At 60.7% G+C, this 230,686-nt stretch carries 198 protein-coding genes, 3 tRNA genes, 4 rRNA genes and 5 pseudogenes (1 of these 210 cut by a window edge); 109 read left to right on the top strand and 101 right to left on the bottom strand.

Translation table 11 applies throughout. The features are described from left to right. Positions 1–200: 200 nt before the first annotated feature. The 5 genes and pseudogenes from dnaA to gabP all read left to right on the top strand — a co-directional run bounded on the left by dnaA (position 201) and on the right by gabP (position 8,113). Positions 201–1,727 (top strand): chromosomal replication initiator protein DnaA, encoded by a 1,527-nt coding sequence (dnaA, locus tag ACZ5M5_RS00005; protein ID WP_060739907.1) that lies wholly within the window; start codon positions 201–203, stop codon positions 1,725–1,727. A 39-nt stretch (positions 1,728–1,766) separates the two neighbouring features. Continuing rightward, positions 1,767–2,870: a DNA polymerase III subunit beta gene (gene dnaN, locus ACZ5M5_RS00010; protein ID WP_003196145.1), complete on the top strand. Its 1,104-nt coding sequence runs from the start codon at positions 1,767–1,769 to the stop codon at positions 2,868–2,870. A 20-nt stretch (positions 2,871–2,890) separates the two neighbouring features. Then, positions 2,891–3,992 (top strand): annotated as a pseudogene (recF, locus tag ACZ5M5_RS00015) (DNA replication/repair protein RecF). Between the two features lie 5 nt (positions 3,993–3,997). Then, on the top strand, positions 3,998–6,415 hold the full coding sequence (gene gyrB, locus ACZ5M5_RS00020; RefSeq protein WP_060739906.1) for a DNA topoisomerase (ATP-hydrolyzing) subunit B: 2,418 nt from the start codon (positions 3,998–4,000) through the stop codon (positions 6,413–6,415). A 303-nt stretch (positions 6,416–6,718) separates the two neighbouring features. Continuing rightward, complete coding sequence (gene gabP / locus ACZ5M5_RS00025) at positions 6,719–8,113, top strand: GABA permease (RefSeq protein WP_464738403.1); 1,395 nt, start codon at positions 6,719–6,721, stop codon at positions 8,111–8,113. Positions 8,114–8,241: 128 nt separating this feature from the next. Here gabP and ACZ5M5_RS00030 read toward each other — a convergent pair whose 3' ends face one another. Continuing rightward, positions 8,242–8,976, bottom strand: a complete 735-nt coding sequence (locus ACZ5M5_RS00030) for a response regulator transcription factor (RefSeq protein WP_464738404.1) — start codon at positions 8,974–8,976, stop codon at positions 8,242–8,244. Between the two features lie 233 nt (positions 8,977–9,209). Between ACZ5M5_RS00030 and ACZ5M5_RS00035 the strand changes: the two genes are divergently transcribed. Beyond that, positions 9,210–10,727: a sensor histidine kinase gene (locus tag ACZ5M5_RS00035; RefSeq protein WP_060739903.1), complete on the top strand. Its 1,518-nt coding sequence runs from the start codon at positions 9,210–9,212 to the stop codon at positions 10,725–10,727. A 190-nt stretch (positions 10,728–10,917) separates the two neighbouring features. On the opposite strand, the gene ACZ5M5_RS00040 is transcribed toward ACZ5M5_RS00035, so the two are convergent. From ACZ5M5_RS00040 to glyQ, 4 genes are all read right to left on the bottom strand, one after another. Continuing rightward, positions 10,918–11,697, bottom strand: coding sequence for a lysophospholipid acyltransferase family protein (locus ACZ5M5_RS00040; RefSeq protein ID WP_060739902.1), 780 nt, complete (start codon positions 11,695–11,697; stop codon positions 10,918–10,920). 80 nt (positions 11,698–11,777) lie between these two features. Further along, positions 11,778–12,311 carry a D-glycero-beta-D-manno-heptose 1,7-bisphosphate 7-phosphatase gene (gene gmhB, locus ACZ5M5_RS00045; RefSeq protein ID WP_060739901.1) on the bottom strand — a complete coding sequence of 178 codons (534 nt, stop codon included), beginning with the start codon at positions 12,309–12,311 and terminating at the stop codon, positions 11,778–11,780. Between the two features lie 3 nt (positions 12,312–12,314). Next, the gene (gene glyS, locus ACZ5M5_RS00050) at positions 12,315–14,369 is read right to left on the bottom strand and encodes a glycine--tRNA ligase subunit beta (RefSeq protein ID WP_060739900.1); all 2,055 of its coding nucleotides are present in this window, start codon (positions 14,367–14,369) and stop codon (positions 12,315–12,317) included. Continuing rightward, positions 14,366–15,319, bottom strand: coding sequence for a glycine--tRNA ligase subunit alpha (gene glyQ, locus ACZ5M5_RS00055; protein ID WP_003177094.1), 954 nt, complete (start codon positions 15,317–15,319; stop codon positions 14,366–14,368). Before glyQ ends, glyS begins: the two co-directional genes overlap by 4 nt. 81 nt (positions 15,320–15,400) lie before the next feature. Here glyQ and ACZ5M5_RS00060 point away from each other — a divergent pair, with 81 nt between their 5' ends. The 4 genes and pseudogenes from ACZ5M5_RS00060 (at position 15,401) to ACZ5M5_RS00075 (ending at position 19,032) form a co-directional block, all read left to right on the top strand. Further along, positions 15,401–15,958, top strand: coding sequence for a DNA-3-methyladenine glycosylase I (locus ACZ5M5_RS00060; protein ID WP_060739899.1), 558 nt, complete (start codon positions 15,401–15,403; stop codon positions 15,956–15,958). Between the two features lie 43 nt (positions 15,959–16,001). Continuing rightward, positions 16,002–16,889 carry a lysophospholipid acyltransferase gene (locus ACZ5M5_RS00065; protein WP_060739898.1) on the top strand — a complete coding sequence of 296 codons (888 nt, stop codon included), beginning with the start codon at positions 16,002–16,004 and terminating at the stop codon, positions 16,887–16,889. A gap of 357 nt (positions 16,890–17,246) precedes the next feature. Continuing rightward, entirely contained in the window at positions 17,247–17,972 is a 726-nt protein-coding gene (locus ACZ5M5_RS00070; RefSeq protein WP_060739897.1) for a hypothetical protein, read from the top strand. Positions 17,973–18,244: 272 nt separating this feature from the next. After that, positions 18,245–19,032: pseudogene (locus tag ACZ5M5_RS00075) on the top strand (SDR family NAD(P)-dependent oxidoreductase). A 115-nt stretch (positions 19,033–19,147) separates the two neighbouring features. On the opposite strand, the gene ACZ5M5_RS00080 reads toward ACZ5M5_RS00075, so the two are convergent. From ACZ5M5_RS00080 to ACZ5M5_RS00095, 4 genes are all read right to left on the bottom strand, one after another. After that, complete coding sequence (locus tag ACZ5M5_RS00080; RefSeq protein ID WP_207268153.1) at positions 19,148–19,516, bottom strand: hypothetical protein; 369 nt, start codon at positions 19,514–19,516, stop codon at positions 19,148–19,150. A 31-nt stretch (positions 19,517–19,547) separates the two neighbouring features. Further along, a complete protein-coding gene (locus tag ACZ5M5_RS00085; protein ID WP_003196182.1) occupies positions 19,548–19,967 on the bottom strand; it encodes an organic hydroperoxide resistance protein in 420 nt (139 codons plus the stop codon). 405 nt (positions 19,968–20,372) lie between these two features. Continuing rightward, on the bottom strand, positions 20,373–21,497 hold the full coding sequence (locus ACZ5M5_RS00090; RefSeq protein ID WP_103310557.1) for a GGDEF domain-containing protein: 1,125 nt from the start codon (positions 21,495–21,497) through the stop codon (positions 20,373–20,375). Between the two features lie 185 nt (positions 21,498–21,682). Further along, the gene (locus ACZ5M5_RS00095; RefSeq protein WP_060739893.1) at positions 21,683–22,246 is read right to left on the bottom strand and encodes a TetR/AcrR family transcriptional regulator; all 564 of its coding nucleotides are present in this window, start codon (positions 22,244–22,246) and stop codon (positions 21,683–21,685) included. A gap of 150 nt (positions 22,247–22,396) precedes the next feature. Here ACZ5M5_RS00095 and ACZ5M5_RS00100 point away from each other — a divergent pair, with 150 nt between their 5' ends. Then, positions 22,397–23,092, top strand: coding sequence for a glutathione S-transferase (locus tag ACZ5M5_RS00100; protein WP_464738405.1), 696 nt, complete (start codon positions 22,397–22,399; stop codon positions 23,090–23,092). A 228-nt stretch (positions 23,093–23,320) separates the two neighbouring features. Here ACZ5M5_RS00100 and ACZ5M5_RS00105 read toward each other — a convergent pair whose 3' ends face one another. Then, a complete protein-coding gene (locus ACZ5M5_RS00105; protein WP_092148941.1) occupies positions 23,321–23,695 on the bottom strand; it encodes a lysozyme inhibitor LprI family protein in 375 nt (124 codons plus the stop codon). A 685-nt stretch (positions 23,696–24,380) separates the two neighbouring features. Here ACZ5M5_RS00105 and ACZ5M5_RS00110 point away from each other — a divergent pair. Further along, positions 24,381–24,740, top strand: a complete 360-nt coding sequence (locus tag ACZ5M5_RS00110; protein WP_464738406.1) for a DUF6124 family protein — start codon at positions 24,381–24,383, stop codon at positions 24,738–24,740. A 351-nt stretch (positions 24,741–25,091) separates the two neighbouring features. Here ACZ5M5_RS00110 and ACZ5M5_RS00115 read toward each other — a convergent pair whose 3' ends face one another. The 4 genes from ACZ5M5_RS00115 to ACZ5M5_RS00130 form a co-directional block, all read right to left on the bottom strand. Beyond that, positions 25,092–26,360 carry a hypothetical protein gene (locus ACZ5M5_RS00115; RefSeq protein WP_464738407.1) on the bottom strand — a complete coding sequence of 423 codons (1,269 nt, stop codon included), beginning with the start codon at positions 26,358–26,360 and terminating at the stop codon, positions 25,092–25,094. A gap of 283 nt (positions 26,361–26,643) precedes the next feature. Then, entirely contained in the window at positions 26,644–27,417 is a 774-nt protein-coding gene (locus tag ACZ5M5_RS00120) for a MetQ/NlpA family ABC transporter substrate-binding protein (RefSeq protein WP_464738408.1), read from the bottom strand. A 79-nt stretch (positions 27,418–27,496) separates the two neighbouring features. Beyond that, the gene (locus ACZ5M5_RS00125) at positions 27,497–28,171 is read right to left on the bottom strand and encodes a methionine ABC transporter permease (protein WP_003196204.1); all 675 of its coding nucleotides are present in this window, start codon (positions 28,169–28,171) and stop codon (positions 27,497–27,499) included. Continuing rightward, positions 28,171–29,178 carry a methionine ABC transporter ATP-binding protein gene (locus tag ACZ5M5_RS00130; RefSeq protein ID WP_060739889.1) on the bottom strand — a complete coding sequence of 336 codons (1,008 nt, stop codon included), beginning with the start codon at positions 29,176–29,178 and terminating at the stop codon, positions 28,171–28,173. Before ACZ5M5_RS00130 ends, ACZ5M5_RS00125 begins: the two co-directional genes overlap by 1 nt. 262 nt (positions 29,179–29,440) lie before the next feature. Between ACZ5M5_RS00130 and katE the strand changes: the two genes are divergently transcribed. After that, positions 29,441–31,579, top strand: a complete 2,139-nt coding sequence (gene katE, locus ACZ5M5_RS00135) for a catalase HPII (RefSeq protein WP_464738409.1) — start codon at positions 29,441–29,443, stop codon at positions 31,577–31,579. A 169-nt stretch (positions 31,580–31,748) separates the two neighbouring features. Here katE and ACZ5M5_RS00140 read toward each other — a convergent pair whose 3' ends face one another. The 4 genes from ACZ5M5_RS00140 to zur are packed head-to-tail and all read right to left on the bottom strand — an operon-like array spanning position 31,749 to position 34,545. Further along, on the bottom strand, positions 31,749–32,462 hold the full coding sequence (locus tag ACZ5M5_RS00140) for a PA5502 family lipoprotein (RefSeq protein WP_103309407.1): 714 nt from the start codon (positions 32,460–32,462) through the stop codon (positions 31,749–31,751). A 37-nt stretch (positions 32,463–32,499) separates the two neighbouring features. Beyond that, positions 32,500–33,288: a zinc ABC transporter permease subunit ZnuB gene (znuB, locus tag ACZ5M5_RS00145; RefSeq protein ID WP_003196213.1), complete on the bottom strand. Its 789-nt coding sequence runs from the start codon at positions 33,286–33,288 to the stop codon at positions 32,500–32,502. Further along, the gene (znuC, locus tag ACZ5M5_RS00150; RefSeq protein ID WP_060739886.1) at positions 33,281–34,063 is read right to left on the bottom strand and encodes a zinc ABC transporter ATP-binding protein ZnuC; all 783 of its coding nucleotides are present in this window, start codon (positions 34,061–34,063) and stop codon (positions 33,281–33,283) included. The genes znuB and znuC overlap by 8 nt, the downstream gene beginning before the upstream one ends. Next, the gene (zur, locus tag ACZ5M5_RS00155) at positions 34,063–34,545 is read right to left on the bottom strand and encodes a zinc uptake transcriptional repressor Zur (protein WP_060739885.1); all 483 of its coding nucleotides are present in this window, start codon (positions 34,543–34,545) and stop codon (positions 34,063–34,065) included. The genes znuC and zur overlap by 1 nt, the downstream gene beginning before the upstream one ends. Positions 34,546–34,611: 66 nt before the next feature. On the opposite strand from zur, the gene znuA reads away from it, so the two are divergent. After that, positions 34,612–35,541, top strand: a complete 930-nt coding sequence (znuA, locus tag ACZ5M5_RS00160; protein ID WP_464738410.1) for a zinc ABC transporter substrate-binding protein ZnuA — start codon at positions 34,612–34,614, stop codon at positions 35,539–35,541. A 163-nt stretch (positions 35,542–35,704) separates the two neighbouring features. On the opposite strand, the gene ACZ5M5_RS00165 is transcribed toward znuA, so the two are convergent. Continuing rightward, positions 35,705–36,655, bottom strand: coding sequence for a homoserine kinase (locus tag ACZ5M5_RS00165; protein WP_464738411.1), 951 nt, complete (start codon positions 36,653–36,655; stop codon positions 35,705–35,707). A gap of 59 nt (positions 36,656–36,714) precedes the next feature. Next, complete coding sequence (locus tag ACZ5M5_RS00170) at positions 36,715–37,002, bottom strand: DUF2782 domain-containing protein (RefSeq protein ID WP_060739882.1); 288 nt, start codon at positions 37,000–37,002, stop codon at positions 36,715–36,717. A gap of 74 nt (positions 37,003–37,076) precedes the next feature. Here ACZ5M5_RS00170 and polA point away from each other — a divergent pair, with 74 nt between their 5' ends. After that, the gene (gene polA, locus ACZ5M5_RS00175; protein WP_464738412.1) at positions 37,077–39,845 is read left to right on the top strand and encodes a DNA polymerase I; all 2,769 of its coding nucleotides are present in this window, start codon (positions 37,077–37,079) and stop codon (positions 39,843–39,845) included. Between the two features lie 436 nt (positions 39,846–40,281). On the opposite strand, the gene yihA is transcribed toward polA, so the two are convergent. After that, on the bottom strand, positions 40,282–40,923 hold the full coding sequence (gene yihA / locus ACZ5M5_RS00180; RefSeq protein ID WP_003196227.1) for a ribosome biogenesis GTP-binding protein YihA/YsxC: 642 nt from the start codon (positions 40,921–40,923) through the stop codon (positions 40,282–40,284). Positions 40,924–41,114: 191 nt separating this feature from the next. Here yihA and ACZ5M5_RS00185 point away from each other — a divergent pair, with 191 nt between their 5' ends. The 7 genes from ACZ5M5_RS00185 to ACZ5M5_RS00215 all read left to right on the top strand — a co-directional run bounded on the left by ACZ5M5_RS00185 (position 41,115) and on the right by ACZ5M5_RS00215 (position 48,441). Then, positions 41,115–41,405 carry a c-type cytochrome gene (locus ACZ5M5_RS00185; protein ID WP_003196231.1) on the top strand — a complete coding sequence of 97 codons (291 nt, stop codon included), beginning with the start codon at positions 41,115–41,117 and terminating at the stop codon, positions 41,403–41,405. Between the two features lie 46 nt (positions 41,406–41,451). Continuing rightward, positions 41,452–42,063, top strand: coding sequence for a c-type cytochrome (locus ACZ5M5_RS00190; RefSeq protein WP_060739880.1), 612 nt, complete (start codon positions 41,452–41,454; stop codon positions 42,061–42,063). Between the two features lie 186 nt (positions 42,064–42,249). Beyond that, positions 42,250–42,891 carry a thiol:disulfide interchange protein DsbA/DsbL gene (locus tag ACZ5M5_RS00195; RefSeq protein WP_060739879.1) on the top strand — a complete coding sequence of 214 codons (642 nt, stop codon included), beginning with the start codon at positions 42,250–42,252 and terminating at the stop codon, positions 42,889–42,891. 15 nt (positions 42,892–42,906) lie between these two features. After that, on the top strand, positions 42,907–43,785 hold the full coding sequence (locus ACZ5M5_RS00200; protein WP_060739878.1) for an endonuclease/exonuclease/phosphatase family protein: 879 nt from the start codon (positions 42,907–42,909) through the stop codon (positions 43,783–43,785). After that, entirely contained in the window at positions 43,782–45,869 is a 2,088-nt protein-coding gene (locus tag ACZ5M5_RS00205; RefSeq protein WP_464738413.1) for a GGDEF domain-containing protein, read from the top strand. The genes ACZ5M5_RS00200 and ACZ5M5_RS00205 overlap by 4 nt, the downstream gene beginning before the upstream one ends. 103 nt (positions 45,870–45,972) lie before the next feature. After that, a complete protein-coding gene (locus tag ACZ5M5_RS00210) occupies positions 45,973–46,752 on the top strand; it encodes an N-acetylmuramoyl-L-alanine amidase (protein WP_464738414.1) in 780 nt (259 codons plus the stop codon). A 75-nt stretch (positions 46,753–46,827) separates the two neighbouring features. Further along, positions 46,828–48,441, top strand: a complete 1,614-nt coding sequence (locus ACZ5M5_RS00215) for an EAL domain-containing protein (RefSeq protein WP_060743102.1) — start codon at positions 46,828–46,830, stop codon at positions 48,439–48,441. Positions 48,442–48,459: 18 nt separating this feature from the next. Here ACZ5M5_RS00215 and ACZ5M5_RS00220 read toward each other — a convergent pair whose 3' ends face one another. Next, a complete protein-coding gene (locus tag ACZ5M5_RS00220) occupies positions 48,460–50,250 on the bottom strand; it encodes an ATP-binding protein (RefSeq protein WP_103308618.1) in 1,791 nt (596 codons plus the stop codon). A gap of 10 nt (positions 50,251–50,260) precedes the next feature. Then, positions 50,261–51,607 (bottom strand): sigma-54-dependent response regulator transcription factor AlgB, encoded by a 1,347-nt coding sequence (gene algB, locus ACZ5M5_RS00225; RefSeq protein WP_053126909.1) that lies wholly within the window; start codon positions 51,605–51,607, stop codon positions 50,261–50,263. Positions 51,608–52,042: 435 nt separating this feature from the next. Here algB and ACZ5M5_RS00230 point away from each other — a divergent pair, with 435 nt between their 5' ends. The 5 genes from ACZ5M5_RS00230 (at position 52,043) to ACZ5M5_RS00250 (ending at position 56,618) form a co-directional block, all read left to right on the top strand. Further along, a complete protein-coding gene (locus tag ACZ5M5_RS00230) occupies positions 52,043–52,327 on the top strand; it encodes a hypothetical protein (protein WP_060739874.1) in 285 nt (94 codons plus the stop codon). Positions 52,328–52,407: 80 nt separating this feature from the next. Further along, a complete protein-coding gene (locus ACZ5M5_RS00235; RefSeq protein ID WP_003177151.1) occupies positions 52,408–52,572 on the top strand; it encodes a DUF1328 domain-containing protein in 165 nt (54 codons plus the stop codon). Positions 52,573–52,574: 2 nt separating this feature from the next. Beyond that, positions 52,575–53,039 (top strand): inhibitor of vertebrate lysozyme family protein, encoded by a 465-nt coding sequence (locus ACZ5M5_RS00240; protein WP_103308617.1) that lies wholly within the window; start codon positions 52,575–52,577, stop codon positions 53,037–53,039. Positions 53,040–53,741: 702 nt separating this feature from the next. Beyond that, positions 53,742–55,073 carry a glutamate/aspartate:proton symporter GltP gene (gene gltP, locus ACZ5M5_RS00245; protein ID WP_060739872.1) on the top strand — a complete coding sequence of 444 codons (1,332 nt, stop codon included), beginning with the start codon at positions 53,742–53,744 and terminating at the stop codon, positions 55,071–55,073. Between the two features lie 315 nt (positions 55,074–55,388). Then, positions 55,389–56,618, top strand: a complete 1,230-nt coding sequence (locus ACZ5M5_RS00250) for a nucleoside recognition domain-containing protein (protein WP_060739871.1) — start codon at positions 55,389–55,391, stop codon at positions 56,616–56,618. A gap of 4 nt (positions 56,619–56,622) precedes the next feature. Here the strand turns inward: ACZ5M5_RS00250 and ACZ5M5_RS00255 are convergent, their stop codons facing one another. The 10 genes from ACZ5M5_RS00255 to ACZ5M5_RS00300 all read right to left on the bottom strand — a co-directional run bounded on the left by ACZ5M5_RS00255 (position 56,623) and on the right by ACZ5M5_RS00300 (position 67,934). Then, the gene (locus ACZ5M5_RS00255) at positions 56,623–57,255 is read right to left on the bottom strand and encodes an ABC-type transport auxiliary lipoprotein family protein (RefSeq protein WP_060739870.1); all 633 of its coding nucleotides are present in this window, start codon (positions 57,253–57,255) and stop codon (positions 56,623–56,625) included. Next, positions 57,252–58,190: an MlaD family protein gene (locus ACZ5M5_RS00260; protein WP_092167824.1), complete on the bottom strand. Its 939-nt coding sequence runs from the start codon at positions 58,188–58,190 to the stop codon at positions 57,252–57,254. The genes ACZ5M5_RS00255 and ACZ5M5_RS00260 overlap by 4 nt, the downstream gene beginning before the upstream one ends. Position 58,191: 1 nt before the next feature. Further along, positions 58,192–58,995 (bottom strand): ABC transporter ATP-binding protein, encoded by an 804-nt coding sequence (locus tag ACZ5M5_RS00265; protein ID WP_060739868.1) that lies wholly within the window; start codon positions 58,993–58,995, stop codon positions 58,192–58,194. Then, on the bottom strand, positions 58,992–60,140 hold the full coding sequence (locus tag ACZ5M5_RS00270) for an ABC transporter permease (RefSeq protein WP_103308615.1): 1,149 nt from the start codon (positions 60,138–60,140) through the stop codon (positions 58,992–58,994). Before ACZ5M5_RS00270 ends, ACZ5M5_RS00265 begins: the two co-directional genes overlap by 4 nt. Before the next feature lie 52 nt (positions 60,141–60,192). Then, positions 60,193–61,218, bottom strand: a complete 1,026-nt coding sequence (locus ACZ5M5_RS00275; RefSeq protein WP_464738415.1) for a DUF5924 family protein — start codon at positions 61,216–61,218, stop codon at positions 60,193–60,195. Positions 61,219–61,470: 252 nt separating this feature from the next. Then, entirely contained in the window at positions 61,471–62,862 is a 1,392-nt protein-coding gene (locus ACZ5M5_RS00280; RefSeq protein WP_464738416.1) for a M16 family metallopeptidase, read from the bottom strand. Positions 62,863–63,047: 185 nt separating this feature from the next. Further along, positions 63,048–64,706 (bottom strand): Na/Pi cotransporter family protein, encoded by a 1,659-nt coding sequence (locus tag ACZ5M5_RS00285; RefSeq protein WP_207283869.1) that lies wholly within the window; start codon positions 64,704–64,706, stop codon positions 63,048–63,050. Between the two features lie 324 nt (positions 64,707–65,030). Further along, positions 65,031–65,798 (bottom strand): TerC family protein, encoded by a 768-nt coding sequence (locus ACZ5M5_RS00290; protein WP_060739863.1) that lies wholly within the window; start codon positions 65,796–65,798, stop codon positions 65,031–65,033. A 75-nt stretch (positions 65,799–65,873) separates the two neighbouring features. Then, on the bottom strand, positions 65,874–67,181 hold the full coding sequence (locus ACZ5M5_RS00295) for a CitMHS family transporter (protein WP_464738417.1): 1,308 nt from the start codon (positions 67,179–67,181) through the stop codon (positions 65,874–65,876). A gap of 414 nt (positions 67,182–67,595) precedes the next feature. Next, positions 67,596–67,934, bottom strand: coding sequence for a DOPA 4,5-dioxygenase family protein (locus ACZ5M5_RS00300; protein WP_060739861.1), 339 nt, complete (start codon positions 67,932–67,934; stop codon positions 67,596–67,598). A gap of 84 nt (positions 67,935–68,018) precedes the next feature. Between ACZ5M5_RS00300 and ACZ5M5_RS00305 the strand changes: the two genes are divergently transcribed. Beyond that, entirely contained in the window at positions 68,019–68,678 is a 660-nt protein-coding gene (locus tag ACZ5M5_RS00305; protein WP_103308610.1) for an NAD(P)-dependent oxidoreductase, read from the top strand. An 84-nt stretch (positions 68,679–68,762) separates the two neighbouring features. On the opposite strand, the gene ACZ5M5_RS00310 is transcribed toward ACZ5M5_RS00305, so the two are convergent. Then, a complete protein-coding gene (locus ACZ5M5_RS00310; protein ID WP_103308609.1) occupies positions 68,763–69,713 on the bottom strand; it encodes a choline sulfate utilization transcriptional regulator in 951 nt (316 codons plus the stop codon). A 114-nt stretch (positions 69,714–69,827) separates the two neighbouring features. Here ACZ5M5_RS00310 and betC point away from each other — a divergent pair, with 114 nt between their 5' ends. The 3 genes from betC (at position 69,828) to ACZ5M5_RS00325 (ending at position 74,056) form a co-directional block, all read left to right on the top strand. Further along, positions 69,828–71,342 (top strand): choline-sulfatase, encoded by a 1,515-nt coding sequence (betC, locus tag ACZ5M5_RS00315; protein ID WP_103308608.1) that lies wholly within the window; start codon positions 69,828–69,830, stop codon positions 71,340–71,342. Positions 71,343–71,358: 16 nt separating this feature from the next. Next, on the top strand, positions 71,359–72,279 hold the full coding sequence (gene choX, locus ACZ5M5_RS00320; protein ID WP_092167778.1) for a choline ABC transporter substrate-binding protein: 921 nt from the start codon (positions 71,359–71,361) through the stop codon (positions 72,277–72,279). A 208-nt stretch (positions 72,280–72,487) separates the two neighbouring features. Next, entirely contained in the window at positions 72,488–74,056 is a 1,569-nt protein-coding gene (locus tag ACZ5M5_RS00325; protein ID WP_464738418.1) for a SulP family inorganic anion transporter, read from the top strand. A 112-nt stretch (positions 74,057–74,168) separates the two neighbouring features. Here the strand turns inward: ACZ5M5_RS00325 and aroE are convergent, their stop codons facing one another. Further along, positions 74,169–74,990, bottom strand: a complete 822-nt coding sequence (aroE, locus tag ACZ5M5_RS00330; RefSeq protein ID WP_464738419.1) for a shikimate dehydrogenase — start codon at positions 74,988–74,990, stop codon at positions 74,169–74,171. A gap of 13 nt (positions 74,991–75,003) precedes the next feature. Further along, complete coding sequence (gene hemF / locus ACZ5M5_RS00335) at positions 75,004–75,918, bottom strand: oxygen-dependent coproporphyrinogen oxidase (RefSeq protein ID WP_464738420.1); 915 nt, start codon at positions 75,916–75,918, stop codon at positions 75,004–75,006. Between the two features lie 163 nt (positions 75,919–76,081). Here hemF and ACZ5M5_RS00340 point away from each other — a divergent pair, with 163 nt between their 5' ends. Then, positions 76,082–77,059 (top strand): quinone oxidoreductase family protein, encoded by a 978-nt coding sequence (locus ACZ5M5_RS00340; protein ID WP_464738421.1) that lies wholly within the window; start codon positions 76,082–76,084, stop codon positions 77,057–77,059. A 289-nt stretch (positions 77,060–77,348) separates the two neighbouring features. Here ACZ5M5_RS00340 and tsaC read toward each other — a convergent pair whose 3' ends face one another. The 3 genes from tsaC to ACZ5M5_RS00355 all read right to left on the bottom strand — a co-directional run bounded on the left by tsaC (position 77,349) and on the right by ACZ5M5_RS00355 (position 80,168). Next, positions 77,349–77,906: an L-threonylcarbamoyladenylate synthase type 1 TsaC gene (tsaC, locus tag ACZ5M5_RS00345; RefSeq protein ID WP_014335849.1), complete on the bottom strand. Its 558-nt coding sequence runs from the start codon at positions 77,904–77,906 to the stop codon at positions 77,349–77,351. A 61-nt stretch (positions 77,907–77,967) separates the two neighbouring features. Further along, positions 77,968–79,062, bottom strand: a complete 1,095-nt coding sequence (dprA, locus tag ACZ5M5_RS00350) for a DNA-processing protein DprA (protein ID WP_192261839.1) — start codon at positions 79,060–79,062, stop codon at positions 77,968–77,970. Positions 79,063–79,142: 80 nt separating this feature from the next. Then, on the bottom strand, positions 79,143–80,168 hold the full coding sequence (locus tag ACZ5M5_RS00355) for a LysM peptidoglycan-binding domain-containing protein (protein WP_060739850.1): 1,026 nt from the start codon (positions 80,166–80,168) through the stop codon (positions 79,143–79,145). A gap of 170 nt (positions 80,169–80,338) precedes the next feature. Here ACZ5M5_RS00355 and def point away from each other — a divergent pair, with 170 nt between their 5' ends. From def to ACZ5M5_RS00380, 5 genes are all read left to right on the top strand, one after another. Beyond that, positions 80,339–80,845, top strand: coding sequence for a peptide deformylase (gene def / locus ACZ5M5_RS00360; RefSeq protein ID WP_003196300.1), 507 nt, complete (start codon positions 80,339–80,341; stop codon positions 80,843–80,845). 71 nt (positions 80,846–80,916) lie between these two features. Continuing rightward, on the top strand, positions 80,917–81,876 hold the full coding sequence (fmt, locus tag ACZ5M5_RS00365) for a methionyl-tRNA formyltransferase (protein WP_464738422.1): 960 nt from the start codon (positions 80,917–80,919) through the stop codon (positions 81,874–81,876). Beyond that, positions 81,873–83,183 (top strand): 16S rRNA (cytosine(967)-C(5))-methyltransferase RsmB, encoded by a 1,311-nt coding sequence (rsmB, locus tag ACZ5M5_RS00370; RefSeq protein WP_464738423.1) that lies wholly within the window; start codon positions 81,873–81,875, stop codon positions 83,181–83,183. The genes fmt and rsmB overlap by 4 nt, the downstream gene beginning before the upstream one ends. A 24-nt stretch (positions 83,184–83,207) precedes the next feature. Beyond that, positions 83,208–84,581, top strand: a complete 1,374-nt coding sequence (trkA, locus tag ACZ5M5_RS00375) for a Trk system potassium transporter TrkA (protein ID WP_060739847.1) — start codon at positions 83,208–83,210, stop codon at positions 84,579–84,581. Between the two features lie 177 nt (positions 84,582–84,758). After that, positions 84,759–85,070 carry a tetratricopeptide repeat protein gene (locus ACZ5M5_RS00380; protein ID WP_060739846.1) on the top strand — a complete coding sequence of 104 codons (312 nt, stop codon included), beginning with the start codon at positions 84,759–84,761 and terminating at the stop codon, positions 85,068–85,070. Between the two features lie 181 nt (positions 85,071–85,251). Here ACZ5M5_RS00380 and ACZ5M5_RS00385 read toward each other — a convergent pair whose 3' ends face one another. Beyond that, on the bottom strand, positions 85,252–85,581 hold the full coding sequence (locus ACZ5M5_RS00385; RefSeq protein WP_464738424.1) for a hypothetical protein: 330 nt from the start codon (positions 85,579–85,581) through the stop codon (positions 85,252–85,254). Between the two features lie 617 nt (positions 85,582–86,198). On the opposite strand from ACZ5M5_RS00385, the gene ACZ5M5_RS00390 reads away from it, so the two are divergent. Next, on the top strand, positions 86,199–87,752 hold the full coding sequence (locus ACZ5M5_RS00390; RefSeq protein ID WP_464738425.1) for a hypothetical protein: 1,554 nt from the start codon (positions 86,199–86,201) through the stop codon (positions 87,750–87,752). Positions 87,753–88,218: 466 nt separating this feature from the next. Continuing rightward, on the top strand, positions 88,219–88,869 hold the full coding sequence (locus ACZ5M5_RS00395) for a DUF2459 domain-containing protein (RefSeq protein WP_464738426.1): 651 nt from the start codon (positions 88,219–88,221) through the stop codon (positions 88,867–88,869). A 129-nt stretch (positions 88,870–88,998) separates the two neighbouring features. Here ACZ5M5_RS00395 and ACZ5M5_RS00400 read toward each other — a convergent pair whose 3' ends face one another. Next, positions 88,999–89,694: a DUF1963 domain-containing protein gene (locus tag ACZ5M5_RS00400; protein WP_464738427.1), complete on the bottom strand. Its 696-nt coding sequence runs from the start codon at positions 89,692–89,694 to the stop codon at positions 88,999–89,001. Positions 89,695–90,488: 794 nt separating this feature from the next. Here ACZ5M5_RS00400 and ACZ5M5_RS00405 point away from each other — a divergent pair. After that, a complete protein-coding gene (locus ACZ5M5_RS00405; protein WP_464738428.1) occupies positions 90,489–91,127 on the top strand; it encodes a hypothetical protein in 639 nt (212 codons plus the stop codon). A 1-nt stretch (position 91,128) separates the two neighbouring features. Further along, the gene (locus ACZ5M5_RS00410) at positions 91,129–93,264 is read left to right on the top strand and encodes an NACHT domain-containing protein (protein ID WP_464738429.1); all 2,136 of its coding nucleotides are present in this window, start codon (positions 91,129–91,131) and stop codon (positions 93,262–93,264) included. Between the two features lie 246 nt (positions 93,265–93,510). Here the strand turns inward: ACZ5M5_RS00410 and ACZ5M5_RS00415 are convergent, their stop codons facing one another. The 6 genes from ACZ5M5_RS00415 to ACZ5M5_RS00440 form a co-directional block, all read right to left on the bottom strand. Next, the gene (locus ACZ5M5_RS00415) at positions 93,511–93,873 is read right to left on the bottom strand and encodes a DUF6124 family protein (protein ID WP_464738430.1); all 363 of its coding nucleotides are present in this window, start codon (positions 93,871–93,873) and stop codon (positions 93,511–93,513) included. A 754-nt stretch (positions 93,874–94,627) separates the two neighbouring features. After that, positions 94,628–95,263, bottom strand: a complete 636-nt coding sequence (locus ACZ5M5_RS00420) for an SCO family protein (protein ID WP_092167730.1) — start codon at positions 95,261–95,263, stop codon at positions 94,628–94,630. Next, positions 95,260–96,159 (bottom strand): heme o synthase, encoded by a 900-nt coding sequence (gene cyoE / locus ACZ5M5_RS00425; protein ID WP_060739833.1) that lies wholly within the window; start codon positions 96,157–96,159, stop codon positions 95,260–95,262. Before cyoE ends, ACZ5M5_RS00420 begins: the two co-directional genes overlap by 4 nt. Next, positions 96,147–97,226 carry a COX15/CtaA family protein gene (locus ACZ5M5_RS00430; protein WP_192261852.1) on the bottom strand — a complete coding sequence of 360 codons (1,080 nt, stop codon included), beginning with the start codon at positions 97,224–97,226 and terminating at the stop codon, positions 96,147–96,149. The genes cyoE and ACZ5M5_RS00430 overlap by 13 nt, the downstream gene beginning before the upstream one ends. Before the next feature lie 10 nt (positions 97,227–97,236). Next, a complete protein-coding gene (locus ACZ5M5_RS00435) occupies positions 97,237–97,830 on the bottom strand; it encodes a hypothetical protein (protein ID WP_060743101.1) in 594 nt (197 codons plus the stop codon). Continuing rightward, complete coding sequence (locus tag ACZ5M5_RS00440) at positions 97,796–98,533, bottom strand: SURF1 family protein (RefSeq protein ID WP_207283834.1); 738 nt, start codon at positions 98,531–98,533, stop codon at positions 97,796–97,798. The genes ACZ5M5_RS00435 and ACZ5M5_RS00440 overlap by 35 nt, the downstream gene beginning before the upstream one ends. A 70-nt stretch (positions 98,534–98,603) precedes the next feature. Here ACZ5M5_RS00440 and ACZ5M5_RS00445 point away from each other — a divergent pair, with 70 nt between their 5' ends. Beyond that, entirely contained in the window at positions 98,604–98,807 is a 204-nt protein-coding gene (locus ACZ5M5_RS00445) for a twin transmembrane helix small protein (RefSeq protein ID WP_109752909.1), read from the top strand. Between the two features lie 24 nt (positions 98,808–98,831). Here ACZ5M5_RS00445 and ACZ5M5_RS00450 read toward each other — a convergent pair whose 3' ends face one another. The 4 genes and pseudogenes from ACZ5M5_RS00450 to coxB form a co-directional block, all read right to left on the bottom strand. After that, a complete protein-coding gene (locus ACZ5M5_RS00450; RefSeq protein ID WP_207283833.1) occupies positions 98,832–99,719 on the bottom strand; it encodes a cytochrome c oxidase subunit 3 in 888 nt (295 codons plus the stop codon). 24 nt (positions 99,720–99,743) lie between these two features. After that, complete coding sequence (locus ACZ5M5_RS00455; RefSeq protein WP_092167719.1) at positions 99,744–100,295, bottom strand: cytochrome c oxidase assembly protein; 552 nt, start codon at positions 100,293–100,295, stop codon at positions 99,744–99,746. Between the two features lie 121 nt (positions 100,296–100,416). Then, positions 100,417–102,008 (bottom strand): annotated as a pseudogene (ctaD, locus tag ACZ5M5_RS00460) (cytochrome c oxidase subunit I). 82 nt (positions 102,009–102,090) lie between these two features. Continuing rightward, positions 102,091–103,218: a cytochrome c oxidase subunit II gene (gene coxB, locus ACZ5M5_RS00465; protein ID WP_060739826.1), complete on the bottom strand. Its 1,128-nt coding sequence runs from the start codon at positions 103,216–103,218 to the stop codon at positions 102,091–102,093. A gap of 373 nt (positions 103,219–103,591) precedes the next feature. Between coxB and ACZ5M5_RS00470 the strand changes: the two genes are divergently transcribed. Then, entirely contained in the window at positions 103,592–104,242 is a 651-nt protein-coding gene (locus ACZ5M5_RS00470; RefSeq protein ID WP_464738431.1) for a hypothetical protein, read from the top strand. A 127-nt stretch (positions 104,243–104,369) separates the two neighbouring features. On the opposite strand, the gene ACZ5M5_RS00475 is transcribed toward ACZ5M5_RS00470, so the two are convergent. The 3 genes from ACZ5M5_RS00475 to ACZ5M5_RS00485 all read right to left on the bottom strand — a co-directional run bounded on the left by ACZ5M5_RS00475 (position 104,370) and on the right by ACZ5M5_RS00485 (position 107,987). After that, complete coding sequence (locus ACZ5M5_RS00475; protein WP_060739824.1) at positions 104,370–105,899, bottom strand: SulP family inorganic anion transporter; 1,530 nt, start codon at positions 105,897–105,899, stop codon at positions 104,370–104,372. Between the two features lie 92 nt (positions 105,900–105,991). Continuing rightward, entirely contained in the window at positions 105,992–106,723 is a 732-nt protein-coding gene (locus tag ACZ5M5_RS00480; RefSeq protein ID WP_060739823.1) for a carbonic anhydrase, read from the bottom strand. A 205-nt stretch (positions 106,724–106,928) separates the two neighbouring features. Further along, the gene (locus ACZ5M5_RS00485; protein ID WP_464738432.1) at positions 106,929–107,987 is read right to left on the bottom strand and encodes a PA0069 family radical SAM protein; all 1,059 of its coding nucleotides are present in this window, start codon (positions 107,985–107,987) and stop codon (positions 106,929–106,931) included. A gap of 182 nt (positions 107,988–108,169) precedes the next feature. On the opposite strand from ACZ5M5_RS00485, the gene ACZ5M5_RS00490 reads away from it, so the two are divergent. Beyond that, positions 108,170–108,850: a phosphatase domain-containing protein gene (locus tag ACZ5M5_RS00490; RefSeq protein ID WP_464738433.1), complete on the top strand. Its 681-nt coding sequence runs from the start codon at positions 108,170–108,172 to the stop codon at positions 108,848–108,850. On the opposite strand, the gene ACZ5M5_RS00495 is transcribed toward ACZ5M5_RS00490, so the two are convergent. From ACZ5M5_RS00495 to prlC, 3 genes are all read right to left on the bottom strand, one after another. Then, complete coding sequence (locus tag ACZ5M5_RS00495) at positions 108,792–110,843, bottom strand: M3 family metallopeptidase (protein WP_464738434.1); 2,052 nt, start codon at positions 110,841–110,843, stop codon at positions 108,792–108,794. The two genes, ACZ5M5_RS00490 and ACZ5M5_RS00495, sit on opposite strands and share 59 nt — an antisense overlap. A gap of 116 nt (positions 110,844–110,959) precedes the next feature. Further along, complete coding sequence (locus ACZ5M5_RS00500) at positions 110,960–111,238, bottom strand: YheV family putative zinc ribbon protein (protein WP_060739820.1); 279 nt, start codon at positions 111,236–111,238, stop codon at positions 110,960–110,962. Further along, complete coding sequence (gene prlC / locus ACZ5M5_RS00505) at positions 111,235–113,286, bottom strand: oligopeptidase A (RefSeq protein ID WP_060743100.1); 2,052 nt, start codon at positions 113,284–113,286, stop codon at positions 111,235–111,237. Before prlC ends, ACZ5M5_RS00500 begins: the two co-directional genes overlap by 4 nt. A 99-nt stretch (positions 113,287–113,385) precedes the next feature. On the opposite strand from prlC, the gene ACZ5M5_RS00510 reads away from it, so the two are divergent. Both ACZ5M5_RS00510 and ACZ5M5_RS00515 read left to right on the top strand, forming a co-directional pair. Next, positions 113,386–113,931, top strand: coding sequence for a gamma carbonic anhydrase family protein (locus ACZ5M5_RS00510; protein ID WP_060739819.1), 546 nt, complete (start codon positions 113,386–113,388; stop codon positions 113,929–113,931). Positions 113,932–114,011: 80 nt separating this feature from the next. After that, complete coding sequence (locus ACZ5M5_RS00515; RefSeq protein ID WP_060739818.1) at positions 114,012–114,662, top strand: HAD family hydrolase; 651 nt, start codon at positions 114,012–114,014, stop codon at positions 114,660–114,662. Positions 114,663–114,846: 184 nt separating this feature from the next. Here the strand turns inward: ACZ5M5_RS00515 and ACZ5M5_RS00520 are convergent, their stop codons facing one another. The 4 genes from ACZ5M5_RS00520 to aspA all read right to left on the bottom strand — a co-directional run bounded on the left by ACZ5M5_RS00520 (position 114,847) and on the right by aspA (position 120,527). Next, positions 114,847–115,839, bottom strand: a complete 993-nt coding sequence (locus tag ACZ5M5_RS00520; RefSeq protein WP_103308928.1) for an AraC family transcriptional regulator — start codon at positions 115,837–115,839, stop codon at positions 114,847–114,849. A gap of 183 nt (positions 115,840–116,022) precedes the next feature. Further along, positions 116,023–117,027, bottom strand: coding sequence for an asparaginase (locus ACZ5M5_RS00525; RefSeq protein ID WP_464738435.1), 1,005 nt, complete (start codon positions 117,025–117,027; stop codon positions 116,023–116,025). A 135-nt stretch (positions 117,028–117,162) separates the two neighbouring features. After that, entirely contained in the window at positions 117,163–118,614 is a 1,452-nt protein-coding gene (locus tag ACZ5M5_RS00530) for an alanine/glycine:cation symporter family protein (protein WP_060739815.1), read from the bottom strand. Positions 118,615–119,102: 488 nt separating this feature from the next. After that, a complete protein-coding gene (gene aspA / locus ACZ5M5_RS00535; RefSeq protein WP_003196363.1) occupies positions 119,103–120,527 on the bottom strand; it encodes an aspartate ammonia-lyase in 1,425 nt (474 codons plus the stop codon). A 180-nt stretch (positions 120,528–120,707) separates the two neighbouring features. Here aspA and ACZ5M5_RS00540 point away from each other — a divergent pair, with 180 nt between their 5' ends. From ACZ5M5_RS00540 to ACZ5M5_RS00560, 5 genes are all read left to right on the top strand, one after another. Continuing rightward, positions 120,708–121,625, top strand: a complete 918-nt coding sequence (locus ACZ5M5_RS00540) for a LysR substrate-binding domain-containing protein (RefSeq protein WP_060739814.1) — start codon at positions 120,708–120,710, stop codon at positions 121,623–121,625. A gap of 333 nt (positions 121,626–121,958) precedes the next feature. Further along, complete coding sequence (gene purE / locus ACZ5M5_RS00545) at positions 121,959–122,450, top strand: 5-(carboxyamino)imidazole ribonucleotide mutase (protein WP_003196369.1); 492 nt, start codon at positions 121,959–121,961, stop codon at positions 122,448–122,450. A gap of 12 nt (positions 122,451–122,462) precedes the next feature. Next, a complete protein-coding gene (locus tag ACZ5M5_RS00550; RefSeq protein ID WP_060739813.1) occupies positions 122,463–123,548 on the top strand; it encodes a 5-(carboxyamino)imidazole ribonucleotide synthase in 1,086 nt (361 codons plus the stop codon). 103 nt (positions 123,549–123,651) lie between these two features. Beyond that, on the top strand, positions 123,652–123,897 hold the full coding sequence (locus ACZ5M5_RS00555) for a GlsB/YeaQ/YmgE family stress response membrane protein (RefSeq protein ID WP_003187057.1): 246 nt from the start codon (positions 123,652–123,654) through the stop codon (positions 123,895–123,897). Positions 123,898–123,986: 89 nt separating this feature from the next. Further along, the gene (locus ACZ5M5_RS00560) at positions 123,987–124,523 is read left to right on the top strand and encodes a DUF3299 domain-containing protein (protein ID WP_013691991.1); all 537 of its coding nucleotides are present in this window, start codon (positions 123,987–123,989) and stop codon (positions 124,521–124,523) included. A gap of 121 nt (positions 124,524–124,644) precedes the next feature. Here the strand turns inward: ACZ5M5_RS00560 and ACZ5M5_RS00565 are convergent, their stop codons facing one another. Continuing rightward, the gene (locus tag ACZ5M5_RS00565) at positions 124,645–125,544 is read right to left on the bottom strand and encodes a D-hexose-6-phosphate mutarotase (protein WP_464738436.1); all 900 of its coding nucleotides are present in this window, start codon (positions 125,542–125,544) and stop codon (positions 124,645–124,647) included. Between the two features lie 57 nt (positions 125,545–125,601). After that, on the bottom strand, positions 125,602–126,006 hold the full coding sequence (locus ACZ5M5_RS00570; RefSeq protein ID WP_003177184.1) for an acyl-CoA thioesterase: 405 nt from the start codon (positions 126,004–126,006) through the stop codon (positions 125,602–125,604). A gap of 375 nt (positions 126,007–126,381) precedes the next feature. Here ACZ5M5_RS00570 and ACZ5M5_RS00575 point away from each other — a divergent pair. The 8 genes and pseudogenes from ACZ5M5_RS00575 (at position 126,382) to ACZ5M5_RS00610 (ending at position 137,196) form a co-directional block, all read left to right on the top strand. Further along, a pseudogene (locus tag ACZ5M5_RS00575) lies at positions 126,382–127,679 on the top strand (MFS transporter). A gap of 237 nt (positions 127,680–127,916) precedes the next feature. Further along, the gene (locus ACZ5M5_RS00580) at positions 127,917–128,915 is read left to right on the top strand and encodes a phosphate ABC transporter substrate-binding protein PstS (protein ID WP_053127032.1); all 999 of its coding nucleotides are present in this window, start codon (positions 127,917–127,919) and stop codon (positions 128,913–128,915) included. A 473-nt stretch (positions 128,916–129,388) separates the two neighbouring features. Continuing rightward, a complete protein-coding gene (locus ACZ5M5_RS00585) occupies positions 129,389–131,422 on the top strand; it encodes an ABC transporter permease subunit (protein ID WP_177431712.1) in 2,034 nt (677 codons plus the stop codon). 15 nt (positions 131,423–131,437) lie between these two features. Further along, complete coding sequence (gene pstA / locus ACZ5M5_RS00590) at positions 131,438–133,108, top strand: phosphate ABC transporter permease PstA (protein ID WP_060739810.1); 1,671 nt, start codon at positions 131,438–131,440, stop codon at positions 133,106–133,108. 156 nt (positions 133,109–133,264) lie between these two features. Then, on the top strand, positions 133,265–134,098 hold the full coding sequence (pstB, locus tag ACZ5M5_RS00595) for a phosphate ABC transporter ATP-binding protein PstB (RefSeq protein ID WP_058544183.1): 834 nt from the start codon (positions 133,265–133,267) through the stop codon (positions 134,096–134,098). Positions 134,099–134,195: 97 nt separating this feature from the next. After that, entirely contained in the window at positions 134,196–134,957 is a 762-nt protein-coding gene (phoU, locus tag ACZ5M5_RS00600) for a phosphate signaling complex protein PhoU (protein ID WP_060739809.1), read from the top strand. A 169-nt stretch (positions 134,958–135,126) separates the two neighbouring features. Continuing rightward, a complete protein-coding gene (locus ACZ5M5_RS00605) occupies positions 135,127–136,080 on the top strand; it encodes a response regulator (protein ID WP_060739808.1) in 954 nt (317 codons plus the stop codon). Positions 136,081–136,299: 219 nt separating this feature from the next. Beyond that, a complete protein-coding gene (locus tag ACZ5M5_RS00610; protein ID WP_060739807.1) occupies positions 136,300–137,196 on the top strand; it encodes a peptidoglycan DD-metalloendopeptidase family protein in 897 nt (298 codons plus the stop codon). A gap of 270 nt (positions 137,197–137,466) precedes the next feature. On the opposite strand, the gene ACZ5M5_RS00615 is transcribed toward ACZ5M5_RS00610, so the two are convergent. From ACZ5M5_RS00615 to phoB, 3 genes are all read right to left on the bottom strand, one after another. Beyond that, entirely contained in the window at positions 137,467–138,807 is a 1,341-nt protein-coding gene (locus tag ACZ5M5_RS00615) for a hemolysin family protein (RefSeq protein WP_014335895.1), read from the bottom strand. A 113-nt stretch (positions 138,808–138,920) separates the two neighbouring features. Then, on the bottom strand, positions 138,921–140,207 hold the full coding sequence (gene phoR / locus ACZ5M5_RS00620; protein ID WP_219734551.1) for a phosphate regulon sensor histidine kinase PhoR: 1,287 nt from the start codon (positions 140,205–140,207) through the stop codon (positions 138,921–138,923). A gap of 80 nt (positions 140,208–140,287) precedes the next feature. Continuing rightward, positions 140,288–140,977 (bottom strand): phosphate regulon transcriptional regulator PhoB, encoded by a 690-nt coding sequence (gene phoB, locus ACZ5M5_RS00625; protein WP_003177195.1) that lies wholly within the window; start codon positions 140,975–140,977, stop codon positions 140,288–140,290. Between the two features lie 152 nt (positions 140,978–141,129). On the opposite strand from phoB, the gene ACZ5M5_RS00630 reads away from it, so the two are divergent. After that, entirely contained in the window at positions 141,130–141,513 is a 384-nt protein-coding gene (locus ACZ5M5_RS00630; RefSeq protein WP_464738437.1) for a COG4315 family predicted lipoprotein, read from the top strand. Positions 141,514–141,665: 152 nt separating this feature from the next. Here ACZ5M5_RS00630 and ubiA read toward each other — a convergent pair whose 3' ends face one another. Together ubiA and ACZ5M5_RS00640 are read right to left on the bottom strand one after the other, a co-directional pair. Continuing rightward, entirely contained in the window at positions 141,666–142,556 is an 891-nt protein-coding gene (gene ubiA, locus ACZ5M5_RS00635; protein ID WP_060739804.1) for a 4-hydroxybenzoate octaprenyltransferase, read from the bottom strand. Next, the gene (locus ACZ5M5_RS00640) at positions 142,556–143,119 is read right to left on the bottom strand and encodes a chorismate--pyruvate lyase family protein (RefSeq protein WP_464738438.1); all 564 of its coding nucleotides are present in this window, start codon (positions 143,117–143,119) and stop codon (positions 142,556–142,558) included. Before ACZ5M5_RS00640 ends, ubiA begins: the two co-directional genes overlap by 1 nt. 176 nt (positions 143,120–143,295) lie before the next feature. Here ACZ5M5_RS00640 and ACZ5M5_RS00645 point away from each other — a divergent pair, with 176 nt between their 5' ends. The 3 genes from ACZ5M5_RS00645 (at position 143,296) to ACZ5M5_RS00655 (ending at position 145,103) form a co-directional block, all read left to right on the top strand. Then, entirely contained in the window at positions 143,296–143,463 is a 168-nt protein-coding gene (locus tag ACZ5M5_RS00645; RefSeq protein WP_003177199.1) for a rubredoxin, read from the top strand. A 24-nt stretch (positions 143,464–143,487) separates the two neighbouring features. Next, positions 143,488–144,636, top strand: coding sequence for an NAD(P)/FAD-dependent oxidoreductase (locus tag ACZ5M5_RS00650; RefSeq protein WP_060739803.1), 1,149 nt, complete (start codon positions 143,488–143,490; stop codon positions 144,634–144,636). Positions 144,637–144,827: 191 nt separating this feature from the next. Beyond that, entirely contained in the window at positions 144,828–145,103 is a 276-nt protein-coding gene (locus ACZ5M5_RS00655) for an HU family DNA-binding protein (protein ID WP_060739802.1), read from the top strand. A gap of 276 nt (positions 145,104–145,379) precedes the next feature. Here the strand turns inward: ACZ5M5_RS00655 and ACZ5M5_RS00660 are convergent, their stop codons facing one another. Then, entirely contained in the window at positions 145,380–146,471 is a 1,092-nt protein-coding gene (locus ACZ5M5_RS00660) for an aminopeptidase (RefSeq protein WP_464738439.1), read from the bottom strand. Positions 146,472–146,528: 57 nt separating this feature from the next. Here ACZ5M5_RS00660 and ACZ5M5_RS00665 point away from each other — a divergent pair, with 57 nt between their 5' ends. Together ACZ5M5_RS00665 and ACZ5M5_RS00670 are read left to right on the top strand one after the other, a co-directional pair. Then, positions 146,529–146,942, top strand: coding sequence for a PA0061/PA0062 family lipoprotein (locus ACZ5M5_RS00665; protein WP_060739800.1), 414 nt, complete (start codon positions 146,529–146,531; stop codon positions 146,940–146,942). A 40-nt stretch (positions 146,943–146,982) separates the two neighbouring features. Next, positions 146,983–147,408 carry a PA0061/PA0062 family lipoprotein gene (locus ACZ5M5_RS00670; RefSeq protein ID WP_464738440.1) on the top strand — a complete coding sequence of 142 codons (426 nt, stop codon included), beginning with the start codon at positions 146,983–146,985 and terminating at the stop codon, positions 147,406–147,408. Between the two features lie 6 nt (positions 147,409–147,414). On the opposite strand, the gene ACZ5M5_RS00675 is transcribed toward ACZ5M5_RS00670, so the two are convergent. Then, complete coding sequence (locus tag ACZ5M5_RS00675) at positions 147,415–147,648, bottom strand: DUF1161 domain-containing protein (protein ID WP_060739798.1); 234 nt, start codon at positions 147,646–147,648, stop codon at positions 147,415–147,417. Positions 147,649–147,796: 148 nt separating this feature from the next. Continuing rightward, positions 147,797–148,228, bottom strand: coding sequence for an OsmC family protein (locus ACZ5M5_RS00680; protein ID WP_060739797.1), 432 nt, complete (start codon positions 148,226–148,228; stop codon positions 147,797–147,799). 238 nt (positions 148,229–148,466) lie between these two features. On the opposite strand from ACZ5M5_RS00680, the gene ACZ5M5_RS00685 reads away from it, so the two are divergent. Then, the gene (locus ACZ5M5_RS00685) at positions 148,467–149,468 is read left to right on the top strand and encodes an LLM class flavin-dependent oxidoreductase (protein ID WP_060739796.1); all 1,002 of its coding nucleotides are present in this window, start codon (positions 148,467–148,469) and stop codon (positions 149,466–149,468) included. 54 nt (positions 149,469–149,522) lie between these two features. Here the strand turns inward: ACZ5M5_RS00685 and ACZ5M5_RS00690 are convergent, their stop codons facing one another. Continuing rightward, a complete protein-coding gene (locus tag ACZ5M5_RS00690; protein ID WP_060739795.1) occupies positions 149,523–149,744 on the bottom strand; it encodes a DUF1161 domain-containing protein in 222 nt (73 codons plus the stop codon). Positions 149,745–149,860: 116 nt separating this feature from the next. Next, positions 149,861–150,076: a dodecin gene (locus tag ACZ5M5_RS00695; RefSeq protein ID WP_003177209.1), complete on the bottom strand. Its 216-nt coding sequence runs from the start codon at positions 150,074–150,076 to the stop codon at positions 149,861–149,863. Between the two features lie 156 nt (positions 150,077–150,232). Here ACZ5M5_RS00695 and ACZ5M5_RS00700 point away from each other — a divergent pair, with 156 nt between their 5' ends. Further along, a complete protein-coding gene (locus ACZ5M5_RS00700; protein WP_025211165.1) occupies positions 150,233–150,559 on the top strand; it encodes an ElaB/YgaM/YqjD family protein in 327 nt (108 codons plus the stop codon). Here the strand turns inward: ACZ5M5_RS00700 and ACZ5M5_RS00705 are convergent. After that, complete coding sequence (locus tag ACZ5M5_RS00705; RefSeq protein WP_060739794.1) at positions 150,532–151,449, bottom strand: LysR family transcriptional regulator; 918 nt, start codon at positions 151,447–151,449, stop codon at positions 150,532–150,534. The genes ACZ5M5_RS00700 and ACZ5M5_RS00705 overlap by 28 nt on opposite strands. A gap of 112 nt (positions 151,450–151,561) precedes the next feature. On the opposite strand from ACZ5M5_RS00705, the gene trpB reads away from it, so the two are divergent. Continuing rightward, complete coding sequence (gene trpB, locus ACZ5M5_RS00710; RefSeq protein ID WP_053127073.1) at positions 151,562–152,794, top strand: tryptophan synthase subunit beta; 1,233 nt, start codon at positions 151,562–151,564, stop codon at positions 152,792–152,794. Beyond that, positions 152,794–153,606, top strand: coding sequence for a tryptophan synthase subunit alpha (gene trpA / locus ACZ5M5_RS00715; protein WP_192264203.1), 813 nt, complete (start codon positions 152,794–152,796; stop codon positions 153,604–153,606). Before trpB ends, trpA begins: the two co-directional genes overlap by 1 nt. Positions 153,607–153,704: 98 nt before the next feature. Here the strand turns inward: trpA and ACZ5M5_RS00720 are convergent, their stop codons facing one another. The 10 genes from ACZ5M5_RS00720 to ACZ5M5_RS00765 form a co-directional block, all read right to left on the bottom strand. Next, positions 153,705–155,666 carry a DUF7844 domain-containing protein gene (locus ACZ5M5_RS00720; protein WP_464738441.1) on the bottom strand — a complete coding sequence of 654 codons (1,962 nt, stop codon included), beginning with the start codon at positions 155,664–155,666 and terminating at the stop codon, positions 153,705–153,707. Beyond that, positions 155,663–155,983 carry a DUF2388 domain-containing protein gene (locus ACZ5M5_RS00725; protein WP_003187020.1) on the bottom strand — a complete coding sequence of 107 codons (321 nt, stop codon included), beginning with the start codon at positions 155,981–155,983 and terminating at the stop codon, positions 155,663–155,665. The genes ACZ5M5_RS00720 and ACZ5M5_RS00725 overlap by 4 nt, the downstream gene beginning before the upstream one ends. A 27-nt stretch (positions 155,984–156,010) precedes the next feature. Then, positions 156,011–156,319 (bottom strand): DUF2388 domain-containing protein, encoded by a 309-nt coding sequence (locus ACZ5M5_RS00730; RefSeq protein WP_060739791.1) that lies wholly within the window; start codon positions 156,317–156,319, stop codon positions 156,011–156,013. Positions 156,320–156,425: 106 nt separating this feature from the next. Beyond that, complete coding sequence (locus tag ACZ5M5_RS00735; RefSeq protein WP_072411231.1) at positions 156,426–156,743, bottom strand: DUF2388 domain-containing protein; 318 nt, start codon at positions 156,741–156,743, stop codon at positions 156,426–156,428. A 322-nt stretch (positions 156,744–157,065) separates the two neighbouring features. Further along, the gene (locus tag ACZ5M5_RS00740; protein ID WP_003187014.1) at positions 157,066–157,281 is read right to left on the bottom strand and encodes a DUF1127 domain-containing protein; all 216 of its coding nucleotides are present in this window, start codon (positions 157,279–157,281) and stop codon (positions 157,066–157,068) included. 319 nt (positions 157,282–157,600) lie between these two features. Next, positions 157,601–159,094, bottom strand: a complete 1,494-nt coding sequence (locus tag ACZ5M5_RS00745; protein WP_060739789.1) for an acetyl-CoA hydrolase/transferase family protein — start codon at positions 159,092–159,094, stop codon at positions 157,601–157,603. A gap of 198 nt (positions 159,095–159,292) precedes the next feature. Continuing rightward, positions 159,293–160,729: an NAD(P)(+) transhydrogenase (Re/Si-specific) subunit beta gene (locus tag ACZ5M5_RS00750; RefSeq protein ID WP_025216189.1), complete on the bottom strand. Its 1,437-nt coding sequence runs from the start codon at positions 160,727–160,729 to the stop codon at positions 159,293–159,295. Next, entirely contained in the window at positions 160,729–161,052 is a 324-nt protein-coding gene (locus ACZ5M5_RS00755) for an NAD(P) transhydrogenase subunit alpha part 2 (protein ID WP_003187010.1), read from the bottom strand. Before ACZ5M5_RS00755 ends, ACZ5M5_RS00750 begins: the two co-directional genes overlap by 1 nt. 15 nt (positions 161,053–161,067) lie before the next feature. Then, entirely contained in the window at positions 161,068–162,189 is a 1,122-nt protein-coding gene (locus tag ACZ5M5_RS00760; protein ID WP_060739788.1) for a Re/Si-specific NAD(P)(+) transhydrogenase subunit alpha, read from the bottom strand. Positions 162,190–162,623: 434 nt separating this feature from the next. Beyond that, on the bottom strand, positions 162,624–163,520 hold the full coding sequence (locus ACZ5M5_RS00765) for a LysR family transcriptional regulator (protein WP_060739787.1): 897 nt from the start codon (positions 163,518–163,520) through the stop codon (positions 162,624–162,626). 156 nt (positions 163,521–163,676) lie between these two features. Between ACZ5M5_RS00765 and ACZ5M5_RS00770 the strand changes: the two genes are divergently transcribed. The 14 genes from ACZ5M5_RS00770 (at position 163,677) to pgaD (ending at position 181,257) form a co-directional block, all read left to right on the top strand. Beyond that, a complete protein-coding gene (locus tag ACZ5M5_RS00770; protein ID WP_014335919.1) occupies positions 163,677–164,858 on the top strand; it encodes an acyl-CoA dehydrogenase in 1,182 nt (393 codons plus the stop codon). 13 nt (positions 164,859–164,871) lie between these two features. Beyond that, entirely contained in the window at positions 164,872–166,092 is a 1,221-nt protein-coding gene (locus tag ACZ5M5_RS00775) for a CaiB/BaiF CoA transferase family protein (RefSeq protein ID WP_060739786.1), read from the top strand. A gap of 629 nt (positions 166,093–166,721) precedes the next feature. Next, positions 166,722–168,258, top strand: a 16S ribosomal RNA gene (locus ACZ5M5_RS00780). 123 nt (positions 168,259–168,381) lie between these two features. After that, positions 168,382–168,458: transfer RNA gene (locus tag ACZ5M5_RS00785), tRNA-Ile, on the top strand. Positions 168,459–168,468: 10 nt separating this feature from the next. Next, positions 168,469–168,544, top strand: a tRNA-Ala gene (locus ACZ5M5_RS00790). Between the two features lie 241 nt (positions 168,545–168,785). After that, a 23S ribosomal RNA gene (locus tag ACZ5M5_RS00795) occupies positions 168,786–171,677 on the top strand. 170 nt (positions 171,678–171,847) lie between these two features. Further along, positions 171,848–171,963 (top strand): 5S ribosomal RNA (rrf, locus tag ACZ5M5_RS00800). Between the two features lie 107 nt (positions 171,964–172,070). After that, a 5S ribosomal RNA gene (rrf, locus tag ACZ5M5_RS00805) occupies positions 172,071–172,186 on the top strand. The 16S, 23S and 5S rRNA genes sit together here with 2 tRNA genes alongside, the layout of an rRNA operon. A gap of 175 nt (positions 172,187–172,361) precedes the next feature. Beyond that, the gene (locus ACZ5M5_RS00810; RefSeq protein WP_060739785.1) at positions 172,362–172,997 is read left to right on the top strand and encodes a hypothetical protein; all 636 of its coding nucleotides are present in this window, start codon (positions 172,362–172,364) and stop codon (positions 172,995–172,997) included. A 157-nt stretch (positions 172,998–173,154) separates the two neighbouring features. After that, positions 173,155–174,660: a YdgA family protein gene (locus tag ACZ5M5_RS00815; RefSeq protein WP_103310341.1), complete on the top strand. Its 1,506-nt coding sequence runs from the start codon at positions 173,155–173,157 to the stop codon at positions 174,658–174,660. Positions 174,661–174,906: 246 nt separating this feature from the next. Next, entirely contained in the window at positions 174,907–177,387 is a 2,481-nt protein-coding gene (gene pgaA / locus ACZ5M5_RS00820) for a poly-beta-1,6 N-acetyl-D-glucosamine export porin PgaA (protein WP_464738442.1), read from the top strand. Between the two features lie 12 nt (positions 177,388–177,399). Next, positions 177,400–179,397, top strand: coding sequence for a poly-beta-1,6-N-acetyl-D-glucosamine N-deacetylase PgaB (gene pgaB / locus ACZ5M5_RS00825; protein ID WP_103310344.1), 1,998 nt, complete (start codon positions 177,400–177,402; stop codon positions 179,395–179,397). Between the two features lies 1 nt (position 179,398). Then, complete coding sequence (pgaC, locus tag ACZ5M5_RS00830) at positions 179,399–180,754, top strand: poly-beta-1,6-N-acetyl-D-glucosamine synthase (RefSeq protein ID WP_060739781.1); 1,356 nt, start codon at positions 179,399–179,401, stop codon at positions 180,752–180,754. Continuing rightward, on the top strand, positions 180,751–181,257 hold the full coding sequence (pgaD, locus tag ACZ5M5_RS00835; protein WP_464738443.1) for a poly-beta-1,6-N-acetyl-D-glucosamine biosynthesis protein PgaD: 507 nt from the start codon (positions 180,751–180,753) through the stop codon (positions 181,255–181,257). Before pgaC ends, pgaD begins: the two co-directional genes overlap by 4 nt. A 335-nt stretch (positions 181,258–181,592) precedes the next feature. Here pgaD and ACZ5M5_RS00840 read toward each other — a convergent pair whose 3' ends face one another. Beyond that, positions 181,593–183,125 carry an FAD-dependent oxidoreductase gene (locus ACZ5M5_RS00840; RefSeq protein WP_464738444.1) on the bottom strand — a complete coding sequence of 511 codons (1,533 nt, stop codon included), beginning with the start codon at positions 183,123–183,125 and terminating at the stop codon, positions 181,593–181,595. 138 nt (positions 183,126–183,263) lie between these two features. Here ACZ5M5_RS00840 and ACZ5M5_RS00845 point away from each other — a divergent pair, with 138 nt between their 5' ends. The 3 genes from ACZ5M5_RS00845 to ACZ5M5_RS00855 all read left to right on the top strand — a co-directional run bounded on the left by ACZ5M5_RS00845 (position 183,264) and on the right by ACZ5M5_RS00855 (position 185,503). Continuing rightward, positions 183,264–183,824, top strand: a complete 561-nt coding sequence (locus tag ACZ5M5_RS00845) for a YbhB/YbcL family Raf kinase inhibitor-like protein (RefSeq protein ID WP_060739778.1) — start codon at positions 183,264–183,266, stop codon at positions 183,822–183,824. Between the two features lie 153 nt (positions 183,825–183,977). After that, positions 183,978–184,151, top strand: a complete 174-nt coding sequence (locus tag ACZ5M5_RS00850; RefSeq protein ID WP_163006770.1) for a hypothetical protein — start codon at positions 183,978–183,980, stop codon at positions 184,149–184,151. Positions 184,152–184,189: 38 nt separating this feature from the next. Next, positions 184,190–185,503 carry an MFS transporter gene (locus ACZ5M5_RS00855; RefSeq protein WP_464738445.1) on the top strand — a complete coding sequence of 438 codons (1,314 nt, stop codon included), beginning with the start codon at positions 184,190–184,192 and terminating at the stop codon, positions 185,501–185,503. Positions 185,504–185,512: 9 nt separating this feature from the next. Here ACZ5M5_RS00855 and ACZ5M5_RS00860 read toward each other — a convergent pair whose 3' ends face one another. Next, the gene (locus tag ACZ5M5_RS00860; protein ID WP_464738446.1) at positions 185,513–186,391 is read right to left on the bottom strand and encodes a LysR family transcriptional regulator; all 879 of its coding nucleotides are present in this window, start codon (positions 186,389–186,391) and stop codon (positions 185,513–185,515) included. 107 nt (positions 186,392–186,498) lie between these two features. Between ACZ5M5_RS00860 and ACZ5M5_RS00865 the strand changes: the two genes are divergently transcribed. Further along, entirely contained in the window at positions 186,499–187,527 is a 1,029-nt protein-coding gene (locus tag ACZ5M5_RS00865) for a zinc-dependent alcohol dehydrogenase family protein (RefSeq protein WP_464738447.1), read from the top strand. 114 nt (positions 187,528–187,641) lie between these two features. Here ACZ5M5_RS00865 and ACZ5M5_RS00870 read toward each other — a convergent pair whose 3' ends face one another. Both ACZ5M5_RS00870 and ACZ5M5_RS00875 read right to left on the bottom strand, forming a co-directional pair. Next, positions 187,642–188,229, bottom strand: coding sequence for a hypothetical protein (locus ACZ5M5_RS00870; RefSeq protein WP_060739774.1), 588 nt, complete (start codon positions 188,227–188,229; stop codon positions 187,642–187,644). 10 nt (positions 188,230–188,239) lie between these two features. Next, positions 188,240–188,851, bottom strand: coding sequence for a hypothetical protein (locus tag ACZ5M5_RS00875; protein WP_464738448.1), 612 nt, complete (start codon positions 188,849–188,851; stop codon positions 188,240–188,242). 208 nt (positions 188,852–189,059) lie between these two features. Between ACZ5M5_RS00875 and ACZ5M5_RS00880 the strand changes: the two genes are divergently transcribed. The 5 genes from ACZ5M5_RS00880 (at position 189,060) to ACZ5M5_RS00900 (ending at position 193,315) form a co-directional block, all read left to right on the top strand. Next, on the top strand, positions 189,060–190,736 hold the full coding sequence (locus ACZ5M5_RS00880) for a vWA domain-containing protein (protein ID WP_464738449.1): 1,677 nt from the start codon (positions 189,060–189,062) through the stop codon (positions 190,734–190,736). 177 nt (positions 190,737–190,913) lie between these two features. After that, the gene (locus tag ACZ5M5_RS00885; protein WP_464738450.1) at positions 190,914–191,486 is read left to right on the top strand and encodes an RNA polymerase sigma factor; all 573 of its coding nucleotides are present in this window, start codon (positions 190,914–190,916) and stop codon (positions 191,484–191,486) included. Then, positions 191,483–192,100 carry a hypothetical protein gene (locus ACZ5M5_RS00890; RefSeq protein ID WP_464738451.1) on the top strand — a complete coding sequence of 206 codons (618 nt, stop codon included), beginning with the start codon at positions 191,483–191,485 and terminating at the stop codon, positions 192,098–192,100. The genes ACZ5M5_RS00885 and ACZ5M5_RS00890 overlap by 4 nt, the downstream gene beginning before the upstream one ends. A 178-nt stretch (positions 192,101–192,278) precedes the next feature. Next, entirely contained in the window at positions 192,279–192,578 is a 300-nt protein-coding gene (locus ACZ5M5_RS00895; protein WP_464738452.1) for a MarR family winged helix-turn-helix transcriptional regulator, read from the top strand. Between the two features lie 62 nt (positions 192,579–192,640). Then, entirely contained in the window at positions 192,641–193,315 is a 675-nt protein-coding gene (locus ACZ5M5_RS00900; RefSeq protein ID WP_464738453.1) for a GNAT family N-acetyltransferase, read from the top strand. An 84-nt stretch (positions 193,316–193,399) separates the two neighbouring features. Here the strand turns inward: ACZ5M5_RS00900 and ACZ5M5_RS00905 are convergent. Then, positions 193,400–193,476, bottom strand: a tRNA-Arg gene (locus tag ACZ5M5_RS00905). Positions 193,477–193,825: 349 nt separating this feature from the next. Between ACZ5M5_RS00905 and gabD the strand changes: the two genes are divergently transcribed. The 3 genes from gabD to ACZ5M5_RS00920 all read left to right on the top strand — a co-directional run bounded on the left by gabD (position 193,826) and on the right by ACZ5M5_RS00920 (position 198,083). Continuing rightward, positions 193,826–195,268 carry an NADP-dependent succinate-semialdehyde dehydrogenase gene (gene gabD, locus ACZ5M5_RS00910; RefSeq protein ID WP_018606643.1) on the top strand — a complete coding sequence of 481 codons (1,443 nt, stop codon included), beginning with the start codon at positions 193,826–193,828 and terminating at the stop codon, positions 195,266–195,268. 172 nt (positions 195,269–195,440) lie between these two features. Continuing rightward, positions 195,441–196,718, top strand: coding sequence for a 4-aminobutyrate--2-oxoglutarate transaminase (gabT, locus tag ACZ5M5_RS00915; RefSeq protein ID WP_060739768.1), 1,278 nt, complete (start codon positions 195,441–195,443; stop codon positions 196,716–196,718). A gap of 147 nt (positions 196,719–196,865) precedes the next feature. Next, positions 196,866–198,083 carry an HDOD domain-containing protein gene (locus ACZ5M5_RS00920; protein WP_060739767.1) on the top strand — a complete coding sequence of 406 codons (1,218 nt, stop codon included), beginning with the start codon at positions 196,866–196,868 and terminating at the stop codon, positions 198,081–198,083. A 147-nt stretch (positions 198,084–198,230) separates the two neighbouring features. On the opposite strand, the pseudogene ACZ5M5_RS00925 reads toward ACZ5M5_RS00920, so the two are convergent. Both ACZ5M5_RS00925 and desA read right to left on the bottom strand, forming a co-directional pair. Continuing rightward, positions 198,231–199,219 (bottom strand): annotated as a pseudogene (locus ACZ5M5_RS00925) (GGDEF domain-containing protein). A 297-nt stretch (positions 199,220–199,516) separates the two neighbouring features. Further along, a complete protein-coding gene (gene desA / locus ACZ5M5_RS00930) occupies positions 199,517–200,701 on the bottom strand; it encodes a delta-9 fatty acid desaturase DesA (protein ID WP_060739765.1) in 1,185 nt (394 codons plus the stop codon). A gap of 144 nt (positions 200,702–200,845) precedes the next feature. Here desA and dibA point away from each other — a divergent pair, with 144 nt between their 5' ends. The 9 genes from dibA (at position 200,846) to ACZ5M5_RS00975 (ending at position 211,636) form a co-directional block, all read left to right on the top strand. After that, a complete protein-coding gene (gene dibA, locus ACZ5M5_RS00935) occupies positions 200,846–202,753 on the top strand; it encodes a phosphodiesterase DibA (RefSeq protein ID WP_207283258.1) in 1,908 nt (635 codons plus the stop codon). Positions 202,754–203,040: 287 nt separating this feature from the next. Then, a complete protein-coding gene (oscA, locus tag ACZ5M5_RS00940) occupies positions 203,041–203,223 on the top strand; it encodes a sulfur starvation response protein OscA (RefSeq protein WP_042732574.1) in 183 nt (60 codons plus the stop codon). A gap of 167 nt (positions 203,224–203,390) precedes the next feature. Continuing rightward, positions 203,391–204,404 (top strand): sulfate ABC transporter substrate-binding protein, encoded by a 1,014-nt coding sequence (locus tag ACZ5M5_RS00945; RefSeq protein ID WP_192264283.1) that lies wholly within the window; start codon positions 203,391–203,393, stop codon positions 204,402–204,404. A 175-nt stretch (positions 204,405–204,579) separates the two neighbouring features. Further along, positions 204,580–205,398, top strand: a complete 819-nt coding sequence (gene cysT / locus ACZ5M5_RS00950) for a sulfate ABC transporter permease subunit CysT (protein WP_013692011.1) — start codon at positions 204,580–204,582, stop codon at positions 205,396–205,398. Between the two features lie 12 nt (positions 205,399–205,410). Then, positions 205,411–206,280: a sulfate ABC transporter permease subunit CysW gene (cysW, locus tag ACZ5M5_RS00955; protein WP_024618577.1), complete on the top strand. Its 870-nt coding sequence runs from the start codon at positions 205,411–205,413 to the stop codon at positions 206,278–206,280. A 3-nt stretch (positions 206,281–206,283) separates the two neighbouring features. Further along, the gene (locus ACZ5M5_RS00960; protein WP_060739762.1) at positions 206,284–207,273 is read left to right on the top strand and encodes a sulfate/molybdate ABC transporter ATP-binding protein; all 990 of its coding nucleotides are present in this window, start codon (positions 206,284–206,286) and stop codon (positions 207,271–207,273) included. Positions 207,274–207,553: 280 nt separating this feature from the next. After that, entirely contained in the window at positions 207,554–208,921 is a 1,368-nt protein-coding gene (locus tag ACZ5M5_RS00965; protein WP_060739761.1) for a hypothetical protein, read from the top strand. Next, complete coding sequence (locus tag ACZ5M5_RS00970) at positions 208,911–209,420, top strand: hypothetical protein (RefSeq protein ID WP_060739760.1); 510 nt, start codon at positions 208,911–208,913, stop codon at positions 209,418–209,420. Before ACZ5M5_RS00965 ends, ACZ5M5_RS00970 begins: the two co-directional genes overlap by 11 nt. Further along, positions 209,417–211,636, top strand: coding sequence for a GMC oxidoreductase (locus ACZ5M5_RS00975; protein ID WP_060739759.1), 2,220 nt, complete (start codon positions 209,417–209,419; stop codon positions 211,634–211,636). Before ACZ5M5_RS00970 ends, ACZ5M5_RS00975 begins: the two co-directional genes overlap by 4 nt. A 158-nt stretch (positions 211,637–211,794) precedes the next feature. On the opposite strand, the gene ACZ5M5_RS00980 is transcribed toward ACZ5M5_RS00975, so the two are convergent. Beyond that, the gene (locus ACZ5M5_RS00980) at positions 211,795–212,319 is read right to left on the bottom strand and encodes an Mpo1 family 2-hydroxy fatty acid dioxygenase (protein WP_060739758.1); all 525 of its coding nucleotides are present in this window, start codon (positions 212,317–212,319) and stop codon (positions 211,795–211,797) included. An 87-nt stretch (positions 212,320–212,406) separates the two neighbouring features. Between ACZ5M5_RS00980 and ACZ5M5_RS00985 the strand changes: the two genes are divergently transcribed. Further along, complete coding sequence (locus tag ACZ5M5_RS00985) at positions 212,407–213,093, top strand: Crp/Fnr family transcriptional regulator (RefSeq protein ID WP_060739757.1); 687 nt, start codon at positions 212,407–212,409, stop codon at positions 213,091–213,093. Between the two features lie 195 nt (positions 213,094–213,288). On the opposite strand, the gene ACZ5M5_RS00990 is transcribed toward ACZ5M5_RS00985, so the two are convergent. Then, positions 213,289–214,293: an AraC family transcriptional regulator gene (locus ACZ5M5_RS00990; RefSeq protein WP_060739756.1), complete on the bottom strand. Its 1,005-nt coding sequence runs from the start codon at positions 214,291–214,293 to the stop codon at positions 213,289–213,291. Between the two features lie 100 nt (positions 214,294–214,393). Here ACZ5M5_RS00990 and ACZ5M5_RS00995 point away from each other — a divergent pair, with 100 nt between their 5' ends. Next, entirely contained in the window at positions 214,394–215,467 is a 1,074-nt protein-coding gene (locus tag ACZ5M5_RS00995) for a fatty acid desaturase (protein WP_464738454.1), read from the top strand. Between the two features lie 191 nt (positions 215,468–215,658). On the opposite strand, the gene ACZ5M5_RS01000 is transcribed toward ACZ5M5_RS00995, so the two are convergent. From ACZ5M5_RS01000 to ACZ5M5_RS01010, 3 genes are all read right to left on the bottom strand, one after another. After that, positions 215,659–218,163 carry a TonB-dependent siderophore receptor gene (locus ACZ5M5_RS01000; protein ID WP_103309790.1) on the bottom strand — a complete coding sequence of 835 codons (2,505 nt, stop codon included), beginning with the start codon at positions 218,161–218,163 and terminating at the stop codon, positions 215,659–215,661. A gap of 86 nt (positions 218,164–218,249) precedes the next feature. Then, positions 218,250–219,251, bottom strand: coding sequence for a FecR domain-containing protein (locus tag ACZ5M5_RS01005; protein ID WP_464738455.1), 1,002 nt, complete (start codon positions 219,249–219,251; stop codon positions 218,250–218,252). Next, positions 219,241–219,741, bottom strand: a complete 501-nt coding sequence (locus ACZ5M5_RS01010) for a sigma-70 family RNA polymerase sigma factor (RefSeq protein WP_060739752.1) — start codon at positions 219,739–219,741, stop codon at positions 219,241–219,243. The genes ACZ5M5_RS01005 and ACZ5M5_RS01010 overlap by 11 nt, the downstream gene beginning before the upstream one ends. A 252-nt stretch (positions 219,742–219,993) precedes the next feature. On the opposite strand from ACZ5M5_RS01010, the gene ACZ5M5_RS01015 reads away from it, so the two are divergent. Further along, on the top strand, positions 219,994–221,874 hold the full coding sequence (locus tag ACZ5M5_RS01015; protein ID WP_092204955.1) for a methyl-accepting chemotaxis protein: 1,881 nt from the start codon (positions 219,994–219,996) through the stop codon (positions 221,872–221,874). A 495-nt stretch (positions 221,875–222,369) separates the two neighbouring features. Here the strand turns inward: ACZ5M5_RS01015 and ACZ5M5_RS01020 are convergent, their stop codons facing one another. The 5 genes from ACZ5M5_RS01020 to ACZ5M5_RS01040 all read right to left on the bottom strand — a co-directional run bounded on the left by ACZ5M5_RS01020 (position 222,370) and on the right by ACZ5M5_RS01040 (position 229,526). Continuing rightward, complete coding sequence (locus ACZ5M5_RS01020; RefSeq protein WP_464738456.1) at positions 222,370–222,834, bottom strand: SRPBCC family protein; 465 nt, start codon at positions 222,832–222,834, stop codon at positions 222,370–222,372. A gap of 32 nt (positions 222,835–222,866) precedes the next feature. After that, positions 222,867–226,433 (bottom strand): amino acid adenylation domain-containing protein, encoded by a 3,567-nt coding sequence (locus tag ACZ5M5_RS01025; RefSeq protein WP_464738457.1) that lies wholly within the window; start codon positions 226,431–226,433, stop codon positions 222,867–222,869. 10 nt (positions 226,434–226,443) lie between these two features. Further along, the gene (locus tag ACZ5M5_RS01030) at positions 226,444–227,376 is read right to left on the bottom strand and encodes a diiron oxygenase (RefSeq protein ID WP_060739748.1); all 933 of its coding nucleotides are present in this window, start codon (positions 227,374–227,376) and stop codon (positions 226,444–226,446) included. Continuing rightward, positions 227,373–228,149, bottom strand: coding sequence for a DUF3050 domain-containing protein (locus tag ACZ5M5_RS01035; protein ID WP_060739747.1), 777 nt, complete (start codon positions 228,147–228,149; stop codon positions 227,373–227,375). Before ACZ5M5_RS01035 ends, ACZ5M5_RS01030 begins: the two co-directional genes overlap by 4 nt. A gap of 684 nt (positions 228,150–228,833) precedes the next feature. Further along, a complete protein-coding gene (locus ACZ5M5_RS01040) occupies positions 228,834–229,526 on the bottom strand; it encodes a GntR family transcriptional regulator (RefSeq protein ID WP_060739746.1) in 693 nt (230 codons plus the stop codon). A gap of 271 nt (positions 229,527–229,797) precedes the next feature. Here ACZ5M5_RS01040 and lapG point away from each other — a divergent pair, with 271 nt between their 5' ends. Both lapG and lapD read left to right on the top strand, forming a co-directional pair. Beyond that, positions 229,798–230,421, top strand: coding sequence for a cysteine protease LapG (lapG, locus tag ACZ5M5_RS01045; protein ID WP_371856198.1), 624 nt, complete (start codon positions 229,798–229,800; stop codon positions 230,419–230,421). 14 nt (positions 230,422–230,435) lie between these two features. Next, positions 230,436–230,686: the beginning of a cyclic di-GMP receptor LapD gene (gene lapD, locus ACZ5M5_RS01050; RefSeq protein ID WP_464738458.1), read on the top strand. Its footprint extends 1,696 nt past the window's final position; only the first 251 of its 1,947 coding nucleotides appear in the window; its start codon is at positions 230,436–230,438; the stop codon falls past the right edge of the window.

A 230,686-nucleotide genomic window follows, 5' to 3' on the forward strand; every position in this document is an offset into this window, starting at 1 on the left:
CGAGTTTCGCCCCCACTTGTGCAACGACCTCAGGCTCGGTTATCCACAGAGCTTATCCACCGACCGTCGGTCGTCTTTCTCTCGGTTAACGCATTGATAAATCATGGGCGATGAGCAACCTGCGTGTGGATAAGTGCACGTCCGCTCGCTACAATGGCCGCTTGTTTTTGCCTCACCGGCTTTCAACTTAGGGGATATCCGTGTCAGTGGAACTTTGGCAGCAGTGCGTGGAGCTTTTGCGCGATGAGCTGCCTGCCCAACAATTCAACACTTGGATCCGTCCACTACAGGTCGAAGCCGAAGGCGACGAGTTGCGTGTCTATGCACCGAACCGTTTCGTTCTCGACTGGGTCAACGAAAAGTACCTGGGCCGGGTCATGGAACTGCTCGACGAGCATGGCAATGGCATGGCGCCTGCGTTGTCCTTATTAATAGGCAGCAAACGCAGTTCGGCACCCCGCGCCGCGCCCAATGCGCCGCTGGCCGCCGCAGCGTCACAGGCCCAGCAGGCTGCCCCGGCTCCTGTGAACAACCATGCCGCCCCGGCGCCCGCGCCTGCCCCGAGCAAACGCAACACGCAAAAAGTCGCCGAAGTCAGCGAAGAACCTTCCCGGGACAGCTTCGACCCCATGGCCGGTGCCAGCTCCCAGCAGGCTCCGGTGCGGGCCGAACAGCGCACCGTCCAGGTCGAAGGCGCGCTCAAGCACACCAGCTACCTGAACCGGACCTTTACCTTCGAGAATTTCGTCGAAGGTAAATCCAACCAACTGGCCCGCGCGGCGGCCTGGCAGGTCGCGGACAACCCCAAGCACGGTTACAACCCGCTCTTCCTTTATGGCGGCGTTGGCTTGGGTAAGACCCACTTGATGCACGCGGTGGGCAACCATCTATTAAAGAAGAACCCGAATGCCAAGGTCGTGTACCTGCATTCCGAGCGTTTCGTGGCCGACATGGTCAAGGCGCTGCAACTGAACGCCATCAACGAGTTCAAGCGCTTCTACCGTTCGGTGGACGCCTTGCTGATCGACGACATTCAGTTCTTCGCCCGCAAGGAACGTTCCCAGGAAGAGTTTTTCCACACCTTCAACGCATTGCTTGAGGGCGGGCAGCAGGTCATTCTCACCAGTGACCGCTACCCGAAAGAGATCGAAGGCCTCGAGGAACGCCTCAAGTCGCGTTTCGGCTGGGGCCTGACGGTGGCCGTCGAGCCGCCGGAGTTGGAGACCCGGGTCGCGATCCTGATGAAGAAGGCTGACCAGGCCAAGGTCGAGCTGCCTCACGACGCGGCATTCTTCATCGCCCAGCGTATCCGCTCGAACGTGCGTGAGCTCGAAGGTGCCCTCAAGCGGGTCATCGCCCATTCGCACTTCATGGGCCGCGATATCACCATCGAATTGATTCGCGAATCCTTGAAGGACCTGTTGGCGCTCCAGGACAAATTGGTTTCTGTGGATAACATTCAGCGAACGGTTGCTGAATACTACAAAATCAAGATCTCCGACCTGCTGTCCAAACGCCGTTCCCGTTCGGTGGCACGTCCGCGCCAGGTGGCCATGGCCCTGTCCAAGGAACTGACCAACCACAGCCTGCCGGAAATCGGCGATGTGTTTGGCGGACGCGATCACACCACCGTGCTGCACGCGTGCCGTAAGATCAACGAACTTAAGGAATCCGACGCGGACATCCGCGAGGACTACAAGAACCTGCTGCGTACACTGACCACTTGATGACCACCAGCGCAGCTTATTAAGGCAAGGGACTAGACCATGCATTTCACCATTCAACGCGAAGCCCTGTTGAAACCCCTGCAACTGGTCGCAGGCGTCGTCGAACGCCGCCAGACCTTGCCGGTACTTTCCAACGTGCTGCTGGTTGTCGAAGGCCAGCAATTGTCGCTGACCGGTACCGACCTGGAAGTCGAGCTGGTCGGTCGTGTGCAACTTGAGGAACCGGCCGATCCGGGTTCCATCACCGTGCCGGCGCGCAAGCTGATGGACATCTGCAAGAGCCTGCCCAACGACGCGCTGATCGACATCAAGGTCGATGAGCAGAAGCTCGTGGTCAAGGCCGGTCGCAGCCGCTTTACCTTGTCCACACTGCCCGCCAACGATTTCCCGACCGTCGAAGAAGGCCCGGGCTCGCTGACCTGCAGCCTGGACCAGAGCAAATTGCGTCGCCTGATCGAACGCACCAGTTTCGCCATGGCCCAGCAGGACGTGCGTTATTACCTCAACGGCATGCTCCTGGAAGTGTCGGCCGGCGTTATCCGCGCCGTCGCCACCGACGGTCACCGCCTGGCCATGTGCTCGATGCAGGCCGATATCGGTCAGCCGGATCGCCACCAGGTGATCGTGCCGCGTAAAGGTATCCTGGAGCTGGCCCGTCTGCTGACCGAGCCCGACGGCAACGTCAGCATCGTGTTGGGCCAGCACCACATCCGCGCCACCACCGGTGAGTTCACCTTCACGTCGAAGCTGGTAGACGGCAAGTTCCCTGACTACGAGCGCGTGCTGCCAAAAGGCGGTGACAAGCTGGTTCTGGGCGATCGCCAGGCCCTGCGCGAAGCCTTCAGCCGTACCGCGATCCTGTCCAACGAGAAGTACCGCGGCATTCGTCTGCAACTGGCCAACGGGCAGTTGAAGATCCAGGCGAACAACCCGGAGCAGGAAGAAGCGGAAGAAGAAGTAGGCGTTGAGTACAACGGTGGCTCCCTGGAAATCGGCTTCAACGTCAGCTACCTGCTCGACGTGCTGGGTGTGATGACCACCGAGCAAGTGCGTCTGATCCTGTCTGACTCCAACAGCAGTGCGCTGGTGCAAGAGTCTGATAACGACGATTCGGCTTACGTCGTCATGCCGATGCGTCTGTAATCATGCCCAGCAGAAGCTAGATGTCCTTAAGTCGCGTCTCGGTCACCGCGGTGCGCAATCTGCACCCGGTGACCTTCTCCCCCCCCCCGCATCAATATCCTTTACGGCGCCAACGGCAGCGGCAAAACCAGCGTGCTGGAAGCCGTGCACCTGCTCGGGCTTGCCCGTTCGTTCCGCAGCACCCGGCTGTTACCGGTCATCCAGTACGATCAACTGGCGTGCACAGTGTTCGGGCAGGTGGAACTGGCGGAAGGTGGCCATAGCGCCTTGGGGATCTCGCGGGACCGGCAAGGGGAGTTCCAGATCCGCATCGATGGGCAGAACGCCCGCAGTGCTGCACAGCTGGCCGAGATCCTGCCGTTGCAGCTGATCAATCCGGACAGCTTCCGCCTTTTGGAAGGCGCGCCGAAGATTCGCCGGCAATTTCTCGACTGGGGCGTGTTCCACGTGGAACCGCGCTTCATGACGACTTGGCAGCGCTTGCAGAAGGCGCTGCGCCAGCGAAACTCTTGGCTGCGACATGGTACACTTGACGCCGTTTCGCAAGCGGTTTGGGACAGGGAACTGTGCCAGGCCAGCGCTGAAATCGATGAATACCGCCGCGCTTACATCAAAGCCTTGAAACCGGTCTTCGAGCAGACCTTGAGCGAACTGGTTGAGCTTGAGGGCCTGACGCTCAGCTATTACCGAGGCTGGGACAAGGACCGGGAACTGAGCACCGTGCTGGCTGGCTCGCTGCAGCGGGACCAGCAGATGGGCCATACCCAGGCTGGACCACAACGCGCTGACTTGCGCCTCAGATTGGGCGCACATAACGCCGCGGACATCTTGTCCCGGGGGCAGCAGAAGCTAGTGGTGTGTGCCTTGCGTATCGCCCAGGGGCATCTGGTCAGCCAGGCCCGGCGCGGTCAGTGTATTTATCTGGTGGATGACTTGCCGTCCGAGTTGGACGAAGCCCACCGCCGCGCGTTGTGCCGCTTGCTGGAAGACTTACGCTGCCAGGTGTTCATCACCTGTGTAGACCACGAATTATTGAGGGAAGGCTGGCAGACGGAAACGCCAGTCGCCCTGTTCCACGTGGAACAGGGCCGTATCACCCAGACCCACGACCATCGGGAGTGAAGGCATTGAGCGAAGAAAATACGTACGACTCAACGAGCATTAAAGTGCTGAAAGGCCTGGATGCCGTACGCAAACGTCCCGGTATGTACATTGGTGACACCGACGATGGCAGCGGTCTGCACCACATGGTGTTCGAGGTGGTCGACAATTCCATCGACGAAGCCCTCGCCGGCCATTGCGACGACATCAGCATCATCATCCACCCGGATGAGTCCATCACCGTTCGCGACAACGGCCGTGGCATCCCGGTAGACGTGCACAAAGAGGAAGGCGTTTCCGCCGCCGAGGTCATCATGACCGTCCTCCACGCTGGCGGTAAGTTCGACGATAACTCCTACAAGGTCTCCGGCGGTCTGCACGGCGTAGGTGTATCGGTGGTGAACGCGCTGTCCGAACAGCTGGTGCTCACGGTACGCCGCAGTGGCAAGATCTGGGAACAGACCTACGTCCATGGCGTGCCTCAGGCACCGATGGCGATCGTTGGCGACAGCGAATCCACCGGCACCCAGATCCATTTCAAGGCGTCGAGCGAAACCTTCAAGAATATCCACTTCAGCTGGGACATCCTGGCCAAGCGGATTCGCGAACTGTCCTTCCTCAACTCCGGTGTCGGCATCGTCCTCAAGGACGAGCGCAGTGGCAAGGAAGAGCTGTTCAAGTACGAAGGTGGCCTGCGGGCGTTCGTTGAGTACCTGAACACCAACAAGACTGCGGTCAACCAGGTGTTCCATTTCAACATCCAGCGTGAAGACGGCATCGGCGTGGAAATCGCCCTGCAGTGGAACGACAGCTTCAACGAGAACCTGTTGTGCTTCACCAACAACATTCCACAGCGCGATGGCGGTACCCACTTGGTGGGCTTCCGTTCGGCGCTGACCCGTAACCTGAACAACTACATCGAACAGGAAGGCCTGGCGAAGAAGCATAAAGTCGCCACCACCGGTGACGATGCCCGCGAAGGCCTGACGGCGATCATTTCGGTGAAGGTACCGGATCCGAAGTTCAGCTCCCAGACTAAAGACAAGCTGGTGTCTTCCGAAGTGAAGACCGCGGTCGAACAGGAAATGGGCAAGTACTTCTCCGACTTCCTGTTGGAGAACCCGAACGAAGCCAAGCTGGTGGTCGGCAAGATGATCGACGCCGCCCGTGCCCGTGAAGCCGCGCGCAAGGCCCGTGAGATGACTCGCCGCAAAGGCGCGCTGGATATCGCTGGCCTGCCGGGCAAACTGGCCGACTGCCAGGAAAAGGACCCTGCCCTGTCCGAGCTGTACCTGGTGGAAGGTGACTCTGCTGGCGGTTCCGCCAAGCAGGGCCGCAACCGTCGCACCCAGGCCATCCTGCCGCTCAAGGGCAAGATCCTCAACGTCGAGAAGGCGCGCTTCGACAAGATGATTTCCTCCCAGGAAGTCGGCACCTTGATCACCGCGCTGGGCTGTGGCATTGGCCGCGAAGAGTACAACATCGACAAGTTGCGCTATCACAACATCATCATCATGACCGATGCTGACGTCGACGGTTCGCACATCCGCACCCTGTTGCTGACATTCTTCTTCCGTCAGTTGCCGGAGCTGATCGAGCGCGGCTACATCTACATCGCCCAGCCGCCGCTGTACAAGGTCAAGAAAGGCAAGCAAGAGCAATACATCAAAGACGACGACGCCATGGAAGAGTACATGACGCAGTCGGCCCTGGAAGATGCGAGCCTGCACCTGAACGAAGATGCCCCCGGTATTTCCGGTGAAGCCCTCGAGCGCCTGGTCAACGACTTCCGCCTGGTGATGAAGACCCTCAAACGCCTGTCGCGCCTGTATCCACAGGAACTGACCGAACACTTCATCTACCTGCCAGCCGTGAGCCTGGAGCAACTGTCCGATCACGCAGCGATGCAGGATTGGCTGGCCCAGTACGAAGTACGCCTGCGCACCGTCGAAAAATCCGGCCTGGTCTACAAAGCCAGCCTGCGCGAAGACCGTGAGCGTAACGTCTGGCTGCCGGAGGTCGAACTGATCTCCCACGGCCTGTCGAACTACGTCACCTTCAACCGCGACTTCTTCGGCAGCAACGACTACAAGACCGTCGTATCCCTTGGCGCGCAGCTGAGCACGCTGCTGGACGAAGGTGCGTACATCCAACGGGGTGAGCGCAAGAAAGCCGTGACCGAGTTCAAGGAAGCCCTTGAATGGCTGATGGCGGAAAGCACCAAGCGCCACACCATCCAGCGATACAAAGGTCTGGGTGAAATGAACCCGGATCAGCTGTGGGAAACCACCATGGACCCTAGCTCGCGCCGGATGCTGAAAGTCACCATCGAAGACGCCATTGGCGCGGACCAGATCTTCAACACCCTGATGGGTGATGCGGTCGAGCCTCGTCGTGACTTCATCGAGAGCAATGCGTTGGCAGTGTCCAACCTGGATTTCTGATCCTTCTGCAGCACCTGCTCCAGCAAAAAAGCCAACGCACATGCGTTGGCTTTTTTTTACGCTGGAAAATACCCACTCCTTCTAAGACCCATCGGTCAAAAACGGTGTAACTGGGTAACACCCTGGCATAAAGCCTTCATTGTCAATGGGTTAGGAATTGGATGAAGGCCCCGGATACCGGGGACCTTGGATTTCCTGGCGCAAAACTTGCGTGTTTAATAACTTACACATCGTTTTTTTAAATTTACAGAAAGCGATGGGTCGAGGTGGTACGAATAAATCCAAATGCCAAGGGTAGTCTCAATGAGCGGTACGCAAACTTCCGATAATCTGGCGCAAGGGCTCAAGCCCCGTCATGTGACGATGCTTTCCATAGCCGGTGTGATTGGCGCCGGTCTGTTCGTCGGCTCCGGCCATGCGATCGCAGCGGCCGGTCCGGCTGTGTTGTTGGCCTACGCTGCCGCGGGTGCCTTGGTGGTGCTGGTGATGCGGATGCTGGGCGAAATGGCGGTGGCGTCGCCGGACACGGGTTCCTTCTCGACGTATGCGGACCGGGCGATTGGTCATTGGGCGGGTTTCACCATCGGCTGGCTCTACTGGTGGTTCTGGGTCCTGGTGATTCCACTGGAGGCCAACGCTGCTGCAACGATCCTGCACGCCTGGTTCCCGAACGTGGCGATCTGGGTCTTCACGTTGGTCATCACCCTCCTGCTGACGGTCACCAACCTGTTCAGTGTGAAGAATTACGGAGAGTTCGAATTCTGGTTCGCCCTGGTCAAGGTGGTGGCTATCATCGGCTTCATCGGGCTGGGTCTGATGGCGATATTCGGTGTTCTGCCAACCAGCCAGGTCAGCGGTGTTTCGCACCTGTTCGACACCCAAGGCTTCCTGCCCAATGGCATGGGCGCGGTGCTGGGGGCGATCCTGACCACCATGTTTTCGTTCATGGGCACCGAGATCGTGACCATCGCGGCGGCCGAATCGAAGAACCCGGGCCAGCAGATTTCCAAGGCAACCAACTCGGTGATCTGGCGGATTGGTTTGTTCTACCTCGTCTCCATTTTCATCGTCGTCGCCCTGGTGCCATGGAACGACCCGCTCCTGGCCAGTGTTGGCTCCTACCAGACGGTGCTGGAGCGCATGGGCATCCCCAATGCCAAGCTGATCGTCGATATCGTGGTCCTGGTAGCGGTCACCAGTTGCCTGAACTCGGCGCTGTACACGGCTTCGCGCATGATGTTCTCGTTGGGCAAGCGCGGTGATGCGCCGGCCGTTTCCCAGCGCACCAACAAGAGCGGCACACCTCACTGGGCGGTGATGTTGTCGACCGGTGCGGCCTTTTTGGCGGTGTTCGCCAACTACGTGGCACCGGCGGCGGTCTTCGAATTCCTGCTGGCCAGCTCTGGCGCCATTGCGTTGCTGGTGTACCTGGTCATTGCGGTTTCGCAATTGCGTATGCGCAAACAACGCATGGCTCGCGGGGAAAAAATCGCTTTCAGCATGTGGCTGTTTCCCGGCCTGACCTACGCGGTGATTGTCTTCATCGTCGGGGCCTTGACCATCATGCTGTTCCAGGAAGCCCATCGCGTGGAGATCCTTGCGACCGGTCTGCTGAGTGTCTTGGTGGTGATATCCGGCGTGCTGATACAGCGTCGTCGGATCGCAAAAACAGGAAGCCCGGTACCGACGATCGGGTGATATCCATTGGGTGGCGAGGGAGCTTGTTCCCGCTTGGGTGCTAAGCGCTCACAAAAGGGGCTGCTGCGCAGCCCAGCGGGAGCAAGCTCCCTCGCCACAGATGCCATTCAATATGAGCAGTCGGTTCCCTAACTGGCCACCGACGCCTCACTCCCCGCCACCACACTCTCCAACCGATACCCATACCCGTAGATCGTCAGCAACTGCCAACCCCGATCCGCCGTCAGCCCGAGCTTGTTGCGCAGGCGATAGATGTGGGTGTCGAGTGGCCGCGACGAGGTCATTTCCTCGTGGGTCCAGAAGCGTTCGTAGAAGTATTCCCGGGACAGCGGCCGGCCCAGGTTGGCGAACAGGCACTGGGCCAGGCGGTATTCCCGTTCGGTCAGGCTGATGGGGATGCCGGCGCGGGTGATGGTCAGTTCGGCGTCGTCGAACGCCAGGTCGTTGAACACCAGCACGTCGCTGGCAGGCGCGCGTTGCAGGTTGTGACGGCGCAGCACGGCTGTGACCCGGGCCTTGAGCTCGTTGGGCCTGAAGGGTTTGCTCACATAGTCGTCGGCGCCGGCGTTGAGGGCCTGGACGATGTCGTGCTCGCCGTCGCGGCTGGTCAGCATGATGGCGGCCGGTGGCGAATCCATGTGCTCGCGGGTCCAGCGCAGCAATGAAAGGCCGCTGATGTCGGGCAGTTGCCAGTCGAGGATCAACAAGTCGAAGGTTTCCCGCCGCAGTTGCCGCAACAAGTCTTCCCCACGTTCGAAACTGTGCAGGGTCCAGGCTTGCTCGCCTCTGCCGGGGATTTGTTGCAGCGTCTGTTCTACCCGGCGCAACTCGGCCGGTTCATCGTCCAGTATGGCGACACGCATGGAATGCGATTCCTTGATCTCGAGAGTAACGGACATCTTCAGGTGGCAATGAAAGGCAGCCAGTGGCTGATTCATTGACCTGTCGCTGGCTGCGACAATACCGGCTCGCGACACAGAGGGAAAGGCAGCAGCGCGCCACCCATCGAGTCCGTTATAGTCGTGGGCTTTCACGCCTGTCGACTTACGCAGGCCAGTGAAGATATCCACAGTCCTTGAGTTCGGCCAGGAGGCCTATGAGTAACCAGCGTCGCCGTGAAAGTCGTGAACCCACCCAGGTTCAGCGGTTGTTTCGACAGTTGGTGCGGGAGTGGTTGTGGATAAGTCTGCTGCTGTTGCCGCTGACGGCCTTGTTGTCATTGAGCAGTCAATCCACCGATAACCATTCAGGCGCCGCGTTGTTGTCGGTGTGCCTGGTGGGTTGTGTATTGGGCTTGCTGCTGTTGCGCCCGCGCCTGGCCCTGTGGACAACGGTAGGTGGTATGAGCCTGGCCCTGTTGATCAGCGCCATGCTGGGTGCGCGGGGGTGGTGGTGGTCGCCCGTGGCGAGCGTGCTGGGGATCATGTTCGGCTACCTGATCTGGAACTGGCGACGGCTGAGCGTGGTGTTGGCCTATTTCGGTTGGGAGCTGGCACGCCTGGACGCGGAGCCCAAGGTCTTCCCGGAGCGTCGTCGCGCCTCCTACGCCGGCAGCGACCGTTTGCAGGGCCAGATCATGGCCCTGGAACAAGCCATGAGCCGAACCCGCGACACCCGGCGCTTCATTGCCGATGGCTTGGAATACTTGCCGGTGGCAACCATGATCAGCGATCCCCAAGGCAAGCTGCTGCTGGGTAACCGAAAGGCGCGCGAGCTGTTCGGCCATGGTCTGGCGGGCGGCGATGTGCTGGAGCACCTTGGGCAATTGGGTTATCCGGGGCTGGAGCACGGGGCGCATCACCGGTTATCCACATTGCCCCTGGTGGAGTTTCGCGACATTCGCGAGCGCAGCTTGCGCCTGGAACGGGCTGCGCTGTTGCCGGTGGATGGCGATGCGCCGATTGGCTGGTTGCTGAGCCTCACGGACCTGAGCGCCGAACGTGAGGCGGAAGAGCAGCGCAGCGTCATGCTGCGGTTCCTCTCCCATGACTTGCGCGCCCCTCACTCGGCGATCCTTGCGCTGCTCGATGTGCAGCGGCATCAGGCGGGTGGCGATCATCCGCTGTTCGACCAGATCGAGCGCCAGGTACGGCGCGCCCTGGACCTGACCGAGGGCTTCGTACAACTGGCCAAGGCCGAATCCGAGGCCTATCAATTCCAGCCGACGCTGTTCGCCATGCTGGTGTTGGACGTGCTCGATCAGGCGCTGCCCATTGCACAGGCAAAGCGTATTCGGTTGGTTCACGAAATAGAGGATGAAGATGCGATGGTGCGGGCGGATCAATCGTTATTGACCCGTGCCCTGTTCAATCTGCTGGAAAATGCCATCAAGTACAGCCCGTCCGACGCCTGTATTTCCCTGCAGGTTCATTGCATCTCGGGTTGGTTGATCTGCAATGTCGCCGACCAAGGCAAGGGCATCAGCGCCGAAGAACTGCCGGACCTGTTCAGTCAGTACCGGCGGTTTTCCTCGGCCCAAGGGGTCGATGGAATTGGCCTGGGATTATCGATGGTCAAGGCCGTGGTCGACCATCACGAGGGGAAAATCGAGTGTCGTAGCGTGGTGGGTAAAGGCACGACCTTCAGCCTGCGCTTCCCGTTATTGGAAGATTGAAAAGATCGCAGCCTTTGGCAGCTCCTACAGGACGTTTCCAACCCCCGAAGGCTACGATATTTTGCTGCTATAAAAACTTATGCACCTGAACGTGGGTTTTATGTTTTTATGAAATATGTATTAAAAACATAGCCTTACGAGATAAAAACAACGGATTTCGAAAAAACGGTACACAGGTTATCCACAGATCTCAAACAGCGGCTTGTTCCGTGGGGACTTCCGCGACAGGGCCTGGAGGAAGCGAGCCCATTTCCCGTTGTGCCTGTTCATTCCAGGCTTGTACGCGGTCATTGAGCTCGGCGATGGCGCGAGGCCCAGTGCCTTCGGCATACATCGGTGCGCCGATCACCACGGTGATGACGCCAGGTGTTCTGATCCAACCTGCCTTGGGCCAGAATTTGCCGGCATTGTGTGCAATCGGCAGCACCGGCAGGTTCGCGTTCACCGCCAATGCGGAACCGCTGCGGGAAAACTTGCCAATCGTCCCGTAAGGAACACGGGTGCCCTCGGGGAAGATCAGCACCCAGGTGTTGTCCTTGAGCAGTTCGTCGCCCTTTTTCGCCACTTGCTTGAGCGCCACTTTGGGATTGTCGCGATCGATGGCAATCGGGCGCAGCATGGCCATGGCCCAGCCAAAGAACGGTACGAACAGCAGTTCACGCTTGAGGACCTGGCTCAACGGCTCGAAATAGGCCGAGAGAAAGAACGTCTCCCAAGTGCTTTGATGGTTGGACTGGATCACGCAGGGCCGGTCCGGCACGTTCTCGGCGCCCTTCACTTCATAGCGGATGCCCAGGAACACCTTGCTCAGCCACAGTGCGCAGCGGCACCAGTACACGTTGATGAAACGGTAGCGCGCCCTGAACGGCAGGAAGGGCGCGATAAAAAAACTCAGGGTGCACCACAGCAAGGAGCTGGTGCCCAGCAGCAGGTAAAAGAGAAAGCTTCTGATGGCCTGCAATATCGACATAGCGGCGTTTACCGTTGCGGGCAATGCCCGCCTGTTCAAGCGCTTCCCGAACAGTCCTTGATCAGGATGTCTTGGGAGCTCTAATTGTGGATAAGTTCAGCGGCAATCGCCGCCAGGTCGTCAAAAATCAAGGTGCCCACCGGCAGGGTCTTGCCCAGAGTCTTCTCGCCTTTCCCGGTCTTTACCAAAACTGGCTGACAATCGACGGCCTTGGCCGCCTCCAGGTCACCGAGACTGTCACCGACGAACCACACACCTGCCAAGGCCACATCGTAATGCGCGGCAATGGTTTTCAACATGCCCGGCTTGGGCTTGCGGCAATCGCAGCCGTCGTCCGGCCCATGCGGGCAATAGACGATCAAGCCGACTTCCCCGCCCTGCTCCGCCACCAGGGCGCGCAGGCGCTCATGCATGGCGTCCAGGACGGTGAGGTCGTAATAACCGCGGGCAATGCCCGACTGGTTGGTGGCGACCGCCACCGTCCAGCCGGCCTTGCTCAACTGCGCGATGGCTTCGATCGAACCGGGCAGCGGCAACCACTCCTCCACCGATTTGATGTAAGCGTCGGAGTCGTGATTGATTACCCCGTCCCGATCGAGAATCAGCAGTTTCAAGCGTTACCCCAGCAACGAAATATCGGCGACGCCGAGGAACAGCCCACGCAGACGCGCCAGCAGCGCGTAACGGTTGGCCCGTACTTTGGCATCTTCGGCGTTGACCATCACCGCCTCGAAAAACGCATCCACCGGCTCGCGCAGTGCCGCCAGGCGCGCCAGGGTTTCGCTGTACTGACGCGCCGCCGCCATTGGCTGGACCGCCTGGTCCGCCTGCTGGATCGCCGAGTACAGGGAAAACTCGTTGGCGTTGTCGAAGTACTTGGCTTCGACGGTGGCCGCGATGTTGCCTTCGGCCTTGCCCAGCAGGTTCGATACCCGCTTGTTCACCGCTGCCAGCGCGGCGGCTTCCGGTAATTTGCGGAAGGCTTGCACCGCTTGTACGCGCTGGTCGAAGTCCAGGGCCGAACCCGGTTTCAGGGCTCGCACCGACAGGTAGGTGGCGACGTCGACGCCTTCATCTTCATAACGCGCACGCAGGCGGTCGAAGATGAATTCCAGCACCGCATCGGCCAGGCCGGCAGCCTTGACCTTGCTGCCGAACGCGTTGACGGCGAATGCCACGGCGTCGTTCAGGTCCAGGTCCAGTTGCTTGTCGATCAGGATCCGCAACACGCCCAGGGCCGCACGCCGCAAGGCATACGGGTCTTTGCTGCCGGTGGGCAGCATGCCGATGCCGAAGATGCCGACCAGGGTGTCGAGCTTGTCGGCGATCGCCACGGCCGCACCGGTCAGGGTGGTTGGCAGTTCAGCGCCGGCACCGCGGGGCATGTACTGCTCGTTCAGCGCCAGGGCCACGTCCTGCGGTTCGCCATCGTTGAGGGCGTAGTAGTAACCGGCGACGCCTTGCATCTCCGGGAACTCACCGACCATTTCGGTGGACAGGTCGCACTTGGACAGGATGCCGGCACGGGCCGCGCGCTGGGCGTCGCCGCCGATGCGTGGGGCGATGAATGCCGCCAGTTTCGAAACGCGCTCGGCCTTGTCGTAGACGCTGCCGAGTTTTTCCTGGAACACCACGTTGCGCAGGCGCTCGTTGAAGCTTTCCAGGGGCTGTTTCTTGTCTTGCTTGAAGAAGAACTCGGCATCGGTCAGGCGCGGGCGAACGACTTTTTCGTTACCGGCGATGATCTGCTGCGGGTCCGTGCTTTCGATGTTGGCAACCGTGATGAAGCGCGGCAGCAACTTGCCTTCGGCGTCCAGCAGGCAGAAGTACTTCTGGTTGTCCTGCATGGTGGTGATCAGCGCTTCCTGCGGCACTTCAAGGAAACGTTCCTCGAACGAGCACACCAGCGGCACTGGCCATTCCACCAGCGCGGTCACTTCGTCCAGCAGGTTGGCCGGCACGATGGCGGTGCCTTCCTGCAGGGTGGCCAGCTCTTCGGTGCGCTTGCTGATCAGCTCGCGCCGCTCGTTGGCGTCGGCCAGTACGTAGGCCGCACGCAGGTCGGCCAGGTAGTTGGCCGGCGAGGTGATGCGCACGCTCTGTGGATGATGGAAGCGGTGACCGCGGGAGTCGCGACCGGCCTTCTGGGCCAGGATCGTGCAATCGATGACCTGGTCACCGAGCAACATCACCAGCCACTGGGTTGGACGTACGAACTCTTCCTTGCGCGCGGCCCAGCGCATGCGCTTGGGGATCGGCAAGTCATTGAGGGAGTCTTCGACGATGGTCGGCAACAGGCTGGCGGTCGGCTTGCCCTTGATGCTCTGGCTGTAGCGCAGCTTCGGGCCGCTCTGGTCGATTTCGCTCAGGTCCACGCCGCACTTCTTGGCGAAGCCCAGGGCGGCCTGGGTCGGGTTGCCGTCGGCATCGAACGCGGCCTGGCGTGGCGGGCCGTCGAGGTTGATGCTGCGGTCCGGCTGCTGGGTCGCCAGGGCGGTGATCAGCACGGCCAGGCGGCGCGGCGCGGCGTACACCTGTTTGGCTTCGTAGCTCAGGCCAGCGGCTTGCAGGCCTTTGTCGATACCGGCCAGGAACGCATCGGCCAGGGTGTTCAGGGCTTTGGGTGGCAGTTCTTCGGTGCCCAGTTCAACCAGAAAATCTTGAGCACTCATTGTGCAGCCTCCAGCTTAGCCAACACTTCATCACGCAGGTCCGGGGTCGCCATCGGGAAGCCCAGCTTGGCACGGGCCAGCAGGTAGGCTTGCGCAACGGAACGCGCCAGGGTGCGTACACGCAGGATGTATTGCTGGCGCGCGGTCACGGAAATCGCCCGGCGTGCATCCAGCAGGTTGAAGGTATGGGACGCCTTCAACACCATTTCATAGCTCGGCAACGGCAGCGGCTGATCCAGCTCGATCAGGCGCTTGGCTTCGCTCTCGTAGAAATCGAACAGCTCGAACAGCTTCTCGACGTTGGCGTGTTCGAAGTTGTAGGTCGACTGCTCCACTTCGTTCTGGTGGAACACGTCGCCATAGGTCACTTTGCCGAACGGGCCGTCGGCCCATACCAGGTCGTAGACCGAATCCACGCCCTGCAGGTACATGGCCAGGCGTTCCAGGCCGTAGGTGATCTCGCCGGTGACCGGGTAGCACTCGATGCCGCCCGCTTGCTGGAAGTAGGTGAACTGGGTCACTTCCATGCCATTGAGCCAGACTTCCCAGCCCAGGCCCCAGGCGCCCAGGGTTGGCGACTCCCAGTTGTCTTCGACGAAACGAATGTCGTGCACCAGTGGGTCGAGGCCGACGTGCTTGAGGGAGCCCAGGTACAGTTCCTGGAAGTTTTCCGGGTTCGGCTTCAGGACCACCTGGAACTGGTAGTAGTGCTGCAGGCGGTTCGGGTTTTCGCCGTAGCGGCCGTCAGTCGGGCGGCGGCTGGGCTGCACATAAGCGGCGTTCCAGGTTTCCGGGCCGATGGCACGCAGAAACGTGGCAGTGTGGAAAGTGCCGGCGCCTACTTCCATATCGTAGGGCTGAAGTACCACGCAACCTTGCTCGGCCCAGTATTGCTGGAGGGCGAGGATCAAGTCTTGGAAGGTACGCACGGCTGGCGTAGGCTGGCTCACGAAATTCACCTGTTTCTTGGGCTGCGATTTAAAGAGCGGGAGTATACCCGATTCGTTCGTGCGCACGCCCCCTGGAGCCTTATGCCACGCTGCTTTTGGTGTTCTGACGATCCGTTGTACATGGCTTATCACGATCAGGAGTGGGGCACGCCGCTGCGCGATGCGCAGGGTTTGTTCGAGTTGCTTTTGCTCGAAGGGTTCCAGGCCGGGTTGTCCTGGATCACCGTTTTGCGCAAACGCGAGCGCTACCGGGAAGTGTTGTACGGCTTCGATGTGCAGCGCGTGGCGCAGATGAGCGACGCGGAAATCGACGAGCTGATGCTCGACCCGGGCATCATCCGCAACCGCCTCAAGCTCAAGGCCGCCCGTCGCAATGCCCAGGCCTGGCTGGCGCTGGAAGACCCGGTGGCGTTCCTCTGGTCGTTCGTGGGCGGCAAACCCATCATCAACCATTTCAAGGACCGCAGCGAAGTGCCGGCTATCACGCCCGAGGCACTGGCGATGAGCAAAGGCCTGAAAAAAGCCGGGTTCACTTTCGTCGGGCCGACCATTTGCTACGCCTTGATGCAGGCCTCGGGCATGGTCATGGACCACACCCAAGACTGCGACCGCTACGCCGAGTTGGTAAACGGCGGTTAGAATAGCCGGCTCGCAACACGGCCCATACATTCAGGAGTGACCTGTGGATAAGTTGAAAGGCGCCTTGCTGGTCGGCGCTCTGCGGTTGTTTGCGCTGCTGCCCTGGCGAGCGGTGCAGGCAGTGGGCTCGGCGATTGGCTGGCTCATGTGGAAATTTCCCAACCGTTCCCGCGATGTGGTGCGGATCAACCTCGCCAAGTGCTTTCCCGAGATGGACCCGGCCGAGCGCGAACGCCTGGTGGGCCAGAGCCTCAAGGACATTGGCAAATCCCTGACCGAAAGCGCCTGCGCCTGGATCTGGCCGGCCCAGCGCTCCATCGACCTGGTGCGCGAAGTCGAAGGCCTGGAGGTGCTGAAAGAAGCCCTGGCCTCCGGCAAAGGCGTGGTGGGTATCACCAGCCACCTGGGCAATTGGGAAGTGCTCAACCACTTCTATTGCAGCCAGTGCAAACCGATCATTTTCTACCGCCCGCCCAAGCTCAAGGCGGTGGATGAATTGCTGCAGAAGCAACGCGTCCAGTTGGGCAACAAGGTCGCGGCGTCCACCAAGGAAGGCATCCTCAGTGTCATCAAGGAAGTGCGCAAGGGCGGCCAGGTGGGCATCCCCGCCGACCCGGAACCGGCCGAATCCGCCGGCATCTTCGTACCCTTTTTCGCCACCCAGGCCCTGACCAGCAAGTTCGTGCCGAACATGCTCGCTGGCGGCAAAGCGGTCGGCGTCTTCCTCCACGCCCTGCGCCTGCCCGACGGCTCCGGCTACAAAGTCATCCTCGAAGCTGCCCCTGACGCGATGTACAGCACCGACACCGAAACCTCCTGCGCGGCCATGAGCCAAGTGGTGGAGCGCTACGTGCGGGCCTACCCGAGCCAGTACATGTGGAGCATGAAACGTTTCAAGAAGCGCCCGCCGGGTGAGGCGCGGTGGTACTGAAGATCTGTTGCTTCATATGCGCCGGGGATTTGTGGTGAATGCAGGATCTGTGAACACCCAAGTCCCTATGTGGGAGTCCCTATGTGGGAGCCGAGCTTGCTCGCGATGACGGCGGCACACTCAACATCGATGCAAGCAGACCCACCGCTATCGCGAGCAAGCTCGCTCCCACAGTTTTTCCGGGCTGTTTACAGGCATTGCGTCCATCATAAATCCCTGTGGGAGCGAGCTTGCTCGCGATAGCGCCCTAACAGCCGCCACATAACTAACTGACTTCACCCCACGCCATCTCCCCTCCTAAAGCTCGGTCCCCGGCTGTCGATAACCCGATGTATCCGCCAATCATGGACCGATGAAATGGAACTCTCCCTTAGCGCTGCCTCTATTGCACCCGCCAACACCCACCTCACCCGCTCCGACCAGAAGTTGGTCACTCATCCTCCAACAGGCTCTGTAAAGGAACTGGCAAGCGCTGGCCCAGCAGCCATCTACCACCCCAGTGAAGAAACCCAGACCGTGGAGCAACCACTGGTGGCCATTACCACCTGGGTCGGTCGATCCCAATCGCCAGATTTTCCTCGCTATGCCGCGATCACCGAGAGCGCAAAAAACACGTTGAAAACCTCCTTCGAGGCATTCCAGTCAACGCTGTCGGCAACCCACCCGGATTTGGCCAGCAAGAAATACGGCTTCACCGTCGAGGCCGATGGCAAGCTGAAAGTGCTCAACACCGCCGGGCAGCTCAGCACCTCGGAGACCCAGCGCCTCACCGATCTGCTCAATGAATCCACTGATTTGAAAGCCGCAGCCAGCGCCTTCCGCGACGCCTCCATCGACATGGTGGATGCCGACTCGCCTTGGTCTGGCAGCTACCTGGGCCGCTACAGTCTGACCAAGGAAAACTTCGCCAGCACCATCGATCTGGCGCCGATGCTCAAGCGCGCCGGCTCGGTGCCGCCCCAGGAATTTTCGGACGGGCTGTTTTTCAACCAACTGGCGCACAAAGGCGAACTGGCGACCCAAGAGACGGAAGCCGCGATGCTTGAACGGCGTGCCGCGCAGCGATTCAGCGCACAGGCCTGAAAGCCGGCTCTACCGAACCGTGTGGCGAGGGAGCTTGCTCCCGCCGGGCTGCGCAGCGGCCCTTCCCCATGACCGGCTATGAGCTGGCCGTGCGGTCGGCTTCCTGATGGTTGTTTGAGCACGAGGAGGCGCAAAGCCTCAATCGTGTCCATGATTAAGGGCCTGCGATATCGGCGACGTTGGGATGGAAAAGCCATCTCTAAATCCGTCGGACTACCGTCCAGTCAGAAATATCGCACTTCCTCTGGTTCATTAATCAAGGAGTCCCCCTCATGAACATCGATTTCACCGGACGTCAGGTCCTGGTCACCGGGTCCACCAGCGGTATCGGTTTCGCGACCGCCAAAGGCTTTCTTGAAGCCGGTGCTCATGTAGTCATCAACGGTCGCAGCCAGAGCAGCGTGGACGACGCATTGCAGCGCCTGGGCGCCCTTGCTTCAAGTGCCGTCGGTTTCGTTGGCGACCTGAGCAATGAATCAGGCTGCCAGGCATTGGTCGCCAAGCACCCCAGCTTCGATATCGTCATCAACAACCTGGGCATTTTCAAACAGGAGGATTTCTTCGAAACACCGGACAGCGAATGGCAACGCTTCTTCGAAACCAACGTGATGTCGGGCGTGCGTGTTTCCAGGGCCTACGCGCAAGGCATGGTCGAGCGCGGTTGGGGGCGGATTGTGTTTATCTCGTCGGAATCGGGCGTGAACATTCCCGCCGACATGATCCACTACGGCTTCACCAAGACCGCCCAACTGTCCATCGCTCGCGGCTTGGCCAAGCGCCTTGCCGGCACGGGTGTGACGGTGAACTCGGTGCTGCCTGGGCCGACACTTTCCGAAGGCGTTGCCCAGATGCTCCAGGCAGACGTCGAGCGCAGTGGGGAAAGCCTGGAAAAGGTCGCGGCGGATTTCGTCAACGAGCACCGCAGCACCTCGATCATCCAGCGTGCGGCACGCGTCGAGGAAGTTGCCAACATGATCATCTACGCCAGCTCGGAGCAGGCCTCGGCCACCACGGGGCGGCGCTGCGTGTCGATGGTGGTGTGGTGGATAGCATCGTTTAGAGGCCTACGACACGTTGAAAAAAAACGCCGCTTCCTCATGAGAGATAAGCGGCGTTTTTTGTTTTGGAAGCAACATGGGTTGATTCGACCGGCGTTGGAGTGGTGAAGGGATGGTTCAGCCCACTCTGTTTTCCATCAGGCGATCCGAACCGCCTTCAGCGACGCGTTTTTCGATCAGGCGATCCGAGCCGCCTTCAGCGACGCGTTTTTCGATCAGGCGATCCGAGCCGCCTTCAGCGACGCGTTTTTCGATCAGGCGATCCGAGCCGCCTTCAGCCATGCGTTTTTCGATCAAGCGATCGGAGCCGCCTTCAGCGACGCGGTTTTCGATGAGCCGATCGGAACCGCCTTCAGCGACACGTTTTTCGATCAGTCGATCCGAACCACCTTCAGCGAACGAGGGTTGATCAAAAGAAGTCGCGAACGCATTGCCGAGGGACAGTGCCAGAAGCGAGCCAACGAGAGTCTTGTGGAAAGTGTTCATGTCCTGATCCTTTTATTCGTATGTGAGTGAGTTAGACGGTGACGTGCAAACGGACGTCGACGTTGCCGCGTGTCGCGTTGGAGTACGGGCAAACCTGGTGAGCCGCGTCGACCAGCGCTTGGGCATCGGCTTGATCCAGACCTGGCAGGTTGATGTGCAGGTCGATGTCCAGACCGAAACCGCCAGGGATCTGGCCGATGCCAACGTGTGCCGTGATCGAGGCGTCGGCAGGAATGCTGCGTTTGCTCTGGCTGGCGACAAACTTCAGTGCGCCGATGAAGCAGGCCGAGTAGCCGGCTGCGAACAGTTGCTCAGGGTTGGTGGCTTCACCACCGGCACCACCCAAGGCTTTTGGCGTGGCCAGTTTCACGTCGAGAATCTTGTCGCTGGAAACCGCACGGCCATCACGGCCACCGGTGGAGGTTGCGACTGCGGTATAGAGAACGTTCATGGTGTTTCCTCTTGCTGAATGGGCTGATCGAGTTCGGGTTTGGTCTGCGCTAAATGTTTGTGCGCTAACCAGTTGAGATAAAGTTAACGCTCAAATACTTTGCGTGCAAGATAAATTTTCAAAAAATTATCACTTTTGAATTAACCAGTTGATCTAAAAAGGAATTAATTTTCGGGGCCGCGCAGTATCACCCGCCGCGAGGTGAGCCAAGGAGAAGGAGGTGCCAGGGGGCAGTGCCTGCGTAATTGCAGGCCTTTGAAGAGAGGGCGTTCAGGGTTTCTTGATCGTTCCCACGCTCCCGCGTGGGAACGCCGCCGGGGAGGGGACGCTCAGCGTTCCGCTTCTGGAAATGTGATGTAGCGTGGGGGTGATCAAATTCTGGCTAATGATGCAAAGCCAACCCGACTAAGCAACAGCGACCCGATTACGCCCCAACGCTTTCGCTCGATACAGGGCCTTATCCGCATCATTCATCAAGCTGTGAAGATCCTTATTACAGGCCTCCGTAGACGCGACGCCAAGGCTGGCGGTTATGCAGTGAACAGGCTCGATCATCAACCCCGCAATCGTATCGATGAGCTGTTCCGCAATCTGGGTAGCAACCTCGATGGACGTGTCCGGAAGCAGAATGGCGAACTCTTCCCCACCCAGCCGGCCATGAATGTCCGTCGCCCGAAACGACGAACTGATGACCAGCCCCATCTCGCGCAAAACCTGATCCCCGACCTGATGGCCATAGGTGTCGTTGATGTGTTTGAAGTGATCCATGTCCAACATGACGGCGCACAACCCTAACCGGTTGGTCTTGCATTCGTCATAGAGCTGCTGGGCATGCTCGAAAAAAGCCCGCCGACTCTTCAGGCCGGTCAGTTCATCGGTTTGTGCGGCGCGGGTTGAAATGCTGTTCGCCTGTTCCATTTCACGGGTAAGACGAAAGGCGATTTCCAGTGCCTGGGACATTTTGTGCGTGGCGCGGGCCGCAAATGCCGCGAACACCAGGATCGAAAGGGCCATGCCGACTTGGATCGGGGACGGTTGAAACAGCAGCCAGACGGTGCATGGAAACAGCACCAGGCCAATGGAGACCAGCGTCATATCGCGGTAGGCCGAATAGCAGGACACCGCGCTGACGGTCATCCCGACGGTAAAGAGCATGACCAACGCCTGGGACAACAGATCGTCCGCCGGCATGACCACAAACGCACCACCGCCCCAGATGCTGGCGGATAACACCAGCGTGATCCAGTATCGGCGCTCCCAGCGTTGAGGCGTACGCTCACTTTCGGGGCTGCGAAAATAGGCGACGAACATCGCGATACGCAACAGCGTCGATGCGGTCAGGATGCCCAGCCACCAAAGAATAGCGCTGTGCTCAAACCGATCCCAACACAGCCAACTCAACATGATGGCAGCCAGGTAACTGCCGAAAACCGCAGAAACGGATTGGCGAAACAGTTGCTGCAATCGGTCAGTTCGCACCTGCTCGGCTATGAAAAAAGCTTGGCCGTTCCGAGATCTTGGGCCATCCATTTGATCCACCTGATCGTGATGCAACTAAAATGGCGATTGTGGCACCCGGCCACCAATGCAAACAACTGAATTACACCCACGGCCCCGATTGAACAAAACCCCGTGGCGAGGGAGCTTGCTCCCGCTGGGCTGCGAAGCAGCCCCAACCATTCCTAAAGCCAAACGGCATCATCCGCTTTACAGGATCAGGCTGGAATCAACCCTGCTTCCCGGTAGCTCAAAATCAGATCATCGAACAGGCCGACATCCGCCCGCGTCCGCGCGATTAACTGGGCACCCGCAACAGCGGTGTAAATGGCGCGGGCTCGGCGTTCACATTCTTCTGCGCTACCTGTTCCAGCATCTGCCAGTACCTGGGCGAGCCACGCCACGTTGACGTCCGCAAAAGCCCTGATCTCTCGCGACACTTCATCGGGAAGGTCTTCGTATTCGGCTGCCATGAAGCTGGACAGACAAAGCCTGTTGCCGTCCTCAAGCGACTTTCGAAAAATGGAGGGGTACAGCCGTACACACGCCTTCGGATCGGTATGGGCGGCGCGTATCGCTTCAAGCATGCGCAGCGCGTCCTGCCAGTAGCGTTCAGCAACTGCCGCAGCCAGGCCCGCCTTGCTCGGAAAGTGGTAGTAAATGCTGGCGTTCTTGATGCCTACCTGGTCGGCAATGCTACGGAAATTGATTCCGCTGTAACCGTGCAGTTGGGCAGCGGCTTTCGCTGCCGCCAAGATAGCTTCTCGAGCATTTTCGTTCACGTTGCAGCCTCGTTTCGAGATTCGACTCACTCAGGTCACCGCGATTCTACGCGCAGATTCGTTTGCCTGCCAATTGTCAGGTAGGGGATTGACAGCGCTAAATCGGCGGGTCAATCTTTACCTACCAATTGACAGGCAGGTACTCGAATCATGACTTCTTCACCACAGCGCGTTGATGTTCCCACTGTTCCTACGATGAAAATCTACGATTGGTTCAACGGCCCCTACCCCGCCCGCGTCCGTATTGCGCTGGCGGAAAAAGGATTGCTGCCGAACATCGAATTCGTACCGGTGAATCTCTGGGCCGGCGAGCACAAGAAACCCGAGTTCCTGGCCATCAATTACTCCGGGACACTGCCCGTGCTGGAGCTGAACGATGGGACGCGGATCGCCGAGTGCACGGCGATCACCCAGTACCTGGATAGCCTGGACGGTCATCCGACGTTGACGGGCGAAACGCCTGTTGAAAAAGGCATCATCCATATGATGACCAAACGTGCCGAGATCGAGTTTCTCGACGCCGTCAGCGCGTACTTCCACCATGCCACGCCGGGCCTCGGCCCCGATGTCGAGCTGTACCAGAATGCCGAGTGGGGCGCCCGGATGGGCGATAAGGCGATCAGGGGCATGCGCTATTTCGACAACCTTCTCAAAGACCGGCCCTTTGTGGCGGGCGACAAGTTTTCGATGGCCGACATTGCGGTACTGGGCGGCATGATCTTCGCCTCGCTGGTGCAACTCCCCGTGCCTGAAGAGTGCGTGGCGCTTCGAGCATGGCACGCCAGGATGCAGGAGCGCTCCAGCGTCCAGGCATGGCGTGCCATGCTCGAGCGTGGCGCTGCGTAGCACTGAGAGTGACTAGCCAGCGCCAGGCATGAAAAAGGGGGAAGGGCTAATGCCAGTCAGTTAAGGATCAAAACGACACAAACCAGTGGGAGCAAAGCTTGCTCGCGATGGCGGCAGACCAGTCAAAAGCGTTGTCGACTGGCTCACCCCAATCGCGAGCAAGCTTTGCTCCCACGGGGCTTAACTGACTGGCGTTAGGGCAAGCCCGACGTGCTCAATGTTTACGGGTTACTCGACTTGCGACAGCTTGGCGTCGTCACAACCGGCAGCACGGCACTCGCGCTCGACAGCTTTGAGTATGACGATACGCGCCTCGGTCTTCTCATTGGCACAGTCCAAGTAGAGCAGGCCATCGTTGGAGCAGGCGCTGTCACGATTTTTGATCCACTGGATCTGAGCGGCTTTCACTTTTTTCTTTTGATCCGGGTTCAGGGCACTCATCGTCTTCTTGTACTGCTCGTTGATTTCCTGATCCGACTGAACCATTTTCAGCGACGCGCAATAGGTTCTGTCATAGGCGTTTCTAGGGTTATCGCAACTCATCGCAGATGCCGATGCTGATGCCATTGCCAGCAATGCCCCAACCAACAAAGACTTGATCACTTACTTCTCTCCCTGAATGCCCTCTATTGATTAGAGGTCGCGGCGGGGAATTTATCATGAGGGTTGTTGAACAATGAAGTAGATCCTATGGTTCATTCGGCCCGGACAATGGGCGAATCCTGACGGGGTTCGGGAGCAAGTGATTGCTGAAAAAGGCTGCATCGCTCCCGCCGATGCGACTGCCCCCACTTCCTCTACCCCCAATCCCCGTGGCGAGGGAGCTTGCTCCCGCTGGGCTGCGCAGCAGCCCCAAACCAGCCAAACACATTCCTACAGACCAACCCCGCCAGCCACTCCGCCCATTCGCAAGCACCCCTCTATCCCCGAACTACAGGTAATAAACGCCACCTGTTTATCCTCCAACCCCAACCCTTCCACCAGGCTACCCAACCTTGCGCCTTTGCCTACAACTACGCCAGAATCCGCCCGCTTGTGCGCCTTGTCCCCGGGTTCTATCGTTTCCCTGCCACTGCCCATCAGTGGTCGGGTTTAGTAGCCCGAGGTATTTAGTAGGTGCATTAGCTCCGTCAGACAGGCGTCTCCATGCCTGTATTTGATGGCGGTTGTGCGCAGGGCGCCTTCGGGCGCGCCGGCTTGCTAAGTCCCCGGTCTACTAACCTGCGTACAGCTGCCTCCCCTTGTTTAGTAGCTAGAGGGTTGCGGCTTCACCTATAGGACTTAGTACATGTTCAAACCTACACCGAATCCGCCAGAGGCGGACCGTACTTCCCCGCACACCAAATCCAAGGCCAAAAAGCACGACGAAGCCACCAATCGCGCCTTGGATTACTACCTGCTACCAAAACCGGAAAGGTCCGAAGATGCGTCCCAACCGGGTCAGCTCTTCACCGTCGCAAAAAACGCTGACAACGAATCCCTTCTCGCAAACCTCAGCGAAACCCTGGCGGCAGCCGACGCGATGGTCAGCAACCTGGCTTTCGACCTGGAAGGCCCTCGCCGTCACATCCTCCTCGGCATCCAGCAGTTGATTGAATTGAGTTCATTGCTGGCGAACCGGGTGTTGGATAACGTTGATCCGCAATAGCAGATAAACATCTGTCGATAAAAGCGAACCCGACACCTCGTGGCGGGTTCGTTATTTGGTGCCGACAGCCCGCATAACTCAATAATGCATTCGCTTTAGGGTGGAAATAAACCCGTCACGTTTTTTTAGTCTCGGTAGAGATCGAGGGGTAAGCTAATAGGCGGATTTTTTCATAATGGGCAGAAAAAGTCCGTTGTCTTCGAAATTAAATTTCTATGCAACTATTCCAAGCGTTGTGTCTAAAGAGCCCTCATTAGTGTTATACCTAAATTTGAATTGAGTTCGCAGGCGCTAATCATTGCGGAAGTTTACAGTTTTGAAAAAGACGTAGCATAAACTGTCCCTATTGCGTTAGCCTGCCAAGTCTATAGCATCGGACCCCGAGACGGGAATTGGAAGTGTTGCAGTTTCGTCAAAGCTTTCAAGAATATCTATCAACTCGTGCTTTACCCAGTCCGCTGTAATCAATACGGAAGAATTTAACTCGGCGTCAACGTTGTGCACGATAATATCACGGGATAACTGCAGCTTTACTAGTTCCTCTGCCAGTTTGGAAGGCAGGACTTCCTCATCTACAAGTTTATCAATAATAAGGCGAGTAGATGTTTTGTTTTTTATAAGCTTTCGAGCTTGCTCATGACTTAGCGCATTCATAGCAGTCTCGATAAGTAGTTGTTGGATAGAAATCCAAATAGAAATAAGCTCTGCATGTGTGCTGTTTACAGTGGTCGCTATGTTTTCAGCAACTTCTTCCTTCTGTTCAGGTGACATATAGATACTATCAAGCTTGCTCAATGCTTCGCCAAGTTTCTCCTTAACTTCTCCGGAAATTTTTAATATGTTATCGAAGTCGTCATGGCCGATAAAGTTGTTATGCGCCACAAGGCACCTTAATTCGTACAGCTTTGCCCATCGTGTTTGTAAATATTCACTTTTACAGCTGACAATAGGCTGGAAATACCTCTCCCAGTTTGAAGTGGGGACAAGCTCTTTAAGTTCTTCAATGTTAATGTCACTGGCTGAGAGCGCTGACCTAACTTTTTCCATCAGCTTAGAGGAGCTAGCGGTTGAATATGGTTTAAACAAAAAGTCCGAGAGTTGAATGAAATCGGTCTCGAAAAGATAATTATTTCCTGCGGTATTTTTCTTGGTTTTTATAGACTCTGAAACCTCTTTCGGAACAGCCTCCTTTGTCCAGCCTAGGCCAATTTTCGTAAGCATGAATTTTGTTATGAGCTTTCGCATCATGTTTTCAATTTCATGTATCACAGGGTAGGCGGCTGTGGAAAGGCTACTGCTTACGTCATCCCATAGTACCTCAACAGGTCTTTCCGCGACTTTTGCTAAAATTGTTCTTATAGATTTCAATAACGATAAGAAAATTGTTATTTCGCTTTTGTCTTGGCAACCTAAGCGCACATGGAAAAAAATATGGCTATTATTTTGTATCTCTCCCTGCTGAACGTCGTAGTCAAACCTTACCCTATCAAATACCAGCCCTTTAGCTTTTATTTCTATACTGCTATACGATTGAATTAAATTATTGAATGCAGAAATCGAATTACAAAATCCTTCCTTGGAGTTAACTATTGCAAGATACTCGACTTTAAGGTTTTCCATTACCAGTTCTTCTTTGGGATGATGTTGGGGATAGTAGCGTTTTAAGCCCCTGATGTCATTGACACAGTTTGTACACCGAATCGGGTGTAGGGCTAATGAGTGTCTTAACCTGAGCTTATAGTGCTAGCTGATTCGCAAATATTTTTACACCAGACGGGTTTCTTTTGATAATCGACCTAGGTTGAAAGTATTCAAGCGTGTTCGCTACGGTGTAATTAGCATCTCGAGCAAAAAAACGGGCCTGCATTCCCACGCAGCCCCGTTTTTTCACCACCCGATCAGATCAAAACGCCGGCAAAACCGCGCCTTTGTACTTCTCAAGAATAAAAGCCTTCACTTCCGGCGTGTGCAGCGCCGCAACCAGCTTCTTCATCGCCTCACTGTCCTTGTCATCCTCACGAGCCACTAGGATGTTCACATAAGGCGAATCACTCCCTTCAATCACCAGGGCATCCTTGGAAGGATCAAGCTTCGCCTCCAACGCATAGTTGGTATTGATCAACGCCAGATCCACCTGGGTCAGCACTCGCGGAATGGTCGCCGCTTCCAGCTCACGGAACTTCAGGTCCTTCGGGTTCTCAACGATGTCCTTGGTGGTCGACAGGATGTTGTTCGAATCCTTCAGCTTGATCACCCCAGCCTTCGCCAGCAGCAACAACGCACGGCCGCCGTTGGTAGCGTCGTTCGGGATCACCACGTTGGCGCCGCCTGGCAGTTCGTCGAGCTTCTTGTACTTGCTGGAGTACGCGCCCAGGGGTTCCAGGTGCACACCGGCCACGCTCACCAGGTTTGTGCCCTTGGCCTTGTTGAACTCATCCAGGTACGGCTGGTGCTGGAAGAAGTTGGCGTCCAGGCGCTTTTCCGCGACCTGTACGTTCGGCTGGATGTAGTCGGTGAAGACCTTGACCTTCAGGTCGACGCCTTCTTTGGCCAGGGCCGGTTTGACGAATTCGAGGATTTCCGCGTGCGGCACCGGCGTTGCGGCGACGGTCAGGGTGTCGGCGGCGTGGGCGGAAAACGCTGCGGCGGCAGCGAAGGCAACCAGTAGTTTTTTCATTCAGCTAACTCCTTTTGAGGCGCCTGCTCTCGGCGCCTGCCAGCGAATGGCCGGCTCATGGTTTATTGGCCGCGAGGCCTTATTTTCTAGAGAAATGCACAACCAGTTTGTCGCCCACGGTTTGCAGCACCTGGACCAGCACCAGCAGCAACACCACCGTGACCACCATGACGTCGGTCTGGAAACGCTGGTAGCCGAAGCGGATCGCCAGGTCGCCCAAACCACCGGCGCCGACCACACCGGCCATGGCCGTGTAGGACACCAGCGTAATCGCTGTCACCGTAATCGCGGCAAAAATGCCTGGGCGGGCTTCTGGCAGCAAGGCGTTGACGATGATCTGCCGCGTGGTGGCGCCCATGGCCTGGGTCGCTTCGATAATGCCGCGGTCGACTTCGCGCAGGGCCGTTTCCACCAGGCGGGCGAAGAACGGTGTCGCGCCGACCACCAGCGGTGGGATCGCGCCGGCCACGCCCAGGGAGGTGCCGGTGATCAATACCGTGAACGGGATCATCACGATCAACAGGATGATGAACGGCAGCGAACGCAGGATGTTCACGATCAGCGACAGCAGCGCATACACACCGCGGGCCTCAAGCAACTGGCGCGGGCTGCAGAGGAACAGCAACACGCCCAGGGGCAGGCCGAGCAGCACGGTGAACAGCAGCGAACCGAACAGCATCAGGAAGGTGTCGCCGGTGGCCAGCCAGATTTCCAGCCAGTCGATGTTGGAGAAGAACGAACTCAACAGTTCCATTAGCGCAGCACCTCCATGTGGACATCGGCCGCGGTGAAGCGGGCGAACGCCGCCTCCATGTCACCGCCGGTGATGGCGAGGGTCAGTTGCCCGTAGGGGGTGTCTTTGATGCGGTCGATACGACCGGCCAGGATGCTGTAGTCCACACCGGTTTCCCGGGCGACGGTGCCGAGCAATGGCGCGTAGGTCGCGTCGCCCTGGAACGTCAGACGCACGATGCGTCCGGGCACGTGGGCAAAATCGTCGCGCTGTTCGCTTTCGTCGATCTGCTCGTCCTCCTGGACGAAACGCTTGGTGGTCGGGTGCTTGGGGTGCAGGAACACCTCGGCCACCGGGCCTTGCTCGACGATCACACCGGCGTCCATCACCGCCACTTGATCGCAAACACGGCGGATCACGTCCATTTCATGGGTGATCAGTACGATGGTCAGTTTCAGCTCGCGGTTGATTTCCGCCAGCAGTTGCAGGACCGAGGCGGTGGTCTGCGGGTCGAGGGCGCTGGTGGCTTCGTCGCACAGCAGGATCTTGGGTTTGGTCGCCAGGGCGCGGGCGATGCCGACGCGCTGCTTCTGGCCGCCGGACAATTGCGCCGGGTACTTCTTGGCGTGGTCGGACAAGCCGACGCGGGCGAGCAACTCGGCGACGCGCTGGTCGATTTCGCTGCGGGACAATTCACCCGCCAGCGTCAGTGGCAGCGCCACGTTGTCGGCCACGGTCTTGGACGCCAGCAGGTTGAAGTGCTGGAAGATCATCCCGACTTGCTGGCGGAAGCGGCGCAGGCCGCTGGCGTCCAGGGCGGTGACTTCTTCGCCGTCGACGATGATCTTGCCACCAGTGGAGTCTTCCAGGCGATTGATCAGGCGCAGCAGGGTACTTTTTCCCGCACCGGAATGGCCAATCAGGCCGAAGACCTGGCCGTTCTCAATCGTCAGACTGGTCGGATGCAGGGCGGGGATATCCCTACCGGCGACCCGGTAGGTTTTATGGACGTCTTGAAACTCGATCACGTAGCGAACCTTGTGGGGCGCGTTGGAAAAGGATCAGCGGTTAGCCGGGCGCGCATTTTAGCCTGTCCGTATAGAGGTTCTTAGCATTTATTTGCGATCAGACCAGTCATTTGGCAATAACGCGATCAAAGGCCATAAAAAAGGAACACGGCCAAACGGCATGGGTCACTCATTAAGCCACTCGAAAATGCCCGGGTACGGAACCTGCGGTATCGAACTCAAGAGTCCTGGCCTCCGGGATCGCAAAGAGGAGTTATGCCTGATGAGTACCAAAAAACCCACGGCCAACAAGAGCCAACTGGCCGGGACCGACACCCTGGATCGCGGCAACACCAACGCCAAGCTCGAGAGCCTGGAACAGTTTCGCTCCGACGCCACCGAACAGGCGTTGCGCACCAATCAGGGTGTGAAGATCGCCGATAACCAGAACACCCTCCGGGCCGGCGCCCGGGGCCCGTCGCTGCTGGAAGACTTCATCATGCGTGAAAAAATCACGCATTTTGACCATGAACGCATCCCGGAACGCATCGTTCACGCCCGTGGGACCGGCGCCCATGGCTACTTCCAGAGCTATGAAGCGCATTCGGCGCTGACCAAGGCTGGTTTCCTACAGGACCCGAGCAAGAAAACCCCGGTGTTCGTGCGTTTTTCCACCGTGCAAGGTCCACGGGGTTCCGGCGACACCGTGCGGGACGTTCGTGGCTTTGCGGTCAAGTTCTTCACCGATGAGGGCAACTTCGACCTGGTGGGCAACAACATGCCGGTATTTTTCATCCAGGATGCGATCAAGTTTCCCGACTTCGTCCACGCGGTGAAGCCCGAACCCCACAATGAAATCCCTACCGGCGGTTCGGCCCACGACACGTTCTGGGATTTCGTCTCGTTGGTGCCGGAATCGGCGCACATGGTGATCTGGGCGATGTCCGACCGGGCCATTCCTAAAAGCCTGCGGAGCATGCAGGGCTTCGGTGTGCACACCTTCCGCATGATCAACGCCGAAGGCAAAAGCAGCTTCGTCAAATTCCATTGGCGGCCAACAGTCGGTACCTGCTCGTTGGTTTGGGACGAAGCCCAGAAGCTGGCCGGCAAGGATACGGACTACCACCGTCGCGATCTCTGGGAGTCGATCGAGATGGGCGACTACCCGGAATGGGAGTTCGGCGTGCAGATCGTTGCCGAGGAAGACGAGCATAAGTTCGACTTCGACCTGCTCGACCCGACCAAGATCATCCCTGAAGAGCTGGTGCCCATCACGCCCCTGGGCAAGATGGTGCTCAACCGTAACCCGGACAATTTCTTCGCCGAGGTCGAGCAGGTTGCCTTCTGCCCCGGGCATATCGTGCCGGGCATCGACTTTTCCAACGACCCATTGCTGCAAGGTCGGCTGTTTTCCTACACCGATACGCAGATCAGCCGGCTTGGTGGGCCGAATTTTCATGAGCTGCCGATCAACCGTGCCATCACGCCTGTGCACAACGGTCAGCGCGATGCGATGCACCGCACCACCATCGACAAGGGCCGCACCTCCTACGAGCCGAACTCCATCGATGGTGGCTGGCCGAAGGAAACCCCACCTGGCCCGGAAGATGGCGGCTTCGAAAGTTATCCAGAGCGCATCGATGCCTACAAGATCCGCCAGCGCAGTGAGTCGTTCTCCGACCATTTCTCCCAGGCGCGGTTGTTCTACAAGAGCATGAGCGCCCACGAGCAAGAGCACATCATCGCGGCCTACAGCTTCGAGCTGGGCAAGGTAGAGCGGGAGTTCATCCGGGCGCGGCAGGTCAACGAGATCCTGGCCAACATCGATTTGGAACTGGCCGCGCGGGTGGCGAAAAACCTGGGCCTGCCCGCCCCCACCGCCGGCACCGTCGATGTGCCGAAACCCTCGCTGAAGCAATCCCCGGCCTTGAGTCAGGCGAACCTGCTGTCTGGGGACATCAAGACGCGAAAAGTGGCCGTGCTGGTGGCTAACGGCGTCGACGGGGCGATCATCGAGGCGCTCAAGAAGGCTTTGAAAGCGAAGGGCGCCCACGCCAAGGTGCTGGGGCCGACTTCTGCGCCAGTGACCACCGCTGACGGGAAAACACTACCGGTGGATGCGTCCATGGAAGGGTTGCCGTCTATTGCCTTTGATGCGGTGTTCGTGCCGGGTGGCGCGGAGTCGATCAAGGCCTTGAGTACCGACGGCGTGGCCCTGCATTACTTGCTGGAAGCCTATAAGCACCTCAAGGCCATCGCTCTGAATGGCGAAGCGCGGCAGTTGCTGGTGTTGTTGAAACTGGAGGCGGATGCGGGGCTGATTCCTGACGTGGATGCTGGCAAGTTCCAGGCGTTCTTCGACGCGATTGCCCAGCATCGGGTGTGGGCGCGGGAGCCTAAGGCGAAGGCGATTCCGGCTTGATGAGTGTCTGAAAGAGCTTGGTTGCTTGATCGGACGCTATCGCGGGCAAGCCTTGCTCCCACAGATCAGTTCTCACAGGGAAGATATTGACCTATGGGGGCAGCTCTCACAGGGAACACATTGAGCTGTGGGAATTGCCCTGTGGGAGCAAGGCTTGCCCGCGATGCTTTTAGGGTTTGCGCGGAGTCAGCACGATCTGCGCCGGCACACTGCGCACAATCTGCTTCTGCAGTTTCAGATCAAACCCGGGATCAAGTTTCTTGACCCGCTTGGTCAGCAACGTCGCCAACCACGGATAATCATCGGTGCGCGGCGCCTGAATGCTTACGTCGCACTGGTAATTCACCACATCCGCGGCAATGGCATCCAGTTGCCGACGCATTTGCTGTATATCGGCGAGGTTGAGCGCAACCGTGGTGCTGGGGGCGCTCGGGTCGATCACCTTGGCGACCGGTTTGGCTTCGGCGGCCTTGAGGTCGGCCTCGGCTTTTTCCAGGTCGGCCTTGCGGGCTTCGGCGATGGCGCTGTTGACCTCGCCGGTAAGGGCCGGGGCCTTGGGCATCAACGCCCGGGCACGGCTCAGGGCGGTGGCGGCGGCGTTTACGTCGCCTTTTTGCAAGTCGATCTGGCTGCGGCGCAAATACGCCTCGGCCAATTGCCGCTGGTAGGGTTCCAGCGACCGGTCTTCGGGCGACTGGGCTTGCAAGGCAGCCAGCTGGTCTTCAGCGGTGGCCAGCTCATTGCTGGCCAGGCTTTGCTCGAGCTGCGCGATGGCCGGGCCCCGCGTATCGGGAGCCTGGGTGACCGGCGGTATACTCTGGCAAGCGCCCAGCAGCAGGGAAAATGCGACAAGGAGCAGATAACGGGAGGCGAACGGCTTCATTCCTGCGACTCTCTATTTGCGCAAAAAGCGAGCAAGTCTACACCCCTCGACGAGGCAGGACAAAACTCAGCAGAAACAACGCCGCGGCGCTGACCACGATCGATGGCCCGGCCGGGGTGTCCTTGAACCAGGAAAGTGCCAGGCCGCCACACACCGCGAGCATGCCCAGCAGGCTCGCGCCGAGCGCCATCTGCTCGGGCGAGCGGGCGTGACGCTGTGCCGCAGCCGCCGGGATGATCAGCAATGACGTAATCAGCAACACACCGACGATTTTCATCGCCACGGCGATGACCACCGCAATCAGCAGCATCAGCGCCAGTCGCAAACCCAGTACAGGCAAGCCTTCGACCCGGGCCAGCTCTTCGTGCACGGTGACGGCCAGCAATGGTCGCCAGAGCGCCACCAGCAACAGCAGCACCGCCGCGCTACCGCCCAGGATCCACGACAGGTCCGTCGGACTGATCGCCAGCAGGTCGCCGAACAGATAGGCCATCAGGTCGATGCGCACGTCATGCATGAAGCTCAGCACCACCAGCCCGAGGGACAAGGTGCTCGGCGCGAGGATGCCCAGCAACGTGTCGGACGCCAGCGGCTGGCGGTGTTGCAGGGTCACCAGGACCACCGCCAGCAACAGGCAACCAACGGTCACTGCTACCGCCGGGCTGACATCCAGCAGAAACCCCAGGGCCACGCCGAGCAAGGCGGCGTGGGACAAGGTGTCGCCGAAATAGGCCATGCGCCGCCAGACCACGAACGAACCCAGGGGGCCGGCGACCAGGGCGAGTGCCAGGCCTGCGAGCAGGGCGTACAACAGAAAATCAGCCATGCTTGCAGCCATCTCCATGAACATGATTGGAAGCGGAAGGGGCGCTGACCACCGAGCCATGCAGGTCATGGGCGTGGTCATGGTGGTGGTGATAAATCGCCAGGCTTTGTGCGTTTTTTCCGAACAGCTCGACAAAGGCCGGATCGCCACTGACCTGCTCAGGGTGCCCGGAACAGCAGACGTGGCGGTTGAGGCAGACCACCTGGTCGGTGGTGCTCATCACCAGGTGCAGGTCGTGGGACACCATCAGCACGCCGCAGCCGTGACGGTCGCGCAGGCGGGTGATCAGGCTGTACAGCTCGGCCTGCCCCGCCACATCGACGCCTTGTACCGGCTCGTCGAGCACCAACAGTTCAGGCTCGCGCAGCAGGGCGCGGGCCAGCAGCACGCGTTGCATCTCGCCCCCGGAGACACTTTGCACCGGGCTGTCGATCACCTGTTCGGCACCGACTTCGTTGAGCGCGGCCAAGGCCCGTGCGCGGTCCACGCCCGGCACCAGGCGCAGGAAGCGCAGCACGGACAGCGGCAGCGTCGGATCGACGTGAAGTTTTTGCGGCATGTAGCCGACGCGCAACCTGGGCTTGCGCCAGACGCTGCCGCTGTCGGGCTTGAGCAAACCCAACACGGCGCGCACCAGGGTGGTCTTGCCGGCGCCATTGGGGCCGATCAGGGTCACGATCTGCCCCGGCTCGACGCTCAGGTGAATGTTGTCCAGCACGTTCTGCCCGGCGAACGTCACGGCCACCTGCTCGAGACGGATCAACGCATTGCTCATCAGGCCCCCTGGCAGCCGGAGCAGAGACCGACCACCTCGACGGTCTGGGTGTCGACCACGAAGCCGACCTCCTGGGCGCTGGCGATAATGGCATCGCTGATGGACTTCTGTTCCAGCTCGATGGCGGCGTGGCATTCGCGGCAGATCAGGAACTGGCCTTGGTGGGCGTGCTCCGGATGGTTGCAGCCGACGAAGGCGTTCAGCGACGAAATGCGATGCACCAGGCCGTTTTCCAAGAGGAAATCCAGCGCCCGATAGACCGTTGGCGGCGCGGCACGGCGGCCGTCCTGTTCGCTGAGCACGGCCAGGATGTCGTAGGCGCCCAGCGGCTTGTGGCTTTGCCAGACCAATTCCAGCACGCGCCGACGCAGGGCGGTCAGGCGCAACCCTTGGCGCGCGCAGATGGCGTCGGCCTCGGACAGCGCGGTGTGCACGCAGTGGGAGTGATCGTGGGGACGACTGGCAAGGGGCGTAATAGGCATGGGCAGCGACGAGTTTAGTGAGAGACGTTATTATGTTACCCGTTCTCGCCTCTTCGAGTGGTCATCGTGTCCCGATTTTTTTCGCTCTTTGTCGCTTTTGTCGCAAGTTTTCTACTGATTGGCCCGGCCCAGGCCGAGGTCAAGGTCCTCACTAGCATCAAGCCGTTGCAGTTGATTGCCGCCGCCGTGCAGGACGGCGTGGCCGTTCCGGAAGTGTTGCTGCCGCCAGGGGCTTCGCCGCATCACTATGCGTTGCGGCCATCGGACGTGCGCAAGGTGCAGTCGGTGGACCTGCTGTACTGGATTGGGCCGGACATGGAGGGTTTCCTACCGCGCGTGTTGAACGGTCGTACGCTGCCGTCGGTCGCTGTGCAGGCACTGCCGGGGCTCAAGTTGCGTCACTTCGCCCAGGACAGCGCGTCCCACGAGGACGATGACCATGACGGCGATGAGCACGATCACGACCACCGCCCCGGCACCGTGGATGCCCACCTGTGGCTATCGCCGCACAATGCGCGGGTGATCGCCGCGAAAATGGCGGCCGACCTGAGCGCGGCGGATCCGGCGAATGCGGCCCGCTACCAGAGCAACCTCGCGGGTTTCAACCAGCGTCTCGACGCTTTGGACGCGCGCCTCAAGACGCGACTGGCCGGGGTCGCGGGCAAACCGTATTTCGTGTTCCACGAAGCGTTCGACTATTTCGAAGACAACTACGGCCTCAAGCACGCCGGGGTGTTCGCCGTGGCCGCCGAAGTCCAGCCCGGCGCCCAGCATGTGGCGGCGATGCGCACGCGCTTGCAAGCGGTGGGCAAGACCTGCGTCTTCAGCGAGCCGCCGTTGCGCCCGCGCCTGGCCGAAACCCTGGTGGCCGGGTTGCCGGTGAAACTGGCGGAGCTGGATGCACTGGGCGGCTATACCCCGGCGACGGCGCAAGGGTATGAGCAGTTGTTGGAGAAGCTGGGGAATGATCTGGCGGGGTGCCTGGAGTCGCTATGACCCCAGCCCCGCGCGCTCCTGCCGAACATGGATCCTGTGGCGAGGGAGCTTGCTCCCGCTCGGTTGCGCAGCGACCGCAAGATTTTGGGGCTGCTCCGCACCCTAGCGGGAGCAAGCTCCCTCGCCACAAAAGCAGCGTTCGGCGAAAGCCTTCTATTGGTACTTAGAGGGCGAACGGTAGCAACGCGTGAACCGTCTGCCGCTGCGCCAGGCGCTGCTGGAACTCCATCGGATCGTGAATCAACACATCCTGCCCGGCGAAGGACTCGGCGGCGATCAACCGCGACAGCCAGAACCGCACGCACGCCACGCGCAGCATGGTTGGCCATAGCTGGGCCTCGGCGGCGGTGAACGGCCGCAGTGCCGCATAGGCACCCAGCAATGCCCGCGCTCTCGGACCATCGAGCACACCGTCGTCATCCGAACACCAGTCGTTCAAGGCAATGGCGACGTCATACAGCATCGGCCCGGAGCAGGCGTTGTAGAAGTCGATCAGCCCGGTCAGGTGCGTGCCCTCGAACATCGCGTTGTCGCGGAACAGGTCCGCGTGGATATTGGCCCGGGGCAGCGCCAGGATGCCTACCTTCTTCAACGAAATTTCATCCAGCGCAGCCTCCAGCAACTGACGCGGCGCGGTATCCAGGTGCGAGAGCAGCTTGGCGCCCTCCTCCTGCATCCAGTCCAGGCCACGATCGGTCTTGCGCTTGATCATGTTGTCGCGGGTCGCCAAGTGCAGATGCGCCAGCAGCTCCCCGACCTGGGCGCAGTGCTGGGCGTTGGCCTGCTTGATGTGCTTGCCCGCCAGGCGCGGTTGCAACAGCGCCGGCTTGCCCGCCAGCTCCCGCAGCGCGACGCCGTCGGTGGTGCGCAAGGCGTAAGGTACCGGCAGGTCGGCGTCATGCAGCACGTCCAGCAGTTCGATGAAGAACGGCATTTCCTGCACCGGGCCGCGCTCGACCAGGGTCAGGACGAATTCGCCCTGCTCCAGGCTGATGAAGAAATTGGTGTTTTCGCTGCCGGCGGCGATCCCCTGGAAATCAAGCAGACGGCCAAGCCCGTAAGGGGCGAGAAAGGTTTCCAGCTCGGGCCGAGCCAGGGGCGTGAACACAGACATGGTTAAAACTGCCAGTACGGGCGCCCTTCAGCGGGCGCCGGTTGAAGTGCAGAGTGGGGCTACCACTCAAAGATTTTCCACGAAGGGATCAGCATATCCGGCTGGTCCGAGCGGATGAAGTTTGCATCAGTGCCATCGGCGCGTACCAGGAAATAAGGCTTGCCGTTCTTGGGCGTGACCTTGATCGCGTACAAAAATCCGTTTTGCCGATACTCCTGAATGGTTTTATCGCCTTCGGTGCGGATGGTGACGTCCGGGTCCGCCGAAGGTGCGTCATCCGCTGCCATGGCGGCCAACGGGGTGATTGCAAACAAGCCAGCCAGTAACAGGCGATTTAGTGTACGCATGATAACCTTGTCCCTTTGTCGTCAACGGTCCCGCTATTCTAGCCCCGGACCCGCCGAAAAGGTTGATCCTGCTCATGAGCCAAGCCCCCCTCGTCCTGGTGGACGGTTCTTCTTATCTGTACCGCGCCTTTCACGCGCTGCCACCGCTGACCACGTCCAAAGGCCTGCCGACCGGTGCGGTCAAAGGCGTGTTGAACATGCTCAAGAGCCTGCGCAAGCAGTATCCGGACAGTCCATTCGCCGTGGTGTTCGACGCCAAGGGTGGGACATTTCGCGATGCGCTGTACGCCGAGTACAAGGCCAACCGCCCGAGCATGCCCGACGACATGCGCGTGCAGATCGAGCCACTGCATGCCAGCGTCAAGGCCCTGGGCTTCCCGCTGCTGTGCGTGGACAACGTCGAAGCCGATGACGTGATCGGCACCCTGGCCCGCAGCAGCGCGGCGGCCGACCGCCCGGTGGTGATCTCCACCGGCGACAAGGACATGGCGCAGTTGGTCGATGGGCACATTACCTTGGTCAATACCATGACCGGTAGTGCCCTGGACGTGGCTGGCGTGAAGGAGAAGTTTGGCGTCGCTCCAGAGCAGATCATCGATTACCTGGCGCTGATGGGCGATTCGTCCGACAACATCCCCGGCGTTCCGGGCATCGGACCGAAGACCGCTTCCGGCCTGCTGGTGGGCGTCAATGGCGGCTTGACCGAGCTGTACGCGCAACTGGATATCGTCGCCACCTTGCCGATCCGTGGCGCCAAGACCCTGGCCGCCAAGCTTGAAGAGCACAAGGAAATGGCGTTGCTTTCCTACGAGCTGGCGACCATCAAGACTGACGTGCCATTGGATGTCGGCCTGGACGACCTGCAAATGGGCGCACCCGATCACGAGAAGCTGGCCGAGCTGTACACGTTGCTGGAGTTCAAGAGCTGGTTCGAGGAAAACCAGCGGGACGCCAAGCGTGCCGGCCAGGAGATCGTCGAAGTGGCCGAAGAACAGCCCGGTGCCGCCGAGGCCAAGTACGACCTCATCCTCGATCAGGCGCACTTCGAGGCGTGGCTGGCGAAACTGGACAAAGCGCCGCTGTTCGCTTTTGTCACCGAAACCAACGGCGGTGATGCCCAGCATTCGCAACTGGTCGGCTTGTCGTTCGCCGTGGCCCCTTTCGAGGCGGCCTACATCCCGCTGACCCACTCCTACATGGGCGTGCCGGAGCAGTTGGACCGCGACACGGTGCTCAAGGCGCTCAAACCGCTGTTGGAAAACCCGAACAAGCTCAAGATCGGCCAGCACGCCAAGTTCGAAACCAACATCCTGGCCAACTGCGCCATCGGTGGCGATCAGAACAACGGCATCCTGGTCCAGGGCATTGCCTTCGACACCATGCTCGAATCCTACGTGCTGGACTCCACCGCGACCCGCCACGACATGGACAGCCTGGCGCTCAAGTACCTGGGCCAGAGCAAGACCGATTTCCAGGACATCGCTGGCAAAGGGGTCAAGCAACTGACCTTCGACCAGATCTCCCTGGAACTGGCCGGCCCTTACGCCGCCGAAGACGCCGACGTGACCTTCCGCCTGCACCAGGCCTTGCAGGAAAAGCTGGCCGCCACGCCAAGCCTGGGGCGGGTGCTCAACGACATCGAAATGCCGCTGATGCCGGTCCTGGCGCGCATCGAGCGCCAGGGGGCGTTGGTCGATGCCAACCTGCTGGGCGTACAGAGTGTCGAGCTGGGCGAAAAACTGGTGGCGCTGGAGCGTGAGGCGTTTGCCATCGCCGGCGAGGAATTCAACCTGGGTTCGCCGAAGCAATTGGGCGTGATCCTGTACGAAAAGCTCGGTTTGCCGGTGCTCAGCAAAACCGCCAAGGGCCAGGCGTCCACCGCCGAAGCGGTGCTCGCCGAGCTGGCTGAGCAGGATTACCCGCTGCCCAAGGTGCTGATGCAGTACCGCTCCCTGAGCAAGCTCAAGAGCACCTACACCGATCGCCTGCCGGAACAGATCAACAGCCGCACCGGCCGCGTCCACACCAATTACCAGCAGGCCGTCGCCGCGACCGGGCGCCTGTCATCCATCGACCCGAACCTGCAGAACATCCCGATTCGCACGGCCGAAGGTCGACGCATCCGCCAGGCGTTCGTCGCGCCGAAAGGCTACAAACTGCTGGCGGCGGACTATTCGCAAATTGAACTGCGAATCATGGCGCACCTGGCCAAGGACGAAGGGTTGCTTCATGCGTTTCGTAATGACCTGGACGTGCACCGGGCCACGGCGGCCGAGGTGTTCGGCGTCGATTTGGACGCGGTTACCCATGACCAGCGCCGCAGCGCCAAGGCGATCAACTTCGGTTTGATCTACGGCATGAGTGCGTTCGGCCTGGCCAAGCAGATCGGCGTCGATCGCAAGCAGTCCCAGGCCTATATCGACCGCTACTTCACTCGCTACCCGGGTGTGCTGGCGTACATGGAGCGCACCCGCGCCCAGGCGGCAGAGCAAGGTTTTGTCGAAACCATTTTCGGTCGCCGGTTGTACCTGCCGGACATCAACGCGAAAAACCCGGCCCTGCGCAAAGGCGCCGAGCGCACCGCCATCAACGCGCCGATGCAAGGCACGGCCGCTGACATCATCAAGAAAGCCATGGTCGCCGTGGACCGCTGGCTGACGGCGTCCGGGCTGGATGCGAAGGTCATCCTGCAGGTCCACGACGAACTGGTGCTGGAAGTGCGTGAAGACCTGGTCGATCAGGTGCGCGAAGAAATCCGCCAGCACATGAGCACCGCCGCCACGCTGGACGTGCCGCTGTTGGTGGAAGTGGGTGTGGGCAATAACTGGGACGAGGCGCACTGATTCCCAAGCCCTGAGGTCGAGGGCTCTTGTGGCGGCTGATAAATCTGCGGGGAATGAAATATGGTCATCGCGAGCAAGCTCGCTCCCACAATGGTTTTGTGTCGAGCCGAATACCGAGCCCAACACCCATTCCCTGTGGGAGCGAGCTTGCTCGCGATAGCGTCGGCCCAGACACCCATGCTCCATTGAGTCACCGAAAACCCAGGTGCGGCCTCATTAGCTCGGAAAATTCCTACGGTTATTTCCAAAAATAATCTGAACTAAACCCGTGAATCGCCACTCAGAGATTCTGAATGGCTGGTGAAGCCCTTCAATGCTCCTATGTTGTGTTAAGTGTTGGCAGATATCTGGACCCCGCCCTAGCGGTCCGGAACTTGGACCCCGAACTTCCCCCTCCCCATAAGAAGTCCGGGGTTTTTTTTGCCTGCGATTTGGCTTATTCGGCCTCTTCGCTGCCCTTGTCCGCCAACTCCATCCAGTCGGCCAGCACCGTGTAGGCTTCTTCCAGGCCCATGCGCTTGGGCGCCGAGAACAGTTGGATGGTGATCGCGTCGCCCCAGCCCTTGCGAATTTCCGACTGCACTTTGAGCAATGTATTTTTCGCCGCGCCGTAGGTGAGCTTGTCGGCCTTGGTCAGCAGGATGTGCATCGGCATGCCGCTGGCGACCGCCCAATCGAGCATCAACAGGTCGAAGTCGGTCATCGGATGGCGGATGTCCATCATCAGGATCAGGCCTTTCAAACTCTCGCGGCTGCCCAGGTACGCTTCCAGGTGGCGCTGCCAGTGTTGCTTGAGCGGGATCGGTACTTTCGCGTAGCCGTAGCCGGGCAGGTCGACCAAACGCCGTTCATCGTCTAGCTTGAAGAAGTTCAAGAGCTGCGTGCGACCCGGGGTTTTCGAGGTGCGTGCCAGGCTCGCATGGGTCAAGGTGTTCAGCGCGCTGGATTTGCCGGCGTTGGAACGCCCGGCAAAAGCCACTTCGAAGCCTTCGTCGTCTGGGCATTGATCGACTTTGGCGGCGCTGAGCATGAAGGTGGACTGTTGGCACAGGCCAAGGATGGGGTTCTTCAGTTGCATGGGATTTCCGATGTGGGCGGCGTCGGGAATGGACGCGGCAAGCTGTGTCGTTTCCGTTTCAGTGACGCCAGTATATAATGCCGCAGATTTTGTGTGCGCTTTGTCCCAGCGTAGGATGAAGCTCACGGGAGCGACCGACCGAAATTGCGCATTAGAACGCAGCTCGTTCCCAACCCTGAAAAGGTCGTTTTATGACGAAATGGCTGCTAGCTGCCGGTGTCTTGATGCCGCTTTACAGCGCTCAGGCTACACAGGATCCGGAAGCTGTGTACAACCGTGTTTGTGGTGCCTGTCATTCCGGCCAACTCCCCATGGCGCCCCGCAAGGGTGATCAGGAAGCTTGGACGCCGAGGTTGGCGAAAGGTATGGAGACGCTGGTGCAACACGTGACCCAGGGTTTCAAGGCGATGCCGCCGCGTGGTTTGTGCATGGACTGCAGTGCCGAGGATTACCGAGCCATCATCCAGTGGATGAGCGAGTAAACCCGGTCCATAACTCTTTAACCCTTAGCCGTAGTTGGATTAGCTGATGAACAAACTGATCGTGAGTCTGCTGTTGACCTTGGGGATATCCGGCGTAGCCCACGCCGCTGGCGATGCCGCTGCCGGTCAGGCGAAAGCGGCCGTATGCGGGGCCTGCCACGGCCCGGATGGCAATAGCATGGCGCCCAACTTTCCGAAACTGGCGGGCCAGGGCGAGCGTTACCTGAACAAGCAACTGCACGACATCAAGTCCGGCAAGCGCACGGTGCTGGAAATGACCGGCCTGCTGACCAACCTGAGCGATCAGGACTTGGCGGACATCGCGGCCTATTTCGCCAGCCAGAAGGGCAGCGTCGGCGCCGCCGATCCAAAACTCGTGGCTCGCGGTGAAGCGCTGTTCCGCGGCGGCAACCTCGACAAAGGCTTGCCAGCCTGCACCGGTTGCCACTCCCCGGATGGCAAAGGCAACGCGGCTGCCGGTTTCCCACACCTGGGCGGCCAGCATGCCCAGTACGTCGGCAAGCAACTGGCCGACTTCCGTAAAGAAGAAGGCGGCCGGACCAACGATGGCGACACCAAGCCCATGCAGAGCATCGCCAAAAAGCTGAGCGACGAAGATATCGCGGCAGTCTCCGCCTACATTCAGGGCTTGCACTAAGGCCGTTGAGGGGGATACACCTCTTGCAACGTTAACGCTCGATTAATCTGTCGATGCGAGCATCAAAAGGGTGGCTTTGGCCGCCCTTTTTTGTGGCCGCTGCCGTTACACTAGAGAACTTGAACCCGCCACGGTCTGTCTTAGAAGCAGGTCTTGCGAGGCCCCCTCATTGTCCAGGAGTAAAGCATGCGTAATCTGATCATCAGCGCCGCGCTCGTCGCCGCCAGCCTGTTCGGCATGACTGCCCAAGCGGCTGAAAAGCCCGCCGCACCCTATGTCGAATTGACCAACCCCGTTGCGGTGGCAGCGCCTGGCAAGATCGAAGTCGTGGAGTTGTTCTGGTACGGCTGCCCGCATTGCTACGCGTTCGAACCGGTCATCAACCCATGGGTCGAGAAACTGCCGTCGGACGTTAACTTCGTTCGCATCCCCGCCATGTTCGGTGGCCCATGGGACGCTCACGGCCAGATGTTCCTGACCCTCGAAGCCATGGGCGTCGAGCACCAGGTTCACGCAGCCGTTTTCAACGCGATCCAGAAAGAACACAAGAAGCTGACCGACAAACAAGACATGGCCGATTTCCTGGCGACCCAAGGCGTGGACAAGGACAAGTTCCTGGCCACCTTCGACTCCTTTGCCATCCAGGGCCAGATCAAGAAGGCCCGTGACCTGGCGAAGAAATACGAGATCACGGGCGTGCCGACCATGATCGTCAACGGCAAATATCGCTTTGACATCGGCTCTGCCGGCGGGGCCGAACAAGCGCTGCAACTGGCCGACCAACTGATCGCCAAAGAGCGAGCGGCCACCAAGGCTGTCGCCAACTAAGCGCGGCCCACGCCCATGGCCCGCTGGAGTACCGAACGCATCGTTGGCCTGCATGAACCACGGGTCAACGAGCACCATGTCACGTCCACGGGCCTGCCTGGCGACAGCCGCTTGCGGCTGCTCAGCTTCAATATCCAGGTGGGCATCAGCACCGAACGCTACCGGCATTACCTGACCCGCGGCTGGCAGCATTTGCTGCCGCACACCGGGCGTGCCGGCAACTTGCAGAAAATCGGCGACCTGCTCAAGGATTTCGACCTGGTGGCCCTGCAAGAGGCCGACGGCGGGAGCCTGCGGTCAGGCTACGTCAATCAGGTGGAACACCTGGCCCAATTGGGCGCCTTCCCCTACTGGTACCAACAACTCAATCGCAACCTCGGACGTCTCGGCCAGCACAGCAATGGCGTGTTGAGTCGTTTGCGTCCCTGGGCGATCGAGGACCATCCGCTGCCGGGCCCCAAGGGGCGCGGGGCGATTCTTGCGCGTTTTGGCGAAGGTCCGGAAGCGCTGGTCGTGGTCATGATGCACCTGGCACTCGGGGCGCGTACCCGGACGATGCAGCTGGCGTACATTCGCGAGCTGATCGGCGGCTACAAGCACCAGATACTGATGGGCGACATGAACACCCACGCCACCGACCTGCTGCAGACCTCGCCCCTGCGCGATCTCGGTCTGCTCGCACCACAACTGGAAGCGACATTCCCCAGCTGGCGCCCCCAGCGCTGCCTGGACCATATCCTGTTGAGCCCGACCCTGACCCTCGAACGTGTCGAGGTGTTGGCCCAACCCATTTCCGATCACCTGCCGGTCGCGGTAGAAATTCGTTTGCCGGGTTCGCTCACGGCCGATGCATTCCCCGCGCTGAGTACTGCCCCTCGCGGATCCGATGAATGAGCGACGAAGCCGAACGCTGGAGAGAGAAATACCTCAAGAGTATCGAACAGCAGGAAAAGCTCGAGCGCCGTTGGGATGCTCGACTCGACTTGCTGCGTCGTGGCCTGGTGCGCAGCACCCTGGCCGCCGAGGGCACTGATCGGGTCGTCGACCAATGCATGAAAGAGATGCGCGAGGTGGTGCGCACCGATGACATGGACGCCGGCCTCGCCGCCCTGCTGCCGCGCCTGGAGAAAGCCGTACTCGATTCCGAGCAGCGCCGCGAAACCCGCATCGAGCAGATGAGCACCGCATTGACGGCCCTGGTGGCCCAGCTGCAAAGCCTGCCGCTGCCGAAGGAAGTCAGCCGGCCCCTGAAGAAATTTTCCAAGCAGTTGGAAGAGCGGGTCGGCCAGGCCCGGGAGATTCCGCTGCTGCTCAGCGAATTGAGCGGTTTGCAAGGCAAGGCACTGAGTGTCCTGGACGCCCCTGTCGAACCGAGCCGCCCCGGATTGCTGCAACGGCTGTTTGGTGGCCAAGGCCATGAGGAAGCGACGCCCCAGCCTCACGAGCCTGCCCAGGCCAGCGTGGCGCCTCTGGCAGACACGGCCCTGCCAGTCGCCGTTGAGCCGGCAGTTCACACAGCATCCATCGCACCAGCACCAGCACCAGCACCAGCACCAGCACCAGCACCAGCAACCGTCCCGTCGGTAGCGGAGCAAGCTCCCACGCTGGAGGCAACGCCCGAACCGGTCGGCCAGGTTACCCCGCAGACCGAACCTGCGCCGACGTCCGCTCCGGCACCAGCCGCTGAAGTGGCTAAGCCGATCAGCGAGCCGGACGAAGCCGCCGAGCCCGCCCCCTTGCAGACGGTGGCCGCCGACGAACTCCCGGTAGCGACACCCGCCCTGGAAAATCCCGACGAGCTGATGTCCGAAGAGGTGTCACAGACCCTCCCCGACCCCTCGCCGCCTCCAGTTGAAGCCGAGCCTGACGAGCCTTTGGCCGCCGCCGATTTGGCTGATGCCCAATACGCCCTGCCCGATTCGCCGGAACCGTCCTACAGCTCGGTCGCCAAGCACATCGAAGACACTTTGCTGGGCCTGTTGGGCGACCTGACCTTACCCGAGCGTCATCGACCACAAGCCGAGGCCATGGGTGAGCGGTTGCGAAATGGCTTGAACTGGTACGAACTGCTGCCGATCCTCGATGATCTGGCGGTGTTGATGCTGGACATCACCGACACCGGCCAGCATGAATTCGAAGCGTACCTGCAACGCCTCAATGATCGTCTCGAGTCCTTCCAGAGCAGCCTGCAGGCCGCCAGTGAAGACCACGCCGACAATCTGTCGGCCTCCCGGGAAATGGACACCCAGATTCGCGAACAGGTGGATGGCCTGCAAAGCAGCGTGCAACAAGCCGATGACTTGGAAGGCCTCAAGCAGGTGCTTGAGAATCACCTTGAAGGCTTGCTCGGGACAATGGACCAGCACCGCCGGCAACGTGATCAACGCGAGCAGGAAGTCTCGGTGCGCCTGAAAAGCCTGGCCGATCGTGTCGCGCTGATGGAGCAGGACGCCCAGGTCGTGCGGGAAAATCTCGAGGAACAGCGGCAGAAAGCGTTGGTCGATCCGCTCACCGGGTTGCCCAACCGCGCCGCCTGGTCCGAGCGTCTGGAGCATGAAGTCGTCCAGTGGCAGCAGCACGGCAACAGCTTGCTGCTGGCCATGCTCGATCTCGATCATTTCAAGCGCATCAATGACAACTATGGCCATCTGGCCGGTGACCGGGTGTTGAAGCTGATCGCCTCGGTCCTGCGCAAACGCCTGCGTGGCGGCGATTTCATTGCGCGTTTTGGTGGCGAGGAGTTTGTCCTGCTGGTGCCGGATACCCCCCTGGCGGCTGGCGCCAAGCTGGCCGAGGCGCTGCGTCTGGCCATCGAAGCCTGCCCGTTTCATTTCAAGGGCGAACCGGTGACGGTGACGGTATCGGTGGGCATGACGGCTTTCAAGCCAGGTGAACACAGCGATTTGGTGCTTAAAAGAGCCGATCAGGCGCTCTATCGGGCCAAAAATGCCGGACGCAACCGCGTGGAGCTGGGCTGAGGGCTAATTGTTCCAATTTGTTTAATATCGTCCCGCGCACCGGATCATCGCGGGGCGATACGTTACACTGTTGCATTACTTCCAGCGCGTAATGCCCTCCGCCATGAAATTTTTCTCGCTCATTGTTTCTTTATTTATCCTTGCCGGCTGCACCAGCGGCCCTCGGTTCGATACCAGTCACCCCTCCGTCAACCATGACAACCGCATCCAATTCGTGGTGGTGCATTACACCTCGGCGTCCCTGGAGCGTTCACTGGCCCTGCTGACCCATGGCGAAGTCAGTGCCCATTACCTGATTGGCGACGATAAAGACGCGACCATCTACAAGCTGGTGGATGAAAGCCGGCGCGCCTGGCACGCCGGGGAAAGTGAATGGGAAGGCCGGACCTGGCTCAACTCCAGCTCCATCGGCATCGAAATCGTCAATCCGGGTTTCGTCGACACGCCCACCGGGCGCCTCTGGTACCCCTACAGCGAAGCTCAGGTCCAGGCCTTGACCGTCTTGCTCAAGGACATCATCCAGCGCAACGGGATCAGCCCGCGCAGCATCATCGGCCACAGCGACATCGCGCCCCTGCGCAAGCTCGATCCGGGGCCGCTGTTCCCCTGGAAGCGTCTGGCGCAAGCGGGCCTGGGGGTGTGGCCGGATGAACAGGCCGTCGCACGCCAGCAGGTTTTCTTCGCAACGCAGCTACCGCCTGCCAGTTGGTTCCAGGCCGAGCTGGCCCGTCTGGGCTACCCGACGCCCCAGACCGGCGAATGGGACGTGGCCACCCACCACGTGCTGGCCGCGTTTCAGATGCACTACCGGCCGGCCCGCTTCGATGGCATGCCGGACCCGCAAAGCGCGGCGATTCTGCAGGTGCTCAACCAGACAAAATAATGACGCCCGTCCGACGAATCGGGCCAAATCCAAATCAGAAGCTATAACTCATTGGTAACTTTCGGATTACCCATGATGACGGCTGCCCGCGAAACCTTACAGAGCTGGCTCCATCGCCCCCTGTTCCTGGCGATGATGGCGGCTGCCCTGAGTACCTTCCTACTGCTGACGGGCAGTCTGTTTGTGGTCGTGCAGCAGATCCAGCAGCGAGAAAGTGATCAGATGAATGCCCAGGGCGAGCGCTTCCTGCAACGGCTGGAACAGCTTTTCGGGCAATTGCGGGAAAGCCTCGACGACCTGCAAAACCAGCCGTTGCGCGGCTGCGACGATGACATGATCGCGACCTTGCGAGAGGTCAGCTTCAATTACCGTTTCGTTTATGAAGCGGTGTACATCGATGGCAGCGGCGTCTGTTCCAATCGTCCGCGCCAAAGCGGGCTGTCGGTGGCCCGTCCGCCCGATCTTCGAGGCCCCACCTACAGCTATTGGCTCAATACCACCACCGAACCCAACGAAGACCGCGCTGCGTTGATGCTGGGCCGTGGCAATTTCCGAGTCGCCACCTCCCGGGGGCATTTGGCCGACGTGGTCGACCTGCCACCGGGCAGCAGCCTGCTGGTGGTCCTGGATCATGGCACGCGGGCCATTCCCGTGTTGGGCACCCAGCAATACTGGCCGCCCACAGAGCCTTGGCCACCGAAGAGCCAGAATGCCTTGCAGGTGACGCAGACCCGGCTGATTTATCGGATGCCCACCGACAGCCCGGAATATCAACTGGTGCTGATCGCCCAGCGCAACGGTTTCAAGATCCCGGCCAATGCCTGGTGGATGCTGCCCATCAGCCTGGTGCTGGGCCTGGGGATTGGTTTCCAGGTGTTTCTGCTGGCGCGCCATCGCCAGTCCATGGATGCTGAGCTGCACGGGGCCATTCGGCGCGGTGAATTGCAGGTGCTGTACCAGCCGATTTTCGACCTGGACAGCCGCAACTGCGTCGGTGCCGAAGCCTTGCTGCGCTGGCGACGACCGGACGGCACCCTGACCAGCCCGGACTTGTTTATCCCGATGGCCGAGAACACCGGGCAGATCCGCCAGATCACCGATTTCGTGCTGCAGCGGCTGTTCGATCAATTGGGCCAGCTGTTGCGGGCCAATCCGCAGCTGTATATCTCGGTGAACCTGGCGGCCTGCGATGTGATGGTGCCGCGTATTGGCGAAGTGATCGCTCGCCTGCTGGCATTGCATCGGGTCTCGGCGCATCAGATCGCCTTCGAAGTGACCGAGCGCGGGCTGATCGACGTGTTGGTTGCCCGGGATAACCTGCAATCGCTGCGCGACGTCGGGCATCAGGTGCTGATCGACGATTTTGGCACGGGTTATTGCAGCCTGGCCTACCTGCAAACCCTGCCGGTGGACTGCCTGAAAATCGACAAGGCCTTCATCGACGCCTTGGGCCACGATGCCGCTAGCAGCGGCGTGGCCCCGCACATCATCCGCATGGCCCACGCGCTGCAGCTCAAGGTGATCGCCGAAGGCATCGAGCATGAAGCCCAGGCCTCTTATTTGAGCAGCGAAGGGGTGAGGTTCGGCCAGGGCTGGCTGTTCGCCCATGCCCTCAGCGCGGTCCAACTCATCGAATTGATTACCCGTGGCCGACGCCTGCGTGGGCGTCGCCTTGATGATGAAGCCTAGGTTTCCCAGGCCTTGCGCTCAGACTGACAGCGCCATGTAGAACTGCGTGCCCTGCCCCGGCCTTGAATAAACGCCCATGCGGCCACCGTGGAGCTGGACGATCTCCTTGCACAGGGCCAGACCGAGGCCGGCGCCACCCTTCTTGCGTCCGACCTGGACGAAAGGCTCGAAGATCCTTCCCTGTTGGCCGTAGGCAATGCCTTCGCCGTTGTCTTCGACACTGATGATTACCCGCTCGCCGTGGCGTCGGGCCTGCAAGCGGATCTGGCCGTCTTCGCCGGTATGGCGCATGGCGTTGTCGATCAGGTTATCGAGCACCCGATCCAGTTGCGCAGCGTCGGCATGCAGCCGTGGCAATGGGCCCTGGATCGCCACGAGCAGCTCGATACCCTTGGCTTGGGCCTGTTCGGCGAACCGTAGGCGGGCCTCTTCCAACAGGTCGTCGATGGAACAAGGCGCCAGGGTCAGCTTTTGCAGGCCGTTCTGGTAGCGAGAGAAATTCAGCAGGTCGTTGATCAGTTGCATCAGCCGCTGCATTTCTTCCGTGACGGTGTTGAGCAGGTCCGCCTCGCGGGACTCCGGCGGGAAGTGCAGGCGCTCCTGCAACAGGCCGAATGCCATGTGCATGCCCGTCACCGGCGTGCGCAGCTCATGGGAGGCACGCAGGACGAACTCGCTGCGCACCCGTTCGAAGGCGCGCTGTTCGGTGACGTCATGCAGCACCATGACCGCGCCGAGGATGTGGCCCTGGGTGTGGCTGACCGGCGTGAGGCTGTAGGTCAGCACCCGCGACTCGCCATCGACCTCGATGGTCAGGTCTTCCGGCGCCCGCTCCAGGGTTCCACCGCGCAGCACCAGGTGCAATTCTTCATCCAGTTCCAGGCGTCCCAGCGCCTCGCCGAGCCCTTGGCCCAGGCGCGCCTCATCCCAGCCCAATTGACGCTGGGCCACCGGGTTGAGGTGCTCCAGCTGGCCTTGGCGATCGATCATCAGCAAGCCGTCGTCGATACTGTCGAGCACCGCTTGCAAACGCTGCTGGCCGGCGAGCAGTTCATCGACATTGGTGGCCTGATGTTCGCGCAGTGCCTGGGCCATGACGCCGAAACGACGGGTCAGCAAATTCAACTCGGCGGCGGAAGAAACGGGCAGCGTGACCTCGAAATTGCCCTGGCCGATGTCATCCGCCGCCGCGGCCAGCGCCTCGATCGGTGCGCCGAAACGCCGGGCAAGGCCATGGGCCGTGATAAAACCGATGACCAGGACCGCAAACCCCACCAGCCCCAGCAGCCCGGAAATCCACAAGGCGCGTTCGCGCGCGCGGTCCTGGGTTTCACCGATCTTGGTCAGGGCCTGGCGATAACCTTCGATCAGTCCATTGCGCAGCACGTTGAATTTTTCGGTGAGGTCCTTGATGCCCGTGAGCTGTCTCGGTTGCTGGCGAGACGCGCTGAAGGCCTCGAGAAATTCAACGTAGTCGGCCTTGGCCCTGCTGAAGCTGGCGGCCGTGTTGTCCAGCTTTCTTTCGTGGGCGATCCCTTGGTCGATCAACGCCAGGTATTGCCGCTCGGATGCCTCCAGAGCGGCCAGGTCGGGGTTGTCGTCGAGCATGATGATCAACTGATCGCCGAGGGTCTGGCGCAGCTTGAGGCCCAGGTCCAACAGGATGAAGTTGTCGCGTACCGATTGTTCCTGGGTATTGGCCATTTGCATGACGCTGACCAAGCCAAGCACCAATCCCAGCAATGCCACGGTGATCAGGGCCGAGATACTGAGAAACAGCCGTGTGCGCAGCTTCATCGCCAGTTTCATAAGGTGTCGCTCACAGGTTGTACTGCTTGCGTTTGCGATACAGCGTGGAGGCATCGATACCCAGGGTCTTGGCCGCCTGATCGAGCGTGTCAGCCGTGGCCAGCACCGCCCCGATGTGGGCTTTTTCCAATTCGTCGAGGCTCAGTGCGGCACCGATGCGCGGTGCATTGTTGACCGGCTGCTCGGCCATGCCCAGGTGACTGATTTCGACTTTTTCCTGCGGGCAGATGATGCTGGCGCGCTCGACCACGTTGCGCAGTTCACGGATGTTGCCGGGCCATCGGTAACCTAGCAGCGCTTCGCGAGCCTCGTCGCTGAAGCCCCGGGCCGGGCGCGCATATTCCTTGACGAAGCGGGCCAGGAAGCGGTCGGCCAGGGTCAGGATGTCTTCGGCGCGCTCACGCAACGGTGGCAGATGCAGGGTGATGACGTTCAGGCGATACAGCAGGTCTTCGCGAAAGCGCCCGTCGCGCACCATGTCCTCGAGGTTGAGGTTGGTGGCGGCGAGAATCCGCACGTCGGCGCGGCGGGTGACCGGGTCCCCTACCCGCTCATATTCCTTGTCCTGGATGAACCGCAACAACTTGGGCTGCAACGTCAGGGGAAAATCGCCGATCTCGTCGAGAAACAGCGTACCGCCGTCGGCCTGGTTGACCCGTCCCAGGGTACTTTCGCTGGCACCGGTGAAGGCCCCACGGCTGTGGCCGAACAATTCGCTTTCCATCAACTCGGCGGTCAGCGACGGGCAATTGATGGTGACGCAGGACTTTTTCGCCCGCTTGCTCCAGCCATGGATCGCCCGGGCCAGCTCACCTTTACCGGTACCGGATTCGCCGAGGATCAGGATGTTGGCGTCGGTGCTGGCGACCTGGCGGGCGGTCTCCAGGACGACTTTCATCGCCGGGCTGTGGGAATCGAGGCCGTCCTTGGGCTTGCGCACTTCCCCTTCCAGGGCTTCGAGCCTTGCCGACAGCTGGCGCACTTCCAACTGCTTGGCGGTGGCCAGGCGCAGTTGATCCGGGCTGCAAGGCTTGACCAGGTAGTCGGCGGCCCCGGCCTGGATCGCATCGACTGCGGTGTCGACGGCCGAGTGGGCGGTGACGATGACAACCCGCATCCAGGGCGCCTGGATACGCATTTGTGCCAGGACATCCAGGCCGTTGTCCTCCCCCAGGCGCAGGTCGAGAAAACACAGGTCGAACACCTGGCGTTGCAGGAGTGTGTCGGCCTGGGCGGCGCTGTTGGCGGTGGCGACGGTATAGCCTTCGTCTTCCAGGCAGTAACGGAACGTACGCAGGATGGCGGACTCATCGTCTACCAGCAGAATGCGGCCTTGGTGCTCAGTGGCGGATTCCATTTTCCTACGCTCCTTAATGAATGATGTTGGTTAGTGTCAGAAAAATCGGGCAAGTTGCATGGTCGATTCTGAGGGGATATTACCCATCGAACCTGCCTCTGTAGACGTCTGACTCCTAAAAGACTGATTTGAGTTCCTTTTTTTGTGATTCTTACGGTGCGGACGGTTCGCATCGCTGATTCCGACGGCTGCGTCTGACAGGAAATTCCAAAACAACCTTACGCCTTTTCCCTTCCATTCGTGCAATACGCACGACGTGCGCATGGGCCATCGTGCAGGATGCGTTCCCCATGTCTCGCAATCATTTATTAACTATTTGATTTTAAAGGGATTTAGCTCTTAAAAAATCCTGGCACGCCGGCTGCAATGCTCTGCTCAACGTGGCGTAAGAGCGCCTCAACCAGATCACCACACCCGGGTGGGAGGAATTTCAGGATGAATCGTCAATGTGCCGCGCAGTTTCGACTCTCTTCCTTGAACATCCAGCAGGGCTTATGGGCTGCCCTGGCATTGCTGGTCACGCTCGTGATCGGCCAGCAATGGCTGCTTTGGCACGAACGTCAACAGCCAGAGGCGCCACAGGTCTCCATTTCCCGTGCCCCACAAACCCATTTCACCGCCGTCAGCGTCGCAGAAGCTTCCGCTTCCATGCGCATGATGGATGTCGATCAGGCTCAGCCAGTGACCGACATGCCGCGTGAAGAGCGCTGGGTGTTTTAACCCGATGTACCGGTCGTCCACTGTGCCGGAACCATCACCGCGAGACCCTCACTAAATAGAAAAGCGTAAGGAGAATCACCATGTTGAGCTGGGCAATTACCTTCCTGATCATTGCCATCATCGCCGCCGTACTGGGCTTCGGTGGTATCGCAGGCACCGCCACGGGCATCGCCAAGATTCTCTTTGTCGTGTTCCTGGTGATGTTCATCGCTTCCTTCTTCTTTGGCCGTCGTGGCCGAGGCTGACCATGAGCGTTTCATTCAAAGGACTGGCCGCCGCCCTGTTGTTGGGCGGCAGTGCCGTGGCAATGGCTGCCAATGACGGACAGATGCGCGCCAACCAGTTGCTGGAGGCGGACCCGCAATACCGTGAGACTTGGCAGCATGTCGTCAAAAAAGAAGAACGCCTGCCCGAATGGGTGATGAACCTGTCAGGCGATTCGGAACAGATGAATGCTGTCGAGGAGGACGGCGACAAGTACTTGGTGGGACCGCTGTGTGAAACCCAGGCCACGTGTCGCAGCAAGCGCCTGATCGTTGCCTTCAGTTTCGACAAGGACGAGGCCTACGCCATGTTGGTGGAAGTCCCTGCCGGACTGCCGGCCGACAAGTCGCCGACCCGTCATGCCGACTACCGTTTTCTCGGTAATCCCGATGACGGTATGCAAAAACTGTTAATGGAACAACTCAAGAAAGATCCGAACTGGTACTGATTCTGAAATGGAAAAAGCAGCCCTGTTTTTTCCTGTTGCACAGCCCGAGGAGGGCCAGTGCATGACCAAGGGGCTGGGACGTGCTGGCGGATGTGCGTCGGAGTGACCTACGGGCACAAGGGGTGCCTGCGAAAGGGCCGGGTCAGGTAAAAAGCTGTGACGCAAGTTCGCAAAGCCCTCCCGGCTTGGCGAACTTGCGTAGAGCTTCGTGTCGCACCCTGCGTGGGCCAGAGCGGTTGCTCGATTCTGGCGTCGCAAGCAGGCCGCGATGCGGCATTTTGTCTCCTCTCGCCAATTTATTACCCTTTCCCTGACCGTATATCGGAGAATAGCGAGACGATTTCTCTCGTGGATCGCGTCTCGACCCGTTGCCGTTTCATCGAATCCTCACGCTTGGAAGAAAAAGCCCAGCTACGCTGAAATGGCCGGTTCACGGCACTTATGCCTGCAAAAATGTCGCATTCGAACCGCTTGTAATGCGGGTTTCGTTTGGAAATTCTCATGCCGATTCGGCATGGGGTAGGCGTTTACGGCATTAGACGAGCCCCCCTGGCATCGCAATAGTTGCGCCTTTTTTCGCCTGCCAGTAAGCCGCTAATGCGCTCGGGGTGACCTTATACGGGGGCAGTGGCGCGAACGTTTTTCGTCATCGACGAGCCGTTCGTGCCACTGCCCGAGTCCAACTGAAGTAAGGGTAACGATATGAAGAAGGCACGACTAAGCCTCGCCTGGCAGATCCTCATCGGTCTGGTGCTCGGGATTGCATTGGGCGCGCTGCTCAACCATTTCAGTGCCGAAAAGGCCTGGTGGATCAGCAATGTGCTGCAACCGGCGGGCGACATCTTTATCCGTCTGATCAAGATGATCGTGATCCCGATCGTGATTTCCTCGCTGATCGTCGGCATTGCCGGGGTCGGTGATGCCAAGAAGCTCGGGCGTATCGGCCTCAAGACCATCCTTTACTTTGAAATCGTCACCACCATCGCCATCGTCGTCGGCCTGCTATTGGCCAACTTCTTCCAGCCGGGCAGCGGCATCGACATGAGCACCCTGGGCACGGTGGACATTTCCAAGTACCAGGCCACCGCCGCTGAAGTCCAGCATGAGCATGCGTTCATCGAGACCATTCTCAACCTGATCCCGTCGAATATCTTCGCAGCGGTCGCCCGCGGCGAGATGCTGCCGATCATCTTCTTCTCCGTATTGTTCGGCCTGGGTCTGTCCAGCCTGCAATCGGACCTGCGCGAACCGCTGGTGAAGATGTTCCAGGGCGTGTCGGAAAGCATGTTCAAGGTCACCCACATGATCATGCAATACGCGCCAATCGGTGTGTTCGCCCTGATCGCGGTGACGGTCGCCAACTTCGGCTTCGCATCCCTGCTGCCGCTGGCGAAACTGGTGATCCTGGTTTATGTCGCTATCGCCTTCTTCGCCTTCGTGGTGCTGGGTCTGATCGCCCGTCTGTTCGGCTTCTCGGTGCTCAAGCTGATGCGCATCTTCAAGGATGAGCTGGTGCTGGCCTACTCCACCGCCAGCTCCGAAACCGTGTTGCCGCGGGTGATCGAGAAGATGGAAGCCTACGGCGCGCCGAAGGCCATTTGCAGTTTCGTGGTGCCCACCGGTTATTCGTTCAACCTCGACGGTTCGACGCTGTACCAGAGCATCGCGGCGATCTTCATTGCCCAGTTGTACGGCATCGACCTGTCCATCAGCCAGCAATTGCTGCTGGTGCTGACCCTGATGGTCACCTCCAAAGGCATCGCCGGCGTACCGGGCGTGTCGTTCGTGGTGCTGCTGGCCACCCTGGGCAGCGTGGGCATTCCCCTGGAAGGCCTGGCCTTCATCGCCGGTGTCGACCGCATCATGGACATGGCCCGTACCGCGCTGAACGTCATCGGCAACGCCCTGGCCGTGCTGGTCATCGCCCGTTGGGAAGGCATGTACGACGATGCCAAGGGCCAGCGCTACTGGAACTCCCTGCCGCACTGGCGCAGCAAGGAGCCGCTGCCGGCGGGGGAACCTTCCAGCCATTGAGATCCATTGTGGGAGTTTGGGCCAGCAGCCAAGTGCCTGAACAACCCCGGCCATTGTGGGAGCCGAGCTTGCTCGCGATTGCGGTGTGTCAGCCAACATCAATGCTGACTGATCCGACGCTATCGCGAGCAAGCTCGGCTCCCACAGGAATTTTTGTCAGGCGCAAAGATTCTGAACAACCCCGGCTCCCACAGGATCTGCCATAGGACTTCTGTCAGTCCCTGCGCAGTGCCAAGCAAACCCCGGAGAAATCCGGGGTTTGTCGTTTCTGCCAGCCCCGCTATCATTCGCGGCATCTTCCGGGGGATTTAACCGATGCTCAATGGCCTGTGGCTTGGCTTCTTTATTGTGGCAGCCGTGTCGGCGCTGGCGCAGTGGCTGATCGGTGGCAACGCCGGGATCTTCGCGGCCATGGTGGAAAGTATTTTCGCCATGGCCAAGCTGTCGGTGGAGGTCATGGTCCTGCTGTTCGGCACCCTGACCCTTTGGCTGGGCTTCCTGCGCATCGCCGAAAAGGCCGGCATCGTCGACTGGCTGGCCAAGGCCCTCGGCCCGCTGTTCTTGCGCTTGATGCCGGAAGTGCCGGCCGGCCATCCGGCGATCGGCCTGATCACCCTCAACTTCGCCGCCAACGGCCTGGGGCTGGACAACGCGGCCACCCCCATCGGCCTCAAGGCCATGCGTGCCCTGCAAGACCTCAACCCCAGCCCGACCATCGCCAGCAATGCGCAGATTCTGTTCCTGGTGCTCAACGCCTCGTCGTTGACGCTGCTGCCGGTGACCATCTTCATGTACCGCGCCCAGCAAGGCGCGCCGGACCCGACCCTGGTGTTCCTGCCAATCCTGATCGCCACCAGCGGCTCGACCCTGATGGGGTTGTTGTCCGTGGCATTCATGCAGCGCCTGCGCCTCTGGGACCCGGTGGTGCTGGCCTATCTGATCCCGGGGGCGTTGCTGCTGGGCGGCTTCATGGCGTTGCTGGCGACGCTCTCGGCCACGGCCCTGGCGGGGTTGTCATCGATCCTCGGCAATCTGACCCTGTTCGGCCTGATCATTATGTTTCTGGTGGTAGGCGCGCTGCGCAAGGTCAAGGTGTACGAGGCCTTCATCGAAGGCGCGAAAGAAGGGTTCGACGTTGCCAAGAACCTGTTGCCGTACCTGGTGGCGATGCTTTGCGCCGTCGGCGTGCTGCGAGCGTCGGGGGCGCTGGATTTCGGCCTGGACGGCATCCGCCACCTGGTGCAATGGGCCGGCTGGGATACGCGGTTCGTCGATGCCTTGCCGACCGCCATGGTCAAGCCGTTCTCTGGCAGCGCCGCCCGGGCGATGCTGATCGAGACCATGAAGACTTCCGGCGTGGACAGCTTTCCGGCCCTGGTGGCGGCGACTATCCAGGGCAGCACCGAGACCACGTTCTACGTGCTGGCGGTGTACTTCGGCGCCGTCGGCATCCAGCGGGCGCGCCACGCCGTGGGTTGCGCGCTGTTGGCCGAACTGGCGGGCGTCCTGTCGGCGATCGGGGTCTGCTACTGGTTCTTTGGCTGAGGCGTCAGGGGGCCGGCGTTGCGAAACGCTGGCCCTGCTCCAACGTCCAGTTCACCACCTCGGCGGTCAGCCGGTCACTGGCCCGGCCGAAGCCGTCCACCACCGCCGGCACCTTCACATCGTTCAATGGCTGGCGCACTTCGAAACGGCGGCTGGCCAGGATGCGCTGGTCGAACCCTCGCACCAGCAACGCGTCCAGGCGGACCACCACGCTGGCGGCGCTGCCCTGGTACTCGGTCTGGAACGCCTGCAATTGCCCGCCCAGCTCCAGGTCGGCTTGCAGGTTGCTGTCAGCGACACTCAACAGCCGGACCCGCCCGTCCTGGGCAAAGCCGTCGAGCAAGCGGTTGCGCACCAATACCGGGGCAGGGTCGCTCCAGCGCGAGGCGGCGTAGCTGCTGAACAGGTTGCCTTGGGGAATGACCGCGATTTTCGGGCTGTTGAGCACTTCGCTGGCCTGCGGGCTGGCCAGGCGCAACGACCAGCTCACCGGCGTGCCGGCGGAGGCCGGTGCCTGGGCGGCGGGCAGGCGATAGATGTCCGAAGGCTCGGCCTTGGGCAGGATCGAACAACCGGCCAACAGGATAAACCCCGCCAGCACCAGGCCCGGACAGACGAATCGATGGAACGGTTTCATGGCGTGAATTCCTTGTCCTTGTCATTGCCCAGCAAATAGCCGCTGGGGTTGGCATCCAGGCGTCGGGATATACCGCGCAGGGCACTCAGGGTTTCGCGCAGCTCGCGCACGGCTGGCGCCAGGGCATTGAGGCCCTGCATGCCGTTGTTCAGCGAATCGCGGTTGTCGTTCAGCAGTTTGTCGAGGGTCGCGGTGCTGCGGGCCAGAGAATCCATGGCCTGGCCGGCACTGCCGAAGGCCTGTTTGCCCTGGTCGTTGAGTAGCCCATTGGCATTGCGCATCAACGCCGTGGTCTGTTCCAGCGTGGCGCTGGCCTGTTTGCCGACGGCCGCCAATTGCTGCATGGCCTGGCGAATATCGCCACGCTGATCGGCGATGACCCCGGTGGTTTGCTCCAGATGATCGAGGGTATTGCTCAGGCGCTGGACGTTGTCCGAGGAAAACACTTCATTGGCGTTGTGCAGCAGCAGGTTGATGCTGGTCATCACGTCATCGCTGTTGTTCAACAGGCGGGCGATCGGCGAGGGCGCGGCGATGATCACCGGCGGTTCGCCGTCGTGCCCGGTCAATGGCGGGCTCTGGGGCGTGCCGCCGCTGAGCTGGATGATCGAGGTGCCGGTGATGCCGGTCAGCGCCAGCTTGGCCTGGGTGTCTTGCTTGATCGGGGTCTCACCGCTCAAGCGCACCCGCGCCAGCACCCGACGCGGGTCGTTCGGGTCCAGGCGCAGGTTCACCACGTCGCCGACCTTGATGCCGCTGTATTCCACCGAGCTGCCCCTGGACAAGCCGCTGACGGCCTCGTTGAACACCACTTCGTAATCCTTGAACTCGCTGTCCACGCTGGACTTGGCCAGCCAGAGGCCGAACAGCAGGGCGCTGACCACCACAATGACGGTGAACAGGCCGATCAGCACATGATGGGCTCGGGTTTCCATGTCAAACCTCGTTGGACTGTGTAGCGGCGGATAAAGCCGCGCGGCCGCGAGGGCCATGAAAGTATTCATGAATCCAGGCGTCGTCGGTTTCCGACACCTTGTCGATGACATCGGCCACCAGCACTTTTTTCTGCGCCAGCACTGCCACCCGGTCGGTGATGGTGTAGAGGGTGTCCAGGTCATGGGTGACCAGGAATACGCTCAGGCCCAGGGCGTCGCGCAGCGTCAGGATCAACTGGTCGAACGCCGCCGCGCCGATGGGGTCGAGGCCGGCGGTAGGTTCGTCGAGAAACAGGATGTCCGGGTCCAGGGCCAGCGCACGGGCGAGGGCGGCGCGCTTGATCATGCCGCCGGACAGCGAGGCGGGGTACTTGTCCGCGGCCGAGAGCGGCAGCCCGGCCAGGGCGAGTTTCACCGCCGCCAGGTGTTCGGCATCGGCCCGACTGAGGCCGGCGTGCTCGATCAGGGGCAGGGCGACGTTTTCTGTCACGGTCAGGGATGAAAACAGCGCGCCTTTCTGGAACAGCACGCCAAAGCGCCGTTCCACCCGCGAACGCTGCTCCTGGGACAGGCTCGGCAAGTCCTGGCCGAACACCCGCACTGAACCCTCGCTGGGCTGGTTCAGGCCGACGATGCTGCGCAGCAGCACCGACTTGCCACTGCCGGAGCCACCCACCACGGCGAGGATCTCGCCCTTGTAGACGTCCAGGTCGAGGTTTTCATGCACGCTCTGGCGGCCAAAGCGGTTGCACAGGCCACGCACCTGAATCACCGCCTCGGCGGGCGTCCTGGAAGGTCGACTCACCAGCTCATCTCCATGAAAAACAGCGCGGCCACGGCATCCAGCACAATCACCACGAAAATCGACTGCACCACGCTGGAGGTGGTGTGGGCCCCGACCGATTCGGCGCTGCCGCTGACCTTGAAGCCTTCCAGGCAGCCCACGGCAGCGATCAGGAAGGCAAAGATCGGCGCCTTGACCATCCCCACCACGAAGTGCTGCACGCCAATGTCCGATTGCAGCAGTGACAGGAACATGGCCGGGGAAATGCCCAGCGACAGCGCACACACGACACCGCCGCCAATGATGCCCGAGAGCATGGCCACGAACGTCAGCATGGGCAGCGCCACCAGCAGGGCAAGCACCCGCGGCACCACCAGCAGCTCGACGGGGTCGAGGCCAAGGGTGCGGATCGCGTCGATTTCTTCGTTGGCCTTCATCGAGCCGATCTGCGCGGTGAAAGCGCTGGCAGTGCGGCCCGCCATGAGAATCGCCGTCAGCAACACGCCGAATTCCCGCAGGAACGAGAACGCCACCAAGTCCACGGTAAAGATACTGGCGCCGAAATCCGCCAGCACCGTCGCCCCGAGAAAGGCCACCACCGCGCCCACCAGGAACGTCAGCAAAGCCACGATGGGCGCCGCGTCCAGGCCGGTCTGCTCGATGTGCACGACCATTGGCGTGATGCGCCAGCGCCGCGGATGAAACAGCCCGCGGGCCAGGGTTTCCAGGATCAGGCCGACAAAACCGAGCAATTGCAGGGTGTCCTGCCAGACCTTCTCCACGGCGCGGCCGATGCGCGTCAGCAACTGGGTCACGACGCTGACTTTCGGTTCTTTGTCCGGTACGCAGAAATCCGTCAGCGAGCAGTACACCGTCTGCAACAACGCGCGCTCGGCTGCCGGCAAACTGCAGTCCGGGTGTTCGGTGGTCTTGCCCAGCCGTTCGGAGCCCAGCAGTTCCACCAGTAACGAGGCCCCGGCGGTGTCGAGGGCACCGAGGCCGTTGAGGTCGACCCGGGTGTTTTCGTCGTACCGGCCGCGCAGCGATTCGCCCAGGCGCTTGAGCTGTGGGTAATGGGCCAGCGTCCAGTCGCCGCTGATCCACAGCTGCGCCGGCGAGCCGGACGTGTCGAGTCGGGCACTGCCCATGTGGGGGCTGGGGGTCATAAGCTCCATGCTCGTTCGGCTTGAACAGCGCTACCTGATAGCACAATCGCCATCATTTTGCTTCGGGTGCAGCGGCGCTCACGTTGAAACGCAGCACACCGATCATCTGGCCATTTTCCGTCAGCACCCGCACCTGCCATTTGCCGGTCGGGTCGTCCGGGAAATTCTGTTTGTGCGTCCAGGCGCGATAGCCTTCCTTGCGCCCGCCATGGATGTCCAGGGCGATACGATCCACTTCCTTACCGTTGAACTGCCAGACGTGATAGATCCGCTCGTCGAGCCCACGTGGCGCGTTGATCGCGGTGTAGGCGTACAGGCCGTTGCCGCGAATCTGGGCGGCGCTGACTTCCTTGAGGCTGGCCCCGGGGGTGCGGTCTTCCAGTTGGGTGCTGATCGCCACCTCGGTCATCCACAATGTCGCTGGCGGCACCCAGGAGCGCAGCACCCAGCCGGCGGCACCAATCCCGACGGTGATACACAGAATGGCCAGGGCGTTGCGCACGGTGCGGATCGGAAAGATCGAAGCCAGGCTGGGGAACGACAGCAGCATGGCAATGCCCAGGGCCAGCTTGAAGCTCTGGTCGGTGGTCAGGTGCAGGATGACCGGCAACGCGGTGAGCAGGGCGGCGAACAGGGTCAGCGTGTGCAACGCCAGGAACGCCCAGCGCCGTGGCGCCAGCCATTTGTAGTACAGCGGATCGGTGATCGAGATCAGCGCCGCGACCGTCAGCAGGCCGGTGAAAATCAGTTGGCTGCTGTTCCAGGTGGTGGTGATGAAGAAAAACGGCAGGACGAAAAACAGGCTTTCCTGGTGAATCATCTGCGTGGCGTAGCGCAACAGCGGCTGGGGGATCTCCCGTTTGAAAATCCGCGTGAACAGCCGGGTCATGCTGTTCTCGACCATCAGCCAGAGCCAGCTCACCAGCATCATGATGGCGATCCAGGTCGCCAGGCCCTGCTGGCGGTCCACCAGCATGAAACTGCCGACCCCGGAGATGAAACCACCGAGCGCAATGACCCCTGGATAGCGCTTCATCAATTCAAGGATGCGCTGGATATAGACCGTCAGGTTTTGCATTCGGTAGTTTCACAGTAAGTCGTAGGAAATATCCCTGACAGAGTATCGCCAGGGCATCGATGTGACGAGCACTCTTGTGCTGAGGGATTTTTCTGTGGGAGCAAGGCTTGCCCATGATGGACGCGATACGGTCTTTCAGAAATCGAGGGGCCTGTTTTCGCGAGCAAGCTTTGCTCCCACGGAAGACTCCCACAGAAGACTCCCCCAACCTGTGGGAGCAAGGCTTGCCCGCGATGGGCGCGATGCGCTCTTTCAGTCTTCTTTCGGTCGGGCCCGCCGGCGTACCTGCCACATCACCAAGCCGAGCAGCAGCAGCCCCAGCAAGCCGCCCAGCCCCCAGACGAGCTCATCATCACTGAGCAACGGCTTCTCGATGCGCAGGTAACCCGGGTCCTTGAGCAGTTCGCGCAGGGCCACATTGGCCTGTTCCAGGCTCACCTCCTGCAGGCGCACGGCCGGGTTGGCGAAGCGACCGTCTTCGTAATCGCCCAAGGCGCCCCAGTAGTAATCGGCCAGCGCGCTGTTACCTTGAACCGCCCAGGACTGATGGGCGATGGCCGCGCGTTTGATGCGCACGAAACTGGCGGGGTCCAGGCCATCCTTGAGCAAGGTCTTGCGCAGTTCTTCCAGCGCCTGTTCGGCCTCGGGCAGGTCTTCGCGGGACAGGTCGGCGTTCAGGCTGAAGAAGCCGACGCCGCCGAATACTTCGCGCTCGGTCCATGGCCCGTAGGACAGGCCGCGGGCCAGGCGCAGTTGGCGATAAAGTGCCCAATCCAGGTAGTCCTTGAGCAGGTCGAAGGTTTCGTCATGCTGCTCGTCCAGCACCGGTTCCGGGAACAGCCAGTGAAGCTTGGCACTGTCGCCGGCCAGGCCACGGATCAGGTTGCGCTTGGTCACTGCCTTGTAACGGATCTGCGGCAGCGCCTCGTGGGCACTGGGTTCCACCGGCTCGAGTTCGCCAAAGGCGCGTTCCAGGTAGGCGGGCAGCAGTCGGTCGAGATCCCCGACCACGATCAGCGTCATGTTGTTCGGCGCATACCAGGCCTTGCGCACTTGTTCGAGGCGGGCGAGGGTATGGCGCTGGACCTCGGCCCGTTCCGCGCAGCGCAGGCCCAACTCGACCGCCAGTTGGTTGCTGGCCTTGTGGCCCAGGTCCTGGTGATCGAGCCAGCGTTGCAGGTGGGTGTAGTGACCACCGTCTTCGCGTTCCACCACCCGCTTGGCCGCCTCCAGGGCTTTTTCGTCGATACGGGTGCGGGTCAACAGCGTCAGCAGCAGGTCCAGCACCTTGCGTTGATTGCGCGCCGGCGCCTCGATGACGAACGTGGTGTCGGCGTTGCTGGTGAAGGCATTCCATTCGCCACCCAAGGCCTGCATGCGCTCTTCCAGGCCGCCTTCACCACTGTCGTCGACGCCGCTGAACAGCAGGTGTTCGAGCAGGTGCGGCAGTTCCTTGTCGGCGCAACTGAAGTCGTCCAGGCCCACGCCGACCACCAGCCGGATCGCCACATGCCCGCGCTCGGTGCCGGGCTTGAGCATCAGCTGCATGCCGTTGGGCAGCGTATAGCCTTCGACCTGGAACCGGTCCAGGGCAACCACGGGCAGAGAGCCGAGCAAAAGAAAGGCGAGCAACAGACAACGCATAAGGGCTTCCTGGCGGCTGGGTGGAGGTCCATGGTGCTGGGCAGGCCGTCATCGGCGGATCGCGCCCGGAGTTGGCTCGCTCCCCCTATCGAATCTATGCAGTATTCATGACAACGGGAGCAGGCGGGCCGGTGAACGGTTTCAGGCCCAGGCCATTGTTACTGACTGACCAATGCGCCAGTTGTTCAAGGCGAATGGGTAATGTCGCTAATTTCATCCGCCGCCAGCGCACCGATCTCGGCCGTCTCCAGCACCACATAGGCGCTGCCGCAAAACAGCGAATTGAGGCGCCGCATGTCGGCAATCAGCTCCAGGTGCAGGGAACTGGTCTCCAGGCTTTGGACGACTTTGCGTTGCAGGCGGCTGACATGGGCATGGGCCATGCGCCGTTCCTGCGCCCGAAAACGACGTTTCTCACGTAGCAACTGGCGGGCGCTTTCCCGGTCGGCGCTGAGGAATACCGACAACCCCAGTCGCAGGTTGGCGATCAAGTGGCTGTGCAGCCCCGCCAACTCTTCCAGGCCCACATCGGAAAAGGAGCGGCGCTGCGAGGTCTTCTGCTGCTGGACCTTGCGCAACATGCGCTCGATCAGGTCGCTGGCGAGTTTGAGGTTGATCGCCAGTTCGATGATCTCCGCCCAGCGGCGGCTGTCCTGTTCGCTGAGGTCTTCACGGGGCATTTGCGCCATGTACAACTTGATTGCACTGCACAGCGCCTCGACGTCATCGCTCATGCGCCGCACGTCCTGGGTCACCGCGGTCTGCTGGCCGCGCAGCACGTCCAGCATGGCTTCGAGCATGTTCTCGATCAGGTCGCCGATGCGCAGGGTTTCACGGGCCGCGTTCGCCAGCGCCAGGCTCGGGGTGGCGAGGGCCGTGGGGTCCAGGTGGCGGGGCTTGGCCGTGCCGTTGGTCTCGGGCCGTTCCGGCAGCAGCCAGGCACAGAGCCTGGCCATCGGGCCAACGCTGGGCAGCAGCACCAGGCACCGCACGGTGTTGTAGAGCAGATGAAAACCGATCACCGTTTCCTGGGGGCTGAAATCCAGGCTGTCGAGCCAGCCCACCAGCGGATCGAGCACCGGAATGATCAACAACAGCCCGATCAGCTTGTACAGCAGGCTGCCCAGCGCCACCTGGCGTCCGGCGGTGTTCTGCATGCTGGTGCTGAGGAACGCCAATACGCCGCTGCCGATGTTGGCGCCGATCACCAGGCCGATGGCCACCGGCAGGCTGATCACCGCGGCACCGGCCAGCGTCGCGGTCAGCAGCACGGCGGCCAGGCTGGAATAGGAAATCATCGCGAACAGCGCGCCGACCAGCGCATCGAGCAGGATATCGCCGGTCAGCGAGGCGAAGATCACTTTCACGCCTTGGGCGTGGGTGATGGGCGCGGCGGCTTCGACGATCAATTGCAGGGCCAGGATGATCAGGCCCAGGCCGATGCCGACCCGGCCCATTTGCCCGACGCGGGTCTGTTTGCGCGAGAGGAAAAAAATCACCCCGAGGAAAATCAGCAGCGGCGACAGCCACGACAGGTCGAGGGTCAGCACCCGTGCCATCAGCGCGGTGCCGACATCGGCGCCCAGCATGGTCGCCAGGGCCGGCGTCAACGCCATCAGGCCCTGGCCGACGAACGAGGTGACGAGCATGGCCGTGGCGTTACTGCTCTGGACCATGGCCGTGACCATGATCCCTGCGATAAACGCCAGCCAGCGCCGGGACATGTTCTGGCCAATGACATGGCGCAGGTTCGAGCCGTAGACCCGCAAGATGCCGGTACGCACGATATGCGTGCCCCAGATCAGCAGGGCCACGGCGGAGAGCAAATTCAGCAGGGTCAGCATGAGAGGCCCCCTGTTAGCGTCCCAAAGGAACAAATTGACGATGCCACATTCTTCGTTCTTGTATTTAAGCTGTAGTTGGCGAACGGTTCGGGCGCCAGCATTGCACAGCTAAAGAATCGTTTGAAACAAAACTGTCATAAAAATACCCCGCAGCCCCTGTGGGAGCGAGCTTGCTCGCGATGGGGCCCAGACATTCAACATCTTCTTTGGCTGACAGACCGCTATCGCGAGCAAGCTCGCTCCCACAGGGTTATGCGCACCGGCCTTTCTCTGGGCATGAAAAAGGGGCTCCAAAGAGCCCCTTCATTCAAATGCCCGATGCCATTACTGGCCCGGAACATCCTTGCGCAGTTTCACCGGATCCTGCTGTTTGCGCTTGCGTGCAATCGCGGTACGCATCTTGATGTTGACCGCTTCCACCGCCAGGGAGAACGCCATGGCGAAGTAGACGTAGCCTTTTGGCACGTGCACGTCGAACGACTCGGCGATCAGCACGGTACCGACCACCAGCAGGAACGACAGCGCCAGCATCTTCAGCGACGGGTGCTTGTCGATGAACGTGCTGATGGTGCCCGAAGCCAGCATCATCACTAGTACGGCAACGACGATGGCGGCAACCATCACCGGTACATGGGAGACCATGCCGACCGCGGTAATGACCGAGTCCAGGGAGAACACGATGTCGATGATCGCGATCTGGATGATGGTGTAGATGAAGTTGCCGCCCTTGCCCGAAGGTTCGTCGTTGGTTTCATCTTCGCCTTCCAGCGCGTGGTACATCTCCTGGGAGCTTTTCCACAGCAGGAACAGGCCACCGAAGAACAGGATCAGGTCACGACCGGAGATGCCCTGGCCGAACACTTCGAACAAATCCGCCGTCAGGCGCATGACCCAGGTGATGGACAACAGCAGCAGGATCCGCGTGATCATGGCCAGCGCCAGGCCGAAGATCCGGGTGCGCGCCTGCATGTGCTTGGGCATGCGGCTGACCAGGATCGAGATCATGATGATGTTGTCGATACCCAGGACGATTTCCAGGGCGGTCAAGGTAAAGAAGGCAACCCAGATTTCCGGGTTGGTCAGCCATTCCATGTGAGTTCCTTTGAGCGAGTGTTAGGCCGAGCCGCGCCTTCTTGTCAGATCGGCACGGCACAGCGAGCGTTGCTTTTATAGAGTGCTGAACAGCGGAAAAATCCCCATCAGCAAGGCGGCGAACATTATGCACAGGCAAACCAGTACTGCCCACTTCAAGGTGAAGCGCTGGTGATCGCCGAACTCGATCCCGGCCAAGGCTACCAGCAGGTAGGTCGACGGAACCAGCGGGCTTAACAGGTGGACGGGCTGGCCGACGATGGAGGCACGGGCCATTTCAACGGCGGTGATGCCGTAGTGGCTGGCGGCTTCGGCCAAAACCGGTAACACCCCGTAATAAAATGCATCGTTAGACATGAAGAAGGTGAAGGGCATGCTCACCAGCGCAGTGATGACTGCCAGGTAAGGACCGAGGAACTCCGGAATGACTGCCAGCAGGCTCTTGGACATGGCGTCGACCATGCCGGTGCCGGACAGGATGCCGGTGAAGATACCCGCGGCGAAAATCAGCCCGACCACCGCCAACACACTGCCGGCGTGCGCCGCGACGCGGTCTTTCTGCTGTTGCAGGCACGGGTAGTTGACGATCATCGCGATACTGAAGGCCACCATGAACAGCACCGGCAGCGGCAACAGGCCAGCGATCAGGGTGCACATCAGGGCCAGGGTCAGCGCGCCGTTGAAGCAGATCAGCTTCGGACGACGGGCGTCCGGGAACTGGGACACGCTGATTTCGCTGTGGTCGATCTCGTCGCCCGCCAGGTGCAATTCACCCAGGCGTGCGCGCTCGCGTTTGCCGTACATGTAGGAGATCGCCAGGATCGCCACGACGCCGGCCAGCATGGCGGGAATCATCGGCACGAAGATGTCGGACGGGTCCACATGCAGCGCACTGGCCGCCCGGGCCGTCGGACCGCCCCACGGGGTCATGTTCATCACGCCACCGGCGAGGATGATCAGGCCGGCCATGATGCGTGGGCTCATGCCGATACGGCTGTAGAGCGGCAGCATCGCGGCCACGCAGATCATGTAAGTGGTCGCGCCGTCACCATCGAGGGAAACGACGAGCGCCAGAACGGCGGTACCGACCGAAACTTTCAACGGGTCGCCCTTGACCAGCTTGAGGATCTTGCGCACGGCCGGGTCGAACAGGCCGGAGTCGATCATCAGGGCAAAATACAGAATCGCGAACATCAGCATCACCCCGGTCGGGGCGAGCTTGGTGATGCCTTCGAGCATCATCGGGCCGATTTTCGGCGCGAAGCCACCGAACAGGGCGAACAGGATCGGGATGATGATCAGGGCAATCAGCGCGGACAGGCGCTTGGTCATGATCAGGAACATGAACGTGATGACCATGGCGAAGCCAAGGAAAGTCAGCATGGGAAATACTCCAGGCGTGGCGCGGCTATGAAAGGCGAACCGGACAGGTCAGCGCGAAATGCAAAGCACGAGGGGGACGGATGGAGTGGGTGCAGCGGGACGGGTAGCAGCGGACATCAGAATCACCATTGTTGTTGTTAAAAGGGCCGAACGAGCCTTGAAAACTCGCTTTTGGCCGACCGGTCTTTTGCCGGAAGTGAGGTGATCCTAATCGCGCTAGCTTTCAGCAAGCTTTCGCCGCTGCAATGGCTGATGGTTGGTCAAGCGGGTCTGTGTTGCTGCGTTGCTGCGTTGCTGCGTTGCTGCGTTGCTGTGTGGCGAGGGAGCTTGCTCCCGCTGGGCTGCGAAGCGGCCCCAGGATTTTGCGGCCGCTGCGCGACCGAGCGGGAGCAAGCTCCCTCGCCACAACAGCAATCAGGTGCTTGCTTTAAACGCTGAAAGATTCAACGGCCGCACCGCGCCCATCCAGATCGCATGCTCGGTGTGGTCCGTCAGGTCATCGCCGGTCTCCGGGTGCAGGAAAATCACCAGGCCCTTGCGATTCAGCGCCAGCCACGGCAGGACCACGCCGATGTACTGCGGATCGAACGCCAACTGACAGCTCCAGTCCGGGTGCGGGCCGACCGGACGTTGATGGACACGGCCCATTTTCAGCGGGAACAGCTGCGCCGCTTCCTCGCACAGGGCCCGCGCCTGGTCGAGGGTGCTGGCGTCGAAATACACGTGGGCGTGGTAGCCCTTGATCCGCTGCATCTGTACTCCTTGGAAAAGAGGCCGAACCCTCGCCGTTTGCCGCGGGTCAGAGCCTTTACATGCGCGTTAAAGAGGAAAACAGCCATGAAAAACGCTGAAACCCCGGTCATCAAAGTGGTGCTCTATGGTGCCATGAGCAGCCTCGGCAGTGCGTTGATGGCTGAAATGCTGCGGCGCCAGCATGAGGTCATTGCGATTCTCGACGATCTTACCGCCCTGGCTCCACGCCCGGGCCTGCGGACCAAGACCGGCGATCTTTTCGACCCGGAGCGGGTCAAGCAAAGCGTTGCCGGCGCCAGCGCCGTGGTGTGCCTGTTGAACGCGCCCGGATTGCCGATGAACAGCGAACAAGTGGAGCGCACCTTGATTCCCGGCCCGGTGGAGCAAGTCCTGGCGGTGGATGCCCTGATCGCCGGCATGCAGGCGGTGAGCGTGCCCCGGTTGTTCCTGATCGGCGACTTCGCCGTGCTCGACGAAGAGCAGGCCGACGACGATTTGCAGCGCCATGCCGCCGAAGAAGTGCTCGACGCCCTGAAGAACAGCACCTTGCAATGGACCTTGGTCAACGCCCCTTACGCGGCGCCTGGCCTGGGCATCGAGCATTTCAGTCAGGTCAGCACCAGCCTCGAACCCGGCCTGGCCGAATCCCTGGAGCGGCTTAACCGCGTGGCGGTCGGCATCGCCGATGAGCTGCACCTGAAGCTGCATGTGGGCGAGCATGTCAGCTTTGTGGCCGCCCACTAGCTGTCGACATTCACACCCGTGGCGAGGGAGCTTGCTCCCGCTGGGCTGCGAAGCAGCCCCAAAAACATGGCGCTCGCCACGGCCTCAAACCGCAATCGAAGGCAACGGCAACCCCGTGAGCGATTCGGCGCTATTGGCCTGTTCTTCCATCAGCCAGTCGACGAATTGCCTGATCAACACACCGCGTCGTTTACGCTGGGGCAAGACCACGTAATACCCCAGCCGCGACAGCACCGTTTCGGCGATCGGACGACACAGCAGCCCCTGGGCCAATAAGTTATCCACAAGGTGTCGCCAGCCGATGGCGACGCCTTGGCCACCAATCGCCGCCTGGATGAGGAGCGTGTAGTTGTCGAAGCGCAATTGCCCGGGGGCGGGCGGCGATGTGATGCCCAGCTCGCGGAATACGCCACTCCAGTCGAACCAGCTGTTGCTGTTGCTCGCGCGCAGGTGCAGCAATGGAAACTCCGCCAAGGCCTGGGCGGGCAAGGGCAGGGGGCGATCCTTGAGCAGCAGCGGGCTGCACACCGGAAAGACTTCTTCGCTGAACAGCCAGCGACTTTCACCTTGTTTGAAGCGACCGTCGCCGAACAGCACGGCAACGTCGATATCGGTCCGCAACATGTTGTGATTGCGTTCGCTGGTCACCAGACTCACGTCCACCTGGGGGTTGGCGGCGTGAAAGCGATGCAGGCGCGGCATCAGCCAGTAAGCGGCGAAGGCGAAGTCCGTGGCGACCTGCAGCACCTCATGTTGGTGTTGGGCGGTGATCGCGCTCAGCCCGGCATCGATGCTTTGCAAACCGGCCTGCACTTGCTCGAACAGGATCGTCCCGGCCTCGGTCAGTTCGATGCCACGGTAGATCCGGTCGAACAACCGCGTACCCAGTTGCTCTTCCAGGCGCTTGATCTGCTGGCTGATGGCCGGTTGCGTGGTGCCCAGCTCAATCGCCGCCGCCGTAAAACTTTGTTGGCGGGCCGCGGCTTCAAAGGCACGGAACAGTTCCAGGGACAGGTCACCCAAGGCGTCATACATAAGCTGTGCTTATCCTAGTCATTATCCTGCATGGGCTTTACCCCAAAACCCGGGGGCTACATGCTCAATCGCAGCAATGTCGCATAACTGCCTACTATGGAATGCCGCGAATACATGAAGCGCAAGAACATTCTTTTCATCATGGCCGATCAAATGGCCGCGCCAATGTTGCCGATCTACGGTCCTTCGCCGATCAAGCTGCCGAACCTGTCGCGCCTGGCCGCCGAGGGCGTGGTGTTCGACGCCGCCTATTGCAACAGCCCGCTGTGCGCGCCGTCGCGTTTCACGTTGGTGAGCGGCCAGTTGCCCAGCAAGATCGGCGCCTACGACAACGCGGCGGATTTTCCTGCAGACGTGCCGACCTACGCCCATTACCTGCGCCGTCTCGGCTATCGCACGGCGCTGTCCGGCAAGATGCACTTTTGCGGTCCCGACCAACTGCACGGCTACGAAGAGCGCCTGACCAGCGACATTTACCCGGCCGACTACGGCTGGGCAGTGAACTGGGACGAGCCGGACGTGCGGCCGAGCTGGTATCACAACATGTCGTCGGTGTTGCAGGCCGGCCCTTGCGTGCGCACCAACCAGCTGGATTTCGATGAAGAAGTGGTGTTCAAGGCCCAACAGTACCTGTTCGACCACATCCGCGAAGACGGTGACCAGCCGTTCTGCCTCACCGTATCGATGACCCACCCACACGACCCGTACACGATTCCCAAGGCGTTCTGGGATTTGTATGACGACAACGACATTCCGTTGCCGCAGACCCCGGCGCAAACGGACCTCGATCCACATTCCCAGCGGCTGTTGAAGGTCTATGACCTGTGGGACAAACCACTGCCTGTGGATAAGATTCGTGATGCCCGCCGCGCCTATTTCGGCGCGTGCAGCTACATTGACAGCAACGTCGGCAAGCTGCTGCAAACCCTGGAGGATACCGGTCTGCTGGACGACACGATCATCGTCTTCTCCGGCGATCATGGAGACATGCTCGGCGAAAAAGGCCTGTGGTACAAAATGCACTGGTTTGAAATGGCTGCCCGCGTACCGTTGCTCATCAGCGCGCCGGGGCAGTTCGCCAGCGGCCGGGTGGGGGCGGCGGTGTCCACCGCCGACCTGCTGCCGACCCTGGTGGAACTGGCCGGCGGTACCCTGGAACCCGGCTTGCCACTGGATGGCCGTTCGCTGGTGCCGCATCTGCAAGGGCAGGGCGGGCATGACGAAGTTTTCGGTGAATACATGGCCGAAGGCACCATCAGCCCCTTGATGATGATCCGTCGTGGCCCGTGGAAATTCATCTACAGCGAAGATGACCCGTGCCTGCTGTTCGACGTGCGCAACGATCCCAAGGAGCTGGAAGATCTCAGCCAGTCTCCCGAGCATCAAACCCTCTTCGCCGATTTTCTCGTCGAGGCGCGGGCCAAGTGGGATATTCCGGCTATTCACCAACAGGTGCTCGCCAGCCAGCGCCGCCGCCGTTTTGTCGCCCAGGCGCTGACCCTGGGCAAACTCAAGAGCTGGGACCACCAGCCGCTGGTGGACGCCAGCCAGCAGTACATGCGTAACCACATCGACCTCGACGATCTGGAGCGCAAGGCCCGTTATCCACAACCCTGCCAAAACCAATAACGTAAGGGGCACGCACATGCAAAAGTTATCCACAGTACTCACCGCTGGACTGTTGGCGTTGAGCAGTGTTTCGGCCTGGGCCGAGCAAAGCTGCGAGACCGTGAAAATGGCCGATCCGGGCTGGAGCGACATTGCCGCGACCAACGCCATCACCGGTTTCCTGTTGGACGGGATGGGCTACAAGGCCAAGGTCGATACCCTTGCGGTGCCGATTACCTTCGGTGGCCTCAAGGACGGCCAGGTGGATGTGTTCCTGGGTAACTGGATGCCGGCGCAGCAGGGTTTCTATGACAAGTTCGTGGCCACTGGCGATGTCACGCAACTGGCCAAGAACCTCGACGGCACCGAGTTCACCCTGGCGGTCCCGGACTACGTCTGGGACGCCGGTGTGCATAACTTTGCCGACCTGAACAAATTCGCCGACAAGTTCGATAAGAAGATCTACGGCATCGGCTCCGGTGCCCCGGCCAACCTCTCCCTGAAAGAAATCATCAAGACCAATGACTTCGGCATGGGCGAGTGGAAACTGGTGGAGTCCAGCGAGCAGGCGATGCTGGCGGAAGTCTCCCGGGCAGTGAAGAAACAGAAGTTCGTGACCTTCCTCGGCTGGACGCCGCACCCGATGAACGTGCAGTTGAAAATGCACTACCTCAAGGGCGGCGAGAAGTATTTCGGCGATACGGGCAGCGTCTACACCTTGACCCGCAAGGGTTATGCACAGGCCTGCCCGAACGTTGGCAAGCTGCTGACCAACCTGAGCTTCACCCAGGAAATGGAGAACAGCATCATGGCCGAGGTGGTGAACAACAAAGTCAGCAACGCCGATGCGGCCAAGGCCTGGATCAAGGCCAACCCGGCAGTGCTGGACAAGTGGCTGGACGGCGTGAAGACCCTGGATGGCAAGGATGCGTTGGCGGCGGTGAAGGCCAAGCTCTGACAGCCCCGCTGCTTTGCGGGCGCGGAGCACTGTAGAGAGGAAATCCATGTGGGAGCAAGGCTTGCCCGCGATGAAGACGACTCGGTCTTTCAGAGACCGAGGTGCCTGTTTCGCGAGCAAGCTTTGCTCCCACATAAATCCCCTCGCCACAGGGAGAACGGTGCCCGGTCCTGATACCCTTGCCCCATTCCCCCATCCTTGAGGCCCCATGGCAATCCCCACGCGCCATTCACTCTTTCCGTTCCTGAGCTGGCTGCCCCGACAGACCCGCGCCAGTGTCGGCCGCGACCTGATCGTCGGCCTGAGCGGCGCGATTCTCGCGTTGCCGCAATCCATTGCCTACGCCCTGATTGCCGGTTTGCCGCCTGAATATGGCTTGTACGCGGCGATCGTGCCGGTGCTGATCGCCTGCCTCTGGGGTTCGTCGTGGCACCTGATCTGCGGCCCTACGGCGGCAATCTCCATCGTCTTGTACGCCACCGTCAGTCCGTTGGCCGTGCCCGCCAGCCAGGACTACATCACCTTGATCCTGCTGCTGACAGTCCTGGCGGGGATTTTCCAGTGGCTGCTGGGGCTGTTGCGTTTCGGCGCGCTGGTGAATTTCGTCTCCCACTCGGTGGTGCTGGGTTTCACCCTGGGGGCGGCGGTGGTGATCGCATTGGGGCAGTTGCCGAACCTGCTGGGCCTCGATTTGCCCAATGAAGCCACGGCATTGAAGGGCCTGCTGATGTTGGTCAGCCATATCGAGGCTGTGGATAAACCGTCATTGCTGCTGGGATTGGGCACGCTGCTCCTGGGCGTGGTGCTCAAGCGCCTGCTGCCGCGCTGGCCGAGCCTGTTGATAACTTTAATCATCAGCAGCCTGGTGGTCTGGCTGTGGCCGGCGATGTTCGGGCATGTGGCGCTGGTCAGCGCCTTCGCCGGGCGCCTGCCGCCGCTGACGCTGCTGCCGCTGGACCTGGAACTGATCCTGCGCTTGCTGCCCGGGGCCGTCGCGGTGGGCATGCTCGGGCTGGTCACCAGCTTGTCCATCGCCCGTTCGTTGTCGGTACGTTCCGGGCAATTGCTCGATGCGAATCAGGAGGTGAGGGCGCAGGGGCTTTCCAACCTCGTTGGCGGATTTTTCTCCGGATCCTTGTCGGCCGGTTCCTTCACCCGTTCCGGCCTCAGCTATGAAGCCGGGGCCTGCTCGCCCCTGGCCGGGGTGTTCTCGGCCTTGTGGGTGGCGTTGTTTGCGGTCGCCGGGGCGAAACTGATCGCGCACATCCCGATTCCGGCCATGGCCGGCAGCATCCTGCTGATCGCCTGGGGGCTGGTGGACCACCGTGGTATCCGGGCGTTGTACCGCGTAAGCCGCGCCGAATTCATGGTGATGAGCCTGACCTGCCTGGCCACGTTGCTGCTGGAACTGCAAACCGCCATCTACGCCGGTGTACTGGCTTCGCTGTTCTTCTACCTCAAGCGCACCTCACAGCCGCGGGTGCAGCACTTTCGCGAGGGGGAGGCGGAGATCCTGCGGGTGGGTGGCTCGATCTTTTTCGGCGCCAGCCATTACCTGCAAGTACGCCTGCAACGGCTGCAGGCGCAGCGGGTGGTCATCGATGCCCAGCAGATCAACTTCATCGATTATTCCGGGGTGGAAATGCTCCACCAGGAAGCCCGGCGCCTACGCGCCCAGGGGCGTAGCCTGACCTTGCGCAAGGCCAGGCCCCAGGTGGTGGAGGAGTTGTTGAAGCTGGAGGGACCGGAGCATTGCCCGATCCATTTTGAGGATTGAACTGATTCAACCCTGTAGGAGCTGCCGAAGGCTGCGATCTTCTTTCATGTGCGACTCAATTGTCTGGGGCAAGATCGCAGCCTCGTTGCACTCGACAGCTCCTACGCAGTTCCTACAGCGCCAATTGGCGGCGCAACTCGGCCAGCACCGGCGCGGTGTCCGGGCGTACCCCGCGCCACAGGTAGAACGCTTCGCCCGCCTGCTCGGCCAACATGCCCAGGCCATCCATCGCCACCGCCGCACCGTGTTCGCTGGCCCAACGGCAGAATGAGGTCGGTTCCTTGCCATACATCATGTCGTAGCAGACCGTTTTGCCGGGCTCGATCAAGCTGGCGGCAATCGGCGGTACATCCCCCGACAGGCTCGCGGAGGTGGCGTTGATGATCAGGTCCACCGGCTCTTGCAGCCAATCGAAGCCACTGGCCGAGACCGGGCCCAGGTCGGCGAACGACTTGGCCAGCCCTTCGGCTTTTTCCACCGTGCGGTTGGCGATGATCACCGAGGCCGGCGCTTCGGCCAGCAGCGGCTCCAGCGCGCCGCGCACCGCGCCGCCGGCCCCTAGCAACAGGATGCGCTTGCCCTGGAGGCTGAAGCCGGCGTTGACGGTCAGGTCCCGGACCAGCCCGGCGCCGTCGGTGTTGTCACCCAACAGGCGGCCGTCGGCCAGTTTGCTCAACGTATTGACCGCCCCGGCCCGCTGGGCCCGCTCGGTCAGGGTGTCGGCCAGGCGGAAGGCGTCTTCCTTGAACGGCACCGTGACGTTTGCCCCACGGCCCTCGCGGAAAAATGCCCGGGCGCAACCGGAGAAATCCTCCAGCGGTGCCAGCAGCGTGCTGTAGTCCAGGGTTTGCCCGGTCTGCTCGGCAAACAGGCGATGGATCAACGGCGACTTGCTGTGGCCGATCGGGTTACCCATTACAACGTAGCGATCCATGGAATATCCCCGTTCAGGCCTTCGCCAGCCAATCGCGATCCTGCAGGAAGTACTCGGTCAGCCGTGCCTCTTCGCTTCCCGGCTCGGCTTTCCAGTCATAGCCCCAGCGTACTTGCGGCGGCAGGGACATCAGGATCGACTCGGTACGTCCGCCCGATTGCAGCCCGAACAGGGTGCCGCGGTCGTAGACCAGGTTGAATTCCACGTAGCGCCCACGGCGAAATTCCTGGAATTCCCGTTGCTTGGCGGTGAACGCGTCATGCTTGCGGCGACGCACGATGGGCAGGTAGGCGTCGATATAGGCGTCGCCGATGGCGCGAATGAAGGCGAAGCAGGTGTCGAAACCCCACTCGTTCAGGTCGTCGAAAAACAGGCCGCCGATGCCCCGGGGCTCGTTGCGATGCTTGAGGTGGAAGTAGCTGTCGCACCAGGCCTTGTAGCGCGGGTACACCTCGGGGCCGAACGGCGCGCAGGCTTGCTCGGCGACGCGGTGCCAATGCACGCAATCCTCTTCTACGCCGTAGTAAGGGGTCAGGTCGAAGCCACCGCCAAACCACCAGACCGGCTCTTCGCCTTCCTTTTCGGCGATGAAGAAACGCACGTTGGCGTGGGAGGTCGGCACGTGTGGGTTGTGCGGGTGGATCACCAGCGACACGCCCAAGGCTTCGAAGCCGCGCCCGGCCAGTTCCGGCCGATGGGCGCTGGCCGAGGGTGGGAGGCCGCTGCCAAAGACGTGGGAAAAGTTGACGCCGCCCTTTTCGATCACCGTGCCGTTTTCGATCACCCGCGTGCGACCGCCACCCCCGGCCGGCCGGGTCCAGGCATCTTCGACGAAGCGCGTGCCGCCGTCCTCGGCTTCCAGGGTGGCGCAGATGCGGTCTTGCAGGTCGAGCAGATAGGCTTTCACGGCCTCGGTACGAGTGGACATGACGTCACCTTGATCAGGGCTACGCTACGCGGCGTATAGCGGGCCGGTGGCAAATGGGCGCACAGGATACCACCGCACTTGCCCACGCCACAGTTGACGACGGTCAAGCTTAGGAGTCCGATAGCAGGCTTGGTAAAAAGTCTGCGACAAGGAGAAAGTGAAGATGGCCAAACGTATCCAGTTCAGTTCCCACGGCGGTCCCGAAGTACTCGAGTATGTCGACTATCAGCCGGCCGAGCCGGGCCCGCAGCAGGTACGCGTCAGCAACAAGGCAATCGGCCTGAATTTCATCGACACCTACTACCGCAGCGGTCTTTATCCGCCACCGGCGCTGCCTTCGAGCCTGGGCGCCGAGGGTGCGGGCGTGGTCGAGGCCATCGGTCCCGGTGTCACGCGGTTCAAGGTCGGCGACCGGGTGGCGTATGGCAGCGGACCGCTGGGGGCCTACAGCGATGTGCATGTGTTGCCCGAAGCCAACCTGGTGCATCTGCCCGAATCCATCAGTTTCGAACAGGCCGCCGGCGTGATGCTCAAGGGCCTGACCGTGCAATACCTGTTGCGCCAGACCTACGAACTCAAGGGTGGCGAAACCATCCTGTTCCATGCCGCCGCCGGTGGCGTGGGCTCCTTGGCCTGCCAGTGGGCCAAGGCCTTGGGCGTGAAGCTGATCGGTACCGTCAGCTCGCCGGAAAAAGCCGCCATCGCCAAATCCCACGGCGCCTGGGAAACCATCGACTACAGCAAGGAAAACGTCGCACAGCGCGTGCTGGAATTGACTGACGGCAAGAAGGTGCCCGTGGTGTACGACGGCGTTGGCAAGGACACCTGGTTGACCTCCCTGGACAGCGTCGCCCCCCGTGGCCTGGTGGTGAGCTTCGGCAATGCCTCGGGGGCGGTGGAGGGTGTGAACCTGGGGATTCTTTCGGCCAAGGGCTCGCTGTACGTCACCCGCCCGACCCTGGCGACGTACGCCAACAATGCCGAAAACCTGCAGCGCATGGCCGATGAACTGTTCGGGATGATCAGTAGCGGCAAGCTCACGGTGGACATCAACCAGCGTTATCCATTGGCGGAAGCGGCCAAGGCCCAGACCGAGCTGTCGGCGCGGCGCACGACGGGGTCGACCATTCTCCTGCCCTGAGATTTGGTGGTTCAGATTGTTTGAAAACCTGTGGGAGCGAGCTTGCTCGCGATAGCGGTGCGTCAGTCAACATCAATGCTGGCTGATCTGATGCCATCGCGAGCAAGCTCGCTCCCACAAGGGTTTTGCAGTGTCCACAGATCCGGCATTCGCCACAAATTCCTGTGGGAGCGAGCTTGCTCGCGATAGCGGTGTGTCAGTCGATATCAATACTGGCTGACCTGACGCCATCGCGAGCAAGCCCGCTCCCACAGTGGTTTTGTGCAAGATGCAGAGTTTGTATCCGGGCTCAGTCCGGGCGCACGACCTTGCCAGTAGCCAGGTCACGAATCACGCTGGGGTTCTTGCGCCCGCCCAGGTTGCCGCCGAGCACCAGATCGATCTGCCCACGGAAATATTGCTCGACGCGAATCCGCGTGCGCGCCGCCGGGCGTCCTTGGGGGTTGGCCGAGGTGGACACCAGCGGCCCGACCAACGAGCACAAGTCGCGCACGGTGGGATGATCGCTGACCCGCAGCGCGACGGTGTCGTGCACGCCGGTGATCCATTCCGGCAGCAGGTTCTGGTGCGGCACCAGCCAGGTGTTGGGGCCCGGCCAGGTGCTGGCCATGCGGTCCATCCAGGTTTCGGGGAAGTCTTCGAACAGGAAGTCGAACTGGTGGATGTTGTCAGCCACCAGGATCAGGCCTTTGTCGGGCAGCCGCGACTTGATCGCCAGCAGGCGCTCCACCGCCTCCTCGTTCCACGGGTCACAACCCAGGCCCCAGACCGCTTCGGTTGGATAGGCAATCACCGCCCCGGCGCGAATTTCTCGCGCGGCTTGTTGCACACGCCAACTGTTGACCATGAAAGTTTCTCCCGCAACGCAAATAAGGCTGTGGGCAGTTTACCGATCTTCCCCATAAAACCTAGCGTGCAAACCAGCGCCCGTTGTCACAGGTGGCGCGTCCTTCCATTTCCAGCTCGGTCAACGCCGCCAACACTTTGGGCAAGCCCCAGCCGCTGGCGTCGGCCAATGCCTCGCTGCTCAACGGCGCAGCGTGCAGCAGGCGCAGCAGCGGATGGGTCACCGGCTCAGGCGTCGCGGCCAGCGGCAACTGCTGCCAACCGCGCAACGCTTCGAGGATGTGCTCGACGGTTTCCACCAGCGCCGCACCGTCGCGGATCAGCTGATGGCAGCCCCGGGCGCCAGGGTGATGGATCGATCCAGGAATGGCATACACCTCGCGGCCCTGTTCCGCCGCCAGTCGGGCGGTGATCAGCGAGCCGCTGGCGACACTGGCTTCCACCACCAGCACCCCCAGGGACAAGCCGCTGATGATTCGGTTGCGGCGCGGAAAGTTGCTGGCGTGGGGCGCCGCGTCCAACGGAAACTCCGACAGCACCGCGCTGCCTTGGGCAATCATCGCGTCCGCCAGCCGACGATTGCGCTGTGGATAAAAATTTTCCAGGCCGGTGCCCAACACGCCGACGGTGCGCCCGCCAACGTCCAGCGCCGCCTGATGGGCCGCCGCATCGATGCCCAAGGCCAGGCCGCTGGTGATGACAAAACCGGCCCCGGCCAGGCTGCGGGAAAACGCCGCCGCAGTGTCCATGCCCGGCCGCGAGGCCCGGCGACTGCCGACCATCGCCAGCTGCGGTTTTTCCAGAATAGTGGCATCGCCCGCGACGAACAGCAGCGGTGGCGCGTCGCTGATCTGTGCCAGCAGCGCCGGGTAGTCGGGTTGGTCCCACATCAGTAAATGCTGGCCCGCACGCTCTAGCCAGGCCAATGCATGGGCGGCGCCGTCACGCACATCCGGGTTGCGTCGCGCCTCGGCGCAGGCGATGGGCAAGCCCAGTGCTCGCCAGGCACTCGCCGGTGCACTGATGGCTTTGGAGGCCGAGCCGAAGGCCTCCATCAGGGTCATGAAACGCTTGGGACCGAGTTCCGGCAAGCGGTGAAGACGTAGCCGGGCCTCCAGTTCCGCAGGGGAAACCGGAGCAGATTCAGGTAATGACATGCGATCATCCTTGACCGTTATGAGCCCCGTACAAACGGGAACAAGCTGTGGATAACTCTGTTGGTAACTTGTGAGACCCGTTATGGATTACGGACCTTGTCCAGCACCGACAGCGAGCGCGAGGCGTACAGCACCAAGCCGTAGCTGAGCTTGTCGTAAGTGCGGAACACCATCAGCAGGCCGGCCCGCTCATCGGGGATTTTCACCGGCTCGCCAGTGATGCGGTCGCGCACGGTTTCACCGGTCTTCATCACCGCCAGTACGTTGCCTTCGATCAGCCCATCGCGGCGGCCCTTGTTCAGGGTGACCACGTCCAGCGCGCCGATCTGGGTCACGCCCCGGGGCACGTCCAGGATCAACCCGTTGATGTCCGATTTTGGCGCGCTGGGCATGAAGGTCGAATTGATCGAGCGCTCTTCGCCGCTGAACAGGCGATCACCCAGGCGCACTTCCTGGGTGGTGCGTTGCAGGGCCAGGGTGGTGACATCGCCCTCGGTGGCGACCACTTCGCCGCCGCCGATGTCGTCGGCGTTGATACCCAGAAATTCCTTGGTCTCGGGGTCGGTGTAGACCTTGCCCTGGCGGAAGATGCCGTAGGCCGACTGGTTCGAGTCGAATGTGCCACGGGCGAAGACCCGATCCCCCATGCCGCTGAGCACCCGCTCGGCATTGCCGGCGACGACGTAGGGCGCCTTGTCGAAATCCTCAGGCGTGTCGACGATGCGGTTGCTCAGCAGGAAGCTGTTGATGGCTTGCAGCGGAATGCTCGGGATGGCGTCGGCCACCGGCGAACTGCGAATGCGTGGCGACAGCTTGATGGTGCCGCGGGAGGCGCCGCGATTGAGGGTCAGGCGCGGCTGGCCGTTGACGTAGACCAGGGACAGGGTATCGCCCGGATAGATCAGGTTGGGGTTTTCGATCTGCGGGTTGGCCTGCCAGAGTTCGGGCCATTTCCACGGCTCGCGCAGGTATTTGCCGGAAATGTCCCACAATGTGTCCCCCGTCACCACCGTGTATTGCTGGGGAAAACCTTCCCGAAGTTGCACTTGCCCATGCGCGATACCGGCCGAAGCCAGGAGCAGCAGGGCGAGTAGTGATTTCCTCATGCGGTGAATCCCTTTATTATGTGCGTTCGCGTAAAACGCCAGAGCCCCCGTGGCTCGCTGCCCTGCGGAGCTGTTTTCCCCAAGGGCAACGTTTTACAACGGTAGCCTGCATCCCAAGACACGCCAGGCCAGCCACCCGACTTTACCTCACACGTGCATTTATCAAGCTTATGGCCATTTTGAACATTCTCGAATTTCCGGACCCGCGCCTGCGCACGATCGCCAAACCGGTGGCCGTAGTGGACGACGAAGTGCGTCAGTTGGTCGATGACATGTTTGAAACAATGTATGAGGCGCCAGGCATCGGCCTCGCCGCGACCCAGGTCAACGTGCACAAGCGTATCGTCGTGATGGACCTTTCCGAAGACCGCAGCGAGCCGCGGGTGTTCATCAACCCCGAGTTCGAAACCCTGACCGACGAGATGGACCAGTACCAGGAAGGCTGCCTTTCGGTGCCAGGCTTCTATGAAAACGTCGACCGTCCGCAGAAGGTCAAGATCAAGGCCCTGGACCGTGACGGCCAGCCGTATGAACTGATCGCCGAAGGCTTGCTGGCGGTGTGCATCCAGCACGAGTGCGACCACCTCAACGGCAAGCTGTTCGTGGATTACCTGTCTACCCTCAAGCGTGACCGGATCAAGAAAAAACTGGAAAAACTTCATCGCCAGAATGCTTGATGCCTCCTTTCAAAGGCTTGCCACGGCAAGCCTTTTTCTTTTTGCGACCGCTTTGTAATTGAGAGCTTCCCATGACTGAGCCCCTGCGCATCGTCTTTGCCGGCACTCCCGAATTTGCCGCCGAACACCTCAAGGCCCTGCTGGCCAGCCCCCACGACATCGTCGCGGTCTACACCCAGCCGGACCGGCCGGCCGGTCGCGGGCAAAAACTGATGCCCAGCCCGGTCAAGCAGCTTGCCCTGGAACACGGCATCCAGGTGTTGCAGCCACCGACCCTGCGGGACGCGCAGGCCCAGGCCGAACTGGCGGCGCTGCAGCCGGACTTGATGGTGGTGGTCGCCTACGGCCTGATCCTGCCCCAAGTGGTGCTGGATATCCCGCGCCTGGGCTGCATCAACAGTCACGCCTCGCTGCTGCCGCGCTGGCGCGGCGCCGCGCCGATCCAGCGTGCGGTGGAAGCCGGCGATGCCGAGAGCGGCGTGACGGTGATGCGCATGGAAGCCGGCCTGGACACCGGGCCGATGCTGCTCAAGGTCAGCACCCCCATCAGCGCCGACGACACCGGTGGCAGCCTGCACGACCGCCTCGCGCTCATCGGCCCGCCCGCCGTGGTCGAGGCCATTGCCGGCCTGGCTGCCGGCACGCTGGAAGGTGAAGTGCAGGATGACAGCCTCGCCACCTACGCGCACAAATTGAACAAGGACGAAGCCCGTATCGACTGGAGCCGCCCAGCCATCGAGCTGGAGCGCCTGGTGCGGGCCTTCAACCCGTGGCCGATCTGCCACAGCACCTTGAACGGCGAAGCCCTGAAAGTGCTGGCGGCCAATTACGCCGAAGGGAAGGGCGCACCGGGTGAAATCCTCAGCGCCAGCAAGGACGGTCTCGTCGTTGCCTGCGGTGAGCAGGCGCTGTGCCTGACGCGCCTGCAACTGCCCGGTGGCAAGGCGCTGAACTTCAGCGACCTGTTCAACAGCCGCCGTGAGAAATTTGCCGTCGGCACCGTCCTCGGCCAAGCGACGGACGCCTCATGAACCCGCGTCTGGCCGCCGCCAAGGCCCTTGCCGCGGTACTCAGCGGGAAAGCCTCGCTGAACAGTTCCCTGCCGACCCAACTGGACAAGGTGGAAGACCGTGATCGCGGTTTCACCCAGGACCTGGCATTCGGCACCGCCCGCTGGCAGCCGCGGCTGTCGGCCCTGGCGGCCAAGCTGTTGCAGAAGCCGTTCAAGGCCGCCGATGCCGACGTCGAAGCGCTGCTGCTGGTGGGGCTCTATCAACTGCTCTACACCCGTGTCCCGGCCCACGCTGCCATCGGCGAAACCGTGGGCTGCGCCGACAAGCTGAAAAAGCCCTGGGCCAAGGCCCTGCTCAATGCCGTGTTGCGCCGTGCCCAACGGGAAAGCGAAACCCTGCTGGCCGAGCTGGAACACGACCCGGTGGTGCGCACCGCCCACCCGCGATGGTTGCAGAAATCCCTGAAGGCCTTCTGGCCCGAACAATGGGAAGCCATCTGTGCGGCCAACAACGCCCATCCGCCGATGATCCTGCGGGTCAATCGTCGCCACCATACCCGCGACGCCTACTTGGCGTTGCTGGGTGAGGCGGGTATCCCGGCCATCCCGTGCCAGTACAGTCGCGACGGTATTGTGTTGGAAACCCCGGGTGACGTACGTGCGTTGCCGGGCTTCGCCGAAGGCTGGATCAGCGTCCAGGACGAAGCCGCGCAACTGGCCGCCGACCTGCTGGAGCTGGCGCCCGGGCAACGGGTACTGGACGCCTGCTGCGCGCCCGGTGGCAAAACCTGTCACATCCTCGAGGTCGAGCCGAAGCTGGCCGGCGTGGTGGCGGTGGACCTGGAGGCCAAGCGCCTGGTGCGGGTCAAGGAAAACCTCGAACGGCTGGGCCTCGACGCCCAACTGATCGCCGCCGACGGCCGCGACACCGCAACTTGGTGGGACGGCAAACCGTTCCAGCGCATCCTGCTGGACGCGCCGTGCTCGGCCACCGGGGTGATCCGTCGCCACCCGGACATCAAGCTCACCCGCCAGCCGGACGACATCGTCGCGCTGGCCACGTTGCAAGGCGAACTGCTCGATGCTCTGTGGCAAACCCTCGAAGTGGGCGGCATGTTGCTCTACGCCACCTGTTCGACCTTGCCCACCGAGAACACCGAAGTGATCGAGGCCTTCCTCGCCCGCACCCCGGGCGCCCGGGAACTGGACATCGCCAGCCAGGCCGGCCTGAAGCAGCCCCATGGCCGCCAGTTGCTGGCCCAGGAAGGCGGGCACGACGGCTTCTACTACGCCAAGCTGATCAAGATCGCCGCCGCACGCGGTTAAGACCGATTCGATAGGAGTGACTGGATGAAAATCATCATCCTCGGCGCAGGGCAGGTCGGCGGTTCGCTGGCGGAACATCTGGCCAGCGAGGCCAACGACATCACCGTGGTCGACACCGACGGCGAACGCCTGCGCGACCTTGGCGATCGCCTCGACATCCGCACGGTACAAGGCCGGGGCTCGTTGCCCACGGTGCTGCGCCAGGCCGGTGCCGACGATGCCGACATGCTGGTGGCCGTAACCAACAGCGACGAAACCAACATGGTCGCCTGCCAGGTCGCCCACACCCTGTTCCACACCCCGACCAAAATCGCCCGGGTGCGCGAGGCCGCCTACCTGACCCGTGCCGACCTGTTCGACAACGAAGCGATCCCGGTGGACGTGCTGATCAGCCCCGAGCAGGTGGTGACCAACTACATCAAGCGCCTGATCGAGCACCCCGGCGCCCTGCAGGTGATCGACTTCGCCGAAGGCAAGGCCCAACTGGTGGCGGTCAAGGCCTACTACGGTGGGCCGCTGGTGGGCCAGCAACTGCGCCAATTGCGCGAACACATGCCGAACGTGGAGACCCGGGTCGCGGCGATTTTCCGCCGGGACCGGCCGATCCTGCCCCAGGGCGATACGGTGATCGAAGCCGATGACGAAGTGTTTTTCATCGCCGCCAAGGCGAATATTCGCGCGGTGATGAGCGAAATGCGCCGCCTCGACGAGAACTACAAGCGCATCGTCATCGCCGGTGGCGGGCAGATCGGCGAGCGCCTGGCCGAAGCCATCGAAAGCCGCTACCAGGTCAAGATCATCGAGATGAACCCGGCCCGCTGCCGCTACCTCTCGGACACCCTCGACAGCACCGTGGTGCTGCAAGGCAGCGCCTCCGACCGCGACCTGCTGCTGGAAGAAAACATCGCCGACGCCGACATCTTCCTGGCCCTGACCAACGACGACGAAGCCAACATCATGTCGTCGCTGCTGGCCAAGCGCCTTGGGGCGAGGAAAGTGATGACCATCATCAACAACCCGGCCTACGTCGACCTGATCCAGGGCGGCGACATCGACATCGCCATCAGCCCGCAACTGGCGACCATCGGCACCTTGCTCGCCCACGTGCGCCGCGGCGACATCGTCAGCGTCCACTCCCTGCGCCGCGGCGCGGCCGAAGCCATCGAAGCCATTGCCCACGGCGATGCCAAGTCCAGCAAAGTGATCGGCAAAGCCATCCGCGACATCGGCCTGCCACCCGGCACCACCATCGGCGCAATCATCCGCGACGAAGAAGTCCTGATCGCCCACGACGACACCACGATCAAGACCGGCGACCATGTCATCCTGTTCCTGGTGGACAAGAAGCACATTCGCGATGTCGAGAAGCTGTTCCATGTGGGGTTGAGTTTCTTCTGATCTGGGATGTGCAGTGACAGAAAGGGCCTCATCGCGAGCAAGCTCGCTCCCACAGAGGATCGCCATTGCTCACAAATGCAGTGAGCAACCCCAACCCCCTGTGGGAGCGAGCTTGCTCGCGATAGCTATCTAGCAGCCAACCGATCAACCCCTGACACAACAGATAAGGACGCCGTCATGCTCGACTCCCTGGAAAAAATGCTCGCCAAAGGCATGGATAACGCCCTGCTGCGCTTCGGCCTGGGCAAAGGCTACCTGGACCTCGGCGAATTCCCCCGCGCCGCCGAACACTTCCAACGCTGCGTCGAACTCGACCCCAAGTATTCAGCCGCCTGGAAACTACTGGGCAAGGCCCACCAAGGCCAAGGCGACCTACCAGCCGCCCGCCAAGCCTGGGAACAAGGCCTCGAAGCTGCCCGCGCCCACGGCGACAAGCAGGCGGAAAAAGAAATGACCGTGTTCCTCAAAAAGCTGGATCGCCACCACTGACTTTGCACAAAACCGCTTTTTGTGGCGAGGGAGCTTGCTCCCGCTTGAGTGCGAAGCACTCACAAAAAAGCCCACCTCCCAATCCACTGCCGATCCGCTGAAAGCTCAGACGGCGCAAAATCTGTGGGAGCAAAGCTTGCTCGCGATAGCGGTAGATCAGCCAAACCGGTTGTCGACTGACCTACCCCAAACGCCAGCAAGTTTTGCTCCCACAGGTTTGTGGCTTAACTGACTGGTATTCCCCCGCTCCCCAATCCACCAAGCTGAATGATTTGAATCCAATCCGCCCGTTGTAGAGAATCGCCACCTTAGCCCCAAAAGGATGCGGGTTATGAAGTTCGAAGGGACTTTCCAATACAGGGGCAATCACGGGATCTTCTTCAACGTCTCGCGGGTTACCCTTGACAGCAACGGTATGCCTGATCTGCCGCGCGCCGTTCTTCATCAGAAGGCGGACGAAATCGACAAGCAAATCCGCGAATTGATGGCGCTCCGTGACACGCTCCGGCATGTCGCCGAGTGCCCGCGCCTTCGCATATGGAATGCCCCACCTTCAAACTGCTCATGGAGGCCGCGGGAAAGGCGATGCCCGTGAGGAAGAATTTCACGAGCAAGCGACGGTAGGTTTCGGAGACTACATTCGAACACTCAGTGAAATCAGCGGCCGGATGGCCATGGGATCCGCACTGATCTCTACGTAACTGGACGAGAGCCATTGAATAGCTATCATCATAAGTACCTGTGTATCCATACGCTGAAACTCATTGCAGCGTAGGAGGCACACAGCGGCAAGGCATGGATGTCAAGTAAGCATTTGGCCCATTCCTTAACATCCTTTGGATGGAGCTAGATGATGAATAGAATCAGTCTCTCGGCATGCGCACTCTATTTGATCAGCACTTCAGCATACGCAGGTATTGAATGGAAAGTCGTCGACTCATTTAGATTGATAGACTATAGCGGAGCAAACTCGAGATTCGAGATATCCAATAAAGAAACAGCCTATGACTTCGTCACATCCAGACTTTCAAATCGAGATAGCGAAAACTTACCCCCATAAACAGATCTCGTCTAAATAATCCCAAGAAAGACTACTTCTTCCCTACCCACCAAACCGTCTCCGCCAAATTGGTTACGCCGCCTGCGGGCGATTGCGTCTGGCAATATCAAACACTTGTCACGACTATTAAGTGCACCGAAACTCTAACCTTTGAGGCTTTGACGCAATTTGGAGAAGGCAATGCCACACTCAGAGTTAAAGCCCTGTCAAGCAACTATTCTGACGAGACCTTCGTTGTGGTGAGAGATAGGTTGATTCTCGGCCTGGGCGACTCCTTTGCGTCGGGCGAGGGAAATCCAGACATTCCCACCAAGGCCAGCCAAAGCGGGCTGATTTTTATGGCGGAAAACAATAGGGAAATATATAGCACCGGTAGATGGATGAAATTCACTGATCTATGGGTACAAAAAAAAGCGCAGTGGTTTGATAGGCAATGCCATCGTTCCATGCTCAGTCAGCATGTGCTTGCTGGTTTGCGCTTGGCCAATTTTAATGACAAGGAGAGCGTCACCTTATTGCCTTTGGCATGCTCTGGAGCCGAAGTTCTTGATGGTATTTTATTGCCACAGAAGAACCCTCCTGGAGGAGGCGCTTATGTAAACGACTCGCAGATAAACCTTGCAGTAAAAAGCCTCTGCCGCACCGGAGAACTAACAATCGATACTCAAACATTTTATCGAGGCTACACCGGTTCAGGAGTCATGAAGAAAGTTCAAGGTAAGATCTATAAATGCCAAGGCGAATTACGTGTCCCAGATGCGATATTACTCAGTATTGGTGGAAATGATGTAGGTTTCGCCCCGTCGATCGCATGGGCAACAATTCCTAGTGATGGGCGACACTTCTTTGGCACTCGCGCAGTAAACATAACCAACAAGGTAATCGATCCTGTCTGCCCGAAAGAAACCGGACAAAAAATCTGCAAGAAAAATAAGCCAGTGGGAATCGACAGAATAAAATACTGGCTTCCAAAATATTACGAGTACCTCTCGCAGCAGCTTTCCAGCGTAGGACTATCAAAAAACCAGAACAACATATATCTCACCGCGTATCCAAACCCAATCTACATTGAAGATGGACAGACATTATGTGGAAAAGAACGAAGCGCCGATCTTGTTGAGCAAGCTAGGAGCAGAATTCCCTTATTCATGAGGCCTGCAGTTTGGGAGATGCAGATTACCCAAGGTGAAATAGGTGACATCAAAAAAGGTCTCATTGATCCACTTTATCAAGAAATGAAATCAGCCGCTCAGAATCACAATTGGAACTTCATTGAGGGCCATCTTGAAAGAATTAAATCACATGGAATCTGTGCCGATTATGTAAGGAAGGAATATTACACTGATAAGCATGGAAAACGGCATGCGATCCCGTTGTATCCGCATATCCGGAAGGGTGCTTGGTATCCTGCTGGGCCATGGGAAGAATGGGCCTATGATCCAAACCGCACTCGTTGGTTCCGCAACACTAATGACTCGGTGCTTTTCCAGAACGACGAGTCGGAGTCTGTGATGAACGGAGCGTTTCATCCCGACTATCGCGCGCATGCAGTCATGGCGGATCAAATTTACGATTCGGTGAGCAAAGCCTGGGTAACCCAGCTGCCGATGGCCACCAAGTAACCTGAAGCGCGGGCGTGGCTTGTAGTGGACACTCCAAGCTGCGTGCCGTGCACTCTGCACGAAGCTCCCCCAGCACTGGCACATGAACAGCTTTGCCGAACCCGCCGCCTCGATAATGTGAGCCGCCCGCCGGTAAGCGTCCGCCGCATACACTTTGCACTTCTAAACGTGCGACCACTGATGCGGCAGTAACTCCGTAATCTCACTCGCTCGCAGCATCGGCAGACGAGTTAGATCTTCCTTTTGCTAGATGAAAGGGCAGCAGCCTTGCAGTGTGTAGGAGTGGGAACGGCGCTTTGCTGCCCGAGCCAGGGTATGTTGGTGGCTTTCAGGGATAAAGTGGTTACCCTCTCCTTTTTTTCTACTGCTTTGAGTGTCTAAGCGCCATAGTTGCTTCTGGCAGAGATAGCGCCAACCCCGCTGGGGTTTTTCCACGTTTCATTAGCGAGCCTCCAAGCCCTTGTGTATGCGCATTGTAGTGCTGGCCCTGGTCCTCACGCTGTTCGGCTGCGCTACCGCGTCGGACCCGCCGACGGGCGAGGGTGGCGATTGGCGGTCCTTCTACGTGGTGAATCATGGCCTGCATACCGGGTTGGTCATTGCGCGCCCCGATCTACTTCAGGTGCTTCCCGCACTGGCCGAAGCGTTCAGCGACGGCGACTTCGTTGAGTTCGGCTGGGGTGACGAGGACTTTTACCGAGCCCCACAGGCCACCTTGAGCCTCGCCCTGCGAGCCTTGTTCGGGTCGACGGCAACCGTGCTGCATGCGGTCAAGATTGACGGGGACCCCAGGCAGCGTTTCGCCGCAAGCGAGGTCATCGAAGTGCGGGTGACGGAGGACGGCTACCAACGACTGCTCGCGTTCGTGGCCAGGACCTTCACCCACTCAGCGACGGGCACCTTGGTGGTGCTCGGGCCTGGGCTGTATGGAGAGAGCCGGTTCTACCAGGCCGAGGGTCGCTATTCGCTGTTTTATACCTGCAATACCTGGGTCGCAGAGGCGCTGGCCGCGAGCAGTTGCCCAATGTCGCCTACAGCGGTGATTACGGCGGGGAACGTTATGTCGCAGTTGCGTCGGGCGACAGTGGTCGGTGCATCCTGCCTGGCTACCCGCTAACCCGTGCCTGACGGTGGGTGTGTATTTCAGTGATGCTGGCATCCAGTTCCAGTGAAGGTGACCCACCCAAAATCCTGTTTGCGAAATTGCATCCCACGTGTATCAGAAGTAAATCCGTCCCCCTATTTTTTAGTAAAAATCGTAATAAAGCGCCCACTCCCCAGTTTCGTTGTGCTTCCAGAACATCAGGCTCCCACTGTCGACCACATTCAGATTGATCTTCGCGTCCGATGAGATCTGGAACACAAACTCGAAGCCTTCACCCGGATCAACACCCGACTGGCAAAACGAAGGGTAACCGCCGAACTTGTGTTCATAGGTGTGGGTGACCAAGTCGTAATAGCTCTGTATCTCGCCCGCGCGTTCCAGCGTGAGGATTGCTTGCTCAAGGTCCTCCGGGACACCACCGCCATCCCACAGTGGAAAGTCCTCCGGCACCGCTTGCGCTTTCAGCGGGAAGGGTTTGAGAAACGCACCTGCCACCGGCAAAGACTTGCGCACCAACACATCATCCGGCCCATATTCGCGGATGACCCAATTATTCCCCATGGGCTCAAAGTGCTCGGGGAACGGGTTTGAAATGAACACCGTCAATATACGAACTCCCGCCAGCAGCGGGCTGTGGATGGGCAGGGCAGGCAGGTAAAACTGCGCATAGGGGAGCAACGGTTGCCCCGCCTGATTGGTGGGTACACTTTCATCAGGCCGGAACAGGAAGACGTTGCCCAGCCAGCTTTCTTCATCGGTGCCGGCAGGACGAAAGCCGCCGGCAATGAGCTTCACGGCGGGGCGGGCCAGGCGTTGCTTGATTTCCTGGATTTCCATGGCGATGTAAACCTCCTTTTTACTACAGGCATTAAGGCCGCAGATGGGCAGTGTACGAGAGTGGATAGCAGCGCTTTTTTGCCCAGGCTAGGCCGCATTAGCTTCCTTCACGGATGAGGGTGGGCCCTCCTCTAGCTCCCTGGGCCAATGACTTTCCCGAGGGCTCCTAGCGTACCTGAGTGTCATCGATACCGGCTCGGCCAGTGGTAAGGAAACGATAGGGCCCGAGGGCAAGGCTGCAAAGTCGGCGGATTCTGGTGCAGTTGCAGGCAAAGACGCGGGGATAGGTGGCTTGGAGGTGCAGTGCTTAGGTCCTGGCTTGGCCCACAGATGGTGGGGAAGCAGGAGCAAGCATTCATGCGAATGCTTTTGAAGGGGTGGATCTGAAATAATTCTGTCCCCTTATTTGCCCTCAGTTACGCCGGGCGACAGCGGTCGGTGCATCCTGCCTGGCTACCCGCTAACCCGTGCCTGACAGCTGGGGTGTATTCCAGCGAATGTGACCCACCCAAAATCCTGTTTGCGAAGTTGCACCCCGCGTGACCATCCGTATTCGTTCCCATTCGACCAGCCAATCAGGCATTGGCCAATACCCGCCGAAGAAGCGACCGGCAGAGAACGGCTATAGGAGGCCGATTAAGTCGGTCTGGCTTTCTCCTGGCTTGATAGACGAGTTCCCATAGACTGTTACTCGCGAATTTGATAGCGTTTGGCCATACATTTTTGAATGCAGAAATGCAAAAGCTGCGATCTGTCTTCACTCAAGAATCTTCACGACCTCAAGGACTAGACGAGTGATAACAGCAAATTTATTCATTGATTGGGATTCGGCTTCTCGGGTATCTACAATAAAACCCCAAAAAAACATGCCGCTTGCTTTAAGAATTTCTTGCACTATGCAAGCGTATACCCAGTTGCAGGAGAGAATAATAAGCAAGCTGTCAGAGATCGAACCTAAGTCACCAATAAAAATAATGAATACTAGAATTTATCATGGCTGGCATAGTGGCAGGACTCCTTCCCCTGATAAAGTTGCATGGGATAAAGTTAAACCTCAATTAAAAGCCGTTTCTAGAAATGGAATTTCCTATTTGCCTGATATAGAGTTTGGAAATGAACTTATATGCAGGGGTGCTCGAAGTCCTATTTACGATACTTTACGAGCGGATCGGAGTAATCCCGGCGCCTCCAACCAAAAAATGGTAGACACCGCTCTTGTTTCCGACCTTCTAAGTTTTTGTCGCTCTGAAAGCAGCAGTTTCAGGAGAAATGAAAAACCGACTACTATGGCCATAGTAGTCGGTGATGATGATGATCTTTTACCAGGTGTATTTGTTTCCGAAGCTTGGGGGTTGCCGACTTACGTGTTTCGAGTTACGCGCGATCACGACAATAGGCATTTAAGCACGCATGGAATAATTCATAGGATTTGAAATGAGCACAGCACAAGCAATCGAAGATATTAAATTATTCTGCGACCCGTTTACTGAGATCGCTCAAAAGCCTGTATCAGGGAAAAAGCGAATAATATTGATCCGTAACGGAAGAGAGCTAACTTTCGATATCGATGTGGAAACGGGTAGGATCTCGGCCCGGCATAAAAAAGCCGAATACAAAGACATTAAAGCACTTATTGCCTCAAGTGAGTTTTCCGATATTAAGAGGTTTGCAGAAACTCAAAAAAGATTTTTTTCTCAAACAAAGGAAAAGCCTCTAATCGAGTCGGAGATAAGCTATAGCGGAAATGACATACTGGCGAGAGACCTTGACGATAGCATAGAAAAAACAGAGGGCAAGGTAACTTTGGTTCTGCTAGACGGCCCAGCCGGAGTAGGCAAAACATTCCAAATTACTGAGTTAGCTAAAGCCCAATATAAAAAATTCCTCTCAGACAATATCAGTCCGCCTGTACTTATCATTTCGAGTAGTGGGCGTCGTCTATCTAACTTTAAGGACGTTCTCGCGGCCACCACTCAAGAGATGGGGGCATCTTTCACAGGTGCGCATGTTCCCATGCTTGTTAGGCACGGCTTATTGATTGCGGCTATTGATGGTTTCGACGAGCTTGTTGATGCTGATGGCTATGAGGACTCGTGGCGAGCCCTCAAGGAGTTTATTGAGGAAATCGGTAACTCCGGCAAGGTGATACTGGCTGCGCGAGACACGTTTCTCGACGAACAAGAATTAATTTCTCGAATTAGCACTGAAAATAAAGAAGCGATAGACTTAAAACTTGCACATATAAAACTTGCAACAACTGAAACTGCAATACAATACCTATCTAATTCCAAGTGGAAGCCTACTGACCTAGGCCAAGAAATTACAGCAGATATATTTTCCAATAACAGCTATGCCTTGCGCCCATTTTTTCTTAGTGTTCTGAGAGATGCCGGCGGATGGTCAAACGTGAACTCTGAAGGCTTTCGTTCATTCCTGGTAAACAATTTAATTGATCGCGAATCCAAAATACTTTCAAGGACCCTTGGCAACTTAAATAGTGAGGAGATTGCGCCAAGCTTGAACGCTCTTTTTGAAGAAGTATCCTTAGAGATGGCCTCTAGAGAAAACAATCTAATTGAAATAGATCACTTGGCGTTCCTAACAGACTATTGTTTCGGCGATTTGCTGGATGACAATTCTCGTCGAAAGCTTACGCATAAAGCTGGTAGTATTTCCCTCCTTGAAACCTCTGACATTAAGGATAAAAGGAAATTCCCTCACACTGAGGTGCAATATTACTTTCTAGGAAATGCCTTAATAGGACAGCTTGCTAAAAAAACCATACCTAGCGTGCTGCGCAGAACAATCTTAAGTGCTGAGCATCTTGAAGTATTTGCCGAGGTTTTCACACAAGCAGAACAAACTGCAAAAAAAGCAATGGACTACCTGCACGCGACAATCAACGGAGACTCATCTAACGATGGCCTAGCGTCTAATGGCGGGGCAATGGTGCTTTTAGGCTTTGCCATGGGGCTCGCTGACCGAATAGATTACCTTATAGTAAATGATGCAACTTTTGCCGGCGGATCGCCAGTCGGGATACTTCAGGATGTCACAATAAGCCGATTGGATATTTGCGGGAGCGATGTTTCAAATGTTACTTTTGACGAAGTTAAAGTCGGAACTCTCGTAGTGAATGAGTTTACGCTGTTCGGCAACAGCATACCGAGCATCGGCGCCCTAGAAATCCGGGGTGAGACCCCTCGAACTGAAAGAGACCCAGCCGAAATTGACATGTTCATTCGCAATCACTTTGCTGGTGCGGATATAGGAAAGTTCAGAGAGCACCCGGCAGTGAGCCTGTTGGAAAAAGTTGCTCGTAGATCAGTCAGATATTGCTATCTCCGCGATGGAGACGATGACGAGGGGTCGTTCATGCTCCGCGATGAGCATTGGCCTCAAGTTAAAAGTGTTTTACTTGCTCATGGACGAATGGAAATTAAGAAGGGCAAGCCGATGCACGGGAGGCCAGCCGCGCTCATGAGAATTAAGCGCCCTATCGAGTTAATCGATTATAAATCCTTGGATACATTGAATATTGTGGAGCAATTAGTTCGCGAAACCATTTAGTTTTGTTGTCGATCTCATTACGTGCTTTTTGCCAATAACTGCCAGGTCACTTAAGGCAGCTATTGGCCGGAAGCGGTTGTATCTGAACGTCTGCTATTGGCCGATTGCAGCCTATCGCTAGGGAGGACAATGGCGGTATATAGGAGAAAGAATTTGAGAATCTTTACAGCTTATTCGTCCGCTTCTGCAGATAGAGGAATTAAAACCCGACGCAAAACATCGGGCTTTTTCATTGGGGAAAAGATACTACTGCCGCGGCTCCACATTATCCAACACCCGATTCGCCAACAACGAACTCAGCTCAATCAACTGCTGGATACCCTGCGCCACATGACGCCTTGATCCATCCAGATCAAACGCCAGGTCACTCACCATGGCATCAGCCGAAGCCAGCGTCTCACTGAGATTAGCGAGCAGGCATTCGTTATCGAGGCCTTTCACGACGGTGAATAGCTGGCCCGGTTTGGGGTCGTCTTGAGATTTTTCCGATTTCGGTAGCAGGTAGTGATCGAGCACGCGTTTGGTGGTTTCGTCTTGCTGCTTGGCTTTGGATTTTGCGGATTGTGCGGTGGAGTCTACTTCTGGGGGATTCGGAGTAGCTTTGAACATTGGTGTGATCCTCGTAAGGAGCCGCTCCATCTCGCTACTAAACGGAAGGGTGGCGGCTGTGCGCAAGTTAGTAGACCGGCGAATCACACCAAAACCGGCGCGCCCGAAGGCGCCATGCGCACAGCCACCATCAAGAACAGGCAAATGCCTGACTGATGAGACTTGTACAACCGAGGTGTGAACCGGGCTACTAAACCCGACCACTGATGGGCAGTGGCAAGGAAACGATAGAACCCCGGGACAAGGCGCACAAGCGGGCGGATTCTGGCGTAGTTGTAGGCAAAGGCGCAAGGATGCGTGGGTTGGTGGTGGGGTGTAGGTGGGGGCTGTAGGAGCAGGGTTTGTCGGCGATGCGGGTGACTTGTTTTGGTCTGGAACCGTGTCGATTTCATCGCGAGCAAGCTCGCTCCCACAGGGATTGGGGGCTGTTGCAGATGCTGTGTTCACCAACACCCGGTGTGGGAGCGGGCTTGCTCGCGAAGAGGGCGGCACATTCAATATTGATGCAAGCTGACCTGCCGCTTTCGCGAGCAAGCCCGCTCCCACAGAGAGATTGGGGCAGGAGGCCTCTCGCCTCTCGCCCTGAACCCAGCCACCGCGTTGTGCCATGTTGATCGTGTTCAGCCTTTTGGGGGGCTGCTGCGCAGCCCAGCGGGAGCAAGCTCCCTCGCCACAATGGATTTCATTGCCACAAGGGACTTCCTCGCCACAAGGAATCGGCATGGCCTAGCTGAGCGGTGTGCCTCTGGAGGCGCTATTTACGCTTCAGCATCTCCGGCAACTGCGCCACCAGTTTCTGGTTATTCAACGGTGCACGAATAAACCCACGCTGAGTACCGTCCGGCCCGATGACGGCGAGGTTGCCGCTGTGATCAACCGTGTAGTTAGGCTTACTGGTATCCGCCGGAATGAACGGAATGCTCACCGCATTCGCCAGTTTCTGCAGGTCTTCAACCGATGAAGCCGTCAGGCCTACGAACTGCGGATCGAAGTACCCCAGGTACTGCTTCAGTTGCTTGGGCGTGTCGCGGTTCGGGTCGACGCTGACCAGTACGATCTGCAACTTATCCACAGCCTCTTTCGGCAACTCGCTTTTGATCTGGCGCAGTTGGGCGAGGGTGGTGGGGCAGATGTCCGGGCAGAAGGTGTAGCCGAAGAACAACAGGCTCCACTTATCCTTCAAGCCATCGATTGCCACGGGCTGGCCGTCCTGGTCGGTCATTTTCACGTCCGGCAGGTTGCGGCTCTGGGGCAGCAGGATGATGCCGGCGTCGATCAGCGCGGTCGGGTCGCCCTGGCCTTTGCCCGACAGCACCTTGTTGATGGTCAGGCCGAGGATCAGTGCGATCACGGCCACGAGGATGAAGACGGTTTTCTGGGTTCGAGTCATAGGCTCAACAGTAAGTAATGATCTACAAGCAGGGCGATGAACAGCAGGAACAAGTAGTAGATAGAGTACTTGAACGTATTGATCGCCGCGTGCGGCCGACTGCCACGGTACAACACCACGGCCCATTGCAGGAACCTGGCGCCCAGTACGAGCGCGCAGACAAGATAGAGCATCCCGCTCATATGGATCACGAACGGCATCAGGCTCACCGCCAGCAGCACCAGGGTGTAGAGCAGGATATGGATCTTGGTGTAGTGCTCGCCGTGGGTGACCGGCAGCATCGGGATGTCGGCCTTGGCGTATTCCTCTTTGCGGTGGATCGCCAGGGCCCAGAAATGCGGTGGGGTCCAGGCGAAGATGATCAGCACCAACAACAGTGGTTCGGCGCTGACATGCCCGGTGGCCGCGACCCAGCCCAGCAGCGGTGGCGCTGCGCCGGCGAGGCCGCCGATGACGATGTTCTGCGGCGTTGCGCGTTTGAGGAAGCCGGTGTAGACCACCGCGTAACCCAGCAATGAGGCGAGGGTCAGCCAGGCCGTCAGTGGGTTGGTGAAGGCCAGCAGCAAGGCTTGGCCGATCACGGCCAGGGCCAGGGCGAAGGTCAGCGCGGCGGCGGGGGAGATGCGCCCTTCGGCCAGTGGCCGTTTGTGGGTGCGGGCCATGACTGCGTCGATGCGCCGGTCCACCACATGGTTGACCGCCGCCGCGCCGCCGGCACACAGGGCGATGCCCAGGTTGCCGAACACCAGCACCGTCCACGGCACGCCAGCACGGGTGGCGAGGAACATGCCCACCAGCGAGGTGATCAGCATCAGCACCACCACTTTCGGCTTGGTCAGCTCCAGGTAATCGCGCCAGATCGCTTGGCTGTGGCGTTCACCGGTCAAGGTTGCCATGGCATCTCTCCTTTTATTGTTAGGGGGCTGGCGCCGTGTTTATGCGGGTTGAACCGCCAGCGCAGCGGGACTTGATGCTTGACCCGGACCAGGCTGGTACGGGCGTGATAGTTGACCAATACCAGGGTCAGCAGCAACGCGGCGCCTCCGGCGTTGTGGGCGACGGCCACCGGCAGCGGCAGATGGAACAGCACGTTGCTGATGCCCAGGGTGATCTGCGCCGCCAGTGCCGTCAGCACCAGCCCGGCCAGGCGAGTCATGCCGACGGTTTTCAGTTGCCAGGCCAGCCCCAGCAGCACCACGGTCACCAGCAAGGCGCCGATGCGGTGGGTCAAGTGGATGGCGGTGCGGGCGTCGCTGTCCAGTTGCCCGCCCAAGTAGTTGGGGCCGATGTGCTGGGTCAGGTGGAAGCCGTTGGCAAAGTCGGCCGGTGGCAGCCATTGGCCGTGGCAGGTGGGGAAATCGATGCAGGCCACGGCGGCGTAATTGGAGCTGACCCAGCCGCCGAGGGCGATCTGGCCGATCACCAGCAGCAGCCCGGCGGTGGCCCAATGTTGCAGGCGCTTGGGCACGGTCAGCGCCGGCAGCACGCCGGATAATCGCAAGGTCAGCAGGAACAACAGGCTCAACGTCGCGAAGCCGCCCAGCAAATGCCCGGTGACCACCTGCGGCCAGAGCTTCAGGGTCACGGTCCACATGCCGAATGCCGCTTGCGCGAAGACCACCGCCAGCAGAAATAGCGGCAACTTCAATGGTTGGCCCGGGCGGTGGCGGTTCATCCAGGACCGTGCCGCCAACGCTACGATCATCAAGCCCAAGGCCCCGGCGAAGTAGCGATGGACCATCTCGTTCCAGCCCTTGTGGGCTTCCACCGGGGTGTCGGGAAAGTGCAACTCGGCATGGGCCAGTTGGGCTTCGCTCTTGGGCACGCTGATGAACCCGTAGCAACCGGGCCAGTCGGGGCAGCCGAGACCGGCGTGGGTCAGCCGGGTGTAGGCGCCCAGCAGGACGACGATCAATGCCAGCAGCGTGGCAAACAGCGCGAGGCGAAATCCAGGTTTGGCCATGTCGATGCCCTCATCCGATGTTCGACAGTTTCAGCAAATGGCGCAGGTCGTTGAGCAGGTCCTTGCCCTTGACCCGGGCGTCGTAGCGCAGCACCAGGTTGCTGTGGGGGTCGATGATCCACAGTTGGGCGCCGCCGGAGCCCTGGGCGCCTTTCTGATAGGCCGGCAGGTCCAGTGGATAACGTTGCAATTGCGGGTATTCGCGCTGCAATTGCCCGTCATATTCAGCGTCCAGCGGTTGTGCGATAGCCAAGGCGTGGCTGGCGCGGGAGGCGTCGCGGCCGAGGCCGATCTGCACCTGCCGGGCCAGGTACACCAGTTGCCGGCAATCCACTGAGCATTCCTGTGGCGCCGTGACCAGGATCTGCCAGCGCTGTTCATCGGCCTGCACGCCAATCTCGGCGCGGGTCTGGCCGGTGCCGATCAGTTCGCCGTGGTAGCTGCGGCTGTCGGGCACCCAGAACTGGAACTTGTACATGCCGGTGGCCAGGATCATCGGGCCGATCACCCCCAGCACGATCAGCAGCAATTGCACGCGGCCCTTGCGACGGTTGTGTGCCGCGGGCGCCTCAGACGTGTTGGTTGGATTCATGGTGCTTCCCATGGTGTCTCCCTGCGTTGTGCCATCCGAGATAAAGAAAAAGGCCGAACAGGGCCGCCGCCATGGCGAACCACTGCACGGCATAACCGAGGTGTTTTTCCGGACCCATGGCCACCACCGGCCAATCGGTCCGGTAGGCGCCGGGGCCGCTTTGTTGGCGCATTTCATAGGCGAAGCCGCTGCGGCCCAGGTCGGCCCAGAGCTTGTCCGGCTCGATGGCAGTGACCAGTCGCGGCCAGGGGGCGCCCGCCGGGTCGGCGTGGAGCTGGAACGTCGCGCCCGGTGCGACATAGACCCAGGCCTGGAGGCTGATGGATTGTTCCGGCGTGTCGAAGACCGGCGGGGTACGCCGGTCCGGCCAGGGCAGCCAGCCGCGATTGACCAGCAGCCACAGCCCGGTGCGGTGGTCGAGGAACGGCTGCAGCAATTCGACGCCGACCTTGCCGTCGTGTTGGCGGTTATCCAGCAGGATGCTGTGCTCGGCGTCGAACTGGCCCTGCAGCGTGACCGCTCGAAAGGCTGGGTCGGTGGTGTGCGCCAGCTCGGTGCTGTCCAACGGCGGCGCCACGCGGCGCTCGGCGTAAGTGTCCATGAGCACGCGTTTTTGTTCGCCACGGCTCAATTGCCAGAACCCCAGGCACACCATCACCGGCACCAGCACGGCCACCACCAGAGACGGCACGATGCCTGGCCGGAAACCTTTCATGGCGCCGTCCGAAAGCCGTCGAACGGGATAGCTATACTCACGTGCATCGCGTCCCCCCGGAGTGTTCCTGATGCTAAAAGCAGCCATCGTCCTGATGCTGATTGCCACGATTGCCAGCCTGTTCAGCGGCCTGTTTTTTCTGGTCAAGGACGACAGCGATTCCAATCGCCTGGTCATCGCCCTGGCGGTGCGGGTCAGCCTGGCCGCTGTCACCGTCGGCTTGATCGCCTGGGGTTTCTTCAGCGGCCAGTTGGTGTCCCACGCTCCCTGGTAAAGAGCCGCCTTGGTAACGTCTGCCTCAGAGCACGTAGACGAAGATGAACAAGCCGATCCACACCACATCGACGAAGTGCCAGTACCAGCTCGCCGCCTCGAAGCCGAACTGGTGCTCGTTGTCGAAGTGCCCGCGCAGGATCCGCATCAGCATCACGAACAAAATGATCGTGCCGATGGTGACGTGGGCGCCGTGAAAGCCCGTGAGCATGAAAAAGGTCGCGCCGTAGACGCCGGAGCCCAGGGTCAGGCCCAGCTCTTTATAGGCGTGGATGTATTCCTCGGCCTGGAAACCCAGGAAGGCGCAACCCAGCAGTACGGTGATCGCCAACCAGATTTTCAGCGCGCCGCGATGGCCTTTTTTCAAGGCATGGTGGGCGATGGTGACGGTGACGCTGGAGCTGACCAGCAGAATGGTGTTGAGCAGCGGCAAGCCCCAGGGGCTGATGACCTCCTTGGGCGCCGGGAAGAGTTTCGGGTCGGGGTTGTTCAGCAACGGCCAGGCGAACTCGAAGGTCGGCCAGAGCATATGGGAAATGCCCTTGGCGCCTTCACCGGCCAAACCTGGCGCGGAGATCGTGCGCACGTAAAACAGCGCGCCGAAGAACGCGATGAAGAACATCACTTCGGAAAAGATGAACCAGCTCATGCCCCAGCGGAACGAGCGGTCGAGCTGGGCGCTGTACAGCCCGGCGCGGCTTTCCTTGATCACCGCGCCGAACCAGCCGAACAGCATGTAGGCCACCAGCAGGCCGCCGACGAAAAAGATCAGCGGGCCGTGGGATTCGGGCCGGGCGGCTTTCAGGTCGTTGAACCAGGTCGCCAGGCCGTACACCGTGACGAACATCCCGACCGTGGCGATGATCGGCCATTTGCTCTGGGCCGGAACGTAATAGTGTTCGTGAGTTGCCATTTATTGTTCTCCTTATCGGGCACGCTATCGGTCAGTGTTTAAAGCCACCGGTGGATGACGAGCGGTGATGTCGAACAGCGTGTAGGACAGCGTCAGGTGCTTCACTTCCTTGGGCATGTCCCGGTCGACGATGAAGCGCATGGGCATTTCGATGCGTTCGCCGGGTTGCAGCACTTGCTGGGTAAAACAAAAACATTCGGTCTTGTGGAAATACGCCGCCGCGGTGCTCGGTGCGATGCTCGGCACCGCCTGGGCACTCATCGGCCGGTCGGTGGGGTTGTGGGCGACAAACACCATTTCGTTCACCGCCCCCGGCTGGACCACCAACTGATCGCCCTTGGGGTAGAAGTCCCAGGGCATGTCCACCGAATTGGTCGACAGGAACTGCACGCGAACCTGGCGCGACTCATCGACGGTCTGCTCGCCTTCGTACTGCCCGGCGGTCTTGCCGTTGATGCCGAACGCCTTGCACATCACGTCGTAGATCGGCACCAGGGCAAACCCGAAGATGAACATGGCCACCACCACCAGCAGCAGGCGGGTGACCAGTTTCTTCATCGAAATCGAATCAGCCATGATTTCCAGTCCCTACCAAGAACCCTGTGGGAGCGAGCTTGCTCGCGATAGCGGTGTGTCTGACACACCGAGTCGCTGCCATCGCGAGCAAGCTCGCTCCCACATAAGGCCCCGGTGTCATCTATTTCACTTCCGGCGGCGTAGTAAAGGTGTGGTACGGCGCCGGCGACGGCACGCTCCACTCCAGCCCTTCGGCACCGTCCCAAGGCTTGGCCGGTGCGGGTGGGCCGCCGCGGATGGTCTTGATCACGATGAACAGGAAGAAGATCTGCGTGGTGCCGAACATGAACGCGCCGATGGAGGAGACCATGTTGAAGTCGGCGAACTGCAGGTTGTAGTCGGGAATCCGCCGGGGCATGCCGGCCAGGCCGACGAAGTGCATCGGGAAGAACGCCAGGTTCATCCCAATGAACGACAGCCAGAAGTGCAGCTTGCCGAGGGTTTCGTCGTACATGTGGCCGGTCCATTTCGGCAGCCAGTAGTAGGCCGAGGCGAAGATCCCGAAGATCGCGCCGGGCACCAGCACATAGTGGAAATGCGCGACCACGAAGTAGGTGTCCTGGTACTGGAAGTCCGCCGGGGCGATGGCCAGCATCAGCCCGGAGAAACCACCGATGGAAAACAGGATCACGAACGCCACGGCAAACAGCATCGGCGTCTCGAAGGTCAGCGAGCCTTGCCACATGGTGCTGGCCCAGTTGAACACCTTCACCCCGGTGGGCACGGCGATCAGCAGGGTGGCGTACATGAAGAACAGCTCGCCCACCAGCGGAATGCCGACCACGAACATGTGGTGCGCCCAGACGATGAACGACAGGAACGCGATGGCGGCCGTGGCGTAGACCATCGAGGTGTAGCCGAACAACGGCTTGCGCGAGAACGCCGGGATGATCGAGCTGACGGCACCGAAGGCCGGCAGGATCATGATGTACACCTCGGGGTGGCCGAAGAACCAGAACACGTGCTGGAACAGCACCGGGTCACCGCCACCGGCGGCACTGAAGAAGCTGGTGCCGAAGTGGATGTCCATCAGCATCATCGTCACGCAGCCGGCCAGCACCGGCATCACCGCGATCAGCAGGAACGCGGTGATCAGCCAGGTCCAGACGAACAGCGGCATTTTCATCAGGGTCATGCCGGGGGCTCGCAGGTTGAGGATGGTGGCGATCACGTTGATCGCGCCCATGATCGAGCTGATGCCCATCAGGTGGATGGCGAAGATGAAGAACGTCACGCTTTCCGGCGCATAGGTGGTGGACAGTGGTGCGTAGAAGGTCCAGCCGAAGTTCGGCCCGCCCCCGGGGTGAACAGCGTTGACACCAGCATCAGGAACGCCGCCGGCAACAGCCAGAAGCTGAAGTTGTTCATGCGCGGCAGGGCCATGTCCGGCGCGCCGATCATCAGCGGGATCATCCAGTTGGCGAGGCCGACGAACGCCGGCATCACCGCGCCGAAGACCATCACCAGGCCGTGCATGGTGGTCATCTGGTTGAAGAATTCCGGCTGCACGATCTGCAGGCCGGGCTGGAACAGCTCGGCGCGGATCACCATGGCGAACGAACCGCCCAGCAGGAACATTGAGAAAGCGAACCACAGGTACAGCGTGCCGATATCCTTGTGGTTGGTGGTCAGCACCCAGCGCATCAGGCCCTTGGCGGGGCCGTGGGCGTGGTCGGCACCGGCATGACCGTGGTCATCGATCACAGCACTCATGTCCTGTCTCCTTCGAACGAGTGGGCTGGACGGCGCGGGGCGATGAGCCCCGACCGGTTACGGGAACACACGTCAGGCCGGCTCATTTGCTTTCCGCCTGTTTGAGTTCCAGCACTTCTTTAGGCGTAACCATGTCGCCCTTGTTGTTGCCCCAGGCGTTACGTTCATAGGTCACGACCGCGGCGATATCGACTTCCGACAGCTGCTTGCCGAACGCGGCCATGGACGTGCCGGGCTTGCCGTGGAAGACGAGGCTCAGGTGATCAGCCTTGGGCCCGGTGGCGATCTTCGAACCCTTGAGCGCCGGGAACATCGGTGGCAGACCCTGGCCTTCGGCCTGGTGACAGGCCACGCAGGTGGTGTGGTAGACCTTGTCGCCACGTTCCTTGAGTTCTTCGAGCGTCCATTCCTTGCTGGTCAGCTCTTTGAGCTGCGCGGCTTCGGCCTTGCGTTCGCCCAGCCATTTTTCATAGTCGGGCTTGCTCTTGACCTCCACCACGATCGGCATGAAACCGTGGTCCTTGCCGCACAGCTCGGCGCATTGGCCGCGGTACAGGCCGGGCTTGTCGACACGGGTCCAGGCTTCGTTGACGAACCCGGGGATCGCATCGCGCTTGACCGCGAAGGCCGGCACCCACCAGGAGTGGATCACGTCGGCGGAGGTCACCAGAAAGCGCACCTTGGCATCGACCGGCAGCACCAGCGGCTTGTCGACCTCCAGCAGGTAATGCTCGCCCTTGGCGCTCTGGTTATGGATCTGTTCGGCGGGGGTCGCCAGGTTGCTGAAGAACTCGACGTCCTGGCCCAGGTACTTGTAGTGCCACTTCCATTGATAGCCAGTGATCTGGATATCGATGTCCGACTCGCTGGAGTCGTACATCTTGATCAAGGTGGCGGTGGCGGGAATCGCCATCAGCACCAGGATCACGAAGGGCACGATGGTCCAGAGGATTTCGACGCGAGTGTTTTCGTGGAAATGCGCGGCATTCTGGCCGGTTGAACGGCGGTGCATCATCATCGACCAGAACATGGCGCCGAAGACGATGATGCCGATGACCACACAGATCCAGAAGATGGTCATGTGCAGGTCGAACACTGCGTTGCTGATCTGTGTCGCTCCAGGCGCCATATTCACAGTCCAGGCCGCTTGTGCCTGGCTGAAAATCGACCACAACAGGAGGCCCATCCATACGTGTGGATGTCGCGTCATTGCGGGTTCCCCTTATCGTTCTTGTTATCCCGTAGGCGTAACGCCTGCGGCAAGGGAGAGCGGCTACATCAGACTACGAACTCGACCGCCGTGCCTTGCTGCCTATGTATCGGGTTCATCAGCTAACTCCATTCCAACCCGAGTATAGACAGCACCTGCAACCTCGCAACGCGATGGCGTAAATCGTTTGAAACAGCCGGGGCTTGCGCTAGAGCCCACGAATGGAGAAGGATGCGAGCCTGAGTGATGGCAAACCGATATAACTGCGACGCAGCAAGGATGAGGCGGTTATGAAAAATAGGTCTTAGGAGTGTTTTTGGGCCAGCTAAGTTATGTCTTCCCTATTTCTTTGCCTTTGTTTCCTGGAGTTGTCATGAACACCGCCGCATTGCGCGAGCAGATCCAAAAAGCCCAACAACACGAAGCCGAGACCGGCCAGTTGAGCCGTCAGTTGACGGCCCAACTGCCGAACCTGCACCGAGCCATTCAATTGCCGGACGCGAACGCCAACGACGTCCTGGCGCGTTTTGTCGCCGCCTACATTGATGAAGTCCCCGACCTGCTGGATGCCGCCAATGATGTCGCCAGGGAGGCGGGTATCGAGTCGCAGATCAAACCGGTACTGAAGATTGCCGAACAGTACTTCCTCCAGCCGCCGACCATCATGGCCGGGCATGTCGGGCTCGACAGCCTCCTGGACGAAGCCTACCTGGCCCATCGGTTCGTCGAAGAGGTCAACGACCTGTACATCAAGCATTTCGGCCAGCCATTGATCCCCTTGGACATGACGGTCGCCAATCTGATCGCTCACCAGTTGATCGGTGAGGCATTTGCCAACCAACTCGATGAAGTGGTCCATCACACGTTCGATGAGATGCTCAACGACGAGACGTTTGCATTGGAGTCGGTAGAAACCTACCGCGAGAAGCTCAGCAGCCCGCAAACCGGCGCGGCCTGGAAGCGCTGGCCGTGCATGTCCCGTCGTCTGGGCGTGGGACTGGAGCTGGATCAGCCGGCGGCTTGATCCATCAGAACAACTTAAAACCTTTGTGGGAGCGAGCTTGCTCGCGATTGTATTGGACCAGCAACATCACAGTTGGCTGATACACCGCCATCGCGAGCAAGCTCGCTCCCACAGGGTTTCTTGGGTGTCAGGCGGACGCCGCGCCAACCCCCACGGTCGTGCGCAACCGCCCCTCCAACCTACGCTTGAGTCCGCGGGATTCGATCAGCAGCTTCGAACCCTTGCTGGCATTCGCCCGGCCCCATTCTTCCAGCAACTCCAGGCACGAGTGGTCGATGTAGCTCAGGTTATTGAGCGGCACATGCACGGTGGCGCCGGTCGGTATGGTGCCCAGTACCTGGGTCAATGCCGGCACCTTGAGGAAGGTGGCGGCTCCGACCAGGCGCAGTTCCATCTCACCTTCCTGGGGCAGGTCGATCAGGCTGATTTTCAGGCGCGAGGCTTTCCAGGCCAGTTTCGCCAGGGTCAGGCCGAAGCCAATCAGCACACCGGTCAGCAGGTCGGTGAAGATGATCGCCAACGCCGTCGCGGCGTAAACGAACATCGGCATCCGGCCATAACGGCCCAGGCTGCGAAACGCCTTGAGGTCTACCAGTTTGAAACCGGTGTAGACCAGCACACCCGCCAGGCTCGCCACCGGAATGCTTTGCAGCACGCTGGACAGCAACAGCACGAACAGCAGCAACCACAGACCGTGGAAAATCGTCGACATCCGCGTGGTGGCCCCGGCCTGGACGTTGGCCGAGCTGCGCACGATCACCCCGGTCATCGGCAAGGCGCCGAGCAGGCCGCAGAGCATGTTGCCGATACCTTGTGCCGACAGTTCCCGGTCAAAGTCCGCCCGTTCACCGCTGTGCATGCGATCCACGGCGGCCGCTGACAGCAGGGTTTCGGCGCTGGCGATGAAAGCCACCGCGAACGCGGCGATCAGCAGTGTCGGGTCGGCCAGGTTCAGCAGGTCCGCCGGGCGCAGCCAATCAATGGCTTCAGCCATGTTCTCCGGCACTTCCACCCGCTTGACCTGCAAGGCCAGCAGCAGGCTGGCGACGGTCGCCAGGCCGACACCCAGCAAAGCACCGGGAACGAAGCGCAGACTGTGGGGGCGAAACTTTTCCCACAGCCACATCACCGCAATCGTCGACAGACCGAGCAGGCCCGCCTGCCAGCCGAAGGACGGCAAGGCCTGGGCCACTGCCGCCGGGAACGCCGCCAGGTTATCCAGCCCGGAAGGCTTGGGCGCGGCGTCGAGCATCACATGGACCTGGGACAGTATGATCAGCACGCCAATACCTGCGAGCATGCCGTACACCACGGCCGGCGCGGTGACCCGGAACCAGCAGCCCAGGCGAAAACGCCCGGCCAACAATTGCAGCAGACCGGCCAGCAACAGGATCGGCCCGAGCATCGCCACGCCATGCTGGCGCACCAGCTCGAAGACCAACACCGCCAAGCCGGCGGCCGGGCCACTGACTTGCAGCTTCGAGCCGGCCAGGAAACCCACCACCAAACCACCGATGATGCCGGTGATCAAACCTTTGGCCGGTGGCAGGCCAGAGGCGATGGCGATGCCCATGCACAAAGGCAGGGCCACCAGAAACACAACCACCGAAGCCAATAGCTCCCGTGGCAGTACAGCTTTTAGTTGAGCAGCACGCATGGCGACTCTCCCGAAGTTTTCTTCAGGCATGGCGAGGCCCTACCGCGCAAACAGCGGTAAGGCTTGAACCATGCAAGGATGATTAGGAGTGGTTAGAAGCGCGCTTTGGGCGTCGCCACCGGTATCGGATGGCTGCCATCGAGCGGCAGGAAACGTCCCTGGTCCGCATCAAAGGCTTTGATCTCGCTGGTCTCGATGTTGTACACCCAGCCATGGATGAACAACTGACCGCTGGCCATGCGCGACGCTACCGAGGGATGCGTTCGCAAATGCTGCAGCTGCGCGATCACGTTCTCTTCGGTGAGAATGGGCATGGTCTGTTTTTCGTCGCCGCACGGGCAGTTGTCATGGACCATGGTCTTGGCCACTTCGGCATGGCGCAGCCAGGCCTTGACCGTGGGCATTTTTTCCAGGGTGTCGGGGTTGAGCACGGCACGCATGGCGCCGCAGTCGGAATGGCCACAGACAATGATGTGTTGCACACCGAGGGCCAGCACGGCGTATTCGATGGCGGTGGAGACCCCGCCGTTCATCTGCCCGTAAGGCGGCACGACGTTGCCGACGTTACGGGTCACGAACAGGTCGCCGGGGGAACTATGGGTGATCAACTCGGGCACGATGCGCGAATCGGCGCAGGTGATGAACATCGCCCGGGGGGCTTGGGCGGTGGCGAGTTTCTTGAAGAGTTCTTCCTGTTGCGGAAAGATCTCGTGATGGAAATGCAAAAAGCCGTCAACAATATGCTGCAGCGCTGCATCGGCGGTTTCCGCCTCGGGTTGGGCTGAAGCCGACGCAGCCAACGGCTGTTTATCCTTGTCACTCATGATTCATCCTCTTTTGACGGTATGACGCCAGTGGCTGGTTAAAATACGTCCAGGTCGTAATCCCCGACCTGTCAGTCACTCGCTGAACAAGGTAGCGGCCGAAACTTAACTCAAACTGAAATCGAAGGCTCTAGGACAACGATTTCAGGGGTGGCGAAACGCTGGCGCAGTTCATGTCCAGTAGCCGTTCCAGGGTCAACTTTAATCAAATCAACGACATCTGTCGGCCCGGCGGACAGAAGGCATCGCAGTCAAGATTGTATCCGTCGCGGCGCTCCAGTCCCAGGCGCTTGAGTGCCTTGGCGAATCGCTGGGCCAGCAGGTCGGCGAACGGGCCTTCGCCGCGCATCCGCGCACCGAAGCGGCTGTCATACAGTTCGCCACCGCGGCTCTGGCGCACCAGGCTCAGCACGTGGGCGGCGCGTTGCGGGTAATGCGCCTGCAACCACTGCTCGAACAGCGGCGCGACTTCCAGCGGCAGGCGCAGCATGACGTAGGCGGCATTCTGCGCGCCAGCGGCGTGGGCTTCGGCCAGCAGGCTCTCGATCTCGCGGTCGTTGATCATCGGGATCATCGGGGCGCACAGCACTCCCACGGCAATCCCCGCCTCGCGCATGACCTTGATCGCCCGCAGCCGCGCCTTGGGCGCCGCCGCGCGGGGTTCGAGAATGCGCTTGAGTTCATCGTCCAGGGTGGTGAGGCTGATCATCACGTGCACCAGGCGTTGTTGCGCCAGCTCGGTCAGCAGGTCCAGGTCGCGCAGGATCAGCGAACCTTTGGTGACAATGGTCACCGGATGCCGATAACGCAGCAGCACCTCGAGAATCCGGCGGGTTATCCGTTGTTCGCGCTCGATAGGCTGATAAGGATCGGTGTTGGACCCCAGCGCGATCGGTGCGCATTGATAGCCGCGCCGGGACAATTGCTCTTCCAGCACATCGGCGGCATTGGTCTTGGCGATCAGCTTCGTTTCGAAATCAAGCCCCGGCGACAGGTCCCAATAGGCATGGCTGGGTCGTGCATAGCAGTAGATGCAGCCGTGCTCGCAGCCTCGGTACGGGTTGATCGAGCGGTCGAACGGGATATCGGACGAGGTGTTGCGGGTAATGATGGTCTTCGCCGTTTCGATGCGCACTTCGGTGCCCTGGGTCTGCGGGACTTCCTGATACCAGCCGTCATCTTCGGCCACCGAGCGACTCGGGGCGAAGCGGTTGTGCGGGTTGGTCGCGGTGCCGCGGCCGCGCGGTGGAAGGGGGGCTGGCATGGGAATACTCCGAAAGCTGTATGTGCATACAGTATTCGCTGTGTTCGATTAAGACCAGTGCCATTCAGCAGCTCAAATACCGGATCGGCGTTCACACGGCTTTGACGTTCTCCTCACAGGCTTTTAACCGCAGCGAGACGAGACTGAACCTCTCGTATTTCTTCATTTTCGGTCGTCCGTGCATGTTCAAGTTCTGCTCCCGTTCGTTGCTCTGCCTGGCCTTGCTCACCGGGCTGGCCGAGGTACCCGCTCAAGCGGCCGATTCCCCTGAGGCGAGGCCCGCTGAATGGGCGCAGCCGGTGGAAAAGGACTACAACCTCTACCAGATGTCACCGACGCTCTACCGCAGTTCCCTGCCGGACGGCGGGGCGGTGCCCTTGCTGACGAAGCTCAGGATCGGCACGGTCATCACCTTCCTGCCGGAGTCGGATAAGCGCTGGCTGTCCACCCCCGGCATCGAACAAGTGCAGTTGCCCTATCGCACCAATCACGTCGATGACAGCGACATACTCAGGGCCTTGCGCGCCGTCCAGGCGGCCGAAGCCAAGGGGCCGGTGCTGATGCACTGCAAGCACGGCTCGGACCGCACCGGGCTGGTGGCCGCCATGTACCGGGTGGTGGTCCAGGGCTGGAGCAAAGAAGACGCCCTGAATGAAATGACCGAAGGTGGCTTCGGTGACAGTCATCACTTCAAGGACGGGGTGCGCTACATGATGCAGGCCGATGTGGAAAAACTCCGCACGGCACTGGCGAACGGCGATTGCAGCACCAGCGTCTTTGCCCTTTGCTCCTTGGAAAGCTGGGTCAATTCAACGACGCCGGCGCAGCACCTCGACCCCCAGGTGGCGCTGCCGCAGCATTGATCGGCGGCGCGCCGGTAAAGGCGGCGATGGATTCGGACAACGGTCGCAAGTCGCCCGGGGCAAAAATGGTTTCGCGCAGTGCCCGCCCTGTTGCCGGGTTGAACAGCCCGTCCCGCTGGAATCGCTGGAACACGTTGGCGGCCAGTGCCTTCGACCAGGCATAGGCGTAGATCCGCGCGCCATAGCCGGTCACCAGGTAATCCAGGCCATTGGGCCAGCGCTCGTTCGCGGACACCGGCAAATGCCCCACCTGCGCACTGGCTTGATCGAACACCTGCTGGACGGTCCGCCCATCGCCGTGGGTGCGGTGCAGCTCCATATCGAATAACGCGTTGCGCAACAGCACGGCGGTTTCCCAACTGGCCTGGGTGGTGGCAAAGGTCAGCAGTTGACCGGCGACCTTGTCAGGCATCGTCGCCCCGGTTTGATAGTGCCTGGAGACACGCATCAGGCATTGCCTGGAGAAGCACCATTGCTCGAACAATACCCCGGCAAACTCGGCAGTATCGCGGGACAGGCCAGAGATGCCCGACAGGTCACGGTATTCGGCACGGGTCAGGACATGCTGCAGGCAATGGCCGAACTCATGGAAAAGAATCCGCAGTTGCAGATGATCGAGCAGGACCGGGTCCGCCCCTACGCCGCGCGGCAGCCAGCCATGCAGCGTCGCAATGGGGTGTCGCGGGCGTCCCTCGGCGGTGATGCGGCGGCTGCGCAGGGTGGTGGTATGGGGGTAACCGTCTCGGCTTGAATCCGCAAACGGATCGAAATAGAGGTAGCCGATGACCGCTCCCCATTCGCTGACTTCGAAAAGACGCACCTCCGGGTGCCAGGTCGCCACGTCGTGTCGCTCGGTGAAGCTCACCCCGAACAGCTCCGTCGCCATCAGCAGTAGCTGTGCGAAGGTGGATTCCAAGGGGAACCAGACGCTCAGCGCTTCCTTGGAAAGGCCCGCTGCCTGCTGGCGAAGTTGATTCGCCAGGTAGGGGTAGTCCCACGGCTGGAGTTCGTTGAAACCCTGTTGCGTGGCAAAGGCCTTGAGCTGGCGCGCGTCCCGCTCGAAAGCGCCGTGCTGTCGTTTGAGTTGGGCCCGCAGGAACGCCAGGACTTCTTCGGTCGACACGGCTTGCTCGGGCTCGATCGCCATTTGAGCGAAATCCCCATAGCCCAGGACGGTGGCGTAGCGATGACGGTCTTCCAACAACTGCCTGAGGATGTCGCTGTTGTCGAAATGGCCCGCCTGGGGGCCCTGATCCGATGCGCGTGTGCTGTAGGCCTCGTACATCTGCTGACGTAGGGCGCGGTTGTCGGCGTATTGAGTGACGACGCCAAACGATTCCTCGCTGAGCGTCAGCAACCATCCCGTGCGCCCGGCGTCGCGTGCCCGCTGGGCCATCTGCTGTTTGAAGCGCGACGGCAGGCCGCTCAGCGGGGCTTTATCGTCAAACGCTTTGCTCCAGGCCTGATTGGCCATGTGCAGGTTTTCCAGGAACAACCCCTGGAGCTCGTTGATGCGCAACTTCAACAGATTCAGGTCGGCCGACAGGTGTTCTGCCGATCTGTTCTGGTGAAACTGGCCGAGGATTTTCTTCAGGACCCGTTTGCGAGCCGGGGTGAAATGCTCGGCGATCTGGCTATCTGCCAAGCGCTGGTAAAGCGTGAACAGCGTGGGGTGTTGTTTGAGTTCAACCTGAAAGTCATGCAGCCGCTCAGTGCATTCCAGGGAAGCCTGCGCCCAGGCCGCCCCTGGCCTGGTCGTGGTCAGGAGATGCAGCAGGTAGCCGAAACTCTCCAGGCGCCCATGGATTTCGTCCATGGCCAGCACCAGGTCATCCCAGGTGGGAAAGGGGGTCTGGGTCTTGATGATGTCGGCCACTTGAGCGCGACTTTCCACCAGGATCCGGTCCAGGGCCGGGGAGAAATGCCGGGCCTGGATGTGGGCAAACGGGGGCAGGTCATAGGCCTGCAACAGCGGATTGTCAGCGTCGAGCATGGGAACCTTCCTGTCAGTCTGTACTGGCTGGACAGTCTGTAAAGGAAGGGCCCGGGCCCGGCGGTAAATATGTATCGCTTCCGGGCCGGGCGGCCCGGAAGGTGATGCCGCAGATGTCAGTCGGTCTTTTTCTTCAACTTGGGGTTGGGGAAAAACTGCACCGCCTGGACCTTGGCGTCCGGCACCTTGGGCGCCGGGGTGTTCACACGGGTGCCCAATTCCTTGGGCACCGACAGGCCTTGCTCGTTGAGCGTGTCGGCATAACCGCAGGCCACGCATTCGCGGTGCGGCACGCCGTCTTCGTTCCACATCATCAACTTGTCCGGCTCACTGCACGCCGGGCAGACCGCCCCGGCGATGAAGCGTCGTTTGGTAATCACAGGCCCTTCACTCATGCTGCCGCGTCCTCACTCAGGCCGCTATGGCGCAAGAGTGCGTCAATCGATGGCTCACGGCCACGGAAGTCGACGAACAGCACCATCGGTTCCTGGGAGCCGCCACGGGCCAGGATCGCCTCACGGAAGGCACGCCCGGTGTCGGCGTTGAGCACGCCGTCCTCTTCGAACTTGGAGAAGGCATCGGCCGACAGCACTTCCGCCCACTTGTAGCTGTAATAGCCCGCGGCGTACCCGCCGGCGAAGATGTGGGCGAAGCTGTTGGGGAAGCGGTTGTAGGCCGGTGGGCGCATGACCGACACCTCGTCGCGCACGCCTTCGAGCACTTGCAGCACGCTGCGGCCATCGCCGTGGGTGGCGTGCAGCTCGAAGTCGAACAGCGAGAACTCCAGCTGACGGACCATCATCAGGCCGGACTGGAAGTTTTTCGCCGCGAGCATTTTTTCCAGCAGGTCCTGGGGCAGTGGTTCGCCGGTTTCGTAGTGGCCGGAAATCAGCGCCAGGCCTTCGGGTTCCCAGCACCAGTTCTCCATGAACTGGCTCGGCAGTTCCACCGCATCCCAGGCCACGCCGTTGATGCCGGACACGCCAGCGTGTTCGACGCGGGTCAGCAGGTGGTGCAGGCCATGGCCGAACTCGTGGAACAGGGTGGTGACTTCATCGTGGGTCAGCAGCGCCGGCTTGCCGCTGTCGGCCGGGGTGAAGTTGCACACCAGGTTCGCGACGGGGCTTTGCAGGACGCCTTCGAAGGTGCGACGACGGTCGCGGGCACCGTCCATCCAGGCGCCGCCACGCTTGTTGGCGCGGGCATAGAGGTCGAAGAAGAAGCGGCCGACGTGCTGGCCGTTCTCCTTGATTTCGAACAGGCGCACGTCTGGGTGCCAGCTGTCGAAGCCTTTCAGTTCGGCGATCTCGATGCCATAGAGACGCTGGACGATGGCGAACAGGCCGCTCAGCACCTTGTCGATCGGGAAATAGGCGCGCAGGGCTTCCTGGGCCACGCTGTAACGCTGCTGGCGCAGTTTTTCACCGTAGAAGCCGCTGTCCCAGCTTTGCAGGTCGGGGCAGCCCTGTTCGGCGGCATAGGCCTTGAGCTGTTCCAGGTCCTGGGCGGCGAACGGCTTGCTGCGCTTGGCCAGGTCACGCAGGAAACTGAGGACCTGATCGCTGGACTCGGCCATCTTGGTCGCCAGGCTCAACTCGGCGAAGTTGGCGAAACCGAGCAATTGGGCCAGCTCCTGGCGCAGGTCGAGGATCTGTTCCATCACCGGGCCGTTGTCGTTCTGGCCGGCATTCGGGCCCTGGTCCGAGGCGCGGGTGCAGTAGGCGGCGTAGACCTCTTCGCGCAGGGCGCGGTCTTCGGCGTAGGTCATCACCGCGTAGTAGCTGGGGAATTCCAGGTTGATCAGCCAGCCGTCCAGCTCCTTGGCCTGGGCGGCCGCGGCCATTTGTGCCTTGGCCGAATCGGTCAGGCCGGCGAGGGCGGCTTCGTCAGTGACGTGCTTGGTCCAGGCCTGGGTCGCGTCCAGCAGTTGGTTGGAGAAGCGGCTGCCCAGCTCGGACAGTTTGCTCTGCACCTCGGCGTAGCGCTTCTGCTGCTCGGGCGGCAGGTCGATACCCGACAGGCGGAAATCACGAAGGGAATGTTCGAGGATGGTTTTCTGCGCCACGTCGAAGCCGGCGGCTTCCGGGCTGTTCGCCAAGGCTTCGAAGGCCTGGAACAGTTCGCGGTTCTGGCCCAGTTCGGTGGAGTAGGCACTCAGCGCCGGCAGGCAGGCCTCGTAGGCTTCGCGCAGTTCCGGGCTGTTGCGCACGGCGTTCAAATGACTGACCGGGCTCCAGGCGGCGCCCAGGCGATCATTGAGCTCGTCCATCGCCAAAACCAGGCCGGCCCAGGTAGGCTGCTGGACTTGGGTCTTGAGGATTTCGGCAATGGCCGCACGGTTATCAGCCAGGATCTGCTCGATGGCCGGTTGCACGTGCTCGGCACGGATCGCCGAGAATGGCGGCAGGTCATAGGGCTGCAAAAGAGGGTTGTTCACGCTCACGGTCGACACCTTGGCTGGAAGAAACATTGGCCCATCTTAATTACAATCGGCGCTCACCGCAGCTAGCAGCGCCTATCACCGGATAAGAGAGAGCCTATCGTGACCCTTCGCACGTACCAGAACCACAGCCCGCGGCTAGCCCGTGGCGCTTTTGTCGACAGCACCGCGGTGGTGATCGGCGACGTCGAAATCGGCGAAGACAGCTCCGTCTGGCCGCTGACGGTCATTCGCGGCGACATGCACCGCATCCGTATCGGTGCGCGTACCAGCGTCCAGGATGGTTGTGTGCTGCACATCACCCACGCCGGGCCCTTCAATCCGGATGGCTTCCCGTTGCTGATCGGTGACGACGTGACCATTGCCCACAAAGTCATGCTCCATGGTTGTTCGGTGGGCAGCCGGATCCTGATCGGCATGGGCAGCATCGTCATGGACGGCGCGGTGGTGGAAGATGACGTGATCATCGGCGCCGGCAGCCTGGTACCGCCGGGCAAGCGCCTGGAAAGCGGCTTTTTGTACGTGGGCAGCCCGGTGAAACAGGTCCGGCCGCTGACAGACAAGGAACGCGCGTTTTTCACCTACAGCGCGGCGAACTACGTGAAGCTCAAGGACCTGCATCTGGCCGAAGGTTACGACCAGGCCTGATGGGGTCGCCTGCCATCCCCTCATTCATCGTGGCGAGGGAGCTTGCTCCCGCTTGTCAGTGATATTCCCCAGGAACTGCCATGCATTACCAAACCGTACTCTTCGACCTCGACGGCACCCTCACCGACCCGCGCGAGGGCATCACCCGTTCGATCCAGTTCGCCCTGAGCAAATTGGGCATCGACGAGCCCGACCTCACCCGCCTCGAGCACTTCATCGGCCCGCCGCTGTTGCAGGCCTTCATGCAGTTCTATGACTTCGACGAAGCGAAGGCCTGGGAGGCGGTGAATTTCTATCGTGAGCGGTTCAAGGTCACCGGCCTTTATGAGAACCGTGTCTTCGACGGCGTGATGCCGCTGCTGGAAACCTTGGGCGGCCAAGGGCGCCAGTTGTACATCGCCACGTCCAAACCCTGGGTCTTCGCCCGGGAAATCGCCCGCCACTTCGACTTCGCCCGGCATTTCAAGGTGATCTACGGCAGCGAACTGGACGGCACCCGTACCAACAAGGTCGAGCTGATCGCCCACCTGCTGGCCGAAGAAGGCCTCGACCCGGCCAGCACCCTGATGATCGGCGACCGCAAACACGACCTGATCGGTGCCCACAGCAATGGCCTGGATGCGGCAGCGGTCGGGTATGGGTTTGGCAGCCACGAAGAACTCAGCACCGAGCGCCCGGCGTATCACTTCCAGACGGTGGAAGCGTTGCATCAGGCGTTTTTGCGGCGCTGACCGGGTCGCCATCGCGAGCAAGCTCGCTCCCACAGAGGATTGCCAGTGTTCACAAATGTTGCGAGCAGCCCCAACCCCTGTGGGAGCGAGCTTGCTCGCGATGGCGTCAGCACAGACACCCCCGGCCTCAAGGTGTAGCCGTGTCCCGGTCCAAACGGGGCTCGCTGTATACGAACGCGCTGATTCAGGCCCTGAACTGGCTGGGTGCCACGCCGCTCCAGCGCACGAAGGCATGGCGGAAGCTGGCGGTTTCGCTGAAGCCCAGTCGTTCGGCGATTCGATAGATCGGCAATTGGTCCTCGCAGAGCATCTGCTTGGCCCGCTCGAAGCGCAGTTCGTCCAGCAGCTCCTGGTAGCTGCAGCCCAGGTCCTTGAGGTGGCGGCGCAAGGTGCGCGCCGAGCAATTCATCTGTTCGGCCAGGCCTTCCAGGCCGGGGGCGGCGTCCAGTTGGGCGTCGAGCAATTGGCGGATCCGTCCCAGCCAGGCTTGGCGTCCGGTGAATTCGGTGTTCTGCCGGCGACAGCGTTCGGCCATGGCGTGATGGGTGATGGGGTCGGCCAGGGGCAAGGGTTGCTCGAGCCAGTGACGGTCGAAGGCGAAAGCGTTATCGATGCTGTCGAAGCGCACCGGGCAGTCGAAGAGCGCGGTGTAGCGCGCCTGGTAATCGGGCGCCGGGTGTTCGAAGCGTGCGGCGTGCAACGGCAGTGCATGGCCGAGGAGGTCATTGCAGATCACCTTCAGCGAAACCATGCAGAACTCGGCATTGAACACCGCCAGGGCCGGGTTCTCCCGATAATCGCTGGCGCTGAACCAGATGTGCTCGCCATCGTCGTCTAGATTCAGCTCGTAGAGTGTTCCCAACAGCGCCGGATAGCGCAGTGCCAGGCGCAAAGCGTCACCTAAGGTGGCACTGGTGAGCAGGGCATAGCCGAGCATGCCGTAGGACGAAACGTGCATGCGCAGGCCCAATTCCAGGCCGATGTCGCGCTTGAGGGCCACGGCGTTGGCGCAGACCTGCATCTCCTGGTTGGTGGTGATGCGCGTATCGGCCCGGCTCAGGTCCGCCGCGCTGATGCCGCTGCCGGCCAACAAGGCATCACTGGGCAAGCCTTCGCTTTTAAAGGTGCTCAGTACCAGCGAGACGGCGTTGAGGGTGGTGAGGTGGGAATGAAGCATGTCCGTTTCCAGCCAGGGGAAGCTGGAAACGGAGCAAGTTATATGCCGGATGAAAATAGGAAGCTCAATACAATACCCAATGTGGGAGCGAGCTTGCTCGCGATGGCGGTGTGTCAGTCGCCGCTGAAGTCGACTGTCAGCCCGCTATCGCGAGCAAGCTCGCTCCCACAGGGATTGCCGGTGTCAGATAAGCTCGCCACACAGATCCAGCTCTACCAGCCGCCGAACCTCTTCCACCGGCAGGCCGGCGCCAATCAGCGCCTGTAACTTGCCGAGCGCGGCCTCGCGGGTCATGCCGCCGCCGGATAGCACGCCGACACCGCGCAAGCGGCTACCGGCTTCATACACATCCAGCTCGACGCCACCTTCGTGGCATTGGGTCACCGCCACGACCACCACGCCGCTGTCCCGCGCCCGCTCGAGGCTGGCGAGGAAGGCCGGGTTGTCGCTCGGCCCGGTGCCGCTGCCGTAGCATTCCAGCACCAGGCCCTGGATACCGCTGCCCAGCAGGCCATCGAGGATCTGCGCACTGATGCCGGGAAACAGCGGCAGCGCCGCGATGTTCGCCAGTTGCTTGGGCTGGTTGTAGTTCAACTGCGTTGGCAGGGTCGGCGCCGGGGTGCCGCCGCCCTGGCGTTCCAGGCGCTTGAACGGATGACGACCGAAGCTGCGCACCTTCGCGCAACGGGTCGGCGCCAGCAGCTCACCGTGGAAGTACAAGTGCACGCCTGGCGCCAGGCCCTGGCCGAGGGCGACCAGGGCGCCGCTGAGGTTTTCCCAGGCGTCGCTGTCGGTCACGCCGGCGGGCAGCATCGAGCCGGTGAAGCAGACCCGCGCATGCAGGCCCAGCAGTTGGAAGCTCATCGCTGCGGCGCTGTAGGCCAGGGTGTCGGTGCCGTGCAGGATCAGTACGCTGTCGCAGCCCTGCACGTCCACGGCATCGACCACCGCTTCGCGCAGTTGCTGCCAATAGGCCGGGGTCATGTTGGCGCTGTCGATCAACGGCGACATTTCCCGGAAGCGCCATTGCGGCACGACGAGTTCGGGTTGGCTGTGCAGGTAATCGCGCATCCGCGCTTCGAAACCGGATGCCGGGGCCAGGCCGTGGGCACTGGCATGCATGCCGATGGTGCCGCCGGTGTAGAGCACCATGACGTGCTGGGCGGCAGGGTAGGTCGAGGGGTTCATGGTTGTTCTCCGAGGACGAAAACGGCAGCGTTACTTCGCTGCCACAACATAAGGCCGAGCATGACGCCGACCTTAGGTTGTGTCACGCCGGACGCAGGGGATGCGTCCGGTTTTTTCCAGGCAGCTTGTTACCGATCAGCGTTGCGCTGCGGTCACGCCAGCCGAAGCGGCGTCAGGCTGGGCAACGGGCGCCGATGGGTTGGCAGGCCAGGCCTTGCGGTCCAGATCCAGGTCCGGGAACTTGCTGGAGTCGAACACCGGAACCTTGATGCCGGCCGAACGCTGGTCATCGTAGTCGCGCAGGATGCGCATGCCGACCTTGAACAGCAGGAACAGCGCGATCAGGTTCACGAACGCCAGCAGGGTCATGGTGATGTCGGCGAAAGCGAACACGGTGCCGAGGTTTTCGATGGCGCCCCAGAAAATCAGGGCCAGGACCAGCGCGCGGTAGCCCATCAGGGCCTTGCGATTGTCACCGATCATGAAACGCAGGTTGTTCTCGCCCAGGTAGTAGTTGTAGAGGATCGAGGTGAACACGAACAACGACAGGGCCACGGAGATGAATATCCGGCCCCAGTCACCCACGACGGCCGCCAGGGAGTTCTGGGTCAGGGCAATGCCGTCGCCTTCGAAGCCCGGGGTGTAGAAGCCCGACAGCAGGATCAGCAACGCGGTGCAGGTGCAGATCACGAAGGTGTCCAGGAACACGCTGAACGCCTGGACTACGCCCTGGGCGACCGGGTGCTCGACCGACGCGACGGCGGCGACGTTAGGCGCACTGCCCAGGCCGGCTTCGTTGGCGAACACGCCACGCTTGACGCCCATGACGATGGCGCTGCCGATCAGGCCGCCGAAGGCCTGGTCCAGACCGAAGGCGCTCTTGACGATAGTCACCAGCATGCCCGGTACATGTTCGAACTGCAGCACGATCACGTAGAGGGTCACGGCGATGTACGCCAGGGTCTTGACCGGTACCAGCAGGTCGGCAACCTTGGCGATGCGCTTGATTCCGCCGATGAACACCAGGCCCAGCAGCACCGCCAGGCCAAGGCCGGTGTAGGTGGTGTCGAAGCCGAAAGCGTTGTTCAGGGAGTGGGTCACTGCGTGGGCTTGCAGGCCGTTGAAGGCGAAGCCGAAGGTGACCAGCAGCAGGAACGCCATGATCATGCCCAACCAGCGTTTCTGCAGGCCGTGCTGGATGTAATAGGACGGGCCGCCACGGTACTGGCCTTCGGAGTCGCAGCGCTTGTAGAGCTGGCCGAGGGAGCACTCGAAGAAGCTGCTGGACATACCGACCAGGGCGGTTACCCACATCCAGAACACCGCACCAGGCCCACCGAGGGTCACGGCGATGCCGACACCGGCGATGTTGCCCGCGCCGACACGACCGGCCAGGCTGAGCATCAGAGCCTGGAAGGAACTGAGCTGGTCGGTGCTGCTTTTCAGGCTGTCACGGAACACCGTGAACATGTGGAAGAAGTGACGGAACTGGACGAAACGCGAGCGGATCGTGAAGTAGCCACCGAGCCCGACAATGAGCACGATCAGCACTTTCCCTGATAGGAAGTCGTTGATGACTTCGAGCATGAGTATTCCTCGCTGTTTTTTGTTTAAGCAAATGCTGGCCATTTGGAAATATCGCGTTACATCGGTCGGCGCGCGGCCCGACAGGTGAGGCGAAGTTTCGTCCCGGTCCATTTTCGCGGGTTTGTTATTAGTTCGGTTTTCGCATGTTTAAGGGTCTCGTTGCGGACGACCGCTCATGCGAAGAGGGGCGGCACTATACCTATCAGTGCGGTGCCCGTCTGCACAGTTGTGGTGCGTCCGACGAAGCGGACCCTTTGAAACACCTGGCCTTACGGTCAGGTTCTTGTGGGGGCGAGCCTGCTCGCGTTGGCTGGCGACACGGTTTACAACGGGCAGCGCGTCGTCGTTTATCGCGAGCAGGTTCCTTCCCACAGGTTCGGTCATCCCTGGCTGCTATCCATTAAAAAAAGGGCTTGGGGAAGATCCCCAAGCCCTCAAAAGGTGAGAGGTGTCTAGTCCCTCGACCTGGTGAGCGGTGGCCGTGTCGATCACGCTTTGAGCGGGACCAGACGCGGAGCAATCATGTTTTCCGGGCGCAGGATGTCGTCGAGCATGGCGTCGTCGAGCAAGCCTTCTTCGCGCACCAGTTCCAGCACGCCGCGGCCACTTTCCAGGGCAACACGGGCGATGCGGGTGGCGTTTTCATAGCCGATGTACGGGTTCAGGGCGGTGACCAGGCCGATCGAGTGCTCGACCAGTTCACGGCAGCGCGCTTCGTTGGCGGTGATGCCGACGATGCAGTGTTCGCGCAGCATGTCCATGGCCCGTTGCAGCAGGCGGATCGAGTCGAAGATCTTGAAGGCGATCAGCGGCTCCATCACGTTCAGTTGCAGTTGGCCGCCTTCGGCCGCGATGGTCAGGGCCAGGTCGTTGCCGATGATTTGGAATGCCACTTGGTTGACCGCTTCCGGGATCACCGGGTTGACCTTGCCGGGCATGATCGAGCTGCCTGGCTGGCGGGCCGGCAGGTTGATTTCGTTGATGCCGGTGCGTGGGCCGCTGGACAGCAGGCGCAGGTCGTTGCAGATCTTCGACAGCTTGACCGCGGTGCGCTTGAGCATGCCGGAGAACAGCACGAAGGCGCCCATGTCGGAGGTGGCTTCGATCAGGTCGGCGGCCGGAACCAACGGCTGGCCGCTGATGGTCGCCAGGCGCTGCACGGCCAGGGCCTGGTAGCGCGGATCGGCGTTGATACCGGTGCCGATGGCGGTGCCACCCAGGTTCACTTCGGTGAGCAGTTCAGGCGCCAGGGTTTTCAGGCGTGCCAGGTCTTCGCTCAGGGTGGTGGCGAAGGCGCGGAATTCCTGGCCGAGGGTCATCGGCACGGCATCCTGCAGCTGGGTGCGGCCCATTTTCAGGACGTGGCTGAATTCTTCGCCCTTGGCGGCGAACGCCTGGATCAGGCTGTCGAGGCTGGCCAGCAACGCGTCGTGACCCAGCAGCAGACCCAGGCGGATCGCGGTCGGGTAGGCGTCGTTGGTGGACTGCGCCATGTTCACGTCGTTGTTGGGGTGCAGGTACTGGTACTCGCCTTTCTGGTGGCCCATGGCCTCCAGCGCGATGTTGGCGATGACTTCGTTGGCATTCATGTTGGTCGACGTGCCGGCGCCGCCCTGGATCATGTCCACCACGAATTCTTCGTGGAAGTCGCCGCGGATCAATCGTGCACAGGCTTCGCTGATGGCGGCGTGCTTGGCTTCGCTGAGCTGCCCCAGTTCGCGGTTGGCGTCAGCGGCGGCCTGTTTGACCATTGCCAGACCGACCACCAGCTTGGGGTAATGCGAGATCGGGACACCGGAGAGACGGAAGTTGTTTACCGCTCGTAGGGTCTGGATGCCGTAATACGCTTGCGCTGGTACTTCGAGTACGCCAAGCAGGTCTTTTTCTGTGCGGAATGATGCAGCGGAGGACATGACGGAAATCATCTCGATAAGGACCCGGTCTGAGCCGGAACGCTGTGGATCCTAGGCTCTGGGAAAAAATAGGGCCAATGCTGTTAAACACTGGCCTATGCATATTCGGCATAATGCCGGTGTGACGCCGACGGTGCGGCGAACGTGTGACCTGTTTTGGTGCGTGTAGGGGAGGACGTGATGAATCTTGAAAGCAAATGGCTCGAGGACTTCAGTGCCCTGGCCGCGACCCGCAGTTTCTCCCAGGCGGCCGAGCGGCGTTTCGTGACGCAACCGGCATTCAGCCGGCGAATTCGCAGCCTTGAGGCTGCGCTGGGGCTGACCCTGGTCAACCGTTCCCGTACGCCCGTCGAGCTTACGGCGGCGGGGCAGTTGTTCCTGGTGACGGCACGTACCGTGGTGGAGCAATTGGGCGAAGTGCTGCGCCATTTGCATCACCTGGAAGGCGGGCAGGGCGAAGTCATCCAAGTGGCCGCCGCCCACTCCTTGGCGCTGGGCTTCTTCCCCCGTTGGATCGCGCAACTGCGCAACGAAGGGATGAACATCGCCACGCGGCTGGTGGCGACCAACGTCGGCGACGCTGTCCACGCCCTGCGTGAAGGTGGCTGCGATTTGATGCTGGCCTTTTACGATCCGGATTCGGCCATGCAGATGGACCCGGAGATCTTCCCGTCGCTGCACCTGGGCCAGACCGAAATGCTCCCGGTGTGCGCCGCCGATGCCAACGGCAACCCGCTGTTCGACCTTGAAGGCGAGGCCAGCGTGCCGCTGCTGGCCTACAGCGCCGGGGCGTTCCTCGGGCGCTCGGTCAACCAGTTGTTGCGCCAGCGGGCGCTGCGATTCACCACGATCTACGAAACGGCCATGGCCGACAGCCTGAAAAGCATGGCCCTGGAAGGCCTGGGCATCGCCTGGGTACCGCACCTGAGCGTACGCGCCGAACTGGCCCGGGGCGAACTGGTGATCTGCGGTGGCACGCAATGGCACGTGCCCCTGGAGATCCGCCTGTACCGCTGCGCCCTGGTGCGCAAGGCCAATGTGCGGTTGCTGTGGCGCAAGCTCGAAGGCGGCGCGGCGCAGGGCGCCATCGGATCCTGAAAACAACGCGGACCCCCTTGTGGGAGCGAGCTTGCTCGCGATGACGACCTGACATTCACAGTTGCATAGACTGACCTACCGCTATCGCGAGCAAGCTCGCTCCCACAGGGATTTGCGTTGTTGGTTCGCTGACCTGCGAGTCAATAAAACCGCCACTTCACCCCAAATGACAGATGGTCGGCGAAAGTGCGTTTAACGCACCATTTTCGGTATACTGCCCGGCCTTCGGTCGGTTCGCCCGGCCATAATTCGTACAACAAGCCACGCCGGTTTCCTGCGTGGCTTGTTGTTTTTTGACGCGCCTGCGGGCGCCCAGAGAGAAGAGGCACGACGATGAGTGCACTGGTTGGCGTGATCATGGGCTCCAAGTCCGATTGGTCCACCCTTAGCCACACCGCCGATATGCTGGAAAAGCTCGGCATCCCTTACGAGGTGAAAGTGGTCTCCGCCCACCGTACCCCGGACCTGCTGTTCCAGTACGCCGAAGAGGCCGAGGCACGTGGCATCGAGGTGATCATCGCCGGTGCCGGTGGCGCGGCCCACTTGCCGGGCATGTGCGCGGCCAAGACCCACCTGCCGGTGCTGGGCGTACCGGTCCAGTCGTCGATGCTCTCGGGGGTCGACTCGTTGCTGTCGATCGTGCAGATGCCGGCCGGTATCCCGGTCGCGACCCTGGCCATCGGCAAGGCCGGCGCGATCAACGCGGCCCTGCTGTCGGCGAGCATCCTGGGCGCCAAGCACCCACAGTTTCATACCGTGCTGAAAAAATTCCGCGCTGAGCAGACAGACAGCGTCCTGGACAATCCAGACCCACGCATTGCCTGAGGTTGTTGACGAATGAAGATCGGTGTAATCGGTGGCGGCCAGTTGGGTCGCATGTTGGCCCTGGCAGGTACGCCGCTGGGGATGAACTTCGCTTTCCTGGACCCGGCGCCTGATGCCTGTGCCGCGGCGCTGGGTGAACACCTGCGGGCCGACTACGGCGACCAGGATCACCTGCGCCAATTGGCCGATGAAGTCGATCTGGTGACCTTCGAATTCGAAAGCGTCCCGGCCGAAACCGTGGCCTTCCTGTCCCAGTTCGTCCCGGTCTACCCGAGCGCCGAAGCCTTGCGGATCGCCCGTGACCGCTGGTTCGAAAAGAACATGTTCAAGGACCTGGGCATCCCCACGCCGGCTTTCGCCGACATTCAGTCCCAGGCCGATCTGGACGCTGCTGTCGCCGCCATCGGCCTGCCCGCCGTGCTCAAGACCCGTACCCTGGGTTACGACGGCAAGGGCCAGAAAGTCCTGCGCAAGCCTGAAGACGTGGTCGGTACATTTGCCGAGCTTGGCAGCGTGGCCTGCCTGCTGGAAGGTTTCGTGCCGTTCACTGGGGAAGTCTCGCTGATCGCCGTGCGTGCCCGCGACGGTGAGATCCGCTTCTATCCGCTGGTGCACAACACCCACAAGGACGGCATCCTCAAGCTGTCCGTCGCCAGCACCGATCATCCGTTGCAGGCCCTGGCCGAGGACTACTCCAGCCGGGTGCTCAAGCAACTGGACTATGTCGGCGTGATGGCGTTCGAGTTCTTCGAAGTGGACGGTGGCCTCAAGGCCAACGAAATCGCACCGCGGGTACACAACTCCGGGCACTGGACCACCGAAGGCGCCGAGTGCAGCCAGTTCGAAAACCACCTGCGGGCGGTGGCCGGGCTGCCACTGGGGTCGACCGCCAAGGTCGGTGAAAGCGCGATGCTCAATTTCATCGGCAAGGTCCCGGACAGCGACAAGGTCCTGGCGATTGCCGACTGCCATTTGCATCACTATGGCAAGGCGTTCAAGGTCGGGCGCAAGGTCGGTCACGCCAACTTACGCTGCGCTGACCGGGCCACGCTGGCCCAGCAGATCATCAAGGTCGAGACGCTGATCGCCGAACAATAATCTGGAACGGCGGTGGAACCATTCGTCGGCTAATCTTTCTCATGGCTAAGTGCCAAAGCCTGACCGGGCTTTGGCTTAGCGACTCAATGAGAGGGGAAATGCCATGGGTATCATCGGAACCATCTTTATCGGCTTGATCGTTGGCCTGCTGGCGCGCTTCCTGAAACCGGGCGATGACAGCATGGGCTGGATCATGACCATCCTGCTCGGTATCGGCGGTTCGTTGGCGGCCACTTACGGCGGCCAGGCCCTGGGCATCTACCAGGCCGGCCAAGGCGCAGGTTTCATCGGTGCCCTGGTGGGCGCGATCGTGTTGCTGGTGATCTACGGCCTGATCAAAAGAAACTGATCCAAATGCAGCAAGGCCCTCTCCGCGTGGCGAGCCGAGGGGGCTAGAATGCTCGGCGTTTCACTTTCCATTCATTGCCGAGCCCTTCCATGCGCCGTCTAGTATTGACCCTTCTTCTGCTGGGCAGTGGCCTGGCCCATGCTGCCGAGCTGCCGGAAACCGACTGGCTCGAACTGATGCCCAAGTCGGACCAGAAAGCCCTCGAGGCCATGCCCGAGATTGACCACAACTCCCCGGAAGCCAACGGCACCTTCACTGAAAAAGGCGGCCTGAAACAAAGCAAGGGCTTGCCGGCGGTGATGTATTCGACCAAGACCGTGGCGGCCATGAACGACAAGCACATCCGCATCGGCGGGTACCCGGTGCCGCTGGAAACCGACGCCAAGGGCCGCAGCACGCTGTTTTTCCTGGTGCCCTACCCTGGCGCCTGCATCCACGTCCCGCCACCGCCGCCTAACCAATTGGTGCTGGTGCGCTATCCCAAGGGCCTGAAGCTGGACGACATCTACACGCCGCTCTGGGTGACGGGCACGCTGAAGATCGAAAAGGTCGACAACGACCTGGCGAGTGCGGCGTATGCGCTGGAGGCGGAGAAGGTGAGGGTGGTGCAGGAAGCGGATTTGTAGGGCGAAACCCAATGTGGGAGCGAGCTTGCTCGCGATGGCGGTGTGTCAGTCGACGCTGAGGTTGACTGTCCGTCCGCTATCGCGAGCAAGCTCGCTCCCACAGTGGTTTTTGTGGTGGGGTTTAGAGGGGCTTGCTGCAGATGCTCACGCCAAGGGTATGGCTGGCCTGTGGCAACAACGTCACCACGTCGTCCATCACATTCGCCGTCTCGATGCACAACATGCGCTGCCAGCCATCGTCGGCCATGTCGCTGAAGGCCTTGGCGCGTTCGGTCCAGGGGTTCCAGATCACCGCCGAGCGCGAACCGCTGCTGCTCAGTTCGATCCGTCGTTCCCAGTGCGGGTCAATGATGCTCAGCGTCGGCGGGGTGTCGAGGTAGATGCGGTCGGTCTCGCTGGCAAATGTCAGGTCGCCGGCCTGGGTGTGGGTATTCCAGTCGTCCAGGGTCTCGATGTAGCTCAAGCCATCCACCCCTTCGACCCGCACGTTGCGTACGTCGCTCACGGCGAAGTAGCTGTGCAGCGCCTGGCTGAGGCTGACGGTTTCGCTGCCACGGTTATGGCTGGTGAGGCGGATGTGCAGCTGCTCGTCCATCACGATGGTCAGCGTCAGGTCCACCTGGTGAGGCCAGCCCGCAAGGCCATTCTCGGGGTAGGGCAGCACGAACTCCACCTTGAGGCTTTCACCTTCGGCTTCGATGCCCTTCAATTCCCAATCCATCGCCCGCACCAGGCCGTGGGCCGTGGCCGGGTCGTCGCTCACACGCATGGCCTGTACGCTGTCGGGGTTGCGCGTCAGGTTGCCGAACCACGGCCAGCACACCGGCACGCCCGCGCGGATGCTCTTGCCGGCCTTGAACGTGGCCTGGTCGTTGAGCCAGATCAGTGGCGGCTGGCCGTCCACTTGATAACTGAGGATGTGCGCGCCTTGCTGGGCCACCAGCAACTCGGCCTGACCGTGACGGATGCGCCAGGCGTTCAGTTCATCCAGTTTGACCGCTTCGACGTTGGGCGTAGGCATGTTGCAAATCTCGCTCGGGAACAGGGACTGCAATGGACCGCAAAACGGCCGCCGTGTTTAACGGGCGCGCGGCGGAACCGAGCGGGTACGACCGCTGCCGTCGATGGCGACAAAGACAAAGACCGCCTCGGTCACCTTGCGCCATTCACTGGACAGCGGGTCGTCGCTCCAGACCTCGACCATCATCTGGATCGAGCTGCGGCCGATTTCCAGCGCCTGGGTATAAAAGGAAAGCTGCGCACCCACCGCCACCGGCACCAGGAACGCCATGCGATCGATCGCCACGGTGGCCACGCGTCCGCCGGCCACTTTGCTGGCCATGGCGGTGCCGGCCAGGTCCATCTGGGACACCAGCCAGCCACCGAAAATATCGCCGAAGCCGTTGGTCTCGCGAGGGAGCGCGGTGATTTGCAGGGCCAGGTCGCCTTGCGGGATTGGATCTTCTTGTTCGAGCTCTATCATGCCGGGGGGCCTCTGACCCGTAACGCTGTCTGGTACTTCAGGTGAATAGCCGTCTTTGAAAAAAACGATTCAGCCCGAACATACTGCGTTCGTCACGTTTTTCGTAAAGGCGTGCCAAAGGGAAACTCTGCGAAACCGGCTGGTTCTGGTAATACGCCACCAACGACGTTTTCGCACAGCAACCCCTTACAGAGTACTGCAAGGTTGCGAGTATATCGGGCGATAGACGTCGAGACGACCACTCGGTTCTGATTTCGACTATCAAATACGCGCCTCTATGTGCTTTTTCGAACAATTTGCTATCGTGCCGGACCTGCCCAGGCCCCAACCCGTATTGCCAGGGTTGCAGAATTGACTATAAGAGAAGCCCTTGCCATGACCACTGCGCCTTCGAGCACGGCGACGCCCGCACAACCAGCACGTCCACTGACCCGCAACGATTACAAGACCCTGTCGCTTTCAGCTTTGGGCGGTGCGCTGGAGTTCTACGATTTCATCATCTTCGTGTTCTTTGCCACCGTGGTCGGCAAATTGTTCTTTCCTGCCGAAATGCCTGAGTGGCTGCGCCTGATGCAGACCTTCGGCATTTTTGCCGCCGGTTACCTGGCCCGGCCGCTGGGCGGGATCATCATGGCCCACTTCGGCGACCTGCTGGGGCGCAAGAAAATGTTCACCCTGAGCATTTTCATGATGGCTGTGCCGACCCTGATCATGGGCCTGTTGCCCACCTATGCGCAGATCGGCATGTGGGCGCCCATCCTGCTGTTGCTGATGCGGGTGATCCAGGGTGCGGCCATCGGCGGGGAAGTGCCGGGGCCTGGGTCTTCGTTTCTGAACATGTTCCGGCGCGCCACATCGGCTATGCCTGCGGCACCCTGACCTGCGGCCTGACGGCGGGGATCTTGTTGGGGTCGCTGGTCGCCACAGCCATCAACAGCCTTTATACGCCGGTGGAAGTGGCGGATTACGCCTGGCGGATCCCGTTCCTGCTGGGTGGCGTGTTCGGTCTGTTTTCGGTGTACCTGCGCCGCTGGCTCCACGAAACCCCGGTGTTCGCCGAGCTGCAACTGCGCAAGGCCCTGGCCGAGGAAATACCGCTGCGGGCCGTGCTGCGCGATCATCGCGGCGCCATCGCGATTTCGATGCTGCTGACCTGGCTGCTGTCGGCCGGCATCATCGTGATCATCCTGATGACCCCGACGGTGTTGCAGACCGTTTACCACTTCAGCCCGACCACCGCGTTGCAGGCCAACAGTCTGGCGATCGTGTTCCTGAGCTTTGGTTGCATCGGCTCCGGCGTGCTGGCCGACCGCTTCGGCGCCGGGCGGGTATTTGTCTTCGGTAGTGCGTTGCTGCTGATCACCTCCTGGACCTTTTATCACAGCCTGTTCGACCACCCCGACTGGCTATTCCCGCTCTATGCGCTGAGCGGCCTGCTGGTGGGCACCATCGGCGCGGTGCCTTACGTCATGGTCAAGGCGTTCCCGGCCGTGGTGCGCTTCAGCGGCCTGTCGTTCTCCTACAACCTGGCGTACGCCATCTTCGGCGGCCTGACCCCGATGATCGTTACCCTGCTGCTCAAGGAAAGCCCGCTGGGACCGGCCTATTACGTGGCGGTGATCTGCGGTATCGGGATTGCTGTGGGCGGTTATCTCTGGAAGAAGGGGCGCTAGGTCCGAATCTTTCGCTGACTGCACGGGCTTCATCGCGAGCAAGCTCGCTCCCACAGAGGGCTGCGTTCACCGCAAATCCACTGTGGGAGCGAGCTTGCTCGCGATTGGGCCGGCATGAATCATCCTGTAAAACTCAATGCTGGCCTTTCATCCAATTGTCATATTTCAGCCATAGAGTGTTCACACGGCTTACCAATACTTGGCCGACTTAACACACCTCTCTGCTAGGAGTAAGGCATGAAACTGAAGCGTTTGATGGCGGCAATGACTTTTGTCGCTGCTGGCGTTGCGACTGCCAACGCGGTTGCCGCTGTTGACCCTGCGATCCCGAGCTACACCAAGACCACTGGTGTGTCGGGCAACCTCTCCAGCGTCGGCTCCGATACCCTGGCCAACCTGATGACCTTGTGGGCCGAGAACTACAAGAAAGAATACCCGAACGTAAACATCCAGATTCAGGCCGCCGGTTCCTCCACCGCGCCGCCCGCGCTCACCGAAGGCACCGCCAACCTGGGCCCGATGAGCCGCAAGATGAAGGACAACGAACTGCAGGCCTTCGAACAGAAGTACGGCTACAAGCCAACCGCTATTCCGGTTGCCGTGGACGCCCTGGCCGTATTCGTGCACAAGGACAACCCGATCAAGCACCTGACCATGGCTCAGGTCGACGCCATTTTTTCCTCGACTCGCCTCTGCGGCGCCAAGGCTGACGTCAAGACCTGGGGCGACCTGGGCGTGACCGGCGACCTGGCCAACAAGCCGGTCCAACTGTTCGGTCGTAACTCGGTGTCCGGCACCTACGGCTACTTCAAGGAAGAAGCCTTGTGCAAAGGCGACTACAAGCCAAACGTCAACGAACAGCCGGGTTCGGCTTCGGTTGTGCAGTCGATCAGCAGCTCGCTTAACGGCATCGGCTACTCGGGTATCGGCTACAAGACCGCCAGCGTGAAAACCGTTGCCCTGGCCAAGAAAGAAGGCGGCGAGTTCATTGAAGACACCGAAGAAAACGCCCTGAACGGCAAGTACCCGCTGTCGCGTTTCCTCTACGTCTACGTCAACAAGGCGCCGAACAAGCCTCTGGCCCCGCTGGAAGCCGAGTTCGTGAAGCTGATCCTGTCCAAGCAAGGCCAGGAAGTCGTGGTCAAGGACGGCTACATCCCGGTACCTGCCAAAGTCGCCGCCAAGGCACTGGCTGACCTGGGGCTGCAGGAAGGCGGCAACGTCGCCAAGCAGTAATACCTGAGCCCGGGCCAACACCAGGGCTCTCTGTGGGAGCGGGCTTGCTCGCGAATGCGGTGGATCAGTCGGCATCCATGTCGAATGCGCTGGCCCCTTTGTGAGCAAGCCCGCTCCCACAGACACGAATTTTCCGTCCGCTGCCGCTTCTAGCTGGCGGCGGATTTGTTGCGTCACTTCACTGTCATCTTTCTGTCATACAGGATCGCTAGGGTGTGCGCATGAATGATCTGGCCAACTCCACAATGACTACGACTTCCCCTCCCAAGCGCATTGATTTCAATACGCCTGAGTTGCAACGCAAGCGTCGCATCCGCGCGCTCAAGGATCGCCTGACCCGCTGGTACGTGCTGGTCGGCGGCCTCGCCATCCTGGCGGCCATTACGCTGATTTTCTTCTTCCTGGCCTACGTGGTGCTGCCCCTGTTCCAGGGCGCGGACCTGACCGCCAAGGACTCGATCACCCCGGCCTGGATGCAAGACGCCGGCAAACCGCTGATGATCTCTATCGAAGAACAGAACCAGGTCGCCATGCGGGTTTCCGACAAGGGCCAGGCGCTGTTTTTCGACGTCAGCAGTGGCGCCGAACTGCGCCGTGTCGACCTGCCGATCCCGGCCGGCGCCAGCGTCACCGCCATTGGCGAGGACCAGCCCGGCAGCCCATTGGTGGCGATCGGTCTGTCCAACGGCCAGGCCTTGGTGTTCCGTCACACTTATAAGGTCACCTACCCGGACGGCAAGAAAACCATCTCGCCCGCCGTCGAATACCCTTACGGCGAGACGCCGATGGCCTTGAACGAACAGGGCGCGGCCCTGGAGCATGTCAGCCTCAACGCCACGGATTCGACCCTGCTGTTGGCCGGCTCCAGCGGCGCCCAGCTGCAAGTGCTGTCGCTCACCAGCGAAGAAAACATGATGACCGGTGAAGTCACCAGCGAGCAGACGCGTATCGACCTGCCGCAGATGACCGAGCCGGTGAAGAACATCTTCGTCGACCCGCGCCAGCAATGGCTGTATGTGGTCAACGGACGTGCCCAGGCCGATGTGTTCAGCCTGCGGGACAAGAGCCTCAACGGCCGTTACAAACTGCTGGAAAACGCCGACGCTCAAGTCACCGCCGCCACCCAGTTGGTGGGCGGGATCTCGCTGATCATCGGCGACTCCAAGGGCGGCCTGGCCCAATGGTTCATGGCCCGGGATCCGGACGGTGAGCTGCGCTTCAAGCAGATTCGAACCTTCCAGATGGGCAGCGCGCCCATCGTCGAGATCAGCGCCGAAGAACGTCGCAAGGGTTTCGTGGCGCTCGACGCCGCCGGCAAGCTCGGCGTGTTCCACAGCACCGCCCACCGCACCCTGCTGGTGGACCAGGTGGTCGACGGCCAGGGTCTGTTCGGCATGTCGCCACGGGCCAACCGCCTGATCGTTGAACAGGGCGGCAAGCTGCAACCGTTGACGCTGGACAACCCGCACCCGGAAGTGTCGTGGAGCGCGTTGTGGAGCAAGGTCTGGTACGAAAACTACGACGAACCTAAATATGTCTGGCAATCGACCGCCGCCAACACCGACTTCGAACCCAAGCTGAGCCTCTCGCCGCTGACCTTCGGTACCCTGAAGGCGGCGTTCTACGCGATGCTGCTGGCCGCGCCGCTGGCGGTTGCCGCAGCGATCTACACCGCCTACTTCATGGCCCCGGGCATGCGCCGCAAGGTCAAGCCGGTGATCGAGCTGATGGAGGCGATGCCGACGGTGATCCTCGGTTTCTTCGCCGGCCTGTTCCTGGCGCCGTATGTCGAAGGGCACCTGCCGGGTATCTTCAGCCTGTTGATGTTGCTGCCGATCGGCATCCTGGTCACCGGTTTCGCCTTCAGCCGCCTGCCGGAATCCATTCGCTTGAGAGTGCCCGAGGGTTGGGAAAGCGCCCTGTTGATCCCGGTCATCCTGTTCGTGGGCTGGCTCTCGCTGTACATGAGCCCGTACATGGAGGCCTGGTTCTTCGGCGGCGACATGCGCATGTGGATCTCCCATGACCTGGGCATCACCTACGACCAGCGCAACGCCCTGGTGGTGGGCCTGGCGATGGGCTTCGCGGTGATCCCGAACATCTATTCCATTGCCGAAGACGCCGTGTTCAGTGTGCCGCGCGGCCTGACCCTGGGCTCCCTGGCCCTCGGTGCCACGCCGTGGCAGACCATGACCCGCGTGGTGATCCTCACCGCCAGCCCGGGCATCTTCTCGGCGCTGATGATCGGCATGGGCCGTGCGGTGGGCGAGACCATGATCGTGCTGATGGCCACCGGTAACACGCCGGTCATGGAAATGAACCTGTTCGAAGGCCTGCGCACCCTGGCGGCCAACGTGGCGGTGGAGATGCCCGAGTCGGAAGTCGGCGGCAGCCACTACCGCGTGCTGTTCCTGTCGGCCCTGGTGTTGCTGTTGTTCACCTTCGTCATGAACACCCTCGCCGAGCTGATCCGTCAGCGTCTGCGCAAGAAATATTCGTCGCTTTAAGAAAGGTAGAAGTCTGTGAAACAGAACTCCCTGAAAGGATGGTTCAAGAGCGGCGCCCCCGGCGTCTGGATCAGCGGTGGCGCGGTGTCCATCGCGGTCATCATGACCATTGGCCTGCTGGCGGTGATCGCTGTGCGCGGCCTGGGCCACTTCTGGCCGGCAGACCTGATCCACGCCAACTACAACGTGCCGGGCATGCCTGCGCACCTGGTGGTCGGCGAAGTCGTGCAGAAAGAAGAAGTACCTCGCGAGCGCCTGAAAAGCGCCGGCCTGCCGGTGCCGGATGAAGGCCCCGAGTTCATGACCCGCGAACTGATCAAGGTCGGCAACCGAGACCTGAACGGCACTGACTTCACCTGGATCGTCGGCGATTGGCTGACCAACCAGACCACGCCGCCGGAACTGATGGCCATCGAGCGTCGTGAGTGGGGCAACTTCTACGGTTACCTGGTCAACGTCAAGGAAGGCGGCAAGGTCATCGCCGAAGGCGAGGCTGCCTGGCCGCAACTGCAGGCTCGCGTACAGCGGGTCAATCAGTTGGCCGCCGAACTCAAGACCCTGGAAAAAGTCGACATCGGCGCCATCAACGCCGGTCTGGAGCGTATCCGCCTGCACGGTCGCAAGCTGGAGCTGGACGGCAAGCTCGATGCTTCGGCCCAGGCCGACCTGGAAAGCGAGCGCGCCGAACTCAATGCCCGCTACAAGGACATCGAAGCGCGCCTGGCCGACCTGCACGCGCAGTTCAACCGCGACAGCCTGACGGCCCGCGATGCCAACGGCAAGGAAGTGGAGATCGAAATCGGCAAAGTGGTGCACGCCTACCAGCCAAACGGCATGGGCACGTTCACCAAGCTGGGTTTCTACTTCAGCAAGGTCTGGGAATTCCTCAGCGATGACCCCCGTGAAGCCAACACCGAAGGCGGCATCTTCCCGGCGATTTTCGGCACCGTGATGATGACCCTGATCATGGCGATGATCGTGACGCCGTTCGGCGTGCTGGCGGCGGTCTACCTGCGTGAGTACGCCCGCCAGGGCCCGATGACCCGGCTGATCCGCATCGCGGTGAACAACCTCGCGGGCGTTCCGGCCATTGTTTACGGCGTGTTCGGCCTGGGCTTCTTCGTCTACGTGCTGGGTGGTTCGGTCGATCGCTTGTTCTTCCCCGAAGCCTTGCCGGCACCGACCTTCGGCACCCCGGGCCTGCTCTGGGCGTCCTTGACCCTGGCGCTGCTAGCGGTGCCGGTGGTGATCGTGGCCACCGAAGAAGGCCTGGCGCGGATCCCGCGTACCGTGCGCGAAGGTTCCCTGGCCCTCGGTGCGACCAAGGCCGAGACCCTGTGGAAAATCGTCCTGCCCATGGCCAGCCCGGCAATGATGACCGGCATGATCCTCGCCGTGGCCCGCGCCGCCGGTGAAGTGGCGCCGTTGATGCTGGTAGGTGTGGTGAAACTGGCCCCGTCGCTGCCGCTGGACGGCAACTACCCGTACCTGCACCTGGACCAGAAGATCATGCACCTGGGCTTCCATATCTATGACGTCGGTTTCCAGAGCCCGAACGTTGAAGCGGCGCGACCGCTGGTCTATGCCACGGCGCTGCTGCTGGTGCTGGTGATCGCCACGCTCAACCTGTCGGCCGTGTGGATCCGTAACCACCTGCGCGAGAAGTACAAGGCACTGGATAGTTGATGGTCTGTGGGAGCGAGCTTGCTCGCGAAGCTTCTGGCGGCCTCGAGGGCCCCTTCGCGAGCAAGCTCGCTCCCACACTGATCGGCGTTCACTGGAATTTCATGGGGCCGCCACACAGGCGTTCCGAACCGAATTTGTTAGCACAGGGAGCCTCCCATGCAACACGAAGCACATACACACGGCATCAACATGTCGGCCCTGGGCCGCGACAAGCAGAGCCTGGATCTGGCACAGGAAACCGTCGCCATCGAAGTACCCGGCCTGAGCCTGTTCTACGGCGAGAAGCAGGCGCTGTATGACGTCAGCCTGAATATCCCGAAACAGCGCGTCACCGCGTTCATCGGTCCATCGGGCTGCGGCAAGTCAACCTTGCTGCGCACCTTCAACCGCATGAACGACCTGGTGGACGGCTGCCGCGTCGAAGGTGAAATCAACCTCTATGGCAACAACATCTACCGCAAGGGCGAAGACGTGGCCGAGCTGCGCCGTCGCGTCGGCATGGTGTTCCAGAAGCCGAACCCGTTCCCGAAAACCATCTACGAGAACGTGGTCTACGGCTTGCGCATCCAGGGCATCAACAAGAAGCGCATCCTCGACGAAGCGGTGGAATGGGCCCTCAAGGGCGCCGCGCTGTGGGACGAGGTCAAGGACCGTCTGCATGAGTCGGCCCTCGGTCTGTCCGGCGGCCAGCAGCAACGTCTGGTGATCGCCCGCACCATCGCCGTGGAACCGGAAGTGCTGCTGCTCGACGAACCCTGCTCGGCCCTCGACCCGATCTCGACGCTGAAAGTCGAAGAGCTGATCTACGAGCTCAAGTCCAAGTTCACCATCGTCATCGTGACCCACAACATGCAACAGGCGGCGCGGGTTTCCGACTACACCGCGTTCATGTACATGGGCAAACTGGTGGAATTCGGCGATACCGATACGCTGTTCACCAATCCGGCGAAGAAACAGACCGAAGACTACATCACCGGTCGCTACGGCTAGTCGAGGCAACTGCATAGCCGCACTGCGCTATCAGGATCAACATTTAACTGCTTGAAGCTTGCAGCTTGAAGCTTGCAACTTTCGCGGAGCGAACAAGATGATTTCGAAGGAAGGCCTTACTCACCACATTTCCGCACAGTTCAACGCTGAGCTGGAGGAAGTGCGCAGTCACTTGCTGGCCATGGGCGGGCTGGTGGAAAAGCAGGTCAACGACGCGGTGACCGCACTGATCGAGGCCGACTCCGGCCTGGCCCAGCAGGTGCGCGAAATCGATGACCAGATCAACCAGATGGAGCGCAACATCGACGAGGAGTGCCTGCGGATCCTGGCCCGTCGTCAGCCGGCTGCGTCCGACCTGCGCCTGATCATCAGCATCTCCAAGTCGGTGATCGATCTTGAGCGGATCGGCGACGAAGCCACCAAGATCGCCCGTCGTGCCATCCAGTTGTGCGAAGAAGGCGAGGCGCCCCGCGGCTACGTCGAGGTTCGCCACATCGGCGACCAGGTGCGCAACATGGTCCGTGACGCACTGGACGCCTTCGCCCGCTTCGACGCCGACCTGGCGTTGTCGGTGGCCCAGTACGACAAGATCATCGACCGCGAATACAAGACCGCCCTGCGCGAGCTGGCGACCTACATGATGGAAGACCCGCGCTCCATTTCCCGGGTGTTGAGCATTATCTGGGTGCTGCGTTCTCTGGAGCGTATCGGCGATCATGCGCGCAACATCTCGGAACTTGTCATCTACCTGGTGCGCGGTACCGATGTGCGCCATTTGGGGCTCAAGCGGATGAAGGAAGAAGTTCAGGGCACCCCGTCCGAAACCGCTAATGTTCCGGGCGAAACTGACGATAAGTAAGATTGCCAAGAAAAGCGCCCGGCCTTTTGGTCGGGCTTTTTTTTGGGTTTTTTTTAATCGAAAGCAGCACCCCGCGAACGAAAAGTCCCGGCGTGACTGACGGTTTTTTTGGCAATATGCCATCAGTAAAAGCGGTATGCTTGCCGGGATTTTTTAGAGGTGTATCTGGATGAGTAAGGTCAGTGTGTTGGTCGTGGACGATGCTTCGTTCATTCGTGACCTGGTGAAGAAGTGCCTGCGCAACTACTTCCCGGGCGTGCGTATCGAAGACGCGGTGAACGGCAAGAAAGCCCAGGCCCTGCTGGCTCGCGAGGCATTCGATCTGGTGCTGTGCGATTGGGAAATGCCGGAAATGTCCGGCCTGGAACTGCTGACCTGGTGCCGCCAGCAGGACACCCTCAAGGGCATGCCCTTCGTGATGGTCACCAGCCGCGGCGACAAGGAAAACGTGGTCCAGGCGATCCAGGCCGGCGTTTCCGGCTACGTCAGCAAGCCGTTCACCAACGAACAGTTGCTGACCAAGGTCAAGCAGGCCCTGCACAAGGTCGGCAAGCTCGACACGCTGATGAACAGTGCCCCGACCAAGATGAACTCGGCGTTCGGTAATGATTCCCTCAGCGCCCTGACGGGCAATAAGGCGCCGGTTGCGGCTGTTGCTTCGGCGCCAGCGGCGAATCCGTTTGCCAAGCCGGCGGCCGCTCCCGCTCCCGCAGCCGCTGCTGCCCCGGCCCGTGGACTGCTCAACAGCCCACCGGTCAAGGCGCCGGTAGCCGCCGCTTCGACGACCAACCGTGGCCAAGGCCAGTTGCGCCTGTCCAGCGGCACCCAGCAATGCGTGATCAAGGCCTTGAGCCTCAAGGAAGCGCTGCTGGTGGTCAAGCGCACCGACACCCTGCCACAAGTGCTCGAAAGCGCAGTGCTGGACATGGAACAGGGCGACAACGCCGAAACGGCCCGTCTCAACGGCTACCTGCATGCCATCGTCGCCCATGAGCAGACCCCCGACAGCGAATGGCTGCAACTGACGTTCCGCTTCGTCGACAAAGACCCGCAGAAACTCGACTACATCTCCCGCCTGATCGCTCGCGGCACGGCGCAGAAACATTTCGTGCCGGGTGCCTGATCCGGCGGCGACTTTGAGTCCGCTATCGCGAGCAAGCTCGCTCCCACACTCGATCCAGTGAATACTGAAGATCCCGTGTGGGAGCGAGCTTGCTCGCGATGGGGCCATAAGATCCAACACCGATCACTGATCCAATTTTGAAACATCCGTCGACTACGCTGGTCCATCCCAGCTGCTAGGCTGCTGTGCAGGCCTTCATTTTCGACAGAACCTTTGCCCATGCTCGTGCCCCTGCTGTTTGCCTGTGGTCTTGTCCTGGCCTCCACCTCGGCCGTGGCCATGACGATCTACAAATCCACCGATGCCAATGGTGTGGTGTCCTATAGCGACCGCCCCAGCAAGGGCGCCCAGGTGTTCGTGTTCCGCGACCGCATGGTCGAACGCCTGGAGCGGCAGGTGTTTCTGGATATCAAGAAGCAGAACGGCGCGGACGCGGTGTTCGTGCGCAACGATCTGTACGCGCCGGTGGAGATCGAGTTGAGTTTCGCCGGGCTGCGCAATGTCAGTGGGGCGCCGAGCCGGCCGATTCGTCGGGTGCTGCCGGCGCGCAGCAACCTGCGCCTGGCGCTGCTCACGGCCACCCGGCCCGGCAGGCCGCTGGTGTATACCCCAAGGTTCGAATATTCCCTGGGCGACCCTGCAGGCGCCGCCGAGGCCTATCGGTACCCGCTGCCTTGGCGCGGTGGACCGTTCCGGCTGAGCCAGGGGGCCAACGGCCAATACAGCCATTACGGCCCGAAGAACCGCTACGCCATGGACATCGCCATGCCCGTCGGCACGCCGATCATCGCCGCGCGGGGTGGCGTGGTCATCAAGACCGAAAACGAGCAGACCGGCCGCGGGGATGATCCCGCGGGCAATTTCGTGCGAGTGCTGCACGATGACGGCACCATGGGTGTCTACCTGCACCTGCAGAAGGGCTCGGTGAGCGTACGGGAAGGGCAACGGGTCGGGGTGGGCACGCCGCTGGCGTTGTCGGGCAACACCGGCAACAGCTCAGGCCCGCACCTGCATTTCGTGGTGCAGCGCAATACCGGGTTGGGACTGGTGTCGATTCCCTACCAGTTCAATCAGCCGGTGGGCGACTTGCCCAACTTTGCGTTGGGCAAGCAGTAGCCTCTGCACAAGCCAAGGCGCTTTTGTGGCGAGGGAGCTTGCTCCCGCTCGGCTTTGTAGGAGCTGGCGAAGCCTGCGATCTTTTGATCTTTCGCTCCAGACTCAACGGGCAGTGGAAAGATCGCAGCCTCGCTTCGCTCGTCAGCTCCTACAGACCCAGCGGGAGCAAGCTCCCTCGCCACAGGGGCTGGCTGCTCCAGGCCGAAATGCGATCCCCTGTGGGAGCGAGCTTGCTCGCGAAGGCAGCACCGCCGACCTTCAGTCAACGACTCAATCGAGCATCAACACCTTCGCCAGGATGATCTTCGGCCCTTTCATCTTCTTGATGATGATCCGCAGGCCTTCGACTTCCAGCACTTCTTCCTCTTCCGGCACGCGCTTGAGGGTTTCATAGACCAAGCCGGCCAGGGTTTCGGCTTCGATGTGGTCCAGGTCGATACCCAGCAGGCGCTCGACCTTGAACAGTGGTGTGTCGCCGCGTACCAGCAGCTTGCCCGGCTGGTAGGCCAGGATGCCGCGTTCGGCCTTGCGGTGTTCGTCCTGGATGTCGCCCACCAGCACTTCCAGCACGTCTTCCATGGTCAGGTAGCCGATGATGTTGCCGTCGGCTTCCTCGACCAAGGCGAAGTGCGAGCCGCCCTTGCGGAACTGCTCCAGCAACTGCGACAGCGGCATGTGCCGCGACACCCGCTCCAGCGGCCGGGTCAGTTCGGCCAGGTTGAACGACTCGGGAATGTGATCCAGGGCCGCCAGTTCCAGCAGCAGGTCCTTGATGTGCAGCAGGCCGACGAACTCCTGGCGCTCGCTGTCGTACACCGGATAACGGCTGAACTTGTGGCGACGGAACATCGCCAGGATTTCCTTGAGCGGCGCGTTGAACTCCAGCGTCACCAGGTCTTCCCGGGAGTTGGCCCAGTCCACCACTTCCAGCTCGCCCATTTCCACGGCCGAGGCCAGCACGCGCATGCCCTGGTCGCTCGGGTCCTGGCCACGGCTGGAGTGCAGGATCAGTTTCAGTTCTTCGCGGCTGTAATGGTGTTCGTGATGGGGCCCGGGCTCGCCTTGGCCGGCGATGCGCAAGATGGCGTTGGCGCTGGCGTTGAGCAGGTAGATCGCCGGGTACATGGCCCAATAGAACAGGTACAGCGGCACGGCGGTCCACAGCGACAGCAGCTCGGGTTTGCGGATGGCCCAGGATTTGGGCGCCAGTTCACCGACCACGATGTGCAAGTAAGAAATGATGAAGAATGCGGTGAAGAACGACACGCCCTTGATCACTTCCGGCGACTGTACGCCAACTGCGCCCAGCAACGGCTCGAGGATGTGGGCGAACGCCGGCTCGCCGACCCAGCCCAGTCCCAGGGACGCCAGGGTGATACCCAGTTGGCACGCAGACAGGTAAGCGTCGAGCTGGCTGTGGACGGTGCGCAGGATGTGCCCGCGCCAGCCGTTCTGCTCGGCAATGGCTTCGACCCGGGTCGAGCGCAGCTTGACCATGGCGAATTCGGCTGCAACGAAAAAGCCGTTGAGCAAAACCAGGATCAGAGCGAAAAGAATCATGCCGAATTCGGCGAAGAGTGTAACGAGGGACAAGCCAGGGGAAGGGTCCATGATGGGGTTTTGCGGGTTCCGAATAGTCGTAGGAATTGGAAATGGGCGCCCGAAAAGGCAGGCGCAAGCCAGTCAATGTAGCGGCTGACTCGGCGATTGCCTAGGGGGCGTGCTCAATCAGCGGGGCGGGCGAGGCGTGCGCGAACCACCTGGGCCGGGGCGAAATGGCAGGTAAAGGTGCTGCCATGGCCGGGTACGCTGCTGATTTCCATGCGGGCACGATGGCGCAGCAGGACGTGTTTGACGATGGCCAGGCCCAGCCCGGTGCCCCCCGTGTTGGAGTTGCGGCTGGAGTCGACGCGGTAGAAGCGTTCGGTCAGGCGCGGCAGGTGCTTGCTGTCGATACCAATGCCCGAATCGCGCACGCTCAGGTGCGCGCCTTGCTCATCGCCCCACCAGCGCACATGGATCCGACCTTGCTCCGGTGTGTACTTGACCGCGTTGAACACCAGGTTGGAAAACGCACTGCGCAGTTCCGCCTCGCTGCCTTTGAGCTGCACGGCCGGGTCGGCTTCCAGGGTAATGGTCTGCTGCTTGGGGCCGGACAGTTCCTGCGCATCTTCGGCAATGGTTTGCAGCAGGTCGTCGATGGGCACTGGCTGGTTGTCCGACGGGTAGTCGGTGGCTTCGAGCTTCGCCAGCAGCAACAAGTCGTTGAGCAGGGTCTGCATGCGCCCGCTTTGCTGGTGCATCTGCTGCAAGGCCCGGGTCCAGCGCGGGTTCACCTCCTCGACGTTGTCGAGCAGGGTTTCCAGGTAACCGCAGATCACTGTCAACGGCGTGCGCAGTTCGTGGGAAACGTTGGCGATGAAATCCTTGCGCATCTGTTCCAGCTGATGGATCCGCGTGACATCGCGCACCAGCATCAGGTGCTCGTTGTTGCCGTAGCGGGTGATGTACAACTGGATGCGCAACCGATCGTTGGTGGGCGAAGGGATTTCCAGCGGCTCGGCGTAGTTGGCTTGCTCGAAATATTCCTTGAAGCGCGGATGTCGCACCAGGTTGGTCACCGGCTGGCCGCTGTCCTGGGGCGTCTTGAGGCCCAACAGGGTCTCGGCGGCGCGGTTCCACCACTCCAGGTTGCCGTCGCTGTCGAGCATGATCACCGCGTCTTTCAGCGCGGCGGTGGACTCCTGGACCCGGTCGATCACCGCCTGCAGGCGGCCGCGAACGCGCTGGTCGCGCCGTTGCAGGTGGTAGATGCTGTCGAACACCTCACCCCACAGGCCATAGCCGTCGGGCGGGGCTTCGTCGGGTTGGTGCAGGCGCAGCCATTCATGCAGGCGCAGCAATTGCTTGAGGGTCCAGGCCAGGTAAAGCCCCAGCCCGGCGGCCAGGCTCCAGCCGTAATAACCGCTGATCAGGCCGATCAGCAAACAACCGGTCACCAGCAACAACATGTGGCGAATCAGGGTGCCATGCCAGTTTTGATTCACGTGACGCGCGTCCTTGTCAGCTTGTCGGGCGGTAAGGGCTCGGATCAGGCCTTGGTCGAAAAACGATAACCGGTGCCGCGCACGGTTTGTACCAGATTTTCATAAGCATCGCCGAGGGCCTTGCGCAAGCGCCGGATGTGCACGTCCACGGTGCGTTCCTCGACGTAGACGTTGCCGCCCCAGACCTGGTCCAACAATTGGCCGCGGGTGTAGGCACGTTCCTGGTGAGTCATGAAGAATTGCAGCAGGCGGTATTCGGTCGGCCCCATCTCGGCGGGTTTGCCGTCGATGGTCACGCGGTGGCTGATCGGGTCGAGCAGCAGGCCACCGACTTCAATCGGCGCTTCGCCATCGGTCGGCCCGGCGCGGCGCAGCACGGCTTTCAGGCGCGCTACCAGTTCCCGTGGGGAAAACGGCTTGGTGATGTAGTCGTCGGCGCCGACTTCCAGGCCCTGGATCTTGTTGTCCTCTTCGCCCTTGGCGGTGAGCATGATGATCGGGATATCCCCGGTCAGCTCGTCGCGCTTGAGGCGTCGCGCCAGTTCGATACCTGACGTGCCGGGAAGCATCCAGTCCAGCAGGATCAGGTCGGGCTTGCGGTCGACGATGATGGCGTGGGCCTGTTGAGAGTTTTCTGCTTCCATGCAGTCATAGCCGGCCATCTCCAACGCAACGGCGATCATCTCGCGGATGGGTGCCTCGTCGTCGACGATCAGAATGCTCCTGCCAACCATGGGGTAATCCTCTTGTCATTTAACTGTCTTGCGCCGCATTAGATAACGGAATTATTGCAGTCGTGTGACAGTTATTTCCTGGCCCGGCAGCAAGGGGGATCCTGGACTAAGCTTTTCAGTCCGAATCCTGACAACCACAAAAGAAGGTTTCCATGACTTACTTCACCCAATCCATCAAGGTTCTGGCGGTCACAGCTGCACTGGCGCTGCCGACCTGGGCGTTCGCGGCTGAACCGGCGATGGAAAAAGACGGCATGTTCACCGATCACAAAGGCATGACGCTGTATACGTTTGCCAAAGACTCGGGCGGCAAGTCGATGTGCAACGACAAATGCGCCGCCAACTGGCCACCGCTCAAGGCTGAAAGCGACGACAAGTCCACGGGCGAATGGACGGTGATCAACCGTGACGACGGTACGAAGCAGTGGGCCTACGATGGCAAGCCGTTGTACACCTTCGTCATGGACAAGAAGGCGGGGGACATGACCGGTGACGGCAAAATGGACGGCGCCTGGAAGGTCGCCAAGCCCGACTGACCACCCCGAAACGCTTTTGTGGCGAGGGAGCTTGCTCCCGCTGGGCTGCGAAGCAGCCCCAAAATCTTGCGGTCGCTGCGCAACCGAGCGGGAGCAAGCTCCCTCGCCACAAAGCCTTTCATGACCCAAGGTTCAGTGTTGGACCGGCGGCCTCAGCGCAACGCGTAATCCAGCACAATCCCCACGAAAATCGCCAACCCGGCCCAGTGGTTGTGCAGGAACGCCTGGAAGCAACGCATCCGGTCCCTGCCACGGGTGTACCAGAATTCCCAGGCGAAGCATGCGGCAGCGGCCACCAGCCCCAGGTGGAACCAGCCGCCCAGCTGGAATTTCGATCCGGCCAGCAGCAGGCAAGCCAAGGCCAGGCCTTGCAGCGTCAGGATGATCACCCGATCGGCATCGCCAAACAGGATCGCCGTGGACTTCACGCCGATGCGCAGGTCATCGTCCCGGTCGGTCATGGCGTAATAGGTGTCGTAGCCCACCGTCCACAGCAGGTTGGCGATGTACAGCAACCACGCGGCCGCCGGCAGATGTCCGGTTTCGGCAGTGAACGCCATCGGCATGCCCCAGGAAAATGCCGCGCCCAGCACCACTTGCGGGTAGTAGGTATAGCGCTTCATGAACGGGTAGCTGAACGCCAGCGCCAGGCCCCCGAGGGACAACAGGATGGTCGGTGCATTGGTGCACAGCACCAGCAGGAAGCTCACGCTCATCAGCACGGCGAAGAACACCAGCGCTTCTTTCGAACTGATCTTGCCGCTCACCAGCGGGCGCTGCTCGGTGCGTTTGACGTGGCCGTCGACCTTGCGGTCGGCCCAGTCATTGATCACACAGCCGCCGGCGCGGGTCAGCACCACGCCGAGGACGAAAATCACCACGTTGGCGATGGACGGCGAGCCCTCACCGGCAATCCACAACGCCCACAGCGTCGGCCACAGCAGCAGGTAGATGCCGATGGGCTTGTCCATACGGGTCAGTTGCACGAAGTCCCACGCCCGTGGATTCAGGCGATTCAAGGATTTGAGCAGTTGCACGTACATCAGAAATTCTCCGAATAGGCGCGGGCGACGGTCCACAAGCGTGGCAGGAAGATTTCCGCCACCAGCACGCTCAACGCACCGCGATCGAAACGTGAACGGCGACCCCACAGCCCGCTGGTGCGGACGTCTTCCGGCAACCCGGCCTCGGGGTAATGGCAAACCTCGATGGCCCGGCGCTGGAACGCCTGGTCGCAAAACAGCAATTCGCCCAGGGAGCGGCTGCCCAGTTCGTCCATCTGCAACCCGTCACCCTGCAAGGCGCTGCGCGCCGCCACACTGCGGGCGAACACCCAAGGCTGGTCGCGGCCGCGCAGATACACTTCGCGTACCCAGCCCTCGCTGCCCTCGGCCAGGTCCAGGGCGGCACATTCGTCGGCGCGTAACGGCTGCCAGCCTTCGAACAGCGGCGTCACGCTGAAATGGCCGTCCGACAGGCGCGTGAGGCGCCGGGTCAGGGAGCCTTCGTCGAACAGCCAATCGAGCACACCCGCATCGGGGCGGGGCGACAGCAGGTGCTGGGGCAGCCATTGGAGTGTAGGAAATATCGAATTTGTATGCGGCACAGAGGTCTTGAATGGCAGCAAATGAGGCCGCGAGCTTACCATGTCGGTCGCGGGTTTTGACGGGCCCGGCCGGCTGCCCTGCTGATCGTGCTTGCATCTGTCGCAACCGATCAGTACAAAACGGCCCTGAGCCGGAAAATACCGGCCAAGGCCTGACATCTTGAGGAAGTATTGGAATGAAGAAGTGGCAATGTATCGTCTGCGGCCTGATCTACAACGAAGCTGACGGTTGGCCTGACGATGGCATCGCGCCCGGCACCCGCTGGGAGGATGTACCGGCAGACTGGCTGTGCCCGGACTGCGGCGTCGGCAAAATGGATTTCGAAATGATCGAAATCAACTGATCGTTTCATCAAATGGAGAGCAACATGAGCGCACCTGTCGTCATCGTCGGTACAGGCCTGGCCGGTTATAACCTGGCCCGGGAGTTTCGCAAGCTCGACAGCGAAACCCCGTTGCTGCTGATCACTGCGGACGACGGTCGCTCGTATTCCAAGCCGATGCTCTCCACAGGCTTTGGCAAGAACAAAGACGCCGACGGCCTGAGCATGGCCGAGCCGGGGGCCATGGCCGAGCAACTCAAGGCCGAAGTGCGCACCCATACCCGCATCAGCGGCATCGATCCGGGCCACAAACGGCTATGGATCGGCGAAGAGGCGGTGAACTACCGCGACCTGATCCTGGCCTGGGGCGCCGAAACCGTGCGCGTGCCGGTACAGGGCGATGGCGCGGACCTGATCTTCCCCATCAACGACCTGGAAGACTACGCACGCTTCAGGGCCGCGGCGGCCGGCAAGCGTCGGGTGTTGTTGCTGGGTGCCGGCCTGATTGGCTGCGAGTTCGCCAACGACCTGAGCCTGGGTGGCTACGAAGTACAACTGGTGGCGCCGTGCGAGCAAGTCATGCCGACGCTGCTGCACCCGGCCGCCGCGGCAGCGGTCCAGGCCGGGCTGGAAAGCCTCGGTGCGCGCTTCCACTTGGGCCCTGTGCTCAACCGCTTGCAGAAGGTCGCCGACGGTCTGGAGGCGCATCTGTCCGACGGCCAGGTGATTGCCTGCGACCTGGTGGTCTCGGCCATCGGCCTGCGTCCCCGTATCGACCTGGCAGCCGCGGCCGGCCTGGTGGTCAACCGCGGCGTCGTGGTCGACCGTCACCTGAAGACCTCTCACGCCAATATCTATGCCCTGGGCGACTGCGCCGAGGTCGACGGCTTGAACCTGCTGTATGTCATGCCGCTGATGAGCTGCGCCCGGGCCCTGGCCCAAACCCTGGCCGGCAACCCGACTGCCGTCAGCTACGGCCCCATGCCGATTACCGTAAAAACCCCGGTGTGCCCCTTGGTGGTGTCGCCGCCACCGCGAGGCCGCGAGGGCGTGTGGAGCGTCGAGGGGCAGGGGGCGGACATCAAGGCGCTGTGCCGCGACGCTCAAGGCAACCTGTTGGGTTATGCCCTGACAGGCACGGCGGTGATGGAGAAACTGGCGCTGAACAAGGAGCTTCCAGCCCTGCTGGCGTAAATACTGGTCGTTCTGTCGCAAAAACCCTACTTTTGGTCCCACAAAGGTCGCCCGGACACTGGCGCCGTTTTCGGCACCGTGCCATCCTCACTTCCGTCTGCCGCAGAGTAGAGCCTGCGGCGCCTTAGGGGCTGTTCCAAAGAGAGCAGCACGGACATAACAACAAAAAAACCGTCAAAGGGGCTTCATTCATGCGTAAACCAGAACTCGCCGCCGCTATCGCGGAAAAAGCAGACCTCACCAAAGAACAAGCCAACCGCGTCCTCAACGCCGTCCTGGAAGAAATCACCGGCGCCCTGCACCGCAAGGACAGCGTTACCCTGGTGGGCTTCGGCACTTTCCTGCAACGCCACCGCGGCGCCCGCACTGGCAAAAACCCACAGACCGGTGAGCCGGTGAAGATCAAGGCCAGCAACACCGTTGCCTTCAAACCAGGCAAGTCCTTGAAAGAAAGCGTCAACCCATAATCGCTACGAGTACCTCGGCCGGGGGAAGAAAGCGGCAATCAAAAGGGCATATCGATGAGTCGGTATGCCCTTTTTTGTGCGGGGTTGCTGGCTGTAGCCAGGCATCCAATGAGGGAGCGAGCTTGCTCGCGATAGCGGTGAGTCAGCTTGCTTCAATGGTGTCGGTACTGTCGTCATCGCGAGCAAGCTCGCTCCCACGTAGGAACGGCGTCAAGCCTGATGGCATGCATAACGACGAACAAGTGTGGGAGCGAGCTTGCTCGCGATGACGTCCGCCTAGTCAGCGGAAGTCTTCGGCTGCGCCAATACCTTCAAGGCCGCCTTGCGCGCTTCGATCGGCAATTCGCCCAGCTTTTCCACCGCAGCATAAAAGGCAACCCAATCACCGCCCTCGCGGCTGAATAGCGCCGCAAACGCCGGCACCCACTGGTCATACAGCCCGAACGGCAATAGTCGCGCATTGTTCAGTGGCGCGTAGACCCAGGCGTCATAGCGTTTGTCGCCCGCCCACTGGGTGTCGCGCATTTGCACATAGTCCGCACGCAGGCGCTCGAACTCCTCAGCTTTGCGTTGGCGCATCTGTTCGGCTGTCAGGGGCTGGGCGTAGAGGGTTTCCAGGCGCTGGCGGGTGTCGAGGACCAGTTGGATGAACTGGTCGCGCTGGCGCACCTGCTTGCCGTTATCCGGCGCCAACCCACGACTGGCACGCCATTGCCGGGTGCCTTCCTGTTCAACGAAGGTGGCGAAGGACTCATTGAATTCGGTGTCGTCCTTTACATAAAACCGCTGGTGCGCCAGTTCATGAAAGATCAGCGTCGCCAGGCGTTCGTCGCCCCAGTGCATCATCGAGCTCAGGATCGGATCGTTGAACCAGCCCAGCGTCGAATAGGCCTCCACACCGCCAATTGCCACGTCCATGCCCTGCAAGCGCTGCAACGCGGCCTCGCCACGGGCGGCGCCCTGGCTGTAATAACCGCGATAAGCCACGCAACCGGCAATGGGGAAACAATGATTCTGCGGCGCCAGGGAAAATTCTGGCGTGGCAAAGACATTCCAGACGACGAATGGCCGGCCTATATCCGCATACAGGCGATAGCTTCGATTGTCCGGTAAATGCAGGTGATCGCTGGCAAACGTCCGTGCCTCGCGCGCCTGGGCCAGGTGCGCCTTGAGTTGGGGATCGCGAGCGGGGTCGGCGATGACTTGGTCGATAGGCTCTCGGGCTTGCAACAACCGCAGCTGTCCGCCGACGAGCTGGCTGTAGTAACCGACGCTACTGCAACCGTTCAGTAACAAAAGCAGGAGGCCTGGAAACAAAATCTGGAAAACACGGTCGAGTAACCGATGGCTTGAACGCGGCCTGATCAATTGGAATCACCCTGGGAAGTCTGCCCACAGACTATCTCGCTTGCCTGGAGCTTCGCTATGCGCGTGTTGATGCTGACGAGTGGCCTGTTGCTGCTGACCGGTTGCGCCGGTTTGCCTGATCCTGATCCCTCCCAGGCGTGGATCGACCTGGGGAACCAGCAGGACACCGCGCTACAAGCGCTGGAAGTCGATGACAAGATGTCCATTGACCGGCGTTATTTCGAAGTGCAACCCGGCAGCCATGAGCTGACGGTGCGTTATCAATTTGCCGTCGAGCCCGGCAACATCGGCCCGGATGCCGAGCCGCTGTGGCGCGATTGCCGGTTGAACCTGAAATTCAAGGACTTCAACGCCGGCCAACGTTACCAGCTGCAGGCCGGCAGCATTGGTTTCCGACCGTGGGCCAAGCTGTACGATCAGCAGCGCAAAGTGGTGGGGCAAGGTACGCCGGCGGGCTGCCAACAAACGTGATTGGCGCTATGCTCAGTGTCCGGTTTTAAGGAAACTCACGATGCGCTTATCCTTGCTGTTACTGGCCCTGGTCTCCATGAGCGGTTGTGCAACGAGCCCGCTGCCCCAGATCGACCCGAACATGGCGTGGGTTGATTTCGCGACCCCCATGCCGGGCGGAAAAATGCTGATGGCTGAAAGCCTGGACGGCCAGCGATTGCGAGACGGACGGATCTTTCAGGTTTCGCCGGGCAGCCACGAATTGAAAGTGCGCTTCGACTTCGAAGTGTTCAGTGGCGGTGGCCTGGGCATGCAAGCCGAACCGCAAGAACGGCTGTGCTACATGCTCGTGCGTTACGACCATTTCGAGGCCGGCCAACGCTATCGGCTGGAGGCTCGCAACCTGGCATTCACACCCAGCGCCCGGCTCTATGACGCCAAGCGTCAAATCGTGGCCGAAGAGCGACAAGTCAACTGTGTTCCGTAGGACGCCCTAGCGGTCGTTCTTCTGGTAAATGATTTTCTTCGTGCCGTTTTCGCAAGTGCCCACCACCATGTTCTGGTCGTGGACTTCGTCATTCGTGACGATTTCCAGCGTGTAGGACGATACGTTATTGGCCTGGATCTTCGCTTCGATTTCCGCTTTCAGCTCTTCACAGGATTTGGGGGCGGCAAGGGCTGATGTCGCGAATGCGCAGCCGATGACCACCAGGGCTGATCGTTTCATGTTCGAATTCCTCATGGCAGCGCGCACTGCCTGTGCGCTGAAACTGCGGCTTCATTCGACCATAATTGCGCCAGGGTAAACAGCTCGACCACATTCAAAAAAAGCGCAGCCTTCGCCAACGCTGCAAAGGCTGCGATCCTTGCATGCGTCAGCTCACCAGCGTCGCATCCAGGGTGATGTTGGCGTTCAGCACCTTGGAAACCGGACACCCTTCCTTGGCCTTCTTGCTCAGCTCATCGAATTGCGCCTGGCTGGCACCGGGGATTTTCGCCTTGAGCACTAGCTTGACCGCCGTGATCGCAAAACCGCCCTCGACCTGGTCCAGGGTCACTTCGGCGTTGGTGTCGATGCTGTCGGCCTTGAGCCCGGCATCGCCAAGGATCATCGAAAAGGCCATGGAAAAGCAGCCAGCATGGGCCGCGCCGATCAACTCCTCGGGGTTGGTCCCCTTACCGCCTTCGAATCGTGCCTTGAAGCCATAGGGCGCTTCGCGCAACACACCGGTTTCCGTGGAGATGGAGCCGATACCGGTTTTCAGGTCACCTTCCCAATGAGCCGATGCTTTCTTGATGATAGCCATGTCTGCCTCCTGAAGATTCGGCGCGAAAGCCGCGCCTGGGTGTTTTTTAGCTGTCTGGGTTGTGAGGATAGACCGCCTGTAAAAGTTCATCCTGTCGATTAGCCGACGAATTTAGTAGGAAATTTCGTCGCTGCTATTGAAACTCGGGTATATGCCCACATTGCATGGAACACACCTATAGAAACGGCAGGCTTTTGCCCGTAGGAAAAGCCCGGAACGCCGTTGGAGATCCCGGCCCATGAAACAGCTGTCCGACGTGAAATTCTCAACCCTCGACCTGGTGCCTGTCCGCGCCGATGGCAATGCCGCCCAGTCCTTGCGCAACTCGCTGGACCTGGCGCAGCACGTGGAAAAATACGGCTACACCCGCTTCTGGGTGGCCGAACACCACAACATGGACGGTATCGCCAGTTCGGCGACGGCAGTGCTGCTGGGTTATCTGGCGGGGGGCACTTCGACCATTCGCGTCGGCTCCGGCGGCGTCATGCTGCCCAATCACGCGCCGTTGATCATTGCCGAACAGTTCGGCACGCTGGAAAGCCTCTACCCGGGTCGTATCGATTTGGGCCTGGGACGTGCGCCAGGATCCGACCAGATGACCGCGCGGGCGTTGCGTCGCGAGCGTTCCGGCAGTGCGGACGATTTCCCCGAGGACGTGGCCGAACTGATGCGCTATCTCGGCCCGCGCACCCCGGATCAACGCATCATCGCCATGCCCGGCACCGGGACCAACGTGCCGGTATGGCTGCTGGGGTCGAGCCTGTTCAGTGCGCAATTGGCCGGTGAGCGCGGTTTGCCCTACGCATTCGCCTCCCATTTCGCGCCGCGCTTTATGCACGAGGCGATTCGCATCTACCGTAACCACTTCAAACCGTCGGCGGTGCTCGACAAGCCTTATGTGATGCTCGGCGTGCCGCTGGTCGCGGCGGATACCGATGAACAGGCCGATTACCTGGCAACGTCGGTGTACCAGCGGATCCTGGCGCTGATGCGTGGCCAGAGCCTGGTGCAGCGTCCGCCGGTGGAAACCATGAACGGTCTCTGGCTGCCCCATGAGAAAGAGGCGGTTGGCGATTTCCTGGGCCTGGCCATGGTCGGCAGTCCGCAGAAGATTCGCGCCAAGCTGCAGGTATTGATCGAGCAAACCCAGGCCGATGAGCTGATTTTCACCAGTGACCTGTACGAACACGCCGATCGCTTGCACTCCTATGAGTTGCTGGCGCAGGTCATGAAAGGCTGAATGACGCCCATGAAAAAGCCGACGCAATGCGTCGGCTTTGATGTTCGAAAAGAATCATTTTTTATAGATGATTTCTTTCGCACCGCCCTCACATTTGCCGACGACTTTTCCGTCAGTCGCTGTGCCTTTATCGACGATTTCCAGCGAGTAACCTGAGACGCCCTTGGCGTCCAGCTTCGCTGCGATCTCGCTTTTCAGCTCTTCGCAGGGCTTACCGGCCGCAAACGCACCACCGGCAAGGCTCAGCAAACCCAGGGCCACCATCAACTTTTTCATCGCTCGCACTCCTTGGTCGGATCAAATAGGGCAGGTATTGGAAAAACGTCATGCGCAGACCATAGCGCATCGCCACTCCCTATGGCACTCCGCCAGCGTGCAAGTTCAAAAGAACCTCAGCTATTGGCTATCCGGAACCCGACTTTGATGGTCACTTGAAAGTGCGCGGCCCGGCCATTTTCGATGTGGCCGCGGGTTTCCGTGACTTCGAACCATTCCAGATGCTTGAGGCTTTTGCTGGCTTCGGCCAAGGCGTTGTTGATGGCGTCTTCAATGCTGGTGGGGGACGAGCCGACCAGCTCGACTTTTTTGTAAGTGTGATGATCACTCATGGGGATTCTCCTTGGTTGTGTTTAACAGCCTAGCAGCGATTTTTCGCCTTACGTGTGTCGTCGTTCGCGTGCTGAAGTTCAGATTTACTGCACTTTCAGAAACGACTGGAGTCCCAATTCACACACGCCACTCAACCACTGCAGGAGAGAGCCACCATGGCCAGCAATTCGTTACGCAAAGCCTCGTTGCAAAGCATGGAAGCGGAGATCGAGAGTCTGCTCAAGTCGTTGGAAAGCCTGAAGGACGACGCCTCGGACGAGTCGCGTAAGACCCTCAAGTCGCTCAAGGCCAATGCTGAGAGCGCGCTGAAACATTCTCGTCATCTGCTCAGCGATGCCTATGAAGAGGTCAAGGTGAAAACCCGTGAAACCGGGATCGCCACACGCGACTACGCGCAGGAACACCCATGGACCACGGCCGGTGTCGCAGTCGGTGCGCTGGGTCTGCTGGCTGCTTACCTGCTGTGCAAGCGCGGTGACTGAGTCGGTTGGCTCAGCTCATGCCTGAGCCACTGGGCCAATTGCCGAGCGCGCCCGTCTGCGGCGCGCTTGGGCAGCCACAACGCCAGTCGCGCCGCGGTTTCATCGAAGCCCCATGGCGCGACCAGGCGACCGGCGCGTACGTCCTCGGCCACCAGCGGCTCGGGCGCGATCGCCACGCCTAACCCCGCGACGGCGGCCTCCAGCAAATAATACAAATGCTCGAATCCTTGCCCGAACTTCAGGGCCTGGGGTTCCAGGGCGTTTTGTCGTGCCCAGGTCGGCCAGGCCTGGGGGCGGGACGTGGTGTGCAGCAACGGCTCGTCCAGCAGCGCGTTGGCCGGTGCGGCTTGCAAGCGGGCGAATCCGGCGTAGTGGGGGCTCATCACGGGGCCGATCCGCTCGCTCGCCAGTTCGTACACCTGCATATCGGCCGGCCACGGCGGCTCGGCGAAGACCAGCAAGGCGTCCAGCCCCGGTCGCCTGGGGTCCAGGTCGCCTTCGCCGGCGGACAGGTGCAGGCGCAAATCCGGCAGGTCGGCGTTGAGCCTGCCCAGGCGGGGAATGAACCAGCGCGCCAGCAGGCTTCCCGAGCAGCCCAGGACAAACGGGGCATCTGCCGTACTTTGCATCAGCTCCGCGCAAACGCCGCGCAACCGCTCGAACGCATCGGCGCTGACGTCCCGCAGGCGCATGCCTGCATCTGTGAGTTTAAGGCCGCGCCCGTCCTTGATGAACAAGCTGACGCCCAAATGCTCTTCCAGCACCTTCAGCTGTCGACTCACGGCCCCATGGGTGACATGCAGCTGTTCGGCCGCCTGGCTTACGCTATTCAGGCGGGCGGTAGCCTCGAAGGCGCGCAAGGCGTTGAGCGGGGGAAGATCATGGCTCATTTTATCTGTGAGTTTTCCTGACAGGTTGTGGCGATCTTATCGGTTTTCACTGGGGGATGTCAGGGGTAGAGTGAACCTCATAGTCTTTCAACGCATTTGCCTGGAGCGCCCGATGACCCAGCCTACGACCCCTTTCAACCTGCGCAGCGGCCCCGACGCCAACGGCCTGTTCGGTGCATTCGGCGGCCGCTATGTGGCCGAGACCCTGATGCCGCTGATCCTTGATCTGGCCCGTGAATACGAAGTGGCGAAGGAAGATCCGGCCTTCATTGAGGAATTGGCCTACTTCCAGCGCGACTACGTCGGTCGCCCAAGCCCGCTCTACTTCGCCGAGCGCCTGACCGAATACTGCGGCGGCGCCAAGATCTATCTCAAGCGTGAAGAGCTGAACCACACCGGCGCGCACAAGATCAACAACTGCATCGGCCAGATCCTGCTGGCGCGGCGCATGGGCAAAAAACGCATCATCGCCGAGACCGGCGCCGGCATGCACGGCGTGGCCACCGCCACCGTGGCCGCGCGTTTCGGTCTGGATTGCGTGATCTACATGGGCACCACCGACATCGAGCGTCAGCAGGCCAACGTGTTCCGCATGAAGCTGCTGGGTGCCGAAGTGATCCCGGTGGTCGCCGGTACCGGCACGCTGAAGGACGCCATGAACGAGGCCCTGCGCGACTGGGTCACCAACGTCGACAGCACGTTCTACCTGATCGGCACTGTGGCAGGCCCGCATCCGTATCCGGCCATGGTGCGCGACTTCCAGGCCGTGATCGGCAAGGAAACCCGCGATCAACTGCAAGCCCAGGAAGGTCGCCTGCCGGATAGCCTGGTGGCGTGCATCGGCGGTGGCTCCAACGCCATGGGCCTGTTCCACCCGTTCCTGGACGACAAGAGTGTCGAGATCATCGGCGTCGAAGCCGCCGGTTATGGCATCGAGACCGGCAAGCACGCGGCGAGCCTGAACGGCGGCGTTCCGGGTGTACTGCACGGCAACCGCACCTTCCTGTTGCAGGACGACGACGGCCAGATCATCGATGCCCATTCGATTTCCGCAGGTCTCGACTACCCCGGTATCGGCCCTGAACATGCCTGGTTGCACGACATTGGTCGCGTCCAGTACACCTCGGTGACCGACGCCGAAGCCCTGGAAGCCTTTCACAAATGCTGTCGCCTGGAAGGGATCATTCCTGCACTGGAAAGCGCCCACGCCCTGGCGGAAGTGTTCAAACGCGCACCCAACCTGCCGAAAGATCACCTGATGGTGGTCAACCTGTCCGGCCGTGGCGACAAAGACATGCAAACCGTGATGCACCACATGGAACAGTCCCAGCAGGAGAAACACTGATGAGCCGCCTGCAAACCCGTTTTGCCGAACTCAAGGAACAGAACCGCGCCGCCCTGGTCACTTTCGTCACGGCCGGCGACCCGAACTACGACACGTCGCTGGCGATTCTCAAGGGGCTGCCGGCAGCCGGTGCCGACGTGATCGAGTTGGGCATGCCGTTCACCGACCCGATGGCCGACGGCCCGGCGATCCAGTTGGCGAATATTCGTGCCTTGGGCGCCCAGCAGAACCTGGCGAAAACCCTGCAGATGGTTCGCGAGTTCCGTCAGGACAATACCGAGACGCCGCTGGTGCTGATGGGCTACTTCAACCCGATCCACCGTTATGGCGTGCAACGTTTCATTGGCGAAGCGCTGGATTGCGGTGTCGATGGCCTGATCGTTGTGGACATGCCGCCCGAGCACAACAGCGAACTGTGCGAACCGGCCCAGGCGGCTGGCTTGGACTTCATCCGCCTGACGACGCCGACCACTGACGATGTGCGTTTGCCGACGGTGCTTAACGGCAGTTCGGGGTTTGTGTACTACGTGTCGGTGGCGGGCGTGACCGGGGCCGGTGCCGCGACGCTGGAGCATGTGGAAGAGGCCGTGGCGCGTCTGCGTCGCCATACCGATCTGCCCATCAGCATTGGTTTCGGTATCCGTACGCCGGAGCAGGCTGCCGCCATCGCACGATTGGCTGATGGGGTGGTGGTGGGCTCGGCGCTGATCGACCATATCGCCAGCGCCGAAACATCGGAACAGGCAATTGATGGGGTGTTGAGCTTGTGTGCCGCCCTGGCCGATGGTGTGCGCAAGGCGCGTCTCAGCTGATTTGATTCAGCTGCAGCCACGAAAAAAGGGTTCAGAACGGGGTTCTGAACCCTTTTTTTATTCCACCTGGAGCAGTCTTGGCGCTGCTCTTTGCAGGGTCAAGGCAGCTCCAACCCGCCCCCGGCCTTGTGCAGCTTGCGCAAATGCTCGCCAATCTCTTTCACATTGGCCTCGCTCGCCGCAATTTCAGCCGCGCGGCTCGGTTCGAGCAATGCCCGGACTTCCTTGTCCAGATCGCCTGTCAGCGTTTGCAGTTGTTTCTGCCGTAAGCTGCTTTCCGATTCCAAGCGTTGCCATTCGCTGGGTTGCGGCAAGCCGTAGCCACTGCTGCCCAACAGTTCGGCCGGACGGCTCAGGAAACCGCTGTTGGCGAGGATCTGCTGCAGCGTCGCATTGGCCCTTTCCATCCCGCCGTTCTGCAATTCACGGGCACCCAGGTAGCGCTGTTTGACTTCATCCTGCGCCAACAACAATTGCCGGCGATAACTGGCCTGCTCCAGCAGCAGCAACGCCGCGCTGGTGCGCAGGTCGGCCTGTTCGAACCAGACGCGGCGTTCGGCGGCGTCCAGGGCCAGCCAGTCTTCCACCGTTTGTTGCTTGATCGGCAGATACTTCTTCAACACATCGAACATTGCCTGGTACCGCTCGCGGAATGAGTCGAAGCGGTAGCCCAGCCGCAAGGCTTCCTTGGGATCATCCAGCACGCTGGTATCCGCTAGGCCCCGGCCCTTGAGTACCTCCAGCAGGCCGTTGGGCATGATGCTGTCCAGGCCCTTGAGTTGCTCGTTATTGCTGCCGCTGCGCAACAGTTTCAAGCTCTCCACGGCGCAGTTATTGGACAGGAAGTAATAGTTGCCGTCGTAGCTCCAGTGCATTTCGGCGGCGTGCTCGACCGTTTCCTCGATCTCGGTGCGTGACAGGTTCAGCGGCACCGATGCCAGGCTGCGCAGCTCGGTCTTGGTGTATTCGTCGATCACCTGGGCCAACGGCAATACGAACAGGCGCGACGGGTATTTGCCGACCAGCCCGTCCCAGCTCGACAACTGCACATCGCCCACGAAGGCGCGGTATGACAGCACCAGGTGTTGGTCCAGATCCAGTCGGCAGTCCGGGCCACGTGGACGGCCCGGTGCGCAGATCACCAGCCGGAGCATGCTGTGGCCCCAGCGGCTCACCCAGTTCTGATTGGCCTCGGCCAGCAGGTAATCGATGGCATAGACCCGTTCCGGATCGACCTTGCCCAGCGGTGTCTTGGCGAAATCGTTTCCGGCGTTGAGGAAGGCGAACGATTGGGCGCAGGTGTCCTTGGCGGCGGGGGCCCAACCGAAGTGTTCCTGGTAATAGCGATACAGAGCGGGGCGTCGGCAGGCATAGCTGGAGTCCAGGAGGAAGTACTCCATGTTGACCGCGACGAACTCCTTGGGGCTGCTCGTTTCATAGAGATCCGGGCTGCGGGCGACCTGGCGGTTGTGCTGTTCCCGTTCGCCGCGACGGCCGACGTATTGTGGCCAGCCGGCGAGGTCCAACAAGCGAGGATCATCGCTGAGGGTGAAACGGCGGTCGTTCTGGCCCCGGCATACATCGGGAAGACCGATCAACCCGGCGCTGCTGTTGCGTCGAGTGCAACGCTGGATCAGTGCGCGTTCGGTTTCTGGCCATAGACGCGAGCGATCATAGATGTGGGTCAGTTCGTGAAGGACCGTGGCGAGCATTTCCCGGCGCACGGTGCCATGGGGGCGGTGGGTCTTTTGTGTCGCGGCGCTGCCGTCGACAAGGCTGTCGAGCAGGTTGCTATTGAGGTCCAGTTGCGACACCAGCGAGGCCTGGCCGTAGGCATTGGCGGGCATCTGGTCGGTCCAGCCGACATCGATGCGCCGGTCCAGCCGCTCGATGAAGCGCGGCGGCAGGGCCTGCATGGCTTCATCGAGCAGCGCCTGGCTGGCCTGCTGTTGCGCCGGGCTCAGGCCTTCGACGTTGAGGTGCAATTGCAGGCCGGCCTGGGCCATGCTGCCCGTGAGCAGCAAGACCCCGGCCGCCAGCCAGGCGGCGAACCGCCTCACAATGCGAGGATGGCTTCGGCGAGAACCTGGTCACTGGCGTCGCGGGCTTCCGGCACGCGGGTGCGCAAGGTGTCGAAGGCGGCCTCGAGATGAGCGCCACGAATTTCACCATTGCTGGCGACAAAACTGGCCGCATCGTCATGGGCTTCGCGGACGATTTTCGAATCACGGATGGACGTGGTGGTGTCGGAAGTGAAATCGATCGTGCGCTGGGAAGCGCGAACGATGATGTTACTGGTGGCTACCAGGGTATGTGCCTGGGCCACATCGGCCAACACCAGCAGGCCTAAGGCGGCAGCAATCAGCGGGCTACGCATGGAACGACTCCGGAAAAATGAGGATAACTATTGGACGAGAATTGCCTGTGCCAGTTCAAGGTCGCTGACGTGAAGTTTTGGCTGGGCCCGGCGCAGGTAATCCAGGGCCGATTCCAGCTGTGCTCCTCGCAGTTGCCCGTCGCTGGCGACGAATGCCGCAGCGTCATCGTGAGCGGCGACGATCAGTTTATGGTCGAAGGGCGCGGAGGTCACCATGCTCGTGGCATAGCCGCTGACCACCACTTGCTGGGTGGACACATCGAAGGCATGGGCCGGAGCAGACCAGCAAAAAACGATGAAGAAAGACGCGATGAACAGATCTGAGTAGAAACGCATGGGACTCGACGGTTGATGGCGAGTTTGAAGGCTAGCGCAAACCTGCGGGCCAGAGCCAGCGCTGAAACATCGGAACACCATTTGGCGCCCGATGTTTCATGTTGCGTCAGATCACCAGGATGGCCTGGGCCAATTGCGCATCGGTGGCGTTGAGCTGTGGTGCCTGCTGGCGGATGTAATCCAGGGCGCTTTCCAGTTTCACACCACGGATGGCGCCTTCGCTGGCGACGAAGCTGGCGGCGTCATCACGGGCGGCTTGAACGATCTTGTTGTCACGCAGGGATGAGGTTGCATCGGAGGTCACGTCGGAGGTGGCCTTGAGTGCTCCGACGATGGAGTCGGTGGTGACGATGAAGCTGCTGGCGTTGGAGTGGGCGGCTACGGCCAGCAGGGCAACTGTGCTGAGCAGGCGAAGACGGATCATGATGAAACTCCTTGAATGATGGGTGATGCAGGTGCGTGTAGCTGGAAGAGGAGACGCATGCTCGACTCGCTTCGCCACGTTCGCCTCGATATTAGGACAGGAACGCGTTGGCTGACAGCCCTTGCAGTGCTCATTGACTGCATGGGGTCGACGTACTGTACTGGTATGTTTTATATCTTGTTTAAACTGTTATGTCTCCAAGGCTCTCGTCAAAATCAGGCCCCCGAAACGACAAGACCCGTCGCGGTTACCCGCGACGGGTCTTGTGTGTTCAATTCGGTGCTGGCGGTGGACCCGGTGGGTCAGGGCCAGCGACGCTGAGTTAGCGCCAGAACGGCTTGCTCAGCTCTTCGTAGCGTTGTGCTTCGCTGATACCGGCATCAGCCAGCAGGCGCGAATCCAGACGAGCCAGTTGGTGACGGCTGGCGATGCGGCGCTGCCACAACATCAGGTTGGCGATAACGCGAAGAGGCAGGGAAGCCTGGTTTTTTTCAGCTTTGTCTTCGAAAAACAGCTCGGAACTGAGTGTACGTTCCATGGTTGACATCCTTCCGCTTGTGGCGGGATTAGGTAGTGGTTTGACTGGTGCCCATGATCCTCTCGTTTGGCCAGTCTCTCTAGATACAGTTCACCTGTATTGTGAGAGACCAGTTAACTGTTAAAGAGCGGTGTACTGGTCGATATTGAGGCAACTGTACCTGTCTGCACGATGTTGGTGCATTTTTGCGTGTTATGGGTAGCTTTGTGGGAAAAGACTGTAAGAAAACACCGGTACAGCAGTACAGTTTTTGACGGATAAGGCTTGAATGATGGTCTTCAACCAAAACTGTATTTGCGATAACGGTGATCCAGCTGTATCAGACGGCCAACATGCGCCCGGTTTCTTCGAGGTTCAGGTGCCAACTCAGTGCATCGCGCAGGATATGCGGGGTATGTCCGCCCAAGGCGCACGCGGCGTCGAAATACTCATTCAAGGCTTGGTGGTAGGTGGGGTGCACGCAATTGTCGATGATCACTCGCGCGCGTTCCCTTGGCGCCAGGCCCCGCAGGTCGGCCAGACCGATCTCGGTGACCAGGATGTCGACGTCATGTTCGGTATGGTCCACATGGCTGACCATCGGCACGACGCTGGAAATGGCCCCACCCTTGGCAATCGACTTGGTGACGAAAATCGCCAGGTGGGCATTGCGGGCGAAATCCCCCGAACCGCCGATGCCATTCATCATCCGCGTGCCGCAGACATGGGTGGAATTGACGTTGCCGTACAAGTCGAACTCCAGTGCGGTGTTGATAGCAATGATGCCCAGGCGACGCACGACCTCGGGATGGTTGGAGATCTCTTGTGGGCGCAGGACCAGCTTGTCCTTGTACCTTTCCAGGTTGCCAAACACATCGGCATTACGTCGATCCGACAGCGTGATCGAGCTGCCGGAGGCGAAACTCAGCTTGCCGGCGTCGATGAGGTCAAATGTCGAGTCCTGCAAAACCTCGGAATACATGGTCAGGTCTTCGAACGGGGAATCGATCAGCCCGCACATCACGGCATTGGCGATGTTGCCGATACCAGCCTGCAACGGCCCGAGCTTGTTGGTCATGCGTCCGGCCGAAACCTCCTGCTTGAAGAAATCGATCAGGTGATCGGCAATGGCCTGGGTGTCGCTGTCCGGTGGCGCGACGGTCGAAGGCGAGTCGCCTTGGTTGGTAATGACAATGGCGGCGATTTTTTCCGGCGGGATCGCAATGGCGGGGCTGCCAATACGGTCGTCGACTTTCACCAGGGGAATGGGTGTACGGGTGGGGCGATAGGTCGGGATATAGATGTCGTGCAGCCCTTCCAGATTCGGGTTGTGAGCCAGGTTGATCTCGACGATCACTTGTCGGGCGAAAATGGCGAAGCTGGCTGAATTACCCACCGATGTGGTGGGTACGATATGTCCCTGCTCGGTAATGGCCACGGCTTCGATCACGGCAATATCGGGCAGTTTGAGCTGGCCGTTGCGCAGTTGCTCGACAGTTTCCGAGAGATGTTGATCGATGAACATCACCTTGCCTGCGTTGATCGCCTTGCGCAGCGTGCTGTCGACCTGGAACGGCATGCGTCGCGCCAGTACGCCGGCTTCGGTGAGCTCCTTGTCGAGGTCATTGCCCAGGCTTGCACCGGTCATCAGGCTTATTTTCAGCGGGGTGACCTTGGCGCGTTCAGCCAGGGCATGGGGCACTGCTTTCGCTTCTCCGGCGCGGGTAAAGCCGCTCATGCCGACGGTCATGCCGTCCTGAATCAACAAGGCTGCTTCGGCAGCGCTCATCACTTTATTCAATAACGAAGGCAAGCGGATGCGATCACGGTACATAGGTGGTTATCTCGGGCTGGAAAGCAAGATGCGCAGTCTAGTGAATTAGCGCTGTGCCCGACCCGCTACAAAGGTCGCATTTCAGGCGTCTATTACGAGGGTCTCAGGCAAAACATCATTACCGGATCGGTAACATTTTGCCTTGATACAAATCAAAACGCCCCGACAGGTCGGGGCGTTTTGGGTGAAGCGGCGAGGTTATTCCACCGCTTTGACCATGTCTTCGATGACCTTCTTGGCGTCACCGAACACCATCATGGTCTTGTCGAGATAGAACAGCTCGTTGTCCAGGCCCGCATAGCCGCTGGCCATCGAGCGTTTGTTGACGATGATGGTCTTGGCCTTGAACGCTTCGAGGATCGGCATGCCGGCAATCGGCGACTTCGGATCGTTCTTCGCCGCCGGGTTTACCACGTCGTTGGCGCCCAGCACCAGCACCACGTCGGCCTGGCCGAACTCGGAGTTGATGTCTTCCATTTCGAACACCTGGTCGTAAGGCACTTCGGCCTCGGCCAGCAGGACGTTCATGTGTCCAGGCATGCGACCGGCCACCGGGTGGATCGCGTATTTAACGGTCACGCCGCGATGGGTCAGCTTCTCGGTCAGTTCTTTCAGCGCGTGCTGCGCCCGGGCCACCGCCAGGCCATAGCCCGGCACGATGATCACGGTATCGGCGTTGGTCAGCAGGAAAGTCGCGTCGTCAGCCGAGCCGGATTTCACCGGACGGGCTTCTTTGGAGCCAGCCGGGCCAGCAGCATCTGCGGTATTGCCGAAACCACCGAGCAGCACGTTGAAGAACGAACGGTTCATCGCCTTGCACATGATGTACGAGAGGATCGCACCGCTCGAGCCCACCAGCGAGCCGGCAATGATCAGCATCGAGTTGTTCAGCGAGAAGCCGATACCCGCTGCGGCCCAACCGGAATAGCTGTTGAGCATCGACACCACTACCGGCATGTCCGCGCCGCCGATCGGGATGATGATCAGCACGCCCAGGACAAAGGCCAGGGCCAGCATCAAGGCGAACGCGCCGAGGTTGCCGGTGAACATGAACATCAGGCCCAGGCCCAGCGTGGCAAGGCCCAGGATCAGGTTGAGCTTGTGCTGGCCACCAAACTGTACTGGTGCGCCCTGGAACAGACGGAACTTGTACTTGCCCGAGAGCTTGCCGAATGCGATCACCGAACCGGAGAAGGTGATTGCACCAATGGCTGCGCCGAGGAACAGCTCCAGACGGTTACCGGCTGGAATCGAATCACCCAATTGCTTGACGATACCCAGGGACTGCGGCTCGACGACAGCCGCGATGGCAATGAACACCGCCGCCAGGCCGATCATGCTGTGCATGAACGCCACCAGTTCCGGCATCTTGGTCATTTCGACGCGCTTGGCCATGATCGAGCCGGCGGTACCGCCGACCAGCAGGCCGACGATCACGTAGCCGATGCCGGCGGTCGCCAGTTCGGCCCCCAGTTTGTAGATGAGGCCCACAGTGGTCAGCACCGCCAGCGCCATGCCGAGCATGCCGAACAGGTTGCCTCGGCGGGAGGTGGTGGGGTGCGACAGGCCTTTGAGGGCCTGGATGAAGCAGATCGACGCGATCAGATAGAGCGTCGTTACCAGGTTCATGCTCATTACTTGGGCGCCTCTTCTTTTACGGCTTTCGGGGCTTTTTTCTTGAACATCTCAAGCATGCGGCGCGTCACGAGGAAGCCACCGAAGACGTTCACCGCGGCCAGGGCCACGGCGAGGGTGCCCATGGTCTTGCCCAGCGGCGTCACGGTCAGCGCGGCGGCGAGCATGGCGCCGACGATCACGATCGCCGAAATGGCGTTGGTCACCGCCATCAACGGTGTGTGCAGCGCGGGCGTTACGTTCCAGACCACGTGGTAACCGACATAAATCGCCAGCACGAAAATGATCAGGTTGTAGATACCGGGGGAGATAAGCTCTTCCATTGTCTGAATCCCTGCTTAGGCGTTTTTGCGGATGACTTGGCCGTCGCGGCACATCAGGCACGCGGCGACGATGTCGTCTTCCAGGTTCACGTCGAACTGACCTTCCTTGGTGAAGACCAGCTTCAGGAAGTCCAGCAGGTTACGGGCATACAGCGCCGACGCGTCGGCTGCGACTTCGCCGGCCAGGTTGGTCGGGCCGCAAATGGTCACGCCATTCTCGATCACGACCTGATCAGCCACGGTCAGCGGGCAGTTACCACCCTGGGCTGCCGCGAGGTCGATGACCACCGAGCCGGGTTTCATCTGCGCGACGGTTTCGGCACTCAGCAACGTCGGTGCCTTGCGGCCCGGAATCAATGCGGTGGTGATGACGATGTCAGCCTGTTTGGCGCGCTCGTGCACGGCTTGGGCCTGGCGTTGCATCCAGCTGGCCGGCATCGGCCGGGCGTAACCGCCGACGCCGACGGCGCACTCGCGCTCTTCGTCGGTCTCGTAAGGCACATCGACGAACTTCGCGCCGAGGGACTCGATTTGCTCCTTGACCGCCGGGCGCACATCCGAAGCCTCGATCACCGCGCCCAGGCGCTTGGCCGTGGCAATCGCCTGCAACCCGGCCACGCCCGCACCGAGAATCAGCACGCGCGCCGCTTTCACGGTACCCGCGGCAGTCATCAGCATCGGCATGAAGCGCGGATAGTAATGGGCGGCCAGCAACACGGCTTTGTAACCGGCGATGTTCGCTTGAGACGACAGCACATCCAGGCTCTGGGCTCGGGAAGTGCGTGGCGCGGCCTCAAGGGCGAAAGCGGTAATGCCGCACTCGGCCAGCTTGGCGATGGTTTCGTTGTTGAACGGATTGAGCATGCCCACCAGAACGGTGCCGCTCTTGATCAGCGTCAGTTCGCTGTCGCTGGGAGCCACCACCTTGAGGATCAGCTCGGCCCCGAATGCATCACTGGCGCTGCCAATGGTTGCGCCCGCTGCCTCATAGGCACTGTCGATAACGCTGGCCTTGATACCGGCGCCGCTTTGAACAGTGACTTTATGGCCTTGGCCGATCAACTTCTTGATGGTTTCCGGGGTAGCAGCAACCCGTGTTTCACCCGTTTGGGTTTCGAGGGGAACACCAATGTGCACGTCAAATCTCCTGCGTGATCTTATTGAGTAAACCCAGGCACTTCGGATGGTGCGGCTGGGGCGGCCGATCAGCACGGTCCCACCAAACCAGGCGGGGCGCGGCATTTTGCAGGCGAAAATTCAGCCCTTCAAGAGATTATGACGGGTGACGGAAAATTAACTACAAGTCACCCTGTGACCGAATGTCGCGATTATCGATCGGCAGCCCTTGTGGGCCGTGCTTTCCAAGGATTCAGGTTCAAATTGACAATTTTTCCCATCGGCCAGATGAATAAGCGCTGATGCGTTGCGTGATATGGCTCGAAGCCATGTATTTAGACGCTTTGGAGACTACTGCACGGGCTTGATAACAGATTGACTGAATGCGACATAAACTTATATCTGTAGCGACTTCTGTTAGTTTACTACCTAAGTCAGTTTTTGTTTTTTTCTTATTAATCAAGAAGATAGTTGTCGGCTTGTTTCACGAGCCAGTCACGAAAAGCCCGAAGGGAGGCGGATTCGACTTTTCGCTCCGGAATCATCAGGTAGTAGGCCTTGATGCTCGACAGCGCATTACGGTTGGCCACGACCAGTCGTTTCTCTGCCAGTTCGCGTTGAATCAAAAAGGGCGGAATCAGCGCGATACCCATGTCGTGCATAGCCGCTTGGGCGAGCATGGAGAATAGTTCATAACGCGGCCCTGTCAGGTCTCGCGCAATATTCAGGTTCTGGGCGTTGAACCACTGGCGCCACGCATATGGACGAGTGGTCTGCTGGAGCAAGGGCAGTTCGGCGATTTCCTCTGGTGTCAGGCCCTTGCGACCGTCTAGCAAGGCGGGGCTGCATACAGGCATCGGATTTTCGCCCATCAGCTTGTGGGATTCGGTACCGGACCAGTCCGCATCGCCAAAATAGATGGCGGCATCAAACTCCGTATCGGCAAAGAGAAAGGGGCGCGTGCGGTTGGTCAGGTTGACGGTGACTTCCGGGTGCTGCTGCTGGAAGTCCTTGAGGCGTGGCAGCAACCATTGGGTGCCGAAGGTCGGAACCACGGCCAGTTCGATCACGTTCGCACCGGTGTGCCCCATCACTGAAAGTGTGTCGCGCTCGACGGCATCCAGTTGGGTGGCAACGCGTCGGCTGTAGGAAAGACCTGCTTCGGTCAGTTTGACGCCGCGGCGCGAGCGTCGGAAAAGCTCCACGCTGAGGAAGTCCTCCAGGCTGGCGATCTGTCGGCAGATAGCGCCTTGCGTGAGAGAAAGCTCCTGCGCCGCCTTGGTAAAGCTTTCATGGCGCGCGGCAGCCTCGAAACTGACCAGGGCGGCGGTGCTGGGGATTTTACGACGCATGTACGTAAGTCTCACTCAATAACTGTGTAAACGGGGTTAATGGCGTTTACGGAGTGAGAAATTAGCACAGGTTAGTGCGTAATCCTCGTTTGCCCTTGTAGGAAACCGCGCCTAGGATCAATCCACGATTTTCATTTAATTGGCGAGGACTCTTTCATGGCCGGTAAAGCGAGCTTCAACTGGATCGATCCGTTGTTGCTGGATCAGCAGCTCACCGAAGAAGAACGCATGATTCGCGACACTGCCGAGCAGTTTGCCCAGCAGAAGCTCGCCCCGCGAGTGCTGGAAGCGTTCCGTCATGAGAAAACCGACCCGGCGATTTTCCGCGAGATGGGTGAAGTCGGCCTGCTGGGGGCAACCATTCCTGAACAGTACGGCGGCAGTGGGTTGAACTACGTCAGCTATGGCCTGATCGCTCGTGAGGTAGAACGGGTCGATTCCGGTTATCGCTCGATGATGAGCGTGCAATCCTCGCTGGTCATGGTGCCGATCAACGAATTCGGGACTGAGGCGCAGAAACAGAAGTATTTGCCGAAGCTGGCGTCGGGTGAATGGATCGGCTGCTTTGGTCTGACTGAGCCGAACCATGGTTCCGACCCGGGTGCGATGATCACTCGTGCGCGCAAAGTGGAAGGCGGCTACAGCCTGACGGGCAGCAAGATGTGGATCACCAACAGCCCGATCGCTGACGTATTTGTCGTCTGGGGCAAGGACGATGCCGGTGATATCCGCGGCTTCGTTCTCGAAAAAGGCTGGAAGGGGCTGAGTGCGCCGGCCATTCATGGCAAGGTCGGGCTGCGCGCCTCAATCACTGGCGAAATCGTCATGGACAACGTATTCGTTCCGGAAGAGAACATCTTCCCGGATGTCCGTGGCCTGAAAGGCCCGTTTACTTGTCTGAACTCGGCACGCTACGGCATCTCCTGGGGCGCCTTGGGAGCGGCCGAATTCTGCTGGCATACCGCACGCCAGTACACGCTGGACCGCCAGCAGTTTGGTCGCCCGCTCGCTGCGAATCAGTTGATCCAGAAGAAACTGGCCGATATGCAGACTGAAATCACGCTGGCCCTGCAGGGATGCCTGCGTCTGGGGCGTATGAAAGACGAGGGCACGGCGGCGGTCGAGATTACCTCGATCATGAAGCGCAACTCCTGCGGCAAGTCCCTGGATATTGCCCGCATGGCGCGGGACATGCTGGGCGGCAACGGTATTTCCGATGAGTTCGGCATCGCGCGTCATCTGGTGAATCTGGAAGTCGTGAACACCTATGAAGGCACGCACGATGTGCATGCGCTGATTTTGGGGCGTGCGCAAACCGGTATCCAGGCGTTCTACTAATAGGAGAACGGTCATGGGCGCGCTTTCGCATCTGCGGGTATTGGATTTATCGAGGGTATTGGCCGGGCCTTGGGCCGGACAGATCCTGGCGGACCTGGGGGCTGATGTCATCAAGGTCGAGCGTCCCGGCAATGGTGACGATACGCGCGCCTGGGGGCCGCCCTTCCTGAAGGATGCCCGAGGCGAGAACACGACCGAGGCCGCTTATTATCTTTCAGCCAATCGCAACAAGCAGTCGGTGACCATCGACTTCACGCGGCCAGAGGGGCAGCGGCTGGTGCGAGAGCTGGCAGCCAAGTCCGACATCCTGATCGAGAACTTCAAGGTGGGCGGCCTGGCGGCGTATGGCTTGGACTATGACTCGCTAAAGGCGATCAATCCGCAATTGATCTATTGCTCGATAACCGGGTTTGGCCAGACCGGCCCTTATGCCAAGCGCGCCGGGTATGACTTCATGATTCAGGGACTGGGGGGCTTGATGAGCCTGACCGGTCGCCCTGAGGGCGATGAGGGTGCGGGGCCGGTGAAGGTAGGGGTCGCGTTGACGGACATCCTCACGGGGCTGTATTCGACCGCTGCCATTCTGGCGGCGTTGGCCCACCGTGATCATGTCGGCGGCGGGCAGCACATCGATATGGCCCTGCTGGATGTTCAAGTGGCTTGCCTGGCCAACCAGGCGATGAACTACCTGACCACGGGCAATGCGCCGAAGCGTTTGGGTAATGCTCATCCGAATATCGTGCCTTATCAGGATTTTCCGACGGCGGATGGCGATTTCATCCTGACGGTGGGTAATGACGGCCAGTTCCGAAAGTTCGCTGAGGTTGCCGGTCAACCGCAGTGGGCTGATGATCCGCGTTTTGCCACTAACAAGGTGCGGGTGGCGAACCGGGCAGTGTTGATTCCGTTGATTCGCCAGGCGACGGTGTTCAAGACCACCGCTGAATGGGTGACTCAGTTGGAGCAGGCGGGTGTGCCGTGTGGGCCTATCAACGACCTGGCCCAGGTGTTTGCCGATCCTCAGGTACAGGCTCGTGGGTTGGCGATGGAATTGCCTCACCTGCTGGCGGGTAAAGTGCCGCAGGTGGCCAGTCCGATTCGACTGTCCGAGACGCCAGTGGAGTATCGCAATGCGCCTCCTTTATTAGGAGAGCATACGTTGGAGGTGCTGCAGCGAGTGTTGGGGTTGGACGAGGCTGCGGTGATGGCGTTCAGAGAGGCTGGGGTGCTGTGAGTCTTCTCTTCTATATAGAGGAGCGTGTTAAAGGGCAAAAGCGGCAGGTTTGCCGGTGCTGCGCAACTTATTGATAGAAAAGCGAAATTAAGGGTTGACGGCAGATTCTGGACGTCTATAATTCGCCCCACTTCCGGCGCAGTCGAAACGGAAAACTCCTTGAGATTCAACGAGTTAAGTAGGTTTCGAAGGTGTAGGGCTTCAGTTCATCGAAGTCCGGAAGGAGCAGGTAGGGCGGTGTTGTTTGGCTCTATATGCGGTTCGATCTTCTCGGTCGAAAGCGGTGAAAAAGAGGTGTTGACAGCAGCGAGTAACGCTGTAGAATTCGCCTCCCGCTAACGAGAGATCGGAAGCGCAAGTGGTTGAAGTTGAAAAGGAAACTTTGAAAACTTCTGAAAATAACCGCTTGACAGATACACGGGGCGCTGTAGAATGCGCGCCTCGGTTGAGACGAAAGGCTCAGCCAACCGCTCTTTAACAACTGAATCAAGCAATTCGTGTGGGTGCTTGTGGAGTCAGACTGCTAGTCAATAGATTATCAGCATCACAAGTTACTCCGCGAGAAATCAAAGATGTAACCAACGATTGCTGAGCCAAGTTTAGGGTTTTCTCAAAACCCAAAGATGTTTGAACTGAAGAGTTTGATCATGGCTCAGATTGAACGCTGGCGGCAGGCCTAACACATGCAAGTCGAGCGGTAGAGAGGTGCTTGCACCTCTTGAGAGCGGCGGACGGGTGAGTAATGCCTAGGAATCTGCCTGGTAGTGGGGGATAACGCTCGGAAACGGACGCTAATACCGCATACGTCCTACGGGAGAAAGCAGGGGACCTTCGGGCCTTGCGCTATCAGATGAGCCTAGGTCGGATTAGCTAGTTGGTGAGGTAATGGCTCACCAAGGCGACGATCCGTAACTGGTCTGAGAGGATGATCAGTCACACTGGAACTGAGACACGGTCCAGACTCCTACGGGAGGCAGCAGTGGGGAATATTGGACAATGGGCGAAAGCCTGATCCAGCCATGCCGCGTGTGTGAAGAAGGTCTTCGGATTGTAAAGCACTTTAAGTTGGGAGGAAGGGCATTAACCTAATACGTTAGTGTTTTGACGTTACCGACAGAATAAGCACCGGCTAACTCTGTGCCAGCAGCCGCGGTAATACAGAGGGTGCAAGCGTTAATCGGAATTACTGGGCGTAAAGCGCGCGTAGGTGGTTCGTTAAGTTGGATGTGAAAGCCCCGGGCTCAACCTGGGAACTGCATTCAAAACTGTCGAGCTAGAGTATGGTAGAGGGTGGTGGAATTTCCTGTGTAGCGGTGAAATGCGTAGATATAGGAAGGAACACCAGTGGCGAAGGCGACCACCTGGACTGATACTGACACTGAGGTGCGAAAGCGTGGGGAGCAAACAGGATTAGATACCCTGGTAGTCCACGCCGTAAACGATGTCAACTAGCCGTTGGGAGCCTTGAGCTCTTAGTGGCGCAGCTAACGCATTAAGTTGACCGCCTGGGGAGTACGGCCGCAAGGTTAAAACTCAAATGAATTGACGGGGGCCCGCACAAGCGGTGGAGCATGTGGTTTAATTCGAAGCAACGCGAAGAACCTTACCAGGCCTTGACATCCAATGAACTTTCCAGAGATGGATTGGTGCCTTCGGGAACATTGAGACAGGTGCTGCATGGCTGTCGTCAGCTCGTGTCGTGAGATGTTGGGTTAAGTCCCGTAACGAGCGCAACCCTTGTCCTTAGTTACCAGCACGTTATGGTGGGCACTCTAAGGAGACTGCCGGTGACAAACCGGAGGAAGGTGGGGATGACGTCAAGTCATCATGGCCCTTACGGCCTGGGCTACACACGTGCTACAATGGTCGGTACAGAGGGTTGCCAAGCCGCGAGGTGGAGCTAATCCCACAAAACCGATCGTAGTCCGGATCGCAGTCTGCAACTCGACTGCGTGAAGTCGGAATCGCTAGTAATCGCGAATCAGAATGTCGCGGTGAATACGTTCCCGGGCCTTGTACACACCGCCCGTCACACCATGGGAGTGGGTTGCACCAGAAGTAGCTAGTCTAACCTTCGGGGGGACGGTTACCACGGTGTGATTCATGACTGGGGTGAAGTCGTAACAAGGTAGCCGTAGGGGAACCTGCGGCTGGATCACCTCCTTAATCGACGACCGCAGCTGCTCCATGAGCTCCCACACGAATTGCTTGATTCATTGAAGAAGACGATAGAAGCAGCTTTAAGCTCCAAGCTGATAGCTCACAGCTAACAGTTACAAGCTCGAAATTGGGTCTGTAGCTCAGTTGGTTAGAGCGCACCCCTGATAAGGGTGAGGTCGGCAGTTCGAATCTGCCCAGACCCACCAATTTTGTAATGGGGCCATAGCTCAGCTGGGAGAGCGCCTGCCTTGCACGCAGGAGGTCAGCGGTTCGATCCCGCTTGGCTCCACCATAAACTGCTTCTGAAAGCTTAGAAATGAGCATTCCATCAAGGTGATGGTGAATGTTGATTTCTAGTCTTTTGATTAGATCGTTCTTTAAAAATTTGGGTATGTGATAGAAAGATAGACTGAACGTTACTTTCACTGGTAACGGATCAGGCTAAGGTAAAATTTGTGAGTTGCTCTTTGAGCAAGATCGAATTTTCGGCGAATGTCGTCTTCACAGTATAACCAGATTGCTTGGGGTTATATGGTCAAGTGAAGAAGCGCATACGGTGGATGCCTTGGCAGTCAGAGGCGATGAAAGACGTGGTAGCCTGCGAAAAGCTTCGGGGAGTCGGCAAACAGACTGTGATCCGGAGATGTCTGAATGGGGGAACCCAGCCATCATAAGATGGTTATCTTGTACTGAATACATAGGTGCAAGAAGCGAACCAGGGGAACTGAAACATCTAAGTACCCTGAGGAAAAGAAATCAACCGAGATTCCCTTAGTAGTGGCGAGCGAACGGGGACTAGCCCTTAAGCTTCTTTGATTTTAGCGGAACGCTCTGGAAAGTGCGGCCATAGTGGGTGATAGCCCTGTACGCGAAAGGATCTTAGAAGTGAAATCGAGTAGGACGGAGCACGAGAAACTTTGTCTGAATATGGGGGGACCATCCTCCAAGGCTAAATACTACTGACTGACCGATAGTGAACTAGTACCGTGAGGGAAAGGCGAAAAGAACCCCGGAGAGGGGAGTGAAATAGATCCTGAAACCGTATGCGTACAAGCAGTGGGAGCCCACTTTGTTGGGTGACTGCGTACCTTTTGTATAATGGGTCAGCGACTTATTTTCAGTGGCGAGCTTAACCGAATAGGGGAGGCGTAGCGAAAGCGAGTCTTAATAGGGCGTCTAGTCGCTGGGAATAGACCCGAAACCGGGCGATCTATCCATGGGCAGGTTGAAGGTTAGGTAACACTGACTGGAGGACCGAACCGACTACCGTTGAAAAGTTAGCGGATGACCTGTGGATCGGAGTGAAAGGCTAATCAAGCTCGGAGATAGCTGGTTCTCCTCGAAAGCTATTTAGGTAGCGCCTCATGTATCACTGTAGGGGGTAGAGCACTGTTTCGGCTAGGGGGTCATCCCGACTTACCAAACCGATGCAAACTCCGAATACCTACAAGTGCCGAGCATGGGAGACACACGGCGGGTGCTAACGTCCGTCGTGAAAAGGGAAACAACCCAGACCGTCAGCTAAGGTCCCAAAGTTATGGTTAAGTGGGAAACGATGTGGGAAGGCTTAGACAGCTAGGAGGTTGGCTTAGAAGCAGCCACCCTTTAAAGAAAGCGTAATAGCTCACTAGTCGAGTCGGCCTGCGCGGAAGATGTAACGGGGCTCAAACCATACACCGAAGCTACGGGTATCACGTAAGTGATGCGGTAGAGGAGCGTTCTGTAAGCCTGTGAAGGTGAGTTGAGAAGCTTGCTGGAGGTATCAGAAGTGCGAATGCTGACATGAGTAACGACAATGGGTGTGAAAAACACCCACGCCGAAAGACCAAGGTTTCCTGCGCAACGTTAATCGACGCAGGGTTAGTCGGTCCCTAAGGCGAGGCTGAAAAGCGTAGTCGATGGAAAACAGGTTAATATTCCTGTACTTCTGGTTATTGCGATGGAGGGACGGAGAAGGCTAGGCCAGCTTGGCGTTGGTTGTCCAAGTTTAAGGTGGTAGGCTGGAATCTTAGGTAAATCCGGGATTCTAAGGCCGAGAGCTGATGACGAGTTACCCTTTGGGTGACGAAGTGGTTGATGCCATGCTTCCAAGAAAAGCTTCTAAGCTTCAGGTAACCAGGAACCGTACCCCAAACCGACACAGGTGGTTGGGTAGAGAATACCAAGGCGCTTGAGAGAACTCGGGTGAAGGAACTAGGCAAAATGGCACCGTAACTTCGGGAGAAGGTGCGCCGGTGAGGGTGAAGCACTTGCTGCGTAAGCCCACGCCGGTCGAAGATACCAGGCCGCTGCGACTGTTTATTAAAAACACAGCACTCTGCAAACACGAAAGTGGACGTATAGGGTGTGACGCCTGCCCGGTGCCGGAAGGTTAATTGATGGGGTTAGCTAACGCGAAGCTCTTGATCGAAGCCCCGGTAAACGGCGGCCGTAACTATAACGGTCCTAAGGTAGCGAAATTCCTTGTCGGGTAAGTTCCGACCTGCACGAATGGCGTAACGATGGCGGCGCTGTCTCCACCCGAGACTCAGTGAAATTGAAATCGCTGTGAAGATGCAGTGTATCCGCGGCTAGACGGAAAGACCCCGTGAACCTTTACTATAGCTTTGCACTGGACTTTGAATTTGCTTGTGTAGGATAGGTGGGAGGCTTTGAAGCGTGGACGCCAGTTCGCGTGGAGCCATCCTTGAAATACCACCCTGGCAACTTTGAGGTTCTAACTCAGGTCCGTTATCCGGATCGAGGACAGTGTATGGTGGGTAGTTTGACTGGGGCGGTCTCCTCCTAAAGAGTAACGGAGGAGTACGAAGGTGCGCTCAGACCGGTCGGAAATCGGTCGTAGAGTATAAAGGCAAAAGCGCGCTTGACTGCGAGACAGACACGTCGAGCAGGTACGAAAGTAGGTCTTAGTGATCCGGTGGTTCTGTATGGAAGGGCCATCGCTCAACGGATAAAAGGTACTCCGGGGATAACAGGCTGATACCGCCCAAGAGTTCATATCGACGGCGGTGTTTGGCACCTCGATGTCGGCTCATCACATCCTGGGGCTGAAGCCGGTCCCAAGGGTATGGCTGTTCGCCATTTAAAGTGGTACGCGAGCTGGGTTTAGAACGTCGTGAGACAGTTCGGTCCCTATCTGCCGTGGACGTTTGAGATTTGAGAGGGGCTGCTCCTAGTACGAGAGGACCGGAGTGGACGAACCTCTGGTGTTCCGGTTGTCACGCCAGTGGCATTGCCGGGTAGCTATGTTCGGAAAAGATAACCGCTGAAAGCATCTAAGCGGGAAACTTGCCTCAAGATGAGATCTCACTGGGACCTTGAGTCCCCTGAAGGGCCGTCGAAGACTACGACGTTGATAGGCAGGGTGTGTAAGCGCTGTGAGGCGTTGAGCTAACCTGTACTAATTGCCCGTGAGGCTTGACCATATAACACCCAAGCAATTTGTAAACTCCAAGCCCCAGGGCGAACGAGACCAGATTGCGGTGTGTGAAGACGAAACGAACCGAAAGTTCGCGAAACTCGATTGCAACACACAAACTATCGCATACCCATTCGCTGGAACGTGACCGCAAGGCACGCGCTGGCTACCGAATTTCTTGACGACCATAGAGCATTGGAACCACCTGATCCCATCCCGAACTCAGAAGTGAAACGATGCATCGCCGATGGTAGTGTGGGGTTTCCCCATGTGAGAGTAGGTCATCGTCAAGATTAAATTCCGAAACCCCTATCTGCTGATGCAGGTAGGGGTTTTGTTTTTAGTAGAGATTATCGATTTTACCGACACGTTGTTGTTGAACGGGTCGGACACAGAATTTCTTGACGACCATAGAGCATTGGAACCACCTGATCCCATCCCGAACTCAGCAGTGAAACGATGCATCGCCGATGGTAGTGTGGGGTTTCCCCATGTGAGAGTAGGTCATCGTCAAGATTGAATTCCCAGAACCCCTGTCTGCCTCCGCAGACAGGGGTTTTGTCGTTTTGGGCCAGTAATCGGATCGAGCCTCTGATGCCCCGGCAAACCCCCATGCCGTTGCTATGCTGTGAGAGTCGGGCTCTGGCGACCAAGAGGGCCCACGACGTCACTGGTCATGGGGATTCCAATAATGAAAAACCCTTATGCTCCCGGCTTTTGGTGCGCCACCGCAGCATTGCTGCTGCTTTCGGCCACTTATTTCTATGGCGTCATGCTCACTCATCAAATCGACAAGGCGCTGCTGTTCCTCGATAGCGCGGCAGCGTTGATTGGCGTGATATCCATCGCAATCGTGGCCTGGGCTTCGCTTCAGGGCCAACGCATCAAGAAAAAACACCTCGAGCAAGGCAAGACCCTGGTGCTGATTTGGGACACCAAGGTAGCGTTGCGCCGCGTAGAAACGGTGTTTGACCGTTATTTCTGGGGCAGTTACTGGCAGCCTGGCCGCACATTCCAGGAGGTCATGGGCGAGCTCACCGGTACCCCGCTGGAAAAAAGCCTGGAAGCCCTGAAAGTCCAGTGTGCGGCATTGGACAAGCAGGTCACCCAGGACGGCTGGCACTGGCTCAACAACGCCCGTGAATTGTGCGACGTGGCTAACGCCATGGCCCGGGAGCGCTATCAACTGGACTTTTGCGATTCGCGCGCAGAGTCATCGGGTGCGGCGGTGATCAATCGCGATTTCGAAGTGCTGGTGTACACCTGGACGGCCCGCCTCAAGACTTTCGACCATCAGCTCGATGAGATCGAAGTCCAATATTCGTAGACCACCTCTCAAGAAAACGTTTTTACCCCTATAAACATTGGGCCCGCAGGGGTGCCTGATGGTAATCTCCCCTCCTCTTTGCGGCGTCGAGCCACCCCCTTGACGGGTCAGGGAAGACGACGGCTTTCTTCAACCATGGATATCGATCGGGTCACTCATGAATAAATCAGCAAGCGTACTTCTGGGAATCGTTGTGGCTGTCGGTGCTATCAGCGCGGGTGGCGCCTGGTACACCGGGACCAAACTCGAGGGCGTGTTGAAAAATGCTATTGCCGATAGCAATAAGCAGATGCAGACAGCCTTGTCCGGGTCCAACAGCACAGCCGCCCTGGAGCTGGTTTCCATGGACCGTGGCACATTCAGCAGCACCGCCCACTACCGTCTCAAAGGCGAAGGCGAGATATTCGGCGGCGAATCGGTCGAGTTGCTCTTCGTCGATCGGATCGAGCACGGCCCACTGCCATTCTCGCGCTTGATTACGCTCAAGTGGCTGCCGGTCATGGCCACCAGTCACACCGCTCTTGAGCGCAATCCGCTGACTGACAAGTGGTTCGCTGCGACCAAGGACCAGTCGCCGCTCAAAGGTGTGGTCAATCTGGGTTACGACGAATCCATCAACGGCACCTATGAGCTGCTGCCGTTGGACACCAAGTTGGATGAGCAGTCCCAGCTCACCTTCTCCGGTCTCAAGATCGACCTGGCCGCCAGCGCCCAAGGCCAGAAGGTCAAGGCCGATGGCTACATGGACAGCTTCAAGTTGACCACCGTTGCCGAAGACCAGACGCCGGTGCAGGTCGAGCTGAATGGCCTGACATTGGCCAGTAACCTGAGCAAAAGCTCATACGGTTACTACATGGGTGACAACACCCTGCTGATGAGCAGCACCAAGGCCACGTTTGGTGAGCCGAAGTCGGTGCTGGGCCTGAAGAACTTCGAAATGAAGAACAGCAGCAGCGAGAACGGCACCAGTGCTTCGGGGCGTGCCGACTACAAGATCGGTGAGTTGTCGTTCAACGACAAGACCATTGGTTCGGCACAAATGGCGGTCAGCCTGAAGAACCTGGACATCCCGGCCACCATGTCGCTGATGCAGATCTACCAGACCAAGCTGCAGCCCTATGAAAAAGCGGCCGCCGAAGCCGCTGCAGCGGGTGAGCCGACGCCAGAGTTGAGCCTGACCGAAGCTGAGGAAGCACAGGTCAAAGCCGATCTGGAAAAACTCTTGGCCGGTGCTCCGCAGGTGGCCTTGGAAAATCTGTCGTTCAGTACCGCCAACGGTGAAAGCCGTGCCAGCCTGATCGTTGATCTGACCAAGCCGCAGTCCATGGACCTGCCGCCGGAGGAATTGGGACGTCAGTTGCTCGCCCTGCTGGATTTCAATCTCAAGGTTTCCAAGCCGATGCTGGTCGACCTGATGACCGTGCAGGCACAAATGGAAGGCCAGACGGATGCCAAGCTGATCGCCGATCAAGCCACCGCTACCAGCGATATGTTCAGCGCCATGGCCGTCGGCACTCAATTGGCGACCCTTGAAGGCAACGACGTTGTCACCAAGTTGCACTACGCCAACAACCAGGTCGATTTCAATGGCCAGAAAATGACCGTTGAACAATTCTCGGCATTTGTGATGAGCAAACTGGGCGGCGGCGTCGCCATCCAGTAAGCCCGTTCAAGTCACACCCAAGACCCGGCCCGTGCATGACGCACGGCCGGGTTTTTTTATGCCCACCGATCAGCCCTGGGCCGAAATCTGTATCGATTCTGAAGAATTGTGGCGTTCCTGAAGATGACCCACCTGAGAGTGCAAGACTAGGCCCATTAGAGCTTGGCTGGATTCCTTTGATCCGGCTTCCTGTTTGATGGGCAAGGGGGCACTGCGACCCGGCTGGCCATGTAAGGATGCTGACGAATGCCGCGTACTGTGGGTCCTTTTGTTCAACGTGGTTTGCGCCCGTTGTTTTGCGTCGCGCTGTGCAGCCAACTGTGCTGGCCGATGCTGGCGTTTGCCGATACCGTCTATGACCAAATGGTGCTCGACGCCCGTGCCGGCCATTACACGCCTGCGCTGACTGCGTTGCGCCAGGTACCGGCAGGCCAGGCCAGCGCCGCGCAGATCAGTGACCACCTGCAGATCGCCAGCTGGGCCGGCCTCGATAGCGAGGTGGTGTCGGTTTATGAGACCCAGGGCCGCAATCGAGCGCTGCCCGTCCAGGCGCTGACCGCAACGGCTCGTGCCTACCGCAACCTCAAGCGTTGGGATTCGGCGGCGGATCTGTATCGCCAGGCCTTGGTGATCGATCCCCAGAACCCCGACTTGCAACTCGGCCTGGCCTTGACCCAGGCCGATGCAGGCCAGCCCGACGAAGCCGTCACCCGCGCCAAGGCCCTGGTCGCTGCCAAGCCGACAGATCCGGTGCGTCGACTGGCGCTGGGTTATGCCTTGACCCGCGCCAACAGCCCCCACGAAGCGCTGTTCGAATACGACCAGGCCTTCACGCGCGCCGGCAACAGCCCAGAGGTTGCGCGTGAATACATCTACGCCCTGCAACGCGCACGGCTGCCAGAGCCGGCGCTGCGCCTGGCGCGTCTGCAGCCGGGGCTGATCGACCGTGGCGTGCAACGACGCCTGGAGGGTGACGTCGCCGCTGAGCGGGTGCGCCTGGCGGACATGGCCAGTCGCAGCGAACAGGAGCGCTTCGTCATTGCCGACCGCGCCCTGGCCGACTACGACAAGTTGCTCGCCACCTGGACCCCGGTGACCGAGGCCCATGACGACGTACTCCGTTGGCGCATCGATCGCATGGGCGCGCTCAATGCCCGCGCCCGTCGAGCAGAAGTGATTGCCGAATACCAGAAGCTGATCGCCGAGGGCGTGAGCATTCCCACTTATGCCCTGCGCTGGGTGGCCTCTTCCTATCTGGAACAGCGTGAGCCGGAGATCGCCGTCGAGCTGTACCGCCGGGTCCTGACTGCGCCGGATGCCGATCCCGCGGAGCGTTTTGAAGACAGCACCGCGCTCTACTATGCGTTGCTGGAGAGTGAAAAGTCCGAAGAGGCCCGTGCACTGGCCGAAGACATGGCGAAAGCCCAGCGTCCGCGCATCGAACTCAAGGGCCTGCCGATCGGCAACCCCAACGATGAATGGATGGACGCCCAGCAACTCGCCGCCCAGGCCGGTACTTATGGCGCCGACTTGCCCTCTGCCGAAACGCGCCTGGAAACCTTGGTCAGCCAGGGCCCCGGCAATACTGGCATGCGCCTGGCCCAGGCCGATCTGTACCAGGCCCGCGACTGGCCGCGCCGTTCGGAAAACCTGCTCAAAGAAGTCGAGGCGACGATTCCGCGCAACCGTGACCTGGAAATCGCCCAGGCCCGCGCCGCCATGGATTTGCAGGAGTGGCGGCAGCTGGATGCACTGACCGACGACGTGGTCGCCCGCTATCCGGAAAACGCCCATGTCAAACGTCTGCAGCGCCAGCGCGAGGTACACGACATGGCCGAGCTGCGCACCGAGGCCTACACCGGCAAGAGCTATGGCGGGGGTAACGGTGACGCCGGTGCAGTCACTGGTAGCCGGGACTTTGGTATCGAAACGCTGCTCTACAGCCCGCCTATCGATGAAGACTGGCGGTTGTTCGGCGGTGCCGGCTACGCCACCGGTGATTTCGAGGAAGGCACCGGCCACCACCGTTGGCAGCGCCTGGGCGTGGAGCGTCGCACCCGGGACATGACCCTGGAGGCCGAGGTCTCCAATCACTCGTACGGCTCCGGTGACAAACAGGGCGCGCGCGTGGCCGTGGCCCGAGACATCGACGACCACTGGCAATACGGCGGCAGCCTGGATTACCTCTCGGCCAATACCCCGCTGCGGGCGCTCAACAGCGGCATCCGCGCCAACGGCGGGAGTGGTTTCGTCCGCTGGCGGGCCAATGAAAGCCGCGAGTGGCGACTGGCGCTGAGCCCGTCCCATTTCAGTGACGGCAACAACCGCCTCGAAACCCAGCTGACCGGCCGCGAGGGCATCTACAGCACCCCGCGCCTGCAAGTGGAGCTGGGTCTGGAAGTCGGCGCCAGCCGCAACAGCGGTTCCAACGAAGTGCCCTATTTCAACCCGAAAGCGGATTTCAGCGTCATGCCGACCGTGAGCGCCAACCACGTGTTGTATCGCCGCTACGAAACCACGTGGAGCCAGCAATTCCAGGTCGGTGCCGGTACCTACAGCCAGCGTGACTACAGCACCGGGGCCATGGGATTGCTCGGCTACGGCCAGCGTTTCATCTGGAACGACGTGCTGGAGGCAGGTGCGGCGCTGAGTTGGCTCAACCGCCCCTACGACGGCGATCGCGAAAGCGATTTGCGCCTGCTTGTCGACCTCACCTATCGCTTCTAGAAGAGTTTGAAGATGCCTGTCATTTCGCGATTCATCCTCCTGCTGGGAGTCTTGCTGATCAGCGCTTGTGCCCAGCAAGCCCCGGCGTTCACGCCGCCTTCGCAGCGTCCGCTGGCGGCCAACGACGCCCCGTGGCCGAAGAACCATGTGCTCGGCATCGCCTACCATGATGTCGACGACCGGGACCCGGACCAGGCGCTGGTGGCCGTGCGTACCGAGCGGCTGATCGAGCAACTGGCGTGGCTGCGGGAAAACAACTACCAGCCGGTCACGGTGGACCAGATCATCACGGCCCGCAATGGCGGCCCGGAACTGCCGCCCCGTGCGGTGCTGCTGAGTTTCGACGACGGCTACTCGAGCTTCTATACCCGCGTCATGCCCATCCTGCGTGCCTATAACTGGCCGGCCATCCTGGCTCCGGTCGGCAGTTGGGTCGATACGCCGCTGAACCAGACGGTGGATTTTGCCGGGGTGCCGCGCAAGCGTTCCGAGTTCCTGACCTGGGAGCAGATTCGCGAGGTGTCGAAATCGGGCCTGGTGGAAATCGCCGCCCACACCGATGCCAATCACAAAGGCATCCTCGCCAACCCGCAAGGCAACCAGCAACCTGCGGCGACGACCCGGCGCTACGATCCGGCCACCGGTCGCTATGAGACCGAGGCCGATTTCCAGGCTCGCCTGCGCAAGGACGTGGCGGCCATTTCCGAGAAAATCCGCAAGGTCGCCGGTTATAGCCCGCGCGTTTGGGTCTGGCCTTACGGTGAAGCCGACGGTACTGCGTTGCAGGTGATTGGCAGCGAAGGCTATCAAATGGCCCTGACCTTGGAGGACGGCCTCGACAGCCTGGATAACCTGATGAGTGGCCCACGCTTCCTGGTAGCGTCCGATCCGGATGGCGCCCATTTCGCCGAAAGCATCGTCTCGGTGCAGACAATGGACCCGATGCGCGTGGTGCATGTCGATCTGGATTACGTCTACGACCCGGACCCGGTGCAGCAGGAAGCCAACGTCGGCAAGTTGGTCCAGCGCATTTCCGACCTGGGCGCCAATACGGTGTTCCTGCAAGCCTTTGCCGATCCCAAAGGCGATGGTCTGGTGCACTCGTTGTACTTCCCCAACCGTCACCTGCCAGTACGGGCCGACCTGTTCGACCGTGTCGCCTGGCAACTGCGCACTCGGGCCAACGCCAAGGTCTATGCCTGGATGCCAGTGCTCAGTTTTGCCTTGGACGCGAAGTTGCCACGGGTACAGCGCTGGGATCCGGAAACCGGCAAGACCGGCGTCGCCCCGGACCAATACGTGCGCCTGTCGCCGTTCGACCCGAACGTGCGCAAGGTCATCGGCGAGCTCTACGAGGACCTGGCGCGGATGAGTTCGTTGGATGGCGTTCTGTACCATGACGACGCGGTGTTCTCCGACTTCGAGGATGCCAGCCCCGCGGCCCTGAAAGTCTATGCCGCCCACGGTTTGCCGACGTCCATCGCCGCCTTGCGGGACGATCCTGCGGCGATGCAACGCTGGACCCGTTTCAAGAGCCGCTACCTGATCGACTTCACCCATGAGCTGACCGCCAAGGTCCGGGCGATTCGTGGTCCGCAGGTGCTGACGGCGCGCAATATCTTTGCCGAACCGATGCTCAACCCGCAAAGCGAAGCCTGGTTCGCCCAGAACCTCGACGATTTCCTCGGCGCCTATGACTGGACGGCACCGATGGCCATGCCGCTGATGGAAAAGCAGACCCGCGCACAGTCCGGCCCATGGTTGGAACGTCTGGTCCAGACCGTCAAAAGCCGGCCCGGTGCACTCAAGCGCACGGTGTTCGAATTGCAGGCGCGAGATTGGGACAGCCAACCGGTGACCGACATCGACGGCGAACTCCTGGCCGACTGGATGGGGCGCCTCAAGCGCCAGGGCGTGACCAGCTTCGGCTACTACCCGGACAACTTCATCGAAGACCAGCCCGCCGTGAAAACCGTGCGGCCGGCGCTCTCCAACAAGTGGAATCCTTGACATGCTCGACAGACTGCTCGCCCTGCTGGTGCTGGCGATCGTCCTTGGGGTGCCCCTGGGCCTGATCTTCCTGGTCACCGGGCAATTCCTGATGGACTTCGTGTTCTTTTACCCGCTGTTCATGTCCGGGCTGTGGATTGCCGGTGGCCTGTATTTCTGGCTGCACTGGGAACGCCACTGGCCGTGGAAGGACGACACCTTGCCACCGCCCCTGGCGGGCGAGCCGCTGATCAGCATCCTGATTCCGTGCTTCAACGAAGGCGACAACGTTGCCGACACCATTCACGCGGCGCTGGGCCAGCATTATCCGAACATCGAAGTCATCGCCATCAACGACGGCTCCAAGGACAACACCGCCCAGATGCTCGACCAACTGGCAGCCGAGGACCCGCGCTTGCGCGTCTTGCACCTGGCGGAAAACCAGGGCAAGGCTGTGGCCCTGCGTATGGGGGCCATCGCGGCGCGCAGCGAATACCTGGTGTGCATCGACGGTGACGCGCTGCTGGCGCCGAACACCTGTGCTTACCTGGTGGCGCCGATGCTGGACAACGCCCGCCTCGGCGCGGTGACCGGCAACCCGCGCATCCGTACCCGCTCGACCTTGATAGGCCGGGTCCAGGTCGGCGAGTTTTCCTCGATCATCGGCCTGATCAAGCGGACCCAGCGGGTCTTCGGGCGGATCTTCACCGTGTCCGGCGTGATCGTTGCGTTCCGTCGCACCGCCCTGCACCGGGTCGGCTACTGGAGCCCGGACATGATCACCGAAGACATCGACATCAGTTGGAAGCTGCAACTGGATCACTGGAGCATCTTCTACGAGCCGCGCGCGCTGTGCTGGATCCTCATGCCCGAAACCTTGCGCGGCCTGTGGCGGCAACGCCTGCGCTGGGCCCAGGGGGGCGCCGAGGTGCTGTTCAAGAACATCCGTGGCATCTGGCAATACCGCCATCGCTACCTGTGGCCGCTGCTGTTCGAATACTGCCTGTCCACCGGCTGGGCGTTTACCTTCCTGCTGTCGGTGATCTTCTGGGGCGCCGGCAAATTCGTCGAAATGCCAGCGGCCATCGCCGTGGATCACCTGATGCCGCCAGCCTTCACCGGCCTGTTGCTGGCCGTGGTGTGCCTGCTGCAGTTCGCGGTGAGCATCCTGATCGATCGGCGCTACGAAAAAGGTCTGTGGCACATCATGTTCTGGGTGGTCTGGTACCCGTTGGTGTTCTGGCTGATCAGCCTCTTCACCACCCTGGTGAGCTTTCCCAAAGTGCTGTTCGGGCAGCATCAGAAGCGTGCGCGCTGGATCAGTCCGGATCGCGGTATCAAACCGTTCGATGATCAGGAAGAGGAAGTGATCCGATGAAAATTGTCAGGACCCGGCAACGACCTTTTCTGGTGGTCATCGATGCGCTTTTCACCGTGCTGGCGTGGGTGGGGCTGTTGTATTTGCTGGTCAACGGACTGTGGCCGCTGCTCGACAGCCAAGCCGGCCCGCGCCTGGGAGGGTCGCTGTTCGACACACTGGGGACTTTGCAGGTCTATGGGTGGATCGCGTTGGTCAACGCGGTGCTGCTGATTACCTGGGCGCGTTATCAACAGCGCAAAAGCCGCAGCTTCGCCCAGCGCCGACTGCCGGCGCCAGTGGTGGATGACCTGGGCTTGAGCGCCAGTTTCAAGTTGACCGGCGAGCGCCTGGACACGCTGCGCCAGCCCGGCTCGAAGATCATCCACAACAACCAGGACGGTGACATCAGCCATGTCGTGCCGCATTTCCACTTGCTCAGCCCGGATTTGCAGCCACCGCCCCTGGCGCCATTGGAGCGACCACGGGTTATCCTCTTGCCGGCCGATCAGTCTGTACATTGATGCAAGCTGACCCACCGCCATCGCGAGCAAGCTCGCTCCCACAGAGGGATTGGGGTTGTGGCGGATATTTCGGTCAACACAAGACAAAACTGTGGGAGCGAGCTTGCTCGCGATGGCGTCGCGTAAGCCACATTGAAGTGACTGATCCACCGCTATCGCGAGCAAGCTCGCTCCCACAGGGGGATTGGGGTGTGGCGGATATTTCGGTCAACACAAGACAAAACTGTGGGAGCGAGCTTGCTCGCGATGGCGTCGCGTAAGCCACATTGACGTGACTGATCCACCGCTATCGCGAGCCAGCTCGCTCCCACATGGATTTGGGGTGTGGGGCAGATCTACGACGAGAAATCCCGAACCAGCCGCCATGCCTCGTCCACCGGCAACGGTTGCTTCATGCGCTGGGCCAGCGCTGCCATGGCCCGGCCTTCATCGCAGGCCACGGCGGCGGCGACGAGGCCGTCCTTGCCCAGCAGGGCGATAAAGGGCGGATGCTCGGGCGTGCCCTTGAATTCCACCTCGTCCCAATGTTCAGCGTGCCCGAGGTAGTCGTAGCGTTTGCCAAAGTGATAGGTCCAGAAAAACGGCACGTCCAGATAGCGCTCGTCGCCGCCGAGCATGTTCGCGGCGGCGATGCGCGCCTGTTGCTGGGCCAGGCGCCAATGCTCGATGCGCACAGGCGCGCCGTGCAGGGGAAATGTCGCGATATCACCCACGGCCCATAAGCCATCAGCCACACGCATGCCAGCGTCAACGGACAGCGACTGGTCCTGTTCCCGTGGCAACTGGGCAAACGGCTCGGTGGCCGGGTGCACGCCGATGCCGACGATCACCAGGTCCGCAGCCAAACGCTGGCCGTTATCCAGCACCACGGCTTCGACCTTGTGTGTTCCCTCGATCCGTGCCGCTTCGCCGTCGCTCTGGTACACCACGCCGTTGGCCCGGTGCCGGGCCAGGATGGCCTGGCCGACGCTCTCGCTCAATTGCGCGGCGAATGGCACCGGGTGTCGGGCCAAGACGGTGACGCTCAGCTCGCGCTTGCGCAGGGACGAGGCCACCTCCATGGCGATGAAACTGTCGCCAATGATCACCGCCCGCTGCCCTGGTCGCACAGTGTCGAGAATCTGCCGGGCATGGGCGATCGAACGCAGCACGAAGACTTGCGGCAAATCGATGCCGGGCAGCGCTGGCGTCTTCGGCTCCCCGCCGGTGGCAATGAGCGCGGCGTCATAGTCCAGGCGCCGGCCATCGGCGAGCTGGATTTGCCGGGCACCGGGGTCCAAATGGGTGACCTCGCCGTGGAGCCTTTCGATGCGTTGCTGGGTGAAATAAGTTTCATCGCGCAGCGGTGCCGTCTCGTTGACCGGCATGTCGCCGGCCAATACATATTTGCTCAGCACCGTACGGTCGTAGCCGGCTTCGGCTTCGCGGTCGATCAACAGGATCCGGCCGCCAAACCCCTTCTCCCGCAACGCCGCCGCGCAAGCCGTGCCCGCCGCTCCGGCGCCGATGATGACAAAGGTGCGCGCGTCATCGGCCGGCGGAATTTTATCGGCCGGCAGCGGTTGGTCATCGACCCAGACGTCAGCGCCGCGCACTTCGACGTGATAGCGCGCCAGGCTGTCGAGGGCTGGCGGCTCGCACAGGGCGCCGTCCTCAGCCCGGAACGCCGCCTTGTGCCACGGGCAAATCAGCCGTCCATGACACACCGCGCCCTTGGCCAGTGGGGCACCGGCATGGGGGCACTTACCCTGAAATGCGCGTACCTGATCGCCTGAACGCAGCAACAGGATGGACGTGTCGTGGATTTTGACTTCGAGGCCGCGGTCTTCGCGAACATCGGCGAAACGGGCGACTTGATGCAGAGACATGAGCGTTCTCCGGCAGGCGTTTCCCTTTGGAGTCGAGGGCCGGAACGAGGTTCAGCATAATTGTCACTGCACCCTTGGCGAAGCTGCGGCTATAGTTCGCAAGCCGTCCATGGCCAGACACGCACAAGGTGCCCCGGTATGACTCGATTGAACATTCTCACCCCTTGGCTGGCGGCCGTCGCCCTGGTGCTGTGCGCACAAGGGGCAGCTCAGGCCGAGGAGCGTTTTACCCTCAGTATCCCCGGCGTGTCGGACGACCGCCTCTTCACCGCGGCGGCGGCCAGTGACGCCAATACCTGTGGTGGCAAGAACATTTCCCCGGCCTTGAGTTGGAACGCCGGCCCACCGGGCACCCTCAGCTACGCCATCGTCATGTTGGACCCGGACGGCCAGAGGGGCCAGGGTGTCGACCACTGGATCCACTACGGCATCAAGGCCACCACCCGGCAGATTCCAGCGGGCGCCGGAACCAAGTCCTCGTTGGAAGGCATGAGCGGCATCAACAGCAAGAACACCCACGGCTACATCGGCCCTTGCCCGCCCATCGGCGACAGCGCTCACCATTACCTGATCCAGCTCTTCGCCCTGGACCTGCCGCCGGAAGCCTTCCCCGCCGGCCTCACCCGGGCCCAACTGATGGAAAAAATCAAAGGTCACGTCCTGCGCAACAGCAGCGTGGTGCGCCGCTACCACCGCTGACCCGAACAGCGCAAACCTCTGGGGTGAGGGGATTTATCCCCGCGGGGCTGCAAAGCAGCCCCGCCACAATGGCGCCGTCCAGACACAAAATTGGCGTCACGCGCCAAAAGCGAGCACTATCGAGCCCCTGTTCACTCATGCCGGAGGATGGCGATGACGCAGAAACCCGACGGCATCGCCCGCCTCCTGAACTGCCCCACCAAGGGCGACGAAATACGCCGGGCCATTGCCCAGAGCCGCAAGGATTTCCTGCCTGCCGACGAGGCCGAAGACGCCGAGCCAGGCCAGCCACCGGTTCAACCGGTGGACACTGATCGCGACGACTGAGCCGTCGCCCTCTTTCAACTTATCGTTCAAGTCCGCCTATGACTGCCACCCCTGTTTCACCCGGTGACCGATTCAGCCGATCCGATTACAAGACCCTGGGCCTGGCCGCCTTGGGCGGTGCGCTGGAGATCTACGATTTCATCATCTTCGTGTTCTTCGCCCTGACCCTCAGCCAGTTGTTCTTCCCGCCGGAAATGCCCGATTGGCTGCGCTTGCTGCAAAGCTTCGGGATTTTTGCCACCGGCTACCTGGCTCGCCCCTTGGGCGGCATTCTCATGGCGCACTTTGCCGATCGCCTGGGGCGCAAGCGAGTGTTCAGCCTGAGCATCCTGATGATGGCCTTGCCATGCCTGCTCATCGGGGTGATGCCCACCTACGCACAAATCGGCTATTTCGCCCCGTTGTTGCTGCTGGCGCTGCGTATCCTGCAGGGCGCGGCCGTGGGCGGCGAAGTGCCAAGCGCCTGGGTATTCGTGGCTGAACACGCGCCGCTGCATCATCGCGGCTATGCCCTGGGTTTCCTCCAGGCCGGCCTGACCTTCGGCTACCTGTTGGGCGCCCTGACCGCTACGGCGCTGGCGCGGATCTACACGCCGGCGGAGATACTCGATTACGCCTGGCGCCTGCCGTTCCTGCTGGGGGGCGTCTTCGGTGTGATCGGCGTCTGGCTGCGCCGCTGGCTGAGCGAAACGCCGATCTTCATGGCCCTGCAAGCCGATCGCGAAGGCGCTGCGGAATTGCCGTTGCGCACGGTCCTGCGCGACCACCGCCAGGCCTTGCTGCCCGCCGCCATCCTGACCTGCGTGCTGACCTCTGCCGTGGTGGTGTTCGTGGTCATCACCCCGACCGTGATGCAGAAAAGCTTCGGCATGACGCCCAGCCACACCTTCGCCCTGAGCAGCCTGGGCATCGTCTTCCTGAACATCGGCTGCGTCCTGGCCGGCCTCATCGTCGACCGCATCGGCGCCTGGCGCACCGTCATGCTCTACAGCCTGCTGCTGCCCCTGGGCATTGCCGTGCTCTACGCCAGCCTGATCAGCGGCAGCGCCTGGCTGGGCCTGGCCTACGCCGTGGCCGGCCTGGGTTGCGGTGTGGTCGGCGCGGTGCCGTCGGTGATGGTCAGCCTGTTCCCGCCGAAGATCCGCGTGTCCGGCATCTCGCTCACCTACAACATCGCCTATGCGCTATGGGCCAGCATGACACCGTTGATGCTGATCGCCCTGGTGCCGTGGAGCCCGTGGGTGTGCGTGGGGTATTGCGTGGTGATGGGCGCGGTGGGCGTGGCTGCGGCGGCGTATTTCCCGGGACGGCATGGCAAGGCTGCGCAGCCGTCATTGGCCTGTGAGTCCTGATCCGGCTGTTCAAAGACGCTCGCGCAAAAAATCCACAAAGGCTCGGGTTCGTGCCGAGCGGCGTCGGTCGAGACTGAACACGGCGCTGATGGGCAGCGCCAGCGGTTGGTAATCGGCAAGCAGGGGGCAGACGGTTCCCTGGCGGACATCGGCAGCGAACAACCACTGCGGTGAAAGCGAAACGCCCAGGCCCGACAGCACCATTTCCCGGATCGCCTCGCTGCTGTTGCAGGTGACGTTGCCCTTGATCGTTACGCTGTGCTGTCGGCCATCCTGCTCGAATCGCCAGACGTCGTAATGCTCCAGCAGCGTGAACGCCAAACAGTTATGGCGGGCCAGGTCGGCCGGTTCGAGGGGCGTGCCGTGCTGTTGCAGGTAAGCAGGGGAGCCGTATACCCGGCGCGGGCTATCACCGAGGGAAATCGCCACCAGCCCTTCGTTTTTCACCACGCCGATGCGAATGGCAAGGTCGATGTTTTCCTTCAATACATCTTCGTTCTGGTCGCTCAGCCTCAAGTCGATACGAAGCTGTGGGTGATGGGTCAGGAACTCGCCCACCAGGGGCGCGATACACAACCGGCCGAAACTGACGGGCGCCGCCACCCGCAGAAGGCCGGCGATCTGTTCCTGGCCACTGGCGAAACTGAGCCGCGCGGCGTCCACGCTGGCGAGTATGTCCTTACTCTCGGTGTAGAAGCGCTGTCCCTGATCGGTCAGCGCCAGATGGCGAGTGCTGCGGGCGAACAGCGCCCCGCCCAGATGTTGCTCCAATGCACGGATCTGTTTGCTCACCGCCGGTTGGCCCAGGTTCAGCTCCCTGGCGACCGCCGAGAACGAGCCGCGCTCCACTACGCGCACGAACACCTGCATTGCATCGAGCAGATCCATCAGGATTTGGCCTCTGTCTGGAATAAATCCTATCCATTGTTGCTCACTTATCGGAATGCGTCTTCGCTCGCATGATGAACCTGCCCACTTATTGGAGGTTTACCGTCATGAACAACACCATGTTCGCCGTCGTTGCCGAAACCGCTCAGGCGCCGCTGATTGTCCGTTCCATCGCCCGGCCCGTTCCCGGCAAAGGCCAAGTATTGATCAAGGTGCATGCCGCCGGAATCAACCCGCTGGATACCAAGATCGCGGCGGGAGGCGGTGCCCATGCACGCCAGCCGTTACCCGCCGTATTGGGGATCGACCTGGCAGGGACGGTGGTTGAGCGGGGCGAAGGCGTGGATGACTTCGCACCTGGCGACGAGGTGTTCGGCATGGCCGGCGGAATCGGCGGGGCGCAAGGCGCGCTGGCCGAGTACATCGCGGTCGATGCCCGCCTGATTGCGCCCAAGCCCCGCTCATTGAGCATGCGCGATGCGGCCGCCTTGCCACTGGCATTCATCACGGCCTGGGAAGGATTGGTAGACCGCGCCAACGTCCGGGCCGGGCAACAGGTGCTGATTCATGGCGGCGCGGGCGGCGTTGGCCAAATGGCCGTGCAAATCGCCAAGGCCCGTGGCGCCGAGGTCTACGCCACGGGTTCGGCCAGCAGCCTGGATTTCATCCGCGAACTGGGCGCCTCAGCCATCGACTATCGGACCCAGGACACCGACAGCTACGTGCGCCTGTACACCGATGGCGAAGGCTTCGACATCGTCTACGACACCGTTGGTGGCTCGACCCTGGATGCTTCATTCAACGCGGTAAAAACCTACACCGGCCATGTGCTCAGCTGCCTCGGTTGGGGCCAGCACAGCCTCGCGCCGTTGTCGTTCCGGGGAGCGAGCTATTCCGGAGTGTTTACGTTGATGCCGCTGCTGACCGGAAAGGGACGCGAGCACCATGGCCAGATTTTGCGCGAGGCAGCAGCATTGGTTGAGGCCGGAGTGTTGCGGATCAAGGTGGATCAAACCCGGTTTGGCCTGGGGGAGGTCAATGAGGCCTTTGCGCAGGTAGCCGAGGGGCGTGGGAAAGGAAAAACCGTGGTGGAAATCGGGGCTGGTGAGGCGAGTCGCAATACTGTCCAAGGTTGAAATGATCTGTGGCGAGGGGCTTGCTCCCGCTTGAGTGCGAAGCACCCATGCAAGGGCCGCTTCGCAGCCCGGCGGGAGCTGGCTCCCTCGCCACTGTGACGCCAACGGGTGGTGTTACAGCAACCGCCGCTGCACCGCCTCTTCCAACGTACTACGTGTCAGCGCCTGCACCACGTCGCGGGTGTCCTGCTGGAACGGAATGCCAAAGATCAGTACCAAGTGCATCCAGGTGCGCACCGATTCACTCTTCTGCACGCGCCCCAGTTCCTTGCCGTCCTTGTCCTTGAACACCGTTTCGAGGGTGAAGGTGTTTTCGGCCGTGGACGGGATCACGAAGAAGGTCGCGCCGGTGATGATGGCCGAGGCCATGCTGAACTGCTCGTTGTTGCTCAAGGTGGCTTCGGCGTAGATGTCCGACTCGACCTTGTCGGTGCTGACCCGCGCGAAGCGTCCGGAGTCGCGGAACGTCTCGGCCACGGAGGTTTCCCACGCGGTGGCCTGGGCGCCCGAGGCGGCAACGGCCGGGCCGCTGTTGACCTGGTTCTGCGCGGTGGTGCGCACGAAGGCGCTGGGTTTGGCCGCTGGCGTGGCGGCGGCTGGCGGCCAGGTCTTCACGTCGGGCAATTCGTGTTGCGAGTAGGACACGCAACCGGTCAGCAGGACGGCGGCCAGTACCAGGCTGTGTTTGATGAAACCCATCATGTGTTGCTCCTTATTGTTTGGCCAGGCGCGCGGTGGCGGTGTCCAGCAGTTGTGCGACCAACTGATTCAGCTGTTGGGCGCCCATGGTCGGCGCCCAGTATTCGCGGCCGTACAAACCAACGTTGCGCTCGAGCTTGACCTCTTCCTTGGCCGCTGCCAGTTCCTTGCCGTCGCGGTCGACGATCTTCAGGTTGCCGGCGACATCGAAACTGTCGACGTAGATCGGGCCGTTCACCCAGATCCAGATCGTCAGGGTCAGCAACGCGCCGGGGAAGTAGCCTGGGTGCGGGGCGCGATGGCCCTTGAGGGAGGTCATGTCGAACTTGAGCAGTACGTCATTCTCGCCCAGGCGCGTCGGGTATTCGGTGACCTGCTTGAAGTAGCCGCCGGTCTGTACGTACTGATTGAGCTGGGCCGTGAGCGAGCGGCTGATGGCCGTGCGGGTTGCATCGTTGACATCGGCTGCAGTCACGGCGACATCGGCGATTTGTGCGATACGCGGGCTGCTCACGGGAGCAGGGTGCTGCGGGGCGCCCACCGGGCCGGTGACGGTGTAGGACACGCAGCCGGTCATCGATAGGGTGGCGACCAGGGCGCTGGCCTTGAGGAGCGTTTTGAACACGGAATGTCCTTATAGGGTTGATGGCACTTTAGTGTCTCGATTCGGGGGGCGGTAACTTGAGGGAAAACCGCAAAGGTATCAAGGGGCTGTAGAGGAAAATGGCGAGGGTTGTCAGCCGCCGGAAAAATAATTTCGACCGGTTAACCCGAACCGCGCGTGCCTTGCGTCTGAGCCTGTGTACGAATCATTCATTCACGAGGTTCAACCCATGTCCCGTCCATTTCCCTTTATGCGTCCTGCTGCCCAAGGCTTCGCCGTGACTTTGCTGGTGGCGTTGGCCGGTTGTGGGTTGTCTTCCTCCCGAGAGGCTGCCCAGCCGTCCGAACCGGTGCCTGTGGCGCCCAGCGTGGTGCCGCAAGGCGAGATCGCCCAAGGGCCCCAGTCGACGGTCAAGCGCATGCTCATGAAGCCGGCATCAATGCCCGCTCCCAGCGTTGCGAACGATGCCATTGCCGCGGGTTACCGTGCCGAACCGCGTGAACAGTACGAAAAGCTGCCGGACAACCCCATCCACAGCGTGGCCGAAACACCCGTGTCGACCTTCAGCGTGGATGTCGATACCGGCAGCTATGCCAATGTGCGACGGTTCCTCAACCAAGGTAGCCTGCCGCCCGAAGGGGCTGTGCGATTGGAGGAAATGGTCAACTACTTCCCTTACGCCTACGCCCTGCCCAGCGACGGTTCACCTTTTGGCGTGACCACCGAGGTCGCCCCCTCACCGTGGAACCCCCACACCCGTTTGCTGCGCATCGGCATCAAGGCCAGCGACCGCGCCGTGGCGGACCTGGCGCCGGCCAACCTGGTCTTCCTGGTGGACGTTTCCGGCTCCATGGACCGTCGCGAAGGCCTGCCGCTGGTCAAGAGCACGCTGAAACTGCTGGTGGACCAATTGCGCGATCAGGACCGGGTGTCCCTGGTGGTCTATGCCGGCGAATCCCGGGTGGTGCTCAAGCCCACTTCGGGCCGCGACAAGGTGGCAATCCGCAACGCCATCGATCAACTCGACGCCGGTGGTTCCACCGCAGGTGCCTCGGGTATCGAACTGGCCTATCAGATGGCGCGGGAGAGCTTCATCGACAAAGGCATCAACCGCATCCTGCTGGCCACCGATGGCGACTTCAACGTTGGCATCAGTGATTTCGACAGCCTCAAGCAGATGGCGGTGGACCAGCGTAAAAGCGGCGTCTCCCTGACGACACTGGGCTTCGGTGTGGATAACTACAACGAGCACCTGATGGAGCAATTGGCCGACGCCGGTGACGGTAACTACGCCTACATCGACAACCTGCTCGAAGCGCGCAAGGTCCTGGTGGACCAGCTCAGTTCCACCCTGGCGGTGGTCGCCCGGGACGTGAAGTTGCAGGTGGAGTTCAACCCTGCCCAGGTCAGTGAGTATCGACTGCTGGGCTATGAGAACCGCGCATTGAAGCGTGAGGATTTCAACAACGACAAGGTCGACGCAGGCGAGATCGGCGCCGGGCATACGGTGACGGCGTTGTATGAAATCGTGCCGAAGGGTGCGCCGGGCTGGTTGGAACCGCTGCGCTATGCAAGCACGCCCAAGTCGCAGAGCACGTCAGGCGAATTGGCGATGTTGCGCGTACGCTACAAGCCGGCCGAGGGCGGAAGCAGTCGATTGATCGAGCATCCCATTGCCAGCGTGCAGAACGACCGCAAGCCCAGCGATGACCTGCGTTTCTCGGCCGCTGTTGCCGCCTTCGCCCAACAGCTCAAGGGTGATGGACGCTACACTGGGACGATGACCTTGAAGGACACTGCGCAATTGGCGCGCTCGGCCCGCGGTGATGATCCGTTTGGGCTGCGCTCGGAGTTTGTGCAGTTGGTGGAACTGGCCCAGAGCCTGGAGCCTGCGGCCAAGCGCTGAGCCTGACTACAAACGAGGATCATCAATGTGGGAGCGAGCTTGCTCGCGATAGCAGTAGACCGATCATGTTCGTCATTGACTGATCGGACGCCATCGCGAGCAAGCTCGCTCCCACAGGGCTCCCTTGTTGTCTGCCAGGACTGTGTTGCAATGACCGGAAAGGAGTTCGCCCCCCACATGCCCGCTGTGCTTGATTCTCCCAGCGACGAATCGCTGCTGGCCCGCTACCGCAATGGCGACGGGGCTTCTTTCGAAGTCCTGTACGCCCGTCATCGGCAAGGGCTTTACCGTTTCCTGCTGTCCTTGAGCAACAAAGCCGAGCTGGCCGAGGAAGTTTTCCAGGACACCTGGCTCAGCCTGATTCGCAGCGCCACCCAGCCACAAGGCCGGGCGAGTTTTCGTACCTGGTTGTTCCAGATTGCCCGCAACCGCTTGATCGACCACTGGCGCAGACAGGGTGTCCACAACCCGCTGCACGACAGTTATGACGAGCAACTGCACGTCCAGCCCGACGACACCGGCAGCCCCGAGCAACAGCTGAGCCTGAGCCGCGACCAGGCGCGTCTCGACGCCGCATTGCAGGCCTTGCCCGAGGATCAGCGAGAAGTCTTCCTGCTGCGCCTGCATGGCGACCTGGAGCTGCCACAGATTGCCGCCCTGACCGGTGCCCCGCTGGAAACGGTCAAAAGCCGCTTGCGTTACGCCCAGCAGAAATTGCAGCGACTGCTGGCCGAGGAGGTACCCGCATGATCGACGCCAAACACACCCCGGATCCCAACGACGAAGTGCTGATCGAGCATTTCCGCCAACACACCAGCGGCGAGCCGCCGGCCTCCCTGGACGCCTTCATCCTGGCCACCGCCCGTCGCGAAGCACCGACACCCACGCCAAGCCTGTGGCAACGCTGGCTGCAAGCCTGCCAACGGCCGCGCTGGCAAATGGCATTCGCCACGGTCGCCGGCGTGGCGCTAATGATCGGCCTGGTATTGCGCTCACCCGTGCCCCACGAGGAGCTGGCCTCACCCGCCTCGATGGAGTTTTCCGCCGATCGGCAAGCGCCTGCCGTTGCCGCCGCACCACCACCGGCCATGCCCGCCCCGGCCCCGATCACCCGAATGGCGCCCCAGGGCGAACTGGCCCGGGCCCCGGCAAGCCCTGTGCAATCCTTGGCGGAAAAGCCCGCGGCAAAAATGAGCAAATCCGCGCCGGCAGCATTGCCATCGCTGGAGCAAGGCCTGATGGAAATCCTGCGCTTGCGCGAGGCGGGTGAGAGCAAGGCCGCTGATGAGAAGCTGCTGGCGCTGCATAAGCGCTTTCCCGAGGAAGACCTGCCGGCGCGGTTGGAGGCGTTGCGCAAGCGTTGAGTTAAACCGACGGGCTGATGATCCATTGAGAATCGCGTCTGGCGTCCTGGCGGCTACGACCATCGGGGCGCAGCCGGGCTTGGCGGCTTCTGTGCCCATTCAGACCATCTCTACAGCCACCTGATTTGACAAGCTCCAGGGAGTTTGTATAACTGGTTATACAAATCCCGGAGATGTTATGGATATTTTACGAGAAATGCCCTATGTCTTTTTAGGCAGCCGTCTCAAGCGACTTGCCGAGCAGATGCAAGCAGATGCGAGTCTGTTGGCTAGCGATGTGGGTACATTAGTCCCACCAGGGCTGTTTCCGGTTCTCGTGCTGCTCGATGGCTCCAAAGGCTGCACTGTTGGGGATCTCGCCCGAGCCATCCGGGTGAGCCAGCCTGCAATGACAAAAAGTGTAAACCGGCTGACGGACGAAGGGCTCGTTGTCTCGAGCCGGGGGAGAAAGACAAGCGGCAGTCCCTCGTCGAACTGACGGAGGCGGGGAGGGCTGCCGTCGATCAAGGCCGCCAAGTCGTATGGCCACTGATTGATATCGTGGTTCGCGACTTATTAGCCGGGATGTCGGGTCCTTTTCTGGAACAGCTGGATACTCTGGAAAATCGCTTGGCCGAGGAGTCTCTAGCTGAGCGCGTTGATCGCCTTAACCCTGTCAGCTTGCGACCCGCTTGTGATGCAGATGTTGCTGGAGTCGTTTTATTACTCAATCGGGCATATCGCGGCGAAGGGGAAGGAGCAGGGTGGACGACAGAAACGGGTCTGATTAGCGGAGATCGTATTTCGGAAACAACGCTCAGGACTGAGATTGCACAGAAACCGCTCGCTTCGTTATTGGTATGGAAGAAGCGAGAAAACATCCTCGGGTGTGTATGGGTTGAGCCAGTGCAGGCGGGGACTTGGTATCTCGGGTCATTGGCAATCGATCCAAAAAAACAGAATGCTCAGTGTGGACGGCGCTTGCTCGCCGCCGCGGAGCAATGGTGCCAATCACGCGGCGCTGAGTGTATTCATATGACGGTGCTTGAAGCGCGGGACACGTTGATAAAGTGGTATGAGCGTCGGGGCTATTGCAAAACAGGTGAAACCGAACCTTTTCCTTATGACGACGACAGGTTTGGGGTTCCCATCCGACCGGGTCTACAGTTCGAGGTCATGAAGAAAGTGCTGGAAACCTCAGCGATTCACTCGATGCATCAGGTATTGAACACATGATATAGCCAGAAACAAGAAAGCCCGCACAGGGCGGGCTTCTTGGGGTGTTTCGTAGACTGTCTGAGACAGGTCTAGACTGCTATATGGTGCACCAGGCGGGATTCGAACCCACGACCCCTGCCTTCGGAGGGCAGTACTCTATCCAGCTGAGCTACTGGTGCGACGCGGGCGCCATGATACTCATATGCAATGCGGGCGTCCATGCTGCTGATTTGCCGGTGTTTTCATAAGCCTAGGTGGGCATCGGCTACGCTGATCAGAAAAAACGGGCAAATTCGGTTTTTTCGTTCTTTTTTTCGAACAGGCTCTTGTCCTTCACCCCCATCGGCCCTAGGATTCGTTTGAGATTTCAAACGCTCTTGTCTGGGTGCTGAACCGCACGTCTGTGCTTATGTGCGTTATTTCTGTGCTTCAGCCCGGTGAATGATTTCCCTGACGGCAGCCCCCGAGGCGCCTTTCTACAAATCTAATTCGCTCCGCGTGCGCGCGGTGCTGTTAAGGAAAGCCGACATGCAGCTTAAAGACACCCAGTTGTTCCGCCAGCAAGCCTTTATCGATGGCGCTTGGGTCGATGCGGACAATGGTCAGACGATCAAGGTCACCAACCCGGCGACGGGCGAAGTGTTGGGCACCGTGCCGAAGATGGGCGCGGCCGAAACCCGCCGGGCGATTGAAGCCGCCGACAAGGCACTGCCGGCCTGGCGTGCACTGACCGCCAAGGAACGCGCCAACAAGCTGCGCCGCTGGTACGAATTGCTGATCGAAAACCAGGACGACCTCGGTCGCCTGATGACCCTGGAACAAGGCAAGCCACTGGCCGAAGCCAAGGGCGAGATCGTCTACGCTGCCTCGTTCATCGAGTGGTTTGCCGAAGAAGCCAAGCGCATCTACGGTGACGTGATTCCCGGCCATCAGCCCGACAAGCGCCTGATCGTGATCAAGCAGCCGATCGGCGTGACCGCGGCCATTACCCCGTGGAACTTCCCGGCGGCGATGATCACCCGTAAAGCTGGTCCAGCCCTGGCTGCCGGTTGCACCATGGTCATCAAGCCGGCTTCGCAAACCCCGTTCTCGGCCCTGGCCCTGGTGGAGCTGGCGCACCGTGCTGGCATCCCGCAAGGCGTGTTGAGTGTAGTGACCGGCAGCGCCGGCGACATCGGTGGCGAGCTGACCAGCAACCCGATCGTGCGCAAGCTGTCGTTCACCGGCTCGACCGAGATCGGTCGCCAGCTGATGGCCGAATGCGCCAAGGACATCAAGAAAGTTTCCCTGGAACTGGGCGGCAACGCGCCGTTCATCGTGTTCGACGACGCGGACCTGGATAAGGCCGTCGAAGGCGCGATCATTTCCAAATACCGCAACAACGGTCAGACCTGCGTCTGCGCCAACCGCCTGTACATCCAGGATTCGGTGTACGACGCGTTCGCTGAAAAACTGAAAGTGGCGGTGGCCAAGCTCAAGATCGGCAACGGCCTGGACGATGGCACCACCACCGGTCCCTTGATCGACGGCAAAGCGGTCGCCAAGGTGCAGGAACACATTGCCGATGCGGTCAGCAAAGGCGCGACCGTGCTGTCGGGCGGCAAGGCGATGGAAGGCAACTTCTTCGAGCCGACCATCCTGACCAACGTACCGAACAATGCCGCCGTGGCCAAGGAAGAAACCTTCGGTCCGCTGGCGCCGCTGTTCCGCTTCAAAGACGAAGCCGAAGTGATCGCGATGTCCAACGACACCGAGTTCGGCCTGGCTTCGTACTTCTATGCCCGCGACCTGGGCCGTGTGTTCCGTGTGGCCGAGGCCCTGGAATACGGCATGGTCGGCGTCAACACTGGTTTGATCTCCAACGAAGTCGCGCCGTTCGGCGGCATCAAGGCGTCGGGCCTGGGCCGTGAAGGTTCCAAGTACGGCATCGAGGACTACCTGGAAATCAAATACCTCTGCCTGGGTATCTGATCCGCTTCAAGCGCAAAGGGCACGAGAGCGCTGTCCCTTTGCGTGCTTCACCCGTTCTGTTTCTTGTGGTCGGGAACGCTGTGGCAGTCGATCATCGCATGCTGTCGCAGTTGCCTTTCCGCCATGTATTCCTTGAGCCACGCCGACCGATGAGCGGCGAATGAGGACTGTAATGAGCAAGACTAACGCTGACTTGATGGCCCGCCGTACCGCCGCTGTTCCACGTGGCGTCGGCCAGATTCACCCGATTTTCGCCGAGTCGGCGAAGAACGCCACGGTCACCGACGTTGAAGGTCGTGAATTCATCGACTTCGCCGGTGGTATCGCCGTACTGAACACCGGCCACGTGCACCCGAAAATCATCGCCGCCGTGACCGCGCAGTTGAACAAGCTGACCCACACCTGCTTCCAGGTCCTGGCCTACGAGCCGTACGTGGAAGTGTGCGAAAAAATCAACGCCAAGGTGCCCGGTGATTTCGCCAAGAAAACCCTGCTGGTCACCACCGGTTCCGAAGCGGTGGAAAACGCCGTGAAGATCGCCCGCGCCGCCACTGGCCGTGCCGGTGTGATCGCCTTCACCGGCGCGTACCACGGTCGCACCATGATGACCTTGGGCCTGACCGGTAAAGTCGTGCCGTACTCGGCTGGCATGGGCCTGATGCCCGGCGGTATCTTCCGCGCGCTGTACCCGAACGAACTGCACGGCGTGAGCATCGATGATTCCATCGCCAGCATCGAACGCATCTTCAAGAACGACGCCGAGCCGCGTGACATCGCCGCCATCATCATCGAACCGGTACAGGGCGAGGGTGGTTTCTATGTGGCGCCCAAGGAGTTCATGAAGCGCCTGCGCGCCCTGTGCGACCAGCACGGCATTCTGTTGATCGCTGACGAAGTCCAGACTGGCGCTGGCCGTACCGGCACCTTCTTCGCCATGGAACAGATGGGCGTTGCCGCCGACCTGACCACCTTCGCCAAATCCATCGCTGGCGGCTTCCCGTTGGCCGGTGTGTGCGGCAAGGCCGAGTACATGGATGCCATCGCCCCAGGTGGCCTGGGCGGCACCTATGCCGGTAGCCCGATCGCCTGTGCGGCGGCGTTGGCGGTGATGGAGGTGTTTGAAGAAGAGCACCTGCTGGACCGCTGCAAGGCCGTGGGCGAGCGTCTGGTCACGGGCCTCAAGGCCATCCAGAAGAAGTACCCGGTCATCGGTGAAGTCCGTGCCTTGGGTGCGATGATCGCCGTGGAGCTGTTCGAAAACGGCGACACCCACAAGCCGAACGCAGCGGCAGTGGCCCAGGTGGTGGCCAAGGCACGTGACAAGGGCCTGATCCTGCTGTCCTGCGGCACCTACGGCAACGTTCTGCGGGTGCTGGTGCCGCTGACCTCGCCGGACGAGCAACTGGACAAAGGCCTGGCGATCATCGAAGAGTGTTTCTCCGAGCTCTGATCTGACGAACGCTGACTGTGCACTGATCCACAAAAAAACCCGCTTCGGCGGGTTTTTTCATGTCCGCGGGCTTATCCCGCAGGTTTGAGCTGTCTGGAACGGCCTTCATTGTCTAAGGTGCATGTATGGCAAGGGAGCGATGTTGCAATGACTGCTGTGGTTTTACCCGCTGTACCGCGTGTGTTGATCGCCGAGGCCGACCCGGCGTCCCGGGAGATGCTGGAGCAAGTGCTGTCGGGCGTGCGCTGCGATGCCCGAGTGGACACCTGCGGCGAGGGGCAACAGGCCCTGGATTTGCTGGCGCATAACGTGTACGACCTGGTCATCGCCGATTGGGAACTGCCGGGTGTCGATGGCCTGACGATCCTGCGTGGCCTTCGCCAACAGCATCGAGCTGCGCCGTTGCCGTTCATTCTGATGAGTCGGCGCAACGACAGCGCCAGTGTGCGTGAGGTCGTTCCACTGGCACCGACGGCGTATTTGACCAAGCCGTTGAACCGGGAAGGCCTGACCTTGCGTTTGCAAGGGTTGTTAGTGGGCGGCGGTGAAGAAACCTCCAACGCTGCGCCGGTCCCGGGGCCGGGGCTGACCTTGCCCACCTTCCTGGAACGTCGGCGTGACCTGTCCGAGGGCGCGCCCTTGATGACCGATGTGCAAGTGGCGGTCAAGCGCAGCCTCAACCCCGGCGGGCTGGATCTGAAATTGCTCGAAGAAGAGCTCCGCACCGACCCGCAGATCACCGCGGTGCTGATCGCTGCGGCTAACAGCGCTGCCCAGCATCAGGGCGGTGGCCCGGTGCAGACCGTGGCCCAGGCGCTGCACCAGCTCGGCACCGGGCAAAGCATGAACCTGATACTCGGCCTGACCCTCAAGCGCTGCGCCCGGCTCAGCGTTCCGTGTCTGGCGGATTATGCCGAGCGTTACTGGACACTGTCGCTGCACACCGCCGAATACGCCCGGACGATGGCGCGGTTGTTGGACCTGGAGCAGGAGCGTTGTTATTGCGCCGGGTTGTTGCATCGCCTGGGCGACCTGGCGTTGCTGCGCTGCCTTGAAGAGTGGAAACAGGCCGGTGGCGAGCTGGAAGAACCGGAGGAAGTCGGCGACTCGCTGGACACGTTCGGCGCCAGTTTCGGCTCGGCGTTACGTGCCCGCTGGCGTCTGCCGTTGGAGCTTCGGGAGTTGATCGCGGCGGTCTATAGCCTGGGGGGCGGGGTGTATTCCCGTGAAGCCTTGGTGATGAACATGGCAGCGCAGATGGCGCATCTGCCCGCCCATGAGGGTCTTGAAGAGCTGGCCCGTGGCCGCACGGCACGGTTGCTGAAGATCGGCTTGCCAGAGTTGACACGGTTGCGCCGCAAATAAAGCCAGCGCCCAACCCTGTGGGAGCGAGCTTGCTCGCGATGGCGGCATGACGGTCACCCCATCATTGAATGTCAGGCCCTCATCGCGAGCAAGCTCGCTCCCACAGGATCCGTGGCATGACTGGATTCAATTGCACGGCGATTGGCGTCAGGCCGCGATGATGCGGTTCTTCCCCTTGCGCTTGGCCTCGTACATGGCCGCGTCGGCGCGGGAGAACAGGCTGTCGAGGGACGGGTCTTCGGGGGTAATGGCGGTCAGGCCCTGGCTGACAGTAATGCCGAAGGTCTGTTCGCCCCAGCGGAACATCAGGCGCTGGATTTCCCGCTGCAACCGCTCAGCCACTTGCAATGCCATGTCGGGGGGCAGCCAGGGAACACCGCAGCGAACTCTTCGCCACCGATCCGCCCGAACAGGTCGCCGCGTCGCAGCACGGACCGGCCGCTTTCGGCGATTTTCTGCAACACGGTATCGCCTTCCTGATGACCGTAGGTGTCGTTGATCACCTTGAAGTCATCGATGTCCAGCAACAGGAATGCCATAGGCGTCCCTTGTAGTCGCGCCTGCTCGAATTCACGGTGGGCGCATTCGAAAAAGTGCCGGCGATTGCTGCTCTGGGTCAGCACATCGGTGGTTGCCAATCGCTGCAGCTCACTTTCCAAGAGCTTCTTTTCGGTGATGTCCTCGGCGATGCCGACCACGATCACCGGTTGCCCGGGCTCGGCCTGGCGGTTGATGAAGCATTTGTCGCTCAGCCAGCGAACCTGGCCGTCGCCGGCGATGATGCGGTATTCACGGTCTTCGACGGCCCCCTTGACCAGCACTTCGGCCAGGCTGCGTTCGGCGTACTCCAGGTCGTCGGGGTAGATTGCGTCGCGCCATTCGTTGTAGTCAGCCAGGACCAGGCCGGCGGGGCGGCCGAAGATCCGTTCGTAGGCGGGGCTGACATACAGCACTTGTCGGGTTTCCCAGTTGAACGCCCACAGCACGGCATTGACGCTGACCAGCAGCGAGCTGAACAGTTGCTCACGTTCGCTCAGGCGCGCCACTTCGCCCTGGGCGTGCATCAGCGCCATGAGCGTCTGGGCCGCTTCGGGCCAATGAGGTAGGGAGTAATCCTGTAGGTTCTTGTCGACCATCGGCACAAATCTCAAAGAGCGTGCACTGCTGTTGTTTTGCACGCACTTTTCTCCAAATCCCGCCTGGATGGCGAAGTGCTCTTTGAGATAGGGGATTCGGGGCGAAGTTCCTTTTCAGGCGACGAAGGGCGTGGGGATTTAGCGAGTCAGATGCCAAGTGTTGGACCTGTGGCGAGGGAGCTTGCTCCCGCTTGAGCGCGAAGCGCTCACAAGAAAAGAAGGGCTGCTGCGCAGCCCAGCGGGAGCGAGCTCCCTCGCCACAAAAAAGCCCTCATCCACAGTGGTGGAGTTGCCTGGTCAGGCCGTGGCAGGCCGTAGCGAGTAGGTCTTGAGCTGGTCGGCGAAGTCCCGCAGGGACTGGATGCCGCTGGCTTCGGCCTCGTTGACCCATTCCTTGATGGCGGCGAGCATGTCGTGGCCGTTGCTGCTGGTCTTGACCCAGATCTGCTGCAAGGCCAGGCGTTTCTCGTAGATTACCTTCAGTGCCTGGCTGTGTTCGAGCATGTTCTGGATTCGCACGTGGTGACGGTCGTCCAGCAGGCTGGTTTCCCGCGACAGCAGCCGCTTGGCCCGGTGGAACTGGTGACGCACCGAGTGATCGACTTTTTCCAGTTCCTGCTTGACCAGCGGCGCGATGACCAGCCGGCGGTACTGCGCCATGATCTGGAAGCGGTTGTTGAGGATCGCCATGGCCGTGTCCATGTCCAGGTGACCCTTGCCTTCGACCCGGTGGGCGATCGGCGCAACGCGCTGGACCTTGGCCAGGCGCAGGAAACTGAACACCCGGATCCAGGCCCAGCCCAGGTCGAACTCCCATTTGCGTACCGACAGCTTGGCCGAGTTGGGGTAGGTGTGGTGGTTGTTGTGCAGTTCTTCGCCGCCGATCAGGATGCCCCAGGGCACCAGGTTGGTCGCCGCGTCGCGGCATTCGAAGTTGCGGTAGCCCACGGCATGGCCCAGGCCGTTGACCACGCCAGCGGCCCAGACGGGAATCCACATCATCTGGATGGCCCAGATGGTGATGCCGATGGTGCCGAACAGCAGCAGGTCGATGACGCCCATGATCGCCACGCCCAGCAGCGGGAAGCGGCTGTAGAGGTTGCGCTCGATCCAGTCGTCGGGGCAGTTCTTGCCGTAGATGCGCAGGGTTTCCGGGTTTTCCGCTTCGGCGCGATACAGCTCGGCGCCTTTGCGCAGCACGGTGGACAAGCCCTTGATGACCGGACTGTGAGGGTCATCCTCGGTTTCGCATTTGGCGTGGTGCTTGCGGTGGATGGCAGTCCACTCGCGGGTGTTCTGCGCCGTGGTCAGCCACAGCCAGAAACGGAAGAAGTGTTTGAGACCGGCGTTGAGCTCCAGGGAGCGATGGGCCGAATAACGGTGCAGATAGACCGTGACGGCAATGATCGTGACGTGGGTCATCAGCAGGGTGACTGCCACCAGTGACCAGGCCGACAAGCCAAGAAAACCTTCGTACCACATAGGCTGTAGGGCCCTCGATAAAGATAGAAACCGCCGTTGCATTATCACCAGCCCCACAGATAAAACCAGTCGGCCTTTCAGATAAGAGTGGCTGAATGTTTCTTCCTCTATAATCCACCTCTTTGTAGGGACATGGATGGCCGAATGCCTGCTTATCAACGCAGTGCCATGCGCGTAGCGCTGCTTTACCTCGTGTTGTCAGTCGTCTGGCTGCAGCTGATTGGTTATTTATTGAGCAGTTTCTTCGATCAATTCGCCGACAGGCAGCGCTGGCTCCTGATCAACGGGTATGCCTGGATCCTGTTTAGCGCCGGGCTGATCTTCTTGGCCCGGGCGCGGATCTCGCGGTTTTTCGCCAAGGGCGAGCACGGTGTCGATCGCGAGCGCTTGCGCCAGGCCGCCGCCGTCTTCGATTGCACCCGCGAAGGGGTGTTGGTGACCGACCGCAACGGCTTGATCGTGCATGTGAACCGGGCTTTCATGGCGATCACCGGTTATGCCCGGGACGAAGTGCTGGGCCAGCGCCCCAATCTGTTCAAGTCCGGTCGCCATGGGCCGGATTTCTATCGCGACATATTTGCCGCCCTGGCCAGCCTGGGCGAGTGGAGTGGCGAGATCTGGAATCGGCGTAAAAGTGGTGAGATCTACCCGCAATGGCAGACGATCCGCGTCATTCATGATGACAACGGCCAAGTCAGCCACTATGTCGCGGTGTTTTCGGACATCAGCGCCATCAAGGATTCCGAGCACGAACTGGCCTACCTGGCCCATCACGACCCGCTGACAGGCTTGCCCAACCGCCTGCTGTTTTCCGACCGCACCGAGCAGGCCCTGGCGTCGGCGCAGTTGCACAAGCGTGGCTGTGCCCTGTTGCTGGTGGACCTGGATCACTTCAAGAACATCAATGACAGCCTCGGCCACAACGTCGGCGACGAGTTGCTCAAAGGCGTGGCCGAGCGATTTCGCGGGCTGTTTGCCCCGGGCGTGACCCTGGCCCGGCTGGGGGGTGACGAATTTGCGGTGTTGGTGGAAAACTGCTCCCAGCCTGGCCAGGCCGCGGCGTTGGCCCGGCGCATCCTCGACGCCTTGAAAGAACCGCTGCGGTTCGATGAGCACGCGTTGTTCATCAACGCCAGCATCGGCATCAGCCTGTTCCCCGGTGATGCCCTGAACGCCGGGCAACTGTTGCGCAATGCCGATTCGGCGTTGTTCAAGGCCAAGAGCGCCGGACGCGATGGCTACGCCCTGTATACCGAAGAACTTACCGCCCATGCGCAGCAACGGGTCGAAATTGCCTTCGAACTGCGTCGCGCGCTGCAGCAGCAGGAGTTGCGCGTTTATTACCAGCCAGTACACGACTTGGCGAGCAGCCGTCTGATCGGTGTCGAGGCGCTGGTGCGCTGGGAGCATCCCACGCGGGGGCTGGTGTCGCCGGCCGAGTTCATTCCCATCGCCGAGCGTACCGGCCTGATTGCCCAGGTCGATGCCTGGGTCATGGACCAGGCTTGTCGGCAGATGTGCCGGTGGCAGCAGGCGGGCGTGGCGTTGTCGTTCGTCGCCGTCAACGTCTCGAGTCGGTTGTTTGCCCATCGCGAATTGTACGAGCAGGTTGCCCAGGTGTTGCACGACACGGGCCTGGATCCGGCCTGCCTGGAACTGGAAGTGACGGAAAGCGCGGTGATGGAAGACCCGGAGGTGGCGCTGGAGCAGATGCACCGCCTGCGGGAATTGGGCGTGCGCCTGGCCATCGACGATTTCGGCACGGGTTATTCGTCGCTGCTGCGGCTCAAACGCTTGCCGGTGCAGAAGCTCAAGATTGATCAGGGCTTTGTCGCGGGGTTGCCGTGGGATGAAGATGACGCGGCGATCGTCCGGGTGATCATCGCCCTGGCCCACAGCATGGGCATGCAAGTGCATGCCGAGGGTATTGAGCAGCGCGAGCAAGCGGCCTTTTTGCTTGGGCAGGCGTGTGAGCTGGGGCAGGGCTACTGGTTTGGTCGGCCGGTGGCGGCTGCGCAGTTGGATTGGGACTGCGCGCCGGTCATTGCTTGATCGTCAGTGGCATTGATGTTGACTGACACTCGGCTATCGCGAGCTCGCTCCCACCGTTGTTTTGTGTTGCCTGTGATATGCGCGCTAACCCGCTTCCCCTGTGGGAGCGAGCTTGCTCGCGATGGCGCAATCACAGCCGCCGTAGGGGGGCGGAAAGCTCAATATCATTTTGGTTATATAAAAATTCTTAAATAGTCTTTTTAAGAATATCCGCACTTATCTAGTATTGCTCCCACGCCGCAAGCAGTGCCGCCCACTGCCAGGCATTCATTTAAAGGAGCAGCAGCATGAGCGCATCTCTACGTAGTGTTGACGGCCAGGACGAAGCAACCATCTTGCGCGAGATCCAGAGCGCGTTGCGCGATCTACGCTTTGGGGCAGTGGAAATCACTGTGCACAACGCCCAGGTGGTCCAGATCGAACGCAAGGAAAAATTCCGCTTGCAGCAGCCGAGCCATAAACCGGGCTGAAACAGTCTGGTTGTGGGAGCAAAGCTTGCTCGCGAAACAGGCGCCTCGATTTCTGGGGAACTGTGGTGCCTTCATCGCGAGCAAGCTTTGCTCACACAGCGGTTCGATTTGTTCAGGTCTCACGATTTATAAGCCATAAGAAAACCAGAATTCCAGGAGCTTTCACCATGTCGTCCATTCGTCGTTATGCCCTGGCCGCCCTGGCCAGTGCTGTTTTTGCAGGTTCCGCCGTCGCCAAGGATTACGAGCTGCTCAACGTGTCCTACGACCCGACGCGCGAGCTTTACCAGGATTACAACGCCGAATTCGTCAATTTCTGGAAGAAAGCGCACCCGGACGACAGCGTGAAGATCCAGCAGTCCCACGGTGGTTCGGGCAAGCAAGGTCGGGCGGTGATCGACGGTCTGCGGGCCGACGTGGTGACCCTGGCCCTGGCCGGCGACATCGATGAAATCGCCAAGCTGGGCAAGTCCCTGCCAGCGGACTGGCAAACACGCCTGCCGGATGCCAGCACGCCTTACACGTCCACCATCGTGTTCCTGGTGCGCAAGGGCAACCCCAAGGGCATCAAGGATTGGGGCGACCTGATCAAGAACGACGTGTCGGTCATCACCCCGAACCCGAAGACCTCCGGCGGTGCGCGCTGGAACTTCCTCGCTGCCTGGGCCTACGGCCTGAAGGCCAACGGGGGTGACGAAGCCAAGGCCAAGGAATACGTGCAGGCGCTGTTCAAGCACGTGCCGATCCTCGACACCGGCGCCCGTGGCTCGACCATTACTTTCGTCAACAACGGTCAGGGCGACGTGTTGCTGGCCTGGGAAAACGAAGCCTTCCTGGCGCTGAAGGAAGACGGTGGCGCCGACAAGTTCGACATCGTTGTGCCGTCGTTGTCGATCCTCGCCGAACCGCCGGTGGCGGTGGTGGACAAGAACGCCGAGAAAAAGGGCAATGCCGAGATCGCCGAGGCATACCTCAAGCACCTGTACAGCCCGGCCGGCCAGGAAATCGCCGCGAAAAACTTCTATCGTCCACGTGACAAGGACGTGGCCGCCAAGTACTCCCGCCAATTCCCGAAACTGGAGCTGGTGACCATTGACAAGGACTTCGGCGGCTGGAAAACGGCCCAACCGAAATTCTTCAACGATGGCGGCGTGTTCGACCAGATCTATCAGGCGCAGTAAGCTGGCTGATCTAAAAAGCCGGACACTGAATCTGTGGCAAGGGGATGTTGTGGGAGCAAGGCTTGCCCGCGATGAAGGCGATGCGGTCCTTTAGAAACCGAGTCGCCTTCATCGCGGGCAAGCCTTGCTCCCACCCAGTTTTGCTCCCACAGTGTGTTTTCAACCAAGGACTTCTATGTCGCGTCGCATATCCCCCGTCATACCCGGCTTCGGGCTGACGCTGGGCTACACCCTGGTGTACCTCAGTCTGATTGTGCTCATACCCCTGGCGGCGATGTTCGTGCATGCCGCCCAACTCACCTGGGAACAGTTCTGGGCGATCATCTCGGCGCCGCGGGTGCTGGCGGCCTTGAAACTCAGTTTCGGTACCGCGTTGTACGCCGCGATCATCAACGGCGTGATCGGTACGCTGCTGGCCTGGGTGCTGGTGCGCTACACCTTCCCCGGCCGCAAGATCATCGACGCGATGATCGACCTGCCGTTCGCCTTGCCCACTGCCGTGGCCGGTATTGCCCTGACAGCGTTGTATGCGCCGACCGGCCTGGTCGGCCAGTTCGCCACCGACCTGGGCTTCAAGATCGCCTACACCCCGTTGGGCATTACCCTGGCGCTGACCTTCGTGACGTTGCCGTTCGTGGTGCGCACGGTGCAGCCGGTGCTGGCCGATATTCCCCGTGAAGTCGAAGAAGCCGCCGCCTGCCTGGGTGCCAAGCCGTGGCAGGTGTTCCGCCACATCCTGGTGCCGGCGTTGTTGCCGGCCTGGTTGACCGGCTTCGCCCTGGCCTTTGCCCGTGGCGTGGGCGAGTACGGTTCGGTGATTTTCATCGCCGGCAACATGCCGATGAAAACCGAGATCCTGCCGCTGTTGATCATGGTCAAGCTCGACCAATACGACTACACCGGCGCCACCTCCATCGGCGTGCTGATGCTGGTGGTTTCCTTCGTCCTGTTGCTGCTGATCAACCTGCTGCAGCGGCGCATCGAAACCCCATAAGGAGGCGCGAACATGTCCCAATCGTCTATTTCCGCAGCCTCCACCAACGCCGCCCGTCGCGGCAGTGCGACGTCGCGGCGCGTGCTGATCGGCCTTGGCTGGCTGATTTTCGCGCTGTTTTTGCTGTTGCCGCTGTTCATCGTGGTGTCCCAGGGCCTGAAGCTCGGGTTGGGGGCGTTCTTCACCGCGATCTTCGAACCCGACGCGTTGTCGGCGCTGAAGCTCACGGTGATCGCCGTGCTGATCTCGGTGCCGCTGAACCTGGTGTTCGGCGTCAGTGCCGCGTGGTGCGTGAGCAAATATTCATTCCGTGGCAAGAGCATGCTGGTGACGCTGATCGACCTGCCGTTCTCGGTGTCGCCGGTGATCGCGGGCCTGGTGTATGTGCTGATGTTCGGCGCCCAGGGCCTGTTCGGCCCGTGGCTGTCGGATCACGACATCCAGATCGTGTTCGCGCTGCCGGGCATCGTCCTGGCGACCATCTTCGTCACGGTGCCGTTCGTGGCCCGTGAGCTGATCCCACTGATGCAGGAACAAGGCACCCAGGAAGAAGAGGCCGCGCGCCTGCTGGGCGCCAATGGCTGGCAGATGTTCTGGCATGTCACCGTGCCGAACATCAAGTGGGGGCTGATCTATGGCGTGGTGCTGTGTACCGCCCGGGCCATGGGCGAGTTCGGCGCGGTGTCGGTGGTGTCCGGGCACATTCGCGGGGTGACCAACACCCTGCCGCTGCACGTCGAGATCCTCTACAACGAATACAACCACGTGGCCGCGTTCGCTGTGGCGAGCCTGTTGCTGATCCTGGCGCTCTTCATCCTGCTGCTCAAGCAGTGGAGCGAAAACCGAATCAACCGCCTGCGCGCCAGCGCCGCGGAGGAATAAGTCATGTCGATCGAAGTCCGTAACGTCAGCAAGAACTTCAACGCCTTCAGGGCCCTGGACGACATCAGCCTGGACATCCAGAGCGGTGAATTGGTCGCGCTGCTGGGGCCGTCGGGTTGCGGCAAGACCACGTTGCTGCGGATCATCGCCGGCCTCGAAACCCCGGACCATGGCAACATCGTGTTCCACGGCGAGGACGTGTCCGGTCACGACGTGCGTGATCGCAACGTCGGTTTCGTGTTCCAGCACTACGCCTTGTTCCGCCACATGACGGTGTTCGACAACGTCGCCTTCGGCCTGCGCATGAAGCCCAAGAATCAGCGGCCGAACGAAAGCCAGATCGCGACCAAGGTCCACGAACTGCTGAACATGGTGCAACTGGACTGGCTCGCCGACCGCTACCCGGAGCAGCTGTCCGGCGGCCAGCGTCAGCGGATCGCCCTGGCCCGCGCCCTGGCTGTGGAACCCAAGGTACTGTTGCTGGACGAACCGTTCGGCGCCCTCGACGCCAAGGTCCGCAAGGAACTGCGCCGCTGGCTGGCGCGCCTGCACGAGGACATCAACCTGACCTCGGTGTTCGTGACCCACGACCAGGAAGAAGCCATGGAAGTCGCCGACCGGATCGTGGTGATGAACAAGGGCGTGATCGAGCAGATCGGCTCGCCGGGCGATGTCTACGAAAACCCGGCCAGCGACTTTGTGTACCACTTCCTCGGCGACTCGAACCGCCTGCACTTGGGGGAGGACCAGCATGTGCTGTTCCGTCCTCACGAAGTCTCGCTGTCGCGCTCGGAGCTGGAAGACCACCACGCCGCCGAAGTGCGCGACATTCGCCCGCTGGGCGCGACCACTCGGGTGACGTTGAAGGTGGAAGGCCAGAGCGAACTGATCGAGGCGGAAGTGGTGAAGGACCATGACAGCCTGGTGGGCCTGGCCAAGGGTGAGACGCTGTTCTTCAAGCCGAAGGTCTGGCAGAAGGTTTCCAACCTCTAAAAGCATCGCGAGCAAGCTCGCTCCCACAGTAGAACTTCAGTGAACACACTATTTGTGTACCTATGGAGATCCATTGTGGGAGCGAGCTTGCTCGCGATGGCGTCCTCGCTGTCCCCGATCAGAATCTGAATAACTCTACCCAGCCTTGCTTCGATTGGTTCTACGCTAACGCCTTTTCCCATCTCAAACCCTACCTAGACTCTGACTTGCCAGGAGGCGAGAGAGAGTCCAACGACGGACCGGTGTTATCTCCTGGCACCCTGATGCCAAGGAGATGAGTATGAGAATGGAAGTCAGTCGGCATGGCCCGTTTGGCTGTGCATTACTAAGCGTCTTGCTGGTCCCGGCCGCCAGCGCCGCCCCTGCGTTGTCCCCCCAGATACCCTTCGATGTCACGGTGACCCACCCCGTTTCACTGGTCAGCCTGCAAGCCGATTTCGATGAGCTGTCGTGGCAGACCTTCATCGCCCTGAACTGGCCGGCGCTGGATAACGGTGATCCGAATACCGGCACGCCCATCGGCAAGCAGGATGGCGCCACCGTGTGGGAGAGCTGGAAAGAGAGCTACCAGATTTTCCGCGCCAAGGGCCAGACGCCGCTGCCCTGGAACGCATCGGCGACCCTCCCTGAAGCGTGCAAGTCGCTCAAGCCCGGTCGCCTGTTGCAGCAGATGGGCAAGGTGCCCGATGTGCTGGATGAGTTTATCCAGCCCTTCGAGAGCGGCCCGCTGGTGGACCAGAACGGTACCTACACGCGCAACGAAATCGTGGTCAACCAATCGATGTTCGACGGCATCGTCGACAACGGCCTGTACAGCATCGAAGGCCAGCAGAAATTCTTCGCCGCCAATCCGAACAACACCGTGGCGTTCAGCTGTGGTTCCACCCAGACCAAACAGGTCGGCGCGGTGATGGTGAAGGCATCGTGGAAAGTGCTGGGCCCCAACGACAACCGCCAGGATTTCCATACCGTCGATGCACTGGTCTACACCCCGGGCAACAACGACCCGAGCCATGGGCCGATCGTCGCGGAGTCATGCGTGTCCGAGCCGGTCGGGTTGGTGGGATTGCATATGGTTCATAAGACTACCAGCGCGGCGCAATGGGTCTGGTCAACCTTCGAGCATGTGAAAAACGTGCCGGAAAAAACCACGCCTGTGGCCCAGCGCACGGGGCCTTATCTGTTCTACAACGCGGCCAGCAAAAGCGACATCAACCAGCCGCCGCCACGGCCATGGAACCCGGCAGTCAAGGCGACACCCTCGCAGATCGTGCGGGAAGTGCCGCTGACCGAAGCCACCAAAACCCTCAATACCACCTATCAAACGCTGTTGCGTACGGTGAACAAGCAGAGTGTCTGGGCGAACTATCAACTGATCAGTACCCAGTGGCCGTCAGACCCACCCAAGAACTGCCAGGTATCGGCCGCCAACCCGCTGGGCAGCCCCGCGCCGTTGTTCCTGGCCAACGCCACGTTGGAAACCTATATCCAGGGCACCGTGCCCCAGGCGTCCTCCAGTTGCATGGCCTGTCACGGCAACGCGGCCACCCATGTCACCGAGTCTGCGCGCACCAGCTTCGCGGATTTCACCTATTTGCTTGAACGTGCACAGTCCACTGGCGGACAAGGAGTCAACCATGAGCAGTGATCTGGACAATTTCGTAGGCCTGTCTTCGGCCCTGACTGGCATTCCCGTAAATCGGCTGGCACCGGCGATCGACCAGGTGGGTCTGCCGCCAATTTTTCTCGCGTTCATCACCCCGCGTATCACCCCTGCTGTACTCAACACCTTGCTGACTCAGTACGCCACGCTGGCGGCGGACAATGTGCCCCCTGACCAGATCGCCCAAGCGGTGCTGATGAACGGATCGAACCCGGCTGTCACGCAAGCGGCCCACGCCGCGCGTTCGATCATGAAGTTGTGGTTGTTGGGCGTCTGGTATCAGCCCTATGCCACCGGTAACTACGCATCGACCGATTCGACGGTGGTGTCCGACCAGGCCTACATCCAGAGCTGGGCCTGGAAAATTGCCCAGGCCCATCCCATGGGCTACAGCGAGATGTTTTTCGGTTATTGGAACACCACGCCACCGAGCCTTGAGGACTACACCGGCGTGCCTGCCAACACGCAAGGAGCCTCGTCATGAGTACCGAACAAGCCGAGGTGATCATCGTTGGCGCGGGGCTGGCCGGCAGCATCATCGCTTATCAGTTGGGCATGGCTGGCGTGGATGTGCTGGTGCTCGAATCGGGTCCGGAGGTCCCGGCCAACCGTGCGCAATACCTGGAGCGTTTCTACACCGCCACCCTGAAGACCCCGGAGTCGCCCTATCCGCCAGTGTCGACCCTGAACTCGCCGCGTGACCCGAGCAAGGAAAATGCGCCTCGGGCAACCATCGCCGACCTGCTCGGTGGCTGGAACAAGCCGAAAACCAGCTACCTGGTGCAGAAGGGCCCGTTGCCCTTCAACAGCACCTATGAACGGGTGGGCGGCGGTACGACCTGGCACTGGGTCGGAACCTGCCTGCGCATGCTGCCGAACGATTTCCGCCTGAAGAGCAAGTACGGCGTCGGGGTGGATTGGCCGATCAGCTACGACGACCTGCAAAGCGCCTATTGCCGGGCGGAGGCGGAAATCGGCGTGTCGGCCAATGTCGCCGACCAGGCCTACCTGGGCATGACATTCCCCGAGGGCTATTCATTCCCGATGCACAGCATTCCGTTGTCGCTGGTCGATGGCAGTTTTGTCGCTGCCGTGACCGGCAAGAGCTTCGACGGCTTGCCGCTGGTGGTCAGTCCGACCCCGGCCGGGCGCAACTCCCAGCCCTATGCCGGGCGCCGGGTGTGCGCCGGCAATACCAACTGCACGCCGATCTGCCCGATCCAGGCCAAGTACGACGCCACCGTGACCCTGAACAAGGCCCTGGCCACCGGCAAGGTCCGGGTCATGTACCGGACCGTGGCCAGCAAAGTGACCGTGGGCCCGGACAAGAACATCAATGGCGTCGAATTCATTCAATACCAGCTTGGCGAGGGCCCGAAGACGGGCTCCGGCGTGGCCATCGGGCAGCGTTACGTGATCGCGGCCCATGCCATCGAGACCCCTAAATTGCTGCTCAACTCCAAGACCCCGGCCTGGCCCGATGGCGTGGCCAATAGCAGCCACCAGGTCGGATGCAGCCTGTCCGACCACCCGATTTACCTGGCGTGGGGGCTGATGCCGGAAGGCAAGACGGTGTTTCCATATCGGGGCCCGGTGTCCACGGCGGGCATCGAGAGCCTGCGGGACGGCGACTTTCGCAGCCAGCGAGCGGCGTGGCGCATCGAAATCGGCAACGAGGGCTGGAATTGGCCGGTGGGCGACCCTTACGTCACCGTGGTCGATTTCATCGACGGCAAGAACATAAGTCGCACCAACCCGTTGCCATCGAAAAAGGACACGCAGCCCACTGAAGTGCTTTACGGCACGGCCCTGATTCAACGGCTCAACGACCTGTTCATCCGCCAGTTTCGGATCGCCTTTTTGGTGGAGCAGGTGGAGAAGGATCCCGACAAGGCCAAGAGCTACATCGTGCCCTCGACGGACAAGCTCACGGACGGGCTCGGCATTCTTCGGCCGGAAATCCACTACGAGCTGTCCGATTACACCAGGGAAGGTTTCAGGCGGGCGAAGATATTGGCGAGCCACATCATCAAGGACCTGCTCGGCGCGGAGGAACTGACGGCACCCATTGGCGAAGGGAAATTCACGCACCTAAAAGAGGATTACACCTTCCAGGGCGCCGGGCACCTGATGGGCACTTACCGTATGGGGGATGATCCGACCAAGTCGGTGGTGGACAAGTACCAGCGCAGTTGGGACCACAAGAACCTGTTCCTGGTGGGCGATGGCGTCTTCCCCAGCACCGGCACCTCGAACCCGAGCCTGACGATCGCGGCGTTGTCGTTCCAGGCCGGGGACACCATAGCCAACGACCTGAAGGCGGTGACGATGCAGGTCCAATCCAACATCGCCTGGCAGGGCACTGGCGTGCAGGTCAACGGGTTGGTTCCGCGGCTGGTTCGCTACGTCAGTGGGCTATGGTGTGCCAGTCCGCAGGGTGGCAATGTCGATGGAAATGGCGGTTCGCGGCACATCGACTACAGCAGCTATGCCTTGCCCGGTGCCGCCGAAGGCGCCTTGATCGGTCGTGTGGGCGCTGGTGGCACGCCGTTCCTGGTGGGGGACCTGGCGCAGGTTCCGGGCAATCAGCAAGGGGAGCTGCAACTGTGCATCAACGATGACCTGACCGGGCAGTACGGATCTGGCTTGAAAGATAACACCGGTGCACTGACGATTCGGGTCGAATTCGGAGCCCTGTAACGCATGAGCGATAAAGCCTGACTCCTGTGGGAGCGAGCTTGTGGGAGCAAGGCTTGCCCGCGATGCAAACACCTCGGTGTAGCTGATAGACCGAGGCGATGCCTTCGCGGGCAAGCCTTGCTCCCACAGACTCGCTCCCACAGAGGGGCATGGTTTTTTCACGCCGCCGAACGCTGGTTGCGCACGGCAACCGGCCCGGCGCGCTCTTCGATGGCCCGCTTCAGTTCGCTCCTGAGTCCCAGCAGGAAACCCGCTTCCACCACCACGAACAACGGCCCGACAATCAGCCCGGTGAGGTCGTCGACGAACGCCGGTTTGCGGCCTTCGTAATAGTGGCCGACGAACTGGATCACCCAGCCCACCACGAACATCCCCAGGCCACTGCTCAACCACACCGCCGTGCTTTGTGCGGCCAGTGTCTGACCCAGCCATACCGCCAGGCCCAGCAGCACCGTCATCAGCACACCCAGGCGCACTTCCAGGCGCAGGTAGAACCAGGCACTGGCCACGGCCACCAGCAATGCCGGAGACATCAGGATCGCGCCCAGCGGCCAACCAGGTCGTGACAGCAGCACGGCGACGGCGACGAAAATCAGCGGAATACCGATGAAATGGCTGGCGATATTGCGCGGATCACGGTGGTACGCCGCATATTGACTGAGATGATCGACGAGGCTTTTCATTGTTGTTCCTCCTGAGGTGATGCCTGCATGATGCCCGGGTTCCACATGATGTTCTGTCAGCTAGCCGACACTTGTCCTGGAGTCTCCATGAACGCGCATCCCTGGCACTCGCACCTGATGGCCGGTCACTGGTACAGCCATTTGCCTGTTGAGTTACAGAATAGTCTGCTGGGCATGGCGCGGGTGCGCTGCCTGCCAGCGGGGCACCGGTTGTTCCAGCGCGGCGATCCACCCTGTGGGCTGTATGCCGTACTGGAAGGGGCGGTGCGCGTCGGTGCGGTGAACGAACAGGGTAAGGAGGCGTTGCTGAGCGTGGTGGAGGCACCTCACTGGTTCGGTGAAATCTGCCTGTTCGATGGCCAGCCACGAACCCATGATGCGGTTGTGGTGGGTCAATGTACGCTGCTGCACGTGCCCCAGGCGCCGTTGCTGGCCTTCCTGCAAGCGCAACCGGTCTACTGGCGGCATCTGGCATTGTTGATGAGTCACAAACTGCGCCTGACCTTCATCAACCTCGAACACCTGAGCCTGATGCCCGCCCCGGCCCGCGTGGCCCACCGCCTGCTGATGATCGCCGAAGGCTACGGCGAAATCGAACCGGCGCGCCGAGTTCTGCAACTGCCCCAGGAGCAGTTGGCATTGATGCTCTCGCTGTCCCGCCAGACCACCAACCAGATCCTCAAGGACCTGCAAGCCCAGGGCATTCTCCACTTGGGCTATGGCGAGATCGAAATCCTCGACATCGAGCGATTGCGGGCGTTGACCACAATCTGAACCTGCCCTGGACCCTGTGGGAGCGAGCTTGCTCGCGAAGGCGACAGGTCAGTCGACATCAATATGGACTGATATACCGCCATCGCGAGCAAGCTCGCTCCCACAGGGGGTTTGTGTTGTCGCAGATATTGCGGTCACACCGTTCCCAATGTGGGAGCTTGCTCGCGATAGGGCCAGCCCAGCCAACGCAAATCCCTAGCGCAACCCATCCCGAAACTGCCCCGGCGTCATCCCGGTCCAGCGCTTGAAGGCGCGGCTGAAGCTGCTGGTATCGGCGAAGCCCAGCAGGTAGCTGACTTCGCTCAGCGAGCATTGGGGATCGCGCAGGTGCAGCAGCGCCAGGTTTTCCCGGCATTCGTTGAGCAGTGCGTCGAAGCGGCAGCCTTCGTCGGCCAGATGCCGTTGCAGGCTGCGCAGGCTCAGGTGCATGGCCTGGGCGATGCGTTCGGCGCTGGGCTCGCCTTCGGGCAGTTGGGCCTCGATGGCCGCACGCACCTTGCGCTCCCAGGTCATAGGCTTGAGCTGTGCGAGGGTGCGTTCGAGCACCGTTTCATTGTGCTCGGCCAGTTCGGGGTTGGCGTCGTCCAGGTGGCTGTCGAAGTCGCTGAGGTTGAACTCCAGGCAATCCTGGGCGGCGCCGAAATGCACCGGCGAGCGAAACACTTTGTGCCATGGGCTGGGGTCCGCCGGTTCCGGGCGGCGCAGGTACACCGCCAGTGGTGCGTAATCACGGCCGAGGCGGTTGCGACAGGTGCGCACGTAAATCGCCGCGAACGCATCGATGGCTTCAAAGGCCGGTGCCGGACTGCCCTGGGGCACATCGAGATTGAAGCGGTAGCGGTCTTCGCCGCGGCTCAGTTGCAGGGTCAGTGCATCGCTGACCACCGGGTGATAGCGCACGATCCGCTCGAACACTTCCCGCAGGCTGCCGCTGGCCACCAGGGCATAACCCAGTGCGTGAAACGTGGTGGGGCTGACGAAGCGCGACACCCGCAGGCCGATGGCCGGGTCGCCGCTGGCCTGCACGGCCAATGTCCACAGGCGCGTGGTGGCCGAGAGCGGGTAACGGGCGTTCGGGTCGTCCATCCATTGCGGGTCGAGACCCGCCTCGACGCACAGGGCATGGCTGTCCAGGCCCAATGCATCGAGCTGCTTGCGCAGGGCGCGGGTCCAACTGGCGAGGGAGGTCGGTTCCGTCATGACGATTGGCGCTTGCAGTCAACAGGTTGGCGTTTACGGCTACCACCCCATGGGACAACGCCCGGCAGGATGAGCACATCTCTAATAGAGGATGTAAGCCATGCACGGCACTTGCGCAAGCCCCGAGCGATTGAATGCACAACAACGAGCGGCCCATATTCGCCAGGTGGTCCTGGCCCGGGGCGAGGAGTTGCGCCAGTGTTATCCGATCCTGCGCCACCAGGATGCGTTGGGCGCGGGCATCCTGGCACTGGCCCTGGCTGGGATGATCGGTTCGGCGCTGCTCTACATCAACGGTTACCTGGCCGGGTGGGCGTGCCTGTTGCTCAACGGGTTTTTCGCGTCCCTGACCCACGAGCTGGAACACGACCTGATCCACAGCATGTATTTCCGCAAGCAGCGCCTGCCCCACAACCTGATGATGGGGCTGGTGTGGCTGGCGCGGCCGAGCACGATCAACCCGTGGATCCGTCGCCACCTGCACCTCAACCATCACAAGGTGTCCGGCAGCGAGGCCGACATGGAGGAGCGGGCGATCACCAACGGTGAACCCTGGGGGCTGGCGCGGTTGCTGATGGTGGGCGACAACGTGATGTCGGCCTTCATCCGCCTGCTGCGGGCCAAGACCTGGGTGCACAAGCGCAGCATCCTCAAGCGCACGCTGAAGGTTTATTTCCCGCTGGCGTTGCTGCACTGGGGCGCCTGGTATGTGTTCCTCGGTTTCCACGGGGCCAACGGTGTCGCCAGTCTGCTGGGGACGTCAATTGACTGGTCGGCCACCACGCTGGCGACGATGCAGGTGATCGACATCGCGGCGGTGGTGATCATCGGGCCGAATGTGTTGCGCACCTTCTGCCTGCATTTCGTCAGTTCGAACATGCACTATTACGGCGACATCGAGCCGGGCAACGTCATCCAGCAAACCCAGGTGCTCAATCCCTGGTGGTTGTGGCCGTTGCAGGCGTTCTGCTTCAACTTCGGCAGCAGCCATGGGATTCATCATTTCGTGGTGAAGGAACCGTTCTACATTCGCCAACTGACGGTGCCGGTGGCTCACAAGGTGATGCGGGAGATGGGCGTGCGGTTCAATGACTTCGGCACGTTCGGGCGGGCGAATCGGTTTGTGCGGGAAGAGGCTGTGGTGCGGGAGGAGATGGGTACGGCTCGAGTTTGAGACGCACCACTCCAAGGACAAACACACAACCTGTGGCGAGGGGATTTATCCCCGCTGGGCTGCGCAGCAGCCCCTTTGACCTGCCGCCGCGTAGTGTCAGGCCTGATCACATCCACCCTTTTGGGGCCGCTTCGCGGCCCAGCGGGGATAAATCCCCTCGCCACAGGTGCATGCCTGGCCTGAAGAATGAGTTAGAACTGGTAACTCACCGTCGCCGCCACATTGCGCTCTTCGCCCATGTAGCAATAGCTCAGGCTCGCGCACGAGGCGACGTAGCTTTCGTTCGTCAGGTTGTTCGCGTTCAGGCGCACGTCCACGCCCTTCAAGCCGACCTTGCCCAGGTCATACCCCACTGAGGCATCGAACAACGTGTAGGACGGCACCTTCATGGTGTTCTCCGCATCGGCCCAGCTATAGCCGACATAGCGCACGCCGCCACCCAGGCGCAGGCCATCGAGGGCACCGCTGTCGAACTTGTAGTCCGCCCAGACCGAGGCCATGTGGCGAGGGGCCTGGGTCGGTGAGTTGCCCTTGTTTTCGATGATGTCGGTGGGGGTGCTGAGGGTGCTGACCATCGATTTCGAATATTCGATGTCGGTGAAGGTGTAGCTGCCCAGCACTTTGAATTGTTCGGTCAACTGCAGGTGCGCTTCCAGCTCCAGGCCCTGGGAGCGCACGGCACCGATGGCGCGGTAGAAGTTGTCCTGGGGCAGTTTGGTCGCCAGGTTTTCCTGGTCGATACGGAACAGCGAGGCGGTGTACAAATCATCCGTGCCCGGCGGCTGATACTTCAACCCCAGTTCCCATTGTTTGCCATCGGTCGGCGGCAGCGGGTTGCCGGCGCTGTCGGCATAGGAGTTCGGGTTGAACGACTCGGAGTAGCTGATGTACGGCGCCAGGCCATTGTCGAACAGGTACAGCGCCCCGGCACGGCCAGTGAGCTTGGTGCGTTTGTCGTTGATCTCGGTGCCTTCCGGACGACCGAACTCAGCGATGCGGTTCTCATCCGAGGTTTGCACCCAGTCTTGGCGCAGGCCGAGGGAGAAGCGCCACTTGTCCATTTCGATCAGGTCTTGCAGGTAGACGCCGGTCTGCTCCAGGCGCCGCAGGTAGCTGGTGGGGCTGAAGTAGGTGATGGCCGAGTTGCCGTAGACCGGGTCGAAGGCGTTGATCGGCGCCAGGCTGCCGCTGGTCCAGTCGACCACGGTTTTGCGTCGCTGGTAGTCGGCGCCCATCAGTACGGTGTGCTTGGTCGCGCCAGTGAAGAATTCGGCTTGCAGCATGTTGTCGACAATGAAGGAATGGAGCTTTTCTTCGGCGCCGGTGTAGTAGCGGTTCAGCTCGTTGCTGGTGGGTGTGGTCCAGTCGTAGGCATAGACCTGATCGTTCTTGACCTCGGAATCCAGGTAACGGAAGTTCTGCCGGGCGGTGAAGACATCGTTGAAGCGGTGTTCGAATTGGTAGCCGAACGACTGCTGGTCACGCTCATAGCGGTCGATGCCGGGTTCGCCTTCGAAGAAGTGCTCGGAAATCCGTCGACCGTTGCGCTGATGCAAGGTGCCGTCGGCCGGCATGCCACCGTGGTAGCCGCCGTCGGGGTCATGCTGCAGGTAGGCTTGCAGGGTCAGCGAGGTGTCCTCGCTGAAGTCGATGTTCACCGTGGGGGCGAGGGCGAAGCGTTTTTCCTTGTTGTGGTCGAACTGGGTGTCGGAGCTGTCCGCCAGGCCGATCAGGCGATAGGTGATGCGCTTTTCATCATCCACCGGGCCGCTGAAGTCGAAGCCCATGCCGCGCTGGCCCTGGGTGCCGACCGTGGCCTGGATCTGGTGATAGGCCTCGTACAGCGGCTTCTTGCTGGTCAGCGCCACCAGGCCGCCCGGTGAACTGCGGCCGTAGAGCACCGAGGACGGGCCCTTGAGAATGTCGACCCGCTCGAGGAAGTACGGATCGACCTGCATGGAGCTGTAGGTGCCGCTGTCGCCCATGGACTTGAGGCCGTCGAGGTAGATGTTATCCACCGAGCCGTCGTTGAAGCCGCGCATCGCCACATAGTCGTAGCGGTGGGTGGCGCCGTAGGGGTTGGTCAGCACGCCGGGGGTGTAGCGCATGGCCTGGGATACGGTTTGCGCGCCCTGGTCATCCATTTGTTCGCGGGTGACCACCGACACGCTCTGGGAGGTTTCCCGCAGGGCGGTACTGGTCTTGGTGGCGACCTGGCTATGGGTGGCGTTGTAGCCTTCCATGCTGCCCAAGGCGTTACCCAGGGCGAAGCCCTTGATGTCGGTGGTCGGCAATTCCAGTGTGCTGCCAGCGGTCTCGGTTTGCAGCACGTAGCTGCTGCCATCCTGGCTGACGGCAACCAGTCCTGAGCCGCTGAGCAACTGGCTCAGGGCCTGGTCGGGCGAATACTCGCCCTTGAGCCCCGGGGACTGGACGCCGCCGGTTTGCGCCGGGGTGCTTGCCAGGGTGATCCCGGCCTGGCGGGCGAACTGGTTCAACACATCGCTCAATGGGCCGGGGGCAATGTTGTAGCTCTGACGGCTGGCGGTGACGCCGTTTGGTGCGGCCACCGCGAGCATCGGCACGACGCTGACCCCCAGCGCCGTGGAGAACAGCGCGGCGTGAATCGCCTGGCGCAACAGGCCCGGTTGCGAAGAGAAGCCGAAGGGGTTCTTGAGAGGTACGCGCTCAGTCATTGTAGGTTCCGTAGGAGTCGCTGAAGGCAGATAAGGGGTGCTTACTGTCCTAGCCGGACGCCGGCCTGAAACCCGCCAAAAAAAAATCAAGCCAGGCGTTCCACCGTGATCCACCAACGGGTTCGATAGCGCAGTTGTACCGGGAGCGTGCGGGGCAGGACGGCCAGCAATTTGTCGGTGTCCTCCAAGCGGAACACCCCCGACAGGCGCAGGTCGGCGATCGACGCCGCGCAGTGCAGATAGCCCGGGCGGTAGCGTCCTACTTCATTGAGGAAGTCTTCCAGGCGCATGTTGCGTGTGACGATCAAACCGTCGGCCCAGGCGCCTGCATCCATGTCCAGCGGCGGTGCCAGGGCCGCTGTCGATGCAGTGATCAGATAGCTTTGCCCGGCCTCGACCTGGATGGGCGTGCCATCGCTGTTGGGGTGCGAACGGATGACGACTTGTCCGCTGGTGACGCTCAAGCGCGTGCAGTCGCTGTCCTGGCGCACGACGAAGCGCCCCTCCAGCCCTTCGAACAGGCCATGCCGGCTTTTCACCAGCAGCGGCCGCCCCGGGTCGCGGCCACAGGTGACCATGATTTCACCGCGGGCCAGGGTAATCAGGCGCTGCCGGGCGCTGAAGTCCAGGTTGGCGGCGCTGTGGGTATTGAGTTCGAGCCGCGTGCCGTCCGGCAACTGGAAACCTCGGCGTTCACCGGTGGCGGTGGCGAAATCGGCATTCCACGCTTGCCAGCCCAGGTCCTTGCCCAGCCATGCCGCGCCGCTCACCACGGCGATGCCCGACAGCAACTTCAGGGCCTGGCGACGACTGAGGCGTTGGGCACTGTTCTCCAGGGTGTCCAGGGCGACATGGGCACCGGGCACCGCCCGCAGGTTCGAGGTCAATTCGCTGTGCAGCGATTGCACCCGTTGCCAGGCCAGTTCGTGTTCAGGGTGGGCGGCGCGCCAGGTGTCGCACTGTTGGCGCAGGGTCGGGTGAGCGGTGTGATTGCGCAGGCGCAGCAGCCAGTTGATCGCCTGCCTGACCACCTGTTGCGACGGGCCTTTGCGGCGGCTCTGCAAGTGATCCGCCGGCTCAGCTTTCATAGCGCAACACATAGCAGTGGTACAGCGCATCGGCGACGTAGCGCTCCACCGAGCGCAACGAAATGCCCATCTGTTCGGCGATCTGCTTGTACGTCAGGCCTTCGCACTGGGCCAACAGAAAGGCCCTGCGCACTTTCGGCTTGAGGCCTTCGAGCATCCTGGCAATGGCTTCGAGCAGTTCCAGGATCAAGGCCTGGGCTTCAGCGCCAGGGGTTTGGGCTGGCGGCAGGTGAGCGATGGTTTCCAGGTAGGCGCGTTCGATTTCCGCTCGCCGCCAATGGTCGATCACCAGGCCTTGGGCGATGGTGCGCAAAAAGGCGCGTGGGGTACTAAGCTCCAGGCGTTCGCTTCGCTGCAACAGGCGCACGAAGGTGTCCTGGGCCAGGTCCGCTGCGTCGGCGGCATTGCCCAGCCGGGTGCGCAGCCACGTATTGAGCCAGCCGTGATGCCGGCTGTAGAGCGCCTGTACTGCAAACTCGGGAGATGACATGGACGCGACGGCCTGGATGCTACAAATGATAATAGGTCGCATTGTCATCATCGCCTGGCGAATTTGCAACCACCGTTCGCCCGCCTTGTCCTCCCGTCGCCTATTTCTTCGAATCCCTAATTATTTGTACAGGCTTGCCGACAGACTGATATGCGTGCACCAAAGTGGAGCGAAGTGACAACCGCCCGCGCTGTTATATGGAACGTTGCAATCTGGAATGCACCCCCACTCCTTGCATAAGAAGCCCCATCGATGAATCTAAAGTTCAGCCACAAAATCCTTCTCGCCGCCTCTGGTGTGGTGGTTCTGGCTTTTGCCCTGTTCACGCTCTACAACGATTATTTGCAGCGCAACACCATTGGCAGCAGCCTTGAGTCGTCCATCGAGCAATCCGGCGACCTGACGGCCAGCAGCATCCAGAACTGGATGAGTGGCCGGATACTGGTGTTGGAAAACCTGGCGCAAAACATCGCGCATCAGGGGGCCACTGCCGATTTGCCAGGGCTGGTCGACCAACCGGCGCTGACGTCGAATTTCCAGTTCACTTATGTAGGCCAGGCCAACGGTGTCTTCACCCAACGGCCTGACGCAAAAATGCCTGACGGCTACGACCCGCGTCAGCGCCCTTGGTACAAACAGGCGGTGACCGCCGATAAAACCATGCTGACCCCGCCTTATCTGGCGGCGGTGGGTGGCCTGGTGGTGACCGTTGCCCTGCCGGTGAAGCACAACGGCGAACTGCTCGGCGTGGTGGGCGGCGACTTGAGCCTGGAAACCCTGGTGAAAATCATCAACTCCGTGGACTTCGGTGGTATCGGCCATGCGTTCCTGGTGAGCGGCGACGGTCAGGTGATCGTCAGCCCGGATAAAGACCAAGTGATGAAGAACCTCAAGGACATCTACCCCGGCACCCCGGTGCGCATTGGCAAGGGTATCCAGGAGGTTGAGCTGAATGGGAAGGACCGCATTCTTTCGTTCACCCAGGTGGCGGGCCTGCCGAATGCCGAGTGGTACATCGGTCTGTCGATCGACAAGGCCAAGGCCTATGCGCCGTTGAGCCAGTTCCGTACGTCGGCGTTGATCGCGATGTTCGTCGCGGTGGCGGCCATTGCGTTGCTGCTGAGCATGCTGATCCAGGTATTGATGCGCCCGTTGACCACCATGGGTCGCGCCATGCAGGACATCGCCCAGGGCGAAGGCGATCTGACCCGCCGCCTGGTGGTGCAGGGCAAGGATGAGTTCGCGGTGCTGGGTGGTTCGTTCAACCAGTTCGTGGAGCGGATTCATGCGTCGATCTCGGAAGTGTCTTCCGCTACCCGTCAGGTGCATGACCTGTCGCAGCGGGTGATGACCTCGTCCAACGCTTCGCTCGTCGGCTCGGATGAGCAGAGTGCGCGCACCAACAGCGTGGCCGCGGCCATCAACCAGTTGGGCGCCGCGACCCAGGAAATCGCGCGCAATGCCGCCGATGCCTCGCAGCATGCCAGCGGTGCCAGCGAACAGGCCGATGACGGTCGCCAGGTGGTGGAAAAAACCATCCAGGCCATGACCGAGCTGTCGCAGAAGATCAGCCTCTCGTGCACCCAGATCGAAACCCTGAACGCCAGCACCGACAACATCGGGCACATCCTGGACGTGATCAAGGGCATCTCCCAGCAAACCAACCTGCTGGCCTTGAACGCTGCCATCGAAGCGGCCCGTGCCGGTGAAGCCGGCCGCGGTTTTGCGGTGGTGGCCGATGAAGTGCGCAACCTGGCGCACCGTACCCAGGAGTCGGCGGAAGAAATCCACAAGATGATCACCTCGCTGCAAGTCGGCTCCCGTGAAGCGGTCACCACGATGAACGCCAGCCAGACCTCCAGCGAAGAAAGCGTGGAAGTGGCCAACCAGGCCGGCCTGCGGTTGGTCAGCGTGACGCAGCGCATTGGTGAGATCGACGGCATGAACCAGTCGGTGGCCGCCGCGACCGAAGAACAGACCGCCGTGGTCGAAACCCTCAACATGGACGTCAGCCACATCAACCTGCTGAACCAGCAAAGCGTGGCCAACCTCAATGAAACTCTGAAGGATTGCGATGCCTTGTCCCAACAGGCCAATCGACTGAAGCAACTGGTGGACAGCTTCAAGATCTGACCCCAGCCGCAAGCCGAGCCACCGCCATCACCGATACAGGTCCACCGCCATCGCGAGCAAGCTCGCTCCCACAGGGGATTGTTGGTGAGCCTGGGTCTTGAGTTCACGCCAACTCAATGTGGGAGCCGAGCTTGCTCGCGATGACGGCTGCCCAGCTGGCATCATCGCCAACAGATCCACCGCCATCGCGAACAAGCTCGGCTCCCACACTGGAATGAGTGGTGGACACAAACCCTGTCTCCACCCGAGAACCCCTGTGGGAGCCGAGCTTGCTCGCGATGACGGCTGCCCAGCTGGCATCATCGCCAACAGACCCACCGCCATCGCGAGCAAGCTCGGCTCCCACACTGGAATGAGTGGTGGACACAAACCCTGTCTCCACCCGAGAACCCTTGTGGGAGCGAGCTTGCTCGCGATGGCGTCGGTACAGCCACCATCACCGCCAACAGACCCGCCGCTTTCGCGAGCAAGCTCGCTCCCACAGGGGGCTAGTGCCTACTTGAACATCTCCTGCACATTCCCCATCGCCTCATCGGCGAAGCCCTGGAGGAAATCCCTGAAGCCCGACGGGGTGTGGGCGTCGGTGTGGTCGGCGATGATGGTCCAGGTGGCGCGGCATCGGTTGTCCGCCAGGGGGGCGACGCGCATGGCCGCCCACAGGTTGTCGATGCCCAGGGTGTTGTAGATCAGCGTCCAGGTCATGTGCATGGCCTGGTCGTCACGGCTGTTGAGCTGTTCCACCACCAGGTTCTGCCCATCGCGGAAGAATTTCTTGCGCAGGGACCTCACGCCTTCGCCGGTCATTTCGATGTGCTCCAAGGCCGGGATGAAGCGGTTGAATCCGCCAAAATCACCCACCACGTCCCAGACGCGCGCCGCGTCGGCCGTGACCTCCACCGAGGTTTCGACCTGGCAGGCGTGGGGGTTTTTGATCAGGGTGTCGGGTTGCAATGCACTCATGGTCTTGCTCCTTGCTTTGGGTTGAGGGTGTTTCAAATGAAGTCGATGGCCTTGAGGTAGTCGGCGCCGCGACGTAGCAGGGCCGGGGACTTTTCCGGATAGCTGGCGCCCATCTGCCGCACGCCGGCGCGGGCGTTGTCGTGGCTGATCAGCGAGATGTCGCCGATGTCTTCCTCGAAGCCGTTGAGGTAGAAACCCAGCACGCCAAACAACGCATTGTCGGCATCGACCCGCGCCAGTTGCCGTTGCCACTCGGCGACGCTCACCAGCGAAAATTCCCGGCCGCTGTCGCGGAACGACGCGACGTAAGCGTCCCAGCTCAAAGGCTGCGGGTTGTGCAGGTTGAACACCGCTTGGGTGGGCTGGTAGCGGCTGGCGTGGAAGGCGATGAAGCGGGCCAGGAAATCCACCGGCATCAGGTCGAAATTGAGTGACAGGTCTGGCACCTGGCCGAGCTGGATCGAGCCCTTGAGCATCAGCATCAAGCGATTCTTGTGGGGCTGGCAGACCCCGGTCAGGCTGTTGAAGCTGATGTTGCCGGGGCGGAACAGGTTGACCCACACCCCGCGATCGCGGGCCCGTTGCAGGATCCGTTCGCCGACCCATTTGGACAGGTTGTAGCCGTTCTTGATGTAGATCGGCGGCGTCTCGGCGGCAGGCTGTTCCAGCACCTGGCCATCGGCATCCAAAGCACTGGAGGCGGACAGCGTGGAGACGAAATTGAAGATTTTCTTGCTGCGCCCTTCACACAGGCGCAGGCACTCGAAAATCGGCTCGACGTTGTCCCGTGCCAACGACGCGTAGTCGAGTACATGGTTGACGTGGGCGGCGTTGTGCACCAGCGCGCCGAACGTGCTATCGATGCGGGCGTAGACGTCGTCCGGCAAACCCAATTGCGGTTGAGTGATGTCGGCGGCGTACACGCTGACGCGGTCCAGGTCCAGGTGGGTCAGGTGATTGTCCCGCAGGGCCTGGGAGAAACGTTCGGCCGCGCTGTGTTCGGCGCTCCCGCGCACCAGGCACGCGACTTCCGTGGCGCCCCAGGCCAGCAGCGCTTCGACGATGTGCACGCCGAGAAAGCTGTTGGCGCCGGTCACCACCACCTTGTGCACATCGCCGCACTGGCTGATGGGCAGCGGATCGAGGTTGAGCTCGGCCTCGGCATCGATGAAGGCCTGGGGGCTGAGAGTCGATGCGCTGCTGTGCTCCGGGTCGTCCAGCAACTTCGCCAAGGTCGTCAGCGTCGGCGCTTCGATGAAGCGGTTGATCGACAGGCTACGGCCGAACACCTGGCGGATGCTCAGCAGCAGGCGCGACAGCAGGATCGAGTGCCCGCCAAGGTTGAAGAAGCTCTCGTCGGTGGCGATGTCGTCGACCGGCAATTCAAGCAGCTCGGCCCACAGTTGCTGCAGTTGTGTTTCCAGGGCGTTCTGCGGTTGGCGCCGTTGGCCGTCGACGTGCACCTGCACCGCCATGGCGAGCAATGCCCGGCGATCGACCTTGCCGTTGCTGGTGTAGGGCAGGCTGGGCAATTCGACGTAGGCCGCCGGGTGCATGTAGCTGGGCAAGCTGTTCTGCACGTGCTCGCGCAGCGCCTGGAGGGCTGCGCCGGGGGGCGTCTGTTCGGAGTGAACCAGGAACGCCAGGATCCGCCGCTTTTCATCGACCCCCACCGCCACCTGGCGAAACAGCTGGCTGTCGCGCAGGCAGTGCTCGATTTCCTCGGGCTCGACCCGAAAACCGCGGATCTTCACCTGGTTATCGCGGCGGCCACACAGTTCGATGCCGTTGTCGGTCCACTGGCCGATATCGCCGGTGCGATAGACCCGCAGCGCTTGCCCGGTGGGCAGCGCCAGGTCGAGGTAACGCGTCGCGGTCAGCGCCGGGTCGTTCAGATAGCCGAGGCCGACGCCCGGGCCGGCGATGTACAACTCGCCGGGGACACCTTGGGGAACCGGTTGCAACTGTTCGTCCAGGATCAGGACCCGGCCATTGGCGATGGGCACGCCGAGGTTGCGGTTGTTGTCGCCGACACCGAACTGGCGTGTGGTCGCCAGCACCGTGGTTTCGGTCGGGCCGTAGATGTTGTGGAACCGGCATTGGGGCGCGAGCTGTTCGATCACGAACGGCTCGCAGACATCGCCACCGGTGATCAGGTGCGTCAGGCCCAGCGGCGCATCCAGGGGCATGACGCTCAGCAGCGCAGGCGGCAGAAAGGCGTGGCTGACGTGTTGCTGGTGAATCAACGCGACCAATTGCTGCGGGTCGCGGCGCTGGTCTTCGCTGGGCACCACCAGCAGGGCGCCGTGGATGAAGGTCGGCAGGATATCCAGCAGCGACGCGTCAAAGTTGATGGTGGAAAACTGCAACGCCCGGCTGTCGCGCTGCAACCCGACGTAGTCGCCGTACCAGGCACAGAAATGGCTGAGATTGCGGTGGCTGAGCAACACACCTTTGGGCTGGCCGGTGGTGCCGGAGGTGTAGATCGCCACGGCCGGCTCGTCGATGTTCACCACGCGCCGGATCAGCGAGGCCGGGATGCCCGGTTTGAGCGCAGGCAGTTGATGGACATTCAGCGTTGGCAGCGAGAGATCGCCGAGGTCGCTGTTGCCGTCGTGCAGCAGCAGGTCCGCCTGGGCATTCTCCAGGATAAAGCGTCGACGTTGCGCCGGGTGTTGCGGGTCCAGCGGCAGGTACACCGCGCCGCAACCCAGCACCGCGAGGATCGCCGCGTATAGGTGTGCGGATTTGGGCAGGCACACACCGATCACCTTGTGGGAGGAAGACCTGTGGGAGGAAGGCTTGCCCCCGATGAACGCTGACGCGGTTTGGTTGAGAACTTCGGTGTCTTCATCGCGGGCAAGCCTTGCTCCCACAGGTTCAGTGCTCTCTGCCCCCACAGGTTCAGCTCTCCCTGCTCCTACAGGTCCGGCGCTTTGCAGTGTTTCCAGCATCGGCTGTTGCATCCCCAGCGCTAGGCGGCGCAAGGATTTGTAGTCGATGAATTGCTCATCGACCCACAAGGCCGGTTGCGTGGCGTCATCGAGCAGGCGCTGTTCGATGCTGTGCATCACCGGCACGTCGGCGGCGGCCAGCAGCCAGGGCACCGCCGGCCGATTGAGGCCGTGCTCGAAGGCCAGCGGCTCCAGCGCATCGAGCCCGAGCAGGGGCGGGTCGATAGGGTCAGCGTGGACCGTTGGCCAGTGATCGAAACAGGTTTCGTCCCGGGATAACTGGCTGACCAGCCGTGCGCCGGTCTCGACCAGCGTCGCCAGCGTACGCAGGCGCAAGGACTGGCCATTGCCATCGCGTTGCGGCGCGATCACTTCCTGGCACAACAGCCGCTGCGCACCGTCGCGGAAAACCAGCACCGGTTGCGGCAATGTCTCACCGGGCAGCGTGCACAGGGCCACGCGGATCTGGAGGCATGAACGGGCTTCAATGGCTTGCGGTGTTGTCCCGTCGTCGATCAACAGGTCGACCGCGTCGTGGCCGGCCGGCGAGTGCCGAACCACTGCGTGGCCGTGCAGTTCCAGCTCCCGGGCCAGTTCGGCCATGGCCTGGCTGATGCCAGGCACTGCAATGTCGAGGCGTCTCATCGAAAGGTCCTCATGGGGTCAGGTAATCGGCAAGGGCGTCGCGTACGCAGGGGGACGCGAGCATCGAGCTGCCGCGGAAAAAGCGCGTGATGTTGCCCACCAACGGGTGAAAGCGATTGATGGGGTACGCCAGCGCACTGGCGTCTTCACGCAACGACTGGCGTACCGATTCGTCGACGGGCAGGTGCGCGATCAGCTCGAAGTCGAACGCTTGTTGCAGGTCGCTCGCCAGGTACTGAGCGATGAAACCGGGCATCAAGTGTGCGATCGCCGCGCGATCCTCTTCGGGTGCGGTGCGCCAGTAGATCTGTACCAGTCGCGTCCAGAAACCGGAGTGCCGGCCCTCGTCGAGCAAGTGATCGGCCATCAACCCCTTTATCGAGGCCTTGACCGAATCGTCCCGGGCGAAGGCGGCCACTTCGTTGGTCACGGTGTTCTCGGCAATGGCGATGCAGATCAGCTCCACGGCGCTGAGCAAATGCTCCGGCGCTCGGGCCAGGGTCGCCGGTATGGCGCGGCTGAGTTCGATCTGCCCCGGCAACGGGATGGGATCGATGCCGGTCATGTCGATGGTCTGCTGCATGAAGTCCATCGCCACCAGCGCGTGGTAATCCTCGTCCACCACCACGGTCATCGCGTCGTAGCGGCAGGCGAACGGGAATTCGATGCCGAAGCGGTTCTTGGCGATGCGCCGGGCGGTGTGGTCCACCAGTTCGGTCTCGAAAATCACCACGTCGTTGATGAACTTGTAGAGGCTCTGCACCAGCACAAAGTCGCGCAGTTGCGCACAGTGGCTGAGGAAGGTCTGGCTGTGCACCAGCGGTTGGCGGCTCATGGGGAAGATCAGCTTGTCGTCGTCTTCGACCCGGCGCCGTGGCCGAGTACGGATCGTGGCGCGGCTCTCCCAGGCGTCGGCGAAGGATTGGTAGGGGATGGCGTTCATGGCATCACCTGCGCAACCGGTTGGGTCATGCTCTGGCGCAGGCCGTCCCACAAGGCGGTACGGCTGTGGACGGCGGCGAGTGCGGCGGCCAGGACTTCGGTTTCGCGCTGCGGGTCGCCATCGATCAGGCGTGCCAACAGTTTTTCTGCCGCCGGCCCGTGGTCTTCGGAATCGACTTCGATGTGCCGTTGCAGGTAGTAACGAAAGGTCGGTGCCTGATCCAGGCCAATGCCCCAGGCGTCCAACATGCGCTGGAACATCTGCGGGATGACACTCTCGCGACCGTGCACGAAGGCGGCGGCCACGCTGTGGGCCGGGGCGTGCAGGGCGGTGTGCAAGGTCTGGCGGACGAACCGTGCCGCCGCCGGTTCGACCTCGACACTGTCCAGCGCGGTCTCGGGGCTGACGCCTTCTTGCTGCAGGGTGATGAACTGCTCGATGGCGCGGGTATCGGCGCCGATTTCCCGCATGGCGTCCAGGTACAGTTCGAAATGGCTGCAATAGCCGGCACCCGGGCGGTCATCCGACTCTTCCCCCAGCACGATCTCATTGATCAAGCGGGCCGCGTGAGGGTCGGCCGGCGGCAGCCAGGGCAGGTGGACACAGGTGAGTTCGCGTTGCAGTCGCTTGGTCAGCGACATGAAGTCCCAGACGGCAAAGACATGGCTTTCCATAAAACGGCGCAACAGATCGATTGATGTAATCTCGGAAAAAACCGGGTGTTGGCCAAGTTCGTGTTTTTTGAGAGATAGTTGTTCTTTGGATGGCTGCATTGGAACGTCCTCATCAATGATTTTTTGTCCGGAAGGTGGCTCGTTAGTTAGTGAAGACGAGCGGGTGCCTGAACCGAAATCCATGAATTGCCAAAGTGGCTTAGGTATTCTCTTTTAATCGTGCTTCCGGCTTGCGATGCCCTGATTTGCTTGGGTTTTAGCAAGTTGGAAGGACCGCCAGTAACGCGGCGAATAAAAAACTAATACACGGAACAAGTAAGCGGCAAGTACTTTTTTAATTATTTAAAGTGGGTGTTTTATTGGGCGCGAAGAGGGCTTTTAAAACTTTTAATATAAGTTTTATTGAGGCGAAGAAGCTCCTTCCGATTTAGGAGTATCAGAATCGAATAGTTCGAGTGAATGCCTCACTCGGAGCACTTCAGGGATCGGGGAATAAGGAAGTTTTATGTTATGGGCAGGACGTCGGTCGGACATCCGATCATCCCGCCGGTTGGACGACGCTCCTTGCGTATTGGCTTCGATTCGCCTGGCCTCAGCCAGGCGTTGACTTCTTCAGGTCTGTTTTGAATCGACAAGCGCAAGAGTGAGCCCAAATCGATGGCAGTGCCATTGAACTGATGGGGCGACGAGCCGCGGCCACGGCCAGGCCGCGCCGCGCTGGCGACAAATGAGTCGGAAGGATATGTAAGAAATTTTTACGCCGGACGGAGCGCCGACGTGGGATCACAGCTTCGACGACTGTTCCAAGTACCGGCGCATGGTGACAGAGGCTTTTTCCAGGTGCAGTTCCAGCAACACGATCGCGTTATCGATGTCTTTGGCCCGTGCGGCCTCGAGCAGCGCGCGATGATCGTCCTGGCTCAACTTGCCCAGGCCCATGGACGACAGATGAAAGCGCAGGAAGCGCTCTTCTTCATTGAGCTCGCGCTCGATCAGGTCCAGCAGCTTGCCGTTGGGTGCCTTGTGATAAAGCGACATGTGGAACAGCCGGTTGAGCTTGCCGATCTCGGCGTGCTCGGTTTCCGTTTCCAGTTGTTCGATGTATTGGGCGGCCAGTTCCAGGTCGCTGTCATCGAGCAAGGGGATGGACAGGCGCAAGGCGAAAGACTCCAGGACCGAACGCAGGGCGTAGGTTTCTACCGCATTGTTGGTGATCAACGGCGCCACGACGGCGCCCTTGTGCTGAACCACATTGAGCAGCGACTGCGCTTCGAGCTGGCGCAACGCCTCGCGCACCGGCATGCGGCTCACGCCGAACAGGTCGGCCAGCTCCTGCTGGCGCAGGGCGGTACCGCAAGGCAAGCGTCCATCAAGGATGGCCTCGCGCAGAGACTCTTCGATGATCGAGCGTGCCTGGTCAGCGGGAATGGGACCGTTGATCTGGATAGTGCTAAGCGGTTTGGGCTTCTGTGTCACGACAACGCACCCTGATTGGTAGTAAAAATTGGATCCAGGCTCACGTTAGTCACAGGTTGGCGAGCCGTCAAAGTCTCTCGTCCGGAGGTTCCTGAACTAAAGTTTAGTCTGCCTGCGGTGATTGCACCTTGCCATTGTCTTTTAGTGGGCCAGGCGTCACCATCCAACGAATTTCCAACGACCCTTTTCGGACGTATTTCCCTTGGCTGCACCGTTCCCTGTCCTCAGGTCCTTGCGCTGGCTGTGTTCGGCATTGTTGCTGGCCGGCCTGATGCTGGGCGGCCTGCAGGCCGACTGGGACTTTGCGCAGATCAGCCGGCGGGCGCAAGCGTTATATGGTCCGCTGGGGGAAGGACAGCAACGGATCGACGCGTGGCAGCAATTGCTGGCGACCCAGAAACAGATCCCGGAACTGGAACAGCTCAAGGTGGTGAACCTGTTTTTCAACAAACAGGTGCGCTACGTGGAAGACATCGACCTGTGGCGTGAAGTCGACTATTGGGAAACGCCGATCCAGGCCCTGTGGAAGGGCGCCGGCGATTGTGAAGACTACGCCATCGCCAAGTATTTCAGCCTGCGCCATCTCGGGGTGTCCAGTGACAAGCTGCGCATCACTTACGTCAAGGCCTTGCGGCAGAACCGTGCCCACATGGTGCTCACCTATTACGCCACCCCCGAGGCGATGCCGCTGGTACTCGACAGCCTGATCGACGGGATCCTGCCGGCCAGCCAGCGAACCGACTTGCTCCCGGTCTACTCTTTCAATGCCGAAGGGCTGTGGCTGCCGGGCGCCAAGGGCAACAAGAAAGTGGGTGACACCAAGCGCCTGTCCCGGTGGCAGGATGTGTTGAAAAAAATGCAGGCCGAAGGTTTTCCGGTCGAGACGACTAACTAGGAGCGCGCGCTCAGATGTCCTTGTTCAAACAGCTGTTGATCGCTATCTGTCTGTTCCTGGTGGTTGCCTTCAGCGGCAGCTTCATGGTCAGCCTGGAGAGCTCGCGGGCCCAGTACGTCAACCAGTTGCGCTCCCATGCCCAGGACGCGGCCACGGCGCTGGCGCTCTCGCTGACGCCGAACATCGACGATCCGGCGATGGTGGAACTGATGGTCAGTTCGATCTTCGACAGCGGCTACTACGCCAGCATCCGCGTGGTCGACGT

This window comes from Pseudomonas sp. Van50, assembly GCF_055390755.1.

Coding starts and splice junctions, on each gene's coding strand:
- ACZ5M5_RS00205 (WP_464738413.1), top strand. CDS start 43,782: ATGAGCGACGAAGCCGAACGCTGGAGAGAGAAATACCTCAAGAGTATC.
- ACZ5M5_RS00255 (WP_060739870.1), bottom strand. CDS start 57,255: ATGAAACCGTTCCATCGATTCGTCTGTCCGGGCCTGGTGCTGGCGGGG.
- pgaB (WP_103310344.1), top strand. CDS start 177,400: ATGCCTGTCATTTCGCGATTCATCCTCCTGCTGGGAGTCTTGCTGATC.
- ACZ5M5_RS00650 (WP_060739803.1), top strand. CDS start 143,488: ATGAGCGCACCTGTCGTCATCGTCGGTACAGGCCTGGCCGGTTATAAC.
- ACZ5M5_RS00890 (WP_464738451.1), top strand. CDS start 191,483: ATGATCGACGCCAAACACACCCCGGATCCCAACGACGAAGTGCTGATC.
- ACZ5M5_RS00755 (WP_003187010.1), bottom strand. CDS start 161,052: ATGGAAGAGCTTATCTCCCCCGGTATCTACAACCTGATCATTTTCGTG.
- ACZ5M5_RS00855 (WP_464738445.1), top strand. CDS start 184,190: ATGACTGCCACCCCTGTTTCACCCGGTGACCGATTCAGCCGATCCGAT.
- ACZ5M5_RS00485 (WP_464738432.1), bottom strand. CDS start 107,987: ATGCCAGCCCCCCTTCCACCGCGCGGCCGCGGCACCGCGACCAACCCG.
- ACZ5M5_RS00235 (WP_003177151.1), top strand. CDS start 52,408: ATGTTGAGCTGGGCAATTACCTTCCTGATCATTGCCATCATCGCCGCC.
- pgaA (WP_464738442.1), top strand. CDS start 174,907: ATGCCGCGTACTGTGGGTCCTTTTGTTCAACGTGGTTTGCGCCCGTTG.
- ACZ5M5_RS00140 (WP_103309407.1), bottom strand. CDS start 32,462: ATGAAGCCGTTCGCCTCCCGTTATCTGCTCCTTGTCGCATTTTCCCTG.
- hemF (WP_464738420.1), bottom strand. CDS start 75,918: ATGTCCACTCGTACCGAGGCCGTGAAAGCCTATCTGCTCGACCTGCAA.
- ACZ5M5_RS00250 (WP_060739871.1), top strand. CDS start 55,389: ATGCTCAATGGCCTGTGGCTTGGCTTCTTTATTGTGGCAGCCGTGTCG.
- ACZ5M5_RS00385 (WP_464738424.1), bottom strand. CDS start 85,581: ATGCCGGAGCGTGTCACGGAGCGCCATCAATTCGCGGATTTGCTTGTC.
- ACZ5M5_RS00985 (WP_060739757.1), top strand. CDS start 212,407: ATGAACGCGCATCCCTGGCACTCGCACCTGATGGCCGGTCACTGGTAC.
- ACZ5M5_RS00725 (WP_003187020.1), bottom strand. CDS start 155,983: ATGCGTAGCCCGCTGATTGCTGCCGCCTTAGGCCTGCTGGTGTTGGCC.
- ACZ5M5_RS00520 (WP_103308928.1), bottom strand. CDS start 115,839: ATGCTTCATTCCCACCTCACCACCCTCAACGCCGTCTCGCTGGTACTG.
- ACZ5M5_RS00115 (WP_464738407.1), bottom strand. CDS start 26,360: ATGGAAAACCTTAAAGTCGAGTATCTTGCAATAGTTAACTCCAAGGAA.
- yihA (WP_003196227.1), bottom strand. CDS start 40,923: ATGCAACTGAAGAACCCCATCCTTGGCCTGTGCCAACAGTCCACCTTC.
- phoR (WP_219734551.1), bottom strand. CDS start 140,207: ATGTTGTTGCTGGTGACCGGTTGTTTGCTGATCGGCCTGATCAGCGGT.
- gabT (WP_060739768.1), top strand. CDS start 195,441: ATGAGCAAGACTAACGCTGACTTGATGGCCCGCCGTACCGCCGCTGTT.
- def (WP_003196300.1), top strand. CDS start 80,339: ATGGCCATTTTGAACATTCTCGAATTTCCGGACCCGCGCCTGCGCACG.
- ACZ5M5_RS00565 (WP_464738436.1), bottom strand. CDS start 125,544: ATGCCTACGCCCAACGTCGAAGCGGTCAAACTGGATGAACTGAACGCC.
- pgaC (WP_060739781.1), top strand. CDS start 179,399: ATGCTCGACAGACTGCTCGCCCTGCTGGTGCTGGCGATCGTCCTTGGG.
- ACZ5M5_RS00880 (WP_464738449.1), top strand. CDS start 189,060: ATGTCCCGTCCATTTCCCTTTATGCGTCCTGCTGCCCAAGGCTTCGCC.
- rsmB (WP_464738423.1), top strand. CDS start 81,873: ATGAACCCGCGTCTGGCCGCCGCCAAGGCCCTTGCCGCGGTACTCAGC.
- ACZ5M5_RS00230 (WP_060739874.1), top strand. CDS start 52,043: ATGAATCGTCAATGTGCCGCGCAGTTTCGACTCTCTTCCTTGAACATC.
- ACZ5M5_RS00615 (WP_014335895.1), bottom strand. CDS start 138,807: ATGGACCCTTCCCCTGGCTTGTCCCTCGTTACACTCTTCGCCGAATTC.
- ACZ5M5_RS00495 (WP_464738434.1), bottom strand. CDS start 110,843: ATGCTCGACGCTGACAATCCGCTGTTGCAGGCCTATGACCTGCCCCCG.
- ACZ5M5_RS00035 (WP_060739903.1), top strand. CDS start 9,210: ATGAGTAACCAGCGTCGCCGTGAAAGTCGTGAACCCACCCAGGTTCAG.
- ACZ5M5_RS00445 (WP_109752909.1), top strand. CDS start 98,604: ATGCTAAAAGCAGCCATCGTCCTGATGCTGATTGCCACGATTGCCAGC.
- ACZ5M5_RS01005 (WP_464738455.1), bottom strand. CDS start 219,251: ATGAAAGCTGAGCCGGCGGATCACTTGCAGAGCCGCCGCAAAGGCCCG.
- ACZ5M5_RS00170 (WP_060739882.1), bottom strand. CDS start 37,002: ATGCGTACACTAAATCGCCTGTTACTGGCTGGCTTGTTTGCAATCACC.
- ACZ5M5_RS00970 (WP_060739760.1), top strand. CDS start 208,911: ATGAGCAGTGATCTGGACAATTTCGTAGGCCTGTCTTCGGCCCTGACT.
- ACZ5M5_RS00240 (WP_103308617.1), top strand. CDS start 52,575: ATGAGCGTTTCATTCAAAGGACTGGCCGCCGCCCTGTTGTTGGGCGGC.
- trpA (WP_192264203.1), top strand. CDS start 152,794: ATGAGCCGCCTGCAAACCCGTTTTGCCGAACTCAAGGAACAGAACCGC.
- dnaN (WP_003196145.1), top strand. CDS start 1,767: ATGCATTTCACCATTCAACGCGAAGCCCTGTTGAAACCCCTGCAACTG.
- ACZ5M5_RS00550 (WP_060739813.1), top strand. CDS start 122,463: ATGAAGATCGGTGTAATCGGTGGCGGCCAGTTGGGTCGCATGTTGGCC.
- ACZ5M5_RS00850 (WP_163006770.1), top strand. CDS start 183,978: ATGACGCAGAAACCCGACGGCATCGCCCGCCTCCTGAACTGCCCCACC.
- ACZ5M5_RS00700 (WP_025211165.1), top strand. CDS start 150,233: ATGGCCAGCAATTCGTTACGCAAAGCCTCGTTGCAAAGCATGGAAGCG.
- fmt (WP_464738422.1), top strand. CDS start 80,917: ATGACTGAGCCCCTGCGCATCGTCTTTGCCGGCACTCCCGAATTTGCC.
- pgaD (WP_464738443.1), top strand. CDS start 180,751: ATGAAAATTGTCAGGACCCGGCAACGACCTTTTCTGGTGGTCATCGAT.
- ACZ5M5_RS00210 (WP_464738414.1), top strand. CDS start 45,973: ATGAAATTTTTCTCGCTCATTGTTTCTTTATTTATCCTTGCCGGCTGC.
- ACZ5M5_RS00215 (WP_060743102.1), top strand. CDS start 46,828: ATGACGGCTGCCCGCGAAACCTTACAGAGCTGGCTCCATCGCCCCCTG.
- ACZ5M5_RS00415 (WP_464738430.1), bottom strand. CDS start 93,873: ATGTTCAAAGCTACTCCGAATCCCCCAGAAGTAGACTCCACCGCACAA.
- ACZ5M5_RS00680 (WP_060739797.1), bottom strand. CDS start 148,228: ATGGCTATCATCAAGAAAGCATCGGCTCATTGGGAAGGTGACCTGAAA.
- trpB (WP_053127073.1), top strand. CDS start 151,562: ATGACCCAGCCTACGACCCCTTTCAACCTGCGCAGCGGCCCCGACGCC.
- ACZ5M5_RS00665 (WP_060739800.1), top strand. CDS start 146,529: ATGCGCGTGTTGATGCTGACGAGTGGCCTGTTGCTGCTGACCGGTTGC.
- ACZ5M5_RS00120 (WP_464738408.1), bottom strand. CDS start 27,417: ATGAAAAAACTACTGGTTGCCTTCGCTGCCGCCGCAGCGTTTTCCGCC.
- ACZ5M5_RS00440 (WP_207283834.1), bottom strand. CDS start 98,533: ATGAAAGGTTTCCGGCCAGGCATCGTGCCGTCTCTGGTGGTGGCCGTG.
- ACZ5M5_RS00645 (WP_003177199.1), top strand. CDS start 143,296: ATGAAGAAGTGGCAATGTATCGTCTGCGGCCTGATCTACAACGAAGCT.
- pstB (WP_058544183.1), top strand. CDS start 133,265: ATGCAACACGAAGCACATACACACGGCATCAACATGTCGGCCCTGGGC.
- ACZ5M5_RS00960 (WP_060739762.1), top strand. CDS start 206,284: ATGTCGATCGAAGTCCGTAACGTCAGCAAGAACTTCAACGCCTTCAGG.
- trkA (WP_060739847.1), top strand. CDS start 83,208: ATGAAAATCATCATCCTCGGCGCAGGGCAGGTCGGCGGTTCGCTGGCG.
- ACZ5M5_RS00990 (WP_060739756.1), bottom strand. CDS start 214,293: ATGACGGAACCGACCTCCCTCGCCAGTTGGACCCGCGCCCTGCGCAAG.
- znuC (WP_060739886.1), bottom strand. CDS start 34,063: ATGAGCAATGCGTTGATCCGTCTCGAGCAGGTGGCCGTGACGTTCGCC.
- ACZ5M5_RS00525 (WP_464738435.1), bottom strand. CDS start 117,027: ATGAACCCCTCGACCTACCCTGCCGCCCAGCACGTCATGGTGCTCTAC.
- ACZ5M5_RS00185 (WP_003196231.1), top strand. CDS start 41,115: ATGACGAAATGGCTGCTAGCTGCCGGTGTCTTGATGCCGCTTTACAGC.
- polA (WP_464738412.1), top strand. CDS start 37,077: ATGAGCCAAGCCCCCCTCGTCCTGGTGGACGGTTCTTCTTATCTGTAC.
- ACZ5M5_RS00400 (WP_464738427.1), bottom strand. CDS start 89,694: ATGGAAATCCAGGAAATCAAGCAACGCCTGGCCCGCCCCGCCGTGAAG.
- ACZ5M5_RS00610 (WP_060739807.1), top strand. CDS start 136,300: ATGCTCGTGCCCCTGCTGTTTGCCTGTGGTCTTGTCCTGGCCTCCACC.
- ACZ5M5_RS00475 (WP_060739824.1), bottom strand. CDS start 105,899: ATGCGTGCTGCTCAACTAAAAGCTGTACTGCCACGGGAGCTATTGGCT.
- purE (WP_003196369.1), top strand. CDS start 121,959: ATGAGTGCACTGGTTGGCGTGATCATGGGCTCCAAGTCCGATTGGTCC.
- ACZ5M5_RS00190 (WP_060739880.1), top strand. CDS start 41,452: ATGAACAAACTGATCGTGAGTCTGCTGTTGACCTTGGGGATATCCGGC.
- phoU (WP_060739809.1), top strand. CDS start 134,196: ATGATTTCGAAGGAAGGCCTTACTCACCACATTTCCGCACAGTTCAAC.
- ACZ5M5_RS00470 (WP_464738431.1), top strand. CDS start 103,592: ATGAACACCGCCGCATTGCGCGAGCAGATCCAAAAAGCCCAACAACAC.
- tsaC (WP_014335849.1), bottom strand. CDS start 77,906: ATGGTCAACAGTTGGCGTGTGCAACAAGCCGCGCGAGAAATTCGCGCC.
- ACZ5M5_RS00040 (WP_060739902.1), bottom strand. CDS start 11,697: ATGTCGATATTGCAGGCCATCAGAAGCTTTCTCTTTTACCTGCTGCTG.
- ACZ5M5_RS00380 (WP_060739846.1), top strand. CDS start 84,759: ATGCTCGACTCCCTGGAAAAAATGCTCGCCAAAGGCATGGATAACGCC.
- ACZ5M5_RS00750 (WP_025216189.1), bottom strand. CDS start 160,729: ATGAGCATGAACCTGGTAACGACGCTCTATCTGATCGCGTCGATCTGC.
- ACZ5M5_RS00515 (WP_060739818.1), top strand. CDS start 114,012: ATGCATTACCAAACCGTACTCTTCGACCTCGACGGCACCCTCACCGAC.
- ACZ5M5_RS00125 (WP_003196204.1), bottom strand. CDS start 28,171: ATGGAACTGTTGAGTTCGTTCTTCTCCAACATCGACTGGCTGGAAATC.
- ACZ5M5_RS00745 (WP_060739789.1), bottom strand. CDS start 159,094: ATGTACCGTGATCGCATCCGCTTGCCTTCGTTATTGAATAAAGTGATG.
- ACZ5M5_RS00270 (WP_103308615.1), bottom strand. CDS start 60,140: ATGACCCCCAGCCCCCACATGGGCAGTGCCCGACTCGACACGTCCGGC.
- ACZ5M5_RS00695 (WP_003177209.1), bottom strand. CDS start 150,076: ATGAGTGATCATCACACTTACAAAAAAGTCGAGCTGGTCGGCTCGTCC.
- ACZ5M5_RS00540 (WP_060739814.1), top strand. CDS start 120,708: ATGAATCTTGAAAGCAAATGGCTCGAGGACTTCAGTGCCCTGGCCGCG.
- ubiA (WP_060739804.1), bottom strand. CDS start 142,556: ATGTACGTGCAACTGCTCAAATCCTTGAATCGCCTGAATCCACGGGCG.
- ACZ5M5_RS01020 (WP_464738456.1), bottom strand. CDS start 222,834: ATGAGTGCATTGCAACCCGACACCCTGATCAAAAACCCCCACGCCTGC.
- ACZ5M5_RS00560 (WP_013691991.1), top strand. CDS start 123,987: ATGCGCCGTCTAGTATTGACCCTTCTTCTGCTGGGCAGTGGCCTGGCC.
- glyS (WP_060739900.1), bottom strand. CDS start 14,369: ATGAGTGCTCAAGATTTTCTGGTTGAACTGGGCACCGAAGAACTGCCA.
- ACZ5M5_RS00220 (WP_103308618.1), bottom strand. CDS start 50,250: ATGAAACTGGCGATGAAGCTGCGCACACGGCTGTTTCTCAGTATCTCG.
- aroE (WP_464738419.1), bottom strand. CDS start 74,990: ATGGATCGCTACGTTGTAATGGGTAACCCGATCGGCCACAGCAAGTCG.
- ACZ5M5_RS00435 (WP_060743101.1), bottom strand. CDS start 97,830: ATGGGAAGCACCATGAATCCAACCAACACGTCTGAGGCGCCCGCGGCA.
- ACZ5M5_RS00300 (WP_060739861.1), bottom strand. CDS start 67,934: ATGCAGCGGATCAAGGGCTACCACGCCCACGTGTATTTCGACGCCAGC.
- gabD (WP_018606643.1), top strand. CDS start 193,826: ATGCAGCTTAAAGACACCCAGTTGTTCCGCCAGCAAGCCTTTATCGAT.
- ACZ5M5_RS00060 (WP_060739899.1), top strand. CDS start 15,401: ATGCCACGCTGCTTTTGGTGTTCTGACGATCCGTTGTACATGGCTTAT.
- ACZ5M5_RS00480 (WP_060739823.1), bottom strand. CDS start 106,723: ATGAGTGACAAGGATAAACAGCCGTTGGCTGCGTCGGCTTCAGCCCAA.
- ACZ5M5_RS00570 (WP_003177184.1), bottom strand. CDS start 126,006: ATGATAGAGCTCGAACAAGAAGATCCAATCCCGCAAGGCGACCTGGCC.
- ACZ5M5_RS00285 (WP_207283869.1), bottom strand. CDS start 64,706: ATGCTGACCCTGCTGAATTTGCTCTCCGCCGTGGCCCTGCTGATCTGG.
- ACZ5M5_RS00815 (WP_103310341.1), top strand. CDS start 173,155: ATGAATAAATCAGCAAGCGTACTTCTGGGAATCGTTGTGGCTGTCGGT.
- ACZ5M5_RS00630 (WP_464738437.1), top strand. CDS start 141,130: ATGACTTACTTCACCCAATCCATCAAGGTTCTGGCGGTCACAGCTGCA.
- ACZ5M5_RS00965 (WP_060739761.1), top strand. CDS start 207,554: ATGAGAATGGAAGTCAGTCGGCATGGCCCGTTTGGCTGTGCATTACTA.
- ACZ5M5_RS00585 (WP_177431712.1), top strand. CDS start 129,389: ATGCAAGACGCCGGCAAACCGCTGATGATCTCTATCGAAGAACAGAAC.
- ACZ5M5_RS00280 (WP_464738416.1), bottom strand. CDS start 62,862: ATGCGTTGTCTGTTGCTCGCCTTTCTTTTGCTCGGCTCTCTGCCCGTG.
- ACZ5M5_RS00690 (WP_060739795.1), bottom strand. CDS start 149,744: ATGAAAAAGTTGATGGTGGCCCTGGGTTTGCTGAGCCTTGCCGGTGGT.
- ACZ5M5_RS00995 (WP_464738454.1), top strand. CDS start 214,394: ATGCACGGCACTTGCGCAAGCCCCGAGCGATTGAATGCACAACAACGA.
- ACZ5M5_RS00090 (WP_103310557.1), bottom strand. CDS start 21,497: ATGGATGGCCCAAGATCTCGGAACGGCCAAGCTTTTTTCATAGCCGAG.
- gltP (WP_060739872.1), top strand. CDS start 53,742: ATGAAGAAGGCACGACTAAGCCTCGCCTGGCAGATCCTCATCGGTCTG.
- dibA (WP_207283258.1), top strand. CDS start 200,846: ATGCCTGCTTATCAACGCAGTGCCATGCGCGTAGCGCTGCTTTACCTC.
- ACZ5M5_RS00275 (WP_464738415.1), bottom strand. CDS start 61,218: ATGCAAAACCTGACGGTCTATATCCAGCGCATCCTTGAATTGATGAAG.
- ACZ5M5_RS00655 (WP_060739802.1), top strand. CDS start 144,828: ATGCGTAAACCAGAACTCGCCGCCGCTATCGCGGAAAAAGCAGACCTC.
- ACZ5M5_RS00500 (WP_060739820.1), bottom strand. CDS start 111,238: ATGAGTGAAGGGCCTGTGATTACCAAACGACGCTTCATCGCCGGGGCG.
- ACZ5M5_RS00870 (WP_060739774.1), bottom strand. CDS start 188,229: ATGATGGGTTTCATCAAACACAGCCTGGTACTGGCCGCCGTCCTGCTG.
- ACZ5M5_RS00920 (WP_060739767.1), top strand. CDS start 196,866: ATGACTGCTGTGGTTTTACCCGCTGTACCGCGTGTGTTGATCGCCGAG.
- ACZ5M5_RS00260 (WP_092167824.1), bottom strand. CDS start 58,190: ATGGAAACCCGAGCCCATCATGTGCTGATCGGCCTGTTCACCGTCATT.
- ACZ5M5_RS00340 (WP_464738421.1), top strand. CDS start 76,082: ATGGCCAAACGTATCCAGTTCAGTTCCCACGGCGGTCCCGAAGTACTC.
- ACZ5M5_RS00895 (WP_464738452.1), top strand. CDS start 192,279: ATGGATATTTTACGAGAAATGCCCTATGTCTTTTTAGGCAGCCGTCTC.
- ACZ5M5_RS00200 (WP_060739878.1), top strand. CDS start 42,907: ATGGCCCGCTGGAGTACCGAACGCATCGTTGGCCTGCATGAACCACGG.
- ACZ5M5_RS00490 (WP_464738433.1), top strand. CDS start 108,170: ATGTTCAAGTTCTGCTCCCGTTCGTTGCTCTGCCTGGCCTTGCTCACC.
- ACZ5M5_RS00765 (WP_060739787.1), bottom strand. CDS start 163,520: ATGCGTCGTAAAATCCCCAGCACCGCCGCCCTGGTCAGTTTCGAGGCT.
- ACZ5M5_RS00865 (WP_464738447.1), top strand. CDS start 186,499: ATGAACAACACCATGTTCGCCGTCGTTGCCGAAACCGCTCAGGCGCCG.
- cysW (WP_024618577.1), top strand. CDS start 205,411: ATGTCCCAATCGTCTATTTCCGCAGCCTCCACCAACGCCGCCCGTCGC.
- ACZ5M5_RS00840 (WP_464738444.1), bottom strand. CDS start 183,125: ATGTCTCTGCATCAAGTCGCCCGTTTCGCCGATGTTCGCGAAGACCGC.
- ACZ5M5_RS01030 (WP_060739748.1), bottom strand. CDS start 227,376: ATGAACGCCATCCCCTACCAATCCTTCGCCGACGCCTGGGAGAGCCGC.
- ACZ5M5_RS00305 (WP_103308610.1), top strand. CDS start 68,019: ATGAAAAACGCTGAAACCCCGGTCATCAAAGTGGTGCTCTATGGTGCC.
- ACZ5M5_RS00100 (WP_464738405.1), top strand. CDS start 22,397: ATGACTTCTTCACCACAGCGCGTTGATGTTCCCACTGTTCCTACGATG.
- ACZ5M5_RS00110 (WP_464738406.1), top strand. CDS start 24,381: ATGTTCAAACCTACACCGAATCCGCCAGAGGCGGACCGTACTTCCCCG.
- ACZ5M5_RS01010 (WP_060739752.1), bottom strand. CDS start 219,741: ATGTCATCTCCCGAGTTTGCAGTACAGGCGCTCTACAGCCGGCATCAC.
- ACZ5M5_RS00030 (WP_464738404.1), bottom strand. CDS start 8,976: ATGCGTGTCGCCATACTGGACGATGAACCGGCCGAGTTGCGCCGGGTA.
- aspA (WP_003196363.1), bottom strand. CDS start 120,527: ATGTCCTCCGCTGCATCATTCCGCACAGAAAAAGACCTGCTTGGCGTA.
- ACZ5M5_RS01015 (WP_092204955.1), top strand. CDS start 219,994: ATGAATCTAAAGTTCAGCCACAAAATCCTTCTCGCCGCCTCTGGTGTG.
- ACZ5M5_RS00430 (WP_192261852.1), bottom strand. CDS start 97,226: ATGGCCAAACCTGGATTTCGCCTCGCGCTGTTTGCCACGCTGCTGGCA.
- ACZ5M5_RS00455 (WP_092167719.1), bottom strand. CDS start 100,295: ATGGCTGATTCGATTTCGATGAAGAAACTGGTCACCCGCCTGCTGCTG.
- ACZ5M5_RS00885 (WP_464738450.1), top strand. CDS start 190,914: ATGCCCGCTGTGCTTGATTCTCCCAGCGACGAATCGCTGCTGGCCCGC.
- ACZ5M5_RS00685 (WP_060739796.1), top strand. CDS start 148,467: ATGAAACAGCTGTCCGACGTGAAATTCTCAACCCTCGACCTGGTGCCT.
- znuB (WP_003196213.1), bottom strand. CDS start 33,288: ATGGCTGATTTTCTGTTGTACGCCCTGCTCGCAGGCCTGGCACTCGCC.
- ACZ5M5_RS00355 (WP_060739850.1), bottom strand. CDS start 80,168: ATGAGGAAATCACTACTCGCCCTGCTGCTCCTGGCTTCGGCCGGTATC.
- dprA (WP_192261839.1), bottom strand. CDS start 79,062: ATGTCATTACCTGAATCTGCTCCGGTTTCCCCTGCGGAACTGGAGGCC.
- choX (WP_092167778.1), top strand. CDS start 71,359: ATGCAAAAGTTATCCACAGTACTCACCGCTGGACTGTTGGCGTTGAGC.
- oscA (WP_042732574.1), top strand. CDS start 203,041: ATGAGCGCATCTCTACGTAGTGTTGACGGCCAGGACGAAGCAACCATC.
- ACZ5M5_RS00945 (WP_192264283.1), top strand. CDS start 203,391: ATGTCGTCCATTCGTCGTTATGCCCTGGCCGCCCTGGCCAGTGCTGTT.
- ACZ5M5_RS00070 (WP_060739897.1), top strand. CDS start 17,247: ATGGAACTCTCCCTTAGCGCTGCCTCTATTGCACCCGCCAACACCCAC.
- ACZ5M5_RS00310 (WP_103308609.1), bottom strand. CDS start 69,713: ATGTATGACGCCTTGGGTGACCTGTCCCTGGAACTGTTCCGTGCCTTT.
- ACZ5M5_RS00670 (WP_464738440.1), top strand. CDS start 146,983: ATGCGCTTATCCTTGCTGTTACTGGCCCTGGTCTCCATGAGCGGTTGT.
- ACZ5M5_RS00410 (WP_464738429.1), top strand. CDS start 91,129: ATGAGCACAGCACAAGCAATCGAAGATATTAAATTATTCTGCGACCCG.
- gabP (WP_464738403.1), top strand. CDS start 6,719: ATGAGCGGTACGCAAACTTCCGATAATCTGGCGCAAGGGCTCAAGCCC.
- ACZ5M5_RS00770 (WP_014335919.1), top strand. CDS start 163,677: ATGGCCGGTAAAGCGAGCTTCAACTGGATCGATCCGTTGTTGCTGGAT.
- betC (WP_103308608.1), top strand. CDS start 69,828: ATGAAGCGCAAGAACATTCTTTTCATCATGGCCGATCAAATGGCCGCG.
- ACZ5M5_RS00845 (WP_060739778.1), top strand. CDS start 183,264: ATGACTCGATTGAACATTCTCACCCCTTGGCTGGCGGCCGTCGCCCTG.
- algB (WP_053126909.1), bottom strand. CDS start 51,607: ATGGAATCCGCCACTGAGCACCAAGGCCGCATTCTGCTGGTAGACGAT.
- cysT (WP_013692011.1), top strand. CDS start 204,580: ATGTCGCGTCGCATATCCCCCGTCATACCCGGCTTCGGGCTGACGCTG.
- katE (WP_464738409.1), top strand. CDS start 29,441: ATGAGTACCAAAAAACCCACGGCCAACAAGAGCCAACTGGCCGGGACC.
- ACZ5M5_RS00325 (WP_464738418.1), top strand. CDS start 72,488: ATGGCAATCCCCACGCGCCATTCACTCTTTCCGTTCCTGAGCTGGCTG.
- coxB (WP_060739826.1), bottom strand. CDS start 103,218: ATGACGCGACATCCACACGTATGGATGGGCCTCCTGTTGTGGTCGATT.
- ACZ5M5_RS00080 (WP_207268153.1), bottom strand. CDS start 19,516: ATGAACACTTTCCACAAGACTCTCGTTGGCTCGCTTCTGGCACTGTCC.
- ACZ5M5_RS00675 (WP_060739798.1), bottom strand. CDS start 147,648: ATGAAACGATCAGCCCTGGTGGTCATCGGCTGCGCATTCGCGACATCA.
- ACZ5M5_RS01025 (WP_464738457.1), bottom strand. CDS start 226,433: ATGAGACGCCTCGACATTGCAGTGCCTGGCATCAGCCAGGCCATGGCC.
- ACZ5M5_RS00860 (WP_464738446.1), bottom strand. CDS start 186,391: ATGGATCTGCTCGATGCAATGCAGGTGTTCGTGCGCGTAGTGGAGCGC.
- cyoE (WP_060739833.1), bottom strand. CDS start 96,159: ATGGCAACCTTGACCGGTGAACGCCACAGCCAAGCGATCTGGCGCGAT.
- zur (WP_060739885.1), bottom strand. CDS start 34,545: ATGCCTATTACGCCCCTTGCCAGTCGTCCCCACGATCACTCCCACTGC.
- ACZ5M5_RS00705 (WP_060739794.1), bottom strand. CDS start 151,449: ATGAGCCATGATCTTCCCCCGCTCAACGCCTTGCGCGCCTTCGAGGCT.
- ACZ5M5_RS00290 (WP_060739863.1), bottom strand. CDS start 65,798: ATGGAATGGCTGACCAACCCGGAAATCTGGGTTGCCTTCTTTACCTTG.
- ACZ5M5_RS00975 (WP_060739759.1), top strand. CDS start 209,417: ATGAGTACCGAACAAGCCGAGGTGATCATCGTTGGCGCGGGGCTGGCC.
- ACZ5M5_RS00555 (WP_003187057.1), top strand. CDS start 123,652: ATGGGTATCATCGGAACCATCTTTATCGGCTTGATCGTTGGCCTGCTG.
- ACZ5M5_RS00980 (WP_060739758.1), bottom strand. CDS start 212,319: ATGAAAAGCCTCGTCGATCATCTCAGTCAATATGCGGCGTACCACCGT.
- ACZ5M5_RS00165 (WP_464738411.1), bottom strand. CDS start 36,655: ATGTCTGTGTTCACGCCCCTGGCTCGGCCCGAGCTGGAAACCTTTCTC.
- ACZ5M5_RS00295 (WP_464738417.1), bottom strand. CDS start 67,181: ATGCTGACTTTCCTTGGCTTCGCCATGGTCATCACGTTCATGTTCCTG.
- ACZ5M5_RS00450 (WP_207283833.1), bottom strand. CDS start 99,719: ATGGCAACTCACGAACACTATTACGTTCCGGCCCAGAGCAAATGGCCG.
- ACZ5M5_RS00810 (WP_060739785.1), top strand. CDS start 172,362: ATGAAAAACCCTTATGCTCCCGGCTTTTGGTGCGCCACCGCAGCATTG.
- ACZ5M5_RS00530 (WP_060739815.1), bottom strand. CDS start 118,614: ATGCTCGAAGTCATCAACGACTTCCTATCAGGGAAAGTGCTGATCGTG.
- ACZ5M5_RS00085 (WP_003196182.1), bottom strand. CDS start 19,967: ATGAACGTTCTCTATACCGCAGTCGCAACCTCCACCGGTGGCCGTGAT.
- ACZ5M5_RS00605 (WP_060739808.1), top strand. CDS start 135,127: ATGAGTAAGGTCAGTGTGTTGGTCGTGGACGATGCTTCGTTCATTCGT.
- ACZ5M5_RS00775 (WP_060739786.1), top strand. CDS start 164,872: ATGGGCGCGCTTTCGCATCTGCGGGTATTGGATTTATCGAGGGTATTG.
- lapG (WP_371856198.1), top strand. CDS start 229,798: ATGCTGGGCGGCCTGCAGGCCGACTGGGACTTTGCGCAGATCAGCCGG.
- phoB (WP_003177195.1), bottom strand. CDS start 140,977: ATGGTTGGCAGGAGCATTCTGATCGTCGACGACGAGGCACCCATCCGC.
- ACZ5M5_RS00740 (WP_003187014.1), bottom strand. CDS start 157,281: ATGGAACGTACACTCAGTTCCGAGCTGTTTTTCGAAGACAAAGCTGAA.
- ACZ5M5_RS01000 (WP_103309790.1), bottom strand. CDS start 218,163: ATGACTGAGCGCGTACCTCTCAAGAACCCCTTCGGCTTCTCTTCGCAA.
- ACZ5M5_RS00395 (WP_464738426.1), top strand. CDS start 88,219: ATGCGCATTGTAGTGCTGGCCCTGGTCCTCACGCTGTTCGGCTGCGCT.
- ACZ5M5_RS01035 (WP_060739747.1), bottom strand. CDS start 228,149: ATGCAGCCATCCAAAGAACAACTATCTCTCAAAAAACACGAACTTGGC.
- ACZ5M5_RS00730 (WP_060739791.1), bottom strand. CDS start 156,319: ATGCGTTTCTACTCAGATCTGTTCATCGCGTCTTTCTTCATCGTTTTT.
- desA (WP_060739765.1), bottom strand. CDS start 200,701: ATGTGGTACGAAGGTTTTCTTGGCTTGTCGGCCTGGTCACTGGTGGCA.
- ACZ5M5_RS00735 (WP_072411231.1), bottom strand. CDS start 156,743: ATGATCCGTCTTCGCCTGCTCAGCACAGTTGCCCTGCTGGCCGTAGCC.
- ACZ5M5_RS00420 (WP_092167730.1), bottom strand. CDS start 95,263: ATGACTCGAACCCAGAAAACCGTCTTCATCCTCGTGGCCGTGATCGCA.
- ACZ5M5_RS00580 (WP_053127032.1), top strand. CDS start 127,917: ATGAAACTGAAGCGTTTGATGGCGGCAATGACTTTTGTCGCTGCTGGC.
- ACZ5M5_RS00195 (WP_060739879.1), top strand. CDS start 42,250: ATGCGTAATCTGATCATCAGCGCCGCGCTCGTCGCCGCCAGCCTGTTC.